General features: G+C 70.7%; 145 protein-coding genes, 2 tRNA genes, 6 pseudogenes and 1 riboswitch (1 of these 154 cut by a window edge). Of the genes and pseudogenes, 57 read left to right on the top strand and 96 right to left on the bottom strand.

All coding sequences use genetic code 11. The features are described 5' to 3' along the window. From ACZ562_RS21400 to ACZ562_RS21390, 3 genes are all read left to right on the top strand, one after another. Window positions 1-944: the 3' portion of an SGNH/GDSL hydrolase family protein gene (locus ACZ562_RS21400; protein ID WP_471181371.1), read on the top strand. 82 nt of this gene lie to the left of the window's left edge; the window shows 944 of its 1,026 coding nt (coding positions 83-1,026); its start codon lies beyond the left edge, outside the window; its stop codon occupies window positions 942-944. A 244-nt stretch (window positions 945-1,188) separates the two neighbouring features. Further along, entirely contained in the window at window positions 1,189-2,409 is a 1,221-nt protein-coding gene (locus ACZ562_RS21395) for an acetyl-CoA C-acetyltransferase (protein ID WP_471181368.1), read from the top strand. A gap of 285 nt (window positions 2,410-2,694) precedes the next feature. After that, the gene (locus ACZ562_RS21390) at window positions 2,695-3,477 is read left to right on the top strand and encodes a hypothetical protein (RefSeq protein WP_471181365.1); all 783 of its coding nucleotides are present in this window, start codon (window positions 2,695-2,697) and stop codon (window positions 3,475-3,477) included. A gap of 106 nt (window positions 3,478-3,583) precedes the next feature. Here ACZ562_RS21390 and ACZ562_RS21385 read toward each other — a convergent pair whose 3' ends face one another. Then, window positions 3,584-3,895, bottom strand: a complete 312-nt coding sequence (locus ACZ562_RS21385; protein WP_471181362.1) for a hypothetical protein — start codon at window positions 3,893-3,895, stop codon at window positions 3,584-3,586. A 192-nt stretch (window positions 3,896-4,087) separates the two neighbouring features. On the opposite strand from ACZ562_RS21385, the gene ACZ562_RS21380 reads away from it, so the two are divergent. After that, window positions 4,088-4,318 (top strand): DUF4287 domain-containing protein, encoded by a 231-nt coding sequence (locus ACZ562_RS21380; RefSeq protein ID WP_150951115.1) that lies wholly within the window; start codon window positions 4,088-4,090, stop codon window positions 4,316-4,318. A 72-nt stretch (window positions 4,319-4,390) separates the two neighbouring features. Here ACZ562_RS21380 and ACZ562_RS21375 read toward each other — a convergent pair whose 3' ends face one another. The 4 genes and pseudogenes from ACZ562_RS21375 to ACZ562_RS21360 form a co-directional block, all read right to left on the bottom strand. Further along, window positions 4,391-5,320: a Bax inhibitor-1/YccA family protein gene (locus tag ACZ562_RS21375; protein WP_471181358.1), complete on the bottom strand. Its 930-nt coding sequence runs from the start codon at window positions 5,318-5,320 to the stop codon at window positions 4,391-4,393. A 202-nt stretch (window positions 5,321-5,522) separates the two neighbouring features. Further along, a pseudogene (locus ACZ562_RS21370) lies at window positions 5,523-5,720 on the bottom strand (4-hydroxybenzoate 3-monooxygenase); the annotation flags it as partial. 5 nt (window positions 5,721-5,725) lie between these two features. Beyond that, window positions 5,726-5,892, bottom strand: a pseudogene (locus ACZ562_RS21365) (FAD-dependent monooxygenase); the annotation flags it as partial. A gap of 152 nt (window positions 5,893-6,044) precedes the next feature. Continuing rightward, window positions 6,045-6,128, bottom strand: a tRNA-Leu gene (locus tag ACZ562_RS21360). Window positions 6,129-6,516: 388 nt separating this feature from the next. Here ACZ562_RS21360 and ACZ562_RS21355 point away from each other — a divergent pair. Continuing rightward, the gene (locus ACZ562_RS21355) at window positions 6,517-7,326 is read left to right on the top strand and encodes an ABC transporter ATP-binding protein (RefSeq protein WP_471181355.1); all 810 of its coding nucleotides are present in this window, start codon (window positions 6,517-6,519) and stop codon (window positions 7,324-7,326) included. 38 nt (window positions 7,327-7,364) lie between these two features. Further along, window positions 7,365-9,893 (top strand): ABC transporter permease, encoded by a 2,529-nt coding sequence (locus ACZ562_RS21350; protein WP_471181352.1) that lies wholly within the window; start codon window positions 7,365-7,367, stop codon window positions 9,891-9,893. Window positions 9,894-9,952: 59 nt separating this feature from the next. On the opposite strand, the gene ACZ562_RS21345 is transcribed toward ACZ562_RS21350, so the two are convergent. The 15 genes and pseudogenes from ACZ562_RS21345 to ACZ562_RS21275 all read right to left on the bottom strand — a co-directional run bounded on the left by ACZ562_RS21345 (window position 9,953) and on the right by ACZ562_RS21275 (window position 27,560). After that, window positions 9,953-11,239, bottom strand: coding sequence for a class I SAM-dependent methyltransferase (locus ACZ562_RS21345; RefSeq protein WP_471181349.1), 1,287 nt, complete (start codon window positions 11,237-11,239; stop codon window positions 9,953-9,955). A 194-nt stretch (window positions 11,240-11,433) separates the two neighbouring features. After that, window positions 11,434-12,831: an NAD(P)/FAD-dependent oxidoreductase gene (locus ACZ562_RS21340; RefSeq protein WP_471181346.1), complete on the bottom strand. Its 1,398-nt coding sequence runs from the start codon at window positions 12,829-12,831 to the stop codon at window positions 11,434-11,436. A 464-nt stretch (window positions 12,832-13,295) separates the two neighbouring features. Further along, window positions 13,296-14,252, bottom strand: coding sequence for a Ppx/GppA phosphatase family protein (locus ACZ562_RS21335; protein ID WP_471181543.1), 957 nt, complete (start codon window positions 14,250-14,252; stop codon window positions 13,296-13,298). Window positions 14,253-14,453: 201 nt separating this feature from the next. Beyond that, window positions 14,454-14,858, bottom strand: a pseudogene (locus ACZ562_RS21330) (DUF501 domain-containing protein); the annotation flags it as partial. Window positions 14,859-14,877: 19 nt separating this feature from the next. Beyond that, window positions 14,878-15,354: an FtsB family cell division protein gene (locus ACZ562_RS21325; protein WP_471181343.1), complete on the bottom strand. Its 477-nt coding sequence runs from the start codon at window positions 15,352-15,354 to the stop codon at window positions 14,878-14,880. A gap of 281 nt (window positions 15,355-15,635) precedes the next feature. Then, window positions 15,636-16,922, bottom strand: coding sequence for a phosphopyruvate hydratase (gene eno / locus ACZ562_RS21320; protein ID WP_471181339.1), 1,287 nt, complete (start codon window positions 16,920-16,922; stop codon window positions 15,636-15,638). 356 nt (window positions 16,923-17,278) lie between these two features. Next, window positions 17,279-17,974: a transglycosylase family protein gene (locus tag ACZ562_RS21315; RefSeq protein ID WP_471181336.1), complete on the bottom strand. Its 696-nt coding sequence runs from the start codon at window positions 17,972-17,974 to the stop codon at window positions 17,279-17,281. A gap of 3 nt (window positions 17,975-17,977) precedes the next feature. Then, a riboswitch (cyclic di-AMP (ydaO/yuaA leader) is annotated at window positions 17,978-18,157 on the bottom strand. A 194-nt stretch (window positions 18,158-18,351) separates the two neighbouring features. Beyond that, the gene (locus ACZ562_RS21310; RefSeq protein WP_471181334.1) at window positions 18,352-19,419 is read right to left on the bottom strand and encodes a transglycosylase family protein; all 1,068 of its coding nucleotides are present in this window, start codon (window positions 19,417-19,419) and stop codon (window positions 18,352-18,354) included. Window positions 19,420-19,587: 168 nt separating this feature from the next. After that, on the bottom strand, window positions 19,588-20,859 hold the full coding sequence (locus ACZ562_RS21305; RefSeq protein ID WP_471181331.1) for a cytochrome P450 family protein: 1,272 nt from the start codon (window positions 20,857-20,859) through the stop codon (window positions 19,588-19,590). Continuing rightward, entirely contained in the window at window positions 20,856-21,875 is a 1,020-nt protein-coding gene (locus tag ACZ562_RS21300) for a nucleoside triphosphate pyrophosphohydrolase (RefSeq protein WP_471181328.1), read from the bottom strand. The genes ACZ562_RS21305 and ACZ562_RS21300 overlap by 4 nt, the downstream gene beginning before the upstream one ends. Window positions 21,876-21,978: 103 nt before the next feature. Continuing rightward, a complete protein-coding gene (locus ACZ562_RS21295; protein ID WP_471181325.1) occupies window positions 21,979-22,626 on the bottom strand; it encodes a SurA N-terminal domain-containing protein in 648 nt (215 codons plus the stop codon). 98 nt (window positions 22,627-22,724) lie between these two features. Beyond that, window positions 22,725-22,862, bottom strand: a complete 138-nt coding sequence (locus ACZ562_RS21290; RefSeq protein ID WP_471181558.1) for a hypothetical protein — start codon at window positions 22,860-22,862, stop codon at window positions 22,725-22,727. Between the two features lie 26 nt (window positions 22,863-22,888). Continuing rightward, window positions 22,889-24,394, bottom strand: a complete 1,506-nt coding sequence (locus ACZ562_RS21285) for a protein kinase domain-containing protein (protein WP_471181540.1) — start codon at window positions 24,392-24,394, stop codon at window positions 22,889-22,891. A gap of 17 nt (window positions 24,395-24,411) precedes the next feature. After that, window positions 24,412-25,026, bottom strand: coding sequence for a hypothetical protein (locus tag ACZ562_RS21280; protein ID WP_471181322.1), 615 nt, complete (start codon window positions 25,024-25,026; stop codon window positions 24,412-24,414). Between the two features lie 260 nt (window positions 25,027-25,286). Next, window positions 25,287-27,560, bottom strand: coding sequence for an N-6 DNA methylase (locus ACZ562_RS21275; protein WP_471181320.1), 2,274 nt, complete (start codon window positions 27,558-27,560; stop codon window positions 25,287-25,289). A gap of 266 nt (window positions 27,561-27,826) precedes the next feature. Here ACZ562_RS21275 and ACZ562_RS21270 point away from each other — a divergent pair, with 266 nt between their 5' ends. Then, the gene (locus ACZ562_RS21270; RefSeq protein ID WP_471181317.1) at window positions 27,827-28,621 is read left to right on the top strand and encodes a LolA-like protein; all 795 of its coding nucleotides are present in this window, start codon (window positions 27,827-27,829) and stop codon (window positions 28,619-28,621) included. Window positions 28,622-28,645: 24 nt separating this feature from the next. Here the strand turns inward: ACZ562_RS21270 and ACZ562_RS21265 are convergent, their stop codons facing one another. The 5 genes from ACZ562_RS21265 to ACZ562_RS21245 form a co-directional block, all read right to left on the bottom strand. Further along, window positions 28,646-29,389 (bottom strand): GNAT family N-acetyltransferase, encoded by a 744-nt coding sequence (locus ACZ562_RS21265; protein ID WP_471181315.1) that lies wholly within the window; start codon window positions 29,387-29,389, stop codon window positions 28,646-28,648. A gap of 107 nt (window positions 29,390-29,496) precedes the next feature. After that, window positions 29,497-30,210: an HNH endonuclease family protein gene (locus ACZ562_RS21260; protein ID WP_471181313.1), complete on the bottom strand. Its 714-nt coding sequence runs from the start codon at window positions 30,208-30,210 to the stop codon at window positions 29,497-29,499. A gap of 177 nt (window positions 30,211-30,387) precedes the next feature. Continuing rightward, entirely contained in the window at window positions 30,388-33,927 is a 3,540-nt protein-coding gene (gene mfd, locus ACZ562_RS21255) for a transcription-repair coupling factor (RefSeq protein ID WP_471181309.1), read from the bottom strand. 405 nt (window positions 33,928-34,332) lie between these two features. Beyond that, window positions 34,333-36,897 carry an ABC transporter permease gene (locus ACZ562_RS21250; protein ID WP_471181307.1) on the bottom strand — a complete coding sequence of 855 codons (2,565 nt, stop codon included), beginning with the start codon at window positions 36,895-36,897 and terminating at the stop codon, window positions 34,333-34,335. Then, window positions 36,894-37,682, bottom strand: coding sequence for an ABC transporter ATP-binding protein (locus ACZ562_RS21245; RefSeq protein ID WP_471181304.1), 789 nt, complete (start codon window positions 37,680-37,682; stop codon window positions 36,894-36,896). The genes ACZ562_RS21250 and ACZ562_RS21245 overlap by 4 nt, the downstream gene beginning before the upstream one ends. Window positions 37,683-38,086: 404 nt before the next feature. On the opposite strand from ACZ562_RS21245, the gene ACZ562_RS21240 reads away from it, so the two are divergent. The 3 genes from ACZ562_RS21240 to ACZ562_RS21230 all read left to right on the top strand — a co-directional run bounded on the left by ACZ562_RS21240 (window position 38,087) and on the right by ACZ562_RS21230 (window position 41,980). Next, the gene (locus ACZ562_RS21240; RefSeq protein WP_471181302.1) at window positions 38,087-39,586 is read left to right on the top strand and encodes an MFS transporter; all 1,500 of its coding nucleotides are present in this window, start codon (window positions 38,087-38,089) and stop codon (window positions 39,584-39,586) included. A 334-nt stretch (window positions 39,587-39,920) separates the two neighbouring features. Continuing rightward, window positions 39,921-40,373, top strand: a complete 453-nt coding sequence (locus ACZ562_RS21235; RefSeq protein WP_471181299.1) for a DUF485 domain-containing protein — start codon at window positions 39,921-39,923, stop codon at window positions 40,371-40,373. Further along, a complete protein-coding gene (locus ACZ562_RS21230; RefSeq protein WP_471181297.1) occupies window positions 40,370-41,980 on the top strand; it encodes a sodium/solute symporter in 1,611 nt (536 codons plus the stop codon). The genes ACZ562_RS21235 and ACZ562_RS21230 overlap by 4 nt, the downstream gene beginning before the upstream one ends. 210 nt (window positions 41,981-42,190) lie before the next feature. Here ACZ562_RS21230 and ACZ562_RS21225 read toward each other — a convergent pair whose 3' ends face one another. The 3 genes from ACZ562_RS21225 to ACZ562_RS21215 all read right to left on the bottom strand — a co-directional run bounded on the left by ACZ562_RS21225 (window position 42,191) and on the right by ACZ562_RS21215 (window position 47,376). Next, window positions 42,191-43,078 (bottom strand): DivIVA domain-containing protein, encoded by an 888-nt coding sequence (locus ACZ562_RS21225; RefSeq protein ID WP_471181294.1) that lies wholly within the window; start codon window positions 43,076-43,078, stop codon window positions 42,191-42,193. A gap of 216 nt (window positions 43,079-43,294) precedes the next feature. Then, window positions 43,295-46,378, bottom strand: coding sequence for an SUKH-4 family immunity protein (locus ACZ562_RS21220; protein WP_471181291.1), 3,084 nt, complete (start codon window positions 46,376-46,378; stop codon window positions 43,295-43,297). Between the two features lie 8 nt (window positions 46,379-46,386). After that, a complete protein-coding gene (locus tag ACZ562_RS21215) occupies window positions 46,387-47,376 on the bottom strand; it encodes an SMI1/KNR4 family protein (RefSeq protein WP_471181288.1) in 990 nt (329 codons plus the stop codon). Window positions 47,377-47,723: 347 nt separating this feature from the next. Between ACZ562_RS21215 and ACZ562_RS21210 the strand changes: the two genes are divergently transcribed. Both ACZ562_RS21210 and ACZ562_RS21205 read left to right on the top strand, forming a co-directional pair. Continuing rightward, window positions 47,724-48,260: a YwqJ-related putative deaminase gene (locus ACZ562_RS21210; protein ID WP_471181286.1), complete on the top strand. Its 537-nt coding sequence runs from the start codon at window positions 47,724-47,726 to the stop codon at window positions 48,258-48,260. A gap of 67 nt (window positions 48,261-48,327) precedes the next feature. Then, window positions 48,328-48,822 carry an SUKH-3 domain-containing protein gene (locus tag ACZ562_RS21205; RefSeq protein WP_471181283.1) on the top strand — a complete coding sequence of 165 codons (495 nt, stop codon included), beginning with the start codon at window positions 48,328-48,330 and terminating at the stop codon, window positions 48,820-48,822. Window positions 48,823-48,848: 26 nt separating this feature from the next. On the opposite strand, the gene ACZ562_RS21200 is transcribed toward ACZ562_RS21205, so the two are convergent. Further along, window positions 48,849-50,159, bottom strand: a complete 1,311-nt coding sequence (locus ACZ562_RS21200) for a sensor histidine kinase (RefSeq protein WP_471181280.1) — start codon at window positions 50,157-50,159, stop codon at window positions 48,849-48,851. Window positions 50,160-50,695: 536 nt separating this feature from the next. On the opposite strand from ACZ562_RS21200, the gene glmU reads away from it, so the two are divergent. The 6 genes from glmU (at window position 50,696) to ACZ562_RS21170 (ending at window position 56,094) form a co-directional block, all read left to right on the top strand. Beyond that, on the top strand, window positions 50,696-52,144 hold the full coding sequence (gene glmU, locus ACZ562_RS21195; protein WP_471181277.1) for a bifunctional UDP-N-acetylglucosamine diphosphorylase/glucosamine-1-phosphate N-acetyltransferase GlmU: 1,449 nt from the start codon (window positions 50,696-50,698) through the stop codon (window positions 52,142-52,144). A 132-nt stretch (window positions 52,145-52,276) separates the two neighbouring features. Beyond that, window positions 52,277-53,251: a ribose-phosphate diphosphokinase gene (locus tag ACZ562_RS21190; protein ID WP_471181274.1), complete on the top strand. Its 975-nt coding sequence runs from the start codon at window positions 52,277-52,279 to the stop codon at window positions 53,249-53,251. A gap of 206 nt (window positions 53,252-53,457) precedes the next feature. Then, window positions 53,458-54,057, top strand: a complete 600-nt coding sequence (locus ACZ562_RS21185) for a 50S ribosomal protein L25/general stress protein Ctc (protein ID WP_471181271.1) — start codon at window positions 53,458-53,460, stop codon at window positions 54,055-54,057. Between the two features lie 69 nt (window positions 54,058-54,126). Continuing rightward, on the top strand, window positions 54,127-54,729 hold the full coding sequence (gene pth / locus ACZ562_RS21180) for an aminoacyl-tRNA hydrolase (RefSeq protein ID WP_471181268.1): 603 nt from the start codon (window positions 54,127-54,129) through the stop codon (window positions 54,727-54,729). 64 nt (window positions 54,730-54,793) lie between these two features. Next, window positions 54,794-55,282, top strand: a complete 489-nt coding sequence (locus ACZ562_RS21175) for a hypothetical protein (protein WP_471181265.1) — start codon at window positions 54,794-54,796, stop codon at window positions 55,280-55,282. A 137-nt stretch (window positions 55,283-55,419) separates the two neighbouring features. Further along, complete coding sequence (locus ACZ562_RS21170) at window positions 55,420-56,094, top strand: LPXTG cell wall anchor domain-containing protein (protein WP_471181262.1); 675 nt, start codon at window positions 55,420-55,422, stop codon at window positions 56,092-56,094. 75 nt (window positions 56,095-56,169) lie between these two features. Here the strand turns inward: ACZ562_RS21170 and ppc are convergent, their stop codons facing one another. After that, window positions 56,170-58,902: a phosphoenolpyruvate carboxylase gene (gene ppc, locus ACZ562_RS21165; RefSeq protein WP_471181260.1), complete on the bottom strand. Its 2,733-nt coding sequence runs from the start codon at window positions 58,900-58,902 to the stop codon at window positions 56,170-56,172. Window positions 58,903-59,192: 290 nt separating this feature from the next. On the opposite strand from ppc, the gene ACZ562_RS21160 reads away from it, so the two are divergent. Beyond that, the gene (locus tag ACZ562_RS21160; RefSeq protein WP_471181257.1) at window positions 59,193-60,203 is read left to right on the top strand and encodes an acyl-CoA desaturase; all 1,011 of its coding nucleotides are present in this window, start codon (window positions 59,193-59,195) and stop codon (window positions 60,201-60,203) included. Further along, window positions 60,200-60,877 carry a TetR/AcrR family transcriptional regulator gene (locus ACZ562_RS21155; RefSeq protein WP_471181255.1) on the top strand — a complete coding sequence of 226 codons (678 nt, stop codon included), beginning with the start codon at window positions 60,200-60,202 and terminating at the stop codon, window positions 60,875-60,877. The genes ACZ562_RS21160 and ACZ562_RS21155 overlap by 4 nt, the downstream gene beginning before the upstream one ends. 86 nt (window positions 60,878-60,963) lie before the next feature. Here ACZ562_RS21155 and ACZ562_RS21150 read toward each other — a convergent pair whose 3' ends face one another. From ACZ562_RS21150 to ACZ562_RS21140, 3 genes are read right to left on the bottom strand one after another with little or no spacing between them, the layout of a single operon-like run. Continuing rightward, window positions 60,964-61,137, bottom strand: a complete 174-nt coding sequence (locus tag ACZ562_RS21150) for a CsbD family protein (protein WP_471181252.1) — start codon at window positions 61,135-61,137, stop codon at window positions 60,964-60,966. 53 nt (window positions 61,138-61,190) lie between these two features. After that, the gene (locus ACZ562_RS21145) at window positions 61,191-61,571 is read right to left on the bottom strand and encodes a VOC family protein (RefSeq protein WP_471181250.1); all 381 of its coding nucleotides are present in this window, start codon (window positions 61,569-61,571) and stop codon (window positions 61,191-61,193) included. Continuing rightward, window positions 61,571-62,383 (bottom strand): trans-aconitate 2-methyltransferase, encoded by an 813-nt coding sequence (locus tag ACZ562_RS21140; protein ID WP_471181248.1) that lies wholly within the window; start codon window positions 62,381-62,383, stop codon window positions 61,571-61,573. The genes ACZ562_RS21145 and ACZ562_RS21140 overlap by 1 nt, the downstream gene beginning before the upstream one ends. Before the next feature lie 89 nt (window positions 62,384-62,472). Here ACZ562_RS21140 and tamR point away from each other — a divergent pair, with 89 nt between their 5' ends. Then, window positions 62,473-62,970 carry a MarR family transcriptional regulator TamR gene (tamR, locus tag ACZ562_RS21135; RefSeq protein WP_401672269.1) on the top strand — a complete coding sequence of 166 codons (498 nt, stop codon included), beginning with the start codon at window positions 62,473-62,475 and terminating at the stop codon, window positions 62,968-62,970. 38 nt (window positions 62,971-63,008) lie between these two features. Here the strand turns inward: tamR and ACZ562_RS21130 are convergent, their stop codons facing one another. After that, the gene (locus ACZ562_RS21130; RefSeq protein WP_471181245.1) at window positions 63,009-63,782 is read right to left on the bottom strand and encodes a LuxR C-terminal-related transcriptional regulator; all 774 of its coding nucleotides are present in this window, start codon (window positions 63,780-63,782) and stop codon (window positions 63,009-63,011) included. 259 nt (window positions 63,783-64,041) lie between these two features. On the opposite strand from ACZ562_RS21130, the gene ACZ562_RS21125 reads away from it, so the two are divergent. Further along, window positions 64,042-64,497, top strand: a complete 456-nt coding sequence (locus ACZ562_RS21125; protein ID WP_471181243.1) for a GNAT family N-acetyltransferase — start codon at window positions 64,042-64,044, stop codon at window positions 64,495-64,497. Here the strand turns inward: ACZ562_RS21125 and galK are convergent. From galK to rsmI, 13 genes are all read right to left on the bottom strand, one after another. Continuing rightward, entirely contained in the window at window positions 64,490-65,653 is a 1,164-nt protein-coding gene (gene galK, locus ACZ562_RS21120) for a galactokinase (protein WP_471181241.1), read from the bottom strand. The two genes, ACZ562_RS21125 and galK, sit on opposite strands and share 8 nt — an antisense overlap. A 32-nt stretch (window positions 65,654-65,685) precedes the next feature. Next, entirely contained in the window at window positions 65,686-66,645 is a 960-nt protein-coding gene (gene galE, locus ACZ562_RS21115; protein ID WP_471181238.1) for a UDP-glucose 4-epimerase GalE, read from the bottom strand. Then, window positions 66,642-67,703 carry a galactose-1-phosphate uridylyltransferase gene (gene galT, locus ACZ562_RS21110; protein WP_471181236.1) on the bottom strand — a complete coding sequence of 354 codons (1,062 nt, stop codon included), beginning with the start codon at window positions 67,701-67,703 and terminating at the stop codon, window positions 66,642-66,644. Before galT ends, galE begins: the two co-directional genes overlap by 4 nt. 457 nt (window positions 67,704-68,160) lie before the next feature. Next, the gene (locus ACZ562_RS21105; RefSeq protein WP_471181233.1) at window positions 68,161-68,856 is read right to left on the bottom strand and encodes a helix-turn-helix transcriptional regulator; all 696 of its coding nucleotides are present in this window, start codon (window positions 68,854-68,856) and stop codon (window positions 68,161-68,163) included. Window positions 68,857-69,128: 272 nt separating this feature from the next. Further along, entirely contained in the window at window positions 69,129-71,012 is a 1,884-nt protein-coding gene (locus tag ACZ562_RS21100) for an outer membrane protein assembly factor BamB family protein (RefSeq protein WP_471181231.1), read from the bottom strand. 56 nt (window positions 71,013-71,068) lie between these two features. Further along, window positions 71,069-72,829: an outer membrane protein assembly factor BamB family protein gene (locus tag ACZ562_RS21095; RefSeq protein WP_471181229.1), complete on the bottom strand. Its 1,761-nt coding sequence runs from the start codon at window positions 72,827-72,829 to the stop codon at window positions 71,069-71,071. Window positions 72,830-73,033: 204 nt separating this feature from the next. Further along, entirely contained in the window at window positions 73,034-74,836 is a 1,803-nt protein-coding gene (locus ACZ562_RS21090; RefSeq protein WP_471181226.1) for an ABC-F family ATP-binding cassette domain-containing protein, read from the bottom strand. A 294-nt stretch (window positions 74,837-75,130) separates the two neighbouring features. Then, window positions 75,131-76,030 carry a 4-(cytidine 5'-diphospho)-2-C-methyl-D-erythritol kinase gene (locus ACZ562_RS21085; RefSeq protein WP_471181224.1) on the bottom strand — a complete coding sequence of 300 codons (900 nt, stop codon included), beginning with the start codon at window positions 76,028-76,030 and terminating at the stop codon, window positions 75,131-75,133. Beyond that, window positions 76,027-77,046 (bottom strand): 16S rRNA (adenine(1518)-N(6)/adenine(1519)-N(6))-dimethyltransferase RsmA, encoded by a 1,020-nt coding sequence (gene rsmA / locus ACZ562_RS21080; protein WP_471181220.1) that lies wholly within the window; start codon window positions 77,044-77,046, stop codon window positions 76,027-76,029. The genes ACZ562_RS21085 and rsmA overlap by 4 nt, the downstream gene beginning before the upstream one ends. 33 nt (window positions 77,047-77,079) lie before the next feature. Further along, on the bottom strand, window positions 77,080-78,405 hold the full coding sequence (locus ACZ562_RS21075; RefSeq protein ID WP_471181218.1) for a ubiquitin-like domain-containing protein: 1,326 nt from the start codon (window positions 78,403-78,405) through the stop codon (window positions 77,080-77,082). Between the two features lie 104 nt (window positions 78,406-78,509). After that, window positions 78,510-79,412 (bottom strand): TatD family hydrolase, encoded by a 903-nt coding sequence (locus ACZ562_RS21070; RefSeq protein WP_471181215.1) that lies wholly within the window; start codon window positions 79,410-79,412, stop codon window positions 78,510-78,512. 46 nt (window positions 79,413-79,458) lie between these two features. Next, window positions 79,459-79,833 carry a hypothetical protein gene (locus ACZ562_RS21065; RefSeq protein ID WP_471181213.1) on the bottom strand — a complete coding sequence of 125 codons (375 nt, stop codon included), beginning with the start codon at window positions 79,831-79,833 and terminating at the stop codon, window positions 79,459-79,461. A 233-nt stretch (window positions 79,834-80,066) separates the two neighbouring features. Beyond that, window positions 80,067-80,927: a 16S rRNA (cytidine(1402)-2'-O)-methyltransferase gene (rsmI, locus tag ACZ562_RS21060; protein WP_471181210.1), complete on the bottom strand. Its 861-nt coding sequence runs from the start codon at window positions 80,925-80,927 to the stop codon at window positions 80,067-80,069. A gap of 120 nt (window positions 80,928-81,047) precedes the next feature. Between rsmI and ACZ562_RS21055 the strand changes: the two genes are divergently transcribed. After that, on the top strand, window positions 81,048-82,790 hold the full coding sequence (locus ACZ562_RS21055) for a dolichyl-phosphate-mannose--protein mannosyltransferase (RefSeq protein WP_471181207.1): 1,743 nt from the start codon (window positions 81,048-81,050) through the stop codon (window positions 82,788-82,790). Window positions 82,791-82,851: 61 nt separating this feature from the next. On the opposite strand, the pseudogene ACZ562_RS21050 reads toward ACZ562_RS21055, so the two are convergent. After that, a pseudogene (locus tag ACZ562_RS21050) lies at window positions 82,852-83,103 on the bottom strand (transposase family protein); the annotation flags it as partial. Between the two features lie 195 nt (window positions 83,104-83,298). Between ACZ562_RS21050 and ACZ562_RS21045 the strand changes: the two are divergent. After that, window positions 83,299-85,416: a SpoIIE family protein phosphatase gene (locus tag ACZ562_RS21045; protein WP_471181538.1), complete on the top strand. Its 2,118-nt coding sequence runs from the start codon at window positions 83,299-83,301 to the stop codon at window positions 85,414-85,416. Between the two features lie 229 nt (window positions 85,417-85,645). Here ACZ562_RS21045 and ACZ562_RS21040 read toward each other — a convergent pair whose 3' ends face one another. Then, window positions 85,646-85,864, bottom strand: coding sequence for a hypothetical protein (locus ACZ562_RS21040; RefSeq protein WP_471181204.1), 219 nt, complete (start codon window positions 85,862-85,864; stop codon window positions 85,646-85,648). Between the two features lie 59 nt (window positions 85,865-85,923). Next, window positions 85,924-86,997: a PP2C family protein-serine/threonine phosphatase gene (locus ACZ562_RS21035; protein WP_471181202.1), complete on the bottom strand. Its 1,074-nt coding sequence runs from the start codon at window positions 86,995-86,997 to the stop codon at window positions 85,924-85,926. 392 nt (window positions 86,998-87,389) lie between these two features. Between ACZ562_RS21035 and ACZ562_RS21030 the strand changes: the two genes are divergently transcribed. Then, entirely contained in the window at window positions 87,390-89,018 is a 1,629-nt protein-coding gene (locus ACZ562_RS21030; protein WP_471181200.1) for a penicillin-binding transpeptidase domain-containing protein, read from the top strand. Window positions 89,019-89,180: 162 nt separating this feature from the next. Further along, window positions 89,181-90,842, top strand: coding sequence for a penicillin-binding transpeptidase domain-containing protein (locus tag ACZ562_RS21025; protein WP_471181197.1), 1,662 nt, complete (start codon window positions 89,181-89,183; stop codon window positions 90,840-90,842). 22 nt (window positions 90,843-90,864) lie between these two features. Here ACZ562_RS21025 and ACZ562_RS21020 read toward each other — a convergent pair whose 3' ends face one another. Further along, window positions 90,865-91,215 carry an SsgA family sporulation/cell division regulator gene (locus ACZ562_RS21020; protein ID WP_471181195.1) on the bottom strand — a complete coding sequence of 117 codons (351 nt, stop codon included), beginning with the start codon at window positions 91,213-91,215 and terminating at the stop codon, window positions 90,865-90,867. Window positions 91,216-91,383: 168 nt separating this feature from the next. Here ACZ562_RS21020 and ACZ562_RS21015 point away from each other — a divergent pair, with 168 nt between their 5' ends. The 6 genes from ACZ562_RS21015 (at window position 91,384) to ACZ562_RS20990 (ending at window position 96,227) form a co-directional block, all read left to right on the top strand. Continuing rightward, the gene (locus ACZ562_RS21015; RefSeq protein WP_471181192.1) at window positions 91,384-92,427 is read left to right on the top strand and encodes an energy-coupling factor ABC transporter permease; all 1,044 of its coding nucleotides are present in this window, start codon (window positions 91,384-91,386) and stop codon (window positions 92,425-92,427) included. 1 nt (window position 92,428) lies between these two features. After that, window positions 92,429-93,190, top strand: a complete 762-nt coding sequence (gene cbiQ / locus ACZ562_RS21010) for a cobalt ECF transporter T component CbiQ (RefSeq protein WP_471181190.1) — start codon at window positions 92,429-92,431, stop codon at window positions 93,188-93,190. Next, window positions 93,178-93,945: an energy-coupling factor ABC transporter ATP-binding protein gene (locus ACZ562_RS21005; RefSeq protein ID WP_471181187.1), complete on the top strand. Its 768-nt coding sequence runs from the start codon at window positions 93,178-93,180 to the stop codon at window positions 93,943-93,945. Before cbiQ ends, ACZ562_RS21005 begins: the two co-directional genes overlap by 13 nt. Before the next feature lie 10 nt (window positions 93,946-93,955). Continuing rightward, window positions 93,956-94,426: a MarR family winged helix-turn-helix transcriptional regulator gene (locus tag ACZ562_RS21000; protein ID WP_471181184.1), complete on the top strand. Its 471-nt coding sequence runs from the start codon at window positions 93,956-93,958 to the stop codon at window positions 94,424-94,426. Between the two features lie 110 nt (window positions 94,427-94,536). After that, a complete protein-coding gene (locus tag ACZ562_RS20995; protein ID WP_471181182.1) occupies window positions 94,537-94,983 on the top strand; it encodes an organic hydroperoxide resistance protein in 447 nt (148 codons plus the stop codon). A gap of 74 nt (window positions 94,984-95,057) precedes the next feature. Further along, window positions 95,058-96,227: a serine hydrolase domain-containing protein gene (locus ACZ562_RS20990; RefSeq protein ID WP_471181179.1), complete on the top strand. Its 1,170-nt coding sequence runs from the start codon at window positions 95,058-95,060 to the stop codon at window positions 96,225-96,227. Window positions 96,228-96,478: 251 nt separating this feature from the next. Here ACZ562_RS20990 and ACZ562_RS20985 read toward each other — a convergent pair whose 3' ends face one another. The 5 genes and pseudogenes from ACZ562_RS20985 to ACZ562_RS20965 all read right to left on the bottom strand — a co-directional run bounded on the left by ACZ562_RS20985 (window position 96,479) and on the right by ACZ562_RS20965 (window position 101,122). Then, complete coding sequence (locus ACZ562_RS20985) at window positions 96,479-96,754, bottom strand: DUF1876 domain-containing protein (protein WP_471181177.1); 276 nt, start codon at window positions 96,752-96,754, stop codon at window positions 96,479-96,481. Between the two features lie 104 nt (window positions 96,755-96,858). Beyond that, window positions 96,859-97,704 (bottom strand): EamA family transporter, encoded by an 846-nt coding sequence (locus ACZ562_RS20980; protein ID WP_471181174.1) that lies wholly within the window; start codon window positions 97,702-97,704, stop codon window positions 96,859-96,861. 59 nt (window positions 97,705-97,763) lie between these two features. After that, window positions 97,764-97,985 (bottom strand): annotated as a pseudogene (locus ACZ562_RS20975) (hypothetical protein); the annotation flags it as partial. Window positions 97,986-98,148: 163 nt separating this feature from the next. Continuing rightward, a complete protein-coding gene (locus tag ACZ562_RS20970; protein ID WP_471181172.1) occupies window positions 98,149-100,398 on the bottom strand; it encodes an MMPL family transporter in 2,250 nt (749 codons plus the stop codon). 121 nt (window positions 100,399-100,519) lie between these two features. Beyond that, entirely contained in the window at window positions 100,520-101,122 is a 603-nt protein-coding gene (locus ACZ562_RS20965; RefSeq protein WP_471181169.1) for a TetR/AcrR family transcriptional regulator, read from the bottom strand. A 208-nt stretch (window positions 101,123-101,330) separates the two neighbouring features. On the opposite strand from ACZ562_RS20965, the gene ACZ562_RS20960 reads away from it, so the two are divergent. Then, window positions 101,331-104,657 (top strand): S41 family peptidase, encoded by a 3,327-nt coding sequence (locus tag ACZ562_RS20960; RefSeq protein WP_471181165.1) that lies wholly within the window; start codon window positions 101,331-101,333, stop codon window positions 104,655-104,657. A 109-nt stretch (window positions 104,658-104,766) separates the two neighbouring features. Here the strand turns inward: ACZ562_RS20960 and ACZ562_RS20955 are convergent, their stop codons facing one another. The 4 genes from ACZ562_RS20955 to ACZ562_RS20940 form a co-directional block, all read right to left on the bottom strand. Then, complete coding sequence (locus ACZ562_RS20955) at window positions 104,767-104,961, bottom strand: hypothetical protein (RefSeq protein ID WP_471181162.1); 195 nt, start codon at window positions 104,959-104,961, stop codon at window positions 104,767-104,769. A 91-nt stretch (window positions 104,962-105,052) separates the two neighbouring features. Further along, window positions 105,053-105,937, bottom strand: a complete 885-nt coding sequence (locus tag ACZ562_RS20950; RefSeq protein WP_471181158.1) for an SDR family oxidoreductase — start codon at window positions 105,935-105,937, stop codon at window positions 105,053-105,055. Beyond that, entirely contained in the window at window positions 105,934-106,851 is a 918-nt protein-coding gene (locus ACZ562_RS20945) for an alpha/beta fold hydrolase (protein ID WP_471181155.1), read from the bottom strand. Before ACZ562_RS20945 ends, ACZ562_RS20950 begins: the two co-directional genes overlap by 4 nt. Next, entirely contained in the window at window positions 106,848-108,428 is a 1,581-nt protein-coding gene (locus ACZ562_RS20940; protein ID WP_471181152.1) for a flavin-containing monooxygenase, read from the bottom strand. The genes ACZ562_RS20945 and ACZ562_RS20940 overlap by 4 nt, the downstream gene beginning before the upstream one ends. Window positions 108,429-108,617: 189 nt before the next feature. Between ACZ562_RS20940 and ACZ562_RS20935 the strand changes: the two genes are divergently transcribed. After that, on the top strand, window positions 108,618-109,238 hold the full coding sequence (locus ACZ562_RS20935) for a MerR family transcriptional regulator (protein ID WP_471181535.1): 621 nt from the start codon (window positions 108,618-108,620) through the stop codon (window positions 109,236-109,238). Window positions 109,239-109,491: 253 nt separating this feature from the next. Here ACZ562_RS20935 and ACZ562_RS20930 read toward each other — a convergent pair whose 3' ends face one another. Beyond that, on the bottom strand, window positions 109,492-110,295 hold the full coding sequence (locus ACZ562_RS20930; RefSeq protein ID WP_471181148.1) for an exodeoxyribonuclease III: 804 nt from the start codon (window positions 110,293-110,295) through the stop codon (window positions 109,492-109,494). 86 nt (window positions 110,296-110,381) lie between these two features. Here ACZ562_RS20930 and ACZ562_RS20925 point away from each other — a divergent pair, with 86 nt between their 5' ends. Continuing rightward, window positions 110,382-110,858 (top strand): GNAT family N-acetyltransferase, encoded by a 477-nt coding sequence (locus ACZ562_RS20925; protein WP_471181145.1) that lies wholly within the window; start codon window positions 110,382-110,384, stop codon window positions 110,856-110,858. A gap of 271 nt (window positions 110,859-111,129) precedes the next feature. On the opposite strand, the gene ACZ562_RS20920 is transcribed toward ACZ562_RS20925, so the two are convergent. Continuing rightward, window positions 111,130-112,200 (bottom strand): beta-propeller fold lactonase family protein, encoded by a 1,071-nt coding sequence (locus ACZ562_RS20920; protein ID WP_471181142.1) that lies wholly within the window; start codon window positions 112,198-112,200, stop codon window positions 111,130-111,132. A gap of 156 nt (window positions 112,201-112,356) precedes the next feature. On the opposite strand from ACZ562_RS20920, the pseudogene ACZ562_RS20915 reads away from it, so the two are divergent. Together ACZ562_RS20915 and ACZ562_RS20910 are read left to right on the top strand one after the other, a co-directional pair. Next, window positions 112,357-112,602 (top strand): annotated as a pseudogene (locus tag ACZ562_RS20915) (transposase domain-containing protein); the annotation flags it as partial. A 28-nt stretch (window positions 112,603-112,630) separates the two neighbouring features. Beyond that, on the top strand, window positions 112,631-112,915 hold the full coding sequence (locus ACZ562_RS20910) for a hypothetical protein (RefSeq protein ID WP_471181140.1): 285 nt from the start codon (window positions 112,631-112,633) through the stop codon (window positions 112,913-112,915). Window positions 112,916-112,987: 72 nt separating this feature from the next. Here the strand turns inward: ACZ562_RS20910 and ACZ562_RS20905 are convergent. From ACZ562_RS20905 to galU, 7 genes are all read right to left on the bottom strand, one after another. Next, window positions 112,988-113,061: transfer RNA gene (locus ACZ562_RS20905), tRNA-Ala, on the bottom strand. 91 nt (window positions 113,062-113,152) lie between these two features. Next, on the bottom strand, window positions 113,153-114,442 hold the full coding sequence (gene sepX, locus ACZ562_RS20900) for a divisome protein SepX/GlpR (protein WP_471181138.1): 1,290 nt from the start codon (window positions 114,440-114,442) through the stop codon (window positions 113,153-113,155). A gap of 183 nt (window positions 114,443-114,625) precedes the next feature. Next, window positions 114,626-115,240: a GNAT family N-acetyltransferase gene (locus ACZ562_RS20895; protein ID WP_471181135.1), complete on the bottom strand. Its 615-nt coding sequence runs from the start codon at window positions 115,238-115,240 to the stop codon at window positions 114,626-114,628. A 20-nt stretch (window positions 115,241-115,260) separates the two neighbouring features. After that, window positions 115,261-115,776, bottom strand: a complete 516-nt coding sequence (locus tag ACZ562_RS20890; RefSeq protein WP_471181132.1) for a MogA/MoaB family molybdenum cofactor biosynthesis protein — start codon at window positions 115,774-115,776, stop codon at window positions 115,261-115,263. Further along, window positions 115,773-116,285: a cyclic pyranopterin monophosphate synthase MoaC gene (moaC, locus tag ACZ562_RS20885; protein ID WP_471181129.1), complete on the bottom strand. Its 513-nt coding sequence runs from the start codon at window positions 116,283-116,285 to the stop codon at window positions 115,773-115,775. The genes ACZ562_RS20890 and moaC overlap by 4 nt, the downstream gene beginning before the upstream one ends. A 130-nt stretch (window positions 116,286-116,415) precedes the next feature. After that, the gene (gene glp, locus ACZ562_RS20880) at window positions 116,416-117,738 is read right to left on the bottom strand and encodes a molybdotransferase-like divisome protein Glp (protein WP_471181126.1); all 1,323 of its coding nucleotides are present in this window, start codon (window positions 117,736-117,738) and stop codon (window positions 116,416-116,418) included. A gap of 5 nt (window positions 117,739-117,743) precedes the next feature. Beyond that, complete coding sequence (gene galU / locus ACZ562_RS20875; RefSeq protein WP_471181123.1) at window positions 117,744-118,646, bottom strand: UTP--glucose-1-phosphate uridylyltransferase GalU; 903 nt, start codon at window positions 118,644-118,646, stop codon at window positions 117,744-117,746. Window positions 118,647-118,777: 131 nt separating this feature from the next. Here galU and ACZ562_RS20870 point away from each other — a divergent pair, with 131 nt between their 5' ends. Beyond that, window positions 118,778-119,368 (top strand): 5-formyltetrahydrofolate cyclo-ligase, encoded by a 591-nt coding sequence (locus ACZ562_RS20870; protein WP_471181120.1) that lies wholly within the window; start codon window positions 118,778-118,780, stop codon window positions 119,366-119,368. Between the two features lie 53 nt (window positions 119,369-119,421). Here ACZ562_RS20870 and ACZ562_RS20865 read toward each other — a convergent pair whose 3' ends face one another. Further along, the gene (locus tag ACZ562_RS20865) at window positions 119,422-122,229 is read right to left on the bottom strand and encodes a penicillin acylase family protein (protein WP_471181117.1); all 2,808 of its coding nucleotides are present in this window, start codon (window positions 122,227-122,229) and stop codon (window positions 119,422-119,424) included. A 216-nt stretch (window positions 122,230-122,445) separates the two neighbouring features. Here ACZ562_RS20865 and ACZ562_RS20860 point away from each other — a divergent pair, with 216 nt between their 5' ends. From ACZ562_RS20860 to mscL, 6 genes are all read left to right on the top strand, one after another. After that, the gene (locus ACZ562_RS20860; RefSeq protein WP_471181114.1) at window positions 122,446-124,005 is read left to right on the top strand and encodes a potassium/proton antiporter; all 1,560 of its coding nucleotides are present in this window, start codon (window positions 122,446-122,448) and stop codon (window positions 124,003-124,005) included. 278 nt (window positions 124,006-124,283) lie between these two features. Then, window positions 124,284-125,546 carry an MFS transporter gene (locus ACZ562_RS20855; RefSeq protein WP_471181111.1) on the top strand — a complete coding sequence of 421 codons (1,263 nt, stop codon included), beginning with the start codon at window positions 124,284-124,286 and terminating at the stop codon, window positions 125,544-125,546. 68 nt (window positions 125,547-125,614) lie between these two features. Beyond that, window positions 125,615-125,953 carry an FmdB family zinc ribbon protein gene (locus ACZ562_RS20850; RefSeq protein WP_471181109.1) on the top strand — a complete coding sequence of 113 codons (339 nt, stop codon included), beginning with the start codon at window positions 125,615-125,617 and terminating at the stop codon, window positions 125,951-125,953. A gap of 98 nt (window positions 125,954-126,051) precedes the next feature. Then, window positions 126,052-126,885, top strand: a complete 834-nt coding sequence (locus tag ACZ562_RS20845) for an S-methyl-5'-thioadenosine phosphorylase (protein WP_471181107.1) — start codon at window positions 126,052-126,054, stop codon at window positions 126,883-126,885. 199 nt (window positions 126,886-127,084) lie between these two features. Next, window positions 127,085-127,621 carry a hypothetical protein gene (locus ACZ562_RS20840; protein WP_471181105.1) on the top strand — a complete coding sequence of 179 codons (537 nt, stop codon included), beginning with the start codon at window positions 127,085-127,087 and terminating at the stop codon, window positions 127,619-127,621. A gap of 85 nt (window positions 127,622-127,706) precedes the next feature. After that, window positions 127,707-128,171, top strand: coding sequence for a large conductance mechanosensitive channel protein MscL (gene mscL, locus ACZ562_RS20835; RefSeq protein WP_471181104.1), 465 nt, complete (start codon window positions 127,707-127,709; stop codon window positions 128,169-128,171). A gap of 17 nt (window positions 128,172-128,188) precedes the next feature. On the opposite strand, the gene ACZ562_RS20830 is transcribed toward mscL, so the two are convergent. Next, window positions 128,189-128,371, bottom strand: coding sequence for a hypothetical protein (locus tag ACZ562_RS20830; RefSeq protein WP_471181102.1), 183 nt, complete (start codon window positions 128,369-128,371; stop codon window positions 128,189-128,191). Between ACZ562_RS20830 and ACZ562_RS20825 the strand changes: the two genes are divergently transcribed. The 4 genes from ACZ562_RS20825 (at window position 128,372) to ACZ562_RS20810 (ending at window position 132,053) form a co-directional block, all read left to right on the top strand. Next, window positions 128,372-128,647 (top strand): hypothetical protein, encoded by a 276-nt coding sequence (locus ACZ562_RS20825; RefSeq protein WP_471181099.1) that lies wholly within the window; start codon window positions 128,372-128,374, stop codon window positions 128,645-128,647. It begins immediately after the preceding gene. Window positions 128,648-128,708: 61 nt separating this feature from the next. Continuing rightward, window positions 128,709-129,737, top strand: a complete 1,029-nt coding sequence (locus ACZ562_RS20820) for a P1 family peptidase (RefSeq protein ID WP_471181096.1) — start codon at window positions 128,709-128,711, stop codon at window positions 129,735-129,737. A gap of 153 nt (window positions 129,738-129,890) precedes the next feature. Next, on the top strand, window positions 129,891-131,108 hold the full coding sequence (locus ACZ562_RS20815; RefSeq protein WP_471181093.1) for a L,D-transpeptidase: 1,218 nt from the start codon (window positions 129,891-129,893) through the stop codon (window positions 131,106-131,108). 198 nt (window positions 131,109-131,306) lie between these two features. Continuing rightward, window positions 131,307-132,053, top strand: coding sequence for a DUF6227 family protein (locus tag ACZ562_RS20810; protein WP_471181091.1), 747 nt, complete (start codon window positions 131,307-131,309; stop codon window positions 132,051-132,053). A gap of 18 nt (window positions 132,054-132,071) precedes the next feature. Here the strand turns inward: ACZ562_RS20810 and ACZ562_RS20805 are convergent, their stop codons facing one another. The 5 genes from ACZ562_RS20805 to ACZ562_RS20785 all read right to left on the bottom strand — a co-directional run bounded on the left by ACZ562_RS20805 (window position 132,072) and on the right by ACZ562_RS20785 (window position 138,195). Then, on the bottom strand, window positions 132,072-132,326 hold the full coding sequence (locus ACZ562_RS20805; RefSeq protein ID WP_471181088.1) for a hypothetical protein: 255 nt from the start codon (window positions 132,324-132,326) through the stop codon (window positions 132,072-132,074). Between the two features lie 236 nt (window positions 132,327-132,562). After that, window positions 132,563-134,620, bottom strand: coding sequence for a PTS fructose transporter subunit IIABC (locus ACZ562_RS20800; RefSeq protein ID WP_471181085.1), 2,058 nt, complete (start codon window positions 134,618-134,620; stop codon window positions 132,563-132,565). Window positions 134,621-134,848: 228 nt separating this feature from the next. Then, window positions 134,849-135,796, bottom strand: a complete 948-nt coding sequence (pfkB, locus tag ACZ562_RS20795; protein ID WP_471181082.1) for a 1-phosphofructokinase — start codon at window positions 135,794-135,796, stop codon at window positions 134,849-134,851. Continuing rightward, window positions 135,793-136,551 carry a DeoR/GlpR family DNA-binding transcription regulator gene (locus tag ACZ562_RS20790; protein WP_471181079.1) on the bottom strand — a complete coding sequence of 253 codons (759 nt, stop codon included), beginning with the start codon at window positions 136,549-136,551 and terminating at the stop codon, window positions 135,793-135,795. Before ACZ562_RS20790 ends, pfkB begins: the two co-directional genes overlap by 4 nt. A 204-nt stretch (window positions 136,552-136,755) precedes the next feature. Beyond that, a complete protein-coding gene (locus ACZ562_RS20785) occupies window positions 136,756-138,195 on the bottom strand; it encodes an MFS transporter (RefSeq protein ID WP_471181532.1) in 1,440 nt (479 codons plus the stop codon). Between the two features lie 225 nt (window positions 138,196-138,420). Here ACZ562_RS20785 and ACZ562_RS20780 point away from each other — a divergent pair, with 225 nt between their 5' ends. Further along, a complete protein-coding gene (locus ACZ562_RS20780) occupies window positions 138,421-139,386 on the top strand; it encodes a helix-turn-helix transcriptional regulator (RefSeq protein ID WP_471181076.1) in 966 nt (321 codons plus the stop codon). Between the two features lies 1 nt (window position 139,387). Here the strand turns inward: ACZ562_RS20780 and ACZ562_RS20775 are convergent, their stop codons facing one another. Further along, window positions 139,388-140,134: a TetR/AcrR family transcriptional regulator gene (locus tag ACZ562_RS20775; RefSeq protein ID WP_471181529.1), complete on the bottom strand. Its 747-nt coding sequence runs from the start codon at window positions 140,132-140,134 to the stop codon at window positions 139,388-139,390. Between the two features lie 347 nt (window positions 140,135-140,481). Then, window positions 140,482-141,501, bottom strand: a complete 1,020-nt coding sequence (locus ACZ562_RS20770; RefSeq protein WP_471181074.1) for a sigma-70 family RNA polymerase sigma factor — start codon at window positions 141,499-141,501, stop codon at window positions 140,482-140,484. 207 nt (window positions 141,502-141,708) lie between these two features. Between ACZ562_RS20770 and ACZ562_RS20765 the strand changes: the two genes are divergently transcribed. Then, window positions 141,709-142,239: a GNAT family N-acetyltransferase gene (locus ACZ562_RS20765; RefSeq protein ID WP_471181072.1), complete on the top strand. Its 531-nt coding sequence runs from the start codon at window positions 141,709-141,711 to the stop codon at window positions 142,237-142,239. A gap of 218 nt (window positions 142,240-142,457) precedes the next feature. Here ACZ562_RS20765 and ACZ562_RS20760 read toward each other — a convergent pair whose 3' ends face one another. Further along, window positions 142,458-143,249: a dioxygenase family protein gene (locus tag ACZ562_RS20760; RefSeq protein ID WP_471181069.1), complete on the bottom strand. Its 792-nt coding sequence runs from the start codon at window positions 143,247-143,249 to the stop codon at window positions 142,458-142,460. Window positions 143,250-143,374: 125 nt separating this feature from the next. On the opposite strand from ACZ562_RS20760, the gene ACZ562_RS20755 reads away from it, so the two are divergent. Further along, window positions 143,375-143,884: a MarR family winged helix-turn-helix transcriptional regulator gene (locus ACZ562_RS20755; protein ID WP_471181066.1), complete on the top strand. Its 510-nt coding sequence runs from the start codon at window positions 143,375-143,377 to the stop codon at window positions 143,882-143,884. 123 nt (window positions 143,885-144,007) lie between these two features. Here the strand turns inward: ACZ562_RS20755 and ACZ562_RS20750 are convergent, their stop codons facing one another. Both ACZ562_RS20750 and ACZ562_RS20745 read right to left on the bottom strand, forming a co-directional pair. Continuing rightward, window positions 144,008-145,555 (bottom strand): MFS transporter, encoded by a 1,548-nt coding sequence (locus tag ACZ562_RS20750; RefSeq protein WP_471181064.1) that lies wholly within the window; start codon window positions 145,553-145,555, stop codon window positions 144,008-144,010. A gap of 203 nt (window positions 145,556-145,758) precedes the next feature. Next, window positions 145,759-146,403 carry a TetR/AcrR family transcriptional regulator gene (locus ACZ562_RS20745; RefSeq protein WP_471181062.1) on the bottom strand — a complete coding sequence of 215 codons (645 nt, stop codon included), beginning with the start codon at window positions 146,401-146,403 and terminating at the stop codon, window positions 145,759-145,761. Window positions 146,404-146,682: 279 nt separating this feature from the next. Here ACZ562_RS20745 and ACZ562_RS20740 point away from each other — a divergent pair, with 279 nt between their 5' ends. The 4 genes from ACZ562_RS20740 (at window position 146,683) to ACZ562_RS20725 (ending at window position 151,029) form a co-directional block, all read left to right on the top strand. Next, window positions 146,683-147,987 (top strand): M6 family metalloprotease domain-containing protein, encoded by a 1,305-nt coding sequence (locus ACZ562_RS20740; RefSeq protein WP_471181059.1) that lies wholly within the window; start codon window positions 146,683-146,685, stop codon window positions 147,985-147,987. A gap of 66 nt (window positions 147,988-148,053) precedes the next feature. Further along, window positions 148,054-149,727, top strand: coding sequence for an IclR family transcriptional regulator domain-containing protein (locus ACZ562_RS20735; protein WP_471181057.1), 1,674 nt, complete (start codon window positions 148,054-148,056; stop codon window positions 149,725-149,727). Window positions 149,728-149,874: 147 nt separating this feature from the next. Continuing rightward, window positions 149,875-150,243 (top strand): DUF4180 domain-containing protein, encoded by a 369-nt coding sequence (locus ACZ562_RS20730; RefSeq protein ID WP_471181055.1) that lies wholly within the window; start codon window positions 149,875-149,877, stop codon window positions 150,241-150,243. Window positions 150,244-150,276: 33 nt separating this feature from the next. Beyond that, on the top strand, window positions 150,277-151,029 hold the full coding sequence (locus ACZ562_RS20725; RefSeq protein ID WP_471181052.1) for a 4'-phosphopantetheinyl transferase family protein: 753 nt from the start codon (window positions 150,277-150,279) through the stop codon (window positions 151,027-151,029). 122 nt (window positions 151,030-151,151) lie between these two features. Here ACZ562_RS20725 and ACZ562_RS20720 read toward each other — a convergent pair whose 3' ends face one another. From ACZ562_RS20720 to ACZ562_RS20650, 15 genes are all read right to left on the bottom strand, one after another. Next, window positions 151,152-152,504, bottom strand: a complete 1,353-nt coding sequence (locus tag ACZ562_RS20720) for an acyltransferase family protein (RefSeq protein ID WP_471181050.1) — start codon at window positions 152,502-152,504, stop codon at window positions 151,152-151,154. Window positions 152,505-152,581: 77 nt separating this feature from the next. Next, a complete protein-coding gene (locus ACZ562_RS20715) occupies window positions 152,582-153,484 on the bottom strand; it encodes an SDR family NAD(P)-dependent oxidoreductase (protein WP_471181047.1) in 903 nt (300 codons plus the stop codon). A 35-nt stretch (window positions 153,485-153,519) separates the two neighbouring features. Continuing rightward, window positions 153,520-154,485, bottom strand: coding sequence for an acyltransferase domain-containing protein (locus ACZ562_RS20710; protein ID WP_471181045.1), 966 nt, complete (start codon window positions 154,483-154,485; stop codon window positions 153,520-153,522). A 49-nt stretch (window positions 154,486-154,534) separates the two neighbouring features. Then, window positions 154,535-155,791 carry a beta-ketoacyl synthase N-terminal-like domain-containing protein gene (locus tag ACZ562_RS20705; RefSeq protein WP_471181042.1) on the bottom strand — a complete coding sequence of 419 codons (1,257 nt, stop codon included), beginning with the start codon at window positions 155,789-155,791 and terminating at the stop codon, window positions 154,535-154,537. Then, a complete protein-coding gene (locus tag ACZ562_RS20700) occupies window positions 155,772-156,017 on the bottom strand; it encodes an acyl carrier protein (RefSeq protein ID WP_471181040.1) in 246 nt (81 codons plus the stop codon). Before ACZ562_RS20700 ends, ACZ562_RS20705 begins: the two co-directional genes overlap by 20 nt. Before the next feature lie 4 nt (window positions 156,018-156,021). Further along, window positions 156,022-156,777, bottom strand: coding sequence for a polyketide synthase (locus ACZ562_RS20695; protein ID WP_471181038.1), 756 nt, complete (start codon window positions 156,775-156,777; stop codon window positions 156,022-156,024). Between the two features lie 3 nt (window positions 156,778-156,780). Beyond that, window positions 156,781-157,566 carry an enoyl-CoA hydratase/isomerase gene (locus ACZ562_RS20690; RefSeq protein WP_471181035.1) on the bottom strand — a complete coding sequence of 262 codons (786 nt, stop codon included), beginning with the start codon at window positions 157,564-157,566 and terminating at the stop codon, window positions 156,781-156,783. After that, window positions 157,554-158,813 (bottom strand): hydroxymethylglutaryl-CoA synthase family protein, encoded by a 1,260-nt coding sequence (locus tag ACZ562_RS20685; protein ID WP_471181033.1) that lies wholly within the window; start codon window positions 158,811-158,813, stop codon window positions 157,554-157,556. Before ACZ562_RS20685 ends, ACZ562_RS20690 begins: the two co-directional genes overlap by 13 nt. Before the next feature lie 46 nt (window positions 158,814-158,859). Next, window positions 158,860-159,942 carry an ACP S-malonyltransferase gene (gene fabD, locus ACZ562_RS20680; RefSeq protein ID WP_471181030.1) on the bottom strand — a complete coding sequence of 361 codons (1,083 nt, stop codon included), beginning with the start codon at window positions 159,940-159,942 and terminating at the stop codon, window positions 158,860-158,862. 270 nt (window positions 159,943-160,212) lie between these two features. After that, window positions 160,213-161,568, bottom strand: a complete 1,356-nt coding sequence (locus ACZ562_RS20675) for a PfaD family polyunsaturated fatty acid/polyketide biosynthesis protein (protein ID WP_471181027.1) — start codon at window positions 161,566-161,568, stop codon at window positions 160,213-160,215. A 122-nt stretch (window positions 161,569-161,690) separates the two neighbouring features. Then, a complete protein-coding gene (locus ACZ562_RS20670; RefSeq protein ID WP_471181025.1) occupies window positions 161,691-171,062 on the bottom strand; it encodes an SDR family NAD(P)-dependent oxidoreductase in 9,372 nt (3,123 codons plus the stop codon). A 1-nt stretch (window position 171,063) separates the two neighbouring features. Further along, window positions 171,064-180,441: an SDR family NAD(P)-dependent oxidoreductase gene (locus ACZ562_RS20665; protein WP_471181022.1), complete on the bottom strand. Its 9,378-nt coding sequence runs from the start codon at window positions 180,439-180,441 to the stop codon at window positions 171,064-171,066. Continuing rightward, window positions 180,434-188,851: an SDR family oxidoreductase gene (locus tag ACZ562_RS20660; protein ID WP_471181019.1), complete on the bottom strand. Its 8,418-nt coding sequence runs from the start codon at window positions 188,849-188,851 to the stop codon at window positions 180,434-180,436. The genes ACZ562_RS20665 and ACZ562_RS20660 overlap by 8 nt, the downstream gene beginning before the upstream one ends. Further along, complete coding sequence (locus tag ACZ562_RS20655) at window positions 188,848-202,572, bottom strand: SDR family NAD(P)-dependent oxidoreductase (RefSeq protein ID WP_471181017.1); 13,725 nt, start codon at window positions 202,570-202,572, stop codon at window positions 188,848-188,850. Before ACZ562_RS20655 ends, ACZ562_RS20660 begins: the two co-directional genes overlap by 4 nt. 2 nt (window positions 202,573-202,574) lie before the next feature. Next, window positions 202,575-226,829 (bottom strand): SDR family NAD(P)-dependent oxidoreductase, encoded by a 24,255-nt coding sequence (locus ACZ562_RS20650; RefSeq protein WP_471181014.1) that lies wholly within the window; start codon window positions 226,827-226,829, stop codon window positions 202,575-202,577. Between the two features lie 861 nt (window positions 226,830-227,690). On the opposite strand from ACZ562_RS20650, the gene ACZ562_RS20645 reads away from it, so the two are divergent. Then, complete coding sequence (locus tag ACZ562_RS20645) at window positions 227,691-229,292, top strand: acyl-CoA carboxylase subunit beta (protein WP_471181012.1); 1,602 nt, start codon at window positions 227,691-227,693, stop codon at window positions 229,290-229,292. Window positions 229,293-229,371: 79 nt separating this feature from the next. Then, window positions 229,372-230,595 carry a methionine adenosyltransferase gene (metK, locus tag ACZ562_RS20640; protein WP_471181010.1) on the top strand — a complete coding sequence of 408 codons (1,224 nt, stop codon included), beginning with the start codon at window positions 229,372-229,374 and terminating at the stop codon, window positions 230,593-230,595. Window positions 230,596-230,686 lie beyond the last annotated feature (91 nt).

The raw sequence follows: 230,686 nt of genomic DNA, 5'->3' as shown, positions 1-230,686 counted from the left end.
GCGCCGCGGCCGTGGGTCTGCTGCTGGCCGAGGTCCAGCTGGCCAAGCGGAACGTGGGCAACGGAACGTCGCCGCACGCGCCGAAAGCGCAGGGGCTGTACGGCCTCGGGTATTCCGTACCCGGTGAGCCGCCTCTGCGGCTGACGATGCTGGGCGACTCCACCGCGGCGGGCCAGGGCGTGCGCCGGGCCGGACAGACACCCGGCGCGCTGCTCGCGTCGGGACTGGCGGCGGTGGCGGAGCGGCCGGTGGACCTGCGAAACGTGGCACTGCCCGGAGCCTGCTCGGACGACCTGGACCGGCAGGTGGCGCTGGTTCTCTCGGACCCCGCCCGGGTCCCCGACATCTGCGTGATCATGATCGGCGCGAACGACGTGACACGCCGGATGCCACCGACGCGTTCGGTGCGCCATCTCTCGGCAGCGGTACGACGGCTGCGTACGGCCGGTGCGGAGGTGGTCGTGGGCACCTGCCCCGACCTGGGCACGATCGAGCCGGTACAGCAGCCGCTGCGCTGGCTGGCCCGGCGGGCCTCGCGGCAGCTGGCGGCCGCGCAGACGATCGGGACGGTCCAACAGGGCGGCCGTACGGTGTCGCTGGGCGACCTGCTCGGCCCGGAGTTCGCGGCGAACCCGCGCGAGCTGTTCGGCCCGGACAACTACCACCCCTCCGCGGAGGGTTACGCGACGGCGGCGATGGCGGTCCTGCCCACGGTCTGCGCCGCCCTGGGCCTGTGGCCGGCGGAGGAGGAACGCCCGGACGTCTCCCGCCGCGAGGGCTTCCTGCCGGTCGCCCGCGCCGCGGCGGAGGCGGCCTCGGAAGCCGGCACGGAGGTCGCGGCCGCTATGCCGACGGGGCCGCGGGGGCCGTGGGCGCTGCTGAAGCGGCGTCGCCGCCGCCGGGTACCGGAGTCGGAGCCCGCCCCTGCCACTCCGTCGCCCTGAACTGCGGCTGGGGGCTCCGCCCCCAGACCGCGGCCTGTGCCGACCACCACCCGTTTCGGTCGGTCGAGAGGCGGACACTCCAGGGGGCGGGCCACACCCTCTTCGGCTCAACCACCGGAGACCAAAGCAAGCGCTTAGAAAACTGCGGCCAGGGTCACACCCCCACACCCGTGACCCGGCCCATACGTACGGGTAACTTCCCAGACAGCCCTGCCCGACCCCTCGGTATGCCAATGGAGCCGTGATGCCCGAAGCCGTGATCGTCTCGACCGCCCGCTCCCCCATCGGCCGCGCTGTCAAGGGCTCTCTGAAGGACCTGCGCCCGGACGACCTGACCGCCACGATCATCCAGGCGGCGCTCGCCAAGGTCCCGGAGCTCGACCCGCGGGACATCGACGACCTGATGCTCGGCTGCGGCCTGCCCGGCGGCGAGCAGGGCCACAACCTCGGCCGCGTCGTCGCCGTACAGATGGGGATGGACCACCTCCCCGGCTGCACCGTCACCCGCTACTGCTCTTCGTCGCTCCAGACGAGCCGCATGGCGCTGCACGCCATCAAGGCCGGCGAGGGCGACGTCTTCATCTCGGCCGGTGTCGAGACGGTCTCCCGGTTCGTGAAGGGCAACTCCGACAGCCTGCCCGACACGCACAACCCGCTGTTCGCCGAGGCCGAGGCCCGTACCGCCGCCGTCGCGGAGCAGGAGGGCACCACCTGGCACGACCCCCGCGAGGACGGCCTCGTCCCCGACGCCTACATCTCGATGGGCCAGACCGCCGAGAACCTGGCCCGCCTCAAGGGCATCACCCGCCAGGACATGGACGAGTTCGGCGTCCGCTCGCAGAACCTCGCCGAGGAAGCCAACAAGAACGGCTTCTGGGAGCGCGAGATCACCCCGGTGACCCTCCCCGACGGCACGGTCGTCAGCAAGGACGACGGCCCGCGCGCCGGCGTCACGCTCGAAGGCGTCCAGGGACTCAAGCCGGTCTTCCGCCCCGACGGCATGGTCACCGCCGCCAACTGCTGCCCGCTCAACGACGGCGCCGCCGCGGTGGTCATCATGTCCGACACCAAGGCCCGCGAGCTCGGCCTCACCCCGCTCGCCCGCATAGTCTCCACCGGCGTCTCCGGCCTCTCCCCCGAGATCATGGGGCTCGGCCCGGTCGACGCCTCGCAGCAGGCGCTGCGCCGGGCCGGCCTGACCATCGGCGACATCGATCTGGTCGAGATCAACGAGGCGTTCGCCGCCCAGGTGATCCCGTCCTACCGCGACCTCGGCATCGACCTCGACAAGCTGAACGTCAACGGCGGCGCCATCGCCGTCGGCCACCCCTTCGGCATGACCGGCGCCCGCATCACCGGCACGCTCATCAACTCCCTCCAGTTCCACGACAAGCAGTTCGGCCTGGAGACGATGTGCGTCGGCGGCGGCCAGGGCATGGCGATGGTCATCGAGCGCCTGAGCTGAGGCCCACCTCAGAACCCGTTCCGTAGCCTTTGCGGCACACAGTGTGAACCGGCGGCCCAGAACCGAGGAAACTCCAAGGTTCTGGGCCGATTTGTGACCCAATCGCTTCCAGGATGTGACCTACCTTCCTCGGAAAAGGGAACTGCGCAGGTCAGAGCGCTCCATCAGTAAACCCCGGCCCCAAAGTCCTGCCCGTTTCGTGATGTTACGCACTGACAGCTGGATGGTCCGCCCTTCAAGCTGATGTAGGAAGTCGGGGGTCGACTTTGAACCGGGAGTACGTCAGTGAGCGCCATGCCGATCGCCTTGCTGCTCACCACGGCCGCCGCAGGCGCCGTGGGCGTCGCCGTCCTGCGCACCCTGACGGTGCTGCGCCGGCAGGTCGCCGCCCTGCACACGGAACTGGACGCGAGCAACGCGGCCGCCGCGCGCGGCAGGGTGCCGGCAGCCCGGCACTCCGCGGACGCCGACGAGATACGGGCCGCCGTGGCCGAGGCGCTCGCCGAGGAGCGCGAGCGCGAGCTGGCCGAGGCGCGGGCGTTCTGGGCGGCCCAGGAGGCCCGTGACGCCTCCGACGCCCCGACGCTGCTGCTGCCGCCGGACAGCGAGCTGTTCCTGCCCCGCCAGGCCGATTTCGTGGGCCTGGAGCCGGTCACCGAGCCCGGCGCCGACGCCGACGAGTTCGCCGGGGATTCCCCGGAGCTGGCCGCGGCGCGCCGGCGCCACCCCTCCCACCCGGACTTCATCCCCGTCCAGTCACCGGTCGTGAACGACCACGAACGCACGGTCGCCGCCCTGGAGGAACTGGCCGCCTCCCGTGTGGAACTGACCGACGTCCGCCCCGGCCCGCTGGGCACCCTCGACGTCTACGTCTTCGCCGACGGCACGACCCTCTGCATGACCCCGGGCCACCGCGAGACCTCGGAACGCCTCGCCACGGCCCTCCGCGCCGGCGAAACCCCCGTCCTCCTCGGCGGCTCGGGCATCTCGGGCGCGTACACCCTGACGTTCCTCTGCGGCGAGGAGAGCGTGTACATCCTGGCGGACAGGGTCATAGCGAGCCTCTAGTAGCGACCTGTCCGGCCGGTCAGGCCGCAGACGCGGGGCTGAGACATTGTGCTGCTCCGCCGCGTGGGCGCGGGCGGCCACCACGCCCGCAGCCGCCTGACGGCCGTCAGACCCCCGCCCGCTTCTGCGCCTCCTCCACCAACGTCACCGCTTGCAGGACTTCCGCCGCGTCCGTCAGCACGACCGCCAAGTCGTGCGCGGCGACGCTGACTTGATCGGCCGCCGCGAACATCCCCGCATCCGGCATCTCCCGAGGCTCCGTCCCGGGCTCCTCCACAAGCTGCGCCCGCCGGGCGAACTCCCGGGCCAGCGCGAGAGCCTCAGCGGCGGCACCCCGCTGCAGGCGACTCTGCGGCGCGGCCCTCAGACGATCGGCGAAATGATCCACCGCACGGCTCAGAGGCGTCGTATCAACCACGCCGCGAGAGTACGGCGTCCGCGGCGGATCATGCCAGCGACGCGGGGTCGATCATGGTTCCGCCGCTCTTCCTCTGGCCTGATCCGCCGGAAAGGCCGTACCCGCCGCACCCGCACTGTTGCCAACACGCCGACGCTCAGGCACCGTGACGTGAAGGACCGGCTTACATCCCCTTTGCGTCCGGAGGCGCCGATGTCCCACGTCCTCTCCGAGGAGACCCACCGCAACATGCTCGCCCGCATCCCCCATTGCACCGGTCGTGAAGTGTCCGACTGGCTGCGCACCGTCGACGAAGGCCCCGCCCTCTTCCGCTTCGAGGAGAAGGTCAGCTGGCTCCGGCACGAACACAACCTCGCGTACGGCCACGCGAAGGCGATCATCCACGAGTACGACCTGAGGAGGGCCGCGCGCAAACTGCTCTAGGCGCGCACCACGACACGGCGAAGGGCCCCGGGGTGATCCCGGGGCCCTTCTGCGCGGCTGAGGCTGTGCGGACTAGTCGTTGCTGTTGAGGATCGCGATGATCCGCAGGAACTCCACGTAGATCCACACCAGCGTCATCGTCAGGCCGAAGGCAGCCAGCCAGGCCTCCTCGCGCGGGGCACCGTAGGCGATGCCGTCCTCGACCTGCTTGAAGTCGAGGGCCAGGAAGCACGCTCCGAGCAGGACGCCGATGACGCCGAAAATGACGCCGAGCCCGCCGCTGCGGAAGCCGAGGCCGTCACCGCCGCCGAACACGGCGAACAGCAGGTTCACCATCATCAGCAGGACGAAGCCGAGCGCGGCCGCCATCACGAAGCCGTAGAAGCGGCGGTTGACGCGGATCCAGCCCGCCTTGTAGGCCACCAGCACACCGGCGAAGACCGCCATGGTGCCGAGCACCGCCTGCATGGCCGCGCCGCTGGCGATGCGGTTGTCGACGATGCTGGAGAGGACGCCGAGGAAGACACCCTCGAAGGCCGCGTACGTCAGGATCAGCGCCGGCGAGGCCTTGCGCTTGAACGACTGTACGAACGCCAGGACCATGCCGACCAGCGCGGCACCGATGCCGATGCCGTAGGACCGGCTGATGTTGGCGTCGTCGACGGGCAGCAGCGCCCAGGAGAGCGCGGCCGTGAGGATGAGGACGCCGAGCGTGGACGCGGTCCGCAGGACGACGTCGTCCATCGTCATCCGGCCGGCGGTGACCGGGGCCTGGGGCGGCGCGGCCTGCTGCAGGTCCTGCTGGGCGTAAGGGTTCTGCGCGTAGGGGTTCTGCGCGTAGGGGTTGCCGGACGGCTGGGCATACGGGTTGCCCTGCGCGTACGGGTTGCCCTGCTGCGTACCGACAGCGGGGCCCCCGGCCTGCGGCGCGGTGCTGAAGCCCGCGTAGCCGTTGTCGCGGCTGAACCCCCGTCGCGAGAAGACCGGGTTCTTGCTCCTCATTTCACTCCTCCATGGCCACACTGCGCGGCCTTGGCTCAAGAGTAATAGGTAGGCAAAGGATTGACCCTAGTGCTTGGGGAGGATCTTTCCCTCGTCGTGCTGCGCAACACGCTACGCGGGTCCATGATTCCCGGCAGCGGTGGGGCTCATTCATGACCAACCTGCGACATGCCCGGAACCAGCCGGAGATCACCGCCTCACGTCACTCGAACGAGAACCCGGTGCACGCCTCCGCCAGGTCGGTCTCGGCGGCCCGGGAGGAGGCGAGCCGCTCCAGGCGGGCGAGCGGGAGGCGGTCCTGGAACCCGTTCGCCCGGTGCAGAAGGGCTGTCGTGTCGCAGGAGAACCGCTCGGCCTGCCAGACACGGCGCAGACAGGTCTCCGAGCAGGTGTCGAGCAGCCCGGCACCTCGGCCGTCCCCTGCTCCAGGATCCCGGCCCGCTGCCGCCGCTCGGCGCAGGCACGGTCGCGGCTCTCCAGGGCGATCGAGTCGATGGCTGCGCCGTGGAGCGGGCCGGGCGAGGGAGGAGCCCGGCGGGACCGGCTCCGATGATGCCGACGGTGGCGCGCATCTCGCTCTGTTCGTCCAGTGAAATTCGCTTCACTGCTTTCCCGACGTGAGTCTCCGACCACAGGCGCCCGCTGTCAACGGTACGTGCCGTGAAGTCTTCAATGAACGGTGCAGGGAAAGCGGCCGCGAGAGCGGCCCGAGAGACATCGGAGGTGCCCGGAGCCGGACTTGAACCGGCACGCCCGCGAAGGGGCAGCGAGGTTTAAGCTCGCCGTGTCTGCATTCCACCATCCGGGCAGGCCATGGGCTCCGCTGTGCGGCTCCGAGCCTATCGGGATACATCCCCCGAACAGCGGGCGGGCGGGCCGATGTTGTCTTATTTTATTGAGGTCTGAGGGAGCATCAGCCCATGGGACTGCCCATCGGCACTTGCCAACAGCGTTACGTGCGACGCCCGGCCGCGTATGCGGAATGACGGAATTTCACCGTCCGAACAAGGACGCTCCACCTGTTCCCGACATGACCACCCCTCAGGGCGAACGTCATCCCCAGGTATGACACGGCAACAGCCGGTCCGACCGGAGTCTGCCTTCGGAACCGGAACAACGGCTGACTACACGGCCCCGATCGGCGACCACGATGGAACGCGTTCCCACCACCGTCGTCCCGACAGGAGCGCCTTCTCGTGACCACCGCATCCATCGCCGGCCGGACCACCACCGTGGCCGCGCGCGCCACGGATCTTTCGAAGATCTACGGACAGGGCGAGACCCAGGTGGTCGCGCTCGACCGGGTCTCCGTCGACTTCCGGCAGGCCGAGTTCACCGCGATCATGGGCCCCTCCGGATCCGGCAAGTCGACACTGATGCACTGCGTGGCCGGCCTGGACACCTTCTCCTCCGGCTCGGTGCGCATCGGTGAGACCGAGCTCGGTTCCCTCAAGGACAAGCAGCTCACCAAGCTGCGCCGGGACAAGATCGGCTTCATCTTCCAGGCGTTCAATCTGCTGCCGACACTGACGGCCCTGGAGAACATCACCCTTCCGATGGACATCGCGGGCCGCAAGGCGGACAAGCGGTGGCTGGACGCCGTGATCGGGATGGTGGGCCTGTCCGACCGGCTCAGCCACCGGCCCTCCCAGCTGTCCGGCGGGCAGCAGCAGCGTGTCGCCGTCGCCCGCGCCCTGGCCTCCAAGCCCGACATCATCTTCGGCGACGAGCCGACCGGAAACCTCGACTCGCGCTCGGGCGCCGAGGTTCTGGGCTTCCTGCGCAACTCCGTACGGGAGTTGGGGCAGACGGTGGTGATGGTGACCCACGACCCGGTGGCCGCGGCGTACGCGGACCGTGTGGTCTTCCTCGCGGACGGCCGGATCGTCGACGAGGTTCACGGGCCGACGGCCGACTCGGTCCTCGACCGGATGCTGCGTCTTTCCGGGGGAGACCCGGGGGACCCCCAGACCCCCGAGTTCGACGCCACGGGCCGCACCAGCTGACGTCCCCTCACCCTCGTACGTCTGGACAGAGACAACCCATGTTCCGTACCGCGTTGCGCAACGTACTCGCGCACAAGGCCCGGCTCCTGATGACCGTGCTCGCCGTGATGCTCGGCGTGGCGTTCGTGTCGGGGACCCTGGTCTTCACCAATACCATCTCGGACGCGCTCCAGAAGAGCTCCGCCAAGGGCTTCGACCAGGTCGACGTCGCCGTACGGCCCAGGGTCCCGGCGGACGAGGGCAACCGGATCAACAAGACCCCCGAGCTCACCGAGGCGCTGCTCGCCCGGAGCGCGAAGGTTCCGGGAGCCGAGTCCGCCATCGGCGTCGTCACCGGCTTCACCGCGATCGCCGACGAGGACGGCAAGCTCATCGGCGGCGGCTTCCAGTCGCAGGGCGGGAACTACTGGGGCGCCGAGGACGCCCGTTACCCACTGGTCGGCGGGCACGCCCCGAGCGGTACCGGCGAGGTCCTCATCGACTCCCGGACCGCCGGGCGCGCCGGGTACGAGGTCGGCGACACCGTGCGGATCTCGGTGGACGGCCCGGTCCTCAACCCGAAGATCACCGGCATCTTCACCACCGACGACGGCAATGTCGCCGCCGGCGGCAGCCTCGCCCTCTTCGACACGGCGAGTGCCCAGAAGCTGTTCGGCAAGGCGGGCGCGTACGACGAGATCGACGTGAAGGCGAAGGCGGGCACCAGCCAGACGGCGCTGAAGGCCGAGCTGGACAAGGCGCTGCCGAAGGACCTCACGGAGACCACCACCGGCAAGCAGCTCGCCGACGACCAGGCGGAGCAGATCTCCTCCCAGATGTCCGGCCTGAAGCAGGGCCTGCTCGTCTTCGCGGGCATCTCGCTGTTCGTCGGCACGTTCATCATCGCCAACACCTTCACCATGCTGGTCGCCCAGCGCACCAGGGAGCTGGCACTGCTGCGCGCGGTCGGCGCCTCCCGCAGGCAGGTCACGCGATCGGTGCTCGTCGAGGCGTTCGTGGTCGGTGCGGTCGCCGCCGTGGCCGGTCTGGTCGCGGGCGTCGGCATCGGCGCCGGACTGCGCTCGCTGATGGGCTCGCTCGGCGCCACGGTCCCGGACGGACCGCTGGTGATCTCCCTCGGCACGGTCGGCTCGGCCCTCGCGGTCGGCATCCTCGTCACGATGCTCGCCGCCTGGCTGCCGGGCCGCCGGGCCGCGAAGATCCCGCCGGTCGCGGCGATGAGCAGCCTGCACGCCCAGGCCACCACCAGGTCGCTGGTGCTGCGCAACACGCTGGGTGCGCTGTTCTCGGCGGCGGGCGTCGCCGTCGTCCTGGCCGCCACGTCGATGCAGGGCTCGGACGGCGAGGCCCCCATGGGGCTCGGCGCGGTGCTGCTGATCACCGGCGTCTTCATCCTGACGCCGCTGCTGTCACGCCCGCTGGTCGCGGCCGCGGCCCCGGTCCTGCGGGTGTTCGGCGTCTCGGGCAAGCTGGCCCGCCAGAACTCGGTCCGCAACCCGCGCCGTACGGCCGCCACCGCCTCCGCGCTGATGATCGGCCTCACCCTCATCACGGGCATGACGGTGATGGCGGGCAGCCTGCAGAAGTCCATCGACAAGATGGCGGCCTCGGCGATCAGGGCGGACTACGTGGTGTCCATGGCGAACGGCAACGAGCTCTCGCCGGACGTCGAGAAGAAGCTGAAGGGCGTCGACGGCGTCACCGCCAGCAGCCCGCTGCGCAACGCGCCCGCCCGCATCGACGGCACGACCGAGTACCTGACGGGCGTCGACGGCGGCGCGATCGGCGAGCTGACCGACCTGAAGGTCGACGACGGCTCCTTCAAGGTCTCCGGCGCGCAGGTGGTCGTCGACGGCGACACCGCCGAGTCGCACGGCTGGAAGGCCGGTTCGGGCTTCACCGTCTACCACGAGGACGGCGAGAAGCAGCGGATGACCGTCGCCGGTGTCTACGAGGGCAACGAGATGATCGAGGGCATCCTCCTCGACAGCGCAGCGCTCTCCCCCCACCAGACGGACCCCGGCGACCGGCAGGTCATGGTGAAGACCTCCGACGGCGCGACCGGCGCCACCAAGGACCGGCTGGAGAAGGCCCTCGGCTCCAACCCGGCCATCAGGGTCCAGGACAAGAAGGACCTCTCCAACGAGATCGCGCATACGTTCACCCTGATCCTGAACATGGTCTACGGCCTGCTGGCGATGGCGGTGATCGTGGCGGTCCTCGGCGTGATCAACACCCTGGCGATGTCGGTCTTCGAACGCTCGCAGGAGATCGGCATGCTGCGCGCGATCGGCCTGGACCGCAAGGGCATCAAGCGGATGGTCCGCCTGGAGTCCCTTGTCATCTCGCTGTTCGGCGGGGTCCTGGGCATCGGTCTGGGCGTGTTCTTCGGCTGGGCGGCCGGTGAGCTGCTCGGCACGAGGATGGCGACGTACGAACTGGTTTTGCCGTGGGCGAGGCTGGCCGTCTTCCTGCTGCTGGCGGCGACGGTGGGCGTCCTGGCGGCGCTGTGGCCGGCCCGGCGGGCGGCGCGCCTGAACATGCTCGCGGCCATCAAGTCGGAGTAGCCGTACGGCCGTCGGGGCCCCGTTTCCTCTCAGGGGGACCGGGGCCCTGCCGTCCGCGCTCAGTTCCAGGTACGTGCCCGCAGAGGCATCCCGGAGGCGCCGGAGTCGCGTGCGCGGACCGCCAGCACCTGGTTGACGCCGATGCGGTTGCGCTCGAAGGCGAGCGCGCAGGCGGCCATGTACAGCCGCCAGACACGGGCCCGGCCGGGGCTGGTCAGCCGCACGGCCTGCGCCCAGTCGGCCTCCAGGTTGGCGACCCAGCGGCGCAGCGTGAGCGCGTAGTGCTCGCGGATCGACTCGGCGTCGCGCACCTCGAAACCGGCCCGCTCCAGCTGGGTGACGGTGGCGCCGACGGGAGCGAGCTCGCCGTCGGGGAACACATAGGCGTCGATGAACTCGTCGACGCTGTACACCGACTCGTCCCGGTGCGGACGGCGGGCGATCTGGTGGTTGAGCAGCCGGCCGCCGGGCTTGACGAGCCTGAAGAGGTCCTCCGCGTACTCCAAGTACCGTTCGCTGCCGACGTGTTCGGCCATGCCGATGGAGGAGATCGCGTCGTAGGGGCCGTCGGCGACATCGCGGTAGTCCTGTACGCGGATCTCGACCCGGTCGGTCAGCCCCTCGTCGGCGACGCGTTTACGGGCGTACGCCGCCTGCTCGTGGGAGAGGGTGATGCCGACGACGCTCACGCCGTGCTCACGGGCTGCGTGGACGGCCATGGAGCCCCAGCCGCAGCCGACGTCAAGCAGCCGCTGACCGGGCGTCAGCGCGAGCTTGCGGCAGACGAGTTCGAGCTTGTCGTGCTGGGCCTGTTCGAGAGTGCCGCCGTCGTGCCAGTAGGCGCAGGAGTACACCATGGACGGCCCGAGGACGATCTCGTAGAAGTCGTTGCCGACATCGTAGTGGTGGCTGATGGCGCGTTTGTCGCTGCGCCGGGTGTGCAGGTGGCGGCGTCTGCGCACCTCCTCGCGGGGCGGGGCGGGCGGCAGCGGAAGTCCGGCCAACCTCACGAGCCCGCGCAGGGCGGCCCGCACCTCGGGATCGCGGAGCGCCTGGACCAGGCCCCTGGCGTCCTCCTCCCGCTCCCACACCAGCCCGGCCATCAGGTCGAGGGCGGTGTAGAGGTCGCCCTCGATCTCCAGATCCCCGGCGACCCAGGCCCGGGCCAGGCCCAGCTCGCCGGGCCGCCACAGCAGGCGGCGCACGGCGCGGCGATTGCGTACGACCAGCGCCGGTGCGTCCGGCGGTCCCGCCTGCGAACCGTCCCAGGCGCGGATGCGCAGCGGGAGCGGGGATCCCATCAACTGTTCGACGAGGCCTTGCAGCCGCAGCGCGGCGTCAGCCATGGCGTACACCTCCGTGACGAGCGAACCAGGAACGTCCGACACCACGTAAACACCTGCGGGGCCCGGTCGCAGTCCCCATGAGCGTTACGGCTGGGGAAACCATGCGCTCGGCCCACGAGCGGCCGCACACACGCCGAAGGACCTCCCGCACCACGGATGGCGGGAGGTCCTTCGGATGGTTCGGTGAGCCGAGGTCAGGAGGCCTTGGCCTGCTCGGCCTTCGGCTTCTCCTCGGCCTTGGCCGCGGCGGGGACCGGCGCCGGCTTGGCCGCCTCGTAGAACTCCTCGCGCGGGGACTCCAGCGCGCCGAGCGCCACGACCTCGCGCTTGAGGAACATGCCGAGCGTCCAGTCGGCGAAGACGCGGATCTTGCGGTTCCAGGTCGGCATGGCCAGACCGTGGTAGCCACGGTGCATGTACCAGGCGAGACGGCCCTTGAGCTTGATCTTCATCTTGCCCATGACGATCATCGCGACGCCCTTGTGGAGGCCCAGGCCCGCGACGGCGCCCTTGTTGGCGTGCGAGTAGTCCTTCTGCGGGAAGCCCCGTACACCGGAGATCACGTTGTCGCCGAGGACCCGCGCCTGCCGCAGCGCGTGCTGCGCGTTCGGCGGGCACCAGGCGTTCTCGTTGCCCGCCTTGCGGCCGACGAGGTCGGGCACCTGGGCGTTGTCGCCCGCGGCCCAGATGTAGTCCGTGCCCTTGACCTGGAGCGTGGGCTCGCAGTCGACGTGACCGCGGGGGCCGAGCGGCAGGCCGTAGCGGGCCAGGACCGGGTTCGGCTTGACGCCCGCCGTCCAGACGATCGTGTTGGAGTCGACCTCGAGGCCGTTCTTCAGGACGACGTGGCCGTCGACGCAGGAGTCCATCGAGGTGGACAGGTAGATCTCGACCCCGCGGCTCTCCAGGTGCTCCTTGCCGTACTGGCCGAGCTTGGGGCCGACCTCGGGAAGGATCTTGTCGGCGGCGTCGACGAGGATGAAGCGCATGTCCTCGCGGGACACGCTGGTGTAGTACTTGGCCGCGTCGCGGGCCAGGTCCTCGACCTCACCGATGGTCTCGGCGCCGGCGAAGCCGCCGCCGACGAAGACGAAGGTGAGCGCCTTGCGGCGGATCTCCTCGTCGGTGGTCGAGTCGGCCTTGTCGAGCTGTTCGAGGACGTGGTTGCGCAGGCCGATGGCCTCCTCGATGCCCTTCATGCCGATGCCCTGCTCGGCGAGGCCGGGGATCGGGAAGGTGCGGGAGACGGCGCCGAGCGCGACGACCAGGTAGTCGAAGGGCAGCTCGTACGCCTCGCCGACCAGCGGGGCGATCGTGGCGACCTTGCGGTCCTGGTCGATGGTGGTGACCCGGCCGGTGAGGACCTCCGCCTTGGGCAGCACGCGTCGCAGCGGGACGACGACATGGCGCGGGGAGATGTTGCCGGCGGCGGTTTCGGGGAGGAAGGGCTGGTAGGTCATGTACGACCGGGGGTCGACGACCGTGACGGTCGCCTCGCCGTAGCGCATCTTCTTGAGGATGCGCCGAGCTGCGTACAGGCCTACGTACCCACCGCCTACTACGAGGATCCTGGGACGCTCCGTGGTGCTCATGCCATCGAGTATCCACCTGCCCAAGGGGGGTCGCTCGTGCGCCCCTTCACAAGCTCTGGCAGGGCCTGTGCTATCCTCCGCGGCCCGCGTGATCCATGTCATGGTGACACGGGGGAACGGACGTGCAGTGCCGACCTTGTCAATACCGCGTGAGCTGCCTCTCCGCACTGTCACGCCTACTGTGAGCCCTCCGGAACAGCCCCTCGCGACCTCCTCCCGGAACACCTTCGGAACACCCTGCCGCGCACGTTCACACACCCGTCGGGGCCCCGGAAGGGCCAACCGGGCCCCTTCCTTCCAGGAACAGGGCCGAATTCCTTGTGAAGAACTTCACGAACTTTTCCGACGAGGCGTCTCCGGGGGGCACTTCGGACCCCCCGGACGCGCTCATACGCTATCCGACCTGCTCAGCCGAGAGCTACCGATCAGTAGCAAACGAGACCCAGGCCACCCGGCGAAAGCGCCTACGCCACCGACCACGCGATCCCGTCGAGGATGTCGTGCTCGCTGACGACGACCTCCTCGGCCCCGGTTCGCTCCATGATCGAGAGCAGTACGAGGGCCCCGGCCGCGATCACGTCGACGCGCCCCGGGTGCATCGAGGGGACGGCCGCGCGCTCGGCGTGCGTGGAGTGCAGCAGCCACTCGGTGATCTCACGGACCTTGCCGCGGGAGACACGGGAGTGGTGGATGGCCGTCGAGTCGTACCCGGGCAGGTCCTGGGCGATCGCCGACACGGTCGTCACCGACCCGGCCAGACCCACCAGCGTGCGCGCCTCGCGCAGCGGCACCGTCTCCTCCACGAGGTCGAGGGCCGCCTCGATGTCCGCGCGCATCGCCGCGATCTGCTCCTCGGTGGGCGGGTCGGTGACGGCCCCGTCCCGGACGAGGTGCCGCTCGGTCATCCGCACGCACCCCACGTCGACGGAGCGCGCCGCACGCACATGGTCCTCGCCGACGACGAACTCGGTCGAGCCGCCGCCGATGTCCACCACCAGGTAGGGCGTGGCGAGACGGTCGCTGCCCGCCAGCTCCTTGGTCGCCCCCGTGAAGGAGAACTCGGCCTCCCGGCCGCCGGAGATGACCTCGGGCTCGACACCGAGGACGTCCGCGACGCCACGCACGAACGCGTCGCGGTTGGAGGCGTCCCTGGAAGCGGACGTGGCCACGAACCGCACCTTCCCGGCGCCCAGCTCGCGGATCACCTCGGCGTACTCCCGGCAGGCCGCGAACGTCCGCTCCAGCGCCTCGGGAGCCAGCCGGCCGGTCCGGTCCACGTCCTGGCCGAGCCGCACGATCGTCATGCGACGGTCGAGCTCCAGCAGCTCACCGGTGGACGGGTTGACGTCGGCGACGAGGAGCCGGATGGAGTTCGTCCCGCAGTCGACGGCGGCGACCCGGCTGAACCCGGCGGGGACCAGAGGGGCCTGCGTGAAGAAACCGCCGCGGACCTCGGCGGGGTCGGAGACCACGCCCTCCTCGCCGGGGTGCTCGTCCGCCGGGTCGGGCGCCTCGAGCGGCTGCACGCACGGCCCCTTGCGCCACCACTCCGGGAGCATCTCGATCGCCTCGTCGCCCAGCGGGTTCACGCCCGGACCCGCGGCGAGCGAGTGCGCCACCAGCACGTGCAGACACTTCACGCGGTCCGGCATACCGCCCGCGCTCGGGAAGCCCTCCAGGACCTCGATGGCGTCACGGCGCGCGATGTAGTCCTCGTGCGCGGCGCGATAGGCGGCGGCGAGCTCCGGGTCGGTCTGCAGCCGCTCCGTCATCTCCTTCATCACGCCGTTCGCCTCCAGCGTGCCGATCGCCGACGCCGCGCGCGGACACGTCAGGTAGTACGTCGTCGGGAAGGGCGTGCCGTCGGGCAGCCGCGGCGCGGTCTCCACGACGTCCGGCTGCCCGCACGGGCAGCGGTGCGCGATGGCGCGCAGCCCGCGCGGCGGACGCCCGAGCTGCTGCTTGAAGGCCTCGACGTCCGCGTCGGTGGGCTCGGTGCGCGGGGTGGTCGGCGGGGGCGTTTCCATGCCTGTCTTTCTCTTGGGTTCACTGGTCGGAGGCGTCGGACTTGTCGACACCGTCCCAGACGTTCGAGTACCAGGGGCGGTCGGCGGCCCCCAGGTCGGCGCGCGACTGCCTGGCCGCGTCGGGGTCGGTGACGATGTAACCCGTCTCCCCCGGCATCACATAGTGCAGCCGCTGCCGGATCTGCTGCTCCGCGAACGCGTCGTCCTGCCAGCGCGCCTTGAGGTCGCGCAGCCGCTCGACCCGCTCGCTGGCCTCTTCCTTCTCCCGCCGCATGTCGGAGAGCTCGGCGCGCTGGGAGACGTACTGCCTTATCGGATAGGCGAGGGCCACGATCAGCGTGCACAGGACGAGGGCGAGCAGCGCGGCCCGGCCGGTCAGCCGGGAGCGGCGGGCCTGGCGCTTGGTCTGGGAGCGGTAGACGCGGGCCGCCGTCTGCTCGCCGAGCAGACGGATCCTGGTCGCGGTGGAGAAACGGTCCCGGTCCTTCCCGGCCATGTCCCCGCCTCCCCTTCATACGCGCGTACGTCCCCGCACACGGTACGGGACCGAGTACGGGGACGTACGTACGACTGGCTAGTGCCGCGTCAGCCAAGGTTTGCCCGTCAAGGAGCGGCGTCCGGTGCGTGCTCTCGGCGTGCCGGCCGGAAGTCCTCGTACTGGACGTACTTGGGCTTTCGGCCGGTGCGGCGAGAGGGCGTGCCGGGCGTCGCGACGGGGCGAACCTTGGCTGACGCGGCACTAGGCCTCACCCCAGGTTGGGTCAGACCCTGATCGGGTCAGTCCTTGAAACGGGGGAAGGCGCTGCGGCCGGCGTACACCGCCGCGTCGTCGAGGATCTCCTCGATGCGCAGCAGCTGGTTGTACTTGGCGACGCGCTCGGAGCGGGCCGGGGCGCCGGTCTTGATCTGGCCGCAGTTGGTGGCGACGGCCAGGTCGGCGATGGTGACGTCCTCGGTCTCGCCGGAGCGGTGGGACATCATGCACTTGAAGCCGTTGCGCTGGGCCAGCTCGACGGCGTCGAGGGTCTCGGTCAGCGAACCGATCTGGTTCACCTTCACGAGCAGGGCGTTGGCGGCGCCGTCCTCGATACCGCGGGCCAGGCGCTCCGGGTTGGTGACGAACAGGTCGTCGCCGACGAGCTGGACCTTGTCGCCGAGCTTGTCGGTGATGATCTTCCAGCCGGCCCAGTCGTCCTCGAACAGCGGGTCCTCGATGGAGACGAGCGGGTAGGCCCCGACGAGCTCCTCGTAGTACTCCGTCATCTCGGCGGCGGAGCGCTCCTTGCCCTCGAAGAGGTACTTGCCGTCCTTGTAGAACTCGGAGGCGGCGACGTCGAGCGCGAGGGCGATCTGCTCGCCGGGCACGTACCCGGCCTGCTTGACGGCCTCGAGGATGAGGTCGAGGGCCTCACGGTTGGAGCCCAGGTTCGGGGCGAAGCCGCCCTCGTCGCCGAGTCCGGTGGACAGGCCCTTGCTCTTAAGGACGGACTTGAGGGTGTGGTAGACCTCGGTGCCCCAGCGCAGCGCCTCGGAGAAGGTCTCCGCGCCGATCGGGGCGATCATGAACTCCTGGATGTCCACGTTGGAGTCGGCGTGCGAGCCGCCGTTCAGGATGTTCATCATCGGCACCGGCAGGAGGTGCGCGTTCGGGCCGCCGAGGTAGCGGAAGAGGGGGAGGTCGCTGGCCTCGGAGGCGGCGTGCGCGACGGCGAGCGAGACGCCGAGGATGGCGTTGGCGCCCAGGGAGCCCTTGTTGTCGGTGGCGTCAAGGTCGAACATGGCCTGGTCGATCAGGCGCTGCTCGGTGGCGTCGTAGCCGACCAGCTCCGGGCCGATCTGCTCGATGACGGCGAGGACGGCCTTCTCGACACCCTTGCCCTGGTAGCGGTTGGGGTCACCGTCGCGGAGCTCGATGGCCTCGAAGGCGCCCGTGGAGGCGCCGGACGGGACGGCGGCACGACCCGTGCTGCCGTCGTCGAGGCCGACCTCGACCTCGACCGTGGGGTTGCCTCGGGAGTCCAGGATTTCCCGGGCTACGACGACGTCGATGGACGGCACGAGCATCTCCTTCTTGGGATGTGACGCGGGTACGCCGGGCCGTGGCCCGGTGCGCGCAGCGCCGCGGTGGCTCTGCGAGACGAGCCTAACCGGCTCCGGTCGATCGGCCAGCCGGTCGACCGCGTGGTGGACAGAACCGAGAGTAAATTGTTTCCGAACTGAACAAAGACATCAGGACATGGTCGGTACAGAAGATGCGCCGGCACCAAAACGCGCCGGCGCAAAAAAAAGCCCCGCCCCGGTGCGTACGGGGGAATACGCACCGGAGCGGGGAGCCCGTGGGGGACGGGGGGACCCTCACGGGACCTTCGTCATGAAGGACACGGATGTGAGGGCGCTGTGGTTCGGCTGCGAGCCGCTTGTCACTTCAGGTGCAGCTGCTGACCGGGGTAGATCAGGTCGGCGTCCTCGACGATGTCCTTGTTCAGCTCGAACAGCTTCTGCCAGCCGCCCTTGACGCCGTGCTCCGCGGCGATCGAGCTGAGGGTGTCACCCTTGACGACCTTGTACTCGCCGTCGCCCTTCTTGACCTTCTTGCCGGTCGGCGTGGTGACGGTCTTCTTGGCGGCCGGCCGCTCGGCGGAACGGGACGCCTGCTGCTCGGCGGTCGAGCGGGTGCTGGTGCCGGTGCTCTGGCTCTGCGAGGAGCCGCTCGACGGGGAGCCGGCGCTGCCGCCGTTGTAGGGGGTGCTCGACAGGCCCGTGCCGCAGACCGGCCAGGCACCCTTGCCCTGGCCCGCGAGAACCTTCTCACCGATGGCTATCTGCTGCGCCTTGGTGGCCTGGTCGGCGGTGGCGGCGTACTGCGTTCCGCCGTACGCGGCCCAGGTGGAGGCGGAGAACTGCAGACCGCCGTAGTAGCCGTTGCCGGTGTTGATGGACCAGTTGCCACCGGACTCGCACTGGGCGACGGCGTCCCACTCGGAGGCGGTGGCGGCGGAAGCGGTGCCGGACGCGATCAGCGGGGCGGCGACGGCGGCGCCGGTGACACCGGCGATCGCGATGACGCGGCTCGCCTTGGACGGACGGCGGTGCTTGCCCTTGCCGGAAAACAGCATGGTTGATCCCCTCACCGACGCCTGCGAGGTGAGCTGTCGGGTTCGGGCCGGTTGAGTTGCCCGGCCGTGTCTCGCGCGGTCTCTCCTGCGCGGCACGGCTTCACCCCAAGCCGGATCCAGCTCAACTGCTGGGCCCGGCACTTACCTTGGGTCCCCCGCTCCTGCCTACGGCGCTTGACGCGACGACTGTTCCCGTGCGGCCGCTGGCAGGATTCGGCGTTGCGGCAGACGGGGCTCGTGTTGGCGAGCGGTCACGACCGTAGACACGCGATCCGGGGAATTTCAAAGGCGATCAGGGCTTCTGAGACTCATCCCACACTTTTGCCAAACCGGACATTCAGCACGAAGTATGACGCGAACTCCCGCTGCTTTTCGCCCTATTCGGCACTGAGTGCAAGGTTCTGACCGGGGACGATGTGACCTGGGTCGGGCCCGATCTCCTGCTTGTTGTGGGAGTAGAGCTCATGCCATCCGCCTTGGACGTCATGCGAGTCGGCGATGGACACGAGCGTGTCCCCGCGGCGGACGGTGTACGAGTCGTCGGCCGCGTCACCCGCGGCACTGTCCTCCCGGGCGGCGTGACGCCCCTTGGAGGCGCCGGCGCCACTCTCGCCGGCGGCCTCGTCCGCGGTGCCGCCGCGATGCCGGCCGGTACCGAGGGCTCCCGTGTCGACCAGGCTCGAAAAGCCTTCACTTTGCCCGAAGTTGTCCGAGTCGTCATTATTCGGCACATCTGCCGATGTGCCGCCGGAATCCCGTGAGCCTCCGGCACTGGAGCCGGACTCGGATTCGGACGATGTGTCGGACTTGCCAGGCTTGTCCGTCGCATCCGACTCCGCGTCCGAGTCGGCGTCCGAGTCGGCGTCCGACGACTCGTCCGACGACTTGTCCGACGACTTGTCCGACGGGGAGGGCGACGATGAGGACTCTTCGGACGAGTCGGGCAAGCCGGGTGATTCAGACGACTCGGACGAGTCCCTCGAGTCAGATGAATTGGATGAATCCGATGAACCCGATGAATCCGACGAGTTGTCGTCCCCCGTGCCGGTGTCGACGTTCGCCGAATCCTTGTCCTTGCCGAGCCCGGCGAGCAGACCACAGGTCGGCCAGGCTGCGATGCCCTGGTCGTCGAGCATCTTCTCGGCGACGGCTATCTGCTGGGAACGACTGGCCTGGTCGGCGCTCGGGGCGTAGTCGAGACCGCCGTACTTCTCCCAGTTCTCCTGAGAGACCTGGAGACCGCCGTAGTAACCGTTGCCGCTGTCCTCGCTCCAGGAGCCGCCGCTCTCGCACTCCGCGACCTGGTCCCAGGTGTTCCCGCCGGCCGCACTCGCGCCGGTGGCGGCTAGGAGCGGGATCGCGATGGCAGAGCCGGTCACCCCGGCCGCGACCAGGAGAGCCGGTGCCTGGCGGGGGCGACGGTGACGACCGTTCCCGGAGAGCATGCGGAAACCTTTCGCGAGACAACGGGGAACAACGCGGCGCGCGTTGTAAGACGTCGCGTTGATTGGTGAACGTATCGGCAGGGGATCACTTGTCACAAGTTAATGCCGCACAGATCACATGAAGATCACAGAGTTGAGGGCGTGTCACCTTTGCGCAGGTGAGCCCAGTCATGCACGCGGCATGAACTCGACCGGCAGAGTGCGCAGTCCACGCATGATCAGTCCGCCACGCCACCGCAAATCGGCTGAATCCACAGCGAGTCGCAGGTCCGGGAGCCGGGTGAGGAGCGTGGCCAGAGCGATCTGCCCCTCCAGCCGGGCCAGCGGGGCACCGAGGCAGTAGTGGATGCCGTGGCCGTACCCGAGGTGCTGGTTGTCCCGCCGTCCGAGGTCGAGGACGTCGGGATCGGCGAACCGCTCCGGGTCGCGGTCCGCCGCGGCCAGGACGACGAGGACGGGGTCGCCCGCCGCGATGTCCTGTCCGCCGATGGTGAGCGGCTGTGTGGCGAACCGCCATGTGGCGAGCTCAACAGGACCGTCGTAGCGCAGGAGTTCCTCGACGCCGGTCTCAAGGAGCCCGCGTTCCTCGGCGGCGAGGGACTTCTGCAGACGGGCTCGCTGCTCGGGGTGGGTGAGCAGGGCGTACGTGCCGTTGCCGATGAGATTGACGGTGGTCTCGAAACCCGCGAACAAAAGGATGAAGGCCATGGCCGCGGCCTCGTTCTCGGTGAGGTGCTCGCCGTGGTCCGAGGCGCGGATGAGACCGGAGATGAGGTCCTCGCCGGGGCCGGGCTCGGCGGGCAGCGCCTCGCGCTTGCGGTGGATGAGCTCGGCCAGATAGCCCCGCATCTTCTTCACGGACCGCGCGACCCCGCCCCGCGGACCGCCCCCGTGACGGATCATCATGCCCGCCCAGTCGCGGAAGTCGTCCTGGTCCTCGCGGGGGACGCCGAGCAGGTCGCAGACGGCGTAGATGGGGAGCGGGAAGGCGAACTCATGGATGAGGTCGGCGCTGCCCTTGCCGGCGAACCGGTCGATGAGGTGGTCCGTGAGTTCCTGGACGCGCGGGGCGAACTCGGCGACCCGGCGGGGGGTGAAGGCCTTGCTGACCAGTCGCCGGAGCCTGGTGTGGTCCGGCGGATCGATGTTGAGGAGATGGGTCATGAGCTCGGCCTTGCGCTCACCCGGGATACCGGTCTTGCCCTTGGCGTGGGCGGGCTCGTCGTGATGCGCCGGGTTCTTGCTGAGCCGCTGGTCGGCAAGGGCCTGCTTGGCGTCGGCGTAACGGGTGACCAGCCATGCTTCCACGCCGCTGGGGAGCTGTGTCCTGTGAACGGGGGCGTGCTCGCGGAGCCAGGCGTAGGCGGGGTAGGGATCGGTGGCGAACTCCCAGGTGAAGAGGTCGGGGGCGGGCGGCTCGGCGGTGGGCTGGTCGGTCACTCTTCGACGGTATCCGGCGCCTGTGTCCCGGGCGTCCACCCCTCGGCCGCCCGCACCGCGTCCCGGTACGACCGGGCAGCCGCACGCAGTGCCGCCTCCGGGTCGACGCCCTCCGCCTCGGCGCGTATGGCCATCACGAGCAGCTCGTAGCCGATGCCTTCGCCGTTCGGCAGCGGTACCTCCAGTCCCGCCGTGCGTACTCGCGACGCGAGTTTCGCCGCGAGAGCGAGGCCCGGCTGGCCCAGGGGAATGCCTTCGGTCAGGGAGGTGCGGCGCTTTTCCACGGCCTTGGTGCGGAGCCAGTGCTCCTTGACCTCCTCGGGGGTGGTGGCCGTCGCGTCGCCGAAGACGTGCGGGTGGCGGTGGATGAGCTTGGTGACGATTCCGCCGGCCACGTCGTCGATCGAGAAGGGGGCCGCCCCGTCCTCCGGGCGGCCCTCCTCGGCGATGCGGGCGTGGAAGACGACCTGGAGCAGGACGTCGCCCAGTTCCTCGCGCAGTTCGTCGCGGTCGCCCTCCTCGATCGCCTCGACGAGTTCGTACGCCTCCTCGATGCCGTACTTCGCCAGGCCTTTGTGGGTCTGCTGGGACGACCACGGGCACTCGGCGCGGATGCGGTCCATGACCTGGACGAGGTCGAGGAGGCGGGCTCCGGGCAGGTCGTACGAGGCGGGGAGCAGCTCCAGGTCGGGCATGTGGACGCGGCCGGAGCCGGCGAGGCGGGCCAGGCCGTCGGTCAGGGCGGGCTCGCCCTCGCCGGTGGCGACGACGACCACCGTCCGTCCGCCGGCGCAGACGCCGACCAGCTCCTCGGCGGTCGGGGACGCCTCGTCGACCGGTATCCCCGCCTCGCGCAGATACGGCAGCTGCGGGTGCGCGCCGTCCGCGCACAGGACGCGGTCGGCGGCGTGCAGCGCCTGCCAGGCGGGCCAGGAGAGCAGACCGGGCGCGACGCGGTGGCTGGTGGTGAGCAGGACGATGCGGCCGGGAGCGGCTTCGGGGCTGGTTGCGTTCACTCTCCGAACGTAACCCACGCCGCCGACAGCCCCGCGGGATATCCACAGGGCGGGTGCTGGCGGTGCTCCCGGTGGGCCGCGGGGCGCCGGTGCCGCCGTACCGTTACGTGGTCTGCTGCGTGTCCGGCGCCGTGACGTCCCGTACCCACGGTGTCTTGGCGTTGACGCGGCTGCTCTTCTCCACGTTCCACGAGCCGTAGCGCGGGTTGAGATCGACGTCGAGCTCCTTGGAGGCCTTGGACAGGGCCTCCCAGAAGGCGGTCTCCTGCGTGGTGGTGCCCAGCTTGGCGGCGAGTTTCTGGGCCTCCAGCTGGAGGCGGAGGTTGTCGTCGAGGCGCTGCGGGGGGATGCTGTACCGCTGCAGCCAGACCGTCTCCAGCGCCTTCGAGCCGCCGGCCTGCTGCTCCAGGCCGGTCCGCATCTGCTGGGTCTCCCTGCGGGTGACGGTGACGCCCGCGCCCTGGGCGGCGCGGTGCAGCACCCGGTCGAGGACCATGCCGTGCAGGGTGTCCCGGGCGAGCGTGCCGGTCTTGGCGATGGCCTGCTCGTACTGGGCGTCGTCCGGCACCGCGGCCCGCTGCGCCTCGCGCACCTCGTTCACCCTGCTGTCCAGCTGGGCGATGGTGATCCGCTGGCCGCCGACGACGGCCGCCGCGCCGGGATGCGCGTCGTTTCCGCAGGCGGTGAGGAGCGGGGCCGCGGCGGCGATCACGGCGGAGAGGACGAGCGCGGTGCGACGGCGGCGGTGCAAGGAAGCCTCCCGAGGAGATTGTGCGACGGTGCACAAAGTCTTGCGGTGATCGATGGTAGGCAGTGACCAGGCTCTGGCCAACCCATTCGACCAACGATTCACCAGGACTTCGGGCACCAGCGCGCTCCGGCGGGGTGCTCGGGGGTCAGCCGGTGATGGCCGGCCACCGGCCCGTCCCAGGCGTCGCGGTCCACGGTGATCGTGTAGCAGCCTCGGGTCTCCTTGCTGTTGACCACGGGATTCCCTCCGGGCGGGGCAGAATCTAGCCGCGCACCTGCCCCAGCCACTGCAGGGTCCGGCGGATCTCCAGCGCGAGCGGGTTTCCGGGGCCTTGCAGCCGTTCCACGTCGTGCAGCAGCCGGCCGAGCGTTTCGTGGGCGGCGGCGCGGTCGCCGAGGGCAAGGAGGAGGTGGCCTATGCGGCGGCGGACGTCGTGGGCGAGCTTGGGGTCGCCCGCCACGTACTGGTTCTCGTAGTACGGCAGCAGCGCGCGGTACTCGGCGAGCGCCGCCGCCGGTTCACCGAGCTGTTCGAGGCACTGGGCGGCCTCGTAGCGGAAGCGCAGGGACTGCGGGTCGGCCTGGCCGGCCTCGGCGGCGCGTTCGTCGGCGAGGCGGCGCAGTTCGGGCAGCGCGCGCCGGTACTGGCCGTCGTCCATGAGGGTGGCCGCGTACTGCTTGCGCAGGGTGCGGACGACCGGGGAGTGCTCGCCGTGCTGTTCGGCGGCGGTCGGCAGGATCGCGCCGAGGATGTCGACGGCCTGGGTGATGCGGCCCTCGCCGAGGAGGCGCTTGACCTCGTCGACGGCTCGGGCGACGTCGGGCTTCTCCGGGACCGGGGTGACCGGGGCCGGCTGGGGCGCGGGCGTGCGCGCACGGTCCGGCCAGGGCGCGTGCGGGCGCAGGAAGGGGCGCGTGGGGTCGAGGGGTGCCCCTGTGGGCGTCCCGCGCGCGGGCAGGAGCAGCGCCAGGTGCTCGTACACCTCCTGCGCGGAGGCGGGACGGTGCTGCGGGTCCTTGGCGAGCAGGCGCAGGACCAGTGCCTCCAGCGCCTCGGGCACTTCGGGGCGGATGCGGCGCACGGGCAGCGGCGGCTCGTACAGGTGCCGGTGCAGCACGCCGAGCGCCGTCGAGCCCGCGAACGGCACGTTGCCGCTGAGGAGTTCGTGCAGGAGTACGCCGAGTGCGTACAGGTCGGTGTACGGGCCGACCGCGCCGCCCATCGCCTGTTCGGGCGCCATGTAGGCGGGCGAGCCGATGGGTGTGCCGGTGTGCGTGAGCCGGGTGGTGTCGGCGTCCATGACGGAGGCGACGCCGAGGTCGAGGACGGTGACCGTGCCGTCCTGCTTCACCATCACGTTGCGCGGTTTGAGGTCGCGGTGGACGATCGGCACGGCGTGCACGGCGCTCAGCACGGCGCACAGTTGCGCGGCCACCGCGACCGCCCACTGCCACGGGTACGGGTCGTGCTCGGCGAGGTGGTCGGAGAGGTCGGCGCCGTCGACGTACTGCATGACGAGGAACAGCTCCTCGCCCTCGCTGCCGGCGTCGTGCACCGTGACCAGGCCGGGGTGGTCGACCTGCGCGGTGACCCGGCACTCACGCAGGAAGCGGCGGCGCAGTTCGGCGGCCTCCTGGCCCGCCACCTTGTCGGGGCGCAGCAGCTTCACCGCCACACGCCGGTCGAGCCGCTGGTCGTACGCGGTCCAGACCTGGCCCATGCCGCCCTGTCCGATGAGCGTGGACAGTTCATAACGGCCGGCGACCACGCGTCCTGTCGCCACGGTCACCTTCCGCCCTCGTGGTCGCCGTTGTGCTGGCCGTCGTGCTTGCGCAGGTAGTCACTGAGCTCGTCGAGCTCGGCGCGCACCTGCTCGATGCGTGCGGGCGCGGGACGCTGGGGCGGCGGCGGGGTCTGAACGGGGGGCTGCGGCACCGGCGTGTGGGGCATCGGGGGCGGGGTGTTGTGGATCCCGGACTGGTTCGTGGCGGCGTACGGCGCCGCGGCCGGCGGGTAGCCGTACGCCGTGGCGGCCTGCGGGGCGTACGGGGCGTACTGGAGCTGCTGGAAGTGGCGTATCTCGGCCGCGAGGTAGTACGCGATCCCGGTCACCAGGGTGCCGAAGAGCAGGACGAGGCCGGTCCAGCCGCCTGCGGTGTGGACTTCGTCACCGGGTTCGGAGCCGAGCAGGTAGAAGCCGAGGATCTCGAACGCGATCGAGGCGACGAACAGCCCCCAGTCGAGCGCCTTGCGGGTCACGATGGCCAGGCGCAGCAGCATCGTCCAGGTCAGCATGCCGAAGCTGCACACCGACAGCACCACGAAGAGCACGCGCAGAAAGACCAGTACCCCCGGCGAGGGGGGCTGCTTCGCCGGCTGTGCGTAGCCGTGGCCTTGCATGGCTGCTCCTGTTACCTGAAGTGGGCGTACGGGTCGGCCGACGTTGTCCGGCCAGGGGTCGGCAACGACGGCCGTTTGATTGTCGCTTCGAGCGTATAGGCCGACACGGACAAGTGGTCCCGGGTTGTACCGAACCGTTGTCGTGCTGATCACTTCGTATGACATCGCAGGTGCCGTCGCAGGTTCCGTCGCGGGTGCCGTCGCGCGTGCCGTCGCGCGGTCGCGGACGGGGGTGCGGGCGGGCAGCGGTCCCGCTCGCCTCAGTCGGGCGCGACGGTTCCGTCCGTCAGGCCGTCGTACATCCCGCGCACGAGCTGCTCGCCGAGGCGGCCCGCGTGTCTGAGTGCCCGCTCGAACTCGTCGAGTGCCCGGAAGCGCGCGCCGTAGCGGCGTTGCTCGTCCAACGGGAGCCGGGGCAGCTGGAGGCGGCGCACGTCGAGGCGGGTGGCGGTGGACGCGTAGCTGCTGGCCTGGCGGTTGTTGGCGGTGCCGCGCAGGAAGCCGGCGAGGAACCAGGGATCGAGCGCCGTGGGATCGGGGCGCAGAAGCACGAGGTTGCGCCCCAGGGCGGCGCCCCTCGTAGCCTCGTCGATCACACGCGCGACGGAGCCTCCGCCGAGCACCGGGACGACGACGTCGCCCGGCTCCGTGAGCACGGCCTCCTCGCCGCTCTCGGGAAGCGTTCCGGAGGGGGCCGTTCCGGCGAGGACGTCGTTGTCGGTGAGCGCGGGCACGCGTGCATGGCCGCCGTTTCCGCCGGTGCGCAGCACGAGGGCGCCCCCACGGGCGAGTTCGCCGACGGTGGTGAGCGGCCAGCGGGCGGGCTGTGCGGTGTCCGCGGGCGGCGGCGTGAGGCCGGTGATCAGGTGCAGGGTCTCGCCGAGGCGTTCACGTACGGCCGTGAGCTGTTCGGCGCCGTCGGCCGCCGTCGCGGGCGGGAGGTGACGGGCCGGGGCGAGATCCACGTCGTCGTCGAGGAGTTCGATGACGGGCACCGAGCGGGCGAGGCCGGGCTGTTCGTCGAGGCGGCCGGCGCGGCCGAAGGGCCGCCAGGCGTCGAGGACGGCGTCCCGCACGGCCCGCCAGTCGGGTCCGCCGCGCCCCTCGGAGGCGAACTGCCCCGCGTCGACGAGCAGCACCTCGGGCTGTGCGGGCGCCTTCTCGGGCCGGCGCAGCACCCACAGGTGGAGCGGGATGTTGTACGGGGGTGCGGCGCCGACGGGCAGGGCGATGACGGCGCGCAGGGCGCCGCGGCGCAGCAGGTCGGCGCGGATGCGGCGGCCGGAGCGACGGGAGGCGGCGGCGGGCGGCATGAGGAGGACGGCCGTGCCGCCGTCCTTGAGACGGGCGAGCGCGTGCTGCACCCAGGCCAGCTCGGACTCGTTGCGGGCCGGGAAGCCGTACTCCCAGCGGGGGTCGTAGGCGAGTTCGTCGTGGCCCCAGTTGCGCTCGTTGAACGGCGGGTGGCACAGGACGGCTTCGGCGCGCAGCTGCGGGTAGGCGTCGGCGCGCAGGGTGTCGCCGGCGGCTCCGCGCACGGTGGCGGGGGCGTGCAGCGCGAGCCGGAGCGCGGTGAGTGCGGCGAGGTCGGGGGCGTTGTCCTGGGCGTACAGCTCCTGGTCGGGGCGGGGGGTGACGGCGCTCAGCAGGGCGCCGGTGCCGCAGGCGGGGTCGAGGACGGTGCGGGCGGGGCCGGCCAGGTCGGCCATGAGTCCGGCGAGTTCGGCGGGGGTGAGCGTGTACTGGCGCGGGTTGGCGTCGAGGTGCCGGCCGAGCAGGAACTCGAAGGTCCGGCGGGCGCCCAGCTCGGCGGCCAGTTCGGCGGCGCCGCGCAGGAGGGGGGCGGAGGGGAGCAGTTCGGGGCCCGTCGGGGCGTGAACAGCTGTGGGAACGGCCGTCGGGGCGTGAACAGCGGTCGGGGTGTTCACAGGGCGCGGGGCGTTCACGGCGGGAGGCGTGTGAACAGCCGGGGTCGCGTGTGCGGTCGGCGGAGTGTTCACAGCGGCGGGTTCGTCCGCGCCGGATGCGCGGTGTACGGCCGGCAGGCTGTTCACAGCATGCGGAGCGTTCACAGCGGACGCCTCAGGTGCGGCGGGTCCGTTGTGAAAGCCCCGGCCGCCGCGTGCCGCCGCCACTGCGGCACCGAAGCGCGGCGTGAGCACCTGCTCCAGCGCGGCCGGCAGCATCGCGGCCAGGCGCTCGTCGGAGCCGGCGCTCAGCTCGAGCCAGTCCGTGGGGCGGTCATGGATGAGCAGCAGGACGCAGCCGGCGTGCGTGAGCGCGGTGACCGGGCCCTCGGGGTGGCCGGCGAGCTGCTGCCAGACGCGTTCGCGCAGCGGGACTTCGGCGAGTTTGCCCTGGCGGCGCAGCCAGGACTCGACCTCGGCGAGCGCGAAGGACGGGCTGGTCTCGGTGCCCCCGACCGGTTTGGGGAAGTCGGCGTGGCGGCGGCGCCAGTTGCTGACGGCGGCGCGACCGACGCCGGCGAGCCGTGCGATTCCGGCTGCGGTCACTTCTGTCGCGTTGTCCTGCACGCGCCCCGCTCCCCTCGTCCGGTGTGTGGCGTCGAGCATACCGACCCAGGCATGATCTACCCATTCACGGCCGTGTACACGATGAACCGTGTGAATCGTGTTGACCCGGTTCACAGGTTCTGCTCTTATTGACCCAGCGAACGAGCGGCCGCCCTACGGCCTCCTGTCGCCGTAGGACCTTCCGTCGTCGGGCGGGGTGTGCGTGGCGCACGACACCCGCCCCCTCACCGCATTTCATCCCACCGCATCCTCACCAAGGAATTCCCATGCGTCGCACCGTACTTGCCGCTCTCTGCCTCACCGCCGCGGCCACCACGGGACTCACCGGCTGCCTGTCCGGCCAGGACAACGCGGACAGCAAGCCCGGCAAGGCCGGCCAGACCGGTCAGTCCAGCAAGCCGGACCGAAAGGCTGAGCCTTTCGCCGGGCTGACCGGCGGCGAGATCGCCGACCGGGCCGTCAAGGCCACCACCGACGCCTCGTCGCTGCGTATGAAGGGCGACATCGCGGACGACGAGAGCGGCGGCACGATCCGGATCGACATGGCTCTGAACAAGAAGGGAGAGTGCGCCGGCACCATGAGCATGGGCGGTCAGGGCCAAGCCGAGTTGATCAAGACCGGAGACACCGTCTACATCAAGTACGACGAGGAGTTCCTGCGCGAGCAGAGCGAGGGCGAGGCCAAGGCCGACGTCGACGCCGCAGTGGCCCTGCTGGCCGGCAAGTGGACCAAGATGTCCGCGACGGGCAAGGACGCCGAGGACATCGCGAGCTTCTGCGACCTGGACACGGTGCTCGGCGGCGCCGAGGACGTGAACTCGGACGCGACCCGCGGGAAGACCACCACGGTGGGCGGTACGCCCGCGATCGTCCTGAACGAGAAGGACGGCAAGGACCGTTACACGCTGTACGTCGCCACCGAGGGCGAGCCGTACCTGCTGCGGGTCGACGACACCTCCGCGAAGGACCCGGCCTCTCTCACCTTCAGCGACTACGACGAGCCGGTCCCGGCGCAGAAGCCCAGCGGCGACATCGTGGACCTGGACGCGCTGGCCGGCTGAGCCGCCCCGCGGACGCCCGTCCGCTCACAGGGGGTGCCGCATCCACACGTTGGGCTCGACGTACACCGCGTAGCCGCGCTCAGGCTCGCAGCGAACCGGCACCAGCGCGCCGGGCACCTCGATGTCGCCCTCGGTGGCGAAGGGCAGCCCGGTCCAGCGGCGCCATTGTCCGAGTGCCCCGGACACGGTCATGGACGCCGGTGCCACGCAGTGGATGGTGGCACCGGCCCTGGCGTGGACGCGCAGCCACGGGTCGTGCGGCAGGCCGTCGGGGCGTACGCGGCGGGCGTACTCCTCGATCGGCGTGTGCGGTTCGAGGTGCTTGGCGCTGGGGCGGACCGGGGCGACGACCTCCCGGAAGCCATGGGCACGGGCGTTGTCGCGCATCGCCGAGAGCATCCGGGCGGACAGGCCCCGGCCCTGGACGTGCGGGGCGACGACGATCGAGATGGCACTGACCGTGTCGGGGCGCACACCGCGGCGCAGGTCGGCGAAGGCCCACACGAGCACCTCGTCCCAGCCCCGGGCGGGCAGTTCGCCGCGGCCCTCGGCGGCGAGGGCGAAAGGCACGCCGTAGCCGTGCGCGACGACCTCGCCCCGCTCGTCCTCGGCGAACAGCGCGTACTCCGGGAGTTCCACGGGGATCCGGCCGTAGTGGGCGTTGCCCACGGGGTCCTGGACCATGAACTCGGGCCAACTGTCGGCCATCGCGACGACCCGCTCCAGCATCTCGGGGCGCTCGGCGAGGGTCGAGACCTTCAGCTCCATACGGCCACGGTAGGCGCGGGAGCCACCTCCGGAAACCGGATTTCCCGCCCCTCCGGGGCCCGCCTCTCCGGGGGGCCCGCCTCTCCTGCGGAGGCTCGCGTCCGGCGTCAGTTCGCGTGGAATCGCGCCGGTGCCTCGGTCGGGTTGCCGCCGGACGGGAGTCTCTGGCCCGGGCAGCCGGAGAGAACCCTCTCCATCGCGGCCTGCTCGGCGGCGGTGACCCACAGCCCGTACTTCTTCTTCACCGCGACCTGTGCGGCGACATAGGTGCACCGGTACGCCTTGTTGGGCGGCAGCCATGTCGCCGTGTCACCGTCCCCCTTGCCGCGGTTGGTGGCCGCGTCGACGGCGAGGAGGTTGAGGGGATCGTTGGCCAAGGCTATGCGCTTGGCGGCGTCCCAGTGCTGGGCGCCCTTCTGCCAGGCGTCCGAGAGGGCGACGATGTGGTCGATGTCCACCTGACTGCGGCCGCGCACGAACGTCACGTCCTTGCCGGTGTAAGGGTCGGGGTCAAGCGTCCCGGCGGCCACCTTGCAGCGGCCGTCGCTGAACTCCACCTCATCCAGATCGCGTTGGAGAATGTCGTCCCGGGTGTCGCACCGATTTGAATCGGTGTCGGCCCATGGAGAGCCGAACCTGTCGCGGTCGTATCCCGTCCTGGGTGCGCGTCCCTTGACCGTCAGCGACTCGGCGGCGGCGAGGGCGGCGCCCGCGCCCGCCGTATCGTCGGGTCCGGCCGATCCGGTGGCCTGTTCCGTGCAGCCGGTGACGGTGCACACCAGCACGACGGCGGCCACTGCCCCGCCCCTCAGGCGCGTCATGGTGCGTCCCTCCCCTTGCCCGCCCCGGTTCCGCCCCTGCGGGGGCGTCTTCCCTGGTGCCACGGTAGCGGGCGAGGGGGACCGGCCATACCGGCGCCTGTGCTCGAAGGGCCAGAGGACCGAGCCACCACTAGCCGGGCCACCGGCGCGCACACACCGCCGGTGGCCGACGACGCGTCACGACCCCAGAATCGACGCCAGGAACTCCCCGACCCAGCCCAGCAGTTCCCGTCCGACCAGCGGCTTGCCGCCCACCTTCGCGGTCTTCGGGCGGGGCACCAGGATCTGGTGCACCGCCGGCTTGATGACGGTTCCGGGGTAGAGCCGCTTCACGCGCAGCTCCTGCGACTCCCGCAGCTCCACCGGCGCGAAGCGGATGTTGTTGCCCTGCAGCACGATCTCGCCGACGCCGCACGCGCGCGCGAGCATGCGCAGGCCCGCCACCAGGAGCAGGTTCTGCACGGGCTCGGGCAACTTGCCGTAGCGGTCTACGAGTTCCTCGCGTACGGCCTTGACGTCCTCTTCCGTGTTGGCGGAGGCGATGGAGCGGTAGGCCTGGAGGCGGAGCCGCTCGCCGGGCGCGTAGTCGTGCGGGACATGGGCGTCGACCGGGAGCTCGATCTTGACCTCGAGCGGCGGTTCCTCCTCCACGCCGCCCTCCAGGGAGGCGCGGTAGTCGGCGACGGCCTCGCCGACCATCCGTACGTACAGGTCGAAGCCGACGCCGGCGATGTGGCCGGACTGCTCGCCGCCGAGCAGGTTGCCGGCGCCGCGGATCTCCAGGTCCTTCATCGCCACGTACATGCCCGCGCCCATCTCCGTGTGCTGGGCGATGGTCGCGAGGCGCTCGTGGGCGGTCTCCGTCAGCGGCTTCTCCGGCGGGTACAGGAAGTACGCGTAGCCGCGCTCCCTGCCGCGCCCGACCCGGCCGCGCAGCTGGTGCAGCTGGGAGAGGCCGAAGTTGTCGCCGCGTTCGACGATCAGCGTGTTCGCGTTGGAGATGTCGATGCCGGACTCGACGATCGTCGTGGAGACGAGGACGTCGAACTTCTTCTCCCAGAAGTCGACGACCACCTGTTCCAGGGACTGTTCCGACATCTGGCCGTGGGCGGTGGCGATGCGCGCCTCGGGGACGATCTCGCGCAGCCGGGCCGCCGCGCGGTCGATCGACTCGACGCGGTTGTGGATGTAGAAGACCTGGCCCTCGCGCAGCAGTTCGCGGCGGATGGCCGCGCCGATCTGCTTCTCCTCGTACGGGCCGACGAAGGTGAGCACCGGGTGACGCTCCTCCGGCGGCGTGGTGATCGTCGACATCTCGCGGATGCCGGTGACCGCCATCTCCAGGGTCCTGGGGATCGGCGTCGCGGACATGGTCAGGACGTCGACGTTCGCGCGCAGCTTCTTCAGCTGCTCCTTGTGCTCGACGCCGAAACGCTGCTCCTCGTCGACGATGACCAGGCCCAGGTCCTTGAACTTGGTCTCGGAGGAGAACAGGCGGTGCGTGCCGATGACGACGTCCACCGAGCCCTCCCGCAGGCCCTCCAGGACAGCCTTGGCCTCGGTGTCGGTCTGGAAGCGGGACAGGGCCCGCACATTGACCGGGAACTGCGAGTAGCGCTCGGAGAACGTGCCGAAGTGCTGCTGCACCAGCAGGGTCGTCGGGACCAGGACGGCCGCCTGCTTGCCGTCCTGTACGGCCTTGAAGGCGGCGCGGACCGCGATCTCCGTCTTGCCGTAGCCGACGTCGCCGCAGATCAGGCGGTCCATCGGGACCGTCTTCTCCATGTCCTCCTTGACCTCGGCGATCGTGGTGAGCTGGTCCGGGGTCTCGGCGTACGGGAAGGCGTCCTCCAGCTCTCGCTGCCAGGGCGTGTCGGAGCCGAAGGCGTGGCCGGGCGCCGCCATCCGCGCGCTGTACAGCTTGATCAGGTCGGCGGCGATCTCCTTGACGGCCTTCTTCGCGCGGGCCTTCGTCTTCGTCCAGTCGGCGCCCCCCAGGCGGTGCAGGGTCGGGGCCTCCCCGCCGACGTACTTGGTGATCTGCTCCAGCTGGTCGGTGGGGATGTAGAGGCGGTCGCCCGGCTGGCCGCGCTTGGCGGGGGCGTACTCCACGACGAGGTACTCGCGGGTCGCGCCCTGGACGGTGCGCTGCACCATCTCGATGTAGCGGCCGACGCCGTGCTGCTCGTGGACGATGTAGTCGCCGGTTTCGAGAGTGAGCGGGTCGATCGTCTTGCGGCGCCGGGCCGGCATCCGCGCGCCGTCCTTGCCGGCCGCCTTCTGGCCGGACAGGTCGGTCTCCGTCAGGACGGCCAGCTTCAGCGCCGGGTCCACGAAGCCGTAGTCGATCGAGCCGCACGCCACGTGGACGACGGAGGGGCTCAGGGAGGCGAGGTCCGCGTCGAGGCGGGCCGCGATGCCCTCGCCGCCGAGCACCTCGACCGTACGGGCCGCCGGGCCGTGGCCCTCGGTGACGTACACCGCGCGCCAGCCGTCGGCGAGCCAGCCCTTGGTGTCGGCCAGCGCCTTCGCCGTGTCGCCGCGGTAGGTCTCCGGGGCGTGCATGCCGAGCTTCAGGGTGTCGCCGTCGAGTGCGTCCAGTTCGAGGTCGGCCGCGAACGGCGACACCGACCACCACATCATGTCCAGCTCGCGGGCCCGCTCCCGGACGTCTGCGATGGACCACAGGGAGGCCGCGCCGACGTCGATGGGCGCCTCGCCGCCGCCGGCCGTGGCCGCCCAGGAGGCCTGCAGGAACTCCTGGCTCGTCGCTACGAGATCGGACGCACGCGTGCGTACCCGCTCCGGATCGCACACGACGGCCATGGCGCCCTTGGGCAGGATGTCGAGGAGCAGCTCCATGTCGTCGACGAGAACGGGTGCGAGCGACTCCATGCCCTCCACGGCGATGCCCTCGGCGATCTTGCCGAGGAGTTCGCCGAGCTCGGGGTGCTCTTCGGCGAGGGCACGCGCACGCGTGCGTACGTCCTCCGTCAGCAACAGTTCGCGGCACGGCGGGGCCCACAGGCCGTGCTCGGCGACCTCCAGGGACCGCTGGTCGGCCACCTTGAAGTAGCGGATCTCCTCGACGTCGTCGCCCCAGAACTCGATGCGCAGGGGGTGTTCCTCGGTGGGCGGGAAGACGTCGAGGATGCCGCCTCGTACGGCGAACTCGCCGCGTTTCTCGACGAGCTCCACGCGTGCGTACGCGGCGGCCGCGAGGGCGTCCACGATCTCGTTCAGGTCGGCGGTCCGGCCCGTGCGCAGGGCTACGGGTTCCAGGTCGCCGAGGCCCTTGACCTGCGGCTGGAGCACGGACCGTACGGGTGCCACGACCACGGAGACCGGGCCGGTCTCGGGGTCGTCGGCGCTCGGGTGGGCCAGGCGGCGCAGGACGGCGAGGCGGCGCCCGACGGTGTCGCTGCGGGGGCTGAGGCGCTCGTGCGGAAGGGTCTCCCAGGCCGGGTACTCCACGACGCCCTCGGGCGGGAGCAGGGAGCGCAGGGCCGCGGCCAGGTCCTCGGCCTCGCGGCCGGTCGCCGTCACCGCGAGCACGGTGCGGCTGGTCTCGCGGGCGAGCGCGGCGACCGCGAAGGGGCGGGCGGCGGGCGGGCCGACCAGGTCGACGTGCATGCGGTTGCCGTCTGCGGAGGCGGTGATCGCTTCCGCGAGGGCGGTGTCCTTGACGACGGCGTCGAGCAGACCGTGCAGGCTCATTCGGGGGCGGCTTTCGTCGAGGGTGGGCAACACGAATCGCCCGACGCGCGCGGCGGGCCGGGGGTTCCAGCCTACGACGGCGCCGACGCGGGCGCTGGGGCCTGTGGACAACGTCCGTTGCGCGGTGCCCGGCGCCGGTGCGGGCCCACCAGGGCCCCGCCCCCTGGACTCCGGACCTGCGCCCACCCACGACCCGAATCGGTCAGCCGAGAGGCAGCCGAGAAGTGGGACTCGAAAGACAGCGAAAACAGACAGCGAAGACAGACGGCGAAGACAGACGGCGAAGACAGCGAAGACAGCGAAGACAGCGATGAGCCCGGTGCCGCGAAGTCCCCCAAGACTCCCCGGCACCGGGCGCTCCCCCGCGTCCCCCGCGTCCCCCGCGTCCCCCGTGTCCCCCGCTCGCTATTCCGTTGCGATCGCGTTCAGGACGTTCATCCGGCCCGCCCGGAACGCCGGTACCAGTGCCGCGAACAGGCCCACGAACGCCGAGCCGATGAAGACCCCGATGATCGTCGGCCAGGGGATGTCGAGGACGTTCAGGCCCTCCAGGGCGAGCAGCTTCTGGGCCGTCGCGCCCCAGCCCATTCCGAGGCCGAGGCCCAGCAGTGCGCCGAACAAGGCGATGACCACGGACTCCATGCGGATCATCCGGCGCAGCTGCCGACGCGACAGGCCGATCGCGCGCATCAGGCCGATCTCCCTCGTCCGCTCGACCACCGACAGCGCCAGCGTGTTCACCACGCCCAGGACCGCCACGATGATCGCCAGGGCGAGCAGACCGTAGACCATGTTCAGGAGCTGGCCGACCTGGTCCTTCAGTTCCTCCTTGTAGTCGGTCTGGTCGCGGACCTGGTACTGCGGGTAGTTGTCCAGGGACTTCTTCAGCGCGGCGTACGCCTGCTCCTGCTGGCCCTCCTTGGCCTCGGCGAACATCATCGTGTTCGGAGGGACCTGGTCGGCCGGGACGTACTTCCGCATCGTGGCGATGCCGAGGTAGCGGGTGCCCTGGTCGAGGGCGGTGTCGTCGTCGGTGATGGCGGCGACCCGCAGCTTGGCCGTCTCCCCGCCCTGGAAGGCGACGGTGATGCTGTCGCCGACGTGCACGCCGTGCTCCTTGGCGTAGTCGGAGCCGACCGACATGGCGTCCTTGCCGTAGGCGGCGGAGAGCGTGCCCGCCGTGGTCACCCGGCGCAGGTCGTCGGCGTACGTCGGGTCCGCAGCCGTGACGCCGCTGCTGTCGGTCTTGCCGTCGGGCGAGGTCAGCGTGGCGTTGAGTTCCTTGTAGCGGGTGACGTGGGCGAGGCCCGGCGACCGCTCTATCGCCTTCTCGGCCTGCGGCACGATCCGCTGGTTGCCCTGGACGATGAAGTCCCCGCCGACCGACTTGTCCAGCTCGTTGGTGGCCGAGGCGACCATCGAGGAGCCGACCACCGACAGACAGGCCACCAGTGCGAGGCCGATCATCAGGGCCGCGCCCGTGGCGCCGGTGCGGCGCGGGTTGCGCAGGGCGTTGCGTTCGGCCAGGCGGCCCACCGGGCCGAAGGCCCGCAGCAGCACCGCGCTGATCACCCGCACGACCCCGCCCGCCAGCAGCGGGCCGATGACGACGAAGCCGATCAGGGACAGGACCACGCCGGCGCCCAGCATCAGCGAGCCGTCCGTCGCCTTGTCCGCCGTGGCCGCCGCGTAGAGGGCGAATCCGCCCGCGCCGGACAGGACCAGGCCGATCAGCCCGCGCATCAGGCCCGCCCTGCCGTCGGCCGGTGTACCGGCGTCGCGCAGTGCGGCCATCGGGGAGACTCTGCCGGCGCGGCGGGCCGGCAGGTAGGCGGCGAGGACGGTGACCACGACGCCCAGCACGACACCGGCGACCGGGGTCGTCGCCTTCACGGTCAGGTCGTCGGTGGAGAGGTTCATGCCGGCCATCGACATCAGCTTCATCAGGCCGATCGCGATGCCGACGCCGGCGCCCACGCCCAGGATGGAGCCGACGACGCCGAGCAGCAGCGCCTCCACCAGCACGGACCGGTTGACCTGCCTGCGGGACGAGCCGATCGCCCGCATCAGGCCGATCTCCCTGGTCCGCTGGGCGACCAGCATCGAGAAGGTGTTGATGATCAGGAAGATGCCGACCAGGAACGCGATTCCGGCGAAGCCGAGCATGGCGTACTTGATGACGTTCATGAACTCGCCGACGTCCTTGCGGTTCTCGTCGGCGTTCTCCTTGGCCGTCTGGATCTTGTACGTGCCGTCCAGGGCCTGGGTCACGTTCCGTTTGAGCTGCGCGTCGGTGACACCGGAGGCGGCGCCGACGTAGATCTGGGTGAACCGGCCGGTGGCGCCGAGGAGTTCGCGCTGGGCGGTCTCGGTGTCGAAGAAGACGATCGCGGCACCGGGGTTGGTCACCTTGAAGGTGGCGACGCCGACGATCCGCGCCTTGAAGTCACCGGCGACCGAGATCGTGCGCAGTTCGTCGCCGAGCTTCAGGTGGTGCTTGTCAGCCGTGTCGGCGTCGACCATGAGCTCGGTCGGCCCGCGCGGGGCGTGACCGGAGGTGATCTCCATCGAACGCGTGTCGTTCTTCGTCCAGTTGCCGGCGATCGTGGGTGCGCCGTTGCTGGACCCCATGTTCTTGTTGTCGCTGTTGACGACGGTCACCGCCGTCGAACCGACCGCGCCCTCGGCGGACTTGACTCCGTCCGCCTTCTCCACCTGCGCCAGCGTGGACGCCGGCAGCGATACGGGCTTGCCGTTCTGCGGGGTGTCGTCGTGCTTGGCGTCCTTCGGGGAGACCGTGACGTCGGACGCGGTCGTCGCGAACAGCTTGTCGAAGGTCGTGTTCATCGTGTCGGTGAACACGAGCGTCCCGCACACGAAGGCCACCGACAGCAGCACGGCGACGGCCGACAGGGCCATGCGGCCCTTGTGCGCGAAGAAGTTGCGCATGGAGGTCTTCACGACGGTCATGACGTACGCCCCCGGGCGTCGAAGTCCTTCATGCGGTCGAGGACCGTGTCGGCGGTCGGCTTGTACATCTCGTCGACGATCCGGCCGTCGGCGAGGTACAGCACCCGGTCCGCGTACGAGGCGGCCACCGGGTCGTGCGTGACCATCACGATGGTCTGGCCTAGTTCGTCGACGGACCGGCGCAGGAAGCCCAGGACTTCGGCGCCGGCGCGCGAGTCGAGGTTTCCGGTCGGCTCGTCGCCGAAGATGATCTCGGGGCGCGCCGCCAGGGCGCGGGCCACGGCTACGCGCTGCTGCTGGCCGCCGGAGAGCTGGGCGGGCCGGTGCTTGAGCCGTCCGGCGAGCCCGACGGTCTCCACGACCCGGTCCAGCCAGGCCTTGTCGGGCTTGCGTCCGGCGATGTCCATGGGCAGCGTGATGTTCTCGAGCGCGTTCAGCGTGGGCAGCAGGTTGAACGCCTGGAAGATGAAGCCGATCCGGTCCCGGCGCAGCTGGGTGAGCTTCTTGTCCTTCAGCCCGGTGATCTCGGTCTCGTCCAGGTAGATCTGCCCGCCGGTGACGGTGTCGAGCCCGGCGAGGCAGTGCATCAGCGTGGACTTGCCGGACCCCGAGGGGCCCATGATCGCGGTGAACTGGCCGCGGGCGATGTCCACGTCGACGTGGTCGAGGGCGACGACACGGGTCTCGCCGGACCCGTACGCCTTGACGACCTGCCGCGCCCGCGCGGCAACGGCCGTACGCCCTCCAGTGCCCCCGTGCCTGGGAATGGTCACAGCCGATGTCACGGTACGTCTCCTAAGTCGGTCGGCAAGTGGGTCGTGTGCGCTGCTGGTGCGCAGTCATGTGAAGCGGTACGTCGATGAGTCTGGTCCGCGGAGGGGTCCCCGCGCGCTGGTGCTCGGTGCAGTCTTCTGCTGGGGAAAACCCCACCCCCGTGGGTTCCGTGCACTTCCCCTCAGCGGCGTAAAGCCAGGTTAAGGACGGCTCCCGGCCCCTCTCGTCCTCCGGCGGTACGAACCCTCCCCGAGCCGTAGGACGGAGGTACCCCTAGGGGCAGTCCACCGCCGGGTGGAGCCGTTCTAGGGGTTCGTTCCACCCTCCGGTCCACCGAGCCTCCACCCTCCCGCGACGTGAGGGTCAAGTGGGAGAGTGGTCCGCGGCAGATAGATGCAGGGGGAAAGGAATCCGCGTGGGCGACACGAGACCCGCGATCCGGGATGCCGCACAGCGCACCGCGCCCGACCGGCGCGGTGCCGTCGTCGCCGCCCTGATGCTGGCGATGGCCCTTGCGGCCCTCGACTCCACCATCGTTTCCACGGCCGTCCCGCAGATCGTCGGCGATTTGGGCGGCTTCTCCGTCTTCTCCTGGCTGTTCTCGGGCTACCTGCTCGCCGTCACGGTGACCCTGCCCGTGTACGGCAAGCTCTCCGACACCTTCGGCCGCAAGCCGGTGCTGATCGCGGGCGCGGTTCTCTTCCTGCTCGGCTCCCTGCTGTGTGCCGTCGCCTGGAACATGGGGGCGCTGATCGCCTTCCGTGTCGTGCAGGGGCTGGGCGGCGGGGCGTTGCAGGGCACGGTGCAGACGCTCGCCGCAGACCTCTACCCGCTGAAGGACCGCCCGAGGATCCAGTCCAAGCTGTCCACGGTGTGGGCGGTCTCGGCGGTCGCCGGGCCGGGCCTGGGCGGGGTGCTGGCGGCGTACGCGGACTGGCGCTGGATCTTCCTGGTGAATCTGCCGATCGGGGCGGTCGCGCTGTGGCTGGTGGTCCGGTACCTGCACGAGCCGGAGCGGGAGAAGGCCGGCCCCCGGCCGCGCGTCGACTGGGCGGGCGCGCTCGCGGTGTTCGCGTGCGGCGGTGTCCTGATCACGGCGCTGGTGCAGGGCGGGGTGGCCTGGCCGTGGCTGTCGCCACCCTCGATGGCCTTGTTCGGTACGGGACTTGCGCTGGCGGCGCTCGTGGTGGTGGTCGAGCGCCGGGCTGCCGAGCCGATCATCCCGGGGTGGGTGTGGCGCCGCCGTACGATCGCGGCGGTCAATCTCGCGCTGGGCGCGCTGGGGTTGCTGATGGTGGCGCCGGCCGTCTTCCTGCCCACGTACGCCCAGTCGGTGCTCGGCCTCGCACCGGTGGCCGCCGGATTCGTGCTGTCCGTATGGACGTTGAGCTGGCCGGTGTCGGCGGCGCTCAGCCAGCACGCGTACCGGCGGATCGGCTTCCGCAACACGGCGATGCTGGGCATCGGCGCGGCGGCCCTGATCCTGCTGGCGTTCCCCTTCCTGCCGTACCCGGGCCGGGCGTGGCAGCCGACGCTGCTGATGCTGCTGCTGGGCGCGGCGCTGGGACTGTTCCAACTCCCGCTGCTCGTCGGCGTCCAGTCGACGGTGGTGTGGGCGGAGCGCGGTACGACGACCGCGTCGGTCCTGTTCTGCCGTCAGACGGGGCAGACCATCGGCGCATCGGTCTTCGGCGCGATCGCCAACGGGGTGCTGGCCGCGCGGCTGGGCGGCGCGAGCGACCTGGACTCGGTGACGCGGGCGCTGGACGCCGGCACCGCCCCGGAGTCGACGCGCCGGGCGATCGCGGACGCGGTGCACGCGGTCTATCTGGGTGCGTCGTGCGCTGCGGCGGTGGCGTTCCTGGTGCTGCTGTTCCTGGCACCGCGGCGGTTTCCGGTACTCAAGGAGCAGTGAACCGGAAGCCCCTCACGGGAGGCTCATGGATTCGTCCCCCGGTCCGGTCCCCCGCGGCCGCTCCCCGCAGCGGCCGATGCCGTTTCGTACCCGGCCGGCGGCCTCCTCGCGGTCACGAATGTTCCGCTCAGGCAGGCGGGCGCGCGGCCCAAAAAATCTGAGTTAACGCGGGTAACACCTGAGGTCAGCGTAGGTAAGCGCATACCGACCGACCAGTTTGACGAAACGGTCGCACAAGTCCGTACCAACGAGTAGCGTGCGTGACTCCGCTCGCCCGCCCCCCACCTCCCTGCGGTCCGCCGCACCGGACCCGAGCCACGCAAGGAGCACCGGGATGTCCTACGACACGTCACCGTCGTACCCGTATCCGCAGCATCCGCACCATCCGCGCAACGCGCCCCCGCCTCACCCCACCTACCCGTGGCAGCCACCGGCCCCGCCGGAGCCGGCCCCGAGGCGGACGCCGTTACACCCCCCGCTCGGGCACCACAGCGACCTGCGCGTCCTGCGCACCGCCTACCGCTGGCAGCGGCGCGTGGCCACGCTCACCGCGCTCGGCTACTTCACGCTGTTCCTGTTCCTGTCCGCGTTCGCGCCGTCGTTCATGATGACCACCATCTCCGGCGGCATGCCCACGGGTGTGCTGCTCGCCCTGCTCCAACTGCCCATCACCTGGCTGGCGATCGCCCTGTACGAGCGCACGGCGAGCCGCCACGTCGACCCGATCGCGGACCGCATCCGCAAGCAGTCCGAACTCGACGCCAAGCGGGCGGCGGTGCGGCGATGACGGGATTCAGCGACTCGGCGCAGGCGATGTCCCTGGTGGCGTTCTCCGCCATCGCCACCATCACGCTGCTGCTGTGCGTGATGACGGGTCCGGACCGCGACGACCTCGACGAGTTCTACACCGGCTACGGCTCCCTGTCCCCCCTGCGCAACGGCCTGGCCATCGCCGGGGACTACATCTCGGCGGCGACCGTGCTGGGCACCGGCGGGGTGATCGCCCTGTGCGGCTACGACGGGATCGTCGTGGCCCTCAGCACAGCCCTGTCGCTGATGCTGCTGATGTTCCTGCTGGCCGAACCCCTGCGCAACGCCGGCCGGTTCACCATGGGCGACGCGCTGGCACGGCGGATGCCGGCACGCTCCGTGCGGATCGCCGCCTGCGCGGTGACCCTCGCCGCGCTGCTGCCGCTGATGCTGGTGCAGCTCGCGGGCACGGGCCAGTTGCTGGCGTTCATCCTCGGCTTCTCCGGCGACTCGCTGAAGACCGGCTGCATCATCGTCCTGGGCGCCCTGATGATCAGCTACGCGGCGATCGGCGGCATGAAGGGCACCGCCCTCATCCAGATCCTCAAGATCGTGATGCTGCTCGGGTCGGGCGCCGTGATCGCCGTACTGGTGCTGAACAGGTTCGACTGGGATCCGGGCGCGCTGTTCAACGCCGCGGCGGACCAGAGCGGCGTGGGCTCGGCCTTCCTCCAGTCGGGCCTGGAGTTCGAGGGCGGCCCCTACCCGAGCGTCGACATGATCACGGCCCACCTGGCCGTGGTCCTCGGCGGCGGCGTCCTGCCGCACGTCACCATGCGCATGTACACCGCCTCCAGCGCCCGCCAGGTGCGCCGCTCGATGTCCTGGGCAGTGTCGTCGGTGGTGCTGTTCGTGCTCGTCATCACGGTCGTCGGATTCGGCGCCACGGCCCTCATCGGGCGCGCGGCCATCGCGCAGGCGGACCCGCAGGGCAACACGGCCTACCTCCTCGGCTCCCGCGCCGCCTTCGGCCCGGACGTCTCGACGGCGGAGACCCTCCTGTTCACCACGGTCACCACCGCGATCTTCCTCACCCTGCTCGCCTCCGTCGCCGGCATGATCCTCGCCTGCGCCAACTCCCTCGCCCACGACGTGTTCGCGGCCCGCATGCCGGAGATGTCGGCCCGCCGCGAGATGACCCTGGCGCGGGTCTCGGCGCTCGCGGTCGGCGTTCCGGCGATCGTGCTCGCGACGCTGGTCCAGCACCGCAGCCTGCAGCCCCTGGTGACCCTGTCCTTCTGTCTGGGCGCCTCGGCCATCGCGCCCGCCCTGGTCTACAGCCTCTTCTGGCGCCGCTACACCCGAACCGGCCTCCTGTGCACCCTCATCGGCGGCTCGGTCGTGGTCCTGCTGCTGATGCCGGGCACGAACCTGGTCTCCGGCTCTCCCGTCTCCGCCTTCCCCGAAGCCGACTTCAACTGGTTCCCGTTCGCGACGACGGGCCTGGTGTCGATCCCGGCCGGCTTCGCCTTCGGCTGGCTGGGCACGGTGGCCTCCGGCCGCCGAAAGGCGGACGCGCAGCGCAAGCAGTACGAGGCGGTCGAGGGGTGGATCCTGGCGGGTGCGGTGCGGAGGGGGGACTGACGGGGCTCGGGGTGGGGGCGGGAGCCCGCCCGCAGGAGCAGAGGAAGCCGGCGTGCCGGGGTGCGGCAGCGGCCGGAACGCCGCGTGCGGCAGCGGCCGGAACGCCGCGTGCGGCAGCGGCCGGAACGCCGCGTGCGGCAGCGGCCGGAACGCCGGGGAGCGAAAGCCGGCGCGCCAGGGGTGCGGGAAGCCGGCGTGCGAACGGGTCGGCTACTCCGCCGGGGCCCGGCCCGTCAGCGTGGTGAGGCTGTTGCGGACGTGGTCCATGTGCGCCTGCAGGTCCTCCCACATCTCGCCGTGTTCCCGAAGCACCTGCTCCGTCTCCCGGGCGATCCGCTCCTCCCGCGCCCGTGCCTCGGCCACCACCTCCGCGGCCCGCGCCCCCGACTCTTCCTGCCGGCGCGCCGCCGACACCTCCGCGTCGGCGAACGCCTGCTTCGCCTCGGACAACGCGGCCTCCGCGCGCGCCGCCCGCTCGGCGTACTGCGCCTCCAGCTCGGCCGCGCGTTCCTCGGCCTCCCGCTCGGCCTGCGCCAGCCGTTCGGCGTGCTCCTTGGCCTGGTCGGCCAGCATTCCGGAGGTGCGCTGCCGCACCTCGCGCAGCGCGGCCAGTGCCTCGGTGCGGTTCTCCTTCATCTCGCGCCGGGCCGTGATCCGGATCTCGTCGGCCTCGGCACGCGCCGCGAGCAGACGCTGCCGGGCGCGTTCGTCGGCCTCGGCGCGCACGGTGCCGGCGTACGCCTGCGCGGCCTCACGCACACCGGCCGCCTCCGCCCGTGCCTCGCCCACGAGTTCCCGCGCCTCCTGCCGCGAGCCCTCCCGCACCGCCGCGGCCTCCTCCTGCCCGAGCTCGAAGATCCGCCGCGCGCGCTCCCCCATCGTCTCGTATGTCTGCGGGGCCAGCCGTGCCACGGTCTCCCGCAGCCGCGCCACCTCCTCCTCCATCTCCCGGGCGAGCACGGTGAGACGGGCCGCCCGCTCCCACGCGGCGTCACGGTCCCGGGAGAGCTCCGCGGCATACGCGTCGACCTGGTCGGGCCGGTAGCCGCGCCGCCGTACCGCCACGAAACCGTGGGTCGAGACCGGTGCGCTGCTCATCCTGGAGCTCCTCTCCGCCGAACGGACGCGAAAATGATGATTTCGCGCATATCTTGATGTATCGGACGGAAATGTTCATAACGCGACACTCCGCGCGCAGGTCACGGTCACCCCGGGCACGGAAAAGGGCCGGTGCCCGGTCATGCGACCGGGCACCGACCCTTCTCACGCCTGGCGCAAGGCGCTGCGCAAGACGCCGTCGTCAGTGACGGTGCGTCACAGCAGTCCGTCCCACATCTGCTCCAGCAGCACCGACCACCAGCTCTCCGGCGAACCGAGCGCAGCCGGATCGAGGGAGACCAGCTGAGCCTGGAAGTCGACGGTCCAGCGCCCCGCCTGCTCCTGGTTCAGACCGAAGCGCAGCCGCCACATCCGGCCCAGCAGCGCCAGGCAGCGCTGGAACTCGGGCAGCCCCGTGTTCACGAACTGCGGCGCCACGGGAGCACCGCCCGGCCCCGCCTCCACGGGAACCGCCACGATGTTCGCCGTGCCGTACTGCACACAGAGCGCCTTGCCGAAGTCGCTGCCCATCACGAGGTACGAGCCCGCGTCCGGCGCCGGCTGCACCCCGCGTTCCTGCGCCAGCTCCGCCAGCGTCGGCACCGGCCGCCCCGGCTGGGCCTGCGCCCAGAAGAACGGGCCCATGTCCGTCGGCAGACCCGCCACCACCAGCGAGTGCGCCACGACCTGCGGCACGCCCTGCCGGGACACGGCGGCCTGCTCGAACCGGAAGACCCCCGGCCCGAACGCCGCCGCCATCTCCTGCGCGAGACCCTCCGGCGGAATCGGCGGCGCCGGCTGCACCTGCGGCAACGGCGCACGCACCGGCGCGGGGCGCGCGGGACCGTCCGCCACCTGGTGCAACTCGCCCTGGTGCGCCAGCAACTGCTGCATGCCCTGCTGCCGGCTCGCGTGATCCGTCCCGTACGGCGCGATGCTCGCGAGCCGCGCCTGCGGCCACTGCTCCCGGATCATCCGCGCACAGTAGGCACCCGGCAGCTCGCACGACTCCAGCTCCGTGTGCAGTTCGAGCACCTGGTCCGGCGGCACGTTCATCGCGCGCAGCTCGTGGAAGATCTGCCACTCCGGGTGCGGGGTGCCCGGCGCCGAGCGCCGGATCAGCTGCTGCTCGGAGCCGTCCTGAGCGCGGTAGCGCAGGACGGCCTGATATCCCGGACCGACGGTCGGCTGCCCCTGCTGCGGATACCCGTACGCGGGCGGCTGCTGCCCGGGCACGGGGTGCCCCGGGAGGGGCTGACCGGGCGGCGGCATCGTGCCAGGAGGTACGGCTCCGGGAGCCATCGGCGACTGAGGGGCGCCCGGTGCCATGCCAGGTGCTCCGGGAACACCGGGAGCCTGCGGTGGCGGAGGTGCGCCGGGGCCGCCCACCGAGGGAGCGGCCAGAACGGTCTCGGCGTGGTGAACGGCACCGCGCGCGGCCCCTGAAGTGCCACCGGGTGCCCCGGGAGGCTGGGGGGCGCCCGGCGGGTTCGGGGCACCGGGCGGATGCGGTCCAGCCTGCGCGCCGGGCACACCAGGGGCACCAGGAGGCTGCGGGGCAACCCCACCCGGGCCTGTCCGACCGGGGTCGGCGAACATCGTGGCGGCGTGGTGCACACCGCCCGCCGGCGTACCGCCGGGAGCGCCGGGCGCACCAGACGCATTCGGGGCGCCGGGGACTCCGGGACCCTGCGGCGCGCCAGGCTGATTCGGGGCGCCAGGAGGCTGGGGCGCGCCAGGAACCGGCGGAGCGCCGGGTCCGGCGGGTGCCTCAGGGCCGTCGGGGCCGAGTGCCGATACGAGCTGGGTCGGCACGTAGCCCCCCGCCGGCGTACCCGGCGCACCAGGTCCGGACGGCGGAGGCGTACCCCCCTGCCGCGCTCCCGGCGCCCCCGGGGCGCCCGGCGGAGGCGGCGGGTTCGACCCCCCGCCCCGCGCACGGCGCGGCGGAGGCGCCGCCTTGCTCGTCGCGGCGTCCGCGATGTCCCCGGCGTTCGGCGCGAGCGACCGCCCCGGCGCACCGGAACCGGCCGGAGGCTGAGGCACGTTCGCCGCGCCGCCGGCCCCCTGCGGGTAGCCGTAGCCAGGCGCCCCCGGCGGGGGTGTGCCCTGCGGACCGCCCGAGGAAGGCGTACCCGGCGCGGAACCGGCACCGGCGCCCTGCGGGAAGCCGTAGGACGCACCCGCCCCAGCCGAAGGCGCCCCATGCGCCGACGGCGGCGTACCCGGCCCTGCAGCACCACCCACACCCTGCGGATGGCCGTACGACGACCCACCCGGCACGCCCGAAGCCGAACCCGGCCCGGAAACCCCGCCGGCCACCCCCTGCGGATGGCCGTACGAGGGCGCTCCCGGCGCCCCGGGCGCGGACGGCGTGGCCGAAGGCGGCGTCGCGCTCTCCTGCGGGCCACCCGGACCCTGCACCGCAGGCCCCGCCGGCGCGCCCCCCGGCACCCGCGAACGGCCCAGTACGCCCCGCACGTTCGAGTCGTCGAGCACCGTCGGCGGAAGCTGACTGCCGCCCGACATCAGCGCCGTCTCGGCGTCCGGCGCCGTCGCGGGCGGCGGAGTGTCATCGTCGTCGGCACCGCTCAACGGCGGCGCGAACACGGTCGCGGGCAGCGGTACGGAACGGTCCTCACCGCCGTCCCCGTTCGTGTCGGTCCCGGCCCAAGGCGTCGCCCCGGCAGGCACACCCGGCCCGCTCGGCACGCCCGCCCCGCTCCGGGCCGCAGGCACCCCGGCCTGCGTCTCCGGCAGCGCCCCCGCACCCTCGGACACACCAGCCCCGCTCCGGGCCGCAGGCACCCCGGCGTGCGTCTCCGGCAGCGCCCCCGCACCCTCGGACGCATCGGCACCGGAACCCGAACCGGCATCGACATCCGCCTCGGCCCGCGGCCCGGCGTCGGCCCCCCGCCGATCCGGAATCCCCAGCTTGTCGGCCGCGTCCTGCAACCACTCCGGCGGACTCAACAGGAACGACGTCTGATTCAGATCCACCCGAGCCGAAGGCGCCGGCGGCGGCTCGTCCACGGTGTCCGCGCGGCCGTACTCCTCCTCGTACCGGCGGATCACCTCGCCCACCGGCAGCCCGGGCCACAGCGTGGCCTCGCCGCTGTCCCGGGCGATCACCAGCCGCTGCGCACCCCCGTCCGAACGCGGCCCGTCCACCCGGTCCTCGGCCCACACCACGAACCCGAGCCCGAACTCCCGCACCCGCACCTCACGATGCTGGTAGGCGGGCACATCCCCGTTCACCCACTCCTCGGCGCGCTCCTGCGCCTGCGCGAACGTCACCATCGGTCAGCTCACTCCCCCACCGAAGAGACCGGGACAGCGTGCGCGAACCCACCGTCCACCATCAGGTTCGCCACGGTCTCCAACTCCGGCGGAGAGCCCGCCAACCGGGACAGGAACACGTCGAAGTCGTCACCGCACGGCACCAACAGCCGCTGCACCCGCTCCGCGGGCGCCCAAGAGGGATCGACGTCCCGCGCATCGTCGTACGCGCAGAACCACACCGAACCGGTCCGCTCGCCCTTCACCTTCACCGCGAGCAACCCGCCCTGCACGAACCCCACACCCAGGTAGTCCTTGGTCAGATGGTCACGCAGACACTTGTTGACATACACCAGGTCGTTGACCGCGGCCTCGTCCCGCACCGTGAAGAACGGCTGGTCGATCAGCAGACCCAACTCCGCGTCCAGCGCCGTACCCACCGGCGCACACCCGCCCGCCGCCTTCAGGAACGACCGGTACGCTCCCGGCAACCGGTACCCGAGGTCCTCCTCGACCCCCTGCACCTGCGACTCCGTCACCGCCACACCCGACTTCGGCAGCCCGAAATGCGCCGGCCGCGTCTCCTGCAACGGCCGCGTACCCCGCTTGTTGTGATCGACGTTCGCCGTCGCCACCCCACCGTGATGCCGCAACAGCGCCTTCACCTCGACCGGAACCAGCTCCAGCCGCCTGCCGCCCGCCACGTGATGCCACGTCCAGCCGTGCGGCGTCGCCACCGACGACACCGTGTCCCACAACTCGTGCCCGCTCGCCGCCAACGCCGCGTTCGCCGACACGTAGTCCGTCAACCGCAACTCGTCGACCCCGAAACCCTCCGGCGGCTCGGCGATCTCCGCCACCGCACGCGCATAGGGCGAGAAGTCGGGGTGGCCACGCTCGTCCACCCGCACCCCCCTCGGATGACGGGCCGCACGGACCGGATCCGGGAAATGCACGACCTGCCCGGCATAGGCCGCGTTCGGCGGCGCGGCTTGCTGCCCGAGCCGACCTGTCGTCATGGCGGTTGCCCCCTGCGGCACTCTGTACGACCCGTAGCCACCGTCTCCGGCCACTACGCCCCGTAACGACTGTCTCGTCCGTCTCGACTTCCGTCTCGACCGTGTCTCCACCGTCTCGACCGTGTCCCCACGCGTTGATCGCGCTGACCGCATGGATCGCGGTGCCGACAGCCTATGCGGTACGACGACACCGGTCACCGGGCACCGGTCACCGCCCTTCCGCTTCCGTGACCAGCCGTCACCCCGCCGTGACAGCCCGCCCAACCCGGGCGTGTCGCGCCGCCCCAGCTTCCGCACCAGCCACGCCATTTGGCACTCTGTGACCTCCGAGGGATGCTCGGGAGGGGATGACGATCATGAACGCGACGGAGACGGGACCACAGACAGGCCCGCACAGAGACACGTCCGGCGACCCCCGCATCGGCTGGAGCAACACCCAAGCCCCGCAGACGCCCACCCTCCGTCACCGCCGCGACGGCATACTCCCCACCGTCGCCGCCGCCCTCTCCGTACGCGGCGCCACCCTCACCGGCACCGCCGCCCGCGGCGACCAGGCCCCACCGCTGCACCCCCTAGTCCAGGACTTCCTCGACAGACTCACCAGCGCCCAACGCGACCGCTTCACCGGCCGCTGCGCCGAAGCCATCCTCATCTCCCGCCACATCGCCACCGCCGACGCCGCCCGCAGCAAACGCTCCGCCCGCAGACCCATGACCAACGGCGAGGCCCGCAAAGCCCTCAGACAGGCCAAACTCACCGCCCGCCGCATCCGCGAGGACGGCGACCCCCTCCACGGCAGCTTCGCCACCCCCTGCCGCGCCTGCGCAGCCCTCATCGCCCACTTCGGCGTCCACGTCGTCGACCCGGCAGCGACAGAAGGCTGACCCCACCGCACAGCGCACCACTGCGGCCACCACCGCGCCCGCCCAGGCCCCGACGAACGAAGAGCAGATGCACCCCGACCGCTCCTCCACCACCCGCTTCCCCGGACCCGTCGACACCGCCCTGCGCGCCGCCGGCTGGCAACCCGGACGCTGGGACATAAAGCAGGCCGAATTCTGGGCCGACGCACTGCGCGAACACACCTCACCCGCCGGACACCGGCACACCGTCTTCCCCGCCGCAGTCGAAGCATGGGCCGAGTTCGGCGGACTCCACATCACCCCCACGGGCCCCGGCCGCCAGGTCGCCCCAGCCGCCCTTCACCTCGACCCCCTGCACGGCCTCCACCTGGCCCGCACCCTCGGCGACCTCGGCCGCGCCCTCGACACCGAGGTCTGCCCCCTCGGCACCGAAACCGACACCGAGGCACTCCTCGCCATCGACACCGAAGGCCGCGTCTACGCCCTCGACCACACCGGCGACTGGTACCTCGGCCCCCACATCGACCAAGCCCTCGCCGCACTCGTCTCCGGCACCGAACCCGTACGCCTCACAGCCGACTGAGCCCACCGAGCCCGGCAACAGAGCGCCTACGACGCCGGAATCACCGCCGACACGCGAAAACCACCCGCATCCGTCGGCCCCGACACGAACACCCCGCCCAACGCCACGACCCGCTCCTTCATCCCGAGCAGACCATTGCCCCCCGACGGCAACCGAGCGGCTGAAGCCGACGACACCTCCGGCGGCGGCTCGTTCTCCACCTGCATCGCGATCTCCGACACCCGATGCGCCAACCGCACATGCGTCTTCGCCCCCGCCGCATGCTTGTGCACGTTCGTCAACGCCTCCTGCACCACGCGATACGCGGTCTGCTCGATCTCGGCCGCATACCCCCGCTCATCACCCTCCACCGACAGATCCACGACCATCCCCGCCGCCGCCGACTGCCCGATCAACTCCTCCACATCCGACAGACCGGGCCCCTCCGCCTCGTCCACCACCCGCGAAGCAGAAGCGGCGGCCGCCGCGGCCGCCCCCACCGCCGCCAACGGCACCGCCGACCGCTCACGCCGGGGACCGTCCCCACTGCGCAGCACCCCGAGCATCTCCCGCAACTCGGTCAACGCCTGCCGCCCCATGTCACCCACGAGCACGGCGTTCTTCACCGCCTTCTCGGGATCCTTCCGAGCCACCGCCTGCAGGGCCGCCGCATGCACCACCATCAGGCTCACCCGGTGCGCCACCACGTCATGCATCTCCCGCGCGATCCGAGTCCGTTCCTCGTTCCGCGCCCACTCCGCCCGCTCCTCCGCCCGCTCCGCCAGCAGCTGCAACTCCCGCTCAAGACTGTCCGCCCGCTCCCGCAAGCTCTCCATCAGCCGCCGCCGGGCCCCCACATACAGACCGAGCAACAGCGGAGGCGCGGTCATCCCGACCGCGGTCGTGATCGCAGCGAACGGAACGAACCAGTCCCCCAGATCCAGATCCCCCCGCGCCATGTCCTGCCGCACCCGCACGAACATCACGATCAGCATCCCGACCAACGACATCCCGGCCAGCGATCCGATGATCCGGCGCGGCAACTCCGACGCCGCCAGCGTGTACAGGCCCACGATGCCCATCAGGTAGCCCATCTGGGCCGGAGTGATCGCAATCGACACCAGCACCACGGCGATCGGCCACTTCCGCCGGACCACCAGCACCGACCCGGCGAGCACACCGAAGGCCACCCCCACGGCCGCCGGAATCCCCGCGTCCTCCGCGAACCGGATCCCCTCGGCGCCGCACTCCAGCGCGGACACCACCGCAAGCCCGACGTCGAGCGCCGCGCTGCGCCACCTGCCCCACCACCACGGCCCTCCCCGGGCCGTCGCGCGCTCTTCCCCCGTCGTGGTCATGCCTCCAGCCTACGGGCGGCCGCCGCGCCTTTTCCGGTGGGTTTCCACGACTGGCCTACACCACAGTGCGTGATCGAACGGCGACGAAACCGACCGATATCCCTCGAACTGCCGAATCGCTCACCGTTCGACGCCGGAAGCGACGATTCCGCCCCGGACGGTATGCCCATGACACATCCACAGGACACGCACTTCGCGAGAACATCGGCGACACCCACCGCGGCCGCCCGGTGATCAAAGTCCTGAAGGGCGCCGACTTGTACCGTGCATCGAGGGCTCCTGGTACGGCATAGTGTTGGGTGCCGACTCGGCGATCTAACCGAATGTCCGGTTTAGTCGAGTTTCATCCCCCATGGTGTAATCAGGCAGCACTGAGGGTTTTGGTCCCTTAAGTTCAGGTTCGAATCCTGATGGGGGAGCTGCTTGCGTGTGGGCCCTGACATCACCGTCAGGGCCCACTCTCATGTCTCTCGCGAAACGCCCCGGTATCCTGCGGATGTCCACCCCCACCCCTCCACAGCCGAAGGGCAAACCCCGTGAGCGCCATTCGCCCGGCAGCCGTCGTCGTTCTCGCAGCGGGTGAGGGCACCCGTATGAAGTCGGCCACACCCAAGGTCCTGCATGAGATCTGTGGCCGTTCCCTGGTGGGTCACGTGCTCGCCGCCGCGCGTGAGTTGGAGCCGGAGAACCTGGTCGTCGTGGTCGGGCACGCCCGCGAGAAGGTCACCGCGCACCTCGCCGGGACCGACCCGCAGGTCCGTACCGCGGTGCAGGCGCAGCAGAACGGTACGGGGCACGCCGTGCGCATGGCGCTGGAGGAGCTGGGCGGGCCGGTCGACGGGACTGTGGTGGTCGTCTGTGGTGACACGCCGCTGCTGAGCGGTGAGACGTTGCGCGCTCTCGCCGCGACGCACTCCGCGGACGGCAACGCGGTGACCGTGCTGACGGCGGAGGTGCCGGACGCGACGGGGTACGGCCGTATCGTGCGGGATGGCGTGTCGGGGGCGGTGACGGCCATCGTGGAGCACAAGGACGCCTCCGAGGCGCAGCGCGCGATCGGTGAGATCAATTCCGGTGTGTTCGCGTTCGACGGGCAGTTGCTCGCGGATGCGCTCGGCAAGGTGCGGACGGACAACAGTCAGGGTGAGGAGTACCTGACGGACGTGCTCGGCATTCTGCGTGAGGCGGGTCACCGTGTGGGGGCGTCGGTGGCCGTCGATCATCGTGAGATCGCGGGGATCAACAACCGGGTGCAGCTGTCGGAGGCTCGCCGGATTCTCAATGACCGTCTGCTGACGGAGGCGATGCTCGCTGGTGTGACCGTGGTCGACCCGGCCACGACGTGGGTCGACGTCACGGTGACCTTCGAGCAGGACGCGCTCGTCCACCCGGGGACGCAGTTGCAGGGCACGACTCACCTCGGCGAGGGGTCCGAGGTGGGGCCGAACAGCCGGCTGAAGGACACGCGCGTGGGTGCGGGGGCCCGGGTGGACAACACGGTGTCGGACGGTGCCGAGGTCGGCCCGCGGGCGACCGTGGGGCCGTATGCCTATCTGCGGCCGGGTACGCGGCTGGGGCTGAAGTCGAAGATCGGTACGTACGTGGAGACGAAGAACGCGTCGATCGGTGAGGGGACGAAGGTCCCGCATCTCTCCTACGTCGGTGACGCGACGATCGGTGAGTACACGAACATCGGTGCCGCGAGCGTCTTCGTGAACTACGACGGGGAGAGCAAGCATCACACGACCGTCGGTTCGCACTGCAAGACGGGTTCGGACAACATGTTTGTGGCTCCTGTCACGGTCGGGGACGGCGCGTACACCGCTGCCGGGTCCGTGATCACGAAGGATGTGCCGCCCGGTTCGCTGGCCGTGGCCCGTGGCCAGCAACGGAATATCGAGGGTTGGGTGGCTCGTAAGCGTCCGGGGAGCGCGTCGGCGAAGGCGGCTGAGGCGGCTTCCCGGGAGGCGGAAGGCGAAGGCTGACCGGAAACAGGTGCGTCTGGGACGGCGTACCGTGATAAGTGCACACCCGCACCCCAGCTGAGACGGCTTTTCGTGCTGAGCGGAGATGTCCGTCTCGGCACCCAGCTGAGACACCTCTGAGGAGACAGTGCTGTGACCGGGATCAAGACGACCGGCGAGAAGAAGATGATGTTCTTCTCCGGCCGCGCCCACCCCGAGCTTGCCGAGGAGGTCGCCCACCAGCTGGGTGTCGGGGTTGTCCCGACGAAGGCCTTCGACTTCGCCAATGGCGAGATCTACGTTCGGTACCAGGAGTCTGCGCGTGGTGCGGACTGCTTCCTGATTCAGAGCCACACGGCTCCGATCAACAAGTGGATCATGGAGCAGTTGATCATGATCGACGCGCTGAAGCGTGCGTCGGCTCGCTCCATCACGGTGATCGTGCCGTTCTACGGTTACGCGCGGCAGGACAAGAAGCACCGTGGCCGTGAACCGATTTCGGCGCGTCTGATCGCGGATCTGATGAAGACGGCGGGTGCGGACCGCATCCTGACGGTGGACCTGCACACGGACCAGATCCAGGGTTTCTTCGACGGTCCGGTGGATCACCTCTTCGCGCTGCCGCTGCTCGCGGACTATGTGGGCAGCAAGGTGGACCGCGCCAAACTGACGGTCGTCTCCCCGGACGCGGGCCGGGTGCGGGTGGCGGACCGCTGGTGTGACCGTCTGGGTGCGCCGCTGGCGATCGTGCACAAGCGGCGTGACAAGGACGTGGCGAACCAGGTGACCGTCCACGAGGTCGTGGGTGAGGTCAAGGGCCGGGTGTGTGTGCTCGTCGACGACATGATCGACACGGGCGGCACGATCTGTGCGGCGGCCGACGCGCTGTTCGCCCATGGTGCGGAGGACGTCATCGTGACGGCGACGCACGGTGTGCTGTCGGGTCCGGCCGCGGATCGTCTGAAGAATTCGAAGGTCAGTGAGTTCGTGTTCACGAACACGCTGCCGACTCCGGGTGAGTTGGAACTGGACAAGATCACGGTGCTGTCGATCGCGCCGACGATCGCGAGTGCGGTGCGTGAGGTGTTCGAGGACGGCTCGGTGACGAGCCTGTTCGACGAGCAGTAACGATCACGCAGTAACGATCGCTCAGCAGAGAAGATCGATTTCGGGTACGGCCTCCCCTCCGAGTACGCTGTTGCAGTTGCTCGGCGAGGGAGGCCGTACCGCTTCGTAAGGGGCTGTACGGCGGTCCGTTATCGACGCGCTCTTCGTAGCAGGCCGATGTGTGGCCGGGTGACCACTTTCCCCTACGTCTACGAGGAGTGAAGAGCATGTCCGAGGTGAAGCTCACCGCTGAGACGCGTACCGAGTTCGGCAAGGGTGCGGCCCGTCGTATCCGTCGTGCCAGCAAGGTTCCCGGTGTTCTGTACGGCCACGGTTCGGACCCGCTGCACCTGACGCTTCCGGGCCACGACCTGCTGCTGGCGCTGCGTACGCCGAACGTCCTGATCTCCCTGGACATCGACGGCAAGCAGAGCGAGCTGGCGATCCCGAAGTCCGTGCAGCGTGACCCGATCAAGGGTTTCCTGGAGCACGTGGACCTCCAGCTGGTCAAGCGTGGCGAGAAGGTCACGGTCGAGATCCCGGTGCACGCCGAGGGCGAGCTGGCCGCGGGTGGCAACCTGCTGGAGCACGTGCTGAACGCGCTGCCGGTCGAGGCCGAGGCCACGCACATCCCCGAGGCCGTCACGGTGTCCGTGGAGGGTCTGGAGGCCGGTGCCTCGATCCTCGCCAAGGACATCACGCTGCCGAAGGGCACCACGCTGGCCGTCGACGAGGACGCCGTCGTCCTGCAGGTCCTGGCCGCGCAGGCGGAGGAGGCCCCGGAGGGCGAGGAGACCGAGGGCGAAGAGGCCGTCGCCGAGGCCTGATCCTCACCGTCGTCGTTTTGCCGGCCGCTGTTCCCTTGGGGGGCAGCGGCCGGCGCGTATCAAGGAGACATGGACGTGACGACCGATGCCAACGCGCCCTGGCTGATCGTGGGGCTGGGCAATCCGGGGCCCGAGTACGCGGGCAACCGGCACAATGTCGGCTTCATGGTGGCCGATCTGCTGGCGGAGCGGACCGGGGGCAGGTTCAAGCGGGCGGGCAAGGCGCAGGCGCAGGTCGTGGAGGGGCGGATCGGTCCGCCGGGGCCGGCGAACCGGCGGGTGATCCTGGCGAAGCCGATGTCGTACATGAATCTGTCGGGCGGGCCGGTGAACGCGCTCCGGGACTTCTACAAGGTGCCGGTGGCGAACATCGTGGCGGTGCATGACGAGCTGGACATCGACTACGGGGTGCTGCGTCTCAAGCTGGGCGGTGGGGACAACGGGCACAACGGTCTGAAGTCGATGACGAAGGCGATGGGGTCGGACTATCACCGGGTGCGGTTCGGGATCGGGCGGCCGCCGGGGCGTATGCCGGTCGCGGATTTCGTGCTGAAGGACTTCTCGTCGGCTGAGCGCAAGGAGCTGGACTACTTCGTGGACCGGGCGGCGGATGCGGTGGAGTGTCTGGTGATCGATGGGCTGGAGCGGGCGCAGGGCACGTACAACTCCTGACTTGTCCGGCCATGGCACCCACCGGAGTTGACCGGGTGCGCAGCCATGGCCAAGGATCGCCGCCATGCCTTCTGCGGTCTCCTCCAGTCAGGGTGCGCACGCCGTGCTGCGGTTCGGGCGGTTGGCGGCGATGGGTACGGTCGCCGTGCTGATCCTGATCGCGGGTGTGTGGGCGTCCTGGGGGACGGCGCAGCACGTGATGCTGACCAAGGGCCGGGAGAGCGGCACGATCTCGGTGACGCGCTGTGGTGCGGACACCTGTTCCGGTCCTTTCACGCCGGTGTCCCCGGGGGCGGAGGCCCGGGAGCGGGTCGTGATCGAGAAGACGGTCGCGGTGAAGAAGGGGCAGACGTACACGGTCGTGGTGAAGCCGGGCAGCGATGACGTGGTCCGCTCGGGTCCGGCCGGGGTCCTGTACTCGTGGGTGCCGATGGGCGGTGCCCTGTTGCTGGCTTCCGTCGTGGTTGCGGGCGGGCTGCGGCGGACGCGGGTCGCGTGGGTCATGGCGGGGGCCGGGGTCCTGCTGCTCACGACTGCTTTTGCAGTGCTCTGACCCCAACTGGGCGGATTCCACGGGTGTGGAGAGTCTGTTCGTTCCCTGTTCGTGATTGACCCGGGGTCAGGTGTAGCTGGAAGCTGAGCCGCACCCTCCACATCTTCCCGTTTCGCATCTCGAAGATGGACTGCCCCATGCGTACCCTCAATCGCGCCGGTGTGCTGACCGCCGTCGCTACGGCGGCGCTGCTCGCCGCTCCCTCCGCGCACGCGACCGCTCCCGGCGACAACGGCACCGTGAAGATCCACGACGCCACCACCGGCGAGGAGTTGCGCCGCAACGAGCCGCACGTGTGCACCTTCTACCTCGACGCCTTCGGTTTCGACGGTGTCCAGGAGGTCGACTGGCACATCGAGGCCTGGGCCCCGACGGCCGACGAGAAGGGCGAGACCGTGAAGTCCGGCGAGATCACGCTGGATGGCGACGGTCACGGCCGGACGGAGGACCTGTCGCTGCCCGACGGGCACTACAAGCTGTTCTGGAACTTCGAGGGCGAGAAGGGCGCCGCCAAGCACAAGGTGTTCTGGACGGACTGCGAGGACGAGGAGGGTCCCGGGACGGGCTCCACGCCGAGTTCCTCGGCCTCGCCGAGCGCGTCGGCCTCCGCCTCCGCCTCGCCCTCCACGTCCCCGTCGCCTTCCTCCGCGCCCTCCGGGTCCGCTGCTCCGTCGTCGTCTCCCACGGCGGGGGGTGGCGGTGGTGACCTGGCCGAGACCGGCAACGGTGCCCCGGTCGGGCTGCTGTCGGGCGTGGCGGCCGCGCTGGTGGCCGCGGGCGGTTACCTGGTGGTCCGGCGGCGCCGGGCCTGACGCGGACCTCACACACACGACGGGTGCCCCCGAGCTTCGTAGGAAGCTCGGGGGCACCCGTCGTGTGCGGGGCCGTCAGCCGGTGTTGCGCAAGCCGGCCGCCACACCGTTGACCGTCAGCAGCAGTGCGCGGGCGAGCAGCGGGTCGGGTTCTGCGCCGGCGGCGGCCGCGTCGCGCTGGCGCCTGAGCAGCGTCACCTGGAGGTAGGAGATGGGGTCGAGGTAGGCGTCGCGGATGGCGAACGTCTGCTTGAGCACCGGTGTGGCGTCGAGGAGTTCCTTCTCCCCCGTCACCTTCAGGACCTCGCGGACGGTGAGTTCGTGTTCGGCCCGGATGGTGTCGAAGACGTGCTTGAGGTCGTCGGGGACGAGCGTGTCGACGTAGTGGGCGGCGATCCGCAGGTCGGTCTTGGCGAGGGTCATCTCGACGTTGGAGATGAAGTTGCGGAAGAAGTGCCAGTGTTCGTGCATCTCGTCGAGCACGGTGTCCAGGCCCGCCTCGCGCAGTGCCTTGAGTCCGGAGCCGACGCCGAACCAGCCGGGCACGATCTGCCGGGACTGGGTCCAGCCGAAGACCCAGGGGATGGCGCGCAGGCCGTCGAGGCCGGCGCCGGAGTCGGGGCGGCGGGAGGGCCGGGAGCCGAGGTGCAGGTCGGCCAGCTGGTCGACGGGGGTGGCGGCGAAGAAGTACGCGGGGAGGTCGGGGTCCTCGACGAGCTTGCGGTAGGCGGCGTGGGCGGCGTCGGAGACGACGTCCATCGCGGCGTCCCAGCGGGCCAGGGCCTCCACGGACTGCCGGGGGGAGGTGTGCAGGGCGGAGGCCTGGAGGGTCGCGGCGACCGTGAGTTCCAGGTTCTCCCGGGCGAGCGAGGGCACGAGGTACTTGTCGGAGATGACCTCGCCCTGCTCGGTGACCTTGATCTCGCCTTCGAGGGTGCCCCAGGGCTGGGCGAGGATCGCGTCGTGGGAGGGGCCGCCGCCGCGGCCGACGGTGCCGCCGCGGCCGTGGAACAGCCGCAGCCGGACGCCGTAGCGGTGGGCGACGTCGCGCAGGCGCCGCTGGGCGCGGTGGATCTCCCACTGCGAGGTGGTGATGCCGCCGAACTTGGAGGAGTCGGAGTAGCCGAGCATGACCTCCTGGACGTCCCCGCGCAGCGCCACCAGACGGCGGTACGACGGGTCGGAGAGCATGTCCTCCAGGATCGTGTCGGCGGCCTTGAGCTCGTCGGTGGTCTCCAGCAGCGGCACGATGCCGATCTTCGCCCAGCCGGCGTGCAGGTCGATCAGGCCGGCCTCGCGGGCGAGGACTGCGGCGGCGAACACGTCGTCCGCGCCCTGGCACATCGAGATGATGTACGACTCGATGACCTCGGGTCCGAAGATCTCCAGGGCCCGCTTGACGGTCTGGAAGACGCCGAGGGTCTTCTCGCCGGCCGCGTCCACGGGCGCCGGGGTCGGGCCGAGGGGACGGCGGGAGCGCAGCTCCTTGGCGAGGAGCTTGCCGCGGTACTCGCGGGGCATGTCGGCGTAGCGCCAGGACTCCTCGCCGAGCCGGTCGAAGAGCTGGCCGAGGGCGTGGTGGTGGGCGTCGGCGTGTTCGCGGACGTCCATGGTGGCGAGCTGGAGGCCGAAGGCGGCCAGGGTGCGGATGATGCGGTCCATGCGGCCGTCGGCGAACAGCCCGCCCCGGTGCTCCCTGAGGGAGGTCTGGACGAGGGTCAGGTCGTGCAGGAGCTCGGAGGTGCCGAGGAAGTCGCGGCCGGGCTCGTGGGGGGTGCCCTTGGCGAGGCGCTGCTTGGTGTTCTCGAGCTTCTGCCGGATGCAGGTGGCCTTGAGGCGGTAGGGCTCCTCGGCGTTCAGCCGCTTGTAGCGGGGGCTGATCTCGGGGAGGCGGTCCAGGTCGGTGCGCAGCGATTCGAGGAGCTCCTCGGTGGCCCCGGTGTACCTGATCGAGTTGGACAGGAAGCCGCGCAGCTCGTCGATCATCTCCAGGGCGTCGTTGATGCCGTGCTCGTGCTGGAGGATGAGGACGTCCCAGGTGACCTGGGGGGTGACGTTGGGGTTGCCGTCGCGGTCGCCGCCGATCCAGGTGCCGAAGGTGAGCGGGCGGGTGTCGTCGGGGAGCCGGACGCCGACGCGCTCGAGTTCCGCGGTCAGGTCCTCCAGGACGTCACCGACGGCGCCGGCGTGCAGTTCGTCCAGGTAGTAGATCGCGTTGCGGGCCTCGTCGGCCGGTTCCGGGCGTACGACGCGCAGCTCGTCGGTCTGCCACACGAGGTCGATGTTCTCGGCGAGACGGGTGTCGTGGCGGCGGCGGTCGGCCTCGATGACAGGGGTCTCCAGGAGCGTGGCGATGCGCCGGAGCTTGTTGAGGACGGAGCGGCGTGCGGCCTCGGTGGGGTGGGCCGTGAACACCGGACGGACGTTGAGGTTCTTGACCGCCTCGCGCAGGTGCTCGGGGTCGGCGTCCTTGAGCCGGTCGGCGGTGCGGGAGAGCAGGCCGCCCTCGGCGGCGCGGCGGGCGCGCAGTTCGCGGCCGCGGTGGACCTGCTCGGTGACGTTGGCGAGGTGGAAGTAGGTGGAGAAGGCGCGGACCAGCTTGGCCGCGGTGTCCAGTTCGGTGCCGCGCAGCAGCTCGGCGGCGGCTTCACCGTCCTCGCGGGTGAGGCGGCGGACCTTCTCGACGAGTTCGAGCAGCTCGGGGCCTTCCTGGCGGACGAGGGTCTCGCCGAGGAGGTCGCCCAGCCGACGGATGTCGGCGCGCAGCTCGCTGCTGGTCGTCGTGGTCTGGTCGTCGGCACTGCTCACAGGTGCGGCTCCTTGCAGTGTTGAAGCTCGTCCGGGAGGGAACTCGGACGGCCCCGGTCGCGGCGGGTGCCGCATACGGGACGGACATCCGGGAAGAAATCAGAGCGGACCGCGCTGTCCGACCGACTCCAAGGATAGGTGTCCATGCGGACGCGCAGACTCACGGGCTCTTGCCGCCGGGCGGCGCACTGCCATACTTACGACGCCGTAGGTTACGGAACCGTAGGAAGCTGGGCACGGTTCCGGCTGACCGGCACCTGTCTCGACCCTCGACCCCACAGGGGACGCCCATGACCACGAGCTCCGATGTGATCGACGACGCCCCGAAGGCGACCGACGGCACGGCGCTGCCCTCCGCGACGCTCGGCGGGGAGCAGAAGCGGTCTCTCGAACAGATCACGCTTCTCCTCTTCATCACCGTCCCGTTCCTCGCGCTGCTGGCGGCGGTGCCGCTGGCGTGGGGCTGGGGGGTGAGCTGGCTGGATCTCGGCCTGCTGGTCTTCTTCTACTACCTGGGCTGCCACGGCATCACGATCGGTTTCCACCGCTACTTCACCCACGGTTCCTTCAAGGCCAAGCGGCCGCTGCGGATCGCGCTCGCGATCATGGGTTCGCTGGCCGTCGAGGGCCCCTTGGTCCGCTGGGTCGCGGACCACCGCAAGCACCACAAGTTCTCGGACGCGGAGGGCGACCCGCACTCTCCGTGGCGTTTCGGCGAGACGGTTCCGGCGCTGATGAAGGGCCTGTGGTGGGCGCACATCGGCTGGATGTTCGACGAGGAGCAGACGCCGCAGGACAAGTACGCGCCGGATCTGATCAAGGACCCGGCGATCCGGGCGATCTCCCGGCAGTTCATCCTGTGGACGGTGCTCTCCCTGGCCCTGCCGCCGCTGATCGGCGGCCTGGTGACGATGTCCTGGTGGGGCGCGTTCACCGGCTTCTTCTGGGGCTCGCTGGTCCGGGTGGCGCTGCTGCACCACGTGACGTGGTCGATCAACTCGATCTGTCACGCGGTCGGCAAGCGGCCGTTCAAGTCCCGGGACCGCTCGGGCAACGTGTGGTGGCTGGCGGTCCTTTCCTGCGGTGAGTCCTGGCACAACCTGCACCACGCCGACCCGACGTCGGCGCGGCACGGGGTGGAGCGGGGCCAGTTGGACTCCTCGGCCCGCATCATCCGCTGGTTCGAACAGCTCGGCTGGGCGTACGACGTGCGCTGGCCGTCACGCTCGCGTATCGATTCCCGCCGGAACACCGGTGAGGACGGCTCCCGGCGCAAGAGGGAGACCGCCGAGGCGGCATGATGGACGCCGTGGCGACCGACTCCAGCAGCACTCCGAGCAATGAGAAGCCGCGGCGGGCGCGTCGCACTCGAATGACCGGCGCCGAGCGCCGCCAGCAACTGCTGGAGATCGGTCGTACCCTCTTCGCCGCCAAGGGGTTCGAGGGCACGTCGGTGGAGGAGATCGCGGCGAAGGCCGGGGTGTCCAAGCCGGTTGTGTACGAGCACTTCGGCGGCAAGGAGGGGCTGTACGCGGTGGTCGTGGACCGCGAGATGCGGCGCCTGCTGGACATGGTGACCAGTTCCCTGACGGCGGGACATCCCCGTGAGCTGTGCGAGCAGGCGGCCTTCGCGCTTCTTGACTACATCGAGGAGTACACGGACGGTTTCCGCATCCTGGTCCGTGACTCCCCCATCCCCCAGTCGACGGGTTCCTTCGCGTCGCTGATCTCGGACATCGCGACGCAGGTGGAGGACATTCTGGGCCGGGAGTTCAAGAACCGCGGCTTTGACTCCAAGCTGGCGCCGCTGTATGCCCAGGCGCTGGTGGGGATGGTCGCGCTGACCGGTCAGTGGTGGCTGGACGTACGCCGCCCGAAGAAGGCGGAGGTGGCGGCGCACCTGGTGAACCTGGCGTGGCACGGCCTGGACGGGCTGGAGCCGAAGCCGCGGCTGATCGGGCACCGCAAGAGCTGACGCCTGCGGCACGGCGGACGTACGGCCACGAACAGCCGACGGACCCCCGCCTCCCGTCAGGGGTTCCGTCCGGGGTTCCGCGTCCGTCAGTGCCGGAAGATGTCCTTCATCTTCTCCTTCGCCTGGCGTGCGTCACCCTTCGACTGACCGCCGCGGCCCTCGGCCTCCATCTTCTCGTTGCCCACGGCGCGGCCCGCCGCCTCCTTGGCCTTGCCCTTGACCTGTTCCTTCTTCGCCTTGGCCTTCTGCTCTCGTGCCACCGTCCATCACTCCCAGTCACGTCGGACCTCGGTGTCACTGGAGCAGGTAACCCTCAGCGCGCCGCCCAAACACCGGCCTCCGGCTCCAGGAACTCCAATCGGTTGCCCACAGGGTCCTCGGAGTAGAAACGCTTGTGGCCCGGCAGGCCGTCGTCCCACATGACCGTCGCTCCCTGCGCCTGCAGCCTGGCCGCATACGCCTCGATGCCCGTCACCCGCAGCCCCGGGTGGGCCCTCGTCGCGGGGCGGAAGTCCGTCTCGGTTCCCAGGTGCAGTTGCACGGTCGCGGCCTGGAACCAGCAGCCCTCGCGCGCGGCCAGAGCCGGTGGCTTGAGGATCTCGGTCATGCCGAGGGTGTCGGCGTAGTACGCCCGCAGCCGTTTCTCGGTGCCGGCTGGGGCGGCGAGCCGGACGTGGTCGACCGCGGTGAGCATCACGCCGCCTTGCGGGCCACGGCGAACAGGCGCCGGAAGGGCAGGACGGTGCCGTACGCGGCGCTCGGGTAGGCCGTGCGCAGCAGGTCGCGGTACTCGGTGACGAAGGCGTCGCGGGCCTCGGGGTCGTTGGCGAGGGCGGTGAGGACGGGGCGCAGGCCGGTGCCCTTGACCCAGTCGAGGACGGGGTCCTCGCCCGGCAGGACGTGGAGATACGTCGTCTCCCACACATCCGTCTCGCAGCCGAGCCGGGCAAGCCGGTCGAGGTAGACGGCGGGGGCGTGCACGGAGTCCACGGGGCGCAGCACGTCGCCGAGGCGGGACTTCCAGCGCGGGGTGGCGGCGAGCTCGCGCATCAGGGCGTGCAGGGGCGCGTCGATGTTGTTCGGGACCTGGAAGGCGAAGGTGCCGCAGGGGGCGAGGCCGTCGAGCCAGACCGGGAGGGCGTCCAGGTGGCCCGGAACCCAGTGCAGCGCGGCGTTGGAGACGATCAGGTCGTACGTCTCCGTCGGCGTCCAGGTACGCAGGTCGGCGTGGGCGAAGTCGAGGCGGCCGCCGCCCGGCGTGGGTCCGGCGTGGTCGACGTCGGCCTTGTCGAGCATCGCGCGCGAGTTGTCGTATCCGGTGATGCGGGCCGTGGGCCAGCGTTCGGCGAGGACGGCGGTGAGGTTGCCGGGGCCGCAGCCGAGGTCGGTGATGCGGGGCGGGTCGCCGGGCAGGCCGGGGACGCGCGCGAGGAGGTCGGCGAAGGGCCGGGCGCGGTGGCCGGCGTGGCGGAGGTACTGGGCGGGGTCCCAGGTCGGAGTCGTCATGCCTCTCACCTTCCTCGCATATTTATCTCGACGTCAAGAGACTTAACATCAAGAGACTTCACATCGACACAACCACTACACTGATCGCCATGGAGGACGAGGTCGATCGGCTGGTCGCAGCGTGGCGCCGGGAGCGCCCGGACCTCGACGTGGAACCACTCGAAGTGCTCAGCCGGGTCAGCAGACTGGCCCGGCACCTGGACCGCGCACGGCGGCTGGCGTTCGCCGAGCACAGCCTGGAGCCCTGGGAGTTCGACGTGCTGACGGCGCTCAGGCGTGCCGGAACGCCGTACCAGCTCTCGCCGGGACAACTGCTGACGCAGACCCTGGTCACCTCGGGCACGATGACGAACCGCATCGACCGCCTGGCGAAGAAGGGCCTGGTGGAACGGCTGCCCGATCCGAGCGACCGGCGAGGTGTGCTGGTCCGCCTGACGGCAGAGGGCCAGGACCGGGCGGACCAGGCCCTCGCCGGCCTCCTCGACCAGGAGCGGGCGATCCTCGCGGAACTCTCCCGAGCCCAGCGCGGCGAACTGGCGGGCCTCCTACGCCAGCTGACCGCTCCGTTCGACAACATCCCCGGCTGAGGGCCTGCCGGGCGGATCACGCCGGAGACGCGGGGTGATCAGGCGCTGTTGGTTTCCTCCTGCCTGATCCGCCCGCCAGGCCCCGCATCAACAGGCCCCACCCCGGCCCGGCGCGCGAGCGCCACGGCCGCGAGGGTGGAGTGGACGCCCAGTTTGCCGAGAACGTTCTGCATGTGGGTGCGGACGGTGTGCGGGGAGAGGAACAGCCGTTCGGCGACGGCCTTCCTGCCCAGCCCGGCGACCATGCAGCGCAGCACTTCCCGCTCCCGCGGGGTCAGCGACTCCACCAGCCGTTCGCTCTCGGTGCGGTGTTTGCGGGCGGCCGTCAGCTCGCGCAGGACCCCGGTGAGCAGGGCGGGCGGCAGGTGGGTCTCATCGCGCAGCACCCCTCGGATGACGGTGAGCAGCCGGGACAGCGAGCAGTCCTTGGCCACCCAGCCGGAGGCGCCGGCCTGCAGGGCGAGCGCGGCCCGCCGCGGATCGTCCTTCTCGGCGAGCACGACGATCCGGACGGCCGGCTGAGCGGTGCGGACGCCGGCCACGAGGGAGATCCCGTCGACGAGTCCGTCCTCGTTGCCCTCCTGAACGGGCACGGCGGGCCGGATGCCGGGCAGGTTGCCGCCCAGATCGGCGTCGACGAGCAGCACGTCGTACCGGCGCCCCTCGGCGACCGCCCGTTCCAGACTGCGCAGCGCGGCGGAGCCGCTGCCGGCCGCGGAGACGTCCACGTCGGGCTCGGCCGCCAGGGCGGCGGCGAGCGACTCGGCGAAGATGCGATGGTCGTCGACGACCAGAACTCGGATGCGAACCACGAAACCCCCTTCCCCAAGCTCCTGAAGAGCAGGGGATACCCCAAGGTTCGGAGAACGATTCTTTGGTGCGGATACGGCGCCCGGGGATCGCACCACCGCACGGCCGCCGCCGTGCAGAAACTGCTCCCCCCACTGCGGGCGCCGTACCCGACTGTCTCGCCCCCTGATCAGCACCGGCCCCCACCGGTGCTGTTCATCAGGGTAAGGCCGGGCGCCTGGAGGGGAAGGTAATTTGCAGAACTGACTGTCCGGCACGTTTATGGTGAGCCGCATGTTTCGTATGGAGACAGAAGTCGACAAAGAACGGCGCGATCTTCTCCGGGTCCGGCTGCGGGACACCAACACGGCGGCCTCCCCGATCCTGCGTGCCCTGCGCGGCACACCCGGCGAGCGCGAGGACGCGCTCCACGTCTGGGCCGTGGACGAGGCGGACGCCCTGGCGGGCGGTCTCGTCGGCCACACCTGGACGACCTGGCTGCATGTCACGTACCTGTGGGTCGACGAACGCCACCGGGGCTCGGGCCTCGGCTCCCGGCTCCTGTCGGAGGCGGAACGCATCGCGTCGAAGGAGCGGGGCTGCGCCGCCGTACGCCTGGAGACGTGGGACTTCCAGGCGCCGGTGTTCTACGAGAAGCAGGGGTACGAAGTGGTGTGCGTGATCCCCGACTATCCGCCGGGGATCACGGAGTACACCCTGACGAAGCGGCTCAGCTGAGCCTGCGCGCCCCCGCCGACGCCACCGCCTCGAACACCCGGGGCGCGGTGAAGCCGGCCGCGGCGAAGGCCTCCTCGACCGCCTTCGTGATCGTGTCCACGTCGGGCGCCTCCGCGAGCACGATCGCCGAGCCGCCGAAGCCGCCGCCCGTCATGCGGGCGCCGAGGGCGCCGGCGGCCAGCGCCGTGTCGACGACCAGGTCCAGCTCCGGGCAGGAGATGCGGAAGTCGTCGCGCAGCGACGCGTGGCCCTCGACCAGGACCGGGCCGATCGCCCGTGTCTCGCCCGCCTTCAGCAGGGACACGACCCGTTCCACCCGCTCGTCCTCCGTGACGACGTGGCGGACCAGGCGGCGGACCTCCTCCTCGTCGCCCAGGCGGTCCAGCGTCGCGTCCAGGCCGGTGTGGGGGAGGTCGCGCAGCGCGTCGACGCCGAGCAGGGCGGCGCCCTTCTCGCAGCCGGCGCGGCGCTTGCCGTACTCGCCGCCGGTGTGGGCGTGCTTGACCTGGGTGTCGACGACCAGCAGCCGCATGCCCTCGGCGGCCAGGTCGAAGGGGATCTGCTGCTGGGACAGGTCGCGGGTGTCGAGGAACAGCGCGTGGCCGGCCTGGCAGCAGGCCGATGCCGCCTGGTCCATGATCCCGGTGGGGGCGCCGACGTAGACGTTCTCGGCGCGCCGGCACAGGCGGGCCAGCTGCCGGCCCTTCAGGCCGAGGCCGAACAGGTCGCCCAGGGCCAGGGCGACGACGACCTCCAGGGCCGCCGACGAGGACAGGCCCGCGCCCGCCGGGACCGTCGACGTCAGGTGGATGTCCGCGCCGCTCACCGCGTGGCCCGCCTCGCGCAGCGCCCACACCACGCCCGCCGGGTACGCCGTCCACTTCCGGTCCGATTCGGGGGCCAGGCCGTCGAGGCGCAGCTCCACGACACCGGAGGCGATGTCCGCCGAGTGCAGCCGCAGGATCCCGTCCTCGCGCCGTGCCACCGCGGCGACCGTGACGTGCGGCAGCGCGAACGGCATGACGAAGCCGTCGTTGTAGTCGGTGTGCTCGCCGATCAGGTTGACCCGGCCGGGCGCCGCCCACACGCCGTCCGGATCGGCCCCGTACAGCTCCTTGAACCGCTCGGCGACAGCCCCCGCGACAGCCTCGCTCATGCCCTGGTCCTGACCCTTCCCTGCGTTCTGGCCTAGGCGCGCCGCTGCGCGAATTCCCAGGCGTCCCGGACGATCCCGGCGAGGTCCGTGCGGGACGGGTTCCAGCCCAGCTTCTCGCGGGCCGCCGCGGCCGACGCGACCAGCACCGCCGGGTCGCCGCCCCGGCGGGGGGCGATCACCTCGGGGATCGGGTGCCCGGTGACCCGGCGGACCGTCTCGATGACCTCGCGGACGGAGAAGCCGCTGCCGTTGCCGAGGTTGCAGATCAGGTGCTCTCCCGGCTGCACCGCCTTCAGTGCCAGCAGATGGGCCTCGGCCAGGTCCGCGACGTGGATGTAGTCGCGGACGCAGGTGCCGTCCGGCGTCGGGTAGTCGTCGCCGTAGACGGAGATCGCGTCCCGCCTGCCCTGCGCGACCTGGAGCACCAGCGGGATCAGGTGCGACTCGGGGTCGTGGCGTTCGCCGTACGCCCCGTACGCGCCTGCCACGTTGAAGTAGCGCAGGGAGACCGCGCCCAGGCCGTGGGCGGCCGCCTCGCCCGTGATCATGTGGTCGACGGCGAGCTTGGAGGCGCCGTACGGGTTGGTGGGAACCGTCTCGGCCGACTCGACGATCGGCACCTCCTTCGGCTCGCCGTACGTGGCGGCCGTGGAGGAGAACACCAGCGTGCGCACGCCCGCCTCGCGCATGGCGGCGAGCAGTGCCATCGTGCCGCCGACGTTGTTCTCCCAGTACTTCTCGGGCCGTACGACCGACTCGCCGACCTGGGAGGAGGCGGCGAAGTGGAGGACGGCGTCGTAGGAAGAATCCAGCCATTTGGCGGCGTCTCGGATGTCGCCCTCGATGAAGACGGCCCCGGCCGGCACGCCCTCGCGGAAGCCGGTCGTGAGGTTGTCGAGGACGGTGACGTCGTGGCCGGCCTCCAGCAGATGCCGGGCGACCACACTGCCGACGTACCCCGCGCCGCCGGTGACCAGGTACTTACCGCTCATGAACTCGCTACCTCTCGCAGTCGCTCGGCCGCGCGCTCCGGCGGCACGTCGTTGATGAACACGCTCATGCCGGACTCGGAACCCGCGAGGAACTTCAGCTTGCCGGAGGTTCGGCGGATGGTGAAAAGTTCGAGGTGCAGCGCGAAGTCGTCGCGGTGGACGCCCTCGAACTGCTCCAGCGTCCCGAACGGGGCCTGGTGCCAGGCCGCGATGTAGGGCGTGGGCGGTTCACCTCCCCCGAACAGCCGGTCGAAGCGCCTCAACAGTTCCAGATACACCTTGGGGAACTCTGTGCGCTCCTCCTCGTCGAGCCCGAGCAGGTCGGACACGCGGCGCTTGGGGTACAGGTGGACCTCGTACGGCCAGTGCGCCGCGTACGGCACGAAGGCGACCCAGTGTTCGCCTTCGAGGACGACCCGCTCATCGGCGAGTTCACGCTCCAGGACTGCGTCGAAGAGGTTCTCGCCTCCGGTGGCCTCCTTGTGGGCCGCCGCCGACCGCAACATCAGCGCGGTGCGCGGAGCGGTGAAGGGGTAGGCGTAGATCTGGCCGTGCGGGTGACCCAGTGTCACACCGATCTCGGCGCCCCGGTTCTCGAAACAGAACACCTGCTCCACGGAGGGGAGATGCGACAGCTCCGACGTACGGTCCGTCCACGCGTCGAGGACCAGGCGCGCCTGGTCCTCGGCCAGGTCGGCGAATGACGCGTTGTGGTCGGAGGTGAAACAGACGACCTCGCAGCGGCCCGAGTCGCCGGCCAGCGACGGGAAGCGGTTCTCGAACACCACCACGTCGTACGAGGAGTCCGGGATCTCGCTCAGTCTCTCGCCCTGCGAGGGGCACAGCGGGCACTCGTCGGCCGACGGAAGGTACGTGCGGCCCTGGCGGTGCGAGGCGATCGCCACGGCGTCGCCGAGCAGCACGTCATGGCGCACCTCCGAAGTGGTGACCGTGCGCTCCGGGGGGCGCCGGTCCACCGGGTCCCGCCCCGAGTCGTCGCGCAGGTCGTAGTAGATGAGCTCACGACCGTCGGCCAAGCGGGTCGAGGTCTTCCTCACCGCGACTCTCCATCCGTGCACCAAGCAAGACACTCAACAGAACCGAACACATCAAAGCACAATCCACCACACGGATAGGTCCATCGTGATCAAACAAAGAACACCAAGGCAGGTGAAGGCTGCATCACAAACCACCGCATAGCAGACCACCCTCTCGCAGCCGGGCTCCGCCGCGATCCTGGTCGCCGGCGTGACCCGTACGCCCTCGCGATCGTCGTCGAACCGCTGCGGCCGGGGACGACGCGTGGTACCGCAAGCAGGCGCTGCTGGGCTGGGGTGATTCTGGCCGCCGCCGGCTACATCCCGTTCTCGCTCTGACCGCGGGAGGATTGGGACACCGTGTCCGAGCACTCCGAGCACCCCGGATATTCCGGGTATTCCGGTTATTCCGGGAAGGACGTCCAGCGGGAAGTCTCCGAGCTGGAGAGCGAGTCCACGACCGCCGGGCGCCGGGCGCCTAGACTTCCAGCTCCGGGGGTGAGTGGGGTACCGGGCCAGCCCTGTCCAGCAAGCCCGTTCGTGCTGCCAGGGCCGCTGCTTCCAGGCGGGAGCCCACACCCAGTTTCATCAGGACCCGCTGGACATGGGTGCGGGCCGTGGACGGGGCGATGTTCATGCCGGCGGCTATCAGGCGTGTGTCCTCGCCGTCGGCGACCCGGACCAGGACCTCGACCTCCCTCGGGGTGAGCATCTGGAGCAGGCGCTGTCCCTCGTCGTCGGGCTGGGCCGCCGGATTGAGCAGTTCACTGAAGGCGCCCTGCAGAAGCCCGGGCGCCACGGCCGCCTCACCGGCCCTCGCCTTCATGATCGCCCGCTCGACTCCCTCGATGCGCTCGTCGTGGCGCACATAGCCGGAGGCCCCCGCCGCGAAGGCCGCGGCTATGCCCCGCGGGCTCGGTACGGGCCCCAGGACCAGGACCGCGACCTGCGGCCGTTCCCGCTTGATCTTCACCACCGGGTCGAACATTCCCGGCTCGGCCGGGGTCCCCGTCCCCAGCAGGCACACCTCCGGTGCCCTGCTGATCACCAGTTCCGCCGCGCCCGCGGCGGGCGCCGCCGCGGCGAGCACCCGGTGCCCCCGCAGCTTCAGCGCCGAGGCCAGCGCCTCGGCGAGCAGTCGGTGGTCGTCGACCACCATGAGCCGCGCTCCCATCGAGCAACCCCCCAGTCCCCCCAATGGATCCCCATGGATGCCCCACTATGGGTGCCCACTGGTTCCCACGGACAGAAGCCCCCTCCCGGCTCCCCCGCACTTCATGCCCCCGGAAGCTACACGCTTGTTCGACGTTGCGCTCCCCCTACTGGTGAGAAGTGCCCCGGATCGACGGAAATTCTGGGTTTCCCCGCATTACGAGGGTGATGCGCGGTACGCGCACGGCCCCGCCCCTGAGCAGGGGCGGGGCCGTGCTGCTGGGCCTGGCGCGGTCAGCTCGCGCCGAACGCGATCGCCAGGTACTCCTTGTCGTTCGTGCTGGTCAGCGAACTGGCGAACACGTCGGACATGTACAGGTGCCCCTGGGAGTACAGGATCTCGGAGTAGTCCGGGGTCATCCGGGTCTCCACGTCACGCACCGATTCGGTCGACGGGTTCTCAAGGAGCTCGGTCACCTTGAACGAGCCGCCGTCGATGCTCACGATCTGGCCGCCCTTGTCATAGGGCGGGCGCTTGTAGGCGATGATGTCGGTCCCGTCCATGCGCAGCGGGGAGATCGTGTAGTCGTCGCCCGCGTCGGCGCGCTGGCCGGTCGGCTTGCCGGTGGCCAGGTCGAAGGCGACGATCTCGTTGGTCTGGCTGTAGTCGCCGCCGCCGTCGTGCTCCTCGGTCGGCAGGTAGAGCCGGTCGTTGCCGACCGCGATCCCGTGGCACTCCTCGATCTTGGTGATGCCGTCGCAGGTGGCCGCGTACATGTCGCTGGGCGCCGCGATGCGCATGCGCAGCTTTCCGGTCTTGTTGTCGATGGAGAAGAAGTCCGAGATGCCGCTGCCGTCCTTCGCGGCCTCGCCGACGTCGGCGGCCACGACCAGCGGGTCGGTGGACACCACGCTGGCGTACTTGATGCCGGTCGCCATCTTGTAGTCGGAGATCACCTTCCCGGACGTGGGGTCGATGGTCTGGATGTGCAACTCGCGGTCGTCGTACGCCCCGCACTTGCGTACCGCGACCAGCTTCGGGCCGCCGCCGTACCCGGCGTCGTAGCAGGAGTCGGACGGCTTCGGGGCCCACAGTGCCTTGCCGGTGTCGATGTCGAAGGCGCCGCCGCCGCTGGTGCTGCCCACGGCGACCGTGTTCGCGCTGACCGTCACGTTGTCCAAGCTGATCGGCTGGTCACCGGAGTTGACGGTCTTGGTCCACAGCTTCTTGCCCGCGTCGAGGTCGATCGCCGCGACCTGGCTGCACCCGTGCGAGGGCTCGGCCTTGGTCGGCATGGCGGGCTGGTAGGTGATGGCCGTCCTGTTGTCGTCGGTCATGTGGTTGCTGCCCTGGCAGACCGGGCCGGGGAGCTTGATCGTCCACAGCTTGGTGCCCTTGTCGGGGTCGTAGCCGACGATCTCGGCGATGCCGCTCTTGGCGTACACCTCGTCGGTGAGCCAGGAGCCGACCACCGAGACGGTGGAGTTCTTGCCGACCTCGGGTGCCGGGACCTGGAAGAGGACCTTGGAGGCGGTGTTGGCGGGCACCTTCTCGACAGGCTTGGTGGAGGCGGTGCCTGCGTTGCCGCCGTCCTTGCCGGTGTCGTTCTTGCCGTCCGTGCCGCCGGTGCCGCCACTGGAGCTCGCGGTGTCGTCCTTTCCGGGCTTGCCGTCGTCACCGGACGAGGACGCGTACCAGACACCGCCGGCGATGATCAGCGCGATCACCGCGACCGCCGCCACGATGATCGTCAGCTGCGCGTTGAACTTCCGCCCGCCGCCTGCCGCCTGGCCCGCCTGCGGGTGCAGCGGCATGGTCGGCTGCGGGTAGCCGTAGCCGGGCTGTGGCTGCTGGCCGGGGTAGCCCTGGCCGGGCGCCTGCTGCGGATAGCCGTACCCGGGCTGCGGCTGCGGGGGCTGGGGTGCCTGCGGGTAGCCGTAGCCGGGCTGTGGCTGCGGGGGCTGGGGTGCCTGCGGGTAGCCGTAGCCGGGCTGTGGCTGCGGAGGCTGCGGCGGCTGCTGCTGACCCGGCGGTGCGGGCGGTGCGGGCGGTGCGGGCGTCTGCGGGGCCTGGGGCGCGCCGAAACCGCCCTGCTGCTGCGGGGGCTGGTCCTGCGGCGGACCGAAGCCGCCCTGCTGCGGGGGCTGGTGGGACGGCGGAGGCGGCGGCTGGGTCATGACGTGAATACCTCAAAGGCGGGGGCTGCGGGGACGAGGGGGGAACGAACGAAGGGTCACTTGCCGAAGGCGAGCATCAACTTCTCCTTCGATTCGTCATTACCGGTCAGCCGGGTGGTCGAGAGGTAGAAGCGCCCGTCGACCCAGTCGAAGTCCTTCGAGAAGAAGCCGTTCTCGATGTCCGCGGTGCCCGCCGGGTTCTGCAGCAGCTTCGCCGGGGTGTGGCTGGTGCCGGTGGTCGGGATCGACACGACCTGCCCGCCCGCGTCGTACGACGGCTGCACATACGCGATGAGCGTGCCGCCCTCGGTCTTCATCGGCAGCATCGACTCGTCCGCCGGGGACGTGACACGCCACTTCTCCTTGCCGGTGTCGAGGTCGACCGCGACGATCTCGTTCGCGCCGCTGGTCGCCTCGGTGGGCAGGTAGAGGGTGTTCGCGTCGGCCGCCACACCCTGGCAGCCCTGCAGGTCGCGCTCCAGGATCGCCCAGCCGCACTCGGGGGCGAAGTCCTCGTCGAAGCCGACCTGCGAGCGGAACTTGCCGGTGGCGGTGAACGTGGCGATGTTCCAGGCGTTCTTGTCCTTGTTGGTGCTGTAGACGACGAGCGGGTCCAGCGAGTAGGTCCGGGCGACGGTCCAGCCCTTGTCGAACTTCTGGGTCCACTTGACCTTGCCGGTCGTGGGGTCGAGCTCCTGCATCTCGTCGTGCTCGTTCGTCCCGGTGGCGTCGCAGGACGCGACCGAGATCAGCCGGGTGCCGCCCGCGAACGCGGTCGGGAAGCAGGCGTCGCCGTACTTCTTCTTCTCGAAGAGCTTCTTGCCGGTGGTGATGTCGTACGCCGTCCCGGACTGCGAGCGGCCCACCATCAGCGTCTTGCCGGCGACCGTCAGTTCGATGCTGATCGCACTGTCGAACAGCGCGCCGTCGGCGACCTCGGCACTCCAGCCCTTCGTGCCGGTGTTCAGGTCGATCTGCTGAAGCTGGTTGCACTTGGCGCGGTCACTCGTGCCGCTCATGTACGCCACGACGATCTTGTCGTCGGACGTCTGCTGCGGGGTGACCGCGCAGATCTTCTGCGCGAAGGTGATCGGGTCCCACGTCGGGTTGCCGTCACCGACGTTGTACGCGAACAGCTGCTTGTACGCGGCCTTCACCGCGGTCTTGTCGGTGATCCACATACCGGGGGCGTCGGCGCCGGACCCGGGCGCGTCGGGCGCCTCCTTGTACCAGAGCACCTTCGCCTCGCCGGCCTGCCGGCCCTCGTTGAGGTCCTCCGGGTCGGAGCCGCCGTCGCCGCTGCCGTCACCGGGATCGGCCGGGTCGGTGGAGGGCTTCGCGTCGTCGCTCTTCCCGGCGACCGGCTTCTTGGTCTTCTTGTCGTCGTCGCCGCCGGCGGTGACGGCAAAAACGGTTCCGCCGATGACGAGCAGTGCCGCCACCGCGGCCCCGATGACGACCGCCGGCTTGCCCTTGAAGGGGTTGCGGGAGCCGGAGCCGGGGGGCGGGGTGCCGGGCGCGCCCGGGAACTGCGGCTGCGGCGGGTAGCCGTAGCCGGGCTGCTGCCCGTAGGGGCCGGGCTGCTGCGGCTGGCCGTACGGGCCGGGGGCGGCGGGTGCGCCGTACGGGCCGGGCTGGGCGTACGGTCCGGACGGCTGCTGGGGATAGCCGTATCCGGGCTGCGGAGCGCCGGACGGCTGGGTCTGCGGGGGCGGTGGGGCCTGAGGCGGCTGGGCCGGCGGAGGGGGCGTGCCCTGTCTCGGGTCCTGCGGCGCGCCGAAACCGCCGTGCGGCGGCTGACTTGGCGGCTGGCTCATCAGCGGTTCCCCCTTGTGACCGATGTGGGCGCCGCGCTCTGCGACACTGCGTTTCCGCCACACCCGTTGTTCTCGGACGGCTCTCGGACGGCTCTTTCTATCACCCGGCACCGACAGCACACCGGGCCGCATCCGCCCCTGTTCCCAAGGGAGGACCGGCCCGTGATGCCCCCGTTATGCTCCTTCACGCACCCTTCACCGGGACTACGCGTCTTCGGCCAGTTCCAGCCAGCGCAGCTCCAGTTCCTCCCGCTGACCAGCCAAGTCCCTTAGTTCGGCGTCGAGTTCGGCGACCTTCGCGAAGTCGGTCGCGTGCTCGGCGATCCGGTCGTGCAGCTTGGTCTCCCGCTCGGAGACCTTGTCCAACTGCCGCTCGATCTTCTGGAGTTCCTTCTTGGCGGCGCGCTGGTCGGCGGCGCTCTTCTCGGAGACGGCCTTCTGGACCACCGGAGCCGCGGCGGCAGCCGCCTCCTCCATACGGTGGCGCCGCTCGATGTACTCGTCGATGCCCCGCGGCAGCATCCGCAGGCTGGCGTCGCCGAGCAGGGCGAAGACCCGGTCGGTGGTCCGCTCGACGAAGAACCGGTCGTGGGAGATGACGATCATCGACCCGGGCCAGCCGTCGAGGACGTCCTCAAGCTGCGTAAGCGTCTCGATGTCGAGGTCGTTGGTGGGCTCGTCGAGGAAGAGGACGTTGGGCTCGTCCATGAGGAGACGCAGCAGCTGGAGCCGGCGCCGCTCACCGCCGGACAGGTCCCCCACCGGAGTCCACTGCTTCTCCTTGTTGAACCCGAACGTCTCGCACAGCTGACCGGCCGTCATCTCGCGCCCCTTGCCGAGGTCGACGCGCTCCCGCACCCGCTGCACGGCCTCCAGGACGCGCAGGTTCGGGTCCAGTTCGCCGACCTCCTGGGAGAGGTAGGCGAGCTTGACGGTCTTGCCGACGACGACCCGCCCGCCCGCCGGCTGTGCCACGCCGTCGGTGCGTGCCGCGTCGGCCATGGCGCGCAGCAGCGAGGTCTTGCCGGCGCCGTTGACACCGACGAGGCCGATCCGGTCGCCGGGCCCGAGATGCCAGGTCACGTGCTTGAGCAGCACCTTGGGGCCGGCCTGGACGGTGACGTCCTCCAGGTCGAAGACGGTCTTGCCGAGCCGGGAGGAGGCGAACTTCATCAGCTCGCTGGAGTCCCGGGGCGGCGGTACGTCCTTGATGAGCTCGTTGGCGGCCTCGACGCGGAAGCGGGGCTTGGAGGTACGGGCGGGGGCGCCGCGGCGCAGCCAGGCGAGCTCCTTGCGGACGAGGTTCTGCCGCTTGGTCTCCTCGGTGGCGGCGATGCGCTCCCGTTCGGCGCGGGCGAAGACATAGTCGGAGTAGCCGCCCTCGTACTCGAAGACGTCGCCGCGCTGAACGTCCCACATGCGGGTGCAGACCTGGTCGAGGAACCAGCGGTCGTGCGTCACGCACACGAGCGCGGACCGCCGCTCGCGCAGGTGCCGCGCCAGCCAGGAGATGCCCTCGACATCGAGGTGGTTGGTGGGCTCGTCGAGGACGATCAGGTCCTGTTCGTCGATGAGCAGCTTGGCCAGCGCGATACGGCGCCGCTCGCCGCCGGACAACGGCCCGATGACGGTGTCGAGACCCTGGGGGAACCCTGGCAGGTCGAGCCCGCCGAAGAGACCGGTGAGCACGTCGCGGATCTTGGCGTTGCCGGCCCACTCGTGGTCGGCCAGGTCCCGGATGACCTCGTGCCGGACGGTGGCCGCCGGATCGAGCGAGTCGTGCTGGGTCAGCACGCCGAGGCGCAGACCCCCGGAGTGGGTGACCCGCCCGGTGTCGGCCTCCTCCAGCTTGGCGAGCATCCGGATCAGGGTCGTCTTGCCGTCGCCGTTGCGGCCCACGACACCGATGCGGTCCCCTTCGGAGACGCCGAGGGAGACGCCGTCGAGGAGGGCACGAGTGCCGTACACCTTGCTGACGTTCTCGACATTGACCAGGTTGACGGCCATTTCTCTCCTGCCAGGGGGGATCGGTCAGCCTCCCAGCCTAATGTGCGCCGATCGGTCACCGGTCCCCCGCAGGTCAGGGGGAGCGGCGCAGGTCGGCGGGCGGCCGCGCGGACCCCGTCGAGCAGGTCGTACATCGTCCGGCCGGGGCACTCGGTCAGCAGCCAGTCGCGGTGGCCGCCGGCCGTCGTCACGTCCTTGGTCAGGGGCGTTCACGCACGTACCGCGTTCGCGGTGTTCCGTGTGGTGACCGAGCGAAGGCGATGGGAGACGCCAACCCCGTGCGTCCACGTCCCGTCAACCGCCCAGCACCGTCGCGCCCGGTGCGGGCCCCGCCGCGGTACGCACCGCCCGGCACGTGCCGGACGACCGCAGCGCCTTGGCCACCTTCGAGGCCGACTCGTGGTCGCGGGCGAGGAAGGCCGTGGTCGGGCCCGAACCCGAGACGAGTGCGGCGAGGGCGCCGGCGGAGCGGCCCGCGGCAAGGGTGCCGGCGAGTTCAGGGAAGAGGGAAAGCGCCGCGGGCTGCAGGTCGTTGGAGACGGCCGCCCCGAGCGCGTCCGGGTCGCCCTTGGCCAGGGCGTCGAGCAGCTCCTGGCAGGCGACGGGCTCCGGGATGTCCAGACCCTCGCCGAGCCGGTCGAACTCGCGGAAGACGGCGGGCGTCGACAGGCCGCGCCCGGCCATCGCGAACACCCAGTGGAAGGTGCCGCCGACCTCCAGAGTCCTGAGCTTCTCGCCCCGGCCGGTACCGAGGGCCGCGCCGCCCACCAGACTGAACGGCACGTCACTGCCCAACTCGGCACAGATGTCGAGGAGTTCGTCGCGGGAGGCACCCGTGCCCCAGAGCGCGTCGCACGCCGCAAGCGCGCCGGCGCCGTCCGCGCTGCCGCCCGCCATGCCGCCGGCGACCGGGATGTCCTTGGCGATGTGGATGTGGACGCCGGGGGAACGGCCGTACCGCCCGGCGAGCGCTTCGGCGGCACGGGCCGCCAGGTTGGTGCGGTCGAGGGGGACCTGCGCCGCGTCCGGCCCCTCGCAGGTGACGCGCAGTTCGTCGGCCGGGGTCACGGTGACCTCGTCGTAGAGGCCGACCGCGAGGAAGACGTTGGCCAGGTCGTGGAAGCCGTCGGGGCGTGCGGCACCCACCGCGAGCTGGACGTTGACCTTGGCGGGGACGCGTACGGTGACGCTCACGGGCGACCGGGCTCCTTGTTCTCGGCGTTCTCGGCGTTCTCGGCGTTCTCGGCGTTCTCGGCGTTCTCGGCGTTCTCGGCGTTCCGGGCTTCCCGATCGTTCCGCCTGGTCCGGGCGTCCCGATCGCTCCCGGCATTCCGCGTATTACGGGCGTTACGGGCGTTCTCGGCGATGCGCGCGAACTCCTCGACCGTCAGGGACTCCCCGCGTGCCCGGGGCGAGACTCCGGCCGCGACGAGGGCCGTCTCCGCCGCCGCGGCCGATCCGGCCCACCCGGCGAGCGCCGCCCGCAGGGTCTTGCGACGCTGCGCGAACGCCGCGTCGATCACCGCGAAGACCTCGGCCTTGGTCGCGGCCGTCTTGACCGGCTCGGTCCGGCGGACCAGGGACACGAGCCCGCTGTCGACGTTGGGCGCGGGCCAGAAGACGTTGCGCCCGATGGCGCCGGACCGCTTGACCTCGGCGTACCAGTTGGCCTTCACGGACGGGACGCCGTACACCTTCGAGCCGGGCGCCGCGGCGAGGCGGTCGGCGACCTCCGACTGGACCATCACGAGGGTGCGCTCGATGCTCGGGAAGGTGTCGAGCATGTGCAGCAGCACCGGCACCGCCACGTTGTACGGCAGGTTGGCGACCAGCGCGGTCGGGTCGGGGCCCGGCAGTTCGGTGACGCGCATCGCGTCGGAGTGCACGAGAGCGAACCGGTCGGCGCGCCCGGGCATCCGCGCCTCGACAGTCGCGGGGAGCGCGCCGGCGAGTACGTCGTCGATCTCGACCGCGGTGACCCGTTCGGCCACCTCCAGCAGCGCCAGGGTGAGGGAGCCGAGGCCCGGGCCGACCTCGACGACCACGTCGTCGGACCGGACCTCCGCGGTGCGGACGATACGGCGGACCGTGTTCGCGTCGATCACGAAGTTCTGGCCGCGCTGCTTGGTGGGGCGTACGCCGAGGGCGGCCGCCAGCTCACGGATGTCGGCGGGGCCCAGGAGGGCGTCGGGGGCGGGGCTGCTGCTCACGGCACAAGGGTACGGGGCCGCGGTCGGCCCTCCTCACCCGCGCAGCCGCTCCCCGCAGTGCGGCCAGGGACTCGCTCCCCGCCGCAGGTACAGCTTCTTCGCCCGCATCGTCTGCTCCGCCGCCGGCGCGTCCTCCGGCCGTCCGCTGCCGCCGAGGCTCTGCCAGGTGCCGGCGTCGAACTGGTAGAGGCCCCCGTACGTCCCCGAAGGGTCCACCGCGTCCGGGCGGCCGCCGGACTCGCATTCCGCGAGGGCCTCCCAGTTCAGGTGGTCCGCGCCCTCCACCGACGCCGGCACGGGACGGGTGCCCACCTTGACGACCTGCGTGCGCGGCGGGCGCACCACCTCGGACCCGATCCGGCTCGGCTTCCGCCCGACCCCGTTGACGGTGCGCTGCGCGTACGTGATCCGGCGCAGTCCCGGCTGCCCGCCACGTTCGACGACCTCGGTGCCCCGGAACAGGGAGGAGTCGTCGGTCCGCCGCACCCGGAAGGGGATCGCCTCCTCGCGGACCTCCCGGGTGCTGGTGATCCGCAGCACCGTGACGGTCTGTCCGTCGCGCGGGAAGCTCGTGGGCGCCGCCGACGTGGTGTCCTGGCCGCGCAGGGTGATCCCGGCCTCCTCGACCGCCTCGCGCACGGTCGCCGCGTTCGTACGGACCAGGCGCGCCCGGCCGTCCGCCATGATCGTCACCGTGCGCTCGGTACGCACGTCGAGCGCGAGCCCCGCGCGCCCGATGCTCCGGGAGCGTGAAGCGGACACGTAGGCGCCCTCCGCGCGCACCCCCAGTTGTCTGAGCGCCCCTTCGACCGTGCTCGCGGTCGTCCACACCTCGCGCTGCTCACCGTCGAGCATGAGCCGGAGGGGACGCCCATGGTGCACCGCGACCTCGTCGCCGCTGACAAGCTCCCCACCCGGGGCGGGCGCCACGACGTCGTGCGCCCCCACCTCGACTCCCTCCTCCGCCAGGAGTTCGCTCACGTCGTCCGCGAAGGTGTGCAGGGTGCGCGGCTTTCCGTCGACCGTCAGCTCGACCGCCTTGTCCTCGGCGACGAACGCGGTGGTGCCGCCCGCTAGGAAGGCGACCACCAGCGCCTGCGGCAGCAGGCGGCGCATCGCGCCGTCCGCGCGCTCGGCGTAGCGCGCGCGACGCCGGCGCGAGGACCGCCCGCCCGCCCCCGGGGGCGGACCGGGCATCTCGTACGCGGGCCGGTACGTGTCCTCGTACTCCCACAGGTCGGACGGCCTGAGCGCGACGAGCTCCCTGAAGCCCTGCGCCTTGGACGTCCCGAACGTCTCGAACGTCTCGTGCGTCGTCTCGAAAGTCTCGTGCGTCGTCTCGAACTGCGAGTTGCTCACGCCCACACGCTCCAGAGGGCCGGCGGGGTCCGGATCGGGCCCCCAGAACCTAGCGGAGCGAGTGTCACTCTCCAAGGCGACGCGACTGCGGCGGTTCGAGGCGCTCAGTAGCCGAAGGCGCGGGCCGTGCTGGCCGCGAGTGCCGTCGCCAGCGTGTCCTCGTCGATGCCGCGCACGGCGGCCATGGCGCGCACCGTGACGGGGACGAGATACGGGGCGTTGGGCCGTCCGCGGTACGGCACCGGGGTCAGGAAGGGCGCGTCGGTCTCCACGAGGACCAGTTCCAGCGGGGCGACGGCGAGGGCGTCGCGCAGGTTCTGGGCGTTCTTGAAGGTGACGTTGCCGGCGAAGGACATGAAGTATCCGGCGCGGGCGCAGATCTCCGCCATCTCGGCGTCCCCGGAGTAGCAGTGGAACACCGTCCGCTCGGGGGCGCCCTCCTCCTTGAGGACGCGCAGCACGTCGGCGTGGGCGTCGCGGTCGTGGATGACGAGGGCCTTGCCGTGCCGCTTGGCGATCTCGATGTGGGCGCGGAAGGACTTCTCTTGTGCCGCCTTGCCCTCGGGCCCGGTGCGGAAGTAATCCAGTCCCGTCTCGCCCACGCCCTTGACGTGGGGCAGTGCGGCCAGCCGGTCGATCTCGGCGAGCGCCGCGTCGAGGCCGGCGTCCCCACCGGGCTCGCGCGCGCCCTGCCGGGACCAGCCGTCGGGGTCGCCGTGGACGATGCGCGGGGCCTCGTTGGGGTGCAGCGCGACGGCCGCGTGGACGGCGTCGTACCGCGCCGCCGTCTCGGCGGCCCACTGGGAGCCGCGCACGTCGCAGCCCACCTGGACGACCGTCGTCACGCCCACCGACGCGGCTTTCGCGAGCCCCTCCTCCACCGTGCCGGACTGCATGTCCAGGTGGGTGTGGGAGTCGGCGACCGGCACCCGGAGGGGTTCCGGGAGCGGTGGTGCCGCGTTCTTCTTGTCGGAGGCGTCGGAAGTGCCGGAGGCGTTCGAAGGCATGCCCCGATCCTACGAAAGGGGCATGCCCCCGCGGATTCCGGAGCGGTCAGCCCGCCTTGCGCTGGAAGGCGTGCAGGAGATCGGACAGATGCCAGTGGTGGGGTTCCTTCGGCTCCGCCGACGCGGCCGGCTCCACCGGCGGGCGAACCGCGTGGAGCACCGACGACACCTGGCCCGCACGCATGATCCGCACGACGTGGCCGTCGCAGTTGTGGCAGGCGGGCCGGCTCAGCGGGGACGGGACGACCTGGCCGTTCGCCACATATATGACGAACTCGTGGCCCTCGGCGTCCGTGTGGTGCTCTATCTCGTACGACTGCTCCCAGCCGTGCCCGCAGCGCATGCAGGCGAAGGAATACGACTCGTGCACGACTGCGGTCGCCGCATCGCGGATCCCGGTCCGCCCTGCGATCTCGCTCATGCCAGCTCCTCTGGTCCGCTGGACTCGGGGACGGTGTGCCCCCTCCACCCAGTGGACGCTTCCGCCGACGCGAATGCACCAGGCCTGTCGAGTGTTGGAGCCGATTTGGACTCTGCTTGCCAAAACGGCTCGCTCAGCGGGTCCGGGCTTTGCTTTCGGCGACAGCCCTTTGCCGACCCGTGGGGCGCGTGCTCAGCGGAGATGCGCCCTGCTCAGAGGATGCATGCGCCCCTTCACACCCCGGTCCGTCCAGCGGCGTTCTTCGCGGCGACCACCGCGTCGAACACCTCCCGCTTGGGCAGGCCGGCCTCGGCGGCCACCGCGGCGATGGCCTCCTTGCGCCGCTCCCCCGCCTCCTCGCGCACCCGCACCCGGCGCACCAGCTCGTCGGCGTCGAGCTCCCCGGCGCCCTTCTCGGGGGCGCCCTCCACGACGACGGTGATCTCACCGCGTACGCCCTCCGCGGCCCACGCGGCCAGCTCGCCCAGGCCGCCGCGCCTGACCTCCTCGTACGTCTTGGTCAGTTCCCGGCAGACGGCGGCCCGCCGGTCCGTGCCGAACACCTCCGCCATGGCGGCAAGGGTGTCGTCGAGCCGGTGGGGCGCCTCGAAGTAGACAAGGGTCCGGCGCTCGGCCGCGACCTCGCGCAGCCGGGACAGCCGCTCGCCCGCCTTGCGCGGCAGGAACCCCTCGAAGCAGAAGCGGTCGACGGGCAGCCCGGACAGCGCGAGCGCGGTGAGCACGGCGGACGGGCCGGGGACGGCGGTGACCCGGACGTCCTTCTCCACGGCGGCCGCCACCAGCCGGTAGCCGGGGTCGGAGACGGACGGCATGCCCGCGTCCGTCACGAGCAGCACCCGCGCGCCGTTCACGAGTTCCTCGACCAGCTCGGGCGTACGGGCGGACTCGTTGCCCTCGAAGTACGACACGACGCGCCCCTTGGGCGTGACGCCGAGCGCCTGCGTCAGCCGCCGCAGCCGCCGGGTGTCCTCGGCGGCGACCACGTCGGCGCCGGCCAGCTCCTCGGCCAGCCGGGGCGGGGCGTCGGAGACGTCACCGATGGGAGTGCCTGCGAGTACGAGGGTTCCGGTCACGCCCCCATCCTCCCAGGGGCCGCGGGATGCCGACGCACCCGGAGCCGTACGGACCAGACGCAGCGGCACGCGTACGCCCATGCACGGGACTCACACAGAAGGGTTCCCTACGATGGCGCGGTGACCAGTACCGCGTCCTCCACGGACCCCCGGCAGGGCCAGGCGCCGCACGACCAGCGGCCGTCGTGGCAGCAGCGGCTGCGCCGTTTTGGATACGTGCCCGCGCGCAGCGGCGACGTACGCGACCGCCTGGTGCCGCCGTATGTACAGCCCAGCCCGCGGGTGTGGCAGGTCCTGGGTGTGCCGACGGCCCTGGCCACGCGCATCACCCGCTGGTCGAGCTGGCTGGGTCCGCTGCTGGTCACGCTGATGGCGGGCGCGATGCGGTTCTGGAACCTGGGCAGCCCGAAGGCGGTGATATTCGACGAGACGTACTACGCCAAGGACGCCTGGGCGCTGGTCCACCGCGGTTTCGAGGTCAACTGGGACAAGAACGCCAACGACCTCATCCTGTCGACGGGCGGTCACGTCACGATCCCGTCGGACGCGGCGTACGTGGTCCATCCGCCGGTCGGCAAGTACGTCATCGGCCTCGGCGAGCTGCTCTTCGGCTTCGACCCGCTCGGCTGGCGCTTCATGACCGCCTTCCTGGGCACGCTGTCCGTGATGCTGGTGTGCCGCATCGGGCAACGGCTGTTCCGCTCCACCTTCCTGGGCTGCCTGGCGGGCGCGTTGCTGGCAGTCGACGGCCTGGCCTTCGTGATGAGCCGTACCTCGCTGCTCGACGGCGTGCTGATGTTCTTCGTGCTGGGCGCCTTCGACTGCCTGCTGCTCGACCGGGACATGGCGCGCAGGAGACTCGCCGCCGCGCTGCCCGCCGACGCCGACGGCCGGGTCCGCCCCGACGCGCACGTGGCGGAGACGACCCGGCTGGGCCTGCGCCCGTGGCGCTGGCTGGCCGGGCTGTTGCTGGGCCTGGCCATCGGGACCAAGTGGAACGGCCTCTACATCCTCGTGGCGTTCTGTGTGATGACGGTGCTGTGGGACGTCGGCTCCCGCAAGGTCGCGGGCGCCGGCCGCCCCTACCTCGCGGTCCTCAGGCACGACCTGGGCTTCGCCTTCCTGGCCACGGTGCCGGTGGCGATCGTCACGTACATCGCCTCGTGGACCGGCTGGATCCTCTCGCCCGCGGACGGCACCGGCGGCTACTACCGCAACTGGGCCGCGACCGACGGCAAGGGCGGCAGCTGGACCTGGCTCTTCCCCGACTGGTGGCGCAGCCTTTGGCACTACGAGCACGAGGTGTACGAGTTCCACGTCGGCCTCTCCTCGCCGCACACCTACCAGTCCAACCCGTGGAGCTGGATCGTCCTCGGCCGCCCCGTCTCCTACTTCTACGAGTCACCCTCGCCCGGCAAGGACGGCTGCCCCGCCGACGCGGGCGGGAAGTGCGCCCGCGAGGTCCTGGCGATCGGCACTCCGCTGCTGTGGTGGGTGGCCTGCTTCGCGATCCTGTACGTCCTGTGGCGCTGGCTGTTCCGCCGCGACTGGCGCGCGGGTGCCATCGCCGGCGCGATCGCGGCCGGCTACCTCCCCTGGTTCATGTACCAGGAGCGCACGATCTTCCTCTTCTACGCCGTCGTCTTCCTCCCGTTCCTGTGCCTGGCCGTCGCGATGCTGCTGGGCGCGATCGTCGGCCCACCGGGCTCCAGCGACGCCCGCCGGGTCGCGGGCGCGACGGGCGCGGGCGTACTGGTCCTGCTGATCGCCTGGAACTTCATCTACTTCTGGCCGCTGTACACGGGGACGGCGATCCCGATCGACTCGTGGCGGTCGCGGATGTGGTTGGACACGTGGGTCTAGCTGGGGAGACGCATCATGAGAGCACGGCCGTATGCCGTGCCCTCATGGTCGTTGTTGGTCGTTAGTGGGCGTCGCTGGTCCCCCTCGGACGGCCCGGAGACGGCCCAGCTCTACGCGTCGGCAGATTTACAGACCGCGCAGCGGCCTTGGCGATTGACGTCATGCGGTTTGGACTGCACCGGGATATGCGGAAGATCCGCCAGGACTTCAGGCGGGCGACACCTCGTTCGACCGGGGCCCGTGCTGCGGCCAGGGCCCGGTTGACGCATGCACGCTCATGCGCACAGTCCTGTGGGGTGGCCTCTGCCTTGGGTGGATCAGCTGGCCGGAGCGCCCTCTTCGCACACTTTGCCTTGGCCTGGTGTGTGCGATTCAGCGTCCTCGCAGCTGCGACGCCAAAAGGGATGATCCTTGTCGATTTGTCTTGTCGGTCGGAGAGGTGCCGGTCGGCCGCATGGCCGTGCAGCATCTCGGCGAGCAGAATGGACGTGAGAGCCCTGTCCGCCGCGTGTGGCGCACTCGGCTGTCGCATGTGTGCGGGAAAGGGCGCCTGGTGTCATCGCATCCACCGGGGGAAGAGCAGGCTCCCGGGCCGCTCTGGTCGGAGCCGGGAACCTTGCTGGAGCACGTCGCCGTTGCCGTGCTGGGGATGGATAACGAGGACAGGATCTGCTACTGGGGACCCGGTGCGCGGCGGCTTTTCGGATATGAGGCCGGGGACGTGCTGTCCAAGCCCGCCGCAACCCTCTTTCCCGCCGCCCCCGTGGACGGGACCAGTGCGGCAGAACGGCTCGCGGAACGAGGTCGCACCCTTGGCTACTGGCGGGTAAGAATGCCCGCCGTGCATCAGGACGGCACGATCTTCGACTGCGGATTCCGGGTCTTCCCGGTGACGGACCACGAAGGCCGCTCCGTCATCGTCGGCCTGGCCAGCAGGGGCGACGAACTCGACCGGGTGAAGACCAACCTCACCTTCCTCGACGCGCTTTTCGAGACGTGCCCGATCGGCCTCGTCATGCTCGATGAGGACCTGCGCTACGTGCACCTCAACCAGGCCCTCGCCGACATGGACGGGATCCCGATCGAGGACCACATCGGGCGCCGCATGGAAGACTTCATGATCACGTCCGATGGAGGCGAGTACCAGCGCATGCTGCGCGCCGTCGCCGACGAGGGACGGCCTGTCGTGAGCGCGCTGGTCGTTCTGCGCACGCCGGGGCGTCCCGACCGGGACCAGGTGCGCTCGGTGAGCTTCTTCCCCTTGAGCCAGGCAGGCGATACGCGGCCGGGATTGGGCGGCCTCCTCGTGGACGTCACCGACCGTGAGCAGGCCATCGTGGAAGCGGCGGCCGGACGGCAGCGGCTGGCTCTGCTGGACAGGGCCACGGCCCGCATCGGCACCACACTGGACGTGGACGTCACCGCCCGTGAGCTGGTCGAAGCGGCTGTTCCGGAGTTCGCCGACGCCTCCGTCGTGGAGGTCGTGGAGTGGATGGACGAGCCCGAGGTGTTGGACCCGAACATGCCCCTGGTCACGCGCCGGATCGCTTCGGGCACCAGTCTGCCGCCTCCGGCTCCCGAACTCGTCGGCGGACTGGAGCGCGTGACGTACCCGCCGGGCTCCACGATCCACGACATGGTGGCAACGGGCCTGCCCGTCTGCGTCCCCGTGGACGAGGAGTTCATGACACGGACCGTGATCCACCAGGCCCGCAGCCAGTTGCTGATCGACAGCGGCCTGACCAGCCTCCTCATCGCTCCCCTCATCGCCCGGGGCACAGTCCAGGGAATCGCCATGTTCGGCCGCTCCGCCGACCGCCCGGCCTTCACCGAGCAGGACCTCAGCCTGGCCGGCGAACTCGCCTCGCGCGCCGCCTTGTGCCTGGACAACGCACGCCTCTACAGCCAGGTCCAGGAGATCGCTCTCACTCTCCAGCGGGCCCTGCTCCCCACCGCCCTGGCGACCAGCCCGTCCCTGCGCATCGCCCACCGCTACCTCCCCGGCAGCCACCTCACGGAGGTCGGCGGTGACTGGTACGACGTGATCGACCTGCCGGGCGGCCGGGTGGCTCTCGTGGTCGGCGACGTCATGGGACACGGCGTTCCGGCGGCCGCGGCGATGGGCAGGCTGCGGATCACCACCAAGGCGCTGGCCCGCCAGAACCTGGAACCCGACGATCTCCTCATGGAGCTCGACGCCTGCGCCCAGGAGGCGGGCATCGAACTGGCGACCTGCCTCTACATCCACTACGACCCCGGAACGGGCCGAGCCTGCATCGCGAACGCCGGCCACCCCCCGCCTCTCCTACGCGAGCCGAACGGCACGGTAAGGATTATCGACAACGTGCTCGGGGTTCCCCTCGGTGTCGGCGGCTTCCCCTTCGACACACTCGAGATCGAACTCCAGGAGGGCGACACCCTGGCCCTCTACACCGACGGCCTCATCGAGGCTCGCGGCAAGAGCATCGACGAGGGCGTCAGGGCACTCCACACCCAACTGGCCGGCGCTACTGGAACTTTGGAGGAGACGGCGGACGACATCCTCGCGCATCTGCTGCCGGCCACCCCCACTGACGACACCGTCCTCGTCCTCGCCCAGGTCAGCCCGCCGAAAGGACCGCAGTAGGACGACTTGTGCGACGCGTGCCGCCGCCACGACGCCCAACCGGCTCCAAGAACCGACACCCCGTGAGGTCACCGAGGATCTCCTCGTCGAGGGCCTGGTGGTGCGCCAGTACCCCAAGCGAGGTGCTCCACTCCGGGAATCTCGGTGGCACGGGCGAGATGATGGTTGCCGTATGGGTCCAGGCGTCAAGGAGCTGGCGCTCGATGTCCAACACGCCTGCAGGTGGGCTTCAGGGGCGCACGGCGTAGCAGCGGAGCACGTCGAGGTCGGCCGTACGGACGATGGGCCAGCCCGCGGTGAGCGTCTCGACCTCGGCAGCAGTGATCCCGAGGTACGTAAGGGGATCGGATTCGTCGCGGCGGCCGGCGATCTCGGTGACGGCCCAGAACGTCCCGCCGGGCGGGAGGAGCCGACGGACGCTGTCGCGGAAGGCAGGCTTGTCATCCATCCACCGGTACCGCCAGGCGTTACGCCGACTATGACCTGCCCTCGTGGTCGTCGTCGGTGTCAGTGGGTGTCGCCGCCTCGGCCCCCAGGTTCGCCGTTCAGCCGGTCGGCGAGGATCATCGCCACGTCGTCCGCCAAGTCGCCCTCGGAATGGCGGATCAACGACTGGTGCAGTTGCTCCAGGAATTCTGCCGGGGTGGTGGCAGCGCCTATCCCTTCCATGGCCTCCGGCAGGGCGAAGAACTCGCTGTCGCGGTTGCGGGCCTCGATCACGCCGTCGGTGTACAGCAGCAGACGGTCACCGGGGACGAACGGATAGCTCTCAGGCTTGGCGGGGAGGTCGGTGGTGAGGCCTTCGAGCCCGAGAGGCGGCGAGGGCGAGGACGGCATCAGTGTCGTAGCCCTGCCCTCGTGCAGCAGCAGCGGCGGCGGATGCCCACGGTTGACCAGCTGCACCACGGGTTCGTCCGGCACCTGTGCGATGAGCGCCGTGGTGAACCCTTCCATCAGAACTTCCTGATCATAAGCACCCGGCACGGCGATTTCCCGTCGCAGCGCGGCCGCGCAGCGGTTCATGACCTCCACGAGCTCATCCTCATAGTGCACGGCTTCCCGGAACGCACCCAAGGCCACCGCGACGGCTCGCACCGCGGCCAGCCCCTTGCCGCGGACGTCCCCCACGATCATCCGGACGCCGTACCGCGTCTGCACGGCCTCGTACAGATCACCGCCCACCCGTGCCCCCGTCCCCGCCGCAAGGGACATGCTGCCCGCCAGTACCGGGCCCAGTCGTGCGGGTACGGGCCGCAGCACGACCTCCTGGGCCGCCACGGCGATCCGGCGGACCTGGTCGAGCTCTCTCTGCCTGCGCGTCTGCACAGCGCTGCTGGTAATGAAACCGGCCACCGAGACGAGGACCAGAGCCAGGAAATTGGTATACACCATCAGGGTGCCCCATGCCCCGTTGTAGGTCGCGGTGGTCACGCTGATCGCCAGCGCGAGAGCCGCCGCCGCGGTGGTGCCCTTGGGCCCCATCGTCACCGCCGCGAGGGCCGGGACCGCGGTGAGAAAGGGGCCGGTATAGATGAAGTGGCTGGGCGTGAGCTCGATGACCAGCACGGCCAGCGCGATCAAGAAGGGACCACACTGCATCAGTGTGAAGAGGACCCGGCTGTGACGGCCCGCTCCTGGCATAGGGGGTGATCGCAAGAGCGACTTCATGCACCAAGCCTGCCTCGCTGAGGCTCACGACTCCACTCATCGCGATCGGCACCGGCGGAGCCGTCTCCTTCAGCCCGTCCGCCGTCGGCATTTCCACCAGCGGATACCCGCGGTTCGGCAGCATCATGGCCGGCTGACACAAGCACCTGCTGTCCCGGTCTACGACCGGTGTTCACGTATGCGGCCGACTCCCGGGGCCGGCCGCATGGCCGATCCGCGTGCGTACAACTTCCGGAAACTCCCCTCACAGGGTCCCCTCACGCCACCTACAGTGCGAGGACTGAAAACGGGGAGGGGACCGAGTCATGCGCAAGGGGGTCAAAGCCGCCGTCGTCGGTGGAGTGTTCGCCGTGATGGTGGGAGGGGCGGGCTACGGGGCATTCAACATCGTGTCCGCGCTGAACGGTGACGGGGGATCGGGAGCGGGCGGCCCCGCGCCCGTGAAGTCCGGCCCGCCGAGCGGTGCGGAGGTCGAGGAGGCCACGGCCAAGTTCTTCGCGGCCTGGGAGAAGGGGCAGGCGGCGACTGCCGCGTCGTACACGAACAACGACGCTGCGGCCGAGACCGCGCTGACGTCCTACAGCCGGGACGCGCACATCACGCGCGTGAAGATCACGCCGGGTCCGGCGGCCGGCGGCACCGTGCCCTTCTCGGTGCGGGCGACGGTGTCGTACGACGGGAAGTCCAAGCCGCTGGCGTACAAGAGCGAACTGACCGTCGTACGCGGGATGACGACCGGGCGGGCGCTGGTCGACTGGCAGCCGTCCGTGGTCCATCCCGAACTGCGCAAGGGCGACACGCTCGTCACGGGCGACTCGGCCAGCCCGCCCATCGAGGCGGTGGACCGCGACGGGACCGTACTCACGAGGGAGAAGTACCCCTCCCTCGGTCCGATCCTGGACGAGCTGCGCGCCAAGTACGGCGACAAGGCGGGCGGCAGGCCCGGCGTCGAGCTGTCGATCCGGCACGAGACCGGGGACACGGCCGACACCTCGCTGCTGACCCTGGCCAAGGGCAAGGCCGGCAAGCTGCCCACCACGCTCGGCGCGAGCGCCCAGGCGGCGGCCGAGAAGGCGGTGACGCGGTACGCACAGTCGTCGGTGGTGGCCGTCAAGCCGAGCACGGGCGAGGTGCTGGCGGTGGCGAACAACCGGACGGACGGGTGGAACGCCGCCTTCCTCGGCGAGGTCGCCCCCGGCTCCACGATGAAGATCGTCAGCGCGGCGACCCTCATCGACCTCGGGCTCACCTCCGCGAACGGCCCGGCGCCCTGCCCACCCGACGCGGTCTGGCAGAGCCAGACGTTCCACAACCTCAAGGGCCTGGCCCCGAACCGGAAGGCGACCCTCTCGGAGAGCTTCGCCCGATCCTGCAACACGGCCTTCGTGAAGTTCGCGGACGAGGTCGAGGTGGACTCGCTGACCAAGGAGGCCCAGGACCGCTTCGGGCTCGGCCGCGACAACTGGAAGGTAGGCATCCCGTCCTTCGACGGCTCGGTCCCGGCCTCCGGCGGCCCTGACACGGCGGCCGGCCTGATCGGCCAGGGGCAGATCCAGATGAGCCCGCTGAACATGGCGTCGGTGACGGCGACCGCGATGACGGGCCGGTTCAGGCAGCCGGTCATCGTTCCGCTGAGCCTCGACGACCGTGAACCGGCCACGGCACGGGGCCTGTCGGCGAACACGGTCGGCCAGTTGCGCGCCATGATGAACCGCACCGCGACCAGCGGCACCGCGGCCGGTGTGATGTCGGGGCTGAGCGGCAGCATCGGCGCGAAGACGGGTTCCGCCGAGGTCGACGGAAAGGCCGTGTCCAACTCCTGGTTCACGGGTTACCGCGACGACATGGCGGCGGCGGCCATGACCGAGCAGGGCGGGCACGGCAGCGACGCGGCGGGCCCGATCGTGCGGGCGGTCCTGGCCGCCGGAGGCTGACACCGGACGAGTGCGACGTCACAGCAGGCTGACGTCACCCTCTCAGGACGGGACTCTAGGGTGGTTGCCGTCGTTGGGGTGCATGGGGACAACGAGCACAACGGGCACAACGGGGACGACGAGGGCTGCCGGGACCCGGGGATTCGCGGAGGATCGAAGGCTGTGGGCAAGAGAAGGCGCGTCGCCGAGCGACGGAGGACGAGACCCGCCGTGGTCGGCGGGATGATCGCCGTGGTCGTGGGCGGCGCCGGCTTCGGCGCCTACGCGTTGTACGGCGGCGGGGCCGCGGCCGACGACGGCACGTCCTCCGCCGCCCGGAAGGCGAATGCCGTCAAGACCGGTCCGCTGTCGGCGACCGAGGTGAAATCCACCGCCGAGCGTTTCCTGGCCGCCTGGCAGCAGGGCCGGGTCACCCGGGCGGCGGCCGCGACCAACGACTCGACGGCGGCCACCACCCTGCTCAAGGGCTACACCAAGGACGCCCGCATCAAGGACGTCACGATCACCCCCGGCACCCGCACCGGCACCGAGGTTCCCTTCTCCGTGAGGGCCACGGTGTCGTACAAGGGCACCAGCAAGCCGCTCACGTACGACAGTGCGCTGACGGTCGTCCGGCGGGTGAGGGACGGCAAGCCGCTGGTCGACTGGCACTCCGCCGTTCTCCACCCCGACCTCAAGGACGGCGACACCCTGGTCACCGGCGCGTCCGGCACGCCGCCGATCAAGGCGGTCGACCGGGACGGCGGTGCGATCACCGAGGCCGAGTACCCGTCGCTGGGCACGGTGCTGGACGGGCTGCGCGAGAAGTTCGGCAAAACCGCGGGCGGCAAGGCGGGCATCGAGCTGCGCGTGGTCCGGCGCAAGTCGTCGAAGTCGTCCGACAAGACGCTCGTGGAGCTGAGCAAGGGCACACCGGGCACGGTGAAGACGACGCTCAGCCCCTCCCTGCAGGCGGCGGCCGAGCGCCAGGTGATGAAGCAGGAGCGGGCGTCGGTGGTGGTGATGCGCCCGTCGACCGGCGAGATCCTCGCGGTGGCCAACACCGGCCACGGCTTCAACACGGCGCTCCAGGGCTCGCTGGCCCCCGGATCGACCATGAAGGTCATCACCTCGTCGCTGCTGATCGAGAAGGGCCTCGCGTCGTCGGACGAGGCGCACCCGTGCCCGAAGTACTTCACCTACGGCGGCTGGAAGTTCCAGAACGACGACAAGTTCTCGATCACGGGCGGCACCTTCAAGGCGAGCTTCGCCCGCTCCTGCAACACCGCTTTCATCAGCCAGGCGCCCGAGTTGGAGAACGACGACCTGACGAAGCAGGCGCAGCAGGTCTTCGGGCTGGGCCTGAACAACTGGGCCATCGGTGTCCCGTCCTTCGACGGCTCGGTGCCGGTGCAGTCGGCGGCCCAGATGGCGGCCGAGCTCATCGGTCAGGGAGCGGTCCGGATGAACCCGCTGAACATGGCGTCGGTCGCCTCGACGGTCAAGGAGGGCACCTTCCACCAGCCGTACCTGGTGTCCCCGAAGGCAGACGACCGGACGCTGGCCACAGCCTCGCGCACGATGTCCGCGGGCACCCTGTCGCAGCTGCGCGAGCTGATGCGGTACACGGCGGCGTACGGTACGGCGGCGGAGGCGATGTCCGGCCTCGGGCCCGACTACGGCGCCAAGACGGGCTCAGCGGAGGTCGACGGCCAGAAGAAGCCGAACGGCTGGTTCACCGCGTACCGGGGCGACCTCGCGGCCGCGGGCGTGGTCCAGGCGGGCGGACACGGCGGGGACACGGCGGGACCGATCGTGGCGGCCCTGCTGAGAACGGGCGGCTGATCACCACCGCACCGGCGGCTGATCAGCGCCGTACCGGCTGCGCTGTGGCCAGGTAAGTCCGCCGCAGGAACCGCAGCAGCGCCTTGCTCTCGAACTGCACCACCGAGACTCCCTGCGCCGAGTGGAACTCGACGACGGCCTGCACCCGCCCGCACGGCCAGACGCGGACCTCCCCGCTGCCGGCAGGGGCGCGCAGGCCCTGCTCCAGGAGCGCCCGCGAGAAGGTCCATTCATGGGTCCCGGGCAGGCCGACACGCACCGAGCGCGGGTCGGCATCCGGGTCGTACCGCAGGACCACCGGGACGGCCTCGTCCTCGGGGATGTCCGCGTCCGTGACGATGTGGGCTCGAGCGTACTGTTCGACTACAGACATCCGACGGCCCCTTACGCTGCGCGACCTGTGCGAAAGCTGAGCATCCGCTTCCTCTCCAATGTCGCATATTTTCCGGATCGCGCCCCCTGCCGTCGCAGATCTCACATGCATGATGCACGAGCTCCTCGCTCTTGCAAGGAGTTCGCAACAAGCCACTATCATCGAACGGTGCATGTGCCTGACGGATTCATCAACGCCCCGGCCTCCGCCGCGACCGGAGTCGTCGCCGCTGCCGCCATCGCCGTGAGCCTGCGCGGCGCTCGGCGCGAACTCGACGAACGCACCGCGCCGCTGGCCGGTCTGGTCGCGGCGTTCATCTTCGCCGTGCAGATGCTGAACTTCCCCGTCGCCGCGGGAACCAGCGGACATCTGCTCGGCGGCGCGCTCGCCGCGATACTCGTCGGCCCCTTCACAGGGGTCCTCTGCGTCTCCGTGGTCCTGCTCATGCAGGGCATCCTCTTCGCGGACGGCGGCCTGACCGCGCTCGGCGTGAACATCACGGACATGGCGATCGTCACGACGGTCGTCGCGTACGCCGTCTTCCGTGGCCTGGTGAAGGTGCTGCCACGCAAGCGGCGCTCGATCACCGTGGCCTCCTTCGTCGCCGCTCTCGTCTCCGTTCCGGCCGCCGCCGTCGCCTTCACGCTGATCTACGCGGTCGGCGGCACCACCGACGTCTCGATCGGCAAGGTCGCGACCGCGATGATCGGCGTGCACGTCCTCATCGGCATCGGCGAGGCCACGATCACGGCGCTGACCGTCGGCGCCGTCGTCGCCGTACGCCCGGACCTCGTGTACGGGGCGCGCGGCCTGCGGCAGAAGCTGAAGCTGCGGGTGAACGGCGAACTCGTCGACGTGCCCGCCGCCGAGCCCGTCCCTGTCGCCGCCCGGTCGCACCGCAAGCTGTGGGCGGCCGGCCTGGTCACCTCCCTCGTGCTCGCCGGGTTCGTCAGCTTCTACGCGTCCGCGAGCCCGGACGGGCTGGAGAAGGTCGCCGCCGACCAGGGCATCGACGAGAAGACCGAGGAGCACGCGGCGGCCGACTCGCCGCTCGCCGACTACGGCGTCGAGGACGTCGCGGACGCCCGGCTCTCCGGCGGTCTCGCGGGCGTGATCGGCGTCGGCGTCACCGTCGTGGCGGGCAGCACGGTGTTCTGGGCGGTACGCAGGCGCCGGAGCAGCGACGCCTCTCCCGTGAGCACGGGCGTCTGACATGGGCGCCGGACACGCACACAGGCTCTACCGGCACGGGCACTCGCCGGTGCACGGTCTGCCGCCGCACACCAAGCTCGCCGCGACGTTCGCGTTCGTGGTGGTCGTGGTGTCGACGCCGCGCGAGGCGATGTGGGCGTTCGGTCTGTACGCCGTGCTGCTGGGCGTCGTCGCGTACGTCGCCCGCGTGCCGGCCGGTTTCCTGCTCAAACGGCTGCTGATCGAGGTCCCGTTCGTCGCGTTCGCCGTGCTGATGCCGTTCGTGGCGGAGGGCGAGCGGGCCGAGGTGCTCGGGATGTCGCTGAGCGTCGGCGGGCTGTGGGGCGCCTGGAACGTGCTCGCCAAGGGCACCCTGGGCGTCGCCGCCTCCGTACTCCTGGCCGCCACCACCGAGCTGCGCGAACTCCTCCTCGGCCTGCAACGTCTCAAGCTGCCGCCGCTGCTGGTGCAGATCGCGTCCTTCATGATCCGCTACGGCGACGTCATCACCGACGAGATGCGGCGCATGCGGATCGCGCGGGAGTCACGCGGCTTCGAGGCCCGGGGGGTACGGCATTGGGGCGTGCTCGCGAAGTCCGCGGGCGCGCTGTTCATCCGCTCCTACGAACGCGGCGAGCGCGTGCACCTGGCCATGGTCAGCCGTGGCTACGCCGGTTCCATGCCGGTCATCGACGAGGTGACCGCGTCCCGGGCGCAGTGGTCGTACGCCCTCGCCCTCCCCTTCGCCGCCCTCGTCGTCTGTCTGCTGGGATGGGCCCTGTGACACCTTCACTGGAAGTGGCCGGTCTGGCCTTCGCGTACCCCGACGGGCACCAGGCCCTGTTCGGCGTGGACTTCTCGATCGGGCGCGGCGAGCGGGTCGCGCTGCTCGGGCCGAACGGCGCCGGAAAGACGACCCTCGTCCTCCACCTCAACGGCATCCTGAGCGGCGGCACGGGCACGGTGCACGTCGCCGGGCTGCCCGTCGGCCGGCAGCACATGGCGGAGATCCGGCGGAAGGTCGGCATCGTCTTCCAGGACCCCGACGACCAGCTCTTCATGCCGAGCGTCCGCGAGGACGTCGCGTTCGGGCCGGCGGCGGCAGGGCTGAAGGGGCCGCAGCTGGAGGAGCGCGTGGAACGGGCGCTCGCGCAGGTCGGCATGGCGGAGTTCAAGGACCGGCCCCCGCACCATCTCTCGTTCGGGCAGCGGCGCCGGGTGGCGGTGGCGACCGTGCTCGCCATGGAGCCGGAGATCCTCGTCCTGGACGAGCCGTCCTCCAACCTCGACCCCGCCTCCCGCCGCGAACTGGCCGACATCCTGCGTTCGTTGGACGTGACGGTGCTGATGGTCACGCACGATCTGCCCTACGCACTGGAACTGTGCCCTCGCTCGCTGATCCTGAGCGACGGCACTATCGCGGCGGACGGGAAGACGGCGGAGCTGCTCGCCGACGACGAGCTGATGCGCGCCCACCGGCTGGAGCTGCCGTTCGGCTTCGATCCGCGTTCCGCGACGGCGGCCGGCGGGCGTCCGTGACAATGGGCGCGTGACGAACGAGGAGACCACCACCGGGGGCGCCTCGCTGCTCCTCGACGAGCAGCTGTGCTTCGCGCTGTACGCCGCCCAGCGCGCCGTGACGGCCGCGTACCGTCCGCTTCTCGACGAGCTCGGTCTCACCTACCCGCAGTACCTGGTCCTGCTGGTGCTGTGGGAGCGGGGCGAGACCACGGTCAAGGAGCTGGCCGCGGCGCTGCGGCTCGACTACGGCACGGTGTCGCCGCTGCTGAAGCGGCTGGAGGGCGCGGGACTCGTGCGCCGGGAGCGTGCGGCGCACGACGAACGGTCGGTGCTCGTCGCGTGCACGGGGCGTGGGGAGGAACTGCGGGAGCGCGCGGAGTGCGTGCCGGGCGCGTTGCTCGCGGCGGCGGGGCTCGACGGGGCGGAGGTCGCGCGGCTGCGCGAGGAGCTGCTGGGGCTCGCGCGACGGGCGGAGACGGCGGCCGAGCGCACGCGCTGATCGCGGCTTACCCGCGGTTACTACCCCCTGGTAATGCCAACTGCCCTACCGGCAAGTACCTTGTGCACGATGTACTTGCGCGCACCTGTTTTCCCCGGGGGGAGCCGGCCATGACCGAGGACACCGCTGTCGACACCCGTCCGTCGAAGATCGTTTACGTCGCCGAGGCCACCGCGCACGGCGGCCGGGATGGCTACGTCACCAGCCAGGACGGCCGGCTCCAACTGAAGGTCGCGATGCCGCCGGAGCTGGGCGGCGACGGCAACGGAACCAACCCGGAGCAGCTGTTCGCGGCCGGATACAGCTCCTGCTTCCACAACGCGCTGGTCCTGGTCGGCCGCCGGTCCGGCTTCGACCTGACCGGGTCCACGGTCGCCGCGAAGGTCGGCATCGGCCCCAACAAGCAGCGCGGCTACGGCCTCGCCGTCGCCCTCAGCGTCTCGCTCCCCGTCCTCGACCCGGACATCGCGGCGGGGCTGGTGGACGCGGCGCACGAGGTCTGCCCGTACTCGAACGCCACCCGCGGGAACATCGACGTAACGATCCTGCTGGGGTAGCCGCCCGGAGGAATCGCAGCCTGTACGTGTGTGTTGCACCCACCGTCGGAGGCAAGCGAAAAGGGAGCGCGGACGTGGACGTGAACGGCACAGTGGCCGAGGGCTTCGAGCCGGTCGGGGAGGCGTTCGCGCGGAACTTCGAGGTGCTCGGGGACCGGGGCGCGGCGGTCGTCGTCTACCGGGACGGGCACAAGGTCGTCGACCTGTGGGGCGGTACGAAGGACGTCGACGGCACGCGGCCCTGGGAGCGGGGCACGGCCCAGATCGTGCGCTCGGCGACCAAGGGGGTCGCCGCCGCCGTACTCCTGCTGCTGCACCAGCGCGGCGAGCTGGACCTCGACGCGCCGGTGGGCACGTACTGGCCGGAGTTCAAGACCGCGGGCAAGGAGCGGACGCTGGTGTGGCACCTGCTCGCGCACCGCGCGGGCGTCCCGGTGCTCGACCGGCCGCTGACACCCGCGCAGGCCGCCGACCCGGTCCTCGGCGCCGAGGCGGTCGCGGCGCAGGCGCCGGCCTGGGAGCCGGGCACGGACCACGGGTACCACGCGCAGACGTACAGCTGGCTGACGGGCGAACTGGTACGGCGGGTGACGGGCCGTTCGGCCGGTGAGTGGATCGCCGACGAGATCGCCGGGCCGGCCGGGGCGGACCTGTGGCTCGGGCTGCCGGACGGTGAGCGCCCGCGCGTGGGGAGGGTGGCGCAGATCGAGGCACCTCAGACCGCGGGCGGGCTGAGGACACGTCCCAAGCGGGCGGTCGCGGAGGCCTACGCCGACCCGGAGTCGCTCACCCGCCGCGCCTTCGCCGCGATCACCCCGCTGCCGGACGAGAACGACCCCGCGTACCGCGCGGCGGTCCTGCCCGCGTCCAACGGCATCGCCACGGCGGACGGACTGGCCCGCTTCTACGCGTCGCTCATCGGCGAAGTGGACGGCGGGGTACGCCTGTTCACGCCGGAGACGGTGGAGCTGGCCCGGGGCGAACGCTCCGCGGGCACCGACCGCGTCCTGGTCGTGGGCACCCGCTTCGGCCTCGGCTACATGCTGCACGGCAGCGCGTCCCCGCTGCTGTCCCCCGGCTCCTTCGGCCACCCGGGCCGCGGCGGCGCCCTCGGCTTCGCCGACCCGTCCGCGGGCATCGCCTTCGGCTACGTGACGAACGGCTTCCGCAAAAGCGTGACGGCGGACCCGAGGGCCCAGGCCCTGATACGGGCGGTACGCCAGGCACTGCCCGCCTCGGGCTGAGGACGGGCTCGTTGACGCGCTCTCCCGGCTGAAGCCGGCAGACTCCCACCTGCCTCGCGGCGGCGGGCTTGACGCGTTTCCGCGGCTGACGACCGCACCTTCCGGCAGCCGGGATCACCACGTGGCCGATCCGGTACAGGTGCAAGATGCAGGGGGACTCGGCCAGTGCCTGCCGGTACCAAGGCGCGCGGCGGGCGAAGTCCGTGTGGAAGGACGGGCCCGGGGCGGTCGCCGATTCAGACCTCGCCGATTCAGACGTTGATCGAATGCGAGGTCCGCCCCGACGCCTGGTCGATCTCCCCGTGCGCCTTGGTCAACAGCTGCATCGCCAGCTCGTTGAGCGCCCGGGCCCCCGCGATCTCCTCCCCGACTCTGGGCTGATTCGTGTCGGAGTGGTGCCGGCTGGCATGCCCCTGCGTCCGTACCTCCGAGCCGTCGGGCAACCGCACCAGCGCGACCGCCCGCGTGTGCTGATCGTCCTCCTGGAACTCGAGCTCGACGTGCCAACCCACTGTGGTGTGCATCATGACGATCACCTCCGGAACACCTGCTTCCAGGGTGCTCCTCGACGGGCCCGTACGCACCATCGCGGCACCCGGGAACCGGGGACGGCGCAGAGGTCGCGCGGGCACTACCCCGCGCGCAGCATCAGCCCGATGCCCACCACCAGCAGGCCGGCCGCCGCGATCCGGGGCGCCCCGAACCGCTCCTTGAAGAACACCGCTCCGATCGCCGCGCCCACGATGATCGAGGACTCGCGCAGGGCGGCGATGGGGGCGAGCTCCGCCTTCGTCTGTGCCCACAGGACGAGACCGTAGGCGGACACGGAGAGCGCCGCCCCGAGCAGCCCGGCGCCGGCGAACGGCCGCAGGACGGGGAGGAGTTGACCCCGCAGGCGATACAGCGCGTACGCCGGGATCGCCACGCCCTCCACCGCCATCAGCCAGGCGATGTACCCGAGCGACGTACCGGAGGCGCGCACCCCCAGCCCGTCGACGACCGTGTACGCGGCGATGGTCAGCCCCGTCGCAAACGCCGCCCCGATCGCGGCCCAGTCGGGCCGGTGCCCGCGCAGCCCCCACAGGGCGACACCCGTCAACCCCGCGCAGGACAGTGCGACACCTGCCGCCGCCCACCCGTCGGGGACCTCGTGGGCGAAGACGGCGGCGAGCAGGGTGACCACCAGGGGCGCGGTGCCGCGCGCGATCGGATACGCCTGTCCGAAGTCCCCCAGGCGGAACGACTTCATCAGCAGCACGTAGTAGGCGACGTGGATGACTGCCGAGCCGATCAGATACGGCCACGCGCCCGCCGCCGGGAACGGCACGACCGGCACCATCGCCAGCCCGATCAGCATCCCCCCGCCCGCGATGAGGGTGAACCCGACGAGCTTGTCCGTGATTTGGTGGGCGATCGCGTTCCAGGTTGCGTGCGTCACCGCGGCGAGCAGGACGGCCGCGGTGACCAGCGGGGTCACGAGGTCCGCTCGCGAACGTCCACGAGGGTGCCGCCGGCATGGGCGACCAGCGTCTCGGGCTCACTGGGCTCACACCCGATCGCCGCGGCGGCCTCGGCGGCGGTACGGGTGGCGTGCGGAAATCGCCGTATACGGGAGGTCAGCCCCTCAATGCCCAACTCGCGCGGGGTGTCGACGAATCGGGGGTGAGCGCCGGAGTGGTGGGGGGCGGTGCAGGGGGCGATGCCGGTGCTCCTATGGGCGTCGGCATCGGGGTCGGTGCCGCTGTCGGTCGTCGTCATGCACGGCACGGTAGTGGTGGGTGTAGGTGACATGCGACTGGGTCACGGGACCGGGCCGCAGCCATGGGCGGGTGACGCTCGATGTGCCGGAGCAGTACGCGGCCCCGGGTCCGGCGGTGCGGTGAGCACACCGTCGGACCGGGGGCCGCCGAGGTCTGAGCACTCAGACCTTCACCAGTTCCCGTTCCTCATCGGGATCCGCGTCCTTCGGGTCGCCCGAGCCGGACGGGCCGGCCGGCGTCCGCAACCCCTCCCCCTCCACATCCACGTTCGGCAGCACCCGGTCCAGCCACTTCGGCAACCACCACGCCTTCTTGCCGAGCAGGGCCAGGACCGCGGGGACGATCGCCATCCGCACGATGAACGCGTCGAAGAAGACCGCGATGGCCAGGCCGAAGCCGATCATCTTGATCATGGACTCGCTGGAGCCGATGAAGCCGGCGAAGACCGCCATCATGATGACCGCGGCGGCCGTCACGACCCGGGCACCGTGCTTGAAGCCGGTCACCACCGCCTGGCCCGGCTTCTCGCCGTGGACGTACGCCTCTCGCATCCGGGTCACGAGGAACACCTCGTAGTCCATCGCGAGGCCGAAGACCACGCCGATCATGAAGATCGGCATCATCGACATGACCGGGCCGGTCTCCTCGACGCCCATGAGGCCGGCCAGCCAGCCCCACTGGAAGACCGCGACCACGGCGCCCAGGGCCGCCATCACGCTGAGCAGGAAGCCGAGGGCCGCCTTCAGCGGGACGAGGAGGGAGCGGAAGACCACGATCAGGAGCAGGAACGCCAGGCCCACCACGAGGACCAGGTACGGGATCAGCGCGTCGTTCAGTTTCTGCGAGACGTCGATGTTCATGGCCGTGGAGCCGGTGACCAGCACGTCCGCGTCCGTGGCGGCCTTGATGTCCGTGCCGGCCTCCCGGATGCCGTGGACCAGGTCCTCGGTGGTCACCGACGACGGCTTGGAGTCCGGGATGACGGTGATCGTCGCCGTGTCGCCCGTCTTGTTGGGGGCGGCCGGCGTCACGGTGGTGACGTCCTTGAGGCCCTTGATCTCATCGGTGACCTTGGCGAACGCGGCATCCGGGTCGTCGCTCGCCTTCGCGTCGACGACGACCATCAGGGGGCCGTTGAAGCCGGGGCCGAAGCCCTCGGACAGCAGGTCGTACGCCCTGCGCTGCGTCGTCGAGGTCGGCTGCGAGCCGTCGTCCCCCAGGCCCAGCTCCAGGGAGGCCGCGGGGACGGCGGCGGCGCCGAGGCCGACGACGCCGAGGAGCAGGACGGCGATCGGACGGCGTACGACGAAGCTCGCCCAGCGCGTGCCCATGTTGGGCCTGGCCTTGCCCGAAGCGGCCTTCCGCGCGGCGCGGGCGCCGCCCAGGAACCTGCTCTTCTCGCCCGCCGGCTTGACCTTCCGGCCCGCGTAACCGAGCAGCGCGGGGATCATCGTCAGCGCGATGAGGACCGCGATGGCGACCGTACCGGCGGCCGCGACGCCCATCTTCGTCAGCATCGGGATGTCGACGACGGACAGGCCCACCAGCGCGATCACGACCGTGAGGCCGGCGAACACCACCGCCGAGCCCGCGGTGCCGACGGCCCGGCCGGCCGCCTCCTCACGCTCGCGCCCCTCGGCCAGTTCGGCGCGGTAGCGGGAGACGATGAACAGGGCGTAGTCGATGCCGACCGCCAGGCCGATCATCGTGGCCAGCGTCGACGTGGTCGAGCCCAGGTCGAGGGTGCTGGCGAGGGCGGTGATCCCCGAGACGCCGATGCCGACGCCGACGAGCGCCGTCAGCAGCGGCAGGCCGGCCGCGATCAGCGAGCCGAAGGTGATGACCAGGACGACCGCGGCGACCGCGATGCCGATGACCTCCGTGGCGCCGGTCTCGGGCGTCGTCTGGAGCGCGTCACCGCCGACCTCCACGGTCAGCCCGGCATCCCGCGCGTCCTGCGCGGCCTCCTCCAGGGCGTCCCGGGTGGCGTCCTCCAGTTCCATGCCGGAGACCTTGTACTTGACCGACGCGTAGGCGATCGTGCCGTCCTTGCTGACGGCCTCGGCCTGGTACGGGTCGGCGACGGAGGCGACCTCGGAGCCTTCGGCCAGTTCGTCGACGGTCCTCTCCACGGTCTTCTTGTGGGCGGGGTCCGTCGTCTTCTCTCCTGCGGGTGCCTTGAAGACGACGCGGGCCGTGGCGCCGTCGGCGCTCATCCCGGGGAAACGCTGTTCCAGCAGGTCGAAGGCCTTCTGCGCCTCGGTGCCCGGGACGGAGAAGGACGTGTTGCCCGCAGCGGGGGCGCTGGCCGCGCCGACGCCCGCGAGCGTCAGCAGGGCCACCCATATGAGGGCGGCGAAATGCCGTCGCCTGAAGGCGAGCCGGCCGAGTTTGTAGAGAAACGTGGCCACGAGGGCGTACTCCCGGTCAGGTCGTGGGTTCTTCGGGGCAGGGTGATCAGCCCGGCGGGGAGGCAGGGGTGATCGGCCCGACGACGTGAGCGGTCGCGTCAGGTTCTGTGCGCGGGGATGGTCAGGCGGTGGGCGCGCCGAGGGCGGGGAGGACCACGGCGTCGATGTAGGAGAGGAGGAAGGCCTGCGTCGGCGGCTTCTCGTCGATCATCGTGCGGGCGGCGAAGCCACCGATCATCATGTGCATCACGAACCCGATCGCCGGGTTGTCCGCGCGGACCTCACCCCGGTCGACCGCGCGTTGCAGCACGCGGCGGAACTCCGCCGTCTCCGGCTCGATCAGGTGCTCCCGGAACGCCTTCAGGAGGTCCGGGTTGCCGTGTACCGCCATGGCCAGGCCCCGCATCAGCGCGGAGTCCTGTTCCATCTGGCAGTCGTCCGACCGCAGCGTGAGGGCGTGCAGGTCGCCCCTGAGCGACCCGGTGTCGATCTCGTCGGAGGAGAGGCCCGGCTTGTTGTGCCGCACGGCCTTCGCCACCAGCTCGGCCTTTCCGCCCCACTGGCGGTAGAGGGTCGCCTTGCTGGACCGGGTGCGGGCGGCCACGGCGTCCATGGTGAGGGCGTCGTAGCCGACTTCCCGGAGCAGGTCGAGCACGGCCGAGTACAGCTCGGCCTCGCGCTCGGGGGTGATACGACTGCGACGAGTCGTCGCGACCTCGGTCATGTCCCTCACCTTCCCGCTCCGAACGACACGGTTTCGTACGTGACGAATGTAGCGCATCCGCAAACGAAACGAAACTGTTTCGTTCGTGTTGTGGGTCACGCCGGCCCCCGTCCGGACCACGCGGCCCCCGCCAGGTCACCCGAGGCGTCACGAGGGGTGGATTGCGCACGAGTTGCCCCGGTTCACCCCGCGGGAGAAGCATGGGTGGGTGAGCTATCTGCGCCTTCCGCATCTGAGCGGCGACCTGCTGTGCTTCGTGGCCGAGGACGACCTCTGGCTGGCCCCCCTCGACACACCCGGCCGCGCCTGGCGGCTGACCGTCGACCGGACCAAGATCGGTCATCCCCGCTTCTCACCCGACGGCCGCCACCTCGCCTGCACGAGCTGGCGCAGCCTGGTTCCGGAGATCCATCTCGTGCCGGTGGACGGCGGGCCGGGCAGGCAGCTCACTTACTGGGGTTCGGCCGACACCCAGGTCTGCGGCTGGACGCCCGAGGGACAGATCCTCGCCGTCGCCTCCCACGGCCAGCCCTTCTCGCACTTCACCTGGTCCTACAAGGTCCCCACCGACGGCGACCCCGGCAGCAAGCTCCCCTGGGGCCCGGTCTCCGACATCCAGGTCGCCGACCTCGACGGCGAACGCAGGACCCTCCTGCTCACCGGCTCCCCGCCGCACGAACCGGCCGCCTGGAAGCGCTACCGCGGCGGCGCCATGGGCCGCCTCTGGCTGCACGGCGAACGGCTGCTGGCCGACCTCCAGGGGCACCTGCACTCCCCCATGTTCGTCGCCGGCCGGATCGCCTTCCTCTCCGACCACGAGGGCATCGGCAACCTCTACTCGTGCGCGTACGACGGCTCCGACCTGCGCCGGCACTCCGACCACGACGCCTTCTACGCCCGGCACGCGTCGAGCGACGGCACCCGGGTGGTGTACCAGTGCGGGGGCGACCTGTGGATGGCCGACGACCTGGCCCCGGACTCCGTCCCGCGCAAGCTCGACGTACGACTGAGCGGCCCGCGCGCGGGACGCCGTACGTACCACGTGCCCGCCGCCCAGCACGTCGACGGCATATCGGTCGACGAGACGGGCCGCGCAAGCGCCGTCGTCGTACGCGGCAGCCTGTACTGGCTCACCCACCGCGACGGCCCCGCCCGCACCATCACCGACACACCGGGTGTACGGGTCCGGCTCCCGGAGATGCTCGGCTCCGCCGGCCGGGTCGCCTATGTGACGGACGCGGAGGGCGAGGACGCGGTCGAGATCGCGTTTCTGCCGCGGGCGACGGGTGACCGTGAGCCCCGGCGGCCGGCGTCGGGGAAGCTGGGCCGCGTCCTGGAGCTGGTGTCGGACCCGCAGGGCGAGCGCCTCGCCATCGCCTCGCACGACGGACGGCTGCTCCTCCTCTCCGTGTCCGATGCAGCGGCTGCCGCCGCGGGCACGGAGGACCCGGGCGGGGAGGTCACCGAGCTGATCCGGTCCATCAACGGGCCGGTGCGGGACCTCGCCTTCTCCCCGGACGGGTCGTGGCTGACGTGGTCGCACCCCGGGATCGGCCGCTCCCTGCGGCAGATCAAGATGGCGCGCATCTCCGGAATCGGAAAGGGGGACCGGCTGATCGTCGACGTCACCAACGGCCGCTTCGAGGACGAGAACCCGGTGTTCACGCGGGACGGCCGCTATCTCGCCTTCCTCTCCTGGCGCGGCTTCGACCCGGTCTACGACGTGCACACCGGCGACCTGTCCTTCCCGCTCGGCTGCCGCCCCTACCTGGTTCCGCTCTCCTCGGCCACCCCCTCCCCCTTCGCACTGAACCCCGAGGGCCGTCCGGCCGCGGGGGGCCTGGACCCGGTCGAGGACGACGAGCCCGGTGACGGCAGCGCGGTGACCGTGGAGATCGAGGGGCTGGAGAGCCGGGTGACACCCTTCCCGGTCACCGCCTCCAAGTACTCGTCGCTGTGTCCGGTCGCGGGCGGCGGTCTCGTGTGGCTGCGCTGGCCGATCTCGGGCGCGCTGGGCGAGACGTTCGTGAATCCGGACGACACCAGCGGGCGGCCCACCCTGGAGCACTTCAGCATCAGCAAGGCGAAGAAGTCCGAACTGGTGGGGCACCTGGACTGGTTCGCGGTCAGCGGCGACGGATCGCGGCTGGTCGTGGTCGACGAGGGCGACCTGCGGGCGGTGCCCGCCACCGAGCCGGGCGACGTCGACACGACGGTCTGGATCGACCTGCGCCGCATCCTGCACCGAGTCGACCCGGCCGCCGAGTGGCGTCAGTCGTACGCGGAGGCGGGCCGGCTGATCAGGACGTACTTCTGGGATCCGGGGATGTGCGGGATCGACTGGGACGCGGTGCTCGACCAGTACCGGCCGCTGGTCGAACGGGTCGCGTCCCCGGACGAGTTCGCGGACCTGCTGCGCGAGGTCCTGGGCGAGCTGGGCACCTCCCATGCCTATGTCACGGCCGCCCGCCGCAACGAGGGACCACCGCACTACCAGCGCCGGCAAGGGCTGCTCGGCGCCAACTTCGTGCGGCGGGACGAGGGTTGGACGATCCGGCGGATCCTGCCCGGCGACTCGTCCGACTCCAGGGCCCGCTCGCCGCTGGCGGGCACGGGCATCCGGGAGGGCGCGGTCCTCACCCACGTCGACGGCCGCCCGGTGGACCCGGTCACCGGGCCCTTTCCGCTCCTCGCGGGCGCGGGCGGTACGACGGTGGAGCTGACGTTCGCCCGAACCGTCGCCCACCACCACCCTTCCGAGGAAGGCCCGTCGGGCCCCTCCGATTCCACGGAGGGCGAGGGACCGTCCCGGCGGGTCGCCGTGGTCCCGCTCCTCGACGAGCGGCCGCTGCGCTACCAGGACTGGGTGGCCAAACGCCGGGAGGTCGTACGCGAGTTGAGCGGCGGCCACTGCGGCTATCTGCACATCCCCGACATGGGCGGCTCGGGCTGGGCGCAGTTCAACCGGGACCTGCGCATGGAGGTGTCACGGCCCGCGCTGCTCGTGGACGTGCGTGGCAACGCGGGCGGCCACATCAGCGAACTGGTCATCGAGAAGCTGACCCGCAGGATCCTGGGCTGGGACCTGACCCGCAACGCCCAGCCGGTGTCGTACACCTCGAACGCCCCGCGCGGCCCGGTGGTCGCGCTCGCGGACGAGGCGACCTCGTCGGACGGCGACATGATCACAGCGGCCTTCAAGCTGCTGAAGCTGGGCCCGGTCGTCGGCCAGCGCACCTGGGGCGGGGTGGTCGGCATGACGGGCCGTCACCGGCTGGGGGACGGCACGGTGATCACCGTGCCGATGAACGCGGCCTGGTTCGAAGCGTACGGCTGGTCGGTCGAGAACCGCGGGGTGATCCCGGACCTGGAGATTCTCCGCACCCCCCTGGACTGGGCCGAGGGCCGCCACGCCCAGCTGGACGACGCGGTCCAACTCGCCCTGGATCTACTGAAGACGAACCCTCCGGCGACACCCCCGGACCACAGCCGCGTACCCGACGGCTCGCGGCCGAAGCTACCTCCGCGCCTCTGACAGGCGGCAGGCCCGACCCCCAAGGGGCGCGAGGCCGCACTCAAAGAAAACGCAGGGCACCCTCCCGAAGAAGGGCACCCCACGTCATGGCTCAGACCGAGCGCGGCGACTAGGCGTCGAAGTCCTCGTCGAGGCGGTCCTCGTCAAGGCGGTCCTCGTCCTCCGGGCGCATGCGCTCGGGGTCCTCGTCGCGCTCACGGCGGCGGCCACGCTGCTGGGCCTGCTCCTTGGCCTGGTCCATCTTCTCGCGGGCCTGCTGCTGCCACTGCTCGGACTGGTCCTGGAACTTGTCCTTCGTACCCATGTGGGTTCACTCCCGTGGTGGGTGAGGGGGTTGGGGCCCCGGAGCGGGGCCTCGACCAGATTCACACGGGCGGACACAGAGCGCATTTCGATCAGTTACGGTGCGTAGCCCTGGCCTGTTCGTCGGCCGCCCCGCCCGCCCCGACCAGTCCGGTCCGCATCCCGTCGAGCCGCGAGGCGAACCGCCGCATCTCCCGCTGCCCCGCCGTCCCGATGAGCCCGGGCAGACCGCCGCGTACGCCCTGCATCCCGCGCAGCCACCACTGCCCGTAGACGTGCGCCGACCGCCGCTCGATTCCGGCGACGATCCGGTCGGCCGCCGGCCCCAGCGGGTACGTCTTGTTCGACGGCCACGGCAGCCGCTGCCTCAACTCCCGCATGACGTCGTCCTGATCGGCCCCGCGCACCATGTCGGTGTCGGTCCACGACAGATAACCGACGCCGACCCGGACGCCCTTGTGGCCGACCTCGGCCCGAAGACTGTGCGCGTACGCCTCCACCCCGGACTTGGACGCGCAGTACGCGGTCATCATCGGCGCCGGCGTGATCGCCGCGAGCGAGGCGATCTGGAGCAGGTACCCGCGGCTCTCCATCAGCAACGGCAGGAAGGCGCGGGCCGTCACCGCCGAACCGATCAGGTTGACCTCGATCACCCGCCGCCAGGACTCCGGATCGGAGTCCACGAAGGGACCGCCGGTCGCCACACCCGCGTTGGCGACGACGATGTCGACCTTCCCGAACCGCTCCTTGACCTCCCGCGCGACCCGGGTCATCGCCTCCTGGTCGGTGACGTCGGCGTACCAGTGGCCGCTGTCGCCGTGCAGCCGCTCGGCGACCTGCTTGAGCGCGTCCGCCTCCAGGCCGACCAGCGCCACCTTGGCGCCGCGCGCCGACAGCTTGCGGGCGAGCAGCTCGCCCACGCCCCGCGCGGCCCCGGTGACCACCGCGACCTGTCCCTCCAGGCTCACCCTGCTCATGTGCCCTCCTTCACGAGTGCGTACGCGGTGACCAGTTCCCGGATCTTCCCGCTGACCAGCTCGGGCGCCTCGACCGGCGTCATGTGGCCGAGCCCGGGCAGCTCGGTCACGCCCAGGCAGTCCGGGAGCGCGGCGGCCAGCGAGCGCGCGTGCACCGGCGGGGCCAGCCGGTCCGCCGTGCCGACGACCACGGCCGTCGGCACCGTCAGCTCCCGTACGGCGTGGTCGAGGTCGAGCAGTTCGAGCACTTGGGACCAGGCGTACCGCACCTTGCGGGGACACGCGTGCACGATGCGGGCGCACGCCTCCACCATGTGCGGGGCCGAACCGGGGCCCATCGTCCCGTACTTGAGGATCCGCCGCGCCAGCGGTGTGACCGGCCCGAGCGGCGCCCGTGAACCGAGGATCTGCTTCGTCAGCCGGGTCCGCAACCGGCCCGCCCGGATCGGCACCACCAGCGACTCGGCTGCCAGCCGCGAACTGCCCGTGCTGCACAGCAGTACCGCGGCGGCGTGCTCCCTGAACGCCGGGCGGCCGGAGGCGGCCATCACCGTCATCCCGCCCATCGAGTGACCGGCGATCACGGCCTTCTCGCCCGGCGCGAGCGTCGCGGCCAGTACCGCTTCGAGGTCGTCGGCGAGCGCCTCGGCACTGCAGGCGGGGTTCGCCGGGCTGCGTCCGTGGCCGCGCTGGTCGTAGGCGATGACCCGGTGGTCGGCGGCCAGTTCCCGTATCTGGGCAGCCCAGAAGGCGGTCGAGCAGGTCCAGCCGTGCGCGAGGACGACGGCGGGGGCGTCGTCGGGGCCGTGCACCTCGACGTGCAGACGGGCGCCACCGGTGGAGACGGCGGTGAGTTCGCGGGCGGGGGCGGGCGGGGCGTAGGGGCCGGAGGCCACGTGGCTGAGGCGGCTCACGCGGTCACCGCCTTGTCTGTCTTGTCTGTTTTGTCTGCTTTGCCGGTCTTATCGGTCTTGTCGGCATTGCTCGTCCTGCCGGTCTTCGCCGGCTGCTTCTGCGGGGGCACGCGCAGGACCTCGTACTCCATCAGATCCACCCTGCGGGTGGCACGCCGGAACTCGGTCGTCGTACCGGGCCAGATGGTCGTGTTGCGGCCGTCGGCGTCGAGGTACCAGCTGGAGCAGCCCGTGTTCCACACCGTGCGCCTCATCCGCTCCTGCACCCGGCGGTTCCAGGCTTGCACGGCGCTCGGGCGGGCGTCGAGGGCGGCGCGGCCGCCGAGGACGTCGAGCTGCCGTACGAAGTCGGCCAGGTAGTTCAGCTGGGACTCGATCATGAGGATCATGGACGAGTTCCCCAGGCCGGTGTTGGGCCCGATGATCGTCATCCAGTTGGGGAAGCCCGCCGCCGACGCGCCGCGCAGGGCCTCCATGCCGTCCTTCCAGGTCTCGGCCAGTGTCCTCCCGTCCGCGCCGACCACCCGCTCGGCGATCGGCATGTCGGTGACGCGGAAGCCGGTGCCGAAGACGATCGCGTCGACCTCGGCCTCGCTGCCGTCGGCGGCGACCACGGTCGAGCCACGGATCTCCGCGAGCCCGCTCGCGACCACGTCCACATTGGGCTGCACGAGCGCCGGGTAGTACTCGCTGGACAGCAGGATCCGCTTGCAGCCGATGCGGTAGCCGGGTGTGAGCCTGGCACGCAGGGCCGGGTCCTTGACGGAACGGGCCATGTTGCGCCTGGCCAACTGCTCGATGATTCCGAGCTCGTCGGGATGCTTGGTGAACGCCTGGACCTGCAACTCCCTGATGCCCCACAGGAGTCCGCGACGGGCCTGGGCGGTGAAGGGGAGCTGCCGGTGCAGCCACCGCTCCGCTCCGGTGATGGCGCGGTCGACGCGGGGCATCACCCACGGCGGGGTGCGCTGGAAGAGGGTCAGCCGGGAGACCTCCGGCTGGATGGCCGGCACGATCTGGATCGCGGAGGCACCGGTGCCGACCATGGCGACCCGCTTGCCGCGCAGGTCGTAGTCGTGGTCCCAGCGGGAGGAGTGGAAGACCGTGCCGGGGAAGGAGTCCAGCCCGGGAATGTCGGGGATCCTCGGGTCGGACAGCGGCCCGGTCGCGGAGACGACGACATCGGCGGAGAGGTTGCCGCTGCTGGTCTCGATGTCCCAGCACAACCGCTCGCCGTTCCAGGTCATCCGCTTCACCTCCGAGTCGAAGCGGATGTGCGGGCGCAGCCGGAAGACGTCCGTGACGTGCTCCAGGTAGGCGCGGATGTGCTCCTGCCCGGAGAAGGTGCGGGGCCAGTCGGGATGGGGTGCGAAGGAGAACGAGTAGAGGTGGGACGGCACGTCGCACGCACATCCCGGATAGCTGTTGTCCCGCCAGGTGCCGCCGACACTGCCCGCCCGCTCCAGGACGACGAAGTCGGTGACGCCCTCGCGCCTGAGCCGGACGGCGGCGCCCAGCCCGCCGAACCCGGACCCGACCACCGCCACCCGTACATGTTCGTGTTCGTGCTCGGCCATCCCGGAGCCTCCACGCGTCGCCTCGGACCATGCCAGTGAACACTGGCGCAATGGGAGGGTAGGGCAGCACCGTACTGATCGGTAGGGGTCGGACGCAGAACACTGGCCATCAGTGGCTCCGCCGCAGGTACCGGCGGTACGACATAGGCTTCCGACGTGGCAGGAGACGGTGGACGACGCGAGTACCGCATGGAGGAGCTGGCCCGGCTGGCCGGCATCACGGTGCGCACCCTGCGCTTCTACCGCGAACGCAAACTGATCCCGCCGCCCCGGCGGGAGGGCCGTATCGCCTGGTACGACGACCACCACCTGGCCCGCCTGCGGACCATCTCGGCGCTCCTGGAACGCGGCCACACCCTGAACGGCATCGCCGAACTGGCCGAGGCCTTCGACCACGGCCGGGACGTCGCCGACCTGCTCGGCATGGACACCCCCACCGAGGAGACCCCGGTCCGCCTCACCCCCGAGGAACTCGCCGACCGCTTCGCCGGCGAGGTCACCCCCGAGAACCTCGCCGCCGCACTGGAACTCGGCTACCTCGGCACCGACGGCGAGGAGATCGTCCACATCAGCCACCGCCTCCTGGACGTCTCCTCGGCCCTGGTCCGCGAAGGCATCCCCCTCGCGGACGTCCTGGAAGCGGGCAGACGCGTACGTGAACACGCGGACGCCCTGGCGGAACTCTTCGCCGACGTGATCCTGCGGCACGCCCCCGAGGAGGACCTCCAGCGCCTGCGCCCGCTGGCACAGAGCGTGGTCGCGGCGGAACTCTCACTGGCGCTGGACCGGCGGATGAGGAAACAGGACTGAGGTCCTGCCGTCGCCGTCCGCCCGGAGGGCGGGCCCCGCGGGGTCAGGTGCGTGCTGGATCTGATCGCGGAGTGGTGAGCGATCTGGAGCTGCGCCGTCGGCGACGCTGCGAGGCGTATCCGTCACGGCGGGCCGTCCAGGCCGCCAACCGGTTTGCGGGTGTCTGGGGCTACGGGGCCGGGACGAACGGCCGGAAGGGCGTGAGCGTCGGAGCGAACGGGGCGAGGTGGGCCGTGTCGCGGCTGGGCCAGGCCTAGAGGTCGTAGACGACAGTCACCGGCGCGTGGTCCGACCAGCGTTCCTCGTGGGTGGCCGCGCGCTCGACGAAGCCCTTGACGGCCTTGGCGGCCAGGCCGGGGGTCGAGACGTGGAGGTCGATCCTCCACCCTGAATCGTTGTCGAAGGCCCGCCCCCGGTACGACCACCACGTGTACGGCCCCTCCACCTCGGGGTGCAGCGAACGCACCACGTCCACATAGCCCCCGTCCGCCGGATCGAAGACCCGGGTCAGCCACGCCCGCTCCTCGGGCAGGAAGCCGGAGTTCTTCTGGTTGGCGCGCCAGTTCTTGAGGTCGGCCTGCTGGTGGGCGATGTTCCAGTCGCCGCACACGACCACCTCGCGGCCGTCGGCTGCGGCGCGTTCGCGCAGGTCCTTGAGGTAGGCGAGGAACTCCGCCATGAAGCGGACCTTCTCGTCCTGGCGGTCGGTGCCGGCCTCGCCGGAAGGGAGGTAGAGGGAGGCGACCGTGACGCCCGGCAGGTCGGCCTCGACATAGCGTCCGGTGGTGTCGAAGTCGGACGAGCCGAAACCGACCTGGACGTGGTCGGGCTCGCGGCGCGAGAAGAGGGAGACGCCGGCGCGACCCTTGGCGGCGGCGGGGGCGTGGACGACGTGCCAGCCCTCGGGCGTGCGGACCTGTTCGGGCAGCTGGTGCGGCTCGGCGCGCACCTCCTGGAGGCAGAGCACGTCGGCGGAGGTGGCGGAGAGCCACTCCACGAAGCCCTTCTTGGCGGCGGCGCGCAGTCCGTTCACATTGACGGAGGTCACAGTGAGCACCCGGGCACGATACCGGCACACTGGACGAGGTCCTGTTCTGGATGGGGGCCAGACCCCGGGCACTGCATTCGTATACGGTAGGTAGCATGAATATCCGTCGTGTCACGTTCGACCACCCCGACGCCGTCAAGCTGAACGACCAGGTCCAGGCCGAGTACCACGTCCGCTACGGCGACGGCGGCGACGCCACCCCCCTGGACCCGTCGGACTTCGCCCCGCCGAACGGCGTCTACCTGATCGTGTACGACGAGAGCGAGACCCCCGTCGCCACAGGCGGCTGGCGCACCCAGGACGCGAACGACGAGGGCAACCTCGACGGGGACGCCGAGCTCAAGCGGATGTTCGTCATAGAGCAGGCGCGCGGCCGGGGTCTGGCCCGCCGTGTCCTGGCCGCGCTGGAGGAGGACGCCCGCGCCGCCGGCCGCACGCGCATGGTTCTGGAGACCGGCACGAAACAGCCGGAGGCGATCGCGCTGTACGCCTCGAGCGGTTACGAGCCATGCGGCAAGTTCGGCTACTACCGCTTGTACGAGGACAGCCGCTGCTTCGCGAAGCGGCTTTGAGTCCCCCTCCCCGCAGGGAGGGGGTTCCTGGCTCACGCCGCTCGACGCGGCGGTCACGCGGCACCAGGTGCGGGGACCGTCACGCACGTTGCGCCGGCTCCGCCCGACCGTGAATCGGGCCGAGGTCACGAAGTCGGTGTCGTCGCGGAGGACGACGGGGGCCGTTGTGTCGGGCACTGCCTGTGGGTGGTCGCGTTTCCCGTGGCTCCCCGCTGGTTCGGGCACGACTGGGTGGGGCACGGACACCCTTGGCACATCGCCCCTCGATGGCCTAGAAGGCGACGATTCCGACTGGGCCGTCGCCGACGGGGATGGGGTTCCCGGTGACTCGGTTGTTCCTGGTGTTGATCACCGACACGGTGTCGGCGAAGAGGTTGGTCACGTAGGCGCGGTCGCGGCGCGGATCCACTGCCACCCCGTTCGGGCCGTTGCCGACGGGGATGGGGGACCCGACCACCTGGTTGGCGATGGTGTCGATCACCGACACCGTGTCGGCGTTGAAGTTGGCCACGTAGGCGCGGGGGTTGCGCGGGTCCACCGCCACCGCGTACGGGCCGTCGCCGACGCCGATGATCCCGATGACCTGGTCGCTGGTGGTGTCGATCACCGACACGTTGTCGCTGCCGTTGTTGGCGACGTAGGCGCGGGCACGGGCGGTGTCCACTGCGACCTCTGCCGGGTCGCCGCCGACCGGGATGGTCCCGACCGCCTGGTTCGTGTTGGTGTCGATCACCGACACGGTGTTGCTTCCTTCGTTGGTCACGTAGGCGCGGGCACGGGGCGGGTCCACCGCCACCCCGACCGGGGTACTGCCGACAAGGATGGGGGACCCGACCACCTGGTTGGTGTTGGTGTTGATCACCGACACGGTGCCGTCGAAGTCGTTGGCTACGTAGGCGCGAGCGCGGGTCACGTCCACCGCGACCCCGTTCGGGCCGTTGCCCACGGGGATGGGGGACCCGACCACCTGGTTCGTGTTGGTGTTGATCACCGACACCGTGTCGTCGTTCTGGTTGGTCACATAGGCACGAGCACGGGGCAGGTCCACGGCCACGTCGAACGGGCGGTCACCGACGGGGATGGGGGAGCCGACAACACGGTTGGAGTTGGTGTCGATCACCGACACGGTGTCGGCGAGGGTGTTGACCACGTAGGCAGGGTCGGCCTGCCGCTGCGGGTCCGGGGTTGCTGAGGCGGGCGGGGTGATGCCGGGCAGCAGCGCGGTGCACAGTGCGGTCAGTGCGCCTGCGATCCATGCTTGCCGCCCACGTCGTGCCTGCCTCGATCTGTGATTCGGCTGTCCATCGGGAACAGCGCTGTACTTGTTGCGGGTGGTCTGCATGCGCATCTCCTACTGGGCTGCCACGTCTGGGCCCGTTGGCCACTGACCGCATCCTTGAGCCAGCTCGGAGCCCAGCCAGGCAGGCTCGACCGAACGGATGGCCGAGATCACCGGGTTGGCTGGTAGAGCGCCCTCCACGTCAGAGGTCGGCTCCGGTTGCCGGGTCATTCAGGGGCGTTGACGCGGTGGGTTCCGCCGTCGTTGGTGGACGAGGCGGTCCAGGCGGCGGGCTGTGTGGAGCGTCGGGTCCGGCTGCGGCAGACCCGGGTGGTGGTGTATTTCGTGCCGGCCCTGGGCTTGTTCGGGGAGTGCGGTTATCGCTGGGTCTGGGCGGCGAGGTGGCCGCGCGGGAGGGTGACTGATCCGTCGGCGGCAGCCTTGCGGCAGGCCCGGCAGCGGTTAGGGGTGAAGCCACGTCACGCAGATCTGCGTGACCGCGCTCCAACTCCGCAGGAAGGAACAGGAGCTGGTGAAGCAAGCCGCCGGCGAGTTGTGGACCGACTCGGACTCTGTGTTCACCACACGCTGCGGCACGCCGTTCGAGTACGGCTCCCTGCTCGCCGCGCTCGACGTGGACCCCCGCGTCGCTATGCAGACCCTTCGGCACAGCAAGATCGCGGTGACGATGGAGGTCTGCACGCACGTCCCGTCAGAGTCGACTCGCAGGGCACCGCGCAAGCTCGGCAAGCACCTTGGGAAGCAAGATCGGAGGTAGTCGCTGTACTTCGCTGCTGTACGGCATGCCAAAGCCCCCACCAGATATCCCTGGTAGGGGCTTTGAGCTGCGTGGACCTGAGGGGATTTGAACCCCTGGCCCCCTCGATGCGAACGAGGTGCGCTACCGGACTGCGCCACAGGCCCTTGCAACGAGTGAAACTCTAGCATCCCCGTCCGGGTGCTTGGAAATCCGTTCCCGGCTGGTCACGGCCATGCTCCGGAGAGCGGCGGGCCTCTACTCGTTGGCCGCGCGCGGCCGGTCCCCGTCCTCGTACTGGTCGAAGAGCGGCGTGCGGCCGCGCTCTCGGGCACGGCGGGCGGAGGCGGCGCGACGGGCGTCACTGCGACCGTCCGCCGCCGGCCTGCCCTCCGCGGGGGACGACTCCTCCACTCCCCCGTCGCACGCGCCGGGCTCCGCTTCCTGCTCCTGCTCGTGCTCCGGTGCCACCGGGCTCGACCGCGCCGAGCTCCATGTGTCCGGCGCCCCCAGATCCACGTCCGCGGTGGCCCGCGGAGCGACCGGCGCGGTCACGTACGTCGGCAACGGCACCGGCACCGGGTCCCAGCTGTCCCCGCTCCCCGGCCCGGCCTGCCGCTCGCGCTGCTGGTCGACCCACTCGGCGTGGTCGGTCTGCTCGACGAGGGCCCGACGGTCCGCGGCGAGCGCCGACAGCCCGGGATCCGCCTCCGGCTCGGGTCCCTCGTCCGGCTCGGCCACATCCACGCCGGTGTCCGTGGACGCCCGTCGACGCGGCTGCCGCGCGCGCTCCCGCAGCCGCTGTGCCGCGGCCTCGGCCCGGCGCCGGTCCATCTGGTAGGCGAAGCGGCGGCGTTCCTTTGCGCGCAGATGCGCGATGTACGCGCTGAGCAGCACGGCCGGCACGCCGGGCGCCCAGAGGAACGCGAGGCCCCCGACCGCGGCGACGACCGCGCCGAGCGTGAAGGCGAGGAAGAGCACCACTGTGGTGCGCCGACGGCGCGCGAGCACCTTCGTACGCCGGGCCCGCGCGGCGGCCGCCTCCGCACCGGCGTCCGCACGCCGGGCAGCGGGCACCCGCTTCCGCTGCGGTTCCCGTACCTGGCCCTGCGCCTGTTCCCGTACCTGGTCCCGTACCTGGTCCCGTACCTGGCCCCGTACCTGGTCCCGTACCTGGCCCCGTACCTGGTCCCGCACCTGGTCCCGTACCTGTTCGCGTGCCTGTTCCGCCCGCCCCGCGGCCTGCGGCTCGACCGCCGCGTGCGTCTGCGGGCGGGTCGGAGGCATGGCGAAGGCCCGGACGTCCACCGAATCGGTGGTCCCCGGGTCCACGGCGCTGGACTCCCCCTCGTCGGTGGAGCGCGCCCGCAGGTCCTTGGCGTACCGGCGCTCCATCCCCGCCCGTCCGGACAGCAACCGGATGGCTGTGCTGAAGCGTTCCGTCGGACGGGCCTCGTTCAGCTCGTCCTGCCTACGGAGCCACATCGGCACCAAGTAGGCGGCCCAGGCCCCGACAATGACTGCGTAGATGAGGCCGCTGCTGCTCACGCCTCACACGGTAGAGGGATTTGCGTGAGGCCATCCGCCAATTGAGCCGGTGTGTCGCACGATCTGGCTGATATTTCGAGCTTTTTTTGCGACCGATGCGATCAGTAGGCCACCGAGGTGCGAATTCAGCGCCCCCAGACGGTCATCCGTCGATCAATTCGAACATTTATTCAATTTACCGGGCTATGCGGGATTGTCGTGGGGCGCGCTCCGGGATCGTGCCCCGTGCCAGCGCCGCAGCAAACCGTCCGGCACCTCTTCCGAGGTGAGTGCGAAGACGAGGTGGTCGCGCCAGGCACCGTCGATGTGGAGATAACGGGGCCTGAGCCCCTCCTCGCGGAATCCGAGTTTCTCAACGACCCGGCGGCTGGGCCCGTTCTCGGGGCGAATGCAGACCTCGATGCGGTGCAGGCCGACGGTCCGGAAACAGTGGTCCACGGCGAGCGCCACGGCCGTCGGCATCACGCCGCGGCCGGCCACCGCCTCGTCCACCCAGTAACCGACGTGCCCCGAGCACATCGAGCCCCAGGTGATCCCGGCCACCGTCAACTGCCCGACCAGCCGCCCCTGGTACTCGATGACGAACGGCAGCATCCGCCCCGCGTTCGCCTCGGACCGCAGGTGCCTGACCATCTGGCGGTACGTGGGCCGGTGCACGATCGGCCCGGTCGGCGTGGGCGGCGGAATGGTCGCCTCCCAGGGACGCAGCCACTCCCGGTTGCGCCGGTTGACCTCGCGCCACGCCCGCTGGTCGCGCAGCTTTATCGGCCGGAGGACGACATCGCCGTCCGCCAGCACGACGGGCCAGGACGGGCTGTTCAGCTCGCACCCCCAGTACCGCCGCCGGGTCTGGGGTGGTCGCCGCCGCGGATCTGGTCGACGGCGTGCACCAGCAGGGGCTCCAGGACGGCCAGGCCGTCCTTCACCCCGCCGGTGGAACCCGGCAGGTTGACGATCAGCGTCCGCCGCGCCACCCCGGCCAGACCCCGGGAGAGCGCCGCGGTGGGCACCTTCTCCCTGCCGAACGCCCTGATGGCCTCCGCAATGCCCGGCACCTCGTAGTCGATCACCTCACGGGTCGCCTCGGGCGTGCGGTCGGTGGGCGAGATCCCGGTGCCGCCGGTGGTCACGACAACGTCGTAACCGGCCTCGACACCGGCGAGCAGGGCAGCCTTCACCGGGTCGCCGTCCGGGACGACCTGCGGCCCGTCGACGGAGAATCCGAAGCCGCCGAGGCCCTTGGCGATCAGCGGGCCGCCCTTGTCCTCGTACACACCCGCCGCGGCGCGGTTGGAGGCCGTCACGACCAGCGCGCGGTACGCCCCCGCGCTCATGCCCGGCTCCAGTCGCCCGACTTGCCGCCCGTCTTCTCCTCCACCCGCACGTCCGTGATGACCGCTCCCTTGTCGACCGCCTTGACCATGTCGATCACGGTGAGCGCGGCGACGGAGACCGCTGTGAGGGCCTCCATCTCGACGCCCGTGCGGTCCGTCGTCTTCACCGTGGCCGAGATCTCCACGGCGTCGTCCGCGACCGACAGATCCAGTTTCACACCGGACACCGACAACGGGTGGCACAGCGGAATCAGATCCGGGGTGCGTTTGGCGCCCATGATGCCCGCGATCCGCGCGGTGGCCAGGGCGTCTCCCTTGGGGACCCCCTCGCCGCGGAGCAGCTCCACCACGCGGGACGAGACCAGGACGCGGCCGCTGGCGCGGGCGGTGCGCGCGGTGACGTCCTTCCCGGACACGTCGACCATCCGGGCCGCGCCCGCGTCGTCGATGTGCGTCAGTCGGTCCTGCACAGGGGGTCCGGGGGTCTCCCCCCGGGAAGGCACAGTCATGGTGTGTGGCGCTCCCGGTCCGGGCCCGCCCCGGTGCGGCGCGCGGGCCTGTTGTGCGCGACACGCTACCCCCAAGTCGCGGCCCGCAACGGAGCAGGACCGCGGTGCGAACGGGCACGCGCGGCTGCGCTCAGCCCAGCAGGACGACCTCGACCTCGGTGCCGGGCTCGACCGACTCGGCGTCCTCGGGGACGACGATCAGCGCGTCCGCCTGCGCGAGGGCCGCGACCAGGTGGGATCCGGCACCGCCGACCGGGGTGACCGCGCCGTCGGCGTACGTCCCGCGCAGGAACTGCCTGCGCCCCTTCGGCGAGGTCAGCGCCTTGTCCGCTCTCAGGGTCGCCCGGGTCGTCGGCCGGTGGACGTCGTCGAGCCCCATCAGGGCACGGATCGCGGGGCGCACGAACAGCTCGAAGGAGACGTACGACGACACGGGGTTGCCGGGGAGCGCGAGCAGCGGCGTGTGGTCGGGGCCGATGGAGCCGAAGCCCTGGGGCTTGCCGGGCTGCATGGCGAGCGTGCGGAACTCGATGCCGCTGCCCGCCTCGTCCTCGTCGCCGACGTACGACAGCGCCTCCTTGACGACGTCGTACGCCCCCACGCTCACGCCGCCCGTCGTGACCATGAGGTCGGCCCGGACGAGCTGGTCCTCGATGGTGGACCGGAGGGTCTCGGCGTCGTCGGCGACGGCGCCCACGCGGTAGGCGATGGCGCCGGCGTCGCGGGCGGCCGCGGTGAGGGCGAAGCTGTTGGAGTCGTAGATCTGACCGCTGCCCAGTTCCTCGCCGGGCTGGACGAGTTCGGTGCCGGTGGACATCACGACCACGCGCGGGCGCGGACGCACGCGGACCGTGCCGCGGCCGATCGCGGCGAGCAGGGCGATCTGCGGCGGGCCGAGGACCGTGCCCGCGGCCAGGGCGCGGTCTCCCGCCCTCACGTCGCTGCCCTTCGCGCGCACGTGCGCGCGTGCTTCGGCCGGCCGGTACACGCGCACGTGCCCCTCGGCGCCCTCGGGGGCCAGGGCGCGGGCACGCATCCCGGTCACCGGGCCCTCGCCGAGGCCCCCGTCGGTCCACTCCACCGGGACGACGGCCTCGGCGCCGGGCGGCAGCGGGGCTCCGGTCATGATCCGGGCGGTCTGGCCGGGGCCCACGTGGAGCGGCTCGGCCTGGCCCGCCGCGACGTCCCCGACGACTTCCAGGACGGCGGGGAACTCCTCGCTCGCGCCCGCGACATCCGCGATCCGCACCGCGTACCCGTCCATGGAGCTGTTGTCGAACGGCGGCAGGGACACCGGCACCGTGACCTCCTCGACCAGGACGCAGCCCTGGGCGTCGAGCAGTTGCAGCTCGATGGGTTCGAGGGGGCGGACGGTCGCGAGGATGTCCTCCAGATGTTCGTCCACCGACCAGAGGTGGTCCTGACCGGCGGTGGGGGGCGCGGCGCTGCTCAACGTTGCTACATCTCCTCGGCTACGTAACTGCGAAGCCAGGTCCGGAACTCCGGGCCCAGGTCTTCACGTTCGCATGCGAGTCTCACAATGGCACGCAGGTAGTCGCCACGGTCGCCGGTGTCATAGCGGCGGCCCTTGAAGACGACACCGTGCACGGGGCCACCGACCTTCTCGTCGTCGGCGAGCTGCTGGAGGGCGTCGGTGAGCTGGATCTCGCCGCCGCGGCCCGGCTCGGTCTTGCGCAGTATGTCGAAGATGCCGGGGTCGAGGACGTAGCGGCCGATGATCGCGTAGGTGGACGGGGCGTCCGCCGCGTCCGGCTTCTCGACCAGGCCGGTCACCTTGACGACGTCGCCGTCCGGGGTGGGCTCCACGGCCGCGCACCCGTAGAGGTGGATCTGCTCGGGCGCGACCTCCATGAGCGCGACGACGCTGCCGCCGCGCTGCTCCTGGACCTCGACCATGCGCGCGAGCAGCGGGTCGCGCGGGTCGATCAGGTCGTCGCCCAGCAGAACGGCGAAGGGCTCGTTCCCGACGTGGGGGGCCGCGCACAGGACGGCGTGACCGAGACCCCTGGGGTCGCCCTGACGCACGTAGTGCATGGTCGCGAGGTCGCTGGACTCCTGGACCTTGGCGAGCCGCTCGCCGTCGCCCTTCTTCTCCAGGGCGGACTCGAGCTCGTAGTTGCGGTCGAAGTGGTCCTCGAGAGGCCGCTTGTTGCGGCCCGTGATCATGAGGACGTCGTCGAGGCCGGCTGCCACGGCCTCCTCGACCACGTACTGGATCGCCGGCTTGTCGACGACCGGCAGCATCTCCTTGGGAGTGGCCTTGGTGGCCGGCAGGAACCGGGTGCCGAGGCCTGCTGCGGGGATGACAGCCTTACTGATCCTGGGGTGCGACTGGGTCATGCCCGCAACTTTATCCGGTGCCTTTGCAGGGAATCTGTCGGTCCGGTTAATTAGCTCTCATATGAGCGCAATGGATGGGTACGGGAGCAGCTTTGAGTCACTTCGGACGTCCGGCCGAGCCTGACAAGCGAATGTTGCGGCGAGAGTTCCTCGCGGTGAGGAACACGTTGACGGCGGATGACGTACGGGAGGCGGCCGCCGCGCTGGCCGAGCGGGCACTGGAACTGCCCGAACTGGAGCACGCGCGCACGGTGGCGGCGTACGTCTCCGTGGGCAGCGAGCCCGGAACGCTCGCGCTGCTGGACGCGCTGCGCGCGCGGGGCGTGCGCGTCCTGCTTCCCGCGCTCCTGCCCGACAACGACCTGGACTGGGGCGCCTACACCGGGGAGGGCTCTCTCGCGCGGGTCCAACACGGCGGAAAGATGGCCCTCTTCGAGCCGGCCGGCGAGCGCCTCGGTCCGGACGCCGTGACCGCGGCCGACGTCGTCCTGCTGCCCGGCCTCGCGGTCGACGCGCGCGGCATGCGTCTGGGGCGCGGCGGGGGATCGTACGACCGGGTGCTCACCCGACTGGAGCAGGCGGGCGCCAGCCCCGCGCTGGTGGTGCTGCTGTACGACTCCGAGGTCGTCGAGCGGGTGCCGGAGGAGGCGCACGACCAGCCGGTGCAGGCGGTGGTCACACCGTCCCTCGTGCGCCGGTTCGGAGCCGATGCGCCTCGCTGAGCGCTGCGAACGGGGCCTGCACACGCATGCGTGCGGGCCCCGCCTCATGGTCCTCAGGGCTTCAGCACCAGCGTGTCGCTCGTGCCGTCGTCGACCGCCTTGTCCGAGAAGGACCAGTCCAGCAGTTCGCCCTGGACCCACTTGCCGGTCTGGTCGGTGTAGTGGGCGCTGTAGGCGTGTCCGGAGGCGCCGGTCAGGTTGATCCACTTCGACTTGTCGAGATCGTCGAGGTTGACCACCATCCGCATCGACGGCACCCATACGACCCCGTAGCCGCCGGCCGCGTTCCAGCCGGCCGCGTTGACCGCCGCCTCACCGCCGCTGAGCTTCCACGGGCCGCGGTTGAGGACGTACTGCAGATAGCCGGGGCCGCTCGTGCCCAGAGTCTGGTTCTTCAGGAACAGGCGGTGCAGCCGGCCCCAGCTCCAGGTGTCGATGTCCTTGCCGAGCTTGGCGGTCAGCTCCCAACGGGCGTCGATCATCGCGCGCTTGAACAGCTTGTCGCGGTCGGTCGCGCGGGGGCGGTTGCCGTTCTTGGGCGTCTGCCACCAGTCGCTGTTCTCGTCGTCCATCAGGCTGCGCACCACCTCGAACCAGCGGTCGCCGCCGTCGGGCTGCGCCTGGTCGGCGTCGCGCTGGCCGCACTCACGCACCTTCTCCGTCTCGTCCACGGGCCCGGTGGTGTTGACGGGGTCGACCCACAGGCACTGACCCTTCACCCGCAGCTCCTTGGGCAGCTTGTTGCCGAAGGCGAGCTTGAGGATGTTGCGCCAGACCGAGTTGAAGTACGCGGCCGCCGCCGAGTCGGCGTCCTGGGTGTAGTCCCAGCCCTCAAGGAGCTTCTGCGCCTCGCGGACGTCCTTGTCCCCGGTGTCGATCTTCAGCAGCCCTGGCACGAGCAGCTTGGCGATCTCACTGCTGTTGTCGAGCTGCATCTGGCGCATGTCGTCGGTGGAGATCTTGCCGCCGCCGTCGATCTTCTGCTCGATCAGGTCGGCGATCCGCTGGCTGCGGGTGCCGTAGCCCCAGTCGGCCGTAAGGGTGTAGGGGTACTTGTCCTTGTCGACGACGGCCTGGTTGGCGGCGACGATGTAGCCGCGCTTCGGGTTGTACTCGTACGGCAGGTCGTCCTGGTCGATGTAGCCGGTCCACGCGTACGCGGAGTCCCAGCCCGGCGCCGGGATCGAGCCGTCGTGGCCCTTCGCGCGCGTGGGGATCTTTCCGGGCAGCGTGTAGCCGATGTCGTCCTTGGTGTCGGCGTAGACCAGGTTCTGCGAGGGCACGTCGAACAGCCGGGCCGCCGCGCGGAAGGCGTTCCAGTCGGCCGCCCTGTCCAGCGCGAAGACGGCGTCCATGGAGGTGCCCGGCTCCAGCGCGGTCCACTTCAGCGCGATGCCGTAGCCGTCGCCCCGGTCGGGCGCCGCGGTGTCGACGGTGGCCTTCTTGCCGACCTTCACGAGCTCGTCGTCACGGTCGGACAGCAGCGGCCCGTTGTTGGTCGCACGGACGACGATCTTCTTGGACGCCCCGCCGGCGACCTTGATGGTCTCGTCCCGGGAGGTGAACGGCTTCACCTTGCCGTCGTACAGGTAGCCCTCGCCGCTGAGCTTCTCCAGATAGAGGTCGGTGACGTCGGCCCAGGAGTTGGTCATGCCCCAGGCGATGTTCTGGTTGTGGCCGATGATCACACCGGGCATGCCCGCGAAGGTGTAGCCGGTGACGTCGTACTGGCACTTGCTGGAGACGGTGCGGCAGTGCAGGCCCATCTGGTACCAGACGGACGGCAGCGAGGCCGCCAGGTGCGGGTCGTTGGCCAGGAGCGGCTTGCCGCTGATGGTGTACTTCCCGGCGACGACCCACGAGTTGGAACCGATGCCGTTGCCGTTCACGCCGACGGCCGCGGGGACGTCGTCCAGGACCTTGTAGAGCCCGGACAGCTGGCTCTGCAGGGCCGACGTGCCGGAGCCGGCGCCCGTGCCGGTCCCCGTGCCCGTGCCGGTGCCCGTCGACGTGCCCGAGGCGCCGCCCGTGGACGTCCCGCCGGCAGTCCCGGCAGACGCGTCTGCCGCGTCGTGTTGCTCGAACGTCCCGGTGAGGTCGTCGTACTGGCCCTCCTGGACGATCGCGCCATTGCGGCTGTACGGGTACTGCGGGTACAGGTCCGCGATCTGCTTGGGGCCCAGGCGGCTGGTCAGCAGGGCGCGGTCGATCTCGTCCTGCATGTTGCCGCGCAGGTCCCAGGCCATCGCCTTCAGCCAGGAGACCGAGTCGACCGGCGTCCAGTCCTCGGGCTTGTAGTCGTAGCTGAAACCGAGGGCCGCGTACTCCAGGGAGATGTCCTCGCCCTCCTTGCCCTCCAGGTAGGCGTTGACCCCCTTGGCGTACGCCTGGAGGTACTTCTTGGTGGAGGCCGACAGTTTGGTCTCGTACTCCTGCTCGGCGACCCGGTCCCAGCCCAGGGTGCGCAGGAACTCGTCGTTGTCGACCTGGCTCTTGCCGAACATCTCCGACAGACGCCCGGAGGTCATGTGGCGGCGCACGTCCATCTCGTAGAACCGGTCCTGCGCCTGAACGTAGCCCTGCGCCATGAACAGGTCCTCGTCGGAGGACGCGTAGACCTGCGGGATGCCGTAGCCGTCACGCTTCACGTCGACGGGCCCCGACAGGCCCTCCAGCGTGATCGAACCCTTGGTCTGGGGAAAGGAGGCGCGGACGGTGCTGATCGACCAGTAAGCCCCGTAGGCGCAGCCACCGACGATGGCCAGTACCAGGACAAGCACGATCAAACGGGCTTTGCGCCCCTTCTTCCTGCCGGACTTGCCGGGCTTCTGACCCGATGAGGCGGTGGTGTTCGGGGGCATCGCTGTCCTTGCTGTCCTAACGCGAGCGGCAGGGCGGGCTGTCCTTTTGAATTGGCGCTGGAGCAACCATAGGCGCAGGGCCCGGTGCGGCTTGACTCGGAGTGGGCAACCGGCACGGACGGGCGTTCGGTCTCGCACCGCAAGCGTCAAGAAATCGTCAAGAGTTAGGTAAGGTAACAAAGTACTCGGGTGCGGAGTCTCTCGGCTTCGTGTCGGATGTACACGAGCTTCCGCGCGGGATGCGCGAGGAGCCAGGGAAGGGAACGGCCGCTGACTGTCCACCACCTCAACCAGCTTCTGCTCGTCTGCTCGCTCGTCCTGCTCGTCGCCGTGGCAGCGGTCCGGATCTCCTCGCGCAGCGGGCTCCCCAGCCTGCTCGTCTACCTGGGGATCGGCATCGCCATGGGCCAGGACGGCATCGGCGACATCCACTTCAACAACGCCGAACTGACCCAGGTCATCGGATACGCGGCCCTCGTCGTGATCCTGGCCGAGGGCGGCCTCGGCACGAAGTGGAAGGAGATCGAGCCGGCCCTGCCGGCCGCCTCCGCGCTGGCGCTGGTCGGTGTCGCGGTGAGCGTCGGGGTCACCGCCACGGCCGCCCACTACCTGATCGGCCTCGAATGGCGTCAGGCGCTCATCATCGGGGCGGTCGTCTCCTCGACGGACGCGGCGGCGGTCTTCTCCGTGCTGCGCAAGATCCCCCTCCCCGCGCGCGTGACGGGCACGCTGGAGGCCGAGTCCGGCTTCAACGACGCTCCCGTGGTCATCCTGGTGGTCGCCTTCTCCCAGGCCGGCCCGGTAGAGCACTGGTACGTGCTGATCGGCGAGATCGCGCTCGAGCTGGCCATCGGCGCCGCCATCGGTCTCGCGGTGGGCTGGCTGGGCTCCTGGGGGCTCAGGCATGTGGCACTGCCGGCCTCCGGCCTGTACCCGATCGCGGTCATGGCGATCGCGGTCACGGCGTACGCCGCGGGCGCGCTGGCGCACGGCAGCGGCTTCCTGGCCGTCTACCTCGCCTCGATGGTCATGGGCAACGCGAAGCTGCCCCACTGGCCCGCCACCCGCGGCTTCGCCGACGGGCTCGGCTGGATCGCCCAGATCGGCATGTTCGTCCTGCTCGGCCTGCTGGTCACCCCACACGAACTGGGCGACGACGTATGGCCAGGGCTCGTCATCGGGCTGGTGCTGACGATGGTGGCGCGCCCGCTCAGCGTCGTGGTCTGCCTGACGCCGTTCCGGGTGCCGTGGCAGGAGCAGACCCTCATGTCCTGGGCCGGGCTGCGCGGCGCCGTCCCCATCATCCTGGCCACGATCCCGATGGTGGCGGGCGTCGACGCCAGCCGCCGGATCTTCAACATCGTCTTCATCCTGGTCGTCGTCTACACCCTGGTCCAGGGGCCGACGCTGCCCTGGCTCGCCCGCACACTGCACCTGGGCAAGGACCCGGAGGCCGCCGACCTGGGCATCGAGTCGGCGCCCCTGGAGCGGCTGCGCGGGCATCTGCTGTCCGTCGCGATCCCGGAGGGGTCGAAGATGCACGGCGTGGAGGTCAACGAGCTGCGGCTGCCGGCCGGGGCCGCCGTCACCCTGGTCGTCCGCGACGGAAAATCCTTCGTTCCGCTGCCGACGACGGTGCTGCGCCGCGGGGACGAGCTGCTCGTGGTCGCAACGGATCCCGTCCGGGACGCGGCGGAGCGACGGCTGCGCGCCGTGGGCCACGGCGGCAAGCTGGCCGGCTGGCTGGGCACGAACGGTGACACCACTGGTCGTTGAGGGCGTGTTTCGCGCGGTTCACACCCCCGCCATTCACAGGTGAACGCGCGCGTGGTGCTCATTTTCACAGCTCCGCCAGGCCATGATCCCTGTACTATGAAGGCGCATTTTGATCGAACCAACTCTGCCTGACGCAGAGCTGGCGCGACCGCATGGCGGCCGACCTGCCCTCACCAGTGGGCGCCGGTATCTACCGCAGTCCGCGCAAGAGGACAGCTCTCGGCGAACCCGTCCCCCACAGGGGCCACGCGCTACCAGGCGGCAGAAAGGCACGGGCCGTGGCATCCACGGTCACCTCCCGCCCCGGGTACGGGCAGCTGCTGCGTACCCGTGGCGCCTGGACGTTCCTGCTCCCCGGCTTCGCGGCACGCCAGCCCTTCGCGATGCTCACCATCTCCATCGTGCTGCTCGTGCAGCACACCACCGGCTCGTACGGCGCGGCGGGCGCCGCCGCGGCCGTCACCGGCGTCTCCATGGCACTGTTCGCGCCCTGCAGCGGCCGCCTCGCGGACCGCTACGGGCAGCGTGCCGTACTGCTTCCCGGCGTGCTGGTCCACGCACTGTCGGGCCTGGCCCTGACAGCACTCGCGTTGGCGCACGCGCCGCTGTGGGCACTGTGCGCGGCGGCCGTGCCCACCGGCGCCTCGGTGCCGCAGATCGGCCCCATGGTGCGCGCCCGCTGGGGCGTGAAGCTCCAGGGCTCGCCCCTGATGACCACCGCGGCCGCCTTCGAGTCCGTCACGGACGAGCTGACCTTCGTCGTCGGGCCCCTGCTGGCCACCGCCCTGTGCGCCACGGTCGACCCCGCCGCGGGCCTGCTGACGGAGGCCTCGCTCACCCTGCTCGGCGGTCTGCTGTTCGCCGCGCAGAAGAGCACGCAGCCCCCCGTCACCACCGCGGGGCACGCGCGCGTGGAGCACGGTTCCGCTCTGCGCGTCCCCGGGGTGCGCGTCCTGATCGCGGCCTTCCTGGGCATCGGATCCGTCTTCGGCGGTATGCAGGTCTCGCTGGCCGCGTTCACCGAGTCGATCGGCGAGCCCGGTCTGAACGGCGTCCTGTACGGCGTCTTCGCCGCGGGCAACATGCTCTCCGGCGTCGTCTGCGGTGCCGTCTCCTGGAAGGCCGCCCCGCAGCGGCGCCTCGTCATCGGGTACGCCGCCCTCGCGCTGACCGCCTCCGGCCTGTGGGCCGCTCACTCCGTCCTCGTCCTGGCCGGCCTCGGCCTCCTGGTCGGCATGTGCATCGCGCCCGCCCTGATCACCGGCTACACCCTGGTCGAGGATCTGGTCCCGGCCGGCGCCCGCACCGAGGCCTTCACCTGGCTGACCGGCGCGGTGGCGCTCGGCCAGGCGGCCGCCGTCACGGCCGCCGGACAGCTGGAGGACCGCTTCTCGGACGGCTCCGGATTCCTGGTGCCGACGGGCGGCACGGTGCTCGCCCTGGTCACCCTGGTGGCGCTGCGCTCGCGGCTCGCGGCGCGGCCCCGCGGCCGTACCGTCACACGTGGCGTCGGTCACCGCGTGCCGGTGGCAGTGGACTGATCCTCAGGAATACGTCACTATGGACGCTCGTTAGCACTCATTGAGTGAGAGTGCCAGGAGGAAGACAAGTGCCGACCTACCAGTACCAGTGCACCGAGTGCGGCGAGGGCCTCGAGGCGGTGCAGAAGTTCACCGACGACGCCCTGACCGAGTGCCCCAACTGCGATGGCCGCCTGAAGAAGGTGTTCTCCGCGGTCGGCATTGTCTTCAAGGGCTCCGGCTTCTACCGCAACGACAGCCGCGGCTCCTCGTCGAGCAGCTCGCCGTCGTCGTCCTCGAAGTCGTCGACGTCCACCACGTCGTCCTCGTCGCCTTCGGCACCTTCGTCCTCTTCGTCCTCTTCGTCGTCCTCGGACTCGAAGTCGTCGAGCACCGGCACCTCGGCCGGCAGCAGCTCGGCCGCGTAGCACTCGCTCACCCGACCCTGCCGTCGTACGACGGCAGGGTTCTCGGCGTTTCCCCACCCGCTCCCTGTGCCGGCGCGACGCCAGCTAATGTGCTGGTCATGGCGAACGCAGAGATCGGTGTAATCGGCGGCTCCGGCTTCTACTCGTTCCTCGACGACGTGACCGAGATCCAGGTGGACACCCCCTACGGCTCACCCAGCGACTCCCTCTTTTTCGGTGAGATCGCCGGACGGCGGGTCGCCTTCCTGCCGCGGCACGGACGCGGCCACCATCTGCCGCCGCACCGCATCAACTACCGCGCGAACCTGTGGGCGCTGCGCTCGGTCGGGGTGCGCCAGGTACTCGGCCCGTGCGCGGTGGGCGGCCTGCGCCCCGAGTACGGGCCCGGCACGCTGCTGGTGCCGGACCAGCTGGTCGACCGTACGAAGTCCCGGGCGCAGTCGTACTTCGACGGGCTGCCGCTGCCCGGCGGCACCGTCCCGAACGTGGTGCACGTGTCACTGGCCGACCCCTACTGCCCGGCCGGGCGCGCGGCCGCGCTGAAGGCTGCGCGCGGGCAGGACTGGGAGCCGGTGGACGGCGGCACGCTGGTCGTGATCGAGGGGCCGCGTTTCTCGACCAGGGCCGAATCCCTGTGGCACCAGGCACAGGGCTGGGCCGTGGTCGGCATGACGGGTCACCCCGAGGCGGCGCTCGCCCGTGAGCTCGAGCTCTGCTACGCCACGCTGACGCTGGTCACCGACCTCGACGCCGGCGCGGAGACCGGCGAGGGCGTGTCCCACGACGAGGTGCTGCGAGTGTTCGCGGCGAACGTGGACCGGCTGCGCGGCGTGCTCTTCGACGCGGTGGCCGCGCTGCCCTCGAACGAGGAGCGGGACTGCCCCTGCACGTCGGCGCTCGGCGGGATGGATCCGGGGTTCGAGCTGCCGTAGGGCACCGGAGCGGGGCGGCGGAGCACGGAGAGAGGCGAGGCTGGGCGGAACGTCCCGTTCGGGTGAGGGAGTTGTCCACATCCGGCCGGTGGTCCACCGGGTCCGGCGGGCGGCGGCGCGAAGCGTCATCGTGGCAGAGCAAGCCGATCCCTCGTCCACAGGTGGTGGTCCCGTGTCGTTCCCTCACTCCTCTCATCTCTTGCCCTCGCGTTCTCCATCGCCTTCGTGGGCTCCCCGCCCGATCGGCCCGGAGGCTCCCGCGACCCGCGAGGTGCCGCACTTCGCTCCCGTGCGCGTCCGGGGCGGGCGATATCGGCTGCGCCGGTTCGTACGGCACCGGCGGCGGGCCGTGGCGGCCGGGCTGGTCGTCACCGCGGCCGCGCTCGTGGCCGCGGGGCCGCGGGACGCCGACCGGGCACGCGGTCATCCGGTGTCCGAGCCGGTGCGGGAGCACCGCGCCGTCGAGATGGTGACCGCGCCGGTGCGGATCGCCGACGGCGCCACGGTCCGGCTGCTGCGGCCCGGCGACCGCGTGGACGTCGTCGCCGCAGGGGAAGCGTCGGCGGGCGGCGAGGCGACGCTGGTCGCACGCGGTGCGCGGGTGACGAAGGTGCCGGAGCCCTTGGACGCCGCGACCGAGGGCGGGGCGCTGGTCGTGCTCTCGGTGCCGCGTTCCACCGCGACGCGCCTGGCCGGTGCGAGCGCGACGGCCCGGCTGGCGGTGACGCTGTGCTGAGCCGGTGGACAGGGCCGCCTCGCCCTGACGTAGGTTGCGGAGCTGTTCGTTCCACGACCTGTGCACACGACGAGAGGCCCCCGAGGTGAGCGAGAAGAAGGAACCGAACGTCTGGCAGGGCTTCAAGGCCTTCCTGATGCGCGGGAACGTCGTCGATCTGGCAGTAGCGGTGGTGATCGGCGCCGCCTTCACCAACATCGTCAACTCGGTGGTGAAGGGCCTGATCAACCCGCTGGTCGGTGCGATCGGCACGCAGAACCTCGACAACTACAGCTCCTGCCTGAGCCCGACGTGCGAGGGCGACCAGGGCATCCGGCTGCTGTGGGGCTCGGTTCTCGGCGCCACGCTGACGTTCGTGATCACCGCTTCCGTCGTCTACTTCCTGATGGTCCTGCCCATGTCGAAGTACCTGGCGCGGCAGGAGACCCGGAGGAAGGCGAGGGAGGGCATGCACGAGGTCATCGAGGTGACCGAGCTGGAGGTGCTGGAAGAGATCCGCGACGCCCTGCTCGCGCAGCAGCAGCGGGGGGCGGGCCACAACGAGCCGTAGGACCTGGCCCTCCGGGCTCAGACGTGGTGGGGCGGCTTCTCGTCGAGGAAGCGCTTCAGGTCGGCCGCGCTGTCGCCGGCGGCACCGGGCCGCTCGCCCCATCCCCGGTCCGTGTCGTCCGAGGACTGCTGGTCCAGCGGGTCGTCGAAGATCAGCGCGGCCTTCGGCTCGCGCGGCTCGGACTCGGGGGCGGTGCTCATGTGTCCAGGGTACGGGCCCTGGGCGGCGCGATCGCCGGTGGATCCATTCACGAGAATCTCGGTGGCTTCCGGGCGCTGCACGCGCGCCACTTCGAGGTGGGCACAGCAGCAACCGGCCTGCCGACCACGGCACTGCTGGTGATCCTCTGCACGTTCCTCGGCGACCGGGCCGTTCTGGCGGCGGGTCTGGTGGCGGCAATGGCGGTGGCGGCCGGGGTGGCGCTGACCTCGCGCACGGCCCTCCGGGAAAGGAGGGCCCCGGCGCCGGCCGCCTGACGTGCCGGACACGGCGTCCGGAAGGTGACGGACACGGCGGTGGCTGAACGAGACTGCCCCCATGACAGTTGACGCATTGACGGACGTCACCGGCGTGCGGGTGGGGCACGCGACGCGTGCCGGCGACGGTTGGCTCACCGGCACCACGGTCGTGCTCGCCCCCGACGGCGGGGCCGTAGCCGCCGTGGACGTACGCGGAGGGGGTCCCGGCACCAAGGAGACCGACGCGCTCGACCCGCGCAACCTCGTGCAGAAGGTCGACGCGATCGTCCTGACCGGAGGGAGCGCGTACGGGCTCGACGCGGCATCCGGGGTGATGGCCTGGCTGGAGGAGGAGGGGCGCGGGGTGCCCGTGGGGACGGACCCGGCGCACGTCGTGCCCGTGGTGCCGGCGGCCTGCGTCTTCGACCTGGGGCGGGGTGGCGACTTCCGGGCCAGGCCGGACGCGGCCACCGGCCGGGCGGCGGTCGAGGCCGCCGCCGCGAGCACGCCCGGAGCACGGGTGCCGGAAGGCTGCGTGGGCGCCGGTACGGGAGCCGCGGTCGGTCGGATGAAGGGCGGAGTCGGCACCGCGAGCACCGTCCTCGGCTCGGGGGTCACCGTGGCCGCGCTGGTGGTGGCCAACGCCGCGGGGTCGGTGACGGATCCGGAAACGGGCGTCCTGTACGGGGAGTTGTTCCAGGGGCGCGTGGAGTACCCGGAGGCACACGTCCACGACGCCGCCCGCCGGCGCCTCACGGAAACCGCGGCGAAGAACGCGCCTCCCCCGCTGAACACGACGCTCGCGGTGGTCGCCACCGACGCCGGCCTGTCGAAGGCACAGGCGCAGAAGCTGGCCGGCACGGCGCACGACGGCATCGCGCGCGCCGTGCGGCCGGTGCATCTGCTCCACGACGGAGACACGGTGTTCGCTCTCGCCACAGGAGGCCGCCCGCTCCATGCGGAGGACCCCCTGGCCCTGAACGAGATCCTCGCGGCGGGGGCGGACATGGTGACGCGGGCGATCGTGCGCGCCGTGCGCGCCGCCGAGTCGGCGGAGGGGCCGGGTGGCTCGTGGCCGTCGTACGAGGAGTTGTACGGGAGTAGGTGAGCGCGGCGCCCGCCCCCTGAGGCAGGGCGATTGTCCCGGTTCTGTCACGCGATGGCGTCAAAGGCGGCCGGAGGGAACCTCACCGGCCGTCGAATCCCTCTTTCTCCACGCACTGGAGCGGACCACGCACATCACACGAACCTGGAGCAGCCCGTGACAACGCCGGACATAGCAGCGCGGCGCGTAGTGGGGGCCTGTGCCGCCCTGATGGTCGGCACCCTCACCCTCACCGCCTGCGGTGGCGACGCCAACGCGAGCAACGACAGCAAGGACGGCAAGGACTCCGCCGGCACCTCCACCGCGAAGATCGTCATCTCGGCGAAGGACGGCTCGAACGGCGCGTCGATCAACACGACCGGCGTGAAGGTCAGCGACGGCACGCTGACCGACGTCAAGATGACGGTGGCGGAGACGGGGCAGGCCGTGCCGGGCTCGTTGTCGGCGGACGGCGGTTCCTGGAAGCCGAAGGAACAGCTGGAGCGCGGGACGAAGTACGAGATATCGGCGACCGCGAAAGGCGCGAACGGCAAGAGGGTGGCCGCCGACTCGACGTTCACCACCGTCAGTTCGGCGAACAGCTTCATCGGGACGTACACGCCGGACAACGGCACCACGGTCGGCGTCGGGATGCCGGTGTCGTTCACCTTCGACAAGGCGATCAGCGACAAGAAGGCCGTGCAGTCCCACATCACGGTCACCTCCAGCAGCGGGCAGGAGGTCGTCGGGCACTGGTTCGGGGCGCAGCGGCTCGACTTCCGTCCCGAGGAGTACTGGAAGTCCGGCTCCAAGGTCACGATGAAGATCGACCTGGACGGGGTCGAGGGCGCGAACGGCGTCTACGGGGTGCAGAAGAAGTCCGTCGCGTTCACGATCGGGCGGTCGCAGGTCTCCACGGTCGACGTCAACACGCAGACCATGACGGTCGTACGGGACGGCAAGACCCTCAGGTCGCTGCCCGTCTCGACGGGCAGCCCGGAGTTCACCACGTACAACGGCCAGATGGTGATCTCCGAGAAGTTCACGCAGCTCCACATGGACAGCAGGACGGTCGCCCTCGCCAACGCCTACGACATTCCGGACGTCCCGCACGCGATGCGGCTGACCACGTCGGGGACCTTCATCCACGGCAACTACTGGTACGACAAGGCCAACCCGCCCTTCGGCCGCGAGGGCACCAGCCACGGCTGTGTGGGCCTCCAGGACGTCCAGGGCGCGCAGGGCGACACGAACGCCAAGTGGTACTACGACAACTCGATCGTCGGCGACGTCGTGATCGTCAAGAACTCTCCCGACAAGAAGGTGACGCCGGACAACGGACTCAACGGCTGGAACATGGCCTGGAGCGAGTGGATCGCGGGGAGCGCCGCCTGATCACGGCTCAGACCACCCGATCCGGCGAAGTGCCCTTCGACCGGCGCGTTTTGACGGATCCTCGGGGCCGCCTGGGAACTTCCCGGGCGGCCCGGGCGTTTCCCGGGCGTACGTTTTCTCGGTTCCCGGACATGATGTCCGATCGAGGGGCTACGGTATGCACCCACAAGGTGACATGCAGCAACGCCGGGAGAAACCTTGAGCGTTCCGTACGAGACGACAGCGTACGAACCACCCGAGTCGCCCGAGTCTCCGGAGGAGCACCTCGCGCGACTCCTCGGTCGCGCCCTCAACTCGTTCGAGCTGCCCGACGAGGCGATTCGGCGGCTCGACTGCGCCCTGGCGCACGACAGTTCCCTGCACTCCGCGCACCACAGCGCGGGGCTGCACCGCGAGACATACCGGCACACCTGGCTGCTCGCCGACGGCTCGGCGCTCACGCTGTGGGAGCTCGTCCACAACACCGCGCCGGGCAGCGACCCGCAGCACGAGGTGTACGCCGACGAGGAGGAGCTGCGTGCCGCGACCGCCCGGCTGCCGCTGCCGGCGGACGCGCCGGACTTCGAACTGCCGGTGACGGTCCAGCTGTCGCCGGTGCACCCGCCCCGGCACGCGTACGTGCCGGACGACTCGGCCGACCACGCGCGCCGGCTCCTGCGCCGGGCGGAGAACCCCGACCGGCCGGACGCGGCGACCGCCGCCCTGCTGACCACGGCCTTCGCGCACCAGATCACGCAGGCCTTCGGCCGCCCGTACCGCGCGGGGCGCGGCGCCCTGCCCTTCTCGCTCTACGAGCACGCGTTCCTGCTGCGCGACGGGCAGGAGGTCTCCCTCTGGGAGGTCGAGCACACGGCTACACCCGACGGGCGGCACATGTGCGAGGTGTACGTGAGCGAGGAAGTGGCCCGGGAGGCGATGGAGAGGCGAGCGGCACAGGTCTCGTGACCGGCGCCCCCGGGCGCCTCAGCGGCCGTCGCTGAACTGCCGTACCAGACCCGCGAACGCGTCCTCCTCCGCCGGAGTCAGTTCGACGGACTCCGGACGGGGGCCGGTCTGCCGCCGGTACGGGAGGGCGGGCAGGGTACCGCCCGCGCGCCGCAGGGCGGCTTCGAAGCGGCCGCGGCGCAGCATGTGGGCCAGTCCCATCGTCCAGGCGAGGGTCACCAGGACGAGAAAGCTCACACCCAGCAGCTGGTATATCGAGACGTGCTCAGGCATGCGGTCCAGTAGACATCACGGTCCGGGATTTTGGCCCCGTATCGTGATGTATCTCCCAGGTGCCGTGAACAACCTCACAGCACCCCAAAGGGACACGAGGACGGCAGCACGCCAGGAGAAGCGAACGGCAGACGGGCGGCAACACGCCAGGGGCACGAACGCCGCACGGCCGGCCGCAGCCTCGTCCCGCTGGGGCTGCGGCAGTCGCCGCGGTGCGGCCTGCGTTCCGGTGAGGACTACGCCGCCACGGGCTGCTTCTCCGCCGCCGGAGCCTCCGCGCCCGCTCCGGACCCCGTGGCCACGGCCCCCGGAGCCGGCTTGCTCATGCCCTTCAGGACGACGACCAGCGCCGTCGTGACGCCCACGCCCACCGCGATGGCGACCAGGTAGAGGAACGGGTTGCCGATCAGCGGGACCACGAAGATGCCGCCGTGCGGGGCGCGCAGCGTGGCGTCGAAGGCCATCGACAGGGCTCCGGTGACCGCGCCGCCCACCATCGATGAGGGGATGACGCGCAGCGGGTCGGCCGCGGCGAACGGGATCGCGCCCTCCGAGATGAACGAGGCGCCCAGCACCCAGGCGGCCTTGCCGTTCTCGCGCTCCGTCTGTGTGAAGAGCTTGCCGCGCACGGTCGTCGCCAGGGCCATGGCCAGCGGCGGGACCATACCCGCCGCCATAACGGCCGCCATGATCTTCATGGCGGAGTCGCTGGGGCTCGCGACCGCGATGCCGGCGGTGGCGAAGGTGTACGCGACCTTGTTGACCGGGCCGCCGAGGTCGAAGCACATCATCAGGCCGAGCAGGGCGCCGAGCAGGACGGCGTTGGAGCCGGTGAGGCCGTTCAGCCAGTCGGTCAGGCCCTTCTGGGCCGAGGCGATGGGCTTGCCGATCACCACGAACATCAGGAATCCGACGATCGCCGAGGAGATCAGCGGGATCACGACCACGGGCATGATGCCGCGCACCGACGGCGGGATCTTCACCTTCTGGATCGACAGCACCACGCCACCGGCGATCAGACCGGCCACGAGTCCTCCGAGGAAGCCCGCGTTGATGGTCACCGAGATCGCGCCGCCGACGAAGCCGGGGACGATCCCGGGCCGGTCCGCCATGCCGTAGGCGATGTAGCCCGCCAGGACCGGGACCAGGAAGCCGAAGGACACGACGCCGATCTGGAAGAGCAGCGCGGCCCAGCTGTCGCCCTGGTTCCACACGAAGTGGTCCATGACCGACGGCGCCTTGTTGATCTTGTAGCCGCCGATCGCGAAGCCGAGGGCGATCAGCAGGCCGCCCGCCGCGACGAACGGGACCATGTAGCTGACGCCGCTCATCAGCCACTTGCGCAGCTTGCTGCCGTAGCCCTCGCCGGATTCGCCGGCGCGCTCGACCGGCGTACCGGGCGCGGCCCCCGCGGTGGCCTCGCCGCGCTCCGCCTTGCCGCGGACCTCGGAGATGAGCTCGGTGGGCCGGTTGATGCCCGCCTTCACACCGACGTCGACGGTCGGCTTGCCGGCGAAGCGGTCCTTCTCTCGTACGGACACGTCGTGGGCGAAGATCACGCCGTCGGCCGCCGCGATCACGGCCGGGTCGAGCCGGGTGAAGCCGGCCGAGCCCTGCGTCTCGACGACGATCTCGACACCCGCGTCCCGGCCCGCGTTCTCCAGCGACTCGGCCGCCATGTAGGTGTGGGCGATGCCGGTCGGGCAGGAGGTGACCGCGACGATACGGAACGGCCGCTCGCCGGCGCCGGAGGCACCGTCGTCCGGCGGCGTGGTGACCGTGGCGGCGCCGGCGGAGGCCGCCGCCGGCTCCGCCACGGAGTCTTCGGAGGCACCCTCGGCAGCCGCCGCGGGCTCGTCCTGGCGGATGAGCGCGGCCGCGGCCGCCGCCTCGGATTCCGACCGCAGTGCGTCGGTGAACTCGGCGTTCATGAGCTGACGGGCCAGCGACGACAGGATCGTCAGGTGGGCGTCGTCGGCGCCGGCGGGGGCGGCGATCAGGAAGATCAGGTCTGCGGGGCCGTCCGCCGCGCCGAAGTCGATGCCCGCGGAGCTGCGCCCGAAGGCGAGCGTCGGCTCGGTGACGTGCTCACTGCGGCAGTGCGGGATGCCGATGCCGCCGTCCAGGCCGGTCGGCATCTGGGCCTCGCGTGCTGCCACGTCGGCGAGGAAGCCGTCCAGGTCGGTCACCCGGCCCAGGGCGACCATGCGCTCGGCGAGAGAACGCGCCGCCGCGTCCTTCGTGTCGGCGGACAGGTCGAGGTCGACCAGGTCCGCGGTGATCATGTCGCTCATCGCGGGCTCCTTCGCACGCGTATCGCCCGGGGAGTGGGGTGGCCGGGGTGGGGACGGGGGTGCGGTCGGCGATTTCGGAGGCGGTGGAGGCGGGGCCGGGGAAGCTGTGCCTCCACCGGGCGGCAGGGCAGCTGAGGTGGCCCTGCCGCCCTTCGGCCGCGGCGGGTAACGGGGATCCCCGCCGCTGCAGGACCGGTCCGGCGCGAAGGCCGCAGCGCACGACGCCGGTCATGACACCGGCGCCTTCAGTAGGCGGTCCATCGGCACGTCAGCCGTGACGGTCACCGCCGCCAGGTCCAGGTCGCCCGGCCTCGGCATCACGCTGCCGGGCAGCCGCACGGCAGCCGCGCCGTGCGCGACCGCCGAGGCGAGCGCCTCAGGGCCGCTGCCCCCGGCGATCAGGAACCCGGCGAGCGAGGAGTCGCCGGCGCCGACATCGCTGCGTACGGCGCCGACGCGCGCGCTGCCGAACCAGACGCCCGAGCCGTCCACGAGCAGCTGCCCGTCCGCGCCCAGGCTCGCGAGCACGGCACGCGCGCCCATCTCGCGCAGCTCCTCGGCCGCCTTCACGGCGTCGCCGACCGTCGCCAGGGGGCGGCCCACGGCTTCCGCGAGTTCCTCCAGGTTCGGCTTGACCACGTCGGGCCGCTCGCGCAGCGCCGCGAGCAGCGCGGGACCGGAGGTGTCCAGCGCGATCCGCGCGCCCGCGGCGTGCGCCCGCGCGACCAGCTCGGCGTACCACGACGGGGCGAGCCCCCGCGGCAGGCTCCCGCAGCACGCGATCCAGTCGGCGTCGCCCGACTGCGCGCGCACCGTCTCCAGCAGCAGCTCCCGCTCGGCCGCGGACAGCTCGGGCCCGGGCGCGTTGATCTTCGTGAGCACGCCGTCCGCCTCCGCGAGAGCGACGTTCGAACGGGTGGCTCCGGCGACCGGAACCGGCGCGACCTCGATGCCCTGCGCGTCGAGCAGCTCGGCGACCTGCGCCCCCGGCGCCCCGCCCAGGGGCAGCACCGCGACCGTGCGCTGTCCGGCCGCCGCGACGGCGCGAGAGACGTTGACGCCCTTGCCGCCGGGGTCCATGCGCTCACCGGCGGCGCGGATGACCCCTCCGCGCTCCAGCGAAGGGACCTCGTACGTGCGGTCGAGGGACGGGTTCGGGGTGACGGTGAGGATCATGCGCGCACTACTTCCGTGCCGCCGCGCTCGATGGCGGCGGCGTCTTCTCCGCTCAGCCCGCTGTCGGTGATCAGCAGGTCCACGTCGCTCAGGTCACCGAAGCGGGCGAAGTGCTCCTGACCGTGCTTGGAGGAGTCGGCGAGCAGCACCACCCGGCGGGCCGCGGCGATCGCCGCGCGCTTGACCGCGGCCTCGGCGAGGTCCGGAGTGGTCAGGCCCTCGGCCGAGAAACCGTTGGCCGCCACGAACAGGACATCGGCCCGGATCTCGGCGTACGCACGCAGCGCCCAGGCGTCCACGGCGGCGCGCGTACGGTGCCGCACGCGCCCCCCGACGAGGTGGAGCTGCATCCCGGGGTGGTCCGCGAGGCGGGCCGCGATCGGCAGGGAATGCGTGACCACGGTGAGCTCCGCCTCCAGCGGGATCGCGCCGGCCAGGCGGGCGACGGTCGTACCGGCGTCGAGGATCACCGCGCCCTCCATCGGCAGCTCCGCCAGGGCCGCCTTGGCGATCCGGTCCTTCTCGTCGGCCGCGGTCGACTCGCGCTCGCTGAGGTCCGGCTCGAAGTCGAGGCGCCCTGCCGGGATGGCACCGCCGTGCACCCGGCGGACGAGACCGGCCCGGTCGAGGGCCTTCAGATCCCGGCGGATCGTCTCCGCCGTGACCTGGAATGCCTCGGCCAGCGACACCACGTCCACCCGGCCGCCCTCACGGGCGAGCCGGAGGATCTCCTGCTGCCGCTCCGGTGCGTACATGCCCGCTCTCCTCCCACCGACCGATGCCCGAACATGTGGCTTCGCCTGGGAGGCTACGCCCCTGTTTCAGAAAAGTAAACAGGTTCGGGCGCAATCGGGCATGAACGGACTTCCGGTCTGTCCGGTGGGGAGGAAGGGGTGGGTGGGGACATGCGGAAGACCCGGCACCGCATCAGGTACCGGGCCTTCACCGGGAGCGTCGGCTCACGACACGAGCTCGCGCTCCGGCCCCTCCACCGAAATCCGTTCCTCGGCCGCCCCTTCACCGTGCTGCGCCACCCGCCCCGGCAGCGCGAACATCAACAGGAAGATGGCGACCATCACGGCGGCCACCCAGCCCAGTGCATGCTGGAAGGCGTCCACGAAGGCCGGGCCGACCTCACCGCGTCGCAGGTCGTCGTCGATCACGCCGAAGAAGACCACGGACACCAGGCCGAGCCCCAGCGCGTTGCCCATCTGCTGCACGGTGTTGATGAGACCCGAAGCCGAACCCGAGTGCTCGCGCGGTACGCCCGACAGCACCGCGTCCGTCAGCGGGGCGACGATCAGGCCCATGCCCACACCCATCACGACCAGCGGAAGGGCCATCTGCCAGGAGGCGATCGCCATGCCGTACCGCCCGGACTCCCAGAGGTAGATCAGGACACCCGCCGCCATCACCAGCGCGCCCGCCTGCAGGACCCTGCGTCCGAAGCGCGGGACCAGCTTCTGGACCGAGATGCCGGCCGCCGCCGAGACGGCGATCGAGAACGGGACGCCGGTCAGCCCGGCCCGCAGCGGCCTCCAGCCGAGGCCGTCCTGCATGTACAGCGTCCACACCAGGAAGAAGATGCCGAGTGCGACTCCGAAGACGGTCTGCACCGCGATGCCGGCGGCGAAGCTCTTCACCTTGAACAGGGACAGTTCGACGAGCGGGGAGCCGTCGCGGGCGGTCTTGCGCCGTTCGTACGCCACCAGTGCCGCGAAGACGGCGAGCGCGCCGCCCATCGAGACGTAACCCCACAGCGGCCAGCCCAGCTCACGGCCGCGGGTCAGCGGGTAGAGCAGCATCAGCAGGCCCAGGGTGACGAGGGCGACCCCGACGAGGTCGAGCTTCAGCGCCTTCGGCGCCTTCGACTCCGTGATGAAGCGGCGGCCGAGGACGAGGCCCGCGATGCCGACCGGCAGGTTGATGAGGAAGATCGGGCGCCATTCCAGGCCGAAGAGGTTCCACTCGGTGAGCAGGGCGCCGAGCAGCGGGCCGGAGACCGCCCCGAGCCCGACGATCGCGCCGAACAGACCGAACACCTTGCCCCTCTCGTGCGCCGGGAAGGTGGCGTGCACGATCGACAGGACCTGCGGCACCATCAGCGCCGCCATGGCGCCCTGCAGGATGCGGGAGGCGACCAGCATCTCCGGGCCCGCGGCGAAGCCGCACAGCGCGGAGGCGACGGTGAAGCCGCCGATGCCGACGAGGAACAGCCGCTTGCGGCCGTGGATGTCGCCGAGCCGCCCGCCGGTGATGAGGCCGGCGGCGAAGGCGAGCGCGTAACCGGCGGTTATCCACTGGATCTGGCTGAAGGACGCGCCCGCGTCCCGCCGGATCGACGGGATCGCGATGTTGACGATCGTGACGTCGACGAGGTCCATGAAGGCCGCGGTCATCACGATCGCGAGGGCGAACCAGCGGCGGCGGTCCGCGGTGCGGGCCGCGTCTGCCGGGCCGGTGGGGCTGTCCGGGCTGTCGGAGCTGTCGGAGCTGTCGGAGCTGTCCGAGCTGTCCGAGCTGTCGGAGCTGCTGTCCACAAGGGATTCGGTGGAGGTCATGTCCCCGAAGCTAGGACCGCATTAGGTCAGATCATGTCCTAATTCTGCGGCATCCTCGGACTCATGACGACGGACACTCCGGCCCGGCTGCTCCAGCTCCTCTCCCTTCTGCAGACGCCCCGGGAATGGCCCGGCGGCGAGCTCGCCGACCGGCTCGGGGTGTCCCGCCGCACGGTCCGGCGGGACATCGACCGGCTGCGCGAGCTGGGCTATCCCGTGCAGGCGAGCAAGGGCGCCGACGGCGGCTACCGGCTCGTGGCGGGCAAGGCGATGCCGCCGCTCGTGCTCGACGACGAGGAGGCGGTGGCGATCGCGGTCGGGCTGCGGGCCGGGGCGGGGCACGCGCTCGAGGGGGTGGACGAGGCGTCCGTACGGGCGCTGGCCAAGCTGGAGCAGGTGCTGCCCTCGCGGCTGCGTCACCGCGTCTCCACCCTCCAGGCCGCGACGACACCGCTGACCAGTGGGGACGGGGCGACCATCGCGCCCGAGACGCTGACCGTGATGGCGTCGACGGTGGCCGGACGGGAGCGGCTGCGGTTCGCCTACCGCGCGGGGGACGGCACCGAGTCGCGGCGTGTGACGGAGCCGTACCGGCTGGTGTCGACGGGCCGCCGCTGGTACCTCGTGGCGTACGACCTCGACCGCGCCGACTGGCGCACCTTCCGCGTCGACCGGGTGAGCGAGCCGTTCGCGACGGGGGCGCGGTTCGCTCCCAGGGAGCTGCCGACGGGGAGCGCGGCGGAGTACCTGCGGCGGTCGATGTACCGGCGACAGGAGACGTACGAGTTCGTGGTCACGTTCGCCGCACCGGCCGAGGTGGTGGCCCCGCGGCTGCCGGCCTGGCTCGGTACGCCCGAGCCGCTCGACGACGGCGGCTGCCGGCTTCGGGCCGCGGCCGGGGACTCCGCGGAGTGGCTGGCGGTACGGCTGGCGATGCTGGGGGTCGAGTTCACCGTGCACGAGCCGCAGGAACTTGTGCGGTGTGTACGGGAGTTGGGCGGGCGAATGGTCCGGGCCGGGGGCCTCTGACTCAGGCCCGGGGTTCCTGACGGAGGGTCACGCCCCGGCCGCCCGTCACCCCTTCCCACGGGAAGTCGCGCAGCGCCGCGAGGTTCCGCAGCGCCTGCGCGGCCGGCCCGTTCGGTCCGCCGGCGGGCGCGTCGCCCGCAGCCCAGCCCTCGACCGCCGTGCGTACGGCGGCACTTGCGGCGGCCGCGGCGAAGCACAGCTGCGCGGACACGGGCGTTGAAGAATCGGGCTCGGCAACGTTGTCGGAGGCCGTCGGCATCCGTGCCGCGAGCACCTCCGCCAGCGTCCGCTCCGAGGTGTGGCAGACCTCCGCCCACACCTTGCGCAGCGCGGGGCTCGTCTCCGCCAGCCGGATCATGGTGCGGACCCACTGCCAGGAGCCGGCCGAGAATCCGGCTCCGGGCGACAGCGTGTCCCGCACCCCGTGCTCCAGGGCCTGCGGCACGGACAGTCCGGCGGGGGCCTCGCGCACCGCCTGCACCCACCGCTCCGCACCCGTTGCGTAGAGCGGGGCGACGGCCTCCTCCTTGGTGGCGAAGTAGCGGTAGAAGGTGCGCGGGGCGACACCGGCGGCCCGGGCGATGTCGTCGGCGCGGGTGGCCCGCAGGCCCTGCTCGGCGAAGAGGGCGGCCGCCGCCCGGGCGATCTCCATCCTGGTCGCGGCCTTGCGGCGCTCCGTGAGCGAGGCCGACGCGGAGGGAGGAGACGGAGAGGAAGGACCAGAGGTGCGGGGACTCACGCTCGGCAGGCTATGCCCATGTGACACAATCTGCCATCCGGCGGGCCACCCCGGTGTTCAGGTACGGGGTGCCCCGCCGCTCGGACGCGCCCGGGGACGAAGCGAGCCGGACCCCGGCGCCCGGGGGGAGGGGCGCCGGAGCCCGGCCAGGGAGAGTCCCGGCGCCGGGGGGAGTGCGTCAGGACTTGGATCAAGAGGCCTGGGGCGGGGCCCCGGACCCGGACTTCAGGGCCCGAAGTCCCGAACTCCTGGGCCCTGAAGGTTTGTTCCCGTGGCCACGCCCGTTGAAGCGGCGTAACACCGCCATGTTTGCGCGGTCTTTCGCCACCCGGCGTACGCGGTGCGACCGCCGTGGCTCACGCCGCCGCGTCGAAGCCCGTGTCCCGGGCCAGCTTCTTCAGCTCCAGCAGCGCGTGCTTCTCGATCTGACGGATGCGCTCGCGCGTCAGGCCGTGCTCCTTGCCGACCTCGGTCAGCGTGCGCTCCCGGCCGTCCTCTATGCCGTACCGCATCTTGATGATCGAGGCCGTGCGCTGGTCGAGGCGGCCGATCAGGTCGTCCAGTTCCTCGCTGCGCAGCAGCGTCAGCACCGACTGCTCCGGCGACACCGCCGAGGTGTCCTCAAGGAGGTCGCCGAACTGGGTCTCGCCCTCGTCGTCCACGGACATGTTCAGCGAGACCGGGTCGCGGGCCCAGTCCAGCACGTCGGAGACGCGCTCCGGTGTCGAGCCGAGCTCGGCGGCGATCTCCGCGGGCTCCGGGTCCCGGCCGTTCTCACGGTTGAACTCGCGCTGCACTCGGCGGATCCGGCCCAGCTCCTCCACCAGGTGGACGGGCAGGCGGATGGTGCGCGACTGGTCCGCGATCGAGCGGGTGATCGCCTGGCGGATCCACCAGGTGGCGTAGGTCGAGAACTTGAAGCCCTTGCGGTAGTCGAACTTCTCGACCGCGCGCACCAGGCCGGCGTTGCCCTCCTGGATCAGGTCGAGCAGGGGCAGGCCGCTGCGGGGGTAGCGGCGGGCCACGGCGACGACCAGCCGGAGGTTGGAACGGATGAAGATCTCCTTGGCCCGCTCCCCCTCGGCGACCAGCGCCTCGAGTTCCTCACGGGTGGCGTCCGTCCTGGACGACCCCCGCGCGGCGGCGGACAGTGTCACAGCCCCGTCGAGGACCTGCCGCGCGAACACACCCGCCTCGATGATCTGGGACAGCTCGACCTCCTTGGCGGCGTCGAGCAGCGGTGTACGCGCGATCTCGTCGAGATACATGCCGACCAGGTCGCGGTCGGCGATCTCGCCGCCATGGGCGCGAACACTGCTTGCCGCGTCGGTCCCACCGGTGGCGGACTGACGACGGGCGACGGCACGGGTTGCCATGCGTGCTCCCTTGCGTATCGGGGTCCCCCCCGCTCGAGCGAAGCCGAGAGTGGGGGAGGTTCGGCGGTGGTCCTTCAGACGCTCGGCACTCTCCTCGGGTGCCCTGCATCCGATGGAAACAACGACTGGAATCCGGACAGAATTCCCAAGCTGACCCCCTGTTTTTCTGATCATGCAGTACCCTGTGCCGCCGCGGGAGGAGGCGTGATGCCGTCGGAGCGTGCAGAGGTCCAGGTCAGGCCGGGAGTCGAGAGTGACCTCGAAGCCCTCACCGACATCTACAACCACTACGTACGCGAGACGCCCATCACATTCGATACCGCCGCGCTCACTCCGGAAGAGCGCCGCCCTTGGCTCCTCTCCCACCCTGAAGACGGCCCGTACCGGCTGATGGTTGCCACCGCGGGGGGCGCGCAGGGGATCTCACAGGAGATTCTCGGCTACGCCACATCCAGCCCCTATCGCGCGAAGCCCGCGTATTCGACCTCCGTGGAGGTCACGGTCTACCTCGCGCCGGACGCGGGCCGCCGAGGTGTCGGCACGCTCCTGTACAAGGCCCTGTTCGAGGCGCTCGCCGGGGAGGACCTGCACCGCGCCTACGCGGGCATCGCGCAGCCCAACGAGGCGTCCGTGCGGCTGCACCGGCGACTCGGCTTCCGGCACGTCGGCACGTACCGGGAGGTGGGCCGCAAGTTCGGCCGCTACTGGGACGTCGCCTGGTACGAGAAGGACCTCTAGGGCGTGTTTCGAAAGTCCCGTCTGGCCCGCGACGCCTGGCACGGCGCCTCGCCGCGTTGTCGGGATCGCCCGCGTACGCCCAGTACGCGGGCGACCCTCCGCCTTGCGATGCACCGCACCAGACGCCGCGAGCCCCGCCCTTCGGGCGGACGACGCTACTTTCGAAACACGCCCTAGGCCCTGCCCCCGACGGCCGGGCCGGCCACCCGACGGCGGGGTCAGCCGAACTGCACCGACCGCTTGGCCAGCCCCATCCAGAAGCCGTCGATCACGGACCTCTGCGCGTCGAGCTCACCGCCGGCCTCCGCCGCGCCCATGGTGACGAACAGCGGGGCGAAGTGCTCGGTGCGGGGGTGGGCGTACCGGCCGGCCGGGGCCTTGTGCGGGAAGTCCAGCAGGGAGTCCCAGTCGCGGGCCTCCAGTGCCCGGTGTCCCCAGTCGTCGAACTCCGAGGACCAGGCCGGCACTCCACCGCCCGTGTGCCGCAGCGCGGCCAGGTTGTGGGTGAAGAAGCCGGAGCCGACGATCAGCACGCCCTCGTCGCGCAGGGGCGCGAGCGTGCGTCCGATCCCCATGAGCCTGACCGGGTCGAGGGTCGGCATGGAGATCTGCAGGACCGGGATGCCGGCCTCGGGGAACATCTCGACGAGCGGGACGTAGGCGCCGTGGTCGAGGCCGCGGTCCGGGATGTCCTGCACGGGCATGCCGGGGGCCCGCAGCAGCTTGCGGACGGACTCGGCGAGTTCGGGGGCACCCGGGGCCCCGTACGTCACCTGGTAGTAGTGCTCCGGGAAGCCCCAGAAGTCGTGGACGAGGGGGACCGGCCGGGTGGCACCGAGGGCGAGCGGGGCCTCCTCCCAGTGGGCGGAGACCATGAGGATCGCGTTGGGGCGCGGCAGATCGGCGGACCAGGCCGCGAGCTGGCCGGGCCAGACGGGGTCGTCCGCGAGGGGCGGGGCGCCGTGACTGAGGTAGAGGGCGGGCATGCGCTCCTGGGTGGCGGCGGACATGGCGGCTACTCCCTGGGCAGAATCACGTGCGAAAGGGACACTTACTTGAACTCTCAACGTATCTGTTGAGCAGCTTACGCCCGATTTGTTTAAGATTCAAGGAGAATCCTCGTACAGTGGAGTACATGAACACGGCACCCGCATCCGCTGAAGAGCCCCGCTGGCTCACCGACGAGGAGCAGTTCGTCTGGCGCGCCTACGTCGAAGCCTCCACCCTCCTCGAGGACCATCTCGACCGCCAGCTCCAGCGCGACGCGGGCATGCCGCACATCTACTACGGACTGCTGGTCAAGCTCGCCGAGTCCCCGCACCGCCGGCTGCGGATGACCGAACTGGCCATGTCCGCGAAGATCACCCGCTCCCGCCTCTCCCACGCGATCGCGCGCCTGGAGAAGAACGGATGGGTGCGGCGCGAGGACTGCCCCTCCGACAAGCGGGGCCAGTTCGCGGTGCTGACGGACCAGGGCCGCGACGTGCTGCAGCGGACCGCGCCGGGCCACGTGGCCGCCGTACGGCAGGCGGTGTTCGAACGGCTGACCACGGAACAGCAGAAGTCCCTCGGCGAGATCATGAAGATCCTCGCCGAGGGACTCCAGCCGAAGGAAGCGGGCGCGGACCTGCCCTGGCTCCGCTGAACGCGTCACCAGGGCAGGTCCTCAGGGTCGTACGTACGGGGCGTCCCCTTCCTCGTACGCACGGAGGGCCCGAAGGGGTACGGCCGAACGATCGCCGGCAGCGGGTTCGGTGAGCCGACGGGCTCAGTGGGCGACCACCGGCACCGCCACCTGGTCCCCGACGCCCTCGCCCTCACTCGAACCGGTCATCGTGGTGCCGCCCGGGCGGCCGGTGTTGATGAAGGTCGCGGCGATCGTCGCGGCGATCACGAGGATGCCGACGGCGAACCAGATCGCGTTGGTGTAGCCGTGCACCTGGCCCTGCAGCTGAACCAGCTGCTGCTGCGACCGGGAGGCCGCACCGGCGATGTGGTCCTCGATGTACGCGGTCGTGGCCGAGGCGGCGATCGTGTTCAGCAGGGCCGTGCCTATCGCGCCGCCCACCTGCTGCGAGGTGTTGACCATCGCGGAGGCGACACCGGCGTCGCGCGCCTCGACACCGGTCGTGGCCAGGGACATGGCGGGCATGAACGCCGTACCCATGCCGAGGCCGAGCAGCACCATCGACGGCAGGATCACCCCGGTGTACGAGGAGCCGATCTCCAGCTGGGTCAGGAGCAGCATGCCCAGCGCCGCGACCAGGAAGCCCGGAGCCATCAGCAGGCGCGGAGCCACCCGGGTCATCAGGCGGGTGCCGATCTGCGTGGAGCCGACCATCATGCCCGCGATCATCGGCAGGAAGGCGAAGCCGGTCTTGACCGGCGAGTAGCCCTTCACTATCTGCAGGTAGTAGGTCAGGAAGAGGAACAGGCCGAACATCGCGATGATCGCGAGGCCGAGGGAGAGGTAGACGCCTCCGCGGTTTCGCTCGGTGACGACGCGCAGCGGCAGCAGCGGGGCCCTGACCTTGGCCTCGGTGAGGATGAACGCCGCGAGCAGGACGGCCGAGGCGATGAACAGGCCGATCGTCATGGAGTCGCCCCAGCCGTCGGACTCGGCGCGGGTGAAGCCGTAGACGAGGGAGACCAGGCCGAGGGTGGACAGGACGACACCCGGGATGTCGAGCGGCGAACGGTTGCGGCCGCCCTCCGGCTCACGGATGACGAAGTACGCGCCGGCGGCCGCGACGACCGCGAACGGGATGTTCACGAAGAACGTCCAGCGCCAGTCCAGGTACTCGGTGAGGACACCGCCGAGGATGAAGCCCACGGCGCCGCCACCGCCGGCGATCGCACCGTAGATGCCGAAGGCCTTGGCGCGCTCCTTGGCCTCCGTGAACATCACGGCGAGCAGCGAGAGCGCGGCGGGCGCGAGCAGCGCGCCGAACGCGCCCTGGAGCGCGCGGGCGCCGAACATCATCGCCTCGTTGGTGGCCGCGCCGCCGAGCGCGGAGGCGCCGGCGAAGCCGACCAGCCCCGCGACGAAGGCACGCTTGCGGCCCCACAGATCGGCGATGCGTCCGCCGAAGAGCAGCAGACCGCCGAAGGCGAGGGCGTAGGCCGTGACGACCCACTGGCGGTTGCCGTCCGAGATCCCCAGGTCCTGCTGGGCGGACGGGAGGGCGATGTTCACGATGGTCGCGTCGAGCACGACCATCAGCTGGGCGAGCGCGATGAAGACGAGCGCTTTCCAGCGGTTGGCGTCGAGTGCGCCGGCGGTGCCGCCGGGGGCCTTAGAGGCTGTTTCGGACATGGGGGTACCCATTTCGGGACTTCGTGACGGAAATAAACCGGAAAGGTGTCGTAAGGGGTGGCTCGCCGTCGGGGACGGACGGCCGGACAGTCGTTGGTGTGGGTGACGGGCGAGGTGCCCGGATCCGACCGGTCAGGTCGACTGATTTCTTCGGGCGGGAACTCGGGTGGCGTCTCGGGCGGGATTCCGGATTGCGGCTGGGGTCAGGTCTGGCGCAGGTCCTCCATGGTCGCGGCCGTGCCCGGCAGGGTGGAGCGGGCCGGGGCCCGCAGTCCGTCCAGGAGCAGCTGCAGATGTCGGTGTACGAAGCGGTCGTGGATGAGGCAGCCGGTGCCGGCCGGGGGCCGGCTGAGCTGGGCCACGGCGACCATCAGGTCGCCGACGCCCACGTCGGGGCGGAGCTGTCCGGCGGCCGTGGCGCGGCTCATGAGCTCCTCGACGAGCTGCTCGATGCGCTCCCGCGCGGCTTCCAGTTCGGGGTGGTGCTTGTCGAAGGTGCTGTCGGCCATCGGGCACAGCGCGCTGATCCGCTCGTCGGCGGCGGCGTGCACGAAGCGCTCCAGCGCCTCGAAGGCGTCGCCGGTCTCGGCGAGCGCCAGTCTGGCCGCCTCCGCCATACGGTCCATGACCGAGCAGACGACCTCGCGGACCAGTGCGTCGCGGTCCGGGAAGTTGCGGTACACCGTGGCGTTGCCGACACCAGCCCGGCGGGCGATGTCGTCGAGCGGCACGTCCGGACCGAGTTCGACGAACATCTCCCGGGCGGCGGTGACGATCCGCTCCCGGTTGCGCAGGGCGTCGGCCCGCGGCCGGGTCGCCTTCGGCTGCACGGAGGTCGCGGTCTGCACGGCGTACTCCTCGGACGAGTGGACGGACGAGTGGACTGTTGTGGCGGGCCGGTGATCCGGGGAGGGTTTCCCCGTTTCGCGCGGACACACGTCTAAACGGGGAAACGCTCCCCGGTTATTTCCCGCCTTCGAAGAGATTTCCTGTGACCTGAGTCACACCCCGTCGGGAGGAGAAACCCACGTTCGGCCCCTCCAGCGAGCGCCTGCCGACCCGTCGGCACAGGGTGATCGAGAGGGTGCAGCCGGTGACCGGCGGCTGCCTGGAGTGAGAGGCCGTGCATGCAGCCGCAGCCTGAGGACCCCCGGGTACCGCCGCGCCGCCACATATCCCCGCGCCGCGTGGCCGCCCTCGCCGCCGTAACGGCCCTGACCCTCGCGGTCAGCACCTCGGCCGGCACCGGACACCTCACCCAGGGCCCCACCGCGGCCGGATCCGGGCCGGTCACCGTGGCTCGCTCCACCGCACTCGGCCCCTGCATGATCAACGGCGGCCCGGCCGTCCAGATGTCGGAGGGCGTCCCGACGCCCGGCGGCTACTCCCGCTCCACCGGCACCGTCCGCGCCCTCACCCTGATGGTCGACTTCCCCGACGCGCCCGGCCAGGGCAGCGCGCTCGACCGCTTCCACGAGTTCTTCCCGCAGACCCAGCAGTGGTTCCGCACCAGTTCCTACGGCCGTCTCGACTACCGTCCCGAGACCCCGATCCCCACCTGGCTGCGGATGCCCAAGCCGTTCCGGGAGTACGGCATAGAGCGCGGCGCTCCCTTCGACCCGGGCTACCGCCGGCTGGTCCAGGACATCGTGGCCGCGACCGACGCCGACATCGACTTCCGGTCGTACGACTTCCTGAACGTGCTGATCACCCCGAACGCCGGCCCCTCCGCACTGGACACGGTCCTGTCAGTGACCTTCGCCGGCAACACGGAGGCTCCGGTCGCCGACGGCGTCCCGGTGGCCAACGCGTCCTTCGTCTACTCCCGCCAGGACGACGGCTCCGGCACCTACCACCGCACCGGCTACCGCGTCCTGCCCCACGAGAACGGCCACGTCTTCGGCCTGCCCGACCTCTACACCCAGGAGGGCGGCGGCGCGGTCGGTCACTGGGACATCATGAGCGAGGACTGGGGGGCCAACAACGACCTGTTCGCCTGGCACAAGTGGAAACTGGGCTGGCTGGACGCCTCGCAGGTGCACTGCGCGGCGAGGCCGGGCACGACGCAGTACACGCTGACACCGCTGGCGCGCGCCGGCGGGGTGAAGCTGATCTTCGTCCCCGTCGACGCCCGCCACGGATACGCCGTCGAACTGCGCACCCGTGGAGGCAACGACGAGACCGTCTGCCGGCCCGGCGTGCTGATCTACCAGGTCGAGGCGGACGTCGACACCGGCCAGGGCCCGGTGAGGGTGTACGACTCCCGGCACGACAGCGGCGGCTGCACCCGCAGCCCCAACGTCCACGCGGAACTCTCGGACGCACCGCTCACGCCCGGCGAGGACTTCAGGGATCCGGGGAAGGAGATCCGGATCACGGTGGCAGGGGCGGATGTGGCGGGGAACTACCGGGTGCTGGTCACGCGGACGTAGTCGCGGGCGGCTCGGCGGCCTGCCGGATTACGGTAGGGCTGCCGTGACCGCCGTACCGGAGAAGCGATGCCCGCCACCCACACGACGGACTCCCGCGAAGGCGCCGAGTCCGACTCCCGCGCCGCGACCGATCAGCGCGCCGCGACCGACGAGCGCGCCGTGCCGGCCGAGGCCGTCACGCCGCTGATCCGTGGCATCGCCGTGCTGCGGGAGCTGACCGAGGCGGACGGAACGCTGAGCCTGAGCGGGCTGGAGCGGGCCACCGGCCTCGCCCGCTCCACGGTCGACCGGATCACGTCCACGCTCGCCCGCATGGGGTACGCCCGTCTCGACGGCCGGGACGTAGTCCTCACTCCCCGCGTGATGGAGCTGGGCAACGCGTATCTGGCCGCCCTGCGCCTGCCCGCCCTGCTGGACGCCCACGCGGACGCCCTCGCCGACGAGCTGGACGAGTCGGTGTCGCTGGCGGTCGGCGACGGCGACGGCATCCGCTTCATCCACCAGGCCACCCGCCGCCGCGCGATGCCCCTGAGCTTCCGCATCGGCGACCTGCTCCCGGCCGAACGCACCGCACCGGGCCCGCTGTTCGCGAGCGAGTGGACGGAGGAGGCGTGGCAGGGCTGGCGGGAGCGCCGGGCGGCGGACCCGGAGGACCGGGCCTTCCCGGCCGTACCGCCACGCGAACACGCCTTGCCGGACAAGGACTTCGAACGCCGTGCCGCGCAGGCGCGGAAGGGCGGCTGGGCCCTGGACGACCAGCTGATCGAACCGGGACTGGTCGCCGTCTCCGTACCCGTACGGGATCCGGGAACGGGGCGGATCGCCTGCGTGGCAAGCGTGGTGAGCCACACGAGCCGTCACACGGTGACGAACCTGCGCGACACGCTGCCCCGGCTGAGGACGGCGGTGACGGAGATGGAACGGGACCTGCGCCTCGCTCCGCCGGCCGAACCGGGACCGGCACCCGCGGGACTGGCGACGTGGACGGGAGCGTCGAAGCAGGAACTGGGCCGGGAGTTCATCGAGTCACTGGCCCGCGGCCTGACGGTGCTGACGGCGTTCGGTGAAGGCCGCGCACGGCTGACGCTGACGGAGGTGGCCAGAGCGACGGGTCTGGCCCGCGCGACGGCCCGCCGGGCGCTGATCACTTACGAACACCTGGGCCTGGTGACCCCGGCCCCTTCGGACCGCACGTTCTCCCTGACTCCCCAGGTCCTCTCCCTGGGCTTCGCCCCCTTCTCCCGCACGTCCCTCCCCCGGATCGCCACCCCCCACCTGACGGACCTGTCCACCCGAATCGGGGAATCGACGGCGCTGGCGGTACCGGCGGACTCGGCCGAGGAGATCCAGTACACGGCACGCGCGGCGACGGGCCGCGTGATGAGCGTGGACATCACGGTCGGCACGAGGGTGCCGGCGCGGGCGACGGCGCCGGGGAGGGTGCTGTTGGCGGGGCTGAAGGAGCAGCGGACTGCCGGGGACCCGGCACTGGACGACGTACGGGCACGGGGCTACGCCCTGGTCGACCGGGAACTGGAGGAGGGTCTGCGCTCGATCGCCGTCCCGGTCCGCGACCGCACGGGCCGGGTGGCCGCCGCCGCGAACGTGGCCCTCCACGCGGCGCGCCGCACGCTGGAGGAATGCGTCGAGGAGATCCTCCCCGAGCTGACGGCCACGGCCGCCCGCATCGAGGCGGACCTCCACATGGCGAGCCGATTCACCCGGGTCCCCCTGACTTGATCTGCACGCCTTCGAACCCGGCCGTGTCCACCCCCGCCGGGGCGCCCAGGCGGAAAAACGACTCGGTCCACAACGGGAAAAGATCTTGACCGCTATTATTCGGAAACGGTCAACAGAGATGCCGGGCAATCGAGTTGGAGGCCAGCGGTGCCGGACGTGGTGCAGGAACGCAATGGCGTGCAGGTGTTGATGTGCGATCCGGCCGGACCACGCGTGTCCACGATGCAGGACGGGCTCGACCTCATCGGTTCGGTGTACCTCGGCGCCGAGGTCGTGGCCGTTCCCGCGGAACGGCTGGACGAGCAGTTCTTCTCCCTGGGCACTCGCTTCGCCGGCGAAATCATGCAGAAGTTCGTCAACTACCGGGTTCGCCTGGCCGTTATCGGTGACATCTCCCGCCACCTGGAAGCCAGTTCCGCGCTGCGGGCTCTTGTCCACGAGAGCAACGCGTCCAACCACGTCTGGTTCCTTCCCGATGTCGAGGCCCTCGACGCCCGCCTGCAGACCATCGCCTGAGCCGCTCAAGCGCAACGGGGTTACAGAACCGTCGTGATCGATGAACTGATACCTTCACCCGCCGCCACCGCTCATACGTTCACCGACTACGAATCGGCCGTGTCCGCGCTGTATCCGCAGGAAGCCGCCGCCATCGCGCGCGCCCTGCCGAAGCGCCGACAGGAGTACGCCAACGTCCGCATGTGCGCACGACGTGCCCTGAACAAGCTGCGGGTGCCAGCCGCACCTCTCGTGTCGGGGGAGCGCGGCGCACCCGTGTGGCCCGCGGGCGTCGTGGGCAGCATGACCCACTGCGCCGGGTACCGGGCCGCCGTTGTGGGGCACTCCTCCGACTTCTTGGGACTCGGCATCGACGCCGAGCCCAATGCCCCGCTGCCGGAAGGCCTGCCGGAGTTCATCTCGCTGCCTCAAGAGCGCGCCCGGATCGCCGAGTTGGCGGATGCGGCACCCGAAATCTGCTGGGACCGGCTCTTGTTCAGTGCCAAAGAGGCGGTGTTCAAGACCTGGTATCCGCTCACCGAGCGCGAACTCGACTTCGGCGAGGCAGATTTGCACATCGAGCCCGGCTCAGGGACGTTCTCCGCACGCTTACTCGTTCCGGGGCCGGTCGTCGGCGGCGAACGCCTGGAGGTATTCAGCGGCCGCTGGCTGTGCCGCGCCGGCCTCGTCGTCACCGCGATCGCACTGACAGCCGCCGCGCCCTCGTGCGGGGCGGGGACGGGCGAAACTGTTTCGGCCGGCTCCCCGGACAGCGACCCGGCGACTCTGCGCCGCCGCACCGCTTGAGGCGCCCGGGAGCCTGACAGGAGTGCAGGCCGGCGACCGGCCTCCTCCTGGATCGACGCTGTGGGGTCACGCAACGGCTCCGGGCCGCCGCCGCGCGGCGGCGGCCGGTTCGCCCCACCCGGTCAGCCGCCGGCGCGGGTGTCCGCCTTCGATGCCGCGGGATCGGTGGGCAGAGCCCGCGGGTAGCGCCGCCCGTTGAGCATCGCGCCGATCCAGGTCGAGCGCACCAGGTAGTGGTAGCTCAGGAAGAGCAGTGGCAGCGCCACAGCCAGGATGAGCGGGTACTTGACGCTCCAGTGCAGCGGCCAGTCCCGCACGGCCACCTGCAGCGCCATGACCAGGGGCATGTGGATGATGTACACCCAGTACGACGCGTCCGCCATGTATCGCCGCCACGCGTTGAAACCCGAGAAGAAGTGCAGCGCGGCACCGATGAGCCCGAGCGTCCAGAGCCAGCCGGCGAGCCCGTAGCCGAGCGCGCAGAGCAGCTTGGTCGTGCCGGTGAGCGGCTCCAGTTCGAGCGCGCCGTGGACGGTGGCGAGGGACGACTGCGGCTCGAAGTCGCCGAGCACGGCCGTGGCCGCTGTCACGACGACCGCGGCGGTGAGATAGCCCACCCACCTCCGGCGCCAGACCTGCAGGAGGTCGGAGTGCTTGTGCACGAACCAGCCGAACGCGAAGGCGACGGAATAGCCGACGATCGTCGGGAGCTGCGGCACCAGGTCCGTGTTGGGCGTGGGCAGGCCTTCCCACAGGTGCCACTGCTTGAAGAAGTACAGGCACGCGGCCACGGGCACCATCAGGACGACGGGCTCGAACCCACGGGCACAGACCCACGACAGGGCCCGCTCGACACCGTTTTCGGACGTGCTGCTCCTGCCCTTGCGCAGCGGCGCGAACACCTTGTGCCCGACGAGGACCGCCACATAGAACCAGTACAGCACCCACAGGAACCAGAGGTGTGCCAACGGGACGGGCACGATCTCCCGCGCGGGCAGCAGGCTCGTCACCGGCTCCTTGATCCCGAGCACCACGGCGAGCAGGATCACGTTCATCGGAGCGACGAGCACGATGCCGAAGAGCAGCGGCAGGAGAATGCGCTTGCTCCGCTCCTTGAAGAACCCCTTCGCCCGCAGCCGGTTGTACTGCATCCTGCCGAAGAAGCCGGCCAGCAGGAAGAAGACCGGCATGCGGAAGAGGTGGATGACGAAGTACGCCATCGCGAGCGGTGTGCTCGGGGAGTTGTCGACGATCGGCCAGCCCGTGTACGTGAAGCCGGGAACGAAAGCCAGCGTCGCGTGCAGCACCACACCGAGCAGCAGAGCGAATCCGCGGAGCGCGTCCAGGGCATGAAAACGCTCCGAAGGGGCCTTCGGAGCCGTCGAAGTCTCAGTGTGCTTCCGGGCCTTCGGGACCTTCGGAGCCGCAGCATCGGCAGATACGGAAACCGACCTGCCGCCACTATCTTGTGTCATTTTTCCTCATTGACGATTCAGGCGGGTCGAACAACGGAAGGGGTGCGTCATCCAGGCCGGACACCGCGGCAGTTGCGCTATTTCTTTGCGTCGACGGCCACGTCGTCCTCACTGGTCCTGCCGCCGGGAGCGGCGCTGCGCCCGAGGTCCTTGAAGTTCTTCGTCGCGATGTTGAGGCAGAACGACGGCGACAGCCGGAAGAGCCACCAGAACAGCTTCCAGAAGCCGGGAACCACGATGATTCCCTCATTCTTCGCGACCCCGTCCAGCGCCTTCTTGGCGAAGACCTCGGGGGAGATCGGCTTCTTCTCCTCCCACATCTCCCGGGACTGCTCGCCGGTCACCCCGTCGACCTCACGGCCGTACTCGCCACCCTCGATGAACGGGGTCCGGATGACGCCCGGGCACAGCACGCTCACGCGTACTCCCAGCTGGGCGGCCTCGGCCCGCAGGTTGTTCGACAAGCCGACGACGGCATGCTTCGTGGTCACGTAGGACGTGGTGCCGGGGCTCGGGACCAGGCCCGCCATGGAGGCAGTGTTCACGATGTGCCCGAAGCCCTGCTCGATCATCACGTTGTAGGTGGCCTGGACCCCGTTGACGATGCCGCCGAGGTTGACGTCGATGATGCGGCGCCAGTCCTCGATGCGGTAGTGCCGGGCTCCCGCGCCCATGCCGTGGCTGATGCCGGCGTTGTTGAACAGATAGTCCAGGCGCCCGGTCCGGCCGACCGTGTCCTGGACCAGCTGCTCGAACTCGGCGTAGTCGGTGACGTCCAGCCTGGCCGCCGTCGCCTTGCCGCCGGCCGCGCGGATCGTGGCGGCCACGTCCTCGGCCTGCTCGATCTGCAGGTCGGCCAGGACGACCTCGCAGCCTCGGCCCGCAAGAGCCTCTGCCAGTGCGCGGCCGATACCCGACGCTCCACCGGTGATGATCGCGGTGGCTCCGTCGTACGTTCTGATTGTGTTCTGCGCTGCCATGACCGTTTCCCCTCCAGGACCACGATTTGATCTTTTCAGCCTCGTATCGAGGCCATCTGCTGCTGAAATTCGCCCATCGACTTCAGGTCGTTACCGAAACGATTTACGGTACTCATCTGCACCGAGCCGCTCCCCGACGGAAGGATGTACTTCACAAACGTTGCGAGTGTGGCGCTGGGGCCGAGATCGACAAAGGTGACGTCTCTCTCGCAGGTCATTTTCTCGACGGTTTCCTTGAATTCCACGGGCTGCCTCATCGCGGCCCACAGTCCGTCGGTCGACAAGGAATCGACCAGGCCCGCCGAGGCGGCGGAGACGATCGGAATTCGCGGCGGGGAGAAGTCCAGGGTGCCGAGGAGACTGCGGGCCTTGTCCCTGACGGGGTCGATGAGTTCCGTGTGCACGCCGTAGTTCACGGGCAGCCGTTGGCACAGGATGCCCTCACGCTCCATGGCGCGCTCGGCCTCCTCGATATCCTCCACCCGCCCGCTGACCACGAAATTGCCGTCGAAGTTGCGGCCCGTCACCCAGCAGCCCGCGAACAAAGACGCACGGGTTTCCATGAGTTCCGGCGAGCCGACGATCGCCAGCATGCCGGCACGCGGAGTGGCGTCGGCGAGCAGCCGTGCGAACTCCACCGCCACGGAGATGCCGAGCTCCAGCGAGAACACCTCGGCGACCACGGCCGCGGTGATCTCCCCGAGGCTGTAGCCGAGCAGAAAGTCGGCCTGGTGGCCCATCTCCTGGACCACCCGGGTCAGGCTGTACTCGACACACAGCAGTGCCGCGTTGGAGTCCGCGAGCGAGTCGAACGGATCGCTCTTGTGCCGGTCCGGATCGAAGACCGTGTCCAGCAGCGACTTCCCCAGGATGGGCGAGGCGATGTCGTCGCAGTGGTCGAGCCAGAGCCGGTAGCGCGGGTGCCGCTCGTAGAGTTCGCGTGTCATGTGGAAGTACTGGGATCCCTGGCCCGAGTACATGAACACAGTTGGTTGGGTCATCGCGGGTGCTTCCCATCAGTCTCTGGCGTGGCCACGTGCACGGCGGCGATCAGCATTTCTGCAGGCAGATCGCAGAGCTGATGCCGCCGAAGCCCATGCTGAGGCTGACGGCCGTCTCGAACGCGCACGGCTCCGCCTCCTGCCCCACCCAGTCGAACGACGGGTCCATGGGATCCGCCAGATTGCGGGTGGGGTGCAGCTTCTGCGCCCTCATCTGGAGCAGCGTGGCGATCACTTCCACCGTGCCCGCCGCGGTCAGACCGTGGCCTGTGATCGACTTGGTCGCGTTGATCCGGGCGTCGGTGAGGCCGCACTGCTTCAGCGCCTGCAACTCGATCTCGTCGCCGGTGGGCGAGCCGGTGCCGTGGGGATTGACGTAGTCCACCGCGGATGCCGGCAGGCCGGCTTCCCGCAGCGCCGCCCGGACCACACCGGCCTCGCCTTCGAGCGAGGGATTGGGGTTCCTGTTGCCGTCCATCGCCGTGCCGCCACCGCGGAACCGGGCGTACGGCGCGGGGTGGCGGCGGCCCCCCTCCCGTTCGACGACGACCGCACCGCACGCCTCACCGAAGATGAAGCCGTCCCTGTTCCGGTCGAACGGGCGGCACGCGGCCGCCGCGTCATCCGCATAGCGGTTCGAGCCCATGGCCCCCATGGCCCGGAACGCGAGACACTCCCAGTACGAGAGGTCCATGAGCGCCCCCATGGCGACGCACACGTCGACCTGGCCCGACTGCACCGCCCGCACCGCTTGGAGTACGGCCAGCAGGCCACTGGCCGAGGCCCCACCCAGTGTGTGGGCGAAACCCCGGATCGGGTAGGCCTCCGTGCAGAACCCGCACAGGTCCGTGTCCATGAAGGCCATGCCGTAGGTGGGACGCAGGAACTCGGGCCGCTCCGCGTACCGCGCGTGAAGCTGCGTGAGCTCCCGCTGCTGGACGTTGGATCCGCCGATCACGAGACCGATGCGGGACGGATCGGCATCGTCCAGGCCGGCCTCGCGCCAGGCCTCGTCGAGGGTGGCCAGGGCGGCCTTCGACGAGAGGGAGGCCGTGCGCAGCACCCTCGGCGCAATGCTGTCGGGCATGGCCAACTCGGCTATCTCGGCGCCCAGGAAGGCGGTTGCGGAGCCGTCCTGGGCGACGGAGGCGGCCGGCGCCTGTCGCCCAGGGCGCCGCAGGGTGCCGAAGGCATGGCGGCCGTCGAGGAGAGCGGCGATGAAGTCGTCCTTGCCCTGGCCCACCGCGGCGGTAACGCCGAGGCCCGTGACGACGACATCGCGCTGGTCAGGAATGCGACTTGCCATGGATGAGATCCGCGAGTTCACCGATGTTCCCGGCGTCCGCGAGCTCGACCAGCGGGATGCTGAGCGAGAGCGACTCGAGCGTCATCATGATGATCTCCGCCCGGTCGATGGAGTTGGCCCCCAGATCCCGCAGCGAGTCATCGGCGACAAAAGCATGGTCCTCGAGTTCGGGGAGGACCTCGCGAGTGTTCTCCACGATCCGGTCGAAGACGTCCTGGTTCGGCATTCTGCTAACCCTCTATGTATTGGGACTTGATGAGGTCACGGACCTCGGGCTGATGGAAGGTCTTCTCGTGCATCGCCACCTCGCGGTCGATGAAGCCCGGAAGCTCCGCGCGCAGTTCGGACACGAGATGGTCCTTCAGTGTGATGAGTGAGACCCTCGGCTTCGCCGCGATGGTCTCGGCCAACTCGACGGCGTACGGCAGGACTTCCGCCCGCGGCAGAACGGGGAACGGAATCCCCCGCTCCTTGAGGTCACGGCCGTAGTAGGTCTCCGCCGCGAGCAGCATCTCCTCGGCCAGGCTGAATCCGAGCTTCCTGGGCAGGATCAGCGTCGCGCCCATGCCCGGCGTGAAGCCGTACTTCATGAAGTTCGTCGTGTAGATGCTCTCCTGACTGAGGATCACGAAGTCGGAGAAGAGCCCCATCGCGAAGCCGCCGCCAATGGCATGTCCCTGCATGGCGGCAATGACGGGAACAGGGCAGTCAAGAGCCAGGCCGTAGATGTCGGAGTCGGTGAAGCTGATCCGCCGCTCCTGGATCTGCAGCAGGCTCTCCTTCCTGCCGCCACTGGCGAAGTAGTTGCCGTAGCCCGTCAGGATGACCACCTTGCACTGCTCATTGGCCTTGACCTTTTCAAAAGATTCACTCAGGCCAATGATGAGCTGGTCGGAGAAGGTGTTCTTGTGCACCTTGTCCTGCATGGTGATCTGAACGACGTGTGGGCCGATCTCCTGATAGTCCACAGGTGCTGCGCCCTGCATGCCCTACTCCTCCTCCCAGGGAAACAGACCCGTTTCCACATAGCGCGCTATCTTCTGCAGGTTCTCCTTGTCGGAGAACACCTCCCGATTGGCCTCGACGGCCTTCTCACGGGCCGCAACCAGTGTGTTGTCGAGATTCCGCAGGTATTTCTTGTGGCGAGCCACTCCACTCTTGGGCAGATACCGAAGGCGCAGAATGTGTTTACGCAGCAGGTTTCCGCTGTTCTTGTCGCTGGCGTCCACCAGCTGCCAGTTCAGCGCCTGTTCGGCGGTGAACGGCTGGGTGGTGAGCGTGATGTAGTTGGCCTTGGCGTGGCCGACCTTCCTGATCAGGAACGGCATGACGCACGCCGGCATCAGACCGAAGAGCAGCTCCGAAAGGCTGAACACCGACCTGTCCTCGCACAGGGCGATGTCGCACGCGGCCACGAACCCCAGGCCTCCGGCGTTGACCTTGCCTCGGACGTGCGCGATGGAGACGAATGAGCCCTGGGCGAGCGCGAGCCACAGGTCGTACAACGCCTCGGCGTGCGACTGCTCATGGCTGCCGCCGTCCTCCGGGGTGCTGATCTCCCGGAAGTCGGCGCCCCAGCAGAACACCTCGGGCAGGCCTTCGAGGACGAGGACCTTCGCGTGCTCCTCGCAGAAACGCACGACCTTCGTGCACTCCTCGACCAGACGGCGGTTGATCGAGTTGTCGGCGTCGGGCCGGTGGATCTGGAGGAAGCAGATCTCGTTCTCGAACCTGACCTTGACCGTGTCGTACTCGGCGGCGTTCAGGAAACCCACTCGTACTCCCGGTGGAACTCGTCGATCCGCTTCAGGAACAGGAGTTCCCTGCCGAGCGCGGTCCTGGCCGCCGGCACGATGGTGGTGTCGAGGTCGACGTTGCGCGTGCCGAACTTCACCGCGTGGTTGGTCCTGAGCAACATGTCGTACTCGTCCATGCCCAGCTCGTACCGCTGGTCCAGGTGCTTCTCGATGGCGAGCCCGCGCAGCCGGTCCTGGCTGTCCTGCCGGACCACACCGCTGAAGAACTCGGAGCAGCATCCGGAGCCGTAGGAGAAGACACCGACACGCTGCGGGGCCGAGAGATCCGCGTTGTCGATGGTGCTGGCGAGCGACAGCATCGTGGTCGCGCCCATGATGTTGCCGACGCGCTGACAGTAGGTCAGGCCCGGGTGCATCCGGCGCCGGAAGTCCTCCTCGATCGCCGCTGGGCGCGCTTTGAGGAGCTTGCGCATCAGGTTGCGGTGTGCTCCCTTGATCATCCCGCCGAAGGGCGTGTGGAACGCGAGGTAGCCGAAGCTGTCGACGAAGTCCACGTCGCCGACGCGCCGCTGGTACTCCAGGAACGCGTTCTCGCAGCAGTCGAGATACGACAGCAGCGAAAGCTCCGCGTTGCCCGCCTCGCTGTCGGGCAGCGGACGGCAGGTGTCCATCACCTCGTGGCCGTAGTAGCCGCTTGCGCCGACATCGATCTGGAAGATGTGCGGGGTGTCGCTGATGAGCATCGCCACGGCGCCGGCGCCGCCGCTCGGCTCGGCGAACGACCAGTCCTCCGAGAGCGCGTCGCCGCCCTCGGCCACCATGAAGCGCGTGATGTCCGTGGCGATGACCAGGGCCTTCGCGCCCGGCGAGGTCTGCGAGAGGATGAAGTTCGCCGCCATCTGCAGAGCCGCCACACCCGAGTAGCAGGCGTTCTTGATCTCGAAGAGACGGCAGTTCCGGTTCAGCCCGAGCAGGTTGTGGAAGTACGTGCTCATGGACTTGCCGAAGTCGAAGGCCGACTCGGTCGCGGTGATGACCAGCTCGATGCGGTCCCGCTCCTCCGGGGGCAGGGCATCGATGAGAGGCTTGGCGGCGTTGACGCCGAACGTCACCGGGTCCTCATAGGGCAATGCAACGGTCTTTTCCTTCATGAGAAGGTTGTCGAACCTCGCGGTGTCGAGGCCGCGGTGGATCGCCAGCTTCTCCACATTGACGTGGCAGGTGCCTGCGAAGACATTCAGCGCTTCGATTCCGACGGTCGTCATCAATTTCTCCCTGGGGCCTTCCTGGTCAACTCGATCTGCTCACTGCTCAGTTGATGGGCTCGACTTCTTTGAGATCGAAGTACCCCCGGTACCCACTCATGTAGACAGCCGCACGGTGCCCGAAGAGAACGGTCGCCTCGGTGGCGGTCCGCAAGTCTTCGTAGTCGCCGGCCGTGGACCTGACACGAGTGCCGACCGCATGCTTTTCGTTCCACTGCCGAACCAGTTCGGCCGCCGAGAAGATCGGCTTTCCCTCGACGGGTGCCGTGTTCTTCCTCTGGTCCGGAAGCTCCCTGCGGATCTTCTTCTCCAGCTTGGTCAGGACGTTCCCGTGCCCGACCTCCTCGAACTCCATGCCCTCATGGCCGAGCAGGTGTTCCACGGTGTCGGTCCACCGCACCGGGCTGACGATCTGCTTCGCCAGATACTCCTTGACGCTGTGGTTCTCGTACGGCCGCCCGGTCACATTCGCGATCACCGGGATCCGGGGCTCGGAGAAGGGCGTGTCCGCCAGCAGATCCGCGAACTCGGCGCGGGCCGGCTCCATGTAGCGGGAGTGGAAGGCGCCGCTCGTGTTCAAAGGCACGAAGAGGTGGTTTCCGGTCTGAAAGAGCGGCTGCGCGGCCTTGATGTCCTCTGTCAGACCCGAAATCACTATCTGCGACGGCGTGTTGTAGTTCGCCAGGTCGATGGAGGTGAGCCGGTTCTGCTCCAGGATCGTCCGGATCTCCTTCTCCGAGGCGTTGAGGACGGCGGCCATGCCGCCGCCGGACGCCTGAGCCATCAGCTCGCCACGCTTCTTCACCAGGCGCAGGCCCGTCTCGAAACCGAAGCATTCGGCCGCCAGCAGCGCGTTGAACTCCCCCAGGCTGTGCCCGGCCACGAAGTCCGGCACCTGTCCGGTCTCCCGGATCTTCTTGTAGTAGGACAGGGCGTTGACCACGTAGAGCGCCGGCTGTGTGAACTGGGTCTGGTTGAGCCGGCCTTCGCGGTCCTCAAGGCAGAGGTCCTTGACGGAGTACCCCAGGATCGCGTCGGCGGCCCGGGTCAGCTCCTCGAACTCGTCGAAAAGGGAATCACCCATTCCCTTCCGTTGCGATCCCTGTCCGGGGAAGACATACGCCCTCATGGAGAACCCTTTCTCGTCATGCGGAGTCTTTTGGCGATGGTTACTGAACTACTCGTCCTGAGACGAATGAGTGAGGCGGGGGGCACCGTAGTGAACGCCCCGTCCGGCCCCGTTCCGGAAGTGCACGCGGCGCTCTGCGGGATTCACCGACCCCGGCTCGCCCGGCCCTGAGTGACGTATCGTCAAACCATATGCTCTGAACGCGAGTTATGGCCAGCGCAATAGACTTCGGCCGGCACCGGGCATTCAACTGCGCGCGGAAACGGGCCTTCACGTAAGTGCATGCAAACGCTCCGTGAGGATCGACGAGGCTTCCCGCATGAGTTCCGCCGCTATCCGGTCCGCATGACGGTTCCGCCAGTCGGCGAGCGGGGTTCCCTTCACCCATTGGTTGAAGGAGCCCAGTGCGGGGCCGGTGTGGACCTGTACGTTCGCCGGGTCGCGCTCGGGCTCGGAGAAGGACAGGCGGCTGCTGTAGCCGTAGTACCAGCGGAAGATGAGCGCCATCCTGCGCTTCGGGCTGCGCTCGGCACGCTCGATCTCCGCGACCCGGCCCGTCCTTTCCAGGTACTCCCGGGTCTCCAGCCAGACATCGTCGACGCTCTTCTTGAAGTACGTCTCCTGAATCTGCCGCCGGGTGCCCGCCGGGATTTCCTCCCAGGAGTCATAGGCCTTGTAGAGGGCGGACAGTTTGTTCGCCCGGGCGGGGAAGAGCACGCCCTTCTTCATGACCTGTACCAGCGCGCCGATCTCGAACATGTCACCGGCCGGGCAGTAGTCCGTGTCCTGTACGTCGATGCCCTGCAGCCGGTCCTTCACCGCATCGCTGATCCCGGCCTCCACCGTGCACTGATTGATGGAACCGGTCATGACGAAGTCCGCGCCCATCGTGAAGGCGGCGGCGACGGCCTGCGGCGTGCCGATCCCCCCGGCGAGCCCGAGGCGGATCTTCTCTGAGTAGCCGTACTCCCTCGTCATGTCGCGGCGCAGGCTCTGCATCGACGGCAGCAGGACCGTGGGCACACCCCGGTCGGTGTGTCCGCCCGAGTCCGCCTCCACGCAGAGATCCTGGGCCACCGGCACATTCCGGGCCAGTGCGGCCTGTTCAGGAGTGACCCTGCCCTCGGCGAGCAGGAGCGCCACGATGTCGTCGGGTGCGGGCTTCATGAACTCGCGGGCCACTTCGGGCCGGGAGATCTTGGCGAGGATCCGGGTGTCACGTGTGATGCCGCCACCGGGGCCTCTGCGGAGCCCGCTCAGATGGAACCGGACCAGGGCCGGGGTGACCTTGACGAAGGCGGACGCCTCTACGAAACGCACACCTTCGGCGAGCAGGAGCTCGACGTTGGCCGTCTCTCGCGCGGGGTCCTGCAGGTTGCACAGCAGGTTCACGCCGAACGACTGATGGGGCGTCAGGTTTCGTCGTATGAAGGCGATGTCACCTCTCACCCGCTCGGGGCGGAGGCCCGCCGCGCCGAGGAACCCCATGAAGCCGCCGCGGGCCATGGCGACCACCAGCTCCTTCGAGGCGATCCCCCGGTACATCGACCCCGACAGATACGCGAAATCGATGCCGAAGTCCCTGCGGAAGACCTCGCACCCGAGCTTCCGTGCCGCACCTTCCATACCGCGTCCCCCTGCTCGACGGCCCGGACACGGCCGCTCCCCACGTTCCGGGAGCGGCCGCTCCGTCCACTGTTCCTGCGGAATCCACATCTCGGGTGAGTCACCCTGAAACCGGCCTGTGGTCACCTTGCTGCGCGCCCCCGCCGACGCCGCCCCACCCAGGTCTTCGCGGCCGAGATCCGCTTCTCCTGCCGGCTGTCGGAGTAGAACAGTTTGCAGAAGGACCGGAGGGTCGTGAGGGACCGGCCGTCACTGAGGATCATGAAGTGGTTCGCGGAGTCCACGTCGGTCTGGTGAAAGTTCGGCAGCTGCTTCTGCCACTCCTCCCAGTAGTTGATGTGGTCAAGTGCCGTGCCGTCGGCCTGGGTCGAGAACACCGGTTCGAGCTCCCCGTAGAAGAGGCCGCTCTTGTTGCGGAAGTAGAAGCAGGTGACGGACTCCGGCCGGGGCAGCGGCCGTACGTCGTACTCGAGCACCTCGTAGGCTTCCTGGACCCGGACGTTCTGCTCCACCAGAGCCCGCAAGCCCTCCGGGGAGCCGGTCAGACCGCGCTGTTGGGCGAGGGCGACCAAGTGGTCGAGCAGGTCGTCGTCGCCCTGGTCCCAGTCCACCTCGCCGCTGGTGATGAACGAGTCGGCGAAATCCTTCGGATCCGGCCTCGAAGCCGCGAACAACAGGGCGTTGACCTGCTGAAGGATCATGTCCTTTCGGGACATGATCATCTGCTTGATGTTATCACCGTACATCGCGTCGACCATGACGACCGTCTCAACTGTCTTGTCCTGTTCCTGCAGTTGACGCGTCACCTCGTAGGCGAGAAGACCGCCGAGCGAGTAGCCGCCCAGGTCGTACGGCCCCTCGGGCTGGACCGTCCGAATGATGTGTGCGTAGTGGGCAGCCATGGCGGGGATCCCGCGCAGCGGCTCGCTGTCCGACATCCAGCCGCGGGCCTGGATGCCGTAGAAGGGCCGCTCGAAGCTGTCGGCGATCGAGCCGTAGACCTCAAGGCCACCGAGTCCGCCGTGGAACCAGAAGACCGGCCGGCCCTCACTGTTCGCGTTGAGACGGATGACCTCGGGGAAACGCGCCAGCGCCGCCGGAACCGTCGGCGCCTGCCCGTCCACGGCCGACGTACCGGAGCCGGGGGAAGATCCGAAGCGCCGCACCAGGTCCCGGGTCGACCGGCACTCGACCAGTGCCCTCAGGTCGGCCCCGGGGTCGACCTGCGACTGAAGCCCCTTCACCAGCTGCATCGCAAGGATCGAGCTGAATCCGAGGTCCTCCAGCGACGCGTCGAGGTCGAGCGTGTCCACCGGCATGCCCAGCAGGCCGGCGACCAGGGCCGCGATCTTCTCCGTAGCGTCCGTCCCCGTGGCCACCGCCACCGGGCCGGTCGCCGGGGCGTCCTGCGCGGCGGCGCCGCCGGACAGCGACCCGGTCGTCGAGACGACCTCCTGGCCCGGGCTCACCCAGTGCCTCTTGCGGTCGAACGGGTACGTCGGCAGCGTCCGCAGCATCCGCGGAGGCCGGCCCTGGCGGGGCACGGAGTCCCAGGGCACGGTCCCTCCGCGCGCCCAGAACAGTGCCAGCTTCTCCGGCCTGTTCTCCGCGACGAGTTCGCGGAGCACCGCGTCCCCGACGTTGCCGCTCAGCAACGCGCCGAGATCCGACTCCTCGCGCCTGGCGTCACCCGTGAACAGCGGTACGGCGGCCGTGGCGGCGGGTCCTTCGAGGTAGTGGCCGAGGCCCGTGACCAGCTCCTTGGCGTCGCCGACCACCAGCGCGAGGCGGGAGTCCATCGCCTCACGCCCGCACTGCAGCGTGTACGCGAGGTCCCCGAGGGACAGCTGTTCCTGCCGCTCCTGCACGAACTCGAGAAGCAGCCGCGCGGCGGCCTTCAGCCGGTCCTCGGTGCGCGCGGAGAGGACCACGATCCACGGCGCCCCGTCCCCGTCCGCCTCCGCGTCCGCGTCCGCGTCCGGGGAGATCTGCCCGGCTGTCTCCTCGCCGAGGTACTCCTCGATGACCAGGTGGGCGTTGGAGCCGCCTGCGCCGAACGCACTGATGGTGGCGCGCCGGGGATACTCGCGCTCCTGACCGTCGACGGCCACGACCGGCCGGTGCCAGCCTGTCGCCTCCTGCGGCAGATAGAACGCCGTGCCCTCGAACTCCACCCCGGGGTTGAGCCTGCCGCGTCCGGCGAACGGGACGAGACTGCGGTGCTTCAGCTGCAGCACGACCTTGCTGAGCTGGGCTATGCCCGAGGCCGCCTCGGCGTTGCCGAGCGTGGACTTGACCGTGCCGACGGCGCAGAAACCCTCGTCCTGCGTGTGCTTGCCGAACACCTTCTTGAGGGCCGCGAACTCGATGGCGTCGCCCAGCTGGGAGCCGTTCGCCGACGCCTCGACGTAACTGACCGTGCGCGGGTGGACGCCCGCCCGTTCCAGGTTCTCCTCGATCAGCTGCGCCTGCCGGTCGGGGCTCGGCACCATGGGGCCGTTCGTGCGGCCCTTGTGGTTCGTGGCGCTCGACCGGATGACGGCGAGGATCTCGTCGCCGTCACCGACAGCCCGGGACAGCGGTTTCAACAGTACGGCGCCGACGCCCTCCGCAGGGATGAAGCCGTCCCCGTCGAGGAAGGCCCGGCTGTCGGGGGCACTGCCGGTAAGGCCGGTCAGGCTCAGCCCCAGGTACTTCTTGGGGTGCAGGGAGAGGTTGACGCCGCCGGCGATCATCATCTCGCAGGTCCCCCTGCGCAGTTCCTCGCACGCCATGTGGATGGCGACGAGCGACGAGGAGCACGTCGTGTCGACCGCGAGGCTCGGCCCCTGCAGATCGAAGAAGTGCGACACCCGGTTCGCGACGGCGCTGTACGACATGACCGAGGTGATCGACTCGTGCACGATGTCGGACGACAGCAGTTGGTACTGCTGGTACATCGCGCCGACGAAGACCCCGACGTTGCCGCCGTACGTGTCACGCAGGCGCTCCCGGGTGTGCCCCGAGCTCTCCAGCAGGTTCCACACGCATTCGAGGAAGAGGCGTGTCTGCGGGTCCATGATCGCCGCCTCACGCGGCGAGACGTTGAAGAACAGCGAGTCGAAGTCGGCGACGCCGTCGATGAATCCGCCCCACTTCGTGGGCGTCTTGCCTGGCTGGTTCTTCTCCGGGTCGTAGTAGCGACCGTGGTCCCACCGGTCCGCGGGTACCTCCGTGACGCAGTCCCGTCCCGCGGCCAGGTTGCTCCAGAACTCGTCCAGGTCCTTCGCCCCGGGGTAGCGGCCGGAGAGTCCGATGACCGCGATCGCGTCCTCCGGTGCCTCGCTCCGGCTCCGCGGCACCTCCCGCGCCACGGGCACGACGGGCTCCACGGACAGCGCGGGCGCCACCGGCGCCACCGGCGCCACGTGCGCCACGGGCGCCACGGGCTCGGCCGGCTCGGCGAGAGCGGCCGGCCGCGTGGGCTCGGCGCCGATGCCCAGGACGGACCGCAGAGCGCCCGCGTGGGTCTCGAGGAAGTAGGCGCTCAGTGCGTCGATGGTCTGGTACTCGAAGAAGAGCGTCTTCGGCAGCGAACCGAAGTCGGCCTCCAGCCGGTTCGTGACGGTGAGCGCCAGCACCGAGTCGATGCCGAACCGGTCGAAGGGAGCCGCCTCGTCGATCCGGTGCGCGGGCACCTGGATCACCTCGGCCAGCGTGTTCCTGAGGTACGAGACGAGCGCGGTGCGCACGGCGCCGCGGTCGTCGCCCCTACCCCCCTCGGGCCGGGCGAAGTCCCGCCGCACCGGCTCGGGCAGGGGCCGCGCGGCAGGCCGCGGGGAGGGCTGCGGATCCTGCTGGGGAACGGCCCCGTGCAGCACGGTGCGCCTGATCCTGTCGGCGTCGCCCGCGATGCACAGGACCTGACTGTGCGGCGCGTCGAGCGCGGCGTACAGCGCATCGATCCCCATGACGCCGGGCATCGCCACCATGCCCAGACGCTCGCGCATCAGGGCCTCGGTGCCGGCGTCCACCCGCATGCCGCCCTCGGCCCACAGCGGCCAGTCGACCGAGACGGAGGCGCCGGAGCGCTGCCCGTTCGCCACCAGCTCCTGCCGGTGCTGCAGGTAGGCGTCCAGGAACGCGTTGGCGGCGGCGTAGTCGGCCTGTCCCGTGTTGCCGAACACCCCGGCCGCGCCGGAGAACGCGACGAGGAAGTCCAGTGGTACGTCCTTGCTGGCCTCGTCCAGGTTCACCAGCCCCGCCACCTTCGGCGCGAGAACCTCGCGGCACTCCTCGGCGGTCTTCCGGCGGACGAAGTTGTCCTTGATGACCCCGGCGCCGTGGATGATGCCGTGCAGGGCACCGTGCTCCTGAAGGATGCCGTCGATCAGGGACCGCACGGCGGTCTCCTGGCTCACGTCGACGCGCTCGTAGCGCACGTCGGCCCCGTGCGCACGCAGCGCGTCGAGGACCGTCTGCCGCTCGGGGCGCAGCGGCGAGCGGCCCGCGAGGACGAGTGTGACATCCCGCATCCCGGCCACCATGTCCTGCGTGAGGACCGTCGCGATTCCGCCGAGCCCGCCCGTGACGAGGTAGACGCCGCCATCGCGCCACGGCACCCGGACCTCGGGGTGGCTGTCGCCCTCGGTCCAGGTCAGCGCCTCCGTGCGGCCGTCGCGGAAGCGCAGGCAGCTCTCGTCGGCGTACCGGCGCCCGGTGCCGATCCGGGACACCAGCCGGCCGGTGCTCTCGGTGGGGTCGACGAGGACGGCCTGGGCCACCAGCCTGGGGTCCTCCGCCTGCGCCGACTTCAGGAGGCCGAGGAGGCCCCGGGCGGTGGCGACAGGGGCCTCGTCGGGGACGACGAGCTGCACGAGCACGCGTTGCGCGTCACCGTCCAGCAGGCTCTGGACATGGCCCAGGGCCTGCACGGTGTACTCGGTGAAGCGCTTCGCGATGCCCGGTGCGGCGGACGTCAGGGTCAGCACCTCCACCGCCGGGTCCTGCTCCGCCAGCGCGTCGGCGAGGTCGGGCAGATCGGGCAGCAGGACGACGTGCCTGCTCGGCGTGGTCTGCGCGGTGCCCGGCCGCGCCTGACGCCATACGGGAAGGAAGTCGACCCGCGCGATCTCGGCGGGGGCCGGGTCTGCGTCCAGGACGCGGTAGGACATGCCCTTGAACCGGACGCGCACCTGTCCCCGGTCGTCGCACAGGTCGATGTCCAGCTTGAAGACCTTGCTGTCCCTCTCGACGCCGGCGCTGTAGCGGATCCAGGCCCACATGGTCTCCGTGCAGGAGCCGAGGATCTCCAACTCGTCCAGGGCGAAAGGCAGTGAGGGCTTCATTCCGGACACGTCGAGGGTGTCCGCGTCCCCGGCTGCAAGGCCCATGCCGAGCGAGGCCTGCAGCGTCGCGTCGAGGAGGCTGGGGTGCAGCACGAAGGAGTCCCGCGTGTCGTGCACGGAGCCGGGCAGCGCGAGGCGCACCAGCACCTGGTCATGGCCGATGTGCAGGCGTTCGATGCCGCGGTGCGAGGAGCCGTAGCCGAAGCCGATGGCCTCGTACGCCGGGTACAGCCGATCGGCGCCGAGCTCGGTCCTGTCGCACGCGGCCCTGACACCCGGGAGGTCGAGCGTGGCGGGGACGGCGGCCTTCAGCAGCACCTGCCCCTGGCTGTGCACCACTTGTGCCGCGCCGTGGGTGCCGTCGGCCGTGCCGGTGATGGCGTACTCGGCCTCGTCGTCGCTCCGGGGCACGAGTGACGTGGTGAGCGTGACGGGCTCGCCGGTGGCGGTCACGGGGCGCGCCCACACGACGTTCCGCAGGGCGATGCCCGATGCGTCCGGATCAGAACCGCCCAGGGCCAGGGACGCGGCGGCCCGCGCCATCTCCAGGCAGACGACGCCCGGGAGGACCTTCCGGCCCTTCACCACGTGGTCCCTGAGGAAGAACTCGTCGCCGGTGAACTCCGAGCGGTAGCGCCGGGTGCCGAAGTCCGAGGAGTCGGCGTGCAGCAGCGGGTGCGGCGCAGCCGTCAACTGGTGTGCCGGGGGCGGGGACGCCGCCTCGGGTACCCAGTACCGGTCACGGGCGAACGGGTAGGTGGGGAGCGGCAGGCGAGTGTGCCCGCCCTCGGCGAACAGCCCGGCGTAGTCCAGGCCGTAGCCCTGGACATACAGGTCCGCGACGGTGGACAGCAGCTCGCTGAGGGACTCCGGGTCCGCGCCCGTCGTCACCTGCCGGATGCAGTCGTTGCCGAAGTTCCTGAGCGCGGCGCGCTCGTTGTGCCCCTGCGCCGGGACCTCGCCGGTGCACACGCGCGGGCTGCGCCGCCCGGCCTGCCAGAGCCGCAGGCTCTGGACGAGCTCCGCGTGGTCGCGTACGACACAGGCCAGCCGGTGTGGCAGGTGCTTTCGGCCGGTGAGCAGGGTGAACGCGATGTCTGCCAGGTCGAGTTCGGGTCGCTTCTCGCAGTGGGCGAGGAGCCGCTCGACCTGCTCCGCAAGCTGCTCGGCAGTGCCCGCGGACAGGGTGATGAGCCGAGGTGACGGCGCACCGGTGGGGCGGGCACGGTGCGGGGCCTCCTCGATCACCATGTGGGCGTTGGTCCCGCTGACGCCGAAGGAGCTGACCGCCGCCCGGCGAGTGCCGTCTCCACCGGGCTCCCAGGAGCGGTTCGCCGTGTTCACGTAGAACGGGCTGTCGTTGAAGTCGATGTGGGCGTTGCCCTTCTCGAAGTTGATCGAGGGCGGGACGCGCCGGTGCTTGAGCGAGAGCAGAACCTTGAGGACACCGGCGATGCCGGCGGCGGTGATGGTGTGGCCGAGGTTGGACTTGACCGAGCCCAGCGCGCAGTAGTCCTGCTTCTGGGTGTGCCTGCGGAAGGCCCGCTTGAGCGCGTGGTACTCGATCGGGTCGCCGAGCTTCGTGCCCGTGCCGTGGGCCTCCATCATCTGGATGTGCTCGGGGTTGATACCGAAGTCCTCGTAGACGGAGGTCTCCAAGCGCTCCTGGGACCGGGCGCTCGGCGCGGTGATTCCGTTCGAGGCGCCGTCCTGGTTGATTCCGGAGCCGCTGATGACGCCGTGGATGTGATCCCCGTCGGCGAGCGCGTCGCTCAGCCGCTTGAGTACGACGACACCCGCGCCCTCGCCGGGGACGAAGCCGTCGGCTCGGTCGTCGAAGGTGTGGCAGCGGCCGCTCGCGGAGAGCATGCCGGCCTGGCCGGCGATCAGGTAGAACTGCGGCGTGCACTGGATGGCGACGCCGCCCGCCAGGGCCATCTCGGTCTCGTTGCCCCACAGGCCCTGGCAGGCCAGGTGGATGGCGACAAGGGAGCTGGAGCAGGCGGTGTCGACGGAGATCGCCGGGCCCTGCAGGTCGAGGTAGTAGGAGATACGGGCCGGCATCGCCGACAGCGCGTTGCCCCACATGGACTGCGGGGGTGCCTCGCCCCCGAACAACTGCGAGTAGCCGCTCTCCTGGCAGCCCACGTAGACGCCGACCCGCCTGCCCTGGGTGCCGGAGCCCGCGTACCCGGCGTCCTCCAGCGCCTTCCACGACTCCTCGAGGAACACCCGCTGCTGCGGATCCATGTACGTCGCTTCGACGCCCGAGATGTTGAAGAACGTCGGGTCGAACCGGTCCATGTCGTCGATGAAGCTGCCGTAGTCGCAGCGCTGAGCGCCCGCGGGGTAGTGACGCGACATGTCCCAGCGCGAGACCGGCTCGATGAGGTCGTCGCCCTGCGCCAGGTGCTGCCACAGCTGCTCGACATCGGCGGAGCCGCCGAACCTGCCGCTCATACCGACGATGGCGATCGGCTCCTTGCGCAGGCCGCCGGCCGGCTCGTGCGGCGCGCGCGCGGGAGCGGTCCGGGGCTGCGGGACGGCCGTGTGCGGTGCCGCGGCCGTCGGCGCCGGTTCCGCGGCCGGCGCTCGCGACTCGCCCGGCAGCGAGGCGGTGACCTCCGCCCGGTGGGTGGCGACGATGTGCCGGGCGAGCCGGTTCACGGAGCCGTGGTCGAACAGGTCGGTCGTGGCCAGGTCGATGCCGATCTTCTGGTTGATCTCCTGGATCAGCTGCACGCCGATGATCGAATCGATGCCGTAGTCCATGAAGGCGTCGTCGGCGGCGATCTGCGTCCGGTCGACCTTCAAGGACAGCTTCAGCTGCTCGTAGATGACGTCCTTGACGTGCTGTTCGAGCATGTCGCCGGTGACCGAGGAGGTGAGCGCTCCCGTCCGCGCGGTGCGGCGTGCCGGGCTCGCGGCCCGCTCCTGTGCGGGGTCCGCGGCCCGCTCGTTCCCGGTCCCGGAGGCCTCCGCGATCTCCTGCCGGATCAGGCCGTCGCTGTCCGCCGCGATGACCTGGTGGCCCAGGTCGTGCAGTCGCTGCGCGGGGAACGACACCGAGCCGAAGCCCTCGTCGTCGAGGACCTCCTCCCAGGACTCGGGGGCCAGGCCGGGGCAGCCGGGGATGCGCAGCTCGTCGTCCTCGTACAGCCACCAGCCCTCGAGGAGACCGAACGTCAGGTGTGTGAACAGCGAGTACGCGGACAGCTCGTTCGCGAGCAGGACGCCGTTCTCCTTCAGCGCGCCCTTGGCGTTGCGCAGCGTCCGGCGGATGTCCTTCGTGGCGTGCAGGACGTTGGTGGCCAGCACGATGTCGTACGAGCCGGGCTCCACGTCCTGTGCCGCCAGCGGCTCTTCCACATCGAAGATCCGGTAGTCCAGGTAGGGGTGCTTCGGCCCGTACTCCTTCTCCGCGTACATCAGGAAGGACTTCGACAGGTCGGTGTAGCAGTACGTCTCGACGTGGGGTGCGAAGGGCTCAAGGCTCTCGAAGACCTTCACGCTCCCGCCGCCCGTGCCCGCGCCGATCTCCAGGATGCGGATGCGGGCCGACGGGTCACCGCGCACGATGTCCCGCACCACGGCGGCCACGGCGTCGGCCATGACGCCGTTGAAGCAGTCGGTGACGGGGTTGTTCTTGTAGATCCCCTCGACCAGTTCCATGGAGGAGTTGGGGAACATGACATCGGTGGCGAGCACCTCGCCGCTCAGGATGCGCGGCAGCGCGCGCAGCATGGCGTCGAGGAGCACGGCCTGCGCGCGCAGATCGTCGTTGCGCTTCCACACCGCGCTGCGTTCCTCCCACTCCGCCCACACGTCGCGGCTGCTCACGGCGTGCGCGGGGCGGGGCCGGGCGGCGTCGCCGTCGAGGTAACCGCGCATCCGCAGCTGGCGGACGGACTCCGCCAGCCAGCTGCGCAGTTCGTCGCCGAGGGGCAGCCGGGGGGCCGGGCCGGTGAAGAGACCGACGCTCTGCAACTGGTTGAGCAGGAGCCGGCTCAGCAGGTCGTCGTCGATGAGCGTGTCCGCGCCCTGACCCGGGTCGGCGACGGCCGGGGCGGCTGTCCGGTCGGCTATCTCCTGGCACAGGCGGGCCAGGGGAACCCTCGTGCCCTTCCGGGCCGTTGTGATGGCTTCGCGCCGAATGATGTGCTGCATGTTACGAGTTACCCCCGTGAGCCTTGACCAGGCCGAGCTGGTCGAACGTGCCGGTGAGAAGGACGTCGAGGGCCGCCATGCCGTCGGCGGGCTCGATCGAGGCTGCGCCTGCCCGGCTCATGCGCTCCTGGTACTCCTGCGAAGCGACAATGCCGACGCTGCCCCAGTAGCCCCAGTTCATGATCTTCACCGGGACGGACAGGGCGGTCGCGAGCCGCCCGGCGTAGGCATCCTTGAACACGGAGCCCGCGACGTAGTTGCTCTGCCCGGGTGCCTTGAGGAATGAGTTCATCGAGGAGAAGAACAGGAGGAAGTCCAGGGGTTCGGCGCCGAAGACCTGGGCCAGGCGCACGCTGACGTCGACCTTGGCCGAGACCGCCGCGCGGAAGCGCCCCTCGTCCATCCGCTCCAGGCTCTGGTCGAGCAGGACGATCGCCGAGTGGACCACGCCGTGGATCTCCGGGTGGCTCTGCTTGACGGCCTCATAGGCGCGCTGCAGTGAAGCGCGGTCGGCCGCGTCGGCTCGCACATAGCGGGGCTCGGGCCCCAGCGTGCCCAGGCGCCGCAGCTTCTGACGGATCGACGCGTCTTCCTCGCGTCGGCCGATCCACACGACCTGTGCCCCGTACGTACGGATCATGTGCTCGGTCCACGCCTCGCCGATGCCGCCCGCACCGCCGATCACGACATAAGTGCCCCCCTGCCGGTACGCCGGGCGGCCGCCGGGGTCCGGCGCGGTGGCCTGGATCGGGAGGAGGGCCTGCCGGTACCAGCGCCTGCGCCGGTACGCCCATACGCTGCCGCGCTCCTCGCAGGGCAGCGCGAAGAGTTCGCGGAGCGGCCAGTCCTGACCTTTGTCGAGGTCGGCGAGACGCACGTGCCAGCTCGGGTACTCCTTGGCCACCGAGCCCAGGAGGCCGTGCAGGCCCGCGTGCGTCGGGTCGACGGTGTCGCTGCGCCGGACCTGCAGGCTCTGCTCGGTCACGAGCGTCACATCAAGCGCCTGGCGGCCGTAGCCGAGGCTCAGCAGTGCCTTCAGCGTACGGAAACAGGCATAGAGGCCGCCTTCCTGAGCCTCGACCATCGCATCGTCCGTGACACCGGCCGGCGACTGCTGGGGAGCCAGCCAGATGAGGTGCCCGAGGGGCTCCCTCGCCGCGTCGAGCCTCGCGGCCAGCGTCTCCACCGTGTCGGCAGGCTCGATGGCCAGACGCTCGGCGTCCGGGTGGACCGCTCGGATCCGCTCCCAGTGCTGCTCGCCGCCACCGGCAACGACGACGCGGCCGGCAGGAACGCCGGGGTGGGACGGGGCAGGCTTCGGGACAGCGTCCCAGACCGGCTTCAGCAGGATGTTCGTGTCGGCCGGCGGTTCCGACGCGGGCTCGGGCGCCGCCGCGGGCGTCGCCGTCACCGCCGGTTCCGCCACGGGGGCGGTGACGGCGGCCACTTCGGACTCGGCAGCTCCGGCAGACGGGGCGGCGAGCCAGTAGCTCTGGCGGGCGAAGGGGTACGTGGGGAGCGGGACGCGGCGGGGACGGGCGTCCGGGTACAGCCGCGACCAGTCGACGGCCGTCCCGTTCACCCAGAGGTCGGCGAGCCGCTCGCCTTCCGCCCCGGACAGCACGCCGCCCGGGCCGGTCTGCGGGAGCTGCGCCGTGCCTGTGCGGCGGCCCTTGGCGACCCGCCCGGTACGGGCCCCGTCCGCCCGGCCGTCCTCGACGTACCGGGTCAACCTCTCGAGGAGCTCACCGAGGGTCCCGGCGACGACCGCCAGACGTTGCGGCATGGCCTCACGGCCCGACTGCAGCGAATGCGCCACGTCCCGCAGTTCCAGGGACGGGTGCGCCCGGAGGTGGTCCCTGAGCCGGGTGGCCGAGGTCCTGAGCTGGTCCTCGCTCTTCGCCGACAGCGGGAAGACCCGCGAGGTGCGGGGCGTCTGCGGTGCCGTGTCCTCGCGTCCCGTCTCGTACTCCTCCAGCACGAGATGGGCGTTCGTGCCGCTGAAGCCGAAGGAACTCACCGCGGCACGCCGGGCGGCGCCCGCCTCGGTCTTCCACGGCACCAGTTCGGTGTTGACGTAGAACGGTGAGTTCTCCATGTCGAAGTGCTCGTTGTGCTTGCTGAAGTGCAGCGTCGGCACCAAGTGCTTGTTCTGCATGCAGAGCACGGACTTCTGGATGGAGGCGATGCCCGCGGCGGCGGAGGTGTGGCCGAGGTTGCTCTTCACCGAACCGATGGCGCAGTACCCGACCTTGCCGGTCTTCTCACGGTAGACCGTGGCCAGTGCCTCCAGCTCGATCGGGTCGCCCAGCTTGGTGCCCGTGCCGTGCATCTCGACGTAGCCGACGCTCGCGGGGTCGATGTCGTGGCGCTCGTAGACGTCCCGCTCGAGCTCCATCTGGCTCACGGCGCTCGGGGCGGTGATGCCGTTGGTCTTTCCGTCCTGGTTGATGCCCGAGCCGAGGATGACGCCGTGGATGTGATCGCCGTCGCGCTCGGCGTCGTCGAGCCGCTTGAGCACGAGTGCGCCCACGCCCTCGCCCGGCACGAATCCGTCCGCACCGTTGTCGAAGGTCTTGCAGCGGCCGTCCGGCGACAGCATCCCCGCGCCGCACATGCTGATGTACGCCTCGGGGCTCAGGTAGAGGGTGACACCGCCCACGAGAGCCATGTCCGTCTCGCCGCTCCGCAGCGCCTGGGAGGCGAGGTGCGTGGCGACCAGCGAGGAGGAGCAGGCCGTGTCCAGGGCGATGGCGGGGCCCTTGAGGTTCAGGAAGTAGGCGATGCGGGCGGCCGTGATGGCGTTGCTGTTGCTGGTGGCCGTACTCGATTCACCGCCCTGCTTCTGCATGAGCATGCCGTACTCGTTGCTCATGATCCCCAGGTACACGCCGCACTTCTGACCGCTCAGCGCCCGCGGGTCGTACCCGGCGTCCTCGAAGGCGTGGTAGGCCTCCTGCAGGAAGAGCCGCTGCTGCGGGTCCATCGCCTCGGCCTCGGCCGGCGGGATGTTGAAGAACAGCGGGTCGAATATGTCGACGTCGTCGAGGAGCCCCATCCACTTGCAATAGACCTTGCCCTTCTGACCTGGGCGCGGATCGAAGTACTGGTCGACGTCCCAGCGGGACTTCGGGATCTCCCGGACGCAGTCGCGTCCGTTGGCCAGGTTGTCCCAGTACTCCTCGAAATTCGAGGACTTCGGGTACTTGCCTGCCATGCCCACGATGGCGATCGCGTCACGGCGGCCCTGCTCCGGGGTGGAGGCGGGCGTGAGTACCGGTTCGGCGACGGGTTCCAGGGCGTGGACGGACGCCGCCACGGGGGCAGGCTCCGGCTCCGGCTCCGAAGCGGGCACGGACACGGATGCGGGTGCCGGTGCGGACACGGATGCGGGCTCGGGTGCGGATGCGGGTGTCGCGGCGGACTTCGTCACACCGCGAAAGGGACGCCTCTGAGAGGCGCCTGCCTTCCCCAGCTCCTTGAAGATGCAGGCCGTCAGCTCCTGGAGGGTCGGGTGGTCGTAGAGCCTGGTCGCCGCCAGTTCCAGCCCGAACCGCTTGTTGATCACCTTGATCCACTCCACACCGACGATCGAGTCCAGGCCGAAGTCGGTGAAGTTCCGGTCGAGGTCGAGCTCGCTCTCCGACAGGTACAAGGCCTCAGCCAGGCTGCTCAGCAGGCCGGCCTGGATCTCCTCCTCGGTGAAGGCCACCCGGGCCTCGCTCTCGGAGGCGGTCACCGTCGGCTCGGCCGGTGTCTCCGGCCGCGTCGGCCGTGTCCCTGCGGTACGGATCGGCAGGTTCCGCAGGTAGGCCGCCAGCCGGCGCACCGTGGGTGTGTCGTAGAGCCTGGTCGCCGCAAGTTCCAGCCCGTACCGCTTGTTGACCGCCTTGATCCACTCCACACCGACGATCGAGTCCAGGCCGAGGTCGGTGAAGTTCGTGTCCGGGTCGACGTCCTCCTCCGCCATGTACAGGGCTTGGGCGAGGCTCGCCGCCAGCTCGTCGACCAGCGTCCCCTCGTCGGGCACCGTGGACGCCCCGGCGGCGGGAGCCGACGCGGGCCCGGGGCTGCCGGCCGGTGCCGGACGGGAGCCGCCGTCCGCGGCGGCGGGCGCGCCCACCGGGGCCAGGGTCACGGCCAGGGCGGCACGTGGCGCGGGCACCCGTGCCGGGCGCGGCTCGCCGGAACCGCCGCTGAGCGGGGCGAGGCCGATGCCCTGCGGCTTCGCGAGGGGACGCCCGCTGTCCGAAGGGACAGGTGCGGGTGTGGAAAGGGGCGCGGTAGCGGTGACGCCACGGATCGGCGCGACCGGTTTCCCGACGACGGGCTCGGCCACCGGCGCGGCCGCCTCCACCACGGCCGGGGTGCTGCTCCCCGGGAGCCAGAACCGCTGGCGGGCGAAGGGGTAGGTCGGCAGCGAGAGCCGGCGCGGCAGAGGGGCCGTGTAGAAGCCGCGCCAGTCGAACGCGAGGCCGCTGACCCACAGTTCGAGCAGCTTGCCGAACTTCCGCTTCCGTACCCAGGCCTCGATGGTCTGGGCCATGTCCTCGTCGTCGGCCAGGAACGACACCGCGTCCTGTGCCCGCTTGACCCGGCCCCGGTAGACCCCGCCGACGGCGTCCTTCCCGTCCACGTGGTCGCGCAGCCGGGCGACCAGTTCGGCCGCGGAGCCGACGACGAACGCGAGGCGTTCGTCCAGATGCTCGCGGCCCGCCTGCAGTGTGAAGGCGATGCCGGGGATGTCGGCGTCGCCGATGCGCTCCTCCTGTGCCCAGTCGAGCAGCAGTTGCGCCTGCTCGCGCAACTGCTGCTCGTTCCGTGCGGAGAGCACGACGACGGACGCCAGCGGGGCCGCCTGGTCACCGGCCGCCGGGCCGGCAGCCGGGACGTACTCCTCGACGACGACGTGGGCGTTGGAGCCTCCCGCGCCGAACGACGAGACACCGGCGATGCGCGGGTACTCCCGAGCCCCGTCGGCCGTACCGATGACCGGCCGCTGCCACTCCTCGAACTCCTGCTGCACCCGGAACGGCGTCTCGCCGAAGTCGATGTGCGGGTTCAGCACCTCGGAGTTGAGCGAGGGCACCAGCTTGCCGTGCTTCATCTGGAGCAGCACCTTGGTCAGTGCCGAGATGCCCGCGGCGCTCTCGGCGTGCCCGATGTTGCTCTTCACCGAGCCGATCGCGCAGAACTGCCTGTCGTCCGTGTGCCGGGAGAACGCCTTGGTGAGACCGGCGATCTCGATCGGGTCCCCGAGCGAGGTCCCCGTTCCGTGCGCCTCGACGTAGCTGACCGTGCGCGCGTCGACACCTGCCTTGTCGAGGGCGTGCGCGATCGCACTGCTCTGGGCGCTCGGGTTCGGCACCGTGTAGCCGTTGGTCCTGCCGCCGTGGTTCACGGCGGTGGACTTGATGACGCCGTAGATCCTGTCGTTGTCGGCGATCGCCCGGTCCAGCGGCTTCAGCAGGACGGCGCCCACACCCTCGCCGGGCACATAGCCGTCGCCGCCCTTGCCGAAGCTCTCGCACCGGCCCTTGCTCGACGCGAAGCCGGTCTGTCCGAGGAGCAGGTACTTGCCCGGGTGGAGAGACAGGTTGACGCCACCGGCGACGGCCACCTCGCAGTCACCCAACTGCAGGCTCTGGCATGCGAGGTGCAGTGCCGTCAAGGAGGAGGAGCACATGGTCTTCACCGTCATGCTCGGCCCCTGCCAGTCGCAGAAGTACGAGACGCGGTTGGCGATGTTCGCCGCGTTGCCCGGGATCACCCGGCCGTTCGCCAGCGCCTGTTCGGTCGCTCCGTACAGCTGGTACTCGTCGTACATCGCGCCCACGAACACACCGACGTTGCCGTCCACGCCGTTCGAACGGTGCCGCCGCAGGTCCTGCCGCGTGTATCCGGCGTCCTGCAGCGTCTCGTAGACGCATTCCAGGAAAAGGCGCTCCTGGGGGTCGGTGGCCTCGGCCTCGCGCGGCGACATGTTGAAGAACAGGGGGTCGAACCGGTCGGCCTCCTCCAGGAACCCGCCCCACTTGCAGTACGTGGTACCGGGCTTCGACCTGTCCTCGTCGTAGTACGCGCTGTGGTCCCAGCGTTCCCGGGGAACCTCCGTGATGCTGTCCCGGCCCTCGGCGAGGTTGTGCCAGAACTCGCGGAGGTTCCGGGCCTGCGGGTAGCGCCCTGAGAGGCCGATGACGGCGATGTCCACGCCGCGCGGTGTGCCGGCGGGGCGAACCGGCGCGGACGTCGCGGACACGGCTGCGGGGCGCGGCTCCCGCGGCTGCTCCGGCCGCGGGACGGCGGGGGCGGGGGCAGGGGCGGGGGCGGGGGTGACCGCGCGGTCGATGCCCAGCAGTTCCCGCAGCCGGTCCCCGTGCTCGCCGACGAAATAGCCGGTCAGCTGCTTGATGTCCCGGTGCTCGAAGAAGAGCGTCTTCGGCAGGCGCCCGAAGACCGCCTCCAACTCGGCGGTCAGGCTCATGGCCATCACCGAGTCGATGCCGTAGCGCTCCAGCGGGAGGTCGGCGTCTATGCGGTGCGCGGGCACCTTGAGCACACTCGACAGCAGCGATGTGACGTACTCGACGGCCTTGTACTCCAGGCCTTCGTCCTGCCACGCCGGCGCCCCGCCGGGAATGTCGGTGCTCACTGCTTCTTCCGTGTCCTCACCGGCTTGCTGCATCGTCAGCGCTCGCCTGATCCGGGCCTCGTCGCCGACGGCGACGAGCACTTGGTGGTGGTTCGTCTGAAGGCTCCGGGAGAAGGCCTCGATCCCGGCCGTCCGCTCCAGAAGAGCGATCCCGTAAGCCTCGCGGAGCCGTGCCTCCGTCTCGGCGTCCGGGCGCATTCCGCCCTCCGCCCACAGCGGCCAGTTGACGGACAGGGTGCGGCCGCAGCGCCGTCCGGCCGCGACCAGGCCCTCGCGGTACTGCGCGTAGGCGTCCATGAAGGCGTTCGCCGTCGCGTAGTCGGCCTGGCCCACGTTGCCCGTCACGGCGGCACCGGAGGAGAACGCCACGAAGAAGTCCAGGTCCAGGTTCCTGGTCGCCTCGTCCAGGTTCACCAGGCCGCTCGCCTTCGGCGCGAGGACCCCGCGGAACTCACGGCCGGACTTCTTCACAACGAAGTTGTCCTCGATCACGCCCGCGCCGTGGATGACCCCGTGGAGACGCCCGGTACGGGCCACGACCTGGTCGACCAGGGCCTCGACACCCGCCCGGTCGGACACGTCGAGCCGGACGTACGACACGTCCGCACCCGACGCCCGCAGCTCTTCCAGAGTGCGCCGTGCCCGTCCGGTCTCCGGGGAGCGGCCGACCAGGACGAGGGTGGCGTCCTTCACCTGGCCGGCTATCTCCTCGGCGAAGATCCGTCCGAGGCCGCCGAGACCACCGGTGATCACATAGACGCCACCGGTCCGCCACGGCGAGCCGGGGAGGCCCCCCGCGGGCTCCTCGGACCAGGACGGCACCTCGCGCCGGCCGTCGCGGTACCTGACCATCGGGTCGGCGAGGCCTCGCCGCTCGGCCGCGAGGAGCGCGTGCGGCGAGACCGCGGACGCCGCGGCGTCCACCATGACGACCTGTCCCGTGATCCTCGGATTCTCCAGGTGGGCGGTCCTCAGCAGCGCACCGAGGCCGGAGAGCACCAGCGACTCCGGCCGGTCCGCCAGCAGGATCTGTACGACGACTTCGGTCCGTGTGCCGTCCTGAAGCGCCGCCTTGGTCCTCTCGAACACCTGGAGCGCGTAGTCGGTGTAGCGGCCGTCGAGGGTGGTGGCCCGGGAGGCGAGCGTCAGCACCTCGCACTCGGGGTCCGCCGTGCCCGCCTGCGGCAGAGCGCCCTCCTCGGCGAACACCACGACGGTGCGCGCGCCGGAGACCGGCGACGCGGGCCCGGCCGGCGCACGCTCGCGCCACTGCGGAAACGCGATGACGCACTGGTCCCCCCTCTCGTCGCGCAGGGCCCGCACCGAGAAGCCCTTCAAGCGCACCCTGACCTCTCCCGCGTCGTCGCAGAGGTCGAGGTCGAAGCGGCGGGCGGACCCGTCCCGCGGGCCCTCGGCGCTGCGCCGGCCCCATACCCACAGGGCGGGCGACAGGGCACCGAACACCTCGACCCGCTCGACGCCGAAGGGCAGGAGGACCTGGTGCGAGGCGTCCGGGTCCTCCGTCATCAGCCCCAGGGTGGCCTGCAGCGCCGCGTCCATCAGCCCTGGATGCAGGCGGTACTCGTCGAGGCCCTCCCGCGCGGCGGCGGGGAGCACCAGGCGGGCAAGGACCTGGTCCTCGCCGACGAGGAGGTGCTCGATGCCGCGGAACGAGTCGCCGTAGTCGACCCCCGCGGCCCGGAACGCCGCATAGATCTCCGCGGCGTCGAGCCGCCGCACGCCGCACTCCGCCCGCAGCCGCGGCAGGTCGACGGGGTCCGCCGTGCCTTCGCAGGGCACCACGGAGCCGGCGCTGAGCAGGACGGGACCCTTGGTGGCCGCGTCCGTGCCGGCGCGCGTGGCGGCCTCGGTGTCGGTGTCCCCCGCGAAGATCTCGAACCGTACGGCGGACGCGTCGTCGGGCCGCAGCGCGACGTGGAGGTCGCGCGGGCGCCCGCCCGCCCGGAACGGCCGGGCCCAGAGCACGTCGGTGAGGGCGAGCCCCGCCGGCCGCGCCGGGGAGTCCCGGTCGGCGTCGGCCGCGGCGGCGAGCGCCATCTCCAGATACACGACGCCGGGCAGAATCCGTTCGCCCCGCACCCGGTGGTCGGCGAGGAACGCCTCCTCACCGGTGAAGGTCGAGCTGTACCGCTGCCGCCCGAATCCGGAGGTGTTGCGGTGCAGCAGTGGGTGCGGCATCGCCGTCGAGGGCGCCCCGGCGCCGGCCGCGGCGCCCTGTCGCGCCTCGACCCAGTAGCGCTCCTTGGCAAAGGGGTACGTGGGCAGCGGGACGCGGAAGGGCCTGTGCGGCGCGTACAGCCGGGGCCAGTCGACCGCGCGGCCTTCGGCCCAGGCCTTTGCGATGCCGCGGTGGTCCCCGGCCGCGATGAGCGAACGGACGAGTTCCTTCCGCTCGTCGTCCTCCTCGTCCCAGGTCAGCTGATCCGGTACGCGCCCCAGGAAGAGCTCGGCCTCGCCGTCCCGGCGCAGACGGGAGTGGAGCCCGCGGGCGACCGCGGCCAGGGAGTCCGCCGTGAACGCCAGCCTGAAGTCCAGGGCCGCCCGGCCCACCTGGAGCGAGAAGGCCAGGCCGGTCAGGTCGACTTCCGGCTCGTCCTCGACGAAGGCGAGCAGGTTCCGCACCGCGCTGTCCAGCTGTGCTTCGGTCTTTGCCGACACGACGACGACAACGGCCGCCGACCTGGTCGGTTCACTGTTGTCACGCATTGCGGTACTCCTCCAGCACGACGTGGGCATTCGTTCCGCTGAATCCGAACGAGCTCACGGCAGCACGCCTCGGCTCTCGACCGCCTTGCGGCTCCCAGGGTCGAAGGCGCGTATTGACACGGAACGGGGAATTGTCGAAGTCGAAATGCTCATTGGGTGTTTCGAAGTGCAAGGAAGGCACGAGCCTGCTGTGACGCATGCTCAGGAGGACCTTGTGCACCCCGGCCACCCCGGCCGCAGCCGAGGTGTGCCCGATGTTGCTCTTCACCGAGCCGATGGCGCAGGAACCCGTGGGGACACCGCGCTCGCCGTAGACGGTGCCCAGCGCGTCGAGCTCGATCGGGTCACCGAGCTTCGTGCCCGTGCCGTGCATCTCCACGTAGCCGATGGACGCCGCGTCGATGCCGTGGCGGTCGTAGACCGTGCGGACCAGGTCCATCTGGCTGTTGGCGCTGGGCGCCGTGATGCCGTTGGTCTTGCCGTCCTGGTTGGTGCCCGACGCCACGACGACGCCGTAGATGTGGTCGTGATCTGCCTCGGCGTCGCTCAGGCGCTTGAGCACCAGGGCCCCGACCCCCTCGCCCGGCACGAACCCGTCGGCGCCGTTGTCGAAGGACCTGCACCGCCCCTGCGGCGAGAGCATGCCTGCCTCGCTCATCCCCACGTACGTGTCGGGGAGCAGGTACAGCGCGACGCCTCCGACCAGCGCGATGTCGATCTCGTGGCTCGCCAGCGCCTGCTGCGCGAGGTGCAGCGCGACCAGGGAGGAGGAACAGGCCGTGTCGATCGCGATCGCCGGGCCCTTGAGGTTGAGGAAGTAGGCGATGCGCGACGCGGCGATGGCGTTGCTGCCGCTGGTCGCGGCGTTGGTCTCCGCGCCGTTGCGGAACACCAGGAAGCTGTACTCGTTGCCGCTGATGCCCAGGAAGACACCGCACTTCTTCTTGCTCAGGGACTGCGGGTCGTATCCCGCGTCCTCGAACGCCTTGTACGCCTCCTGCAGGAAGAGCCGCTGTTGCGGGTCGAGTCCCTCCGCCTCCAGCGGCGAGATGTTGAAGAACAGCGGATCAAAGCAGTCCGCGTCCTCCAGGTACCCCATCGACTTGCAGTACGTCCTGCCCTTTTCGCCGGGACGCGGGCTGTAGTACTGCTCGACGTCCCAGCGGGACGGAGGGACATCACGTACGGAGTCGCGGCCGTTGCTGAGGTTGTCCCAGTACTGGCGGAGGTTCTCCGCGTCGGGATAGCGCCCGGACATTCCGATGACCGCTGCACGATCGCCGGTACGGCCGGCCTGCGGCGCGGCCGAGGCGATCGGCTGGGACGGCTGGGACGGCTGGGTCGGAGCGGACGGCTGGGACGGCTCGGACGGCTCGGACGGAGCGGCCCGGACGACCGGCTCGGGCACGGTGATCGGCTCGGCCGGGACGACGGGCTCGGCCAGGGGGATCTGGGTCTCCAGGAATCCGGCGAGCTCGCGCAGGGTCGCGTAGTCGTACAGCCGCGTCGCCGTGAGCGACGTGCCGTAGATGCGGTTGAGGGACTTCACCCACTCCACGCCGATGATGGAGTCCAGTCCCAGCTCCACGAAGTTGCGGCCGGCGTCGATCTCGCCGGGGTCGAGGAACAGGGCCTCGGCCAGGCCGGCCCTCAGCTCGTCGATGAGGACGGACTTCGAGCGCTGCGGCCGGGCCCGAACCGGCGCGGGTTCGGGCTCGGTGAAACCGGACTGCTCGGGCGCGGGCTGCTCGGGCGTGGACTGCCGGGGCGCGGACTGCCCGGGCGCGGACTTCGCCAGCTCGCCCTGCAGGAAGTCCGCGAACTCCCGCACCGAGGGATGGTCATAGAGCCGTGTGGCGGTGAGAGCGGTGCCGTACTTCTTGTTCAGGGACTTGATCCACTCGACCCCGACGATGGAGTCGAGGCCCAGCTCCATGAAGTTGCGGCCGAGGTCGATGTCGCTCTCCGGGAGGTACAGAGCCTCCGCGAGACCGGCCCGCAACTCCTGCCGCAGGGTGCTCGTGGACTTCACCGGAGCGGCCGTGGGCCGCGCCACGGGGTCGGAGGCCACGGGCGCGGGGGCCACGGCGGCGGGGGCCGCGGCGGCGGGCCGCGGAGCCGGGCTCCGCACGTCGTCGAGGCGGACGTTGCGCGGCTTGGCGGCCGGGGACGCAGGCCCGGATACGGCGGCGCCCGGGCTCTGCAGCACGATCCGCGGCCGTCCGCCAGCGGCCTGCGCCACGGGCTCACGCACCGGCTCGGCCACCGCGGGCACGGCTGTTGCGGGCTCGGCCACCGCGGGCACGGCCGCCGCCGAATCGGCGACTGCGGGCTCGGGCACCACCGGCTCACGCACCGCTGACGCGGCTTGCACGGAACCGGGACGCTTCTGTGTGGCCCAGTGCCGCGTGCGTGCGAACGGGTAGCCGGGCAGCGTGATCAGACGCGGCCGGTCGCCGGCGAAGAGCTTCGGCCAGTCCGGGGAAGCCCCCTGGCAGTACAGGTCGGCCAGGGCGGTGAGCACGTCCCGGTACGTGGCCGCGGGGCCACCCGGCGCCGCCGATTCGGCGAGCAGCGCCTGTGCCTGGATGTCGAGCAGCGAGCGGTCCTTGCGGTCACGCGGCACCTCGCCGCGGCGGACCGCCGGCCCCTCCTCTCCGCGCTCGGCCGCGGCCAGCGCGGCGATGGCGTCCTCGGTGCCGGTGACGACCAGCGCGCACCGGTGGGCGAAGTGGTGCCTGCCTTCGAGCAGGGTGTACGCGGCGTCACCGAGACGCCGGGCATCGAAGTCCCCCTCCCGCAGGGCCTGTCCCAGTTCCCTGATCCGCTCGGTCAGCGCGTCGGGGGTCTTGGCGGACAGCACGAGGAGACGGGCCGGGAGCTCGGTGACCGGCGCCGGGCGCGCACCGTCCCGGTAACTTTCGACGACCATGTGGACGTTGGTCCCGCTCATGCCGAACGAGCTCACCGCGCCGAGCCGCGTCCCGTCCGCGCCCGCCTGCCAGGGCCTTGCCGTCCTGTTGACGTAGAAGGGGCTCTCCTTCCACGCCACGTAGTCGCTTTCCTGCTCACAGTGCAGGCTCGCGGGGATGACGCCGTGCCGCAGCGACTGGACGAGGGCGATCAGGCTGACCAGGCCGGAGGCGGCCAGGGTGTGGCCGACGTTCGGCTTGGTCGAAGTCAGCGCGCAGTGGCCGACCTTGTCCGTGCGCTCCTTGAACACCTCGTTCAGCGCGTTCACCTCGACAGGGTCGCCGAGGCGGGTACCGGTGCCGTGGGCGACGATGTGCTCGATGCGCTCGGGCTCGATCCCGTGCCGCCGGTGGACGCTGCGGTACAGGCCGGCCTGGGCCGCTCCGTTGGGCGCGGTGATGCCGTTCGTACGGCCGTCGTAGTTCATGCCGCTGCCGCGGATGACGGCGAGGATGTTGTCGCCGTCGGCCTCTGCCTGCGACAGGCGCTTGAGCACGACGACCGCGATCGCCTCGCCCAGGACCATGCCGTCCGCCCGCTGGTCGAAGGCGTGGCAGACACCGCCGTCGGACAGCATGCCCGCCTTGCTCGTCTCGGCGAACACGCGGGAGGTGGTCGCCAGGTTGACCCCGGCCACCACCGCTGCGTCGCACTCGCCGCCGCGCAGGCTCGTGCACGCCTGGTGCGCGGCCGCGAGGCCCGAGGAGCAGGCGGTGTTGACGGCGAGCACGGGCCCCGAGAAGTCGAGAAGGTAGGCGAGGCGCGAAGCCATGATCGCCTCGTGCTGCGCGGTGATACTGCCCTCTCCCTGGGTCAGGTGCAGGTAGTCGCCCTGCTCCGCGCCGACGAACATGCCGATCTGTCCCTCACGCACCCGGCGTTCGCCGTAGCCGGCGTCCTCGAGGGCGCGCCAGGCCTCCTGCAGCAGCAGCCGCTGGCGCGGGTCCATGCTGCGCGCCTCACGCGGAGATATCTCGAAGAAGGCGGGGTCGAACTCCGCGACGCCTGGGACGAATCCGCAGCGAGCACGCTCCGGGTCCCGGGCCTCGGGGTCGCTCCAGTCGGCGCGGCGGTCCTCGGGCACGGGCGAGAGCACGTCCCGGCCCTGTTCGAGGATGCTCCACAGCTCGTCGACCGACCGGGCCGCGGGGAAGCGGCCGCTCATGCCGATGACGGCGATGGGCTCCGGGCCCGGCCGGCCGCTCGGTGCGGGGGCGGGCTCCGGCTCGGTCACGGTGCCGGTCGCGGACCCGGTTTCGGCGACGGTGCCGGCGGTGGTCTCGGCGGGGCCGCCCGGCCGCGTGGCGTAGCGCGTCCGCAGTGCGTCCCCGTGCTCCGCCACGAGGTGCGTCACCAGCTTCCGCGGGGTGGGGTACGAGAAGAAGACCGACGGGAGCACCTCGACCCCGAAGTGCCCGCTCATCGTCTTGGCAAGCTTCGCCAGGTGGACCGAGTCGAAGCCGAGCTGTGAGAGGTTCTCGTCGTCGTGGATCTGCTCGCGGGGTATCCGGAGCATCTCTCCGATCATGGTTTCGAGGTCCGTCAGGACATGGGCGTCCACGGCCTGGGCGTCGAGGTCCACGTGCTCCGTTCCAGGGATGTGCGCGGTGTGCGCGGTGTGCGTGGCGGGGGGCTGTTCGCCGGGCTGCTGCGAGCCGGCGGGCGACGGGCCGACACCGAGCAGGCTCCGTACGCGGCCGGGCTCACCGGCCATGACGAGGTGCTGGGGCGCACCCTGCCCGAGGAGCCGCTCGAACAGGGCGATCCCCTCGTCCTCTTCGAGCAGGCGAAGGCCGCTGGAGGCGAGGTACAGCTCGGCGCCCTGCGCGTCGTCGAACCCCATGCCGCCGCCGCGCCACAGCGGCCAGTTGACGGCGACGGTCGCTCCGGACAGCTCTCCCTGCCGCACCCGCTCGTCGCGGTGCCGGGCGTAGACCGTCTGGAAGCGGTTGCCGACCGCGTAGTCGCAGCTGCCGAAGTCCCCGAGGACCGCGGAGGTCGACGAGAAGTAGCAGACGAACGCGAGGGGTTCGCCGGCGAGGACCTCGTCGAGCACGAGCGTGCCCGCCACCTTGGAGGACACCTGGTCGCCGAACGCCCGGGCGTCGTTGCCGAGCAGGCTGCCGCGGCCTGCGACGCCGGCGGCGTGGATGACACCGTCGATCGTCCCGAAGCGCTCGCGCGCCGCGCGCACGACCGCTGCCATGTCCTCCCGGTCGGCGACGTCGGCCCGGCCGTACAGGACCTCGCCGCCCAGCGACTCGATCCTGGCGATGCGCTGTTGCTTGTCGGCGTCCAGGGGGGAGCGGCCGGTCAGCACCAGGCGCGCGGAGCGGGTCCGTGCGAGGTGCTCGGCGAACAGCAGCCCCAGGCCGCCGAGACCGCCCGTGATGAGGTAGGTGCCGCGCTGCGCGAGCAGGTCCTTCCCGGCGCCGGGCGTGCTGGGCCGGACCCGGCTGACGTGACGGGTTCCGCCGCGGTACAGCACACTCGCGGGCCGCTCGGCGGCGAGCTCGTCCCACAGGCGCGCGAACCGGGCTCCGGCGGCCGTCCGGGCGTCGGCGTCCCGGGCGTCCTCGAGGACCGCCAGGTACTGCACGCCGGGCAGCACGTGGGCGAGGGAGCGCTCGAAGCCGAGCCACGACTCCACGTGCGCCCGCTCGGTCCCGTCGCGGAACTCCCCTGCCTGGAGGATGCGCCGGACCGTCAGCCGCGCCGTCGCCACGGCCTGCAGGATGTGCGCGGTGGTGGCGTACGACTCCGGCCCCGGCCGGTCCTCCAGCGCCCACAGGTGCAGGATGCCGTCGACATCGCCGTACCGCGCCCGAATGTCCTCGAACGCGCGGACGAGGTCGTCCGGCTCCCGGGCGTCGACCTCGTAGGACCGGTCGGAGCGCTTCCCGAAGCCCTCGCCCCGCGCCACGAACACCAGCGTGGTCGAGGGATCGAGAGTGCGGGCGGCGCGTGCGAGTTCGTCCTGGTCCGCGCGGTCGGTGCAGAGGCAGACCAGTGTCCGCGGCGTACCGGCCCGGCGGACGGGCCGTGGCGCGGGCTCCCAGGACTCCGTGAAGACGAGCAGGTCCGGGGCGACGCCCGAACCGGTCCCGGCGGCAGAGCGGTCCGCGGCGCCGTCCTGCGGCGCCGCTCCGCCCGCTGACAGCGCGGCCGCGGTGCGGGAGGTGTCGATCCAGTAGCGGTCCCTGCCGAACGGGTAGGTGGGCAGGGCGATGCGCGCCGGGGCCTTGCCGTCGTGGAGTCGGGCCCAGTCGACGGTGACGCCCCTGACCCAGAGGCCGAGGACCTTCGCCAGGTCCCGTGCGGCGACCGCGCCCGGCAGCCCCTCCTCGTCGGCGAGCCGCTCGAGGGCCTCGAAGTCCCCGACCGGCCGGCCGAGGAGCAGGCCGTCGGCCTCTGCCGTCCCGGCGCAGAAGTCCCTGAGCCGCGTGAGCAGTTCCGGCATGGTGCGCACGACGACGCCGACCCGCTCCCGCATGTCCTCGCGCCCCACCTGCAGCGTGTACGCGAGGGAGGGCAGGTCGTCCGAGGACAGGCCCTTCCGCTCGATCCAGTCGACGAGCTGCCGTGCCTTCTCGCGCAGGCGCTCGGTGCTCCGGGCCGAGAGCGGCACGACGACGGGTGCCCCGGGGGACGCGACCGCTGCCGGCTCCGCCCTGAACTCCTCCACCACCAGGTGGGCGTTGGACCCGCCGGCGCCGAAGGAGGAGATGCCCGCGATCCTGGGGAGCTCCCGCTCCGCCCCGTCGACCGTCACGACCGGCCGCTTCCAGTCGGCGAGCGTCTGCTGCACCGTGAAGGGCGTGCCGTCGAAGTCGATGTTCGGGTTGAGCTCGGCGGAGTGCAGCGACGGCGCGAGCTTCCCGTGGCGCATCTGCAGCAGCACCTTCGTCAGGCCGGAGATGCCCGCCGCGCTCTCGCAGTGCCCGATGTTGCTCTTGACCGAGCCGATCGCGCAGAACCGGTCGTCCTGCGTGTGCTCCCGGAACGCCTTGACCAGGCCGGCTACCTCGATCGGGTCGCCGAGAGTGGTGCCGGTGCCGTGCGCCTCGATGTAGCTCACGGCGCGCGGGTCGACGCCGGCCTGCCGCCATGCGTCGGCGACGGAGCGGGCCTGTGCCAGCGGACTGGGCACGGAGTAGCCGTTCGTCCGCCCTCCGTGGTTGACGGCGACGCCCTTGATGACGCCGTGGACGCGGTCCCCGTCGCGCAGCGCCTTCGCCAGCGGCTTCAGCAGGACGGCGCCCACGCCCTCACCGGGGACGTAGCCGTCGCCGCCCTTGCCGAAGCTCTCGCACCGGCCCTTGCTGGAGACGAACTTCCCCTGGCCCAGCATCAGGTACTTGTTCGGGTGCACCGACAGGTTCACGCCGCCCGCGATCGCCACCTCGCACGCGCCCGACCCAAGGCTCTGGCAGGCGAGGTGGATGGCCGTAAGCGACGACGAGCACATGGTGTCGACGCTCATGCTCGGGCCCTGCAGGTCGAAGTAGTACGAGACCCGGTTGGCGACGGCCGACGGATTGCCGGACAGGGCCACGGGGTGGCCCAGGACCTGCTCCTGCGCGCCGTAGAGCTGGTACTCCTCGTACATCACGCCGACGTACACGCCAACATTCGGCGCCGTGCCGTCGGCCGTGGGCGCGTTCAGCCGCGCCGGTGTGTAGCCGGCGTCCTCGACCGTCTCGTAGACGCACTGCAGGAAGAGCCGCTCCTGAGGGTCCATCAGTTCTGCTTCGGAGGGCGAGATGTGGAAGAACAGCGGGTCGAACTCGTCGACGCCGTCGATGAATCCGCCCCACTTGCTGTACGTCTTCCCCGGGGCGTCCTTGTCCGGGTCGAAGTACACGCCGTGATCCCAGCGGTCCTCCGGTATGCCGGTGACGCAGTCACGTCCTTCGGCGAGGTTGGCCCAGAACTCGTCGAGCGTACGGGCCTTCGGGTAGCGCCCGGACAGGCCGATGATCGCGATGTCGAGTGCTTGCGGCTCGTCCGGCCGCCGCGCGGGCCGGGGCGTGCGGACCTGCGGCCCGGGCTTGTCGCGACGCGTCGACCACCGGCTCGACGCCAGGGGCTTGCGCCGTACGGCGGACACGCGCGGCCCGGACTCGGGCGCCTCGGCCGCCGCCGTCTCCCCCGCCGGGGCGAGGAGCTGCGCCAGCGCACTCCCGTGGGTCCCGACGAAGTGCCGCGCGAGCTCGCGCAGGTTGCGGAACTCGAAGAAGAGCGTCTTCGACAGCGGCCCGAAGGCGGCTTCGAGCTCCGCCGTCATGGTCATCGCCATGACCGAGTCGATACCGAAGTCCTCGAACGCCGCGCGGGCGTCGATCCGGCTGTGCGGCAGCTTGGTGGCCCGTGAGAGGAGACCCTTGAGGTAGACGGTCGCCTTCTCTTCGAGCGTGTCGTTGTCGTTGTGCGTCACGGATTCGTCCCGACGGCGAAGGAAACAGGGAAGGTCTGCTGCGATGCAGGTGAGTCGGTGTCAGAGCCGTCCCGGGCGCGGCTGTGCCCGCCGCCGGAGACCATCACCTGACTGTGCGTGGAGCTGAGCGTCCGGTAGAAGGCGGACACCCCGGCGGCCGTCTCCAGGGGGACGACGCCGTAGCGCGAGTGCAGTTCGGCCTGCGTCTGCGCCGGAACGTGCATGCCGCCCTCGGCCCACAGCGGCCAGTTGACGGACTGGCTCCGCCCGGAGCGCTCCCCGCGGGCGACCAGGTCCTGCCGGTGCCACGCGAAGGCGTCCATGAAGGCGTTCGCCGCGGCGTAGTCGACCTGGCCCACGTTCCCGGACGCTCCGGAGGTGGACGAGAAGGTCACGAAGAAGTCGAGCGGCAGGGCCCGGGTCGCGGCGTCCAGATTCACCACGCCCGACACCTTCGGAGCCAGGACCTCCAGGAACTCCCCCGCCTGCTTCTTCAGGATGAACGCGTCGCGCGTCACTCCGGCGCTGTGGATGACGCCGTCGATCCGGCCGCACCTCTGCAGCGTCCGCGCGATCAGTGCGTCGGCCTCGGACCGGCTGGCCATGTCGGCCTGCTCGTAGTACGCGGCGCCGGCCCCGGCCGCCGTCAGCTCCTGGAGCGTGCCGCGCTTGTCCGGGTCCAGCGGGGACCGTCCGGTCAGGACCAGGGTCGCGTTCCCGGTCTGTGCGGCGATCTCCCTGGCGAAGACCAGGCCCAGTGCCCCCGTTCCCCCGGTGATGAGGTAGACCCCGTTCTCCTTCCAGGGAAGGGCGGTCGGATGTGCGGTGTCGTCCTCGGCCCAGGTCAGCACTTCGCGGCGCCCTGCCGCATAGCGCACGAGGGTGTCCTCGGGCCGGCCCCGGTTCTCCAGGATCCGCTCGACGGCCGTCTCGGCGGTGTCCGCCCCGTCGAGCAGGACGACCTGCCCGGTGACGTCCGGGTTCTCGAGCCGGGCCGTGCGGAGCATCGCCACGAGGCCGGAGAGCGGGAACGTGTCGGGGCCGTCGGCGATCACCACCTGAAGGTGGGTCCTGGCCGCCCCGCCCCGCACGGCGGACCGCAGGCGGTCGAGGACTTGGAGGGCATGGGCGGCGTACCGCCCGTCCAGGGTCTCCTCCTGCGAGGTCAGTACGACGACGTCGCTCTCGCCCCTTTCGCGGAGCAACGGGGCCGCCTCGGGCAGCCCGACGATGAGCACGGCCCGCCGCTCCTCGCCCCCGGCCGACGGCAGGCCGGGTGCCGGCCGCTCCTGCCAGTGCGGGTACAGCAGAGTCGCTTCGCTCCCGGCTGTCCCTCCCGTGCGCAGGTCTGACTCCGCACGCACCGTCACCTGAGCAGACGTCGCCTGATCCGGAGTCGGCTCCGTCCCGCCCCTCGGGCCGTGCCCCGGCGGCTGCTCCAGTACGCGGAAGGACAGGCCGCCGATCCGCACCCGGACCCGGCCCTGCTCATCGGCGAGATCGATGTCGAGCTTGCGCGTCGCCGAATCGCCCGGCTGCTCCTCACTCGGGCGCACCCACGCCCACATGGCCGCCGTGCACGTGTCCAGGACGAGGACGTCGTCGACGGCGAAGGGCACGGCGAGCCCGGTCGCACGGTCCGCCGCCCCCTCCCGGACCTGCTCTCCCACGAGTCCGGCGCAGGCCTGCAGCGCCGCGTCGAGCAGGCTCGGATGCAGCGTGAAGTCGCCCTCGGTGTCCCGGACCTCGGCGGGCAGCGCCAGTTGGGCCAGCGCCTGGTCCCGCCCGGTCCAGATGTACTGCACGCCCCGGTGCGCGGGGCCATAGGCGATGCCGGCCGCCCGGTAGAGCTCGTAGCACTGCTCGGCGGTGAGACCGGGCAGGTCGCACGCCTCCCGCAAGGACGGGAGGTCGAGCACGGTCTCCTCGACGCCTTCCGCGAAGTAGAGGTCACCCTCGCTGTGGAGCGTGAACTCACCGTCCGCGTCCGGCTCTTCCGGGGTGCTGCAGATCCGGAACCGGAGGCCGCCCTCGGCGTCGGGGTGCAGTCCGATGTGCAGTTCCCGCGGCCGGTCGGCCACCCGCAGCGGCTGTGCCCAGGCGATGTTGCCGAGCGCGACCGGTGCCGCGGGCTCGACGGAGGCCTTGCAGGTGAGGCAGGCGGCGGCGACGGCCATCTCCAGGAACGCCGCGCCGGGCATGACCCTGGAGCCCTGCACCACGTGGTCGCGCAGGAAGAACTCCCGCCCGGTGAAGACGGACGTGAAGCGCTGCTCCTCGAAGTCCGAGGTATTGGCCTGCACCATCGGGTGCAGCGGGCCGAAGCCCTGCGGGGCGGCCTGCCCGGCGGCGGGATCGCCGTCGAAGGGGAAGCAGCGCTCACGCGCGAACGGGTAGGTCGGCAGCGCGACGCGCCGGGGCGTGCGGGCGCCGTAGAGCAGCCGCCAGTCCAGCGGCACGCCGTTGGCCCACAGCTCGACCAGCTTCTCGTACTTCCCCTTGCCGGCCCATGCCGCGATCATCGCGTCGAGGTCGGTGTCGGAGGCGAACAGCGTCAGGACGGTGCTGTCGCCGGTGACCGTGGCTCGTACGACGTCTTCGCCGCCGGTGCCACTGTCGAGGAACTTCCGCAGCTTCGCGGCGAGATCGGGCACGGACACGGCGAGGACTCCCAGGCGCTCGTCCATCGCCTCCCGCCCGACCTGCAGCGTGTACGCGATGTCCGCGAGGCCGAGCTCCGCGTGCGCCGGACGCTCCAGCCACTCCAGGAGGTTCTCGGCCTGTGTCCGCAGGCGGTCCTCGGTCCGTGCCGAGAGGGGCACGACGACGGTCCGGCCCGCGTCCTCGACGGGCTGTTCCGCCGTGCCGGGTGTGTCGGGCAGGTACTCCGCGATGACGACGTGGGCGTTGGCGCCCCCGGCCCCGAAGGAGGAGACACCGGCGATGCGCGGCGCCGAGGTGCCGGACGCGTCGGACGGCTCGGGCCTCGGCCACTCGGCAAGCTCGCGCTGCACCACGAACGGCGTCTGCGTGAAGTCGATGTGCGGGTTCAGCGTCTGCGCGTGCAGCGACGGGGCGATCCTGCCGTGCCGGAGCTGGAGCAGCACCTTGGTGATGCCGGCGATGCCGGCGGCGCTCTCGGCGTGGCCGATGTTGCTCTTCACCGAGCCGATCGAGCAGAACTGCCGGTCGTCCGTGTGCTCGCCGAACGCCTTCACCAGTCCGGCGATCTCGATCGGGTCGCCCAGGGCGGTCCCCGTGCCGTGCGCCTCGATGTAGCTCACGGCGCGCGCGTCGACGTCGGCCGCCGCCAGGGCCCGGGCGATCACGTCGGCCTGGGCCTGCGGGTTCGGCACCGAGTAGCCGTTGGTCCTGCCGCCGTGGTTGACCGCCGTGCCCTTGATGACGCCGTAGATCCGGTCGCCGTCCGCGACGGCCTTCTCGAGCGGCTTGAGCAGGACGGCCCCCACGCCCTCACCGGGGACATAGCCGTCGCCGCCGGCGCCGAAGCTCTCGCAGCGGCCGTTGGTCGAGAGGAACCTGCCCTGGCTGAGCAGCAGGTACTTGTTCGGGTGCAGCGAGAGGTTCACGCCGCCCGCGATCGCCGTCTCGCAGTCGCCCCACTTGATGCTCTGTGCGGCCAGGTGGATGGATGACAGGGAGGACGAGCACATCGTGTCGACGCTCATGCTCGGGCCCTGCAGGTTGAAGTGGTAGGACACCCGGTTCGCGATGGACGCGGGGTTGCCCGCCACGGCCAGCGGCGCTTCACCGAGCTGCGACTGGGCGCCGTGGAGCTGGTACTCCTCGTACATGACGCCGACGAACACGCCCACTCGGCCGTCGAGGACGTTGCCGGTCCGGTTCCTGCCCGTGTCGCGGACATAGCCGGCGTCCTCCAGCGTCTCGTGGACGCACTGGAGGAAGAGCCGCTCCTGCGGGTCCATGATCTCCGCCTCGCGGGGCGAGGTGTGGAAGAACATCGGGTCGAAGTCGTAGGCGCCGTCGAGGAATCCGCCCCACTTGCTGTACGTCCTGCCCGGCACGCCCTTGTCCGGGTCGAAGAAGCGGCCGTGGTCCCACCGGTCGCCCGGAACCTCCGTGACGCAGTCCGTTCCCGCGGCGAGGTTCTGCCAGAACTCGTGGATGTCGCGGGCCTGCGGGTAGCGCCCCGCCAGCCCGATGATCGCGATGTCCCCGGTGCCTGCGGGAGTGTTCCCCGGCCGTCCCGGCTGCGGCCGCGCGACGGTGCCGGTACGCCCGGTGCGCGCGCCGTCCGGCGCGGTCCGCCACGCCGCGCCGCGTCCGGTGGTCCCGGACGCCTGCGGGCGGGGGCCCTCGGCGGGCAGGAGCTCGCGCATGCGGTCCGGGTGGGTCTCCAGGAAGTGGCGCGTCAGGGCCTCGATGGTGCGGTGCTCGAAGAACAGCGTCTTCGGCAACGATCCGAAGACCTCCTCCAGCGTGCGGGTCATCTCCATCGTCATCACGGAGTCGATGCCGTAGTCCTCCATCGGCGCCGCCGCGTCGATCTTGGCTGCGGGCAGGTTGATGGCCGCGGCCAGGAGCTTCTTGAAGTACCCCACGGCGTGCTGCGCGGTGCTCTCGTCCGGGTCGGCCGCCGGCGCCGCGGCGGCGTCGTGGGGAACGGGGAGCCGGGCGGGCGCCGGCGCCGTCGCCGGCCGGTCCACGAGCAGGCCGGCGAGCAGGGTCCGCCGCAGCCGCGGCTTGTCGCCCGCCAGCACGAGCACCTGGTCGTGCTGCGAGGCCAGGGCGCGGTGGAGAGCCCGTATGCCCGTCCGGGTGGGGAGCGGAACGAGGCCGAAGCGTTCGAGCAGCGACTGTTCGGTGCCCGCGTCGACGTGCATACCGCCGTCGGCCCACAGGGGCCAGCCGAGCGACAGCGTGCGGCCCTTCCGCTCGCCCCGCGCCACGCGGGCGTTGCGCTGGTGCGCGTAGGCGTCCATGAACGCGTTCGCCGCCGCGTAGTCGGCCTGGCCCACGTTGCCGAGGGCGCCTGCGACGGAGGAGAACGCGATGAGGAAGTCGAGGTCCGCGTCATGCGTCGCCTCGTCCAGATTCACCAGGCCCGCGACCTTCGGCGCGAGGACGCCGGCGAACTCGGCCTCGTCCTTCTTGAGGACGAAGCTGTCCTTGATGACTCCGGCGCTGTGCACGATGCCGTCGATGCGGCCGTGCGCCTCGCGGATCCTCGCGACGAGCGCCGTCACGTCGTCCCTGACGGTCACGTCCGCCTGCTCGTAGACCGCGATCGCGCCGAGCCGCCGCAGTTCCGCGAGCAGCTCCTCCTTGCGCTCGTCGTGCGGCGCGCGGCCGGTGACGACGATCCTGGGGCCGCGCACCCGCGCGGCGATGTCCCGAGCGACGTGGGCGCCCAGGCTGCCGGTGCCGCCCGTGATCAGGTAGACGCCGCCGTCCTTCCAGGGCACCTCGGGCGCCGCCGCGTCGTCCTCCTCACGCCAGCGCAGCACCTCGCGCCGGCCGCCGCGGTAGCGGACACCGGTGTCCGGCAGCGCGCCGCGGTCGGCCGTGACGTGGGCCGCCGCGCGCTCCGGGCCGGCCTGCGGGTCGACGAGGACGAGCTGGCCCAGCAGCCGCGGGTTCTCCAACTGGGCGGACTTCAGGACGGCGCCGAGCCCCGCCCACACGGACGGCTCCGCGGCCGATGCGACCAGCTGGACCCGGACGCTGTGCTGCGCGCGCTCGGCGAGGACCTCCTTGGCCGCCGCGAGCACCTGCACCGCGTAGTCGGTATAGCGGGCGTCGACGCCCGGCTCCGCCGAGTCGAGGAGGACGACCTTCGCCGCGTCCCGCGACTCCAGAGCCGCCGCGACCTCGGGGAGCCCGGCGACGAGCACCAGGCCGGCGGGCGCGCCGTCGGCGGCCACCTCGCGTTCCTTCGCGATCCAGTGCGGTGCGGCGAGGAGTTCGGCGGTGGTCGTCCTGGCCGTGTAGGCACGCAGGGACACGCCCTTGAGCCGGACGCGCAGCCGCCCCTCGTCGTCGCAGAGGTCGACGTCGAGGCGGCGGACCGCGTCGCTCTGCCCGCCCGCGCCGTCGCGGACCCAGGCCCACATCGACGGCGTGCACGGACCGTGGATCTCCAGCTCGTCGAGAGCGAAGGGCAGCAGGAGCGGCCCGTCCTCGTCCCGCAGCGGCAGCATGCCCGCGCAGGCCTGGAGGGCGGAGTCCAGCAGGGCCGGATGCAGCCCGTAGTCGTCCAGGGTGGCCCGGACGGCGGGCGGCAGCACGAGTCGGCCGAGGACCTGGCCCTCGCCCGTCCACAGCCGCTCGATGCCGCGGTGTCCCGGGCCGTAGGCGATGCCACGCGCGTGGAACGCCTCATACACCTGGTCGGCGTCGAGTTCGGCGTCCCGGCACGCGGAGCGCAGGCCGGCCAGGTCGACGTGGGTGTCGGTGCCGGTGGGCTCGGGCGCGACGTGGACCAGGCCCTCGCCGTGGACGACCGGCTGGTCGGCGGGGCCGTCCTCCCCTCCGGGGCTGAAGATCTCGAAGCCGACCTCGTCCTGGCTCCTGGGCAGCAGCCGCACATGAACGGTCGTGTCCTGGCCCTGCGCCACGACGGGCCGCGTCCAGACGACGTTCCTGATGCTCAGCGCACGTTGCGGCCCGTCGAGCGATGCCGCCACCGCGGAGCGCGCGAGCTCCAGGCAGGCGGCACCCGACAGCACGCGCTCGCCCTGGACCTGGTGGTCGTTCAGGAAGAACTCCTCGCCCGTGTAGACCGAGGTGAAGCGCTGCTCGTTCAGGCTGGAGGTGTTCGTGTGGAGCAGCGGGTGGAGCCGCGCCGTCCCCGCCGTGAGGCCGGCACCGGTGCCCGGGGACAGCCAGTAGCGCCTCCCCTGGAAGGGGTACGTCGGCATCGGTACGCGGCGGGGCGCGGCGCCGACGTGAAGCCTGCTCCAGTCGAACACGAGGCCGGTGACCCAGAGTTCGAGCAGTTTGGCGTACGTCCGGTCCGCGATCCACGTGTCGAGGGACCGCGCCTGGTCCTCGTCGGGGGTGAACACCGCGAGGACGCCCTGCCGGTGCCCGACCCGCCCGCGGTGCAGCTCGGCGACGTCCTCGTCACCGTCGAGGAAGGCCCGCAGCCCGGCGACGAGCTCGTCGGTCGTGGCCGCGACGAAGCCGAGGCGCTCCTCGTACGCCTCCCTGCCCACCTGGAGGGTGTAGGCGATGTCGGCGAGCGCCACGTCGGCGCCCTCCTCCTCGGTCGTCCAGCGCAGCAGCTGCTCGGCCTGGGCCCGCAGGCCGTCCGCCGTCCTCGCGGACAGGACGACGGCGGCGGGGTGGCCCGCGGTGTCCGCCGCGTGCGGACCCCGCTGCCGCGCCACGTACTCCTCGACGATGACGTGTGCGTTGGAGCCGCCCGCGCCGAACGACGAGATGCCGGCGATCCGCGGGGACTCGGTGCCGTCGGCGGCCCGCGGGCGCTTCCACTCCGCCAGCTCACGCTGGACGCGGAACGGGCTGTTGTCGAAGTCGATGTGCGGATTGAGCACTTCGGAGTGGAGCGAGGGGACGAGCTGACGGTGCTTCATCTGAAGCAGCACCTTGGTCAGCGCCGAGATGCCCGCCGCGCTCTCGGCGTGCCCGATGTTGCTCTTGACCGAGCCGATCGCGCAGTTCCGCGTCCGGTCCGGGTACTCGCGGAAGGCCTTGGTCAGTCCCGCTATCTCGACGGGGTCGCCGAGCGAGGTGCCGGTGCCGTGCGCCTCGATGTAGCTCACGTCGCGGGCGTCGACGCCGGCCTCCCGCAGCGCGTGGCCGATGACGTTGTGCTGGGCACGGGGGTTGGGGACCGAGTAACCGTTGGTCTTCCCGCCGTGGTTGAGGGCCGTGCCCCGGATGACGCCGTGCACGGTGTCCCCGTCCTCGATGGCCCGGGACAGCGGCTTCAGCAGGACGGCGCCGACTCCCTCGCCCGGGACATAGCCGTCACCGCCCTCGCCGAAGCTCTCGCACCGCCCTTTGCTCGACGCGTACTTGCCGCTGCCGAGCATCAGGTATTTGTTGGGGTGCAGGGACAGATTGACCCCGCCGGCGACCGCGAGCTCGCACCCGCCCGTCTGCAGGCTCTGGCAGGCCAGGTGCAGCGCCGTGAGCGACGACGAGCACATCGTGTCCACGGCCATGCTCGGGCCGTGCAGGTCGAAGACGTACGAGATCCGGTTGGCGATGGACGAGGCGCTGCCGGACAGCGTGACGTTGCGGCCCCGTGCCTGTTCCTGGGCGCCGTAGAGCTGGTACTCCTCGTACATCACCCCCACGAACACGCCGACGTTCCCGGCGAGACCGCGGTCGCCGTAGCGGCTCAGCGCCTCACGCGTGTAGCCCGCGTCCTCCATCGTCTCCTGCACGCACTCCAGGAACAGCCGCTCCTGGGGGTCCATGAACTCGGCCTCGCGCGGGGAGATGTTGAAGAACAGCGAGTCGAAGTGATCGGCGCGGTCCAGGAAGCCGCCCCACTTGGTGTAGGTCCTGCCCGGCGCGTTCTTGTCCGGGTCGAAGTACGGGCCGTGGTCCCAGCGGTCGGCCGGGATCTCGGTGACGCTGTCGCGGCCCTCGGCCAGGTTCCGCCAGAACTCCCGTACGTTGCGCGCCTGCGGGTACCGTCCCGCGAGCCCGATGACGGCGATCTCCAGGCCCTCGCGCGCGGTCCCGGGACGGCGGCCCCGCGTGCGCCGCGCGGACGGCCGGGGCCGCGCGGCGGGCTTCGGTGCGGTGTCGCCGACGGCGCCGCTGCCGGGTGCCGCGCCGTCCGCGCCCAGCAGCCCGGTCAGCCGGTCCCGGTGGGCTTCGAGGAAGTACTCCGTCAGGGCGCCGATGCTCTGGTACTCGAAGAAGAGGGTCTTGGGAAGCGATCCGAAGACCTGTTCCAGCTTGTTGGTCAGGTTCATCGTCATGATGGAGTCGATGCCGTAGTTGTCCAGGGCATCGCTCGCATCGATCCGGTCGGCGGGCAGGCGCAGCTCCGACGCGAGGAGCGTGACGAGGTACCGGCCTGCCCGGTCCGCCAGGGTGGCCCCCGGCTGCGGCGCGGCCTCGTGCGGGAGCTCCCGCGGTGCGGGGTCCGCCGGGGCGGGTGCCACCGGAGCGGCACCTTCTGTGTAGGCCCGGGAGGTGAACCCCTTGAGGCGGCAGCAGGGCACGCCGCTGTCGTCGAGAAGGTCGATGTCCAGCTTGCGGACGCCGCTGCCCGGCCGGTCGCCCTCGCTGTGCCTGACCCAGGCCCACATCAGCGGGGTGCATGGCCCCAGGATCTCCAGCTCGTCGAGCGCGAAGGGGAGATGGAGGACTCGGGTGTCCGCCGGGCCGCTGTCGTCCTGGCCGAGCAGGCCGATGGAGGCCTGCAGGGCGGAGTCCAGCAGGCCCGGGTGCAGCATGTAGCCGTCGAGCGTCGTTTCGGCCTCGGCCGGAAGGCGCAGCCGCGCCAGGGCCTGGCCGTCGCCGATCTCGATGCCCTCGACGCCGCGGTGCGCCGGTCCGTAGTCCAGACCGAGGCTCTGGTACGTGCGGTAGCAGTGCTCGGCGTCCAGGTGTGCGGTGGCGCAGGCGGCCCGCAGCGCGGCCACATCCACCGGGTCGGCCGATACGCCAGCGGTGTCATCGGCTTCGGCGGTGAACACGGCCTGGCCCTGGCTGTGCACGAGGGGGTCCGGCCCGGTGTCGTCGCCCGGCACGCTGGATATCTCGAACGTGACCTCGCCGCTCTCCTCGGCGTACAGCGTCGTCCGAACGCGCACGGGACGGTCCGCGACCGTGACGGGGCGCGCCCAGACCACGTTGCGCAGCGTCGTCCGCCGCGGCCCCGCGTCGAGCGAGGCGGCCAGCGCCGCACGGGCCATCTCCAGGTACGCGGCACCGGGCAGAACCCTGCTGCCCTTGACGACGTGGTCCCTGAGGAAGAACTCCTCGCCCGAGAACTCCGAGTCGAACCGCTGCGCGTCGAGGCCGGAGGTGTTGGCGTGCACGAGGGGGTGGAGCCGGGAGGCGCCGGGTGCGGCACCGTCCGGGCCTGCCGTGATGTCGCCCACCCAGTAGCGCTCACGCGCGAAGGGGTAGCCGGGCAGCGGAAGAAGCCGCGGGCGCCGCCCGCCATAAAGCTTGGCCCAGTCGACGGCAAGCCCCTTGACCCAGAGGTCGAGCAGCCTGTCGAACTTCCGCTTCTCGACCCAGACGTCGACGGTGGCCGCCATGTCGCTGTCGGCGCCGAGCACGGACAGGGTTTCCCGGTGGTCCTTGACACTGCCCAGGTGAAGGTCCTCGACGTCCTCGTCACCGGCGACGAACGCGGCGAGCTTCGCTGCGAGTTGGTCCGGGCCGGAGACGGTCAGCGCGAGCCGCGTCTCCATCGCCTCGCGGCCGACCTGCAACGTGTAGGCGACGGCGGCGAGGTCCAGGCGCTCCAGGTCCTGGCGTCCGAGCCAGTCCAGCAGGTTCCGTGCCCTCTCCCTCAGGCGCTCACCGTCCTTCGCGGAGAGTACGACGAGGCAAGGGGTGTCCTGGTCGGCGGCGGTGCGGGCGGTGTCGTCACGGCGGTACTCCTCCACGACGACGTGCGCGTTGGAGCCGCCCGCGCCGAACGACGAGATGCCGGCGATGCGGTTGCGCGTCGGCCGGCTCCCGTCGGCACCGTCATCCGTGGGGCGCTGCCACTCGGTCAGCTCCCGCTGCAGGCGGAACGGGGTCCCGGCGAAGTCGATGTTGGGATTGAGGTCCTGCGCGTGCAGGCTGGGGGCGATCTCGCCGTGCTGCATCTGGAGGACGACCTTGAGCAGTCCCGCGATGCCCGCGGCCGCCTCCAGGTGGCCGATGTTGCTCTTCGCCGAGCCGATGGCGCAGTACTGCCGGGCGCCGGTGTCCTGCGCGAAAGCCTGCGCGAGCCCGTCGACCTCGATCGGATCCCCGAGCTCCGTCCCCGTGCCGTGCGCCTCCACGTAGCCGACCTCGGCGGCCGAGACCCCCGCATGGTCCAGGGCCGCGCGCACCACCTCGGCCTGTGCGACCGGGTTGGGCACGGTGTAGCCGTTGGTGCGGCCGCCGTGGTTGATGCTGCTGCCGCGCAGCACGGCGTGGATCACGTCGCCGTCCCGCTCGGCGTCCGCCAGCCGCTTGAGCAGCACCACGGCCACGCCCTCGCCGGGCACGAAGCCGTTGCCGCCGGCACCGAAGCTGCGGCACCTGCCGTCGTCCGACAGCATCCGCTTGCCGGACATGAGGGTGTAGTTCGACGGGTGCAGGTAGAGGTTGACCCCGCCCGCGAGGGCCAGGTCGCACGCGCCGCCGCGCAGGTGCTCCATCGCCTCGTGGACGGCGCTCAGCGACGACGAGCACATGGTGTCGACGGGCAGGCTCGGGCCTTTGAGGTCGAGGAGGTACGAGACGCGGTTCGCCACCGACGCGAACGAGGTCAGCGGGTGGAGCTTCTCGTTCTGCTTCCAGAGCTGCGGCCCGTAGAGGTCGAACCCGGTCTTCGACACGCCGGCGAAGACACCCACCCGCCCGTGATGGGCGTCGGCGAGGCGGCGGCGCGTGTATCCGGCGTCCTCCAGGGCGTTCCAGGACTCCTGCAGGAACAGGCGTTCCTGCGGGTCCATGTTCATCGCCTCTTGCGGCGAGATGTTGAAGAAGAGGGGGTCGAAGTCGGCGAACCCGTCGAGGAACCCGCCCCACTTGCTGTAGCTCCTGCCCAGCGCCACGGCCTCGTCGCGGTCCGGGTGGTAGAAGCCGTCCAGTTCCCAGCGGTCCTCGGGAATCTCGGTGACGCTGTCCCGGCCCGCGGCCAGGTTCTGCCAGAACTCGTGCAGGTTCCGCGCCTGGGGGAAGCGGCCGCTCATCCCGACGACGGCGACGGCGTCCACGGGCGTCGCGACGGCGGGTGCGGGCTTCCCGGCAGAGCGGGTGGTGCCGGAAGGGACGGCCGCGGCGGGTTCGGCCGGGGCCGCCGCTGGTTCGGGGTGCGTCCGCCGTGCCGCGGCGAGCCCGGCCCAGTCGAGGCACGTGTCCCGGTGCTCGCGCAGGAAGTAGTCGGCGAGGGCGTCGAGTGAGTTGAACTCGTACAGGAGCGTCTTCGACAGGTCCGCGAAGACCTCGGCGAGCTTCCGGTTGAGCCGGGTGACGATGATCGAGTCGATCCCGTAGTGCTCGAGCGGGGTCTCCGCGTCGATCTTCGCGACCGCGAGGCCGATGACGCCGCCGAGTACCTGCTTGAGCCTGCGCACGACCTTGTCGCGCAGCTCCGACTCGTCCACGGCCGCAGCGGTCTGCGCGGAGGGTGCGGCGGGGGTCGTGACGGCCGTGGCCGGCTCTCCGAGCAGCGCCCGGCGGATGCGCGGCCCGTCGCCTTCGACCGCGAGGACCTGCCTGTGGTCCGTGGCCAGGCACTCGTGCAGCACGCGGACACCCGTCTCGGTGCGCAGCGGGTGCATGCCGACGTGCTCTCGCAGCGCGCGCCGCGTCTCCGCGTCGACGGGCATGCCGCCCTCGGCCCAGAGCGGCCAGTTGAGCGAGAGGCTGCGGCCCGAGCGCCGCCCTGCGGCGACCAGTTCCGCGCGGTGCCACGCGAATGCGTCCATGAACGCGTTGGCGGCCGCGTAGTCGGCCTGGCCGACGTTGCCCGTGACCGCCGCCGCGGAGGAGAACAGCACGAAGAAGTCCAGCTCGTCGTCGCGGCAGGCGTCGTCGAGGTTGACCGCTCCCGCCACCTTCGGCGCGAGGACCTGGCGCAGGTCGTCCGGGGTCTTCTTGAGTACGAAGCCGTCCCGGATGACGCCGGCGCTGTGGATGACGCCGTTGACCGCGCCGTGCTTCCGCCGCACTCCGGCCAGGAATGCCTCGACGCCGGCCGCGTCGGCGACGTCGAGGGGCGTGTAACGCACCCGCGTGTGCGGGCTCTGCAGCGACTCCAGCAGGCGTCGCCGCTCGCCGTCCAGCGGGGAACGCCCGGTGAGATGGACCGTCGCGCTGCGGACGGACCGCAGCAGGTCCCGCGTGAAGACGAGACCGAGGCCGCCGAGGCCGCCGGTGATGACGTAGGTGCCGCCTTCCTTCCAGGCGACCGCGGTGTGCTCGGGGGCAGGCAGCTCCTGCCAGGTCAGGACCTCCCGGCCGGCGTCGCCGAACCGCACCGCCCGCTCGTCCGCGCGGTCCCGGCTCGCCAGGATCTGCGCGGCGCGCGTGGCCGGCGCCGCGGCGGCGTCGACGAGGACGAGCTGGGGCACGAGCCTCGGGTTCTCCAGGGCCGCGCTCTTCAGCATGCCGAACAGGCCGCGGTGGAGCGCGTCCTCGCCGGTGCGGGCGCAGACGAGCTGGACCAGCGTCCGGGGCAGCGCTGGGTCGGTGAGCAACTCGCGGACCGCGTCGAGCGCCTGTCCCGCCAGCTCGGTGCAGCGCTCCGCGAGAGCGGAGGCCCCGCTCTCCAGGAGGCGCACCGTGACCGCCGCGTCGTGCTCCCGCAGCGCCTGCGCCACTTCCGGCGGCCCGGCGAGCAGCACGACGTGCCCGGGCACGCGTTCACGCGTCGCGGCGCCGTCCGGTGCCGGCTGCCACACGGGGTGGAAGCGCACGAGTTCCCGGCCCGCCTCAGCGGCCTGACGTCGGCTCAGGAAGTCCTTGACGTGCTCCTTCGAGACCCGCCCGGCCTTGAGATCCAGCAGAAGCTGTTCGAGCTGCCTGTCCATGTTCAGTGACCCTCGTTGTCCGTGTTGCGACCGGCACCGTCATCGAATGACAGGCGAATGTGCTCTGCGGCGGCCTCCATGCCGAGGGAGCCGCTCAGGTAGTCGTCGAGGAGGTCGTCGATCGACGCATCCGCCGTGCCGGGCTCCGCGTCCGAGGCCTCGCCCCGCGCCCCCTCGATCTCCTTCTCCGCGATCCAGTACCGCTCCCGGGCGAAGGGGTAGGCCGGCAGGGGGACGACGCGTGCCGTGCGCCCCGGGTGGAGGCTGCGCCAGTCGAGCGCGAAGCCGTTCACCCACAGGTCGAGCACCTTCGTGTACTTCCCCCTGGCGATCCAGGTCTCGACGATCGCGCTCATGTCGTCGTCCTCGGTGAGCGCGGAGAGCGCCCGGTCACCGCGCCTGGCCCGGCCGCGGTGCAGCCCCTCGGTCCGCTCCGGGCGGTCCAGGAAGCCCTCAAGTACGTCCTTCAGTTCGCCGAGAGAGGCGACGACCGTCCCGAGCCGCTCGGGCATGGCCTCGCGCCCGGTCTGCAGGGTGTACGCCACGTCGGTGACGGACACTCCGGCCCGCTCACCCTTCGGCAGCCAGCGCAGCAGCGCGCTCGCCTGCTCCCGCAGCCGCTCCTCGTCCTGGGCGGAGAGGACGACCACGGCGGGGACGTTCGCCTGTACTTCCTCGCGCGACGGCTCCTTCGGCGTGTACTCCTCGATCACCACATGGGCGTTGGCGCCGCCCGCGCCGAAGGACGAGACGCCGGCCCGGCGCGGCACCTCGTGGGTGACGCCGTCGAGGGTGACGACCGGCTGCTTCCAGTCGGCCCGCTCGCGCTGGACCACGAACGGCGTCGAGCCGAAGTCGATATGCGGGTTCAGCTCGTCGGCGTGCAGGCTGGGGGCGAGTTCACCGTGCTGCAGCTGCAGCACGACCTTGAAGACGCCCGCGATGCCCGCCGCGGCCTCGGCGTGGCCGATGTTGCTCTTGACCGAGCCGATCGCGCAGTACCCGACGTCCTGGGTGTCGGCGGAGAACGCCCGGGTCAGGCCGTTGATCTCGATCGGGTCCCCCAGCGCCGTACCGGTGCCGTGGGCCTCGACGTAGCTGATGGTGCGCGCGTCGACGCCCGCCCGGTCGAGAGCCTGGCGCACGACCTTCCCCTGTGCCACCGGGTTCGGCACGGTGTAACCGTTGGTCCTGCCGCCGTGGTTGATGCTCGTCCCGCGGATCACGGCACGGATGTGGTCGCCGTCCCGCTCGGCGTCTTCGAGGCGCTTGAGGACGAGCGCACCGACACCCTCACCGGGCACGAAGCCGTTCCCCCCGCGCCCGAAGCTGCGGCACTCGTCCCCGTCCGCGAGCATCTGCAGGTTGCACAGGTTGAGATAGCTCGACGGGTGCAGGTAGAGGTTCACTCCGCCGGTCACGGCCAGCTCGCAGTCGTCCCGCAGCAGGTGCTCGCACGCCTCGTGCAGCGCCGTGAGCGACGAGGAGCACAGCGTGTCCACCGGCATGCTCGGGCCGTTCAGGTTCAGCCTGTACGAGACGCGGTTGGCCGCCGAGCCGAACGAGGTGTACGGGTACGCCGTGTCGCCGCTGCGCCACCGCTCCGGACCGTACAGGCCGTGCCCGGTGCGGGTGATGCCGACGAAGACACCGACCCGGCCGTCGTGCTCCCGCTCGATACGGGCCCGGGTGTAGCCCGCATCCTCGAACGCCTTCCACGCCTCCTGCAGGAACAGTCGCTCCTGCGGGTCGATCTCCACGGCCTCGTTGGGCGTCATCTCGAAGAACAGCGGGTCGAATTCGGCGAAGCCTTCGACGAAGCCGCCCCACTTGCTGTAGCTCTTGCCCTCCGCGGCTGCCTTCTCCTTGTCGGGCTCGAAGAAGCCGTCGAGTGCCCACCGGTCGGCGGGTATCTCGGTGATGGAGCTGCGTCCAGCGCGGAGGTTCTCCCAGTACGCGTCGAGGGTGTCGGCCTGCGGGAAGCGCGCACTCATGCCGACGATCGCGATGTCGCCGGTCCGCACCGGCGCCGCCGCGGGTTCCGGCCGCACGGTGACGACGGGCTCGGGGGCCGGCACGGGGGCCGGGGCCGGCGAGGCGGCCGGGGCCTGGGCCGGCGCGGAACCCTGGTCAGGAGCGGCCTCCGGCACGGGGCCCGCCTCCTGTGCGAGGCCGACGGCCCGTGCGACGGCATCGCTCTGCCGGGTGACGAAGTGCTCGGTGAGCGCCTCGATCGTGCGGTACTCGAAGAAGAGCGTGCTGCTGACCTCTCCCATGTCGTGCTTGAGGTTGTTCAGGAGCTGGAGGATGAGGATCGAGTCGATGCCGTAGGCGGACAGCGGCTCCTTGGCGTCGATGGACTCCACCGGGATCAGCAGGGTCCGCGCGACCATGCCCTTCAGATAGGACCGCACCGCGTCCCTGAGCGCCGCCTCGTCCACACGGGCGGGCTGCTGCTCCATGGGGGGCGCGGGCTGCGTCCCGCCCGGTACGGCGTCCTGCGTCCGGGCCGGCGTCGCGGACCCGGAGCGCGGCTCTTCCCCGTGGGCCTGGCGGACGACGCCGTCGCTGAAGCCGACGACGACCTGCTGGCCGAGCGTGTGCGCGTCCCGTGCGGGGAACTCGACGCCGTCGAAGCCCTCCCATTCCAGGACGGACTGCCACATGCGGGGCTCCAGGCCGGGGCCTCCGGCATCGCGCAGCTCGGGGTCGTCGTACAGCCACCAGCCGTCCAGCAGCGCGAACGTCAGCATGCCGAACACGGTGTAGCCGTCGATCTCGTTGACGACGACGGCGCCGCCGGGCCGCAGCAGGGCCTTGCTGTTGCGCAGCGACTCCCGGATGTCCTTCGTCGCGTGGAGCACGTTGGTCGCGATGACGAGGTCGTACGCCCCCTCTTCGAACCCCTGCTCCGCAACCGGCCGGCCCGCGTCGAAGGTCTGACAGCGCAGGAACGGGTTCTCCGCGCCGAACTCCCGCTGCCCGTGGATGAGGAAGGCCCTGGAGAGGTCGGTGTAGCAGTACTCGCCGATGTGCCCGGCGTACGGGTGCAGCCGGCGCATGAGCGTCGCGGTGGTGCCGCCCGTTCCCGCGCCCACCTCCAGGATCCGGAACTTCGCGTCCGGGTCCTCGGCAAGGCGGCGCTCGACCAGTGCGGCAGTGCAGTCGCCGACGACGTCGTTGAAGTAGTCGGCGATCATGTTCCGCTTGTAGATACCCTCCACGAGGTCCAGGGAGGAGCCGGGGAAGATGACGTCGACGGCGGGGGTCCTGCCGGTGAGGATGTCGGTCAGCGCGCGGAGGGTCTTGTCGACCAGGCCGACCGACGCGCTGAGCTCCGGGTCGGCGAGCCAGGTGCGCTTGCCGCGCTCCCACTCGGCCGCGGTCTCTGCCGCGTCGAGCGGGTTCCCGGCGGCGGCGCGATAGCCGGAATCCGTCGTCACCAGGTAGCCCTGGCGCACGAACAGCTCCACGGTCTCCCGCAGCCAGCGGTCGTACTTGCCGATGACGCCGTTGGCCCGCTGGAAGGACGACACGTCGAAGACCCGGTCGCCGATCCAGCCCCGGCCGTGCAGCTCGCACCAGAGCAGCTTGGCCAGCAGCGCGTCGAGCTCCCGCAGCCTGGCCTTCGCCCGCGTCTCCACGGTCTCCAACGCGTCCTTGCGCGAGGGGAGTTCGGTGTGGAGCGCGCCGTGCGTCCGCGCGGCGGGGCTGAACACGCGGACCGTCTCGTGGCCCGCGTAGGCCTCGAACCGCTCCGGCTTGCTGGTGTTGAGGTAGACGGCCTGCCCGATCGGGGCGGCCAGCAGCCGCTCGACCGCGTCCATCGCGAGCGTGGGGTCGATGTCACCCAGGCCCTCGCGCTGATAGATGCGCTCCCGGACGTGCTGCGGAACGTCGAGTCCGCTGCCGACGGCGCCCCAGTACCCCCAGTTGACCACCTTGACGGCGTACGGGCGCTCGGCGGACAGGCGGCCCGCGAGGGCGTCCTCGAAGGTGTTGCCGGCCACGTAACTGCAGTAGCCCATGGTCGGGTTGACCGACGCGATCGAGGAGAAGAAGAGCATGAAGTCGAGCCCGTCGGCGTCGAAGACCTCCGCCATCCGCACGCTGGCGTCGACCTTGGCGCTCAGGCCCTGCCTGAACTGCTCCTCGCTCGTGTTGGGCAGGCTCTGGTCCACCAGGCCGAAGACCGACTGGACCACGCCGTGGACCGTGCCGAAGCGCTCCTTCACCTTCGCGTAGGCGGCGCGGAGGGAGGCGGGGTCGGAGGCGTCCGCCGAGAGGTACCACGGCGCGCGGCCGAGGGCGCCCAGCCTGTCGATCTTCTCCTGGACGGCGCTGTCCGGCTCCCGGCGGCCGATCCAGACCACCTGGGCGTCACAGCGCCGGATCACGTCCTCGCTCCAGAGCGCGCCGATGCCACCGGCACCGCCGAGGACGACGTACACGCCGCCCGTCCGGTACGGGGTCCTGGCCGGCGCGGGCAGCTCCGTCCGGGACAGGCGCTGGCGGAACCACTGTCCGTTGCGCAGCGCACGCACCGGCTGCGCGGCCGCACCCAGCAGGGCACGCACGGGAGCGGGCTCGGCCGCGCCGAGGTCGAAGGACTTCACCCTCCAGTCGGGCAGTTCCTTCGCCATCACGGCGGCCAGGCCGAGCACGGCCGCGTCGGCGGGGTGCACGGGCTCGCCCCGGAGCACGGGCTGGGTCTGGCGGGTCAGGACGGTCCAGGTCAGCTCCTCGCTGCCGTAGCCCAGCGCGAACAGCGCCTGCGTCAGCCGGAAGAACGTGACCACTCCGGCGTCGACGCGCCGCAGCAGCGCGTCGGACTCACCGCTGTCGCCGGCCCGCGAGATCCACACGACGTGCTCGACCGTGCCGATACGGCGGAGCGCCGCGGTGAGCTCGTCGACGCTGCGCATGCTGTCGTCGGTGAGGAAGTGCGGTGCGGTGCACGCGGCCGTGACGGCGGCGTGCTCGGTGGCGTCTCCCCCGACGACCACGACATTGCCCCGGAGGGGGAGGTCGGTGGTCTGAGCGGGGCCGCTGTCCCTCACCCACAGCGGTACGAGCGTGAGGTGGCCGGCGTCCTGCGCGCCCGCGGCTGGCGCGGGGGCGGAGGCAGAGGCGGAGGCAGAGGCGGAGGCAGAGGCGGAGGCAGAGGCAGAGGTGGTGGTGGCAGGAGCGGTGACGGGGGGCCGCACCGCCACGGAGTTCTCGGGCAGCCAGTAGCGCTGCCGCCGGAAGGGGTACGTCGGCAGCGGGACGCGCCCGTGGGCGCCCGCCGCGAAGAGCCGCGCGTACTCCAGCTCGTAGCCCTGCAGGTACAGGTCGCGGATGGCTTCGAGGTGCTCGACACGGGTCGCCCCGACCGCGCCGTCGGCGCACTCCCGTACACAGGAGTTGCCGAACTGTTCCAGGGACGCCTGCGGGCGCGGAGCCCGCTCCGTGAGGTCCGCGACGCGCACGTGCTCGTCGCGGCCGTCCGCGAGCCACTCGCCCAGCCGTGCCACCAGCTCGGCGGTGTCCCGGGCGACGCAGGCGAGGCGGACGGGGCAGTGCCTGCGGCCCAGGAGCAGCGTCAGGCTGACGTCGCCCGGATCGGTGTCCGGGTGGCTGCGCAGATGGTCGATCAACTGCGCGGCCTGGTCGTGCAGTTGGTCGCGTGAGAGGGCGGAGAGCACCACTAGGTGGCCGGGGACCCGCTGCGCGGCGCGCCGCGGCGCGCGTACGGCCTCCTCGATCACCAGGTGGGCGTTGGTGCCACTGAAGCCGAACGAGCTCAGCGCCGCGAGCCGCCTGCCGCCCGGCTCGACGGTCCAGTCCCGGTGGACCGTGTTCACGTAGAACGGGCTGCCTTCGAAGGCGATGTGGGCGTTGCCCTGCTCGAAGTGGAGGGACCGCGGCAGCTCGCGGTGCTGCATGGCGAGCAGGACCTTGATCAGGCCCGCCACTCCGGAAGCCGGCGCCGCGTGCCCGATGTTGGTCTTGACCGACCCGATCGCGCAGTACTCCTGTTTGTCGGTGTAGCTGCGGAACGCCCGGGTCAGCGCCTGGAACTCGATCGGGTCCCCGAGCTTGGTGCCGGTGCCGTGGGCCTCGACCAGCTGGATGTCGGCCGGGTCGACGCCGAAGGTGTCGTACACCGCGCGTTCGAGGCGCTCCTGCGACTTCGCGCTGGGAGCCGTGATGCCGTTGGAGGTCCCGTCCTGGTTCAGGCCCGAGGCGCGCACCACACCGTGGATGTGGTCACCGTCGGCGAGGGCGTCCCGCAGGCGCTTGAGCACGACCATGCCGACGCCCTCACCGGGAACGAAGCCGTCCGCCCGCTCGTCGAAGGTGTGGCACTGCCCCGTCCCGGAGAGCATGCCGGCCTTGTGGGCCGCCAGGTAGTAGTCGGGCGAACACTGCACCGAGACCCCACCAGCCAGGGCCAGTCCCACCTCACCGGCGCGCAGCGCCTGGCATGCGAGATGGATGGCGACGAGGGAGCCGGAGCACGCCGTGTCGACGGCGATGGCGGGACCCTGCAGGTCGAGGTAGTAGGAGACGCGGGCCGGGATGATCGCCTCCGCGTTGCCCCACATGGCCTGCGCGGGGGCGTCCTCCGCGGGCGCGGTCAGGTAGTCGCTGACCTGCGTGCCGATGTAGACGCCGCAGGACCGGCCGTGGACTCCCTCCCCGGCATAGCCGGCATCCTCCAGCGCCTTCCAGGACTCCTCCAGCACCATGCGCTGCTGCGGGTCCATGTAGGTCGCCTCGATACCGGAGACCTGGAAGAACATCGGGTCGAACTGGTCGATGTCGTCCATGAGCGAGGCGTACCGGGGGTAGTCGGCGCCCGGCGGCACATACGTCGAGAGGTCCCAGCGGTCGATCTCGCCGACGAGGCTGTGGCCGTCGGCGATGTGCTGCCACAGCTGGCCGACGTTCTTCGCGGTGCCGAACTTCCCGCTCATGCCGATGATCGCGACCGGTTCCGTGGACGGGTTCGCGACCGGCTCCCCGACGGCCTCCGCGACCGGCTCCGCGGGCAGGTCCGCGACCGGCTCGGATCGGCCGGCGGGCATGGGCTCCCGCGGCGCGGCGGGGCCCTGCTCCGTCGTGAGGGACGGGGCCAGTTCATGGCGGTGGTGCTCCACCACGTACCGCGCCAGAGCGCGCACCGAGCTGTGATCGAACAGGTCCGTGGCCGTGAGGGAGATGCCGAGGACGGAGTTCAGATCCTGCGTCAGTTCGACGCCGAGGATGGAGTCGACGCCGTAGTCCGCGAACGCGTCCTCCTCGGAGATCTCGCCGCGGTCCAGGCCGAGAGAGCTCTGGACCCGGGCGATGATCACGTCCCTGACCCGCGCCTCCGTGGCCAGGGCCGGTGCCGGTGCCGGTGCCGGTGCCGGTGCCGGTGATGCGTCCCCGCTGGCACGCGCCGGCAGTGCACGCGCCTGTTCCGGGAAGGCGTCGGCCACATAGTCCGCGAGCCGGCGCACCGAGCTGTGATCGAACAGGTCCGTGCTCACCAGCACCCCGCCCAGAACGGCGTTGAGGTCCTGGATCAGCTGCACCCCGAGGATGGAGTCCACGCCGTAGTCCGCGAACGCGTCCTCCTCGTGGATCTCGCTGGCGGCAAGCCCCAGGGACTGCTGGATCTGTGCGGTGATCGCGCGCTGCACCCGCGCCCGTACGTCGCCCTCACTTTCTTCCCGGGGTGCGGCCACGGGGGCGGCGGTCTGCGTGCCCGCCCGCGGTTGCGCGGACGCGTCGCGGGGCGGGCGCGCCACGGCGCCGGTGCGGGCCACCACGATCTGGTGGCCGAACTCGTGAACGGCGGCAGCGGGGAAGGAGACGGCGGCGAAGCCCTCCTCCTCCAGCACCCGCCGCCAGCCGGCGGGCGCGAGGCCGGGGCAGCCGTCGATCCGCAGCTCGGCGTCCTGGTGGAGCCACCAGCCGTCGAGCAGACCGAAGGTCAGGTGGAGGAAGAGGGTGCGCGTCGCCAGTTCGTTCAGGACGAGTTCGCCGTCCGCGCCCAGGAGCGCCTCGGCGTGGCGGACGGCCGCCCGCACGTCGCGCGTGGCGTGCAGGACGTTGGTGGCGATGACGATGTCGTAGCCGCCCTCGCGCAGGCCCTGCCCGGCGGGCCCCCGCTCCACGTCGAAGAGCCCGAACCGCAGGTACGGGTACGCGGCCCCGAACTCCTTCTCCCCCTTGAGCAGGAAGTACTTCGATACGTCGGTGAAGCGGTACTCCGCCACGCTGTCCCGGTACGGCGCGAGCCTGCGCAGCACCTTCTCGCTGGTGCCGCCCGTGCCCGAGCCGATCTCGAGGATCCGGACGCGGCGGGCGGGGTCCTGGCCGAGCAGGGCCGCCACCCGGGCCGCCACCACGTCCGCCGTGATCTCGTTCATGGCGTCGGCGCTGTCGCAGTCGCGGTAGATGCCCTGGACGAGGGACATGGACGAGCCGGGGAAGATGACGTCCGTCGCGGCCTTGTGACCCGCGAGGACCTTCGGGCCCTCACGGAGCGCCGGGTCGAGGATGTTGACGTAGGGGTTGGTGCCGTTGCTCTCCCGGCACAGGGACTCCCAGCGCCGCCATACGGTGTCGCGGTCGGCGGGTGCCTTGCCGGTCGGCGTGTAGCGGTCGGCGTCGTACTCCACGTAGCCGTGCTCGGCCAGGATGCGCAGGCTGACGTCCAGCCAGCTGTCGTAGCCGCCACCCGGTTCGAGGGCCGCCCTGAGTTCGGCGAGGGACCCGCCGCCCTCCCGCTTCATCCCGAGGGTCTGCAGCTGTGTGAACAGGAGCTCGCAGAGCAGTTCGTCGTCGAAGCCCCGGGCGCTGCCGGAGTCGGCGGCGATGCGCCGCAGGTGGCGTTCGTCCGCGTCGGCGGCCACGGACGTCCCCCGTGCGGCCCGCTTCGGTGCGGCGGCCGTGGTCTTCTCCAGGGCGAGCTGGTCGAACGGCCCGCGGAGCAGGACGTCCAGCGCCGCCATGCCCTCGGCCGGCTCGATGGATCCGATGCCGCTCTGCTCCATCCGGCGGTGGTAGGCGTCCGAAGCGACGACTCCGACGCTGCCCCAGTACCCCCAGTTCATCACCTTCACGGTGGCGGGCCGGCTCTGCTGCAGGAGCCGGGCGAAGGCGTCCTTGAAGACGCAGCCGCAGACGTAGTTGCTCTGCCCCGCGGACTTCTGGAACGAGTTGAGCGAGGAGAAGAACAGCACGAAGTCCAGCGGCTCGCCCGCGAAGACCTGTGCCATCCGGACACTCACGTCGACCTTCGCGCGCACGGCGGCCTTGAAGCGGTCCTCCGTCATCCGCGCCACGCTCTGGTCGAGCAGGGCGATGGCGGAGTGGACGACGCCGTGGATCTCGGGGAAGCGCGCCTTGATCCGGGCGACGGCTCCCGCGAGGGACTCCCGGTCCGTGGCGTCGGCCTGCAGGTACCACGGGGCGGGCCCCAGGAGGGCGAGCTCGTCGATCCTGGCCCGGATCGCCTCGTCCTCGGGGCGGCGGCCGATCCAGACCACCTGCGCCCGGTAGGTACGCACGACATGCTCGGTCCACGCCGCTCCGAGACCTCCCGCGCCGCCGATGACCACGTAGACGCCGCCGTGCTTGTACGGCGTGCCGTCGTCGCGGCCCGCCGCGTCGGCCCGCACGGGGACCAGGGTCTGGCGGTACCAGCGTCCGCCGCGGTGAGCCCAGGTGCTCGCGGACGGCTCGTCCGGCAGGGCGAGCGCCTCGCGCAGGACGTCCTCCCGCAGCTCCCCGACGTCGGCGAGGCGTATCCGCCACCGCGGGTTCTCCTTCGCCAGGGACCCCACGAGCCCGTGGACTCCGGCGTGCGTCGGGTCGACGCGGTCGGCGTCGTCGACGAACTGGCTGCGGACCGTGACGGCGGTCCACTCCAGGGCACGTTTCTCGTAGCCGAGGGCGAGGAGGGCCTTGGCCAGGCGGAAGCCCGCGTACGCACCCTCCTCCTGCTTCTCGACCAGGGACTCGCTCTCCGGCCCGACAGGCCTGCCGCCGCTCGCGATCCACACGACGTGGTCGTACGCCGTGCCGCCGCGGGCGAGCCGTGCCCGGAGTCCGTCGACGGTGTCACCGGCCCGGAGCAGCAGCATGTCCACGCCCTCGTGCTCCGTGAGAACGGAGGCCAGCGTGTCCGCGTCGTCGCCCACGAGCAGCGTCCGCCCGCCGGGGCCGCGCTGCGCCCGCGGGCGGAACGCCGGCTGCGTCTGCTCCCAGCTCGGCCGCAGCAACGTCAGCTCCCCTTCGGCGGACGCCGGGGACGGGACGGGAGCGGGCAGTGGCGGGGCCTGACGGCTGGCGGGGCGCGTGCTGAAGGCCCTGATGCGCACGCTGACGTTGCCCTGGGCGTCGCACAGGTCGACATCGAGCTTCTCGCCGCGCTGCCCGTCAGCGCGGTCCGTGCGCCTGATCCACGCCCACATGGTCGGTGCGAAGGGGCCCACTATCTCCAACTCCTGCATGGCATAAGGCAGTTGGGGGCCTTCAGTCGTGTCGAGCAGGCCGATGGACGCCTGCAGCGCGGCGTCGAGCAGGCTGGGGTGCAGCACGAACCGCTCCGTGCCGTGCTCCGCCGCGGCCGGCAGGGCGAGTTCGGCGAGAACCTGCGTCTCGCCCACGAAGAGCCGCACGAGGCCCTGGAAGGCCGGTCCGTACTGGATGCCCTTGCGCCGGTAGGAGGCGTACGCCTCGGCGGCGGCCGTCTCGTACGCGTCGCACTCGGCCCTGAGCCGTGCCAGGTCGAGCGGGGCCCGGGGGCCGGTGTCGCCGACAACGATGCGCCCCTGGCTGTGGACGGCCTGCCCGCCGTCGGCCGGTGCCAGGATGCGGTAGCGCGCTCCGTCGCCGCCGTCCGGCTCGTCGAGGTCGACATGCACGTCGACCGGGCTGTCGCCCACCTTGACCGGCCGCATCCACACGACGTCCCGGATCGACACGCCTGCCGCGCGCCCGCCCCGGTCCTGCCGCGCGGCATCGTGCGCGGCGCGGGCCATCTCCAGGTGGCCCACGCCCGGGAAGACCTTCTCCCCTGCGACGACGTGGTCGCGGAGGAAGAACTCCTGCCCGGTGAACGTCGCGCCCAGGTGCTGTCCCGCGTCCGCGCCCAGCCGCGTCCTGGGAGCCTGGGTCAGGAACGGGTGACCCTGATCGGCCGCGCGGGGTGCCGCCGGCCGCTGCGCCGCGTCCTGCTGCCACAGGCGCTTCCTGGTGAAGGGGTAGCCGGGCAGGGAGACCGGGTGGACGCGCGTGCCGCCGAACAGCCTGCGCCATGCGAGGTCGTACCCCTGGCAGTAGACCTTCCCGACGGCGCGCAGCGCCTCCTCGAAGGCCGCGGTGTCATGGTGCAGCAGGGCCGCCTGGTCCAGCAGGTCGTTGCCGGCCTGCCGTACCTCGTCCCGCTGGACGAAGCCCTTGGGCACCCGTCCCGAGAAGACACCGGGGTCCTGCCCGTCGCCGGCCCACCGGCGCAGCAGACGCAGCGCTTCCGCGGTGTCGCGGGCCACCACCGCGCAGCGGTGCTGGAAGTGCGGCCGCCCGTCGAGCAGGGTCGCGCCGATCTCGCGCAGGTCGTGCGTGCGGGTGGCGTCCTCCAGGAAGTCGACCAGATCGGCGACCCGCTGCCGCAGCGACTCCTCGGACTTGGCCGACAGGGCAAGGAGGTGGGCGGGCTGCGCAGCGGCCTCGGCCTGGTTCTTCACCGGATGACTCTCCACAACCATGTGTGCGTTGGTGCCGCTCATGCCGAACGAGCTCAGGGCGGCGACGCGCCTGCGCCCGGCGGCCTCGGGCCACGGCCGGTTCTCCTTGTTGACGAAGAACGGGCTGTTCTTCCAGGCGATGTAGTCGTTCTCCTGCTCGCAGTGCAGGCTCGCCGGGATGGTCTCGTGCCGCAGGGCCTGGATGATCCCGATCAGGCTGACGAGTCCGGACGCGGCGAGCGTGTGCCCGACGTTCGGCTTGACCGAGGTCAGCGCGCAGTACCGCTGCTTGTCGGTGAAGGTCCGGAAGGCGTCGTTGAGCGCGTTCACCTCGACGGGGTCGCCGAGCCGGGTGCCGGTCCCGTGGGCGACCACGTACTCGATGTCCGCCGGGTCCACCCCGTGTCGCCGGTACGCGGAGCGCAGCAGTTCCACCTGGGCGTCGCCGTTGGGAGCCGTGATGCCGTTGGACCTGCCGTCGTAGTTGATGCCGCTGGCGCGGATGACGCCGTGGATCCGGTCGCCGTCGGCGACGGCCGCCGAGAGCCGCTTCAGGACGACGACCCCGACGGCCTCGCTGAGGACCATGCCGTCGGCCCGCTTGTCGAAGGCGTAGGTGACGCCGTCCTTGGACAGCATCCCGGCCTGCTCGGTGCGGGTGAGCAGCTGCGACGTCGTGATCAGGCTGACACCGGCGGCGAGGGCGGTCTCACACTCGCCGTTGCGGATGCTGGCGCACGCCTGATGGGCCGCCACGAGCCCCGAGGAGCACGCGGTGTTGATGGCCATCGCGGGGCCGCTGAGATCGAGGAAGTAGGAGAGGCGTGCGGCGAGGATGCCGTCGTGGTTGGCGGTGAGGCCGCCCGGCCCCTGGGTCAGGTCGTCGTAGTCGCCCTGCTCGACGCCCACGAACATGCCGACCTTGCGTGTCGCCGCCGGCGTCCAGCCGGCGTCCTCCAGCGCCCGCCACGACTCCTGCAGGAGCAGCCGCTGGCGGGGGTCCAGGCCCTGCGCCTCCTTGGGTGAGATCTCGAAGAACAGCGGGTCGAACTCGTCGGGACCGGACAGCTGGCCGACACGGAACGCGCCGAACGGGCTGTCCTGGGGCTCTCCCCACAGAGCGAGGCGCTCGCGGCTGACGGGGGTCACCACGTCACGGCCCTCCACGAGGACGGACCACAGCTCGTCCACGTCGTTCGCGCCGGGGAAGCGGCCACTCATGCCGATGACGGCGATGGCGTCGCTGTCCTCCGCGTCCTCGGCGTCCTCGGCGTCCTCCACGGACGACGCCGAGGGCAGCGGCTGGGCGTCCGGGACGGTCCCGGCCGCCTCGGTACGGGTTGCGTCGCCGGCACCGGCGCTGTCGCCGTGCCCCTCGTGATCACCGTCGCTGTCGGCGTCGGCGTCGGCGTAGAACGAAGCGAGGAGATCCTCGTGCTCGGCGGCCAGGTACGCCCTCAGCTTCTTCAGCGTGGAGTGGCTGTAGAAGAGCGCGGGCGTCACCTCGATGCCGTAGTGCTTGCCGAGCCGGGACGCGAGGTCGGCGAGGCTCACCGAGTCGTAGCCGTAGTCGGAGAGGTTGTCGTCCTCGTAGAGCTTGTCGGGGGAGACGTTGACGACGCGGCTGACGATCTCCTTGAGGTCGTGGTCCAGGCGTTCCGCCAGACTCGGTCCCCGCACTTCGGCCCGGACCCGGGCGCCCGCGGGAGCGGCCTGCCGCGCCGCGGCCACAGCAGGCCGGGACGACTGGGAAGGCCGGGCCGGCCGCGGCTGCGGCTGCGGCTGCGGCTGCGGCTGCGGCTGCGAAAGACCGAGGAAGCGCGCCACCCTGTCCGGCTTGCCGACCAGGATCATGTGCTGGGTGGCCTCCTGGGACAGCAGCTGCTCGAACAGCGCGATGCCGTCCCGCGTCTCCAGGAAGTCCTGGCCGCTCGAGCGCAGCAGCATCGTGGTCGTGTCGCGGTCGAAGCCCATTCCTCCCTCGCGCCACAGCGGCCAGTTGACCACCACGGTCCGGCCCGGCAGCCGGCCCGCGTCCACCTGCGCGTCGCGATGGGCGGCGTACGCCATCTGGAAGCGGTTGCCGACCGCGTAGTCGCAGGTTCCGAAGTCGCCGATCACGGCGGAGGTCGAAGAGAAGTAGCAGACGAAGTCGAGGTCCTGGCCCGCGAGGGCCTCGTCGAGGACGAGCGTGCCGCGGATCTTGGGAGCGAGGATGTCCTCGAAGTCACCCAGGTCCTTCCTGAGGACGCTGCCTTCGCCCTGGACACCGGCCGCGTGGACGACGCCGTGCAGGGAGCCGAAGCGTTCGCGCGCCTGTGCCACGACGTTCTTCATGTCCTGCGCGTCGCAGACGTCCGCCTGCACGTACAGGGCCTGCGTCCCGGCGGCGGTGAGGCCGCGGAGCATGTCCTGCCGCGCCCCGTCCAGCGGGGAGCGCCCGGTCAGGACGAGGTTCGCCCCGTAGTTCTCGGCGAGGTGCCGGGCGACGATCATCCCGAGGCCGCCGCAGCCGCCCGTGACGAGGTAGGTGCCACCCCGCCTGAGGACGCCCGGACCGTCGGTGAGGACGGCGGGACGGACGCGGCTGACGAAACGCCGGCCCTCGCGGTAGAGGGCGCTGACGGCCTTCTCCCGGCGCAGCTCGGCGAGGAGCCGCTCGATCCACGCGGCCGTTCCGGCGGGACGCTGCGGGTCCGCGAGGTCCTGCAGCACGGCCGTGACCGACAGCTTCGGCATCACGAGGCCCAGGGAGCGCTCGAAGCCGATGTGCGCCTCAAGGAGCGCGCGTTCGATGCCGTCGCGGTAGTTCCCCGCGATCACGAAGCGTCGCGCGGGGATCCCGGACTCGGCGACCGCCTGGAGGGTGAGGACGACATCGCTGAAGTCGTCGCCGACCGAACCGGCCTCGAGCGCCCCGAGGCTGACGATGGCGTCGATGTCCGGCCCGCTCGCCGCGATGTCACGGAACGCGTCCAGGTAGTCCTGGGCCGCGCCGCCGCGCGCCTGGTACGAGTCCGGGGCGATCTTCCGGTAGGCGTCCCCCCGGCCGATGAAGACCACGCGCACACCGGGGCAGGCCGCCCGCACTGCACGGGCGACCTCGGCCCGGCGCACCGTCCCGGTGCACAGGAAGACGATTCCGCCGGGCTCCTGTGCCGTCTGAGCGCCCAGTTCCTCGGGCTCCCAGCCCTCGACGAAGGCGAGCGGCCTGGCCTGCTCCTCGGCCCCCGCGGCGGGTCCGAGCCCGGCCACGGCGGTCTGCGGGGCCGCGGGGAGCGGCCGGGGAGCCGGTGCCTCGAGCGCCGGGGGCGCGTCGAGCCAGTGCCGTTCCCGCGCGAACGGGTAGGTCGGCAGGGAGATGCGGCGCGGTTCGGCACCGCGGTCGATGGCCTCCCAGTCGAGGGCGAGGCCCTTGACCCAGAGCTCCGCCAGCTTCTCGTACCTGCCGCGCTCCAGCCACCTCCGCACCAGCTCCCGCATCTCGTCGTCGGCTTCGAGGAGGGCGACGCTGTCCTTGTGCCCGCGCACCCCGGCGTGGAACACCCCCTCGGCGTCCTCCTCGCCGTCGAGGAACGCCCGCAGCTTCCGGCGCAGTGTGTCCTGGCCGTCGGCGATCAGGGCGAGGCGCTCCTCCATGGCCTCGCGGCCGACCTGGAGCGTGTACGCGATGTCCGCGAGGTCGGCGTCACGGCCCTGTTCCGACAGCCACGTCAGGAGTGCCTCCGCCTTCTCCCGCAGCCGCTCGCCGTCCTTCGCCGACAGGACCACGAGCTGCGGCTGCCCGGTCGGCTCCGGGCGCGCGAGCCGCTCCGACGAGGGGACGTACTCCTCGATGATCACGTGGGCGATGGCGCCGTGAGCACCGAACGACGAGACGCCTGCCATCCTGGGCAGCGTCCGCGTGACGCCGTCGACCGTGCGCGTGGGCCGCGTCCACGGCTCCAGCTTCTGCTGGACGTAGAACGGGGTGTTCGCGAAGTCGATGTACGGGTTCAGCCGCTCGGAGTGGAGCGAGGGCACCAGCTTCCCGTGCCGCATCTGCAGCAGCACCTTGGTGACGGCGACGATGCCGGCCGCACCCTCCAGGTGGCCGATGTTCGACTTGACCGACCCGATGGCGCAGTACTGCTTCTTGTCGGTGTGCTTGCGGAACGCCCGGCTCAGACCGGTGATCTCGATCGGGTCGCCGAGCGAGGTGCCGGTGCCGTGGCCCTCGATGTAGCTGATGTCCTCGGGCGAGACGCCCGCGTCCGCCAGCGCGGCCGTGACCATGTCCGCCTGGGCCAGCGGATTGGGCACGGTCATGCCGTTGGTCTTGCCACCGTGAACGGTGGCCACGCCGCGGATCACACCGTGGATGTGGTCCCCGTCCGCGACGGCCTGGTCGAGGGACTTGAGCAGGACGCAGCCCACGCCCTCACCGGGAACGTAGCCGGTGCCGCCCTCGCCGAAGGAACGGCAGCGTCCGTCCTCGGCGAAGAAGTTCATCTGGCTCAGGGACACGTACTTGTTGGGGTGCAGCGACAGGTTCGCGCCACCGGCGAAGGCCAGCGACGAGGTGCCGTTCCTGATGCTCTCGACCGCCATGGCGATGGCGTAGAGCGACGACGAGCACGCGGTGTCGACGGTCAGGCTCTGCCCGTGCAGGTTGAAGAAGTACGAAACGGCGTTGGAGGCGGCCGCGCGGTCGGAGAGGACGACGTCCTGGCCGCTGTAGAGCTGGTACTCGTTCCACATCATGCCCAGGTAGACCCCGACCTTGCGGGCCTTGTCCGGACTGAGGGTCTTGCGGGTGTACCCGGCGTCCTCCATGGCCTCCCAGGCGGCCTGCAGGAACAGGCGGCTCTGCGGGTCGGTCAGCGCTGCCTGGTTCGGGGACATGTTGAAGAACAGGGCGTCGAAGTTCTCGGCGCCGTCGATGAAGCCGCCCCACTTGCTGTTGGTCTTGCCGGGTGTCTTCTCCGGGGCGTAGAACTCGTCCTTGTCCCAACGGTGCGGCGGGATCTCCTCGATGCAGTCCCCGCCGCGCGACAGGACCTGCCAGAACTCGTCGAGGTTCCAGGCCTTCGGGTAGCGGCCGCTGATGCCGATGATCGCCACGTCACGCGATCGGCCGGGGACCGGAACGGGGTCCTGCCCGGCACGTGCCGCGGGCGGGCGCGGCTCGGTGAACCGGGCCGGTGCGGTGAGCGGTTCAGCAGCGGAGGGGCGCTCCGGTGCGGCCTCGACCGCGGCGGCGCGCTCCACCTTGGCCGTCAGGCCGAGGAGTTCCGTGAGCCGCTGCGCCTGATGCTCCGTGAAGTACTCGGCCAGCTCGTCGATCGTGCGGTACTCGAAGAACAACGTCCCCGGAATGGACTCGAAGTCCTTCCCCAGAAGACGCATCAACTCCATGATCTGGATCGACTCGATGCCGTACTCACCCAGCTCCGCGGCGGCGTCGATACGCCCCTTCGGAATCCGGAAGACCTGCGACAACCGGTCCTTCAGGTACTCGACGGTCTTCGCGGACAACTCCTCCGCACCCACCCCGGCCGACGGCACCTCCGCAACCGTCACCCGGGCCTCGGCCGAAGGACGCACCTCTGCCGCCGGCGAGACCGCCCGCCGTGCCGCCGGCACCCCGGCCGTCAGGCCGAGGAGTTCCGTGAGCCGCTGCGCCTGATGCTCCGTGAAGTACTCGGCCAGCTCGTCGATCGTGCGGTACTCGAAGAACAACGTCCCCGGAATGGACTCGAAGTCCTTCCCCAGAAGACGCATCAACTCCATGATCTGGATCGACTCGATGCCGTACTCACCCAGCTCCGCGGCGGCGTCGATACGCCCCTTCGGAATCCGGAAGACCTGCGACAACCGGTCCTTCAGGTACTCGACGGTCTTCGCGGACAACTCCTCCGCACCCACCCCGGCCGACGGCACCTCCGCCGCGGGCCCCGGGGTCCGCACGGTCTCGACGAGCGTCGTGGTCTCGGCGGTCTCGGCCGTCTCGGCGGGCTTGGTGGTCTTCGCGGGCTTGGTGGTCTTGGCGCGGTCCGCTCCGGCGACGCGCAGCACCTTCTCGATCTTCTGGCGCTCGCCCTTGGTCACGACGACCTGTGTCTCGCCCGAGACCAGGATCCTCAGCAGCACCTGGATGCCCTCGGCGGTCTGCAGGCCGCGCATGCCCGAGTAGTCGTGGTAGAGGGTCTTCGAGGGGCCGTCCTCGGCGATGTCACCGAGCATGCCTCCCTCGTCCCAGTAGGGCCAGTTGATCGAGATGCTCCGGCCGTTGCGCTGGCCGTCGGCCCGCAGCGACTCGCGGTGGTGGGCGTAGGCGTCGAGGAACCGGTTGGCGGCGGCGTAGCTGCCCTGCCCGAAGTCGCCGACGTACGCGGCGATGGAAGAGAAGACCACGAAGAAGTCGAGCGGGTCCTGCCGCGTCAGCTCGTCCAGGTGGACGGTGCCGTGCAGCTTCGGCGCCAGAACGCGATCGAAGTCGGCCTGGTCCGCGTCCATGACACCGGTGCTGCCGACGATGCCCGCGCTGTGGAAGACGCCGTCCAGCGTGCCGAAGCGCTCCCGGGCGGCGTCGAGCGCCCCGCGTACGTCGTCGCGGTCGGCCACGTCGCAGGCCAGGTACAGGACCTCCGCGCCCGCCGCCTCCAACGCGGCGATCTTCTCCCGACGTTCGGTATCCGGCTGCCTGCGGCCGAGCAGCACGAGCTTGGCCCGGCACTGCTGCGCCAGGTACGTGCCGAGGTGCAGTCCCAGCGCACCGGCACCGCCGCTGACGAGGTAGACGCCCCCTTCCTTCAGGGGCAGCGCCGACGCCGTGGGCCGACCGGCACCGGTCCACGGTCGCAGGACCCGCTCCGAACGGACACCGTCGGCGTGCCGGATCTCGCGCCCGCCGCGCGAGGTGGCGCCCTCGGCCGTGCCGAGCTCCCGCAGCACGCCGTCGACGACGGCGCCGGCGCCCTGTGCGGCGTCGATCTGGAGGCTGTTCATCCGGAACAGGTGGTTGACCGGCGGCATGGCACGGGCGAACCCGGAGAGCGCCTCCGCCGCCACCCGGCCGAGCCCCTGCTCGCCGGAGAGGACGGACAGGTGCTGGATCTCGCGCTCGACGCCGGTCCTGTGCACCGCCCGGAAGAGGTGCAGCAGACTTCCGAGACCGACCGTGAGGTCGGACGACGCCGTCGTCAGCGGCCAGAGGTCGACGATCGCGTGCGGCAGCTGCCCACGCTCGTCCAGGGTGCGCAGCAGCCGGTCGAAGTCCGCGGCGCTGCGCCGGTCGACGCTGAACAGCTCCGGGCCCAGCTCCTCGAAGGCCGCCCCGGTCCGCACCCGGACGGTGCGGCCCGCGTGCGCCGACGCGAACTCGGCCGTGCGCGCCTCGTCGTCGTCGAGGACGAGCAGGGTCCGCTCCGCCCCGTCGGCCGCGGACCGCGCCGGCCCGCTGGCCTCGTCGGCCGCTTCGGTCCAGCGCGGGACATAGAGGTGCAGTTCGTCGTCCTTCTTGGCCGCGAACTCCTTGAAGACGAGACCGGTGGCCCGCACGCACTCCGCGCCGCTCTCGTCGCAGATCGCGAGGTTGACGCTCACAGCGCCGTCCCGCGCGATCCGGTGGATCGTGGCATGGCAGTACGACAGGCTCGGTATCGGCGCGAACACGACGAGCTCTTCGAGGCTGAACGGAATCCTCAGGACGCCGTCCTGGTCCCCGATCCCCCGCAACGTGTTGAGCGCCGCGTCGAAGAGCGAGGGGTGCATGGTGAACGAGGGGAACTCGTCCTCCAGGCCGTCGCCGAGCACGATCCTCGCCAGCGCCTCGGTCTCACCGCAGTAGAGCGTCTCGATGGCCTGGAACGTCTCGCCGTAGGCGAAGCCGAGCTCCCGGAAGCTCGCGAAGATCTCCGCGTTCTCCTTGCGGCCGGTGCACCGTGACTGGATCGCGGGGATGTCGATGCTGCCGCGCACCCGCCCCGGCTGGTCCGCGGCGTAGTTGGCCCGGCCCTGGGAGAAGACGGTCCGCTTGCCGTCGCTCTCGCTGTGGATGAGGTACTCGAGCGAGCCCTCCTTGAGCGGGGTCAGGCCGATGTCCACCGTCCTGGAGTCGTCCTCCATGACGACCGGGTGTCCCCAGATGATGTCCTGGAGTGTCACGGTGTCCGAGCCGGAGGACAGCCGTGCGGCGGTGTACGCCATCTCCATGTGGGCGACGCCCGGCAGCAGGATCTTCCCGTCGACGACGTGATCGCGCAGGAAGAACTCGTCCGTCGACAGGCGCTTGGCGAACCGCTGCCCGTGGAGCGTGGAGTTGTTGCTGTCGAGGAGCGGGTGCAGGGCCGCCGAGCGTGCGACGCCGCCCGGTGAGGCGGCCAGGGCGCGCGGCTCGCGGGACCGTCGGGCATCGGCCCAGTACGTCTCACGTGCGAAGGGGTAGCCGGGCAGCGACACGCACCGCGGCGGCCGGTCGCCGAACAGCCCCTCCCAGTCGAGCTCGTAGCCCTGACAGTAGAGGTCGGCCAGTGCTCGTATCGCGTTCTGGTACCTGCCCTGGTCGCCGACCGGCCCTTCGGCGCGCGCGATCAGCTCGTTGCCGTACTCGGTGAGGGCGACCTGGGGTTGGAAGTCCCTGCCGGACACGCCGCGGAAGACCTGGGGGGCCTTCTTGCCGTCGAGGACCTGCTGGAGCAGGTGCTCGGCCTCCTCGCGGGTGGCGGCGACCACCGCGCAGCGGTGCGCGAAGTGATGCCTGCCCCCGAGCAGCGTGGCGCTGATCCGCCCCAGCGGGGCCTCATCGGCTTCCCCGCCGCGGAGGAAGGCGAGCAGGTCCGCCGCCCGTGCCCGCAGCGCCTCGTCGGTCTTCGCGGACAGGGCAAGCAGGTAGGACGGCCGGGAAGCGGCGGTGGCGTCATACGGTTCGGCGTCGTAACCCTCCACGACGACATGGGCGTTCGTGCCGCTGATGCCGAAGGAGCTGACCGCGCCGACTCGCCTCTTGCCGGGCGTGCGCGGCCAGGGCCGCGTCTCCTTGTTGACGTAGAACGGGCTCTGCGCCCAGTCGATGTAGTCGCTCTCCCGCTCACAGTGCAGGCTCGCGGGCACCGCCTCGTGACGCAGTCCCTGGACCAGACCGATCAGGCTCACCACGCCCGAGGCGGCCAGGGTGTGCCCGACGTTCGTCTTGACCGAGGTCAGGGCGCAGTACTGCTTCTTGCCGGTGTACCGGCCGAAGACGCCGGCGAGCGCGTTCACCTCGATGGGGTCGCCCAGCCGTGTGCCGGTGCCGTGCGCCACCATGTGCTCGATCTCGGCCGGGTCGACGCCGAACCGCTCGTAGACGGAACCGAGCAGCGCGGCCTGCGAGGACTGGCTCGGCGCGGTGATGCCGTTGGTCCTGCCGTCGTAGTTGACGCCGCTGGCCTTGATCACAGCGTGCACGCGATCGCCGTCCGCCACCGCCTTCGACAGTCGCTTCAGAACGACGACGGCGACCGCCTCGGCCATCACCATGCCGTTGGCGCGCTGGTCGAAGGCGTGGCAGACGCCGTCGCCCGACAGCATTCCGGCCTGGGTGGCGTGTTCGAAGAACTGGGATCCCGCGAGGACGTTGACGCCCGCGGCCACGGCGGTGTCGCACTCGCCGGCGCGCAGGCTCAGGCTCGCCTGATGCACGGCGGCGAGGCCGGCCGAGCAGGCCGTGTTGATGCTGAGCACGGGACCGGAGAAGTTCAGGAAGTAGCCGAGGCGGGAGGCCAGGATTCCGTCGTGGCCGGAGGTGAGCGTCTCCTCGTCACCGATGAGGCGCTGGTAGTCACCCTGCTCGGCGCCGACGAACATGCCCATGGTGTTGTCCCGGAGCTTCTTCGCTCCGTAGCCGGCGTCCTCCAGGGCCCGCCATGCCTCCTGCAGCAGCAACCGCTGCCGCGGGTCCATGGCCTCGGCTTCCTTCGGGGAGATCTCGAAGAACAGCGGGTCGAACTCCGCCGCGCCGGGCAGCCAGCCGCCCCTGGCCTGGGCCGCGTCGCCCTGCGCCCGCCAGCTCTTCAGCCGGTCCGCGGGTATCGGTGCCACCGCCTCACGGCCCTCGGCGAGCAGATGCCAGAACTCCTCGACGGTGCGGGCCTGCGGGAAGCGTCCGCTCATGCCGATGATGGCGATGGCGTCGTCGGCCTCGACCGCGGGGTGCGCCGAGGGCACGGGCGCGGGGGCGGGGTCCTCGAACGCCTTGGCGGCCGTCTCCGCCGCGATGGTGCCCGCGTCGTCCGGGTACTTCAGCCGGACGGCGTCCGGGTACTCCTCGATCACGTGGTCCCGGATCATCTCGAGAGTGAAGTAGGTGTAGAACAGCGAGGGCGTGACATCGATCCCGAAGTGCTCGCTCACCCTGAGAGCCAGCTGTGTGTTGCCGACCGAGTCGAAGCCGAGGTCGGTCAGCCGGTCCTTGGGGTGCACTTCCTCCGCTGCGAGCTTCAGGACCTGGCCCGCGATGCTCTTGAGATCCGCCTCGACGCTCTCTTCGACGCCCAAACCTGCCCACTCCTCGTGGCGTGCGTTCCCGCTCATGTCCGTTGCCGGTACTTCGTGTTCGGCCGGTACCGCCGCCGGCAGCGTGTGGGCGGCATCCGGTGTGATCCAAAAACGCCGCCGGTCGAACGCGTAGGCCGGCAGACGGACCTTGCTCACCTGGACGGACGAGAAGAGGTCCGCCCAGGAGCGGCTCTCTCCCCCGGCGAAGGCTTCGGCCAGCGCCAGAAGGCGTTGCTCGTACTCATCCGCCGGCAAGTCCACGCCGACGTGAAAGGCGTCCGGGATCTCGGTCACCGGGGCTTCGGGCGGCTCCTGGCCTGCCGGGCGCGTCTGCGCGGCGGCCGGTCGGTCGTGGAAGCAGTTCCCGGCCTGGCCCGTCTCGAGCAGGCGGTGCAGCTTCACACGCAGTTCGTCGGCGCTGCGCACCACCAGGGCGGTCCTGCGGCCGAGGTGTCGGCGCCCGAGCAACAGAGTGGCACTGACGTCCATGAGGTCGATGCCGGGCTGATTCCGGTCGACCCACTCCGCCAGATCGCTGATGCGCCTCTCCAGCGCCGTCGTGGTCCTGGCGGACAGGCAGACGAGATAGGCCGGTCGCGGGTCGGGGGCGGTCCGCTCCCGGGGCGGCGCCTCCTCGAGGACGACGTGTGCGTTGGTGCCGCCGATACCGAACGAGCTGACGCCGCAGCGACGGGGAAGGGGCTCCCCCGTCTCCGACAGCAGCGGCTCCCAGTCGCTCGAGGAGCCGACGATGCGGAACGGGGTACCTTCCAGGTCGATCTGAGGATTCAGGTTCTGGAAGTCCGGCAGTCCCGGCAGGTGCTTGTGGTCCATCGCGAGCAGGGCCTTGAGGACTCCGGCGATCCCGGCCGCGGCCTCCAGATGGCCGATGTTCGGTTTCACCGAGCCCAGGCCGCAGTAGTTGGGCCGCCCGGCGGCCGCAGCCGCGCCGCGTGCCTTCCTGAAACCCTTCAGCAGGCCCTGGAACTCGACCGGGTCACCGGTCGGTGTGCCCGTGCCGTGCGCCTCCACGTAGCCGATGGTGTCCGGCGAGACGCCGGCCCGTTGCAGCGCGTCCGCGATGACCTGGGCCTGCGCCTCGTCGCTGGGGTGGGTCAGGGTGCGTGTTCTGCCGCTGTGGTTGGCGGCGCTGCCCTTGATGACACCGTGGATGCTGTCGCCGTCCCGCAGGGCGTCGGCCAGCGGCTTGAGCAGGACGAGTCCCGCGCCCTCGCCGCGCACATAGCCGTCGGCACGCTCGTCGAACGTCTTGCACGAGCCGGTGGGGGACAGCATCCCGGTCTTGGAGAAGGAAACGTTCCGGCCCGGGGTCAGGACGAGGTTGATCCCACCGGCGAGGGCGACGGCGCACTCGCCCTGGTTGAGTGACTGGACCGCCAGGTGAAGAGCGTGCAGGGACGCGGAGGACGCCGTGTCGACGACGACGCTGGGCCCGCGGAAGTCGAAGAAGTGGGAGATGCGATTGGCGATGACCGAGCCCGTGGTCCCCGTGGAGTGGTGGGCCGCCACCTCGCGGAGCTCTCGCTCCTGGAGCTCCTTGTAGTCCAGGCTGAACGAGCCGAGGAAGACACCGACTTCGCCGCCTGACAGCACGTCCGGGCGGACGGCGGCGTCTTCGAGGCAGGACCAGGCGAGCTCCAGCATGATGCGCTGCTGCGGGTCCATGCTCTCCGCCTCCAGCGGGGAGAGGCGGAAGAACGCCGCGTCGAAGGCGTCCACATCCTCGATGAAGGCACCCCATTTGCTGACGCTCATGTGCGTGCCGTCTGCGTGGCCGCCCTGTGGAGCACCTAACTCATGCCAGTCCCAACGGGCTCGGGGGACCTCACCGATATGGGATCGTCCCTCTTCTAGATTTTCCCAGAATTGGTGGTAGTCGAGTGCTCCGGGAAATCGACATGCCATACCGATGACGGCAACATCGTTGTCCTGCACGGAAAGCTCCCCCTGAGTGTCCCGGATATCCCGGCCGCGACGGGAAAAACCCATGGCAGTACCGCGGCAGCGGGCATCGGGAAGTCACGCCAACGCCCAGCGTCATCAATTGGTACTTGTCCGAACTGGAGCTCCCGGGCGGAGTCTGTAAACACGCGGGGTCGGCGCCATTGCGGACCTCCGCCGGTCGATCCCCGGCGTCCGGCTCAACCAGGCCTGGACGTGACGCACCATTGCGTCTTCCGCGGGACGACAAGCCCGTCGAACTAGGTGATCGGTACGAATTTCAACAAGCTCTAACCACAACCGCCCTCCGAGACACAGGCCTCCACCTGCGCTTCTCGAATGCCGGCCGGGTGAGCGATGCCCCTCACGGACATGCTGAAGCAACTTCCCCCTGATATGGCGGCAATGCCGCTCGTGAGCCGGACGGTCAAGTCGGCTCACAGCCCCGTACGAGTGAGCCGGACCCGGCATCACTCGCTTCCAGTCGTGCGCGTTCCCCTTCCCCCGTAGGTCACGGTAACGGCGTTCACGCGTTCAACCACAGCATGCTCAAGATCCAAGCAGCCGTCAAGTTTCTCCCGGCTCCCGGGACCGGAAGGCCGACAGGAACGGGTCCATCGTGCCTGCCGAGATCGGCCCAGAATGCGGAACTAGTGATTCCGCTCACGCCGAGTTCAGCCTCCGGCAAGGAATCCGGCACGCTGCCCGACAATATCGGACCCACGTTAAAGGCCGGTTACGCCGCCGACGGCCGCATCACTGAGACGAAATCGCCAACTGATCACAGTTTTCAATCGAGTTCAGTGGCGCCCTGGACCGATGGTGTGTTAGCTATTGGAACCGGCAACTGTCCTTGGGCCGCGGGACAGATCCCCGACCCTTGGAGTGTCCGACCTTGGAGTGTTCGAGATGACGGCTAGGTCCGAAGCGCCGGTCGATGACCAGACTTCCGCGATACCGGCCGACACCGCTGCGAGAACCACCGAACTCCGCGAGCTGCGCGAGCGGGTCCACCGTGGTCCCGGCGAGAAGGCCACGCAAGCCCAGCACGCCAAGGGCAAGTTGACGGCCCGTGAGCGCATCGGGCTGCTGCTCGACGAGGGCTCGTTCCACGAGGTGGAGCCGCTGCGCCGGCACCGCGCCACCGGCTTCGGCCTGGAGGCGAGGAAACCGCACACGGATGGCGTCGTGGTCGGCTGGGGCACCGTGCACGGCCGCACCGTGTTCACCTACGCCCACGACTTCCGGATCTTCGGCGGCGCCCTGGGCGAGGCGCACGCCCAGAAGATCCACAAGATCATGGACATGGCCCTCGCGGCCGGGGCCCCGCTGGTCTCCCTCAACGACGGCGCGGGCGCCCGTATCCAGGAGGGCGTCACCGCCCTCGCCGGTTACGGCGGAATCTTCCAGCGCAACACCAGGGCCTCGGGTGTCATCCCGCAGATCAGCGTGATGCTGGGCCCGTGCGCCGGTGGCGCCGCCTACAGCCCCGCCCTGACCGATTTCGTCTTCATGGTCCGCGACACCTCGCAGATGTTCATCACAGGCCCGGACGTGGTTCAGGCCGTGACCGGCGAGAAGATCACTCAGAACGGGCTCGGTGGCGCCGACGTCCACTCCGGCGTCTCCGGTGTCGCCCACTCCGCGTACGACGACGAGCAGTCCTGCATCGAGGACGTGCGCTACCTCCTGTCGCTGCTCCCGCAGAACAACCGCGAGATGCCGCCGTCTGTCGACAACGACGACCCGGTCGACCGCCGCAACGACTCCCTCCCCGACCTGGTGCCCGCCGACGGCAATCGCCCGTACGACATGCGCAAGGTCATCGAAGAGTGCGTCGACCACGGTGAGTACATGGAGATCCACGAGCGCTGGGCCACCAACGTCCTGTGCGTTCTCGCCCGGATCGACGGTCATGTCACCGGCATCGTCGCCAACCAGCCGCAGTCACTGGCCGGCGTGCTCGACATCAACGCCAGCGAAAAGGCCGCGCGCTTCGTCCAGATGTGCGACGCCTTCAACATCCCGCTGGTGACGATGGTCGACGTGCCCGGCTTCCTGCCCGGCGTCGGCCAGGAACACGACGGCATCATCCGGCACGGCGCGAAGCTGCTGTACGCGTACTGCAACGCCACCGTGCCACGCATCCAGCTCATCCTCCGCAAGGCATACGGGGGCGCGTACATCGTCATGGATTCCCGCTCCATCGGCGCCGACCTGTCCTACGCCTGGCCGACCAACGAGATCGCCGTCATGGGCGCGGAGGGCGCCGCCAATGTGATCTTCCGCCGCGACATCAGCGGCGCCGAGGACCCCGACGCCGTACGCGCACAGAAGATCAAGGAATACAAGCACGAGCTGATGCACCCGTACTACGCGGCCGAGCGCGGCCTCGTGGACGACGTCATCGATCCGTCCGAGACCCGGAAGGTACTGGCCGCCGCGCTCGCCGTACTGCGCACCAAGCACGCGGATCTACCGAACCGCAAGCACGGCAACCCACCCCAGTGACCGGGGGCTTGGCATCACGCCGCCCCCCGTCCCGTCCGTCAATGATCAGCCAGCAGCCGCTGCAACCACAGGGAGCGTCGTGTCCCGTCGCCTGTTCACCTCGGAGTCCGTGACCGAGGGTCACCCCGACAAGATCGCTGACCAGATCAGCGACACCATTCTCGACGCGCTGCTGCGCGAGGACCCCACGTCCCGCGTGGCCGTCGAGACGCTGCTCACCACCGGCCTGGTGCATGTGGCCGGCGAGGTCACGACAAAGGCGTACGCGCCGATCGCGCAGCTCGTGCGCGACAAGATCCTCGAGATCGGCTACGACTCCTCGGCGAAGGGCTTCGACGGCGCTTCCTGTGGCGTCTCCGTCTCCATCGGCGCGCAGTCCCTGGACATCGCGCAGGGCGTCGACACGGCGTACGAGAAGCGCGTCGGGAGTGCCTCCCGCTCAGACGAAGAGGACGAGCTCGACAAGCAGGGTGCGGGCGACCAGGGCCTGATGTTCGGCTACGCCTGCGACGAGACGCCGGAGCTGATGCCGCTCCCGATCCACCTCGCGCACCGCCTGTCGAAGCGCCTGTCCGAGGTCCGCAGGAACGGCACGATCCCCTACCTGCGCCCGGACGGCAAGACCCAGGTCACCATCGAGTACGACGGCGACAAGGCGGTCCGCCTGGACACGGTCGTGGTCTCCTCCCAGCACGCCTCGGACATCGACCTGGACTCTCTCCTCGCGCCCGACATCCGCGAGTTGGTGGTCGAGCCCGAACTGAAGGCGCTCCTCGACGAGGGCATCAAGCTGGAGACCGAGGGTTACCGCCTGCTGGTCAACCCGACCGGCCGCTTCGAGATCGGCGGCCCGATGGGCGACGCCGGCCTCACCGGCCGCAAGATCATCATCGACACGTACGGCGGCATGGCCCGCCACGGCGGTGGCGCCTTCTCCGGCAAGGACCCGTCCAAGGTCGACCGCTCGGCCGCGTACGCCATGCGCTGGGTCGCCAAGAACGTCGTCGCGGCTGGCCTGGCCTCCCGCTGTGAGGTCCAGGTGGCGTACGCCATCGGCAAGGCCGAGCCGGTCGGTCTGTTCGTGGAGACCTTCGGCACGAACACGGTCGGCACGGACGAGATCGAGTCGGCGATCACCGAGGTCTTCGACCTGCGCCCGGCCGCGATCATCCGCGACCTCGACCTGCTCCGCCCGATCTACGCCCAGACGGCCGCCTACGGCCACTTCGGCCGTGCGCTGCCCGACTTCACGTGGGAGAAGACGGACCGGGTGGACGCACTGCGCAAGGCCGCGGGGCTCTAGTGCCGCGTCAGCCAAGGTTTGCCCGTCAAGGAGCGGCGTCCGGTGCGTGCTCTCGGCGTGCCGGCCGGAAGTCCTCGTACTGGACGTACTT

Source organism: Streptomyces sp. NPDC040410, assembly GCF_055595715.1.
This window is presented reverse-complemented; position numbering and strand designations above follow the sequence as displayed.

Coding starts and splice junctions, on each gene's coding strand:
- ACZ562_RS21380 (WP_150951115.1), top strand. CDS start 4,088: ATGTCCCACGTCCTCTCCGAGGAGACCCACCGCAACATGCTCGCCCGC.
- ACZ562_RS21350 (WP_471181352.1), top strand. CDS start 7,365: ATGTTCCGTACCGCGTTGCGCAACGTACTCGCGCACAAGGCCCGGCTC.
- mfd (WP_471181309.1), bottom strand. CDS start 33,927: ATGAGCCTGCACGGTCTGCTCGACGCCGTCGTCAAGGACACCGCCCTC.
- ACZ562_RS20720 (WP_471181050.1), bottom strand. CDS start 152,504: ATGACACAAGATAGTGGCGGCAGGTCGGTTTCCGTATCTGCCGATGCT.
- ACZ562_RS20785 (WP_471181532.1), bottom strand. CDS start 138,195: ATGACCGCGGCCTTCATGGACCTCGTCGACGTCACGATCGTCAACATC.
- ACZ562_RS21005 (WP_471181187.1), top strand. CDS start 93,178: ATGGGCCCTGTGACACCTTCACTGGAAGTGGCCGGTCTGGCCTTCGCG.
- ACZ562_RS21340 (WP_471181346.1), bottom strand. CDS start 12,831: ATGAGCACCACGGAGCGTCCCAGGATCCTCGTAGTAGGCGGTGGGTAC.
- ACZ562_RS20935 (WP_471181535.1), top strand. CDS start 108,618: ATGGAGGAGCTGGCCCGGCTGGCCGGCATCACGGTGCGCACCCTGCGC.
- ACZ562_RS20940 (WP_471181152.1), bottom strand. CDS start 108,428: ATGGCCGAGCACGAACACGAACATGTACGGGTGGCGGTGGTCGGGTCC.
- ACZ562_RS21170 (WP_471181262.1), top strand. CDS start 55,420: ATGCGTACCCTCAATCGCGCCGGTGTGCTGACCGCCGTCGCTACGGCG.
- ACZ562_RS20645 (WP_471181012.1), top strand. CDS start 227,691: ATGACGGCTAGGTCCGAAGCGCCGGTCGATGACCAGACTTCCGCGATA.
- ACZ562_RS21070 (WP_471181215.1), bottom strand. CDS start 79,412: ATGCCTTCGAACGCCTCCGGCACTTCCGACGCCTCCGACAAGAAGAAC.
- ACZ562_RS20805 (WP_471181088.1), bottom strand. CDS start 132,326: ATGCCTGAGCACGTCTCGATATACCAGCTGCTGGGTGTGAGCTTTCTC.
- ACZ562_RS20920 (WP_471181142.1), bottom strand. CDS start 112,200: ATGCAGACCACCCGCAACAAGTACAGCGCTGTTCCCGATGGACAGCCG.
- ACZ562_RS20790 (WP_471181079.1), bottom strand. CDS start 136,551: ATGTACGCACCGGAGCGGCAGCAGGAGATCCTCCGGCTCGCCCGTGAG.
- cbiQ (WP_471181190.1), top strand. CDS start 92,429: ATGGGCGCCGGACACGCACACAGGCTCTACCGGCACGGGCACTCGCCG.
- ACZ562_RS20870 (WP_471181120.1), top strand. CDS start 118,778: ATGTTGCGGCGAGAGTTCCTCGCGGTGAGGAACACGTTGACGGCGGAT.
- ACZ562_RS20750 (WP_471181064.1), bottom strand. CDS start 145,555: ATGTCCGAAACAGCCTCTAAGGCCCCCGGCGGCACCGCCGGCGCACTC.
- ACZ562_RS21030 (WP_471181200.1), top strand. CDS start 87,390: ATGCGCAAGGGGGTCAAAGCCGCCGTCGTCGGTGGAGTGTTCGCCGTG.
- ACZ562_RS21220 (WP_471181291.1), bottom strand. CDS start 46,378: ATGGTGACGTTCGCGCAGGCGCAGGAGCGCGCCGAGGAGTGGGTGAAC.
- ACZ562_RS21230 (WP_471181297.1), top strand. CDS start 40,370: ATGACGGGATTCAGCGACTCGGCGCAGGCGATGTCCCTGGTGGCGTTC.
- ACZ562_RS20700 (WP_471181040.1), bottom strand. CDS start 156,017: ATGCCGAACCAGGACGTCTTCGACCGGATCGTGGAGAACACTCGCGAG.
- ACZ562_RS21200 (WP_471181280.1), bottom strand. CDS start 50,159: ATGACCACGACGGGGGAAGAGCGCGCGACGGCCCGGGGAGGGCCGTGG.
- eno (WP_471181339.1), bottom strand. CDS start 16,922: ATGCTCGTGCCGTCCATCGACGTCGTCGTAGCCCGGGAAATCCTGGAC.
- ACZ562_RS20925 (WP_471181145.1), top strand. CDS start 110,382: ATGAATATCCGTCGTGTCACGTTCGACCACCCCGACGCCGTCAAGCTG.
- ACZ562_RS21205 (WP_471181283.1), top strand. CDS start 48,328: ATGCACCCCGACCGCTCCTCCACCACCCGCTTCCCCGGACCCGTCGAC.
- ACZ562_RS20735 (WP_471181057.1), top strand. CDS start 148,054: ATGCCCGCCACCCACACGACGGACTCCCGCGAAGGCGCCGAGTCCGAC.
- ACZ562_RS21325 (WP_471181343.1), bottom strand. CDS start 15,354: ATGGCCGGGAAGGACCGGGACCGTTTCTCCACCGCGACCAGGATCCGT.
- ACZ562_RS21280 (WP_471181322.1), bottom strand. CDS start 25,026: ATGCAAGGCCACGGCTACGCACAGCCGGCGAAGCAGCCCCCCTCGCCG.
- pfkB (WP_471181082.1), bottom strand. CDS start 135,796: ATGATCCTCACCGTCACCCCGAACCCGTCCCTCGACCGCACGTACGAG.
- ACZ562_RS20985 (WP_471181177.1), bottom strand. CDS start 96,754: ATGATGCACACCACAGTGGGTTGGCACGTCGAGCTCGAGTTCCAGGAG.
- ACZ562_RS20760 (WP_471181069.1), bottom strand. CDS start 143,249: ATGTCCGCCGCCACCCAGGAGCGCATGCCCGCCCTCTACCTCAGTCAC.
- moaC (WP_471181129.1), bottom strand. CDS start 116,285: ATGACTGTGCCTTCCCGGGGGGAGACCCCCGGACCCCCTGTGCAGGAC.
- ACZ562_RS21105 (WP_471181233.1), bottom strand. CDS start 68,856: ATGGGAGCGCGGCTCATGGTGGTCGACGACCACCGACTGCTCGCCGAG.
- ACZ562_RS20665 (WP_471181022.1), bottom strand. CDS start 180,441: ATGCGTGACAACAGTGAACCGACCAGGTCGGCGGCCGTTGTCGTCGTC.
- ACZ562_RS20955 (WP_471181162.1), bottom strand. CDS start 104,961: ATGGGTACGAAGGACAAGTTCCAGGACCAGTCCGAGCAGTGGCAGCAG.
- ACZ562_RS20890 (WP_471181132.1), bottom strand. CDS start 115,776: ATGAGCGCGGGGGCGTACCGCGCGCTGGTCGTGACGGCCTCCAACCGC.
- ACZ562_RS20995 (WP_471181182.1), top strand. CDS start 94,537: ATGACCGAGGACACCGCTGTCGACACCCGTCCGTCGAAGATCGTTTAC.
- ACZ562_RS21125 (WP_471181243.1), top strand. CDS start 64,042: ATGGTGAGCCGCATGTTTCGTATGGAGACAGAAGTCGACAAAGAACGG.
- ACZ562_RS20830 (WP_471181102.1), bottom strand. CDS start 128,371: ATGAGCACCGCCCCCGAGTCCGAGCCGCGCGAGCCGAAGGCCGCGCTG.
- ACZ562_RS21090 (WP_471181226.1), bottom strand. CDS start 74,836: ATGGCCGTCAACCTGGTCAATGTCGAGAACGTCAGCAAGGTGTACGGC.
- ACZ562_RS21065 (WP_471181213.1), bottom strand. CDS start 79,833: ATGAGCGAGATCGCAGGGCGGACCGGGATCCGCGATGCGGCGACCGCA.
- ACZ562_RS20710 (WP_471181045.1), bottom strand. CDS start 154,485: ATGACCCAACCAACTGTGTTCATGTACTCGGGCCAGGGATCCCAGTAC.
- ACZ562_RS21315 (WP_471181336.1), bottom strand. CDS start 17,974: ATGCTGTTTTCCGGCAAGGGCAAGCACCGCCGTCCGTCCAAGGCGAGC.
- ACZ562_RS21225 (WP_471181294.1), bottom strand. CDS start 43,078: ATGAGCAGCGCACCGGTCTCGACCCACGGTTTCGTGGCGGTACGGCGG.
- ACZ562_RS20655 (WP_471181017.1), bottom strand. CDS start 202,572: ATGGACAGGCAGCTCGAACAGCTTCTGCTGGATCTCAAGGCCGGGCGG.
- fabD (WP_471181030.1), bottom strand. CDS start 159,942: ATGAGGGCGTATGTCTTCCCCGGACAGGGATCGCAACGGAAGGGAATG.
- ACZ562_RS20675 (WP_471181027.1), bottom strand. CDS start 161,568: ATGGAAGGTGCGGCACGGAAGCTCGGGTGCGAGGTCTTCCGCAGGGAC.
- ACZ562_RS21145 (WP_471181250.1), bottom strand. CDS start 61,571: ATGCTCACCGCGGTCGACCACGTCCGGCTCGCCGCCCCAGCCGGCACC.
- ACZ562_RS20740 (WP_471181059.1), top strand. CDS start 146,683: ATGCAGCCGCAGCCTGAGGACCCCCGGGTACCGCCGCGCCGCCACATA.
- ACZ562_RS21235 (WP_471181299.1), top strand. CDS start 39,921: ATGTCCTACGACACGTCACCGTCGTACCCGTATCCGCAGCATCCGCAC.
- ACZ562_RS20845 (WP_471181107.1), top strand. CDS start 126,052: ATGGCGAACGCAGAGATCGGTGTAATCGGCGGCTCCGGCTTCTACTCG.
- ACZ562_RS21345 (WP_471181349.1), bottom strand. CDS start 11,239: ATGGCTGACGCCGCGCTGCGGCTGCAAGGCCTCGTCGAACAGTTGATG.
- ACZ562_RS20650 (WP_471181014.1), bottom strand. CDS start 226,829: ATGGGTTTTTCCCGTCGCGGCCGGGATATCCGGGACACTCAGGGGGAG.
- ACZ562_RS20965 (WP_471181169.1), bottom strand. CDS start 101,122: ATGACCGAGGTCGCGACGACTCGTCGCAGTCGTATCACCCCCGAGCGC.
- ACZ562_RS20780 (WP_471181076.1), top strand. CDS start 138,421: ATGACGACGGACACTCCGGCCCGGCTGCTCCAGCTCCTCTCCCTTCTG.
- ACZ562_RS20685 (WP_471181033.1), bottom strand. CDS start 158,813: ATGACGACCGTCGGAATCGAAGCGCTGAATGTCTTCGCAGGCACCTGC.
- ACZ562_RS21265 (WP_471181315.1), bottom strand. CDS start 29,389: ATGGAGCTGAAGGTCTCGACCCTCGCCGAGCGCCCCGAGATGCTGGAG.
- ACZ562_RS20715 (WP_471181047.1), bottom strand. CDS start 153,484: ATGGCAGCGCAGAACACAATCAGAACGTACGACGGAGCCACCGCGATC.
- ACZ562_RS20950 (WP_471181158.1), bottom strand. CDS start 105,937: ATGAGCAGGGTGAGCCTGGAGGGACAGGTCGCGGTGGTCACCGGGGCC.
- ACZ562_RS21375 (WP_471181358.1), bottom strand. CDS start 5,320: ATGAGGAGCAAGAACCCGGTCTTCTCGCGACGGGGGTTCAGCCGCGAC.
- ACZ562_RS21160 (WP_471181257.1), top strand. CDS start 59,193: ATGACCACGAGCTCCGATGTGATCGACGACGCCCCGAAGGCGACCGAC.
- galK (WP_471181241.1), bottom strand. CDS start 65,653: ATGAGCGAGGCTGTCGCGGGGGCTGTCGCCGAGCGGTTCAAGGAGCTG.
- ACZ562_RS21215 (WP_471181288.1), bottom strand. CDS start 47,376: ATGACGACAGGTCGGCTCGGGCAGCAAGCCGCGCCGCCGAACGCGGCC.
- ACZ562_RS21210 (WP_471181286.1), top strand. CDS start 47,724: ATGACGATCATGAACGCGACGGAGACGGGACCACAGACAGGCCCGCAC.
- ACZ562_RS20765 (WP_471181072.1), top strand. CDS start 141,709: ATGCCGTCGGAGCGTGCAGAGGTCCAGGTCAGGCCGGGAGTCGAGAGT.
- ACZ562_RS21250 (WP_471181307.1), bottom strand. CDS start 36,897: ATGACCGTCGTGAAGACCTCCATGCGCAACTTCTTCGCGCACAAGGGC.
- ACZ562_RS21020 (WP_471181195.1), bottom strand. CDS start 91,215: ATGTCTGTAGTCGAACAGTACGCTCGAGCCCACATCGTCACGGACGCG.
- galU (WP_471181123.1), bottom strand. CDS start 118,646: ATGACCCAGTCGCACCCCAGGATCAGTAAGGCTGTCATCCCCGCAGCA.
- ACZ562_RS21185 (WP_471181271.1), top strand. CDS start 53,458: ATGTCCGAGGTGAAGCTCACCGCTGAGACGCGTACCGAGTTCGGCAAG.
- ACZ562_RS20800 (WP_471181085.1), bottom strand. CDS start 134,620: ATGAGCGACATGATCACCGCGGACCTGGTCGACCTCGACCTGTCCGCC.
- ACZ562_RS21175 (WP_471181265.1), top strand. CDS start 54,794: ATGCCTTCTGCGGTCTCCTCCAGTCAGGGTGCGCACGCCGTGCTGCGG.
- ACZ562_RS20860 (WP_471181114.1), top strand. CDS start 122,446: ATGTACACGAGCTTCCGCGCGGGATGCGCGAGGAGCCAGGGAAGGGAA.
- ACZ562_RS21100 (WP_471181231.1), bottom strand. CDS start 71,012: ATGACCCAGCCGCCGCCTCCGCCGTCCCACCAGCCCCCGCAGCAGGGC.
- tamR (WP_401672269.1), top strand. CDS start 62,473: ATGGAGGACGAGGTCGATCGGCTGGTCGCAGCGTGGCGCCGGGAGCGC.
- galE (WP_471181238.1), bottom strand. CDS start 66,645: ATGAGCGGTAAGTACCTGGTCACCGGCGGCGCGGGGTACGTCGGCAGT.
- ACZ562_RS21270 (WP_471181317.1), top strand. CDS start 27,827: ATGCGTCGCACCGTACTTGCCGCTCTCTGCCTCACCGCCGCGGCCACC.
- ACZ562_RS21310 (WP_471181334.1), bottom strand. CDS start 19,419: ATGCTCTCCGGGAACGGTCGTCACCGTCGCCCCCGCCAGGCACCGGCT.
- ACZ562_RS20670 (WP_471181025.1), bottom strand. CDS start 171,062: ATGCAGCACATCATTCGGCGCGAAGCCATCACAACGGCCCGGAAGGGC.
- pth (WP_471181268.1), top strand. CDS start 54,127: ATGGACGTGACGACCGATGCCAACGCGCCCTGGCTGATCGTGGGGCTG.
- ACZ562_RS21260 (WP_471181313.1), bottom strand. CDS start 30,210: ATGACGCGCCTGAGGGGCGGGGCAGTGGCCGCCGTCGTGCTGGTGTGC.
- ACZ562_RS21140 (WP_471181248.1), bottom strand. CDS start 62,383: ATGACGACTCCGACCTGGGACCCCGCCCAGTACCTCCGCCACGCCGGC.
- ACZ562_RS21395 (WP_471181368.1), top strand. CDS start 1,189: ATGCCCGAAGCCGTGATCGTCTCGACCGCCCGCTCCCCCATCGGCCGC.
- ACZ562_RS20865 (WP_471181117.1), bottom strand. CDS start 122,229: ATGCCCCCGAACACCACCGCCTCATCGGGTCAGAAGCCCGGCAAGTCC.
- ACZ562_RS20770 (WP_471181074.1), bottom strand. CDS start 141,501: ATGGCAACCCGTGCCGTCGCCCGTCGTCAGTCCGCCACCGGTGGGACC.
- ACZ562_RS21040 (WP_471181204.1), bottom strand. CDS start 85,864: ATGGATGACAAGCCTGCCTTCCGCGACAGCGTCCGTCGGCTCCTCCCG.
- ACZ562_RS20705 (WP_471181042.1), bottom strand. CDS start 155,791: ATGGCAAGTCGCATTCCTGACCAGCGCGATGTCGTCGTCACGGGCCTC.
- ACZ562_RS20695 (WP_471181038.1), bottom strand. CDS start 156,777: ATGCAGGGCGCAGCACCTGTGGACTATCAGGAGATCGGCCCACACGTC.
- ACZ562_RS21155 (WP_471181255.1), top strand. CDS start 60,200: ATGATGGACGCCGTGGCGACCGACTCCAGCAGCACTCCGAGCAATGAG.
- ACZ562_RS21095 (WP_471181229.1), bottom strand. CDS start 72,829: ATGAGCCAGCCGCCAAGTCAGCCGCCGCACGGCGGTTTCGGCGCGCCG.
- ACZ562_RS20755 (WP_471181066.1), top strand. CDS start 143,375: ATGAACACGGCACCCGCATCCGCTGAAGAGCCCCGCTGGCTCACCGAC.
- ACZ562_RS20820 (WP_471181096.1), top strand. CDS start 128,709: ATGACAGTTGACGCATTGACGGACGTCACCGGCGTGCGGGTGGGGCAC.